The sequence below is a fragment of the Pseudomonas poae genome (genome assembly GCF_001439785.1).
Lineage (GTDB): Bacteria > Pseudomonadota > Gammaproteobacteria > Pseudomonadales > Pseudomonadaceae > Aquipseudomonas > Aquipseudomonas poae.
In genome coordinates this window covers 1-230,686 of the sequence record NZ_JYLI01000008.1, presented here as the reverse complement: position 1 = coordinate 230,686, position 230,686 = coordinate 1, and the positions used below count along the sequence as shown (strand labels likewise).

Sequence of the window (230,686 nt, the reverse complement as noted above, 5' to 3'; positions counted from 1 at the left end):
CCCTCTTTAAGCTGTAGATCAATTACGAGAAGAATACCCACCGATCGTAGGTCTGGGCTAATTGCGCCACCCCGCTTTCGGCACCCAAGGTTGTGGTTTATGACTTCAGCCCAAGCTCAACGGGCGTGAATGCTCGCAGCTTCCAGTATCATCGGCGAGCTCTAGTATCTGGAAAATTCAGCTAGTCTTGCCACACAACTTACTTGATGACGATTCCCATGCCAGATAGCTCTGAAGCCAACATTGCCGCAGCTGATGCTCTCACTTTGCTCCTGCACAACCAGCACGCCATTGGTGCGGCCATTGAAGAGGTGACAAAGTGGCTCTCTGAGAATGGCGAAGGGAATGTCGCCTCAAATGCAATCGCGGCTATGGAAACGCTGGACACGAATGCTCAAGCCATCACAGACTCAATCATGCGACTGAGGCAGTTATAGGTGCTATCTAACTCCTTGCTGCCACTACGAATTGTGCGGGCCACGTTCATTCCCTACGCACAATTGCTTTGGGGGGGCCGTTTCATGAAGCATCACATGGTTGCCAATAAATTCATTCGCAGTGAGGGGACGAGATGATCAATCGACCGCGACTCCAGTTCGCGATTTGCGCAGGGATTTCATCGTCACTTTTTCTATCCGGCTGCGCCTCAACTATAGATTCGACATTTTCGGAGCCGAGGGTGCCAACGCCCATTGCGGAAAAGCTCCTTACGATTTGGGCGAGTTCGAAGAATCCCAACTCAGAAAAAAATAAGTTTTTCGCAGTGGATGGTCACTTTTATACGGTCGCTTACGTTGGGAATCTAGCGGATGCGGAACGGGTAAATAGGCTTACTTGCTTTGCTCAATCACCCGACGCAATGATGCTGCAATATAACGCGGTGCCTGTTGCCTTCTGGGGAGTGGTAAATTGGCAGTACCGCACTCTGATTATGGACACTCTTCACTCTCTTCATGGGGGCGATCACGCAGCAGTCAAAGCGCGCCGTACAGAGCTAGAGCGATTAGTTCGAGATTCCTACCTGCAGAACAAACCCGACTGGCAAACCGGTTTCCTGATTCACTCGTTAGGTGATAGCTACGCACATGTTAAAGGTGATTTCGACACTTCAACTGCGTACGGCCCTATCGCAGGTCATGGGTTCGCCTTCAAGCACGATCCTGATGACATTTATCGGGACAAAAATTACGAAAAATACAATGCCTATACCTTGGCGTTGTATAGAGCACTGAGTACATCCGAAAAGGGCCTCGAAGAACAAACCGGTTACCAGACTCTCAAACTCTTCACCGCTGGTTTGACCAGCGTTATGGAATCCAACAAAGACCACCCAGAAAATTTGACCGCTCAGCTCAAAATTTTAACCCCGAATTCCGTCCGTATAGACGACTGTGAAGAAATGCAGTCAGAAATACATGCTGATGAGGTCAAAGTTTTTCTAAAAAATTTGGCTATTGACCTTCAAAAATCAAACTCGGATCCAAGTGTCGTAACGGCGCAAAAGTAGACGGTTGGAAAACAGCTGAATTTCAGAAAAGCTGAAATTTGTAGCTCCGCAGGGACATCATTCTCATAACCGCCTTACTACACAACTCTCAGCTCAATACGACAGGTGTACGGTTCGACCGAGAGCATTACTGAGCACTCAGTGCCGTCGAGCACGCTCACCGCGCGCTCCAGCAGCGTTGAGCTGCGCAGAATCACTGAAACGCCTAGAGGCACTGCGTTAAGTGACTGACTGGGAGTCTCCCCAAGGCAAAGTCAGACCGTAGATATCAAACATGTTTTGAGGAATGGGGTGCATTTTCAGATCGCGTTCGTAACGGCTCAAAATCCTCCTTAGGATTGCCGCACCTATTACCAGCGTTACTAGACGCAGTCGTATCTATTTCAAAAGCCAGTCGCACTTAATTCCATAATGCAAGTCCAGAAGGCGGGTCTTTCGGAACACTTCAGTCGCATTAATTAACAAAACCTACAACTGGCCCCATCGGCCGTTTCGCCAGCCGCATCACTCCGCATCCGGCCCGGCACTGGTGGGCGGCGGGTCAAAACCGCAACCGGGGGAAATCACCCTGGCACACCATGGCGTGCTGTTTCTGGATGAATTGCCCGAGTTTGATCGCAAGGTGCTTGAGGTACTGCGCGAACCCCTGGAGTCAGGCCATATCGTGATTTCCCGCGCCCGCGACCGCGTGAGTTTCCCGGCGCGCTTTCAATTGGTGGCAGCAATGAACCCGTGTCCCTGCGGGTATATGGGCGAGCCCAGTGGTCGTTGTCGCTGTACGCCGGAACAGATTCAGCGCTATCGCAACAAACTCTCCGGGCCTCTGCTGGACCGGATCGATCTGCACCTGACCGTGGCACGAGAGACCACAGCGCTCAATCCCATTCAAAACGATGGTGAAACAACGACCAGCGCCTCGGCGCGCGTTGCCCAGGCGCGCGAGCGCCAACAGCAACGCCAGGGATGTGCCAATGCCTTTCTTGACCTGCCGGGTTTGCGCGAGCATTGCACACTGGCAAAGGTCGACGAGAGCTGGCTGGAGACCGCATGCGAGCGCTTGACACTGTCGCTGCGTGCGGCGCATCGGCTGCTAAAGGTGGCGCGCACGTTGGCAGACCTGGAACAACAAGACGCGATCGCGCGTCACCACCTGCAAGAGGCGCTGCAATACCGCCCGGCGGCACTTAATTGAGCTTTGGCGCAGGTCTGAATGTGAGAGGGGACCTGCTCCCGATTGCCGTGTATCAGCCCCCCGATTTATTGGCTGATCCAATGCCATCGGGAGCAAGCCCCCTCCCGCAGTTGATGAATTGCGTCTGTGAAACCTTAGCGGAACCGGTCCACCTCATGACGCAAGCCCGCCGCCAGGGTTTCAAGTTCCTTGGCGGTGATCGCAAGATTCGACACCACTTCACGCTGTTCGCTGTTGGCCAGCGCAATGCTCTGCAGGTTGCTGCTGAGCAAGGTCGCGGTGCTGCTCTGCTCCTGGGTGGCCGTGGTGATGGCGGCAAACTGCTGACCGGCCGAGCGGCTTTGCTCGTCGATACGTGCCAGGGCCGAGGCCACGTCGGCGTTGCGCGACAGGCCATCCTGCATCAGGGCTTTGCCCTGCTCCATCGTGCTGATGGCATTGCCGGTTTCCTGCTGGATACTCTGTATCATCACGGAAATTTCATCGGTAGCCTGGCGGGTGCGCGAGGCCAGGTTACGCACCTCGTCGGCGACCACGGCGAAGCCACGGCCTTGCTCACCGGCGCGGGCGGCTTCGATGGCGGCGTTGAGCGCCAGCAGGTTGGTCTGCTCGGCGATGGCGGTAATCACACCGACAATGCCGCCGATTTCCTGGGAGCGCTGGCCGAGGGTATTGATCACCGTGGCGGTGCTGTTCAGGGCGGTGGCGATATGTTCCAGAGACGACGACGCCTCTTGCATCGAGGTACGGCCGATGCGGGTTTGCTGGGCGTTTTCCTGAGCCAGGCGCTCGGTGTTGCCCATGTTGTCGGCGATGTTCAGGGAGGTGGCGCTGAACTCTTCCACGGCGCCGGCCATGCTGGTGATCTCACCGGACTGCTGCTCCATGCCTTCGTAAGCACCGCCCGACAACCCGGACAACGCCTGGGCTCGGCTGTTGACCTCTTCGGCCGCCTTGCGGATCTGCGACACCATGGTCGACAGTGCTTCCCCCATCTGGTTGAAGCTGCGGGCCAGTTGGCCGATCTCGTCATGACTGGAGACGTTGAGGCGTGCACTCAAATCGCCCGCGCCCAAGGCTTCGGCCTGGCGCACCAGGTCGCTCAGCGGCGCCAGCTTGCTGCGCAACAGCCACACGATTGCGCCCACCGCCAGCAGCATCGCCAGCACGCTGCCGATCGCCAACCGCATGCCGACTTCCCAGGTCACGGCACGAATTTCGGCTTTGGGCATGCTGGCTACCACGGCCCAGGGGCCGCCTTCGAAGGGCACCGACACGCTGTAGAAATCTTCGTTCTTGTCGCTCCAGAAGCGGCCTGCGCCAGGCTTTTTCGCCAGGTCCAGCATCACTGGCACCGCTTGATCCAGCGCCTGCACGCCAGCGGGCGGCACCAGCCAGTGTTTCTGTTCATCCAGCAGCGCCAGGGACCCGGTCTGGCCGATGCGGAAGCGCTTGAGGTTTTCGAACTGCGCGGCCTGCGCGTCGGTGTAGTCAAAGCCGATGAACAGCACAGCGATGACCTTGCCGCTGCTGTCGCGCACCGGGCTGTACTGGGTCATGTAGGAGCGGTCGAACAACACGGCGCGGCCGATATAGACCTGGCCATTGAGCACGCGCTGGTAGGCAGGGCCCTGGCGGTCCAGCACGGTGCCGATGGCGCGGCTGCCGTCCTGCTTGGTCAGGGAGGTGCTGACGCGAATGAAGTCGTCGCCGCTGCGCACGAATACCGTGGCGACGCCACCGGACATCTGCTTGAACTCGTCCACTTCCGTGAAATTGTTGTTGAGCACATCGCTGCCCAGCAACAGGCTCGGGGTCTGCACCCCGGCCACCGCGATCATCTGATCGGCGCGCACGCTCAACCCTGAGCTGAAGCGTTTTTCAAACAAGCCGGTAAGACGCTGCGTGCTCTCGCGCAGGGTGCTGTGGAAGGTATTGAGTTGGTCGGCGAGCAGTCGCGCCTCGCTGGCCAGGTGCTCCTCACGGGTGGCAAGGTTGGCGGAATCCAGGGAACGCAAAGCGAAAACGGTACTGCCGCCAATGGCGACAGCCAGAATCACGGCCAATGCGAGGCCTAACTGTGAGGCAATCCGGGCGCGAGGTTGAGACATGACAGCTCCTGACCGAGGCCAGGATCATCCTGATCTCATAGCGATGCTCGGCAAATTATCTAGTGGGAAACGTCGGGGTGAAGGTCCGACACAGCTACTTCGGCAGGGTTTGCCAATACTTGAGAGAATCAAGGGGGTATTACGCAAACGATTGCATTCATCTCTTTTTACAATTGCGCGCAAAGCACCGAGAATCACTCCCCTGCCACCCTTCCGACTTTCGAGTGTGATGATCATGCAGCCTGCGGCACGTACCGAACTCTGGGCCATCCTGCGGCTGTCAGGACCGTTGATCGCCTCACAGTTGGCGCACATGCTGATGGTGCTGACCGACACCTTGATGATGGCCCGCCTGAGCCCGGAGGCCCTGGCCGGTGGCGGCCTGGGCGCGGCGACTTATTCGTTCGTGGCGATTTTCTGCATCGGCGTAATTGCGGCGGTGGGCACGCTGGTCGCCATTCGTCATGGCGCAGGAGATATCGAAGGCGCCACCCGCCTGACTCAGGCCGGGCTGTGGCTCGCCTGGTTGATGGCGTTGGCGGCGGCCTTGCTGCTGTGGAACCTCAAGCCGGTGCTGCTGATGTTCGGCCAGACCGAAACCAATGTGAATTCGGCCGGGCAGTTCCTGACCCTGTTGCCGTTCGCCCTGCCCGGCTACCTGAGCTTCATGGCCTTGCGCGGCTTCACCAGCGCCATCGGCAAGGCAACGCCCGTGATGGTGATCAGCCTGGGCGGCACGGTGGTCAACTACCTGCTCAACCATGCGCTGATCGAAGGCATGTTCGGCCTGCCCAAGCTCGGCCTGATGGGCATCGGCCTGGTGACGGCCATCGTCGCCAATGGCATGGCACTGGCCTTGATGGCGTACATCCGCAGCAATCGCGTCTATGCCGCTTACCCACTGAGCACCGGCCTGCTCCACCTTAATACTCAGTACCTGCGCGAGCTTTGGCGCCTGGGCCTGCCGATTGGCGGCACCTATGCGGTGGAGGTCGGGCTGTTCGCCTTCGCGGCGCTGTGCATGGGCACCATGGGCAGCACGCAATTGGCGGCGCATCAAATTGCCCTGCAGATCGTCTCGGTGGCGTTCATGGTGCCGGCGGGCATGTCTTACGCGGTGACCATGCGCATCGGCCAGCACTACGGCGCCGGGCAATTGCTGAAGGTGCGTACCGCCGGGCGCGTTGGAATGGGCTTTGGCGGCGCGGTGATGCTGGGGTTTGCCGGGGTATTGTGGCTGTATTCCGACCCGCTGATCGGGCTGTTTCTTGACCACAACGACCCGGCGTTTCATGACGTGATCGTGCTCGCCGTCAGCCTGCTGGCCGTCGCGGCCTGGTTCGAATTGTTCGACGGTGTGCAAACCATCGCCATGGGCTGCATCCGTGGGCTCAAGGACGCCAAGACCACCTTTCTGGTGGGGCTCGGTTGCTACTGGCTGATCGGCGCGCCGGCGGCGTGGTTGATGGCCTTCACGCTGGGTTGGGGGCCGACGGGTGTGTGGTGGGGGTTGGCGCTGGGGTTGGCATGCGCGGCGGTCAGCCTGACCTGGGCGTTTGAAGCGAAGATCAAGCGCATGATTCGGCAGGAGGCATTGCTGGGCTGATTAGATGTGCACGTCAGCCCAACTGCGCCTGCCGGCCCTTGCCGTAAGTCAGGTACTCCACCAGTTCAGGCAACGGCAACGGCTTGCTGATCAGGTAACCCTGAGCCTGGTCGCAGCCAAACAAGCGCAGCAATGCCAGTTGCTCCGGCGTTTCCACGCCTTCGGCGACCACTTCCAGGTTGAGGTTGTGGGCGAGGTTGATCATGGCGTGGACCAGCTTGCGATTCTCTTCGCGCTCCTCCATGCCGCCGACAAAGCTCTTGTCGACCTTCAGCAAGGCAATCGGCAGGCTGTTGAGGTGCACGAACGACGAAAAGCCGGTGCCAAAGTCGTCCAGGGAAAACCGCACGCCGAGGCGGCCCAGGGCGTCCATGGTCTGCTTGACCAGGTCGCTGCGGCGCATCACGGCGGTTTCGGTCAGCTCGAATTCCAGCCATTGCGCTTCCACGCCGCGCTCAGTGATCAGCCGACTGAGGGTGGACAACAACTGGCTGTCCTGGAACTGACGGAACGACAGGTTGACCGCCATGTGCAGCGGCGGCAGACCGCGTTCGCGCAGGTCCTGCATATCGCGCAGGGCGCGGGAGATCACCCAGTAACCCAGTGGCACGATCAGGCCGCTCTGTTCGGCCAGGGGCACGAACTCGCTGGGCGCCAGCAGCCCGCGCTCGCCGTGGCGCCAGCGCACCAGGGCTTCGAGGCCGACGATACGGCCGTCGCCCAGGTCCAGGCGCGGCTGGTAATGCAGTTCCAGCTCATCACGGCGCAGCGCGCGGCGCAGTTCGCTTTCAAGATCGGCAAGGCTGCGCGCATTGCGGTTGATGCGCTCGTTGAAGATATGAAAGGTGCAGCCCTGGGTGCTTTTGGCTTGCTGCATGGCGATGTGCGCGTGCCACATCAGCGGGTCGGCGCCAGCGCGAGCGCGGGCATGAGCCACGCCCAGGCTGCAGCCGATCAGCAGGCTTTCACCGTCCACCCAGTAAGGCTCGGCCATGACCTGGGTGATGCGCTCGGCCATCCATTCGGCGCGCTGGGGTGCGCGGCGGGTGTCGATCAACAGGGCGAATTCGTCGCTACCCAGGCGCGCCAACTGGTCACCGGCTTCGAGCTGGCTCTTGAGCCGCGCGACCACTTGCAGGATCAGCCGGTCGCCGGCCTGGTGGCCGAGGGCATCGTTGGCGTGGCGGAAGTTGTCGAGGTCCAGGTGACCGAGTGCCAGGCCGCGCCCTTCATTGTCGGCCAGACGCGCCGCCAGCAGGGTCTGGAAGCCTTGGCGGTTGGCGATCCCCGTGAGCGGGTCCTGCTCGGCCAGACGCTGCAGCGTGTGTTCGAGCACGCCACGTTCACGCACATGACGCAGGCAGCGGCGCAACGTGCCAGCGTCCAGTGCGTCACGCACCAGCCAGTCACTGACCCCCAGCGGTGCAACCAGCGGCTCCTCTTCCAGCAGCAATATGCAAGGCAGGCTGCAGCGGCCAGGGCCGGGCTGCAAGCCGGGGGTGGTCAACAACACGGCGCTGTGGTCGTCATTGAACAGACGGCTCACCGAGTCCCAGTTGGGCGCGCTGATCAACACAGCTGCGTCGCCCATTGGCGCCAGGCACTCGCGCAACAAGGCTGCCCACTCAGGCGCATCGGACAGCAGCAGCAAACGCAAGGGTTCGACAGGCGTAGCCAAGCTAGCTCCCTAGACTCTGCAAAATTTCGTTGGCGGCGGCATTATGACGTGCGGCCTGATAATCACCAATGATAGGAGTTATCAAATACGCGAGTTGTCAGAAAAAGTCCTGAAAACGCGTCACATCCTGCGGCAAAGTAACAAAACCGGCAAATTTAGATCGAGTGGTACGTCACACCGTCGATCCAGGGCAGCAGAATCTTGCCAGCCTGTTAAAATGCCCGCCCTTTTGAACAACGACCTCCCGAATCTGTATGTCCCGACTCAATCCCCGGCAGCAAGAAGCCGTGAACTACGTCGGCGGCCCTCTATTGGTGCTCGCCGGCGCAGGCTCCGGCAAGACCAGCGTGATCACCCGCAAGATCGCGCACCTGATCCAGAACTGCGGCATCCGTGCCCAGTACATCGTCGCCATGACCTTTACCAACAAGGCGGCGCGGGAAATGAAAGAGCGCGTCGGCACCCTGCTCAAGGGTGGCGAAGGCCGTGGCCTCACCGTGTGTACATTCCACAACCTGGGGCTGAACATCATCCGCAAGGAGCATGTGCGGCTGGGCTACAAACCGGGCTTTTCGATCTTCGACGAGACCGACGTCAAGTCCTTGATGACCGACATCATGCAGAAGGAATACGCGGGCGACGACGGTGTCGACGAGATCAAGAACATGATCGGGTCGTGGAAAAACGACCTGATCCTGCCTGCCGAGGCGCTGGAAGCGGCGCGCAATCCCAAGGAGCAGACCGCCGCCATCGTCTACACCCACTACCAGCGCACGCTCAAGGCGTTCAACGCGGTGGACTTCGACGACCTGATCCTGCTGCCGGTAAAGCTGTTCCAGGAACACAAGGACATTCTGGAAAAGTGGCAGAACAAGGTGCGCTATCTGCTGGTGGACGAGTACCAAGACACCAACGCCAGCCAGTACCTGCTGGTGAAACTGCTGATCGGCACGCGCAACCAGTTCACCGTGGTTGGCGACGATGACCAGTCGATCTACGCCTGGCGCGGCGCCCGCCCGGAAAACCTGATGCTGCTCAAGGACGACTACCCGTCGTTGAAAGTGGTCATGCTGGAGCAGAACTACCGCTCCACCAGCCGCATTCTGCGGTGCGCCAACGTGCTGATCTCCAACAACCCCCACGAATTCGAAAAACAGCTGTGGAGCGAGATGGGCCATGGCGACGAGATCCGCGTGATCCGTTGCCGCAACGAAGACGCCGAAGCCGAGCGCGTGGCGGTCGAGCTGCTCACGCTGCACCTGCGGACCGACCGGCCCTACAGCGATTTCGCCATCCTTTATCGCGGCAACTACCAGGCCAAACTGATCGAGCTGAAGCTGCAGCACCATCAGATTCCCTATCGGCTATCGGGCGGTAACAGCTTCTTCGGGCGCCAGGAAGTCAAGGACCTGATGGCTTACTTCCGGCTGATCGTGAACCCCGATGACGACAATGCCTTCCTGCGGGTGATCAACGTCCCACGCCGTGAAATCGGTTCGACTACGCTGGAAAAGCTCGGCAACTACGCCACCGAACGCAAGATCTCGATGTACGCCGCCACCGATGAAATCGGCCTGGGCGAACACCTGGACACGCGTTTCACCGATCGCCTGTCACGCTTCAAGCGTTTCATGGACAAGGTGCGCGAGCAGTGCGCAGGCGAAGACCCGATCAGCGCCCTGCGCAGCATGGTCATGGACATCGACTACGAGAACTGGCTGCGCACCAACAGCTCCAGCGACAAGGCCGCCGATTACCGCATGGGCAACGTCTGGTTCCTGATCGAGGCGCTGAAGAACACCCTGGAAAAAGATGAAGACGGCGAAATGACCGTCGAAGACGCCATCGGCAAGCTGGTGCTGCGCGACATGCTCGAGCGCCAGCAGGAAGAAGAAGATGGTGCCGAGGGTGTGCAGATGATGACCTTGCATGCCTCCAAGGGCCTGGAATTTCCTTATGTGTTCATCATGGGCATGGAAGAGGAAATTCTCCCACACCGTTCCAGCATCGAAGCCGACACCATTGAGGAAGAACGCCGGTTGGCCTACGTGGGCATTACCCGCGCACGTCAGACCCTGGCCTTCACGTTTGCCGCCAAGCGCAAGCAATACGGCGAAATCATCGATTGCGCCCCCAGCCGGTTCCTGGACGAACTGCCGCCGGACGATCTGGCCTGGGAAGGCAACGACGACACCCCGACCGAGGTCAAGGCCGTTCGCGGCAACACGGCCCTGGCCGACATACGCGCGATGTTAAAGCGCTAGAATCGACTACTTTTTAATCTACTTTCGGCGCAGACCGCGCCATTAGAGGAAGCTTTCCGTGGAAGCACTGCACAAGAAAATTCGCGAAGAAGGCATCGTGCTTTCCGATCAGGTTCTCAAGGTTGACGCCTTTTTGAACCACCAGATCGATCCGGCGCTGATGAAATTGATCGGCGACGAGTTCGCCGCACTGTTCAAGGATTCGGGCATCACCAAGATCGTCACCATCGAAGCCTCAGGCATCGCGCCGGCCATCATGACCGGCCTGAACCTCGGCGTACCGGTGATTTTCGCCCGCAAGCAGCAGTCACTGACCCTGACCGAAAACCTGCTGTCGGCGACCGTGTATTCCTTCACCAAAAAGACCGAAAGCACCGTGGCCATTTCGCCGCGCCACCTGACCAGCAGCGACCGCGTGCTGGTGATCGATGACTTTTTGGCCAACGGCAAGGCCTCCCAGGCACTGATCTCGATCATCAAGCAGGCCGGCGCGACCGTTGCCGGGCTGGGCATCGTGATCGAGAAGTCGTTTCAGGGCGGCCGTGCGGAACTGGATGCGCAGGGTTATCGGGTTGAATCGCTGGCACGGGTGAAATCCCTGGCCGGTGGTGTCGTTACCTTCATCTGAGCCAACACGCTGTCACACAGCAAACTGGAGCTGGAGCCTATAGGCCGGTCTGTTTTGGCGAGCAGGCTTGTCCTGCGTTGGGCTGCGCAGCAGCCCCAAAACCAGACGCTGAGCCATATTAAGGTACACCGCGCTTTGCTGGATTGGGGGTGCTTCGCACCCCAACGCGGGGCAAGCCCGCTCGCCACAACAAGCCCGCTCGCCACAAGGAAGTGGATTGCCTGAGATAACTCATTTGCGTGGGTCTTTCAGTGTGCGGTGGCTTGGAGGCCCGCGAGCAGCAGGCGCTGATACAAGTCCTCTTTCAGGCCTTCCGGCTTGTCCAGGCGCATCCGCTCCAGATGCCTGGGAAACGCTTCCGGGTCCGGTGCATCCAGCGCCGCACGGCCCAGTTCAAGAATTTCCGTCAGCTTGAATTTGCTCTTGAGCCAATTCAACGCGCGCAACAGATCCCTCTCTTCGTCAGTAAAGTCCGTGCCCAGCGGGTATTCCGGGAACAACCGACCATGCCGCGCCTGAATCGCTTTCAAGCGCTCCGGCGTGTTGTCACGAAAACGCGGATCCAGCTGGAAATCCCTGGGCAACTTACCGGCCTTTTGCGCCTGCTCAATCAGGTCACCCTGGAACCGTGAGTCGGTAACATTGAGCAGCGCCTCGATGACCTGGGCATCGGTCTGACCCCGCAGGTCGGCAATACCGTATTCGGTGATGACGATATCGCGCAGGTGCCGAGGAATGGTGCAGTGGCCATATTCCCAGACGATATTGGAGCTGACCTCCCCCGCCGATTCGCGCCAGCTGCGCAGGATAAGGATCGAGCGTGCACCTTCCAGGGCATGCCCCTGGGCCACAAAGTTGTATTGCCCGCCGACACCGCTGAGTACGCGGCCGTCTTCGAGCTGGTCAGCCACGCCGGCGCCGAGCAAAGTCACCATGATCGCGCTGTTGATAAACCGCGCATCCAGGCGCTGCAAGCGTTTGAGTTCTTCCTGGCCATACAGCTCGTTGATGTAGCTGATACGCGTCATGTTGAATTCAAGGCGCTTGGCAGGCGTCATTTCCTGCAGGCGCTGGTAAAAGCTGCGAGGGCCCAGGAAGAAACCGCCATGAACCGACACGCCATCGGGTTGCGCCGCATCGTCAAGCAGGCCGGCGTTGGCCTGTTCCTGGGTCGCGACGTCCGGGTAAACCTTGCGCCGTATGATCCCCGCATCCGCCAGCACCAGCAGGCCGTTGACGAACATTTCGCTGCAGCCGTAAAGGCCACGGACGAATGGATCGACGCCGCCTTCACGGCTGATCAAGCGCGCCCACTGGTATACATTCAGGTCGGTAAGCAGCAGGCGATAGGCCTCGTTATCAGCCTGGCGCGCGAGCAAGGCGGCGGTCAGCGCGTCGCCCATCGAGCCGATGCCGATCTGCAAGGTGCCGCCATCGCGCACCAGGGTGCTGGCATGCACACCGATAAAGTGGTCCTGGAAACCCACCGGCATATTCGGTGTGGAGAACAGCGTGGTGTTGTCTTTCTCGTCGAGCAGGTAATCGAAAGCGTCCATGCCCAGCTCGGCATCGCCGGGCATGTAGGGCAAATCGCTGTGCACCTGGCCGACGACGAGAATGGTTTCCCCGGCTTCGCGGCGCTTGGCGATCATGGGCAACAGGTCGAGGGAGATGTCCGGGTTGCAGCTCAGGCTCAAACGGTCGGGATGTTCAGGGCTGCTGGCGACCAGTTGCGCCACCAGGTTCAGTCCGGCGGCGTTGATATCGCGCGCGGCGTGGCTGTAGTTGCTGCTGACGTAATCCTGTTGCGCGGCCGCGCTGTGCAGCAGGCTGCCGGGCTGCATGAAAAACTGCTGTACGCGGATGTTCTTCGGCAGGCTGTCTTTGTTCAGGTCCGCGAGGAAGTCCAGCTCGGGGTAATCGCCAAAGACGCGCTCGATGAAGGGTTCGAGGAAGCGCTTCTGCAAGCCGTCGCCCATCGTCGGGCGGCCCAGGCTGAGTGCGGTGTAGATAGTCAAGGCGCGGTCCGGCAGCGTGACGATGCGCCGGTACAGCGCATTGACGAACTGATTGGGTTTGCCCAGCCCCAAGGGGATGCCCAAATGGATATGCGCCGGCAACCGCGCCAGTACGTCGTCAACTGCTTGCTCGATTGAACACAACTGCACCATCCGACCCTCCTGACATTCCATGATGTGGGGTTGGACCGAGCTTGCCGGGTCTTTGCTGCAATGAACAGCGTCGAAACACAAATGGCGTTCACAAAAAAAGCCGCGGATCAGCGGCTTTTTGGTGAAGATCGGGTTATTTCAAACCAGACATTTTCTCGATGGCGCCCTTGAGTTCGTCATCCGAGCAATCCCCGCAAGTGCCCTTGGGCGGCATCGCATTGACGCCGGTGATGGCTTTTGCAAGCAAGCCGTCGAGGCCGCCCTGCTCCTGGGCGCGTTTACCCCAGTCGGCCGCATCGCCGATTTTCGGCGCGTTCAGCAGACCGACGCTGTGACACGCGGTGCAATGATTGGCGATCACATCATCCGGCGCCCTCGCGCTGGCGCCGCTCTCGGTTACGGCGCCAGTGCAGGCCTGACCCTGAACGCACACCTTGCCGACCGGTTCCAGACGCCTGGCGAGGTCGTCGGCGGTTGCCGCCTGGGCGCTGAAAGCCCCCAGGGCCAATAAGGTGGCTGATGCAGCCAACATTTTGCTGATACGTTTGATGCGTTCACCCTCATGGTGGCGATTCACGCCCAGGGCCACAGGATCGCAGGCAGCGCGCATCTTTGTTTAAAAATTCGCGGGTGTGGCTGCGCTGATCAATCGCGCAGGCACATCGAACGGGTTGCGAAAACGATGAGGTCTGCTGCTCTCGAAGTAATAGCTATCGCCCGCTTCGAGCAAAAACGTTTCAAGACCGACTACCAGCTCCAGACGCCCTTCCACCAGGATCCCGGTTTCTTCGCCTTCGTGGGTGAGCATTTCTTCGCCCGTGTCGGCACCCGGCGGGTAGACCTCATTAAGAAACGCGATCGCCCGGCTGGGATGCGCGCGGCCGACCAGTTTCATAGTCACGGCGCCGTCGGAAATGTCGATCAACTCGTGGGCTTTGTAGACGATCTGCGTGGGCACTTCCTGGAGAATTTCCTCGGAAAAGAACTCGACCATGGACATGGGGATGCCGCCCAGTACCTTGCGCAAGGAGCTGATCGAGGGACTGACGCTGTTTTTTTCGATCATCGAAATGGTGCTGTTGGTGACACCCGCGCGCTTGGCAAGCTCACGCTGGGAAAGACCTTTGAGTTTACGGATCGATTGCAGTCGTTCGCCGACGTCCAATGCTGGTGCCTCCCGGGATTCAGGCTTTGTTGTAGTTGAGCGTTATCATGGCGACAGCGTTCAGTATTTACAACACTTGGGCCTGAATCCCGGACGGTCGCCTCGCTCGCCTGCGATCAAGCGCCGCAATAGAGCCTTGGCACGCGACGCAGGTTGCAGAAAATCTGATAGGGGATGGTCTCGGCGGCAGCGGCTACGTCACTGGCAAGAATGTGTTTGCCCCACAGCTCCACGGTGGAGCCCAGGCCGGCCTGCGGTATGTCCGTGAGGTCGACGCACAGCATGTCCATGGACACACGCCCCAACAACTGACTGCGCTGACCCGCCACCAGCACCGGCGTGCCGGTAGGCGCATGGCGCGGGTAACCGTCGGCATACCCCATGGCAACCACGCCGACGCGCATCGGCCTGGGTGTGATGAACCTGGCGCCGTAACCCACCGGCTCGCCGGTCGGTAGCTCACGCACGCAAATCACCTTCGACTCCAGGGTCATGACGGGTTGCAGACGCGCTGCGATGGCTTGGTCCTCGCCAAACGGGGTAGCGCCGTACAGCATGATGCCGGGACGCACCCAGTCGCTGGACACCTGTGGCCAGCCCATCACCGAGGGCGAATTGCGCAGGCTGACCTCAGCCGACAAGCCCTGGCGCGCCGCGTCGAACACCGCCACCTGTTCATCACTGCGCACGCAGTCGAGTTCATCGGCACGGGCGAAATGACTCATCAATACAATGCTCGCCACCTTGCCGCTGGCCAGCAGGCGTTGATAGGCCGCCTGATAATCCTCGGGATGCAGACCCACGCGGTGCATGCCCGAGTCGAGCTTGAGCCAGACGGTCAGCGGCTTGCTCAAGGGGGCTTGTTCGATGGCCTCCAGTTGCCACAGCGAATGCACCACGCACCAGAAATCATGCTCGATGATCAGCGGCAATTCGTCGGCTTCGAAAAAACCTTCCAGCAACAACACCGGCGCACGAATGCCGGCCGCCCGCAGCTCCAGGGCCTCCTCGATGCACGCCACGGCAAACCCGTCAGCCTCGGCTTCCAGCGCCAGGGCCACGCGCACGGCGCCGTGGCCGTAGGCGTCGGCCTTGACCACCGCGAGGGCCTTGGCCCCCGCGACTTCACGGGCCAGTTGGTAGTTGTGGCGCAAGGCCTGGAGATCGATGAGGGCACGGGCAGGACGCATGGGGGCGGGCTTCTAGGCGGCAAGGTGAAAAAAACGGCACCGACTTGCGTCGGCGCCGGATCGGTATTTATGGCAACGCAGCCACGACGGACAGCTCTACCAGAATATGCGGTTCGCACAGCTTGGCCTCGACCGTGGCGCGAGCCGGGGCGACACCTTTGGGTAGCCACTGGTCCCACACGGCGTTCATGCCGGTAAAATCGGCGTCGATGTCTTTGAGGTAAATCGTCACCGACAGCAAACGGGTCTTGTCGGTGCCGGCGAGGTCCAGCAAGCGTTCGATGTTGACCAGGGTTTCGCGGGTCTGCTGTTCGATCCCGGCGCTCATGTCGTCACCAACCTGCCCCGCCAGATACACGGTGCCATTGTGGACGACGATCTGACTCATGCGCTCATTGGTGAGCTGGCGCTGGATGGACATGTTTTGCGGACTCCTGGTGACTACCGTAACGGGAAATATCGAGGCCTTCGGCGCTGATCTGCGGGGTTTTACGCGCGATCAGGTCGGCCAGCAAGCGACCGGAGCCACAGGCCATGGTCCAGCCGAGGGTGCCATGGCCAGTATTGAGGAACAGGTTCCTGAACGGGGTGGCACCCACAATCGGCGTGCCGTCCGGCGTGGTCGGGCGCAGGCCGGTCCAGAAATTCGCCTGGGCCAGATCGCCGCCCTGAGGATAAAGGTCGTTGACGATCATCTCCAGGGTTTCACGTCGACGCGGGTTCAGCGACAGGTCAAAGCCGGCTATTTCAGCCATGCCACCGACGCGGATGCGGTTGTCGAAACGGGTGATGGCGACCTTGTAGGTCTCGTCGAGAATGGTCGACGTTGGCGCCATTGCCGGGTTGGTGATCGGTACGGTCAATGAGTAACCCTTGAGCGGGTAAACCGGCGCCTTGATCCCCAGCGGTTTGAGCAGCTTGGGCGAGTAGCTTCCCAGGGCCAATACGTAGCGGTCCGCGGTTTCCAGCTTGCCGTCGACCCATACGCCATTGACGCGGTCGCCAGCCCAGTCGAGGCGCTGAATATCCTGTTCGAAGCGAAACTCCACCCCCAACTGCCTGCACATGTCGGCCAAGCGCGTGGTGAACAGTTGGCAATCGCCGGTCTGATCGTTCGGCAGGCGCAGTGCGCCGGCAAGAATGTCGGTGACATTGGCCAGGGCCGGCTCAACGCGGGCAATGCCGGCGCGGTCGAGCAACTCGAACGGCACGCCTGACTCCTGCAGCACGGCGATGTCCTTGGCGGCGCCGTCGAGCTGCGCCTGGGTGCGGAACAACTGCGTCGTCCCCAAACTGCGGCCTTCGTAGGCAATGCCGGTTTCTGCACGCAATTCGTCGAGGCAATCGCGGCTGTACTCGGACAGGCGCACCATGCGTTCCTTGTTCACCGCATAGCGGCTGGCCGTACAGTTGCGCAGCATCTGCGCCATCCACAGGTATTGATCGATATCGGCAGTGGCCTTGATCGCCAGCGGCGCGTGACGTTGCAACAACCACTTGATCGCCTTGAGCGGCACACCCGGCGCGGCCCAGGGCGAGGCATAGCCAGGCGACACCTGGCCGGCGTTGGCGAAGCTGGTTTCCATGGCGGCGGCAGGCTGACGGTCGACCACGACCACCTCATAGCCGGCCCGTGCCAAATAGTAGGCACTGGTCACACCAATGACGCCGCTACCCAAAACCAGAACGCGCATTTTTTATCCTCATCGCGGGCTCAGCCGCTGACGTGTGTTATTGGAGCAATGATGGGGGCAGTGTAAAAAAGAATGTCCAGTGCATTTCACTATATAAGTGCCTATATTTGGCGACAATTCTCGGCAAAAACCCTTTTCACAGAGGCGTATCCCCTATGCGTACCAACACCCAGACCAAGCGGGAGCTGGACAAGATCGACCGCAATATCCTGCGCATCCTGCAAACCGATGGACGTATTTCGTTCACCGAGCTGGGGGAAAAGGTCGGGCTGTCGACCACGCCCTGTACCGAGCGGGTGCGGCGCCTGGAGCGCGAGGGGATCATCATGGGCTATAACGCGCGGCTCAATCCGCAGCATTTGAAGGGAAGTTTGCTGGTATTTGTCGAGATCAGCCTTGATTACAAGTCTGGCGACACGTTTGAGGAATTCCGCCGCGCCGTGCTGAAGCTGCCCCATGTGCTGGAGTGCCATCTGGTGTCAGGTGACTTCGACTACCTGGTGAAGGCGCGGATTTCCGAGATGGCGTCATACCGTAAATTGCTCGGCGACATCCTGCTCAAGCTGCCCCATGTACGCGAATCCAAGAGCTATATCGTGATGGAAGAGGTGAAGGAGAGCCTGAACCTGCCGATTCCGGACTAGTGGTCACATTGACTCCGTACATTCAACTGGCTAGACCAGCACCTGCCGAGTGCTGCCCATGTAGTCGTGAATCTGCTTCTCCACCCGCGGATGGATCAACTCCACCGGTCGCCGCCCGTTGGGGCAAGGCAGGGTTGGGGTGGTGCCAAACAGCCTGCAAATCAGCGGCCGCTCGTCATATACGGTGCAGCCATTGGGGCCCAGGTGCACACAATTCAGCTCATCCATCGCCGCGTCCTGCTCGGCGGCAGTCTTGCGCGGCAGGCGTGACATTTCCTCGGGCGAGGTGGTCACCGGCCCACAGCAGTCATGGCAGCCGGGGACACACTCGAACGAAGGAATCTGCTTGCGCAGGGCGCTGATTTTCTGGCTGTTGCAACTCATCAAGACCCATACCAAACGGCGGACAGGCGTGGATTCTGCCGCAAAACGCCGCCCACAGACAGCTCCGCCCGACCGTTGTATCCTGCGTCAAATTTTTCACACAGGGAGGCTCCCATGACCACCAGCGCCCGGCACACCACGTCCTACTACGCCGCCAGCAGCGTGCCGCAGCCCGATTACCCGGCGCTGGCAGGCGAGATGAGCGCAGACGTGTGTGTGATCGGCGGGGGGTATTCGGGGCTCAACACGGCGCTGGAGCTGGCCGAACGCGGTTTCAAGGTGGTGTTACTGGAGGCGCGCAAAATCGGCTGGGGCGCCAGCGGGCGCAATGGCGGCCAGCTGATTCGCGGCGTTGGTCACGGCCTGGACCAGTTCGCCAATGTGATCGGCAGCGACGGCGTGCGCCAGATGAAACGCATGGGCCTGGAAGCGGTGGAAATCGTGCGTGAACGCGTCGAGCGCTTCCAGATCCCCTGCGATCTGACTTGGGGCTATTGCGACCTGGCCAACAAGGCCCGCGACCTGCAAGGCCTGGCCGAAGACGCCGAAGAACTGCGCAGCCTCGGCTATCGCCACGAAGTGCGCCTGTTGCAAGCCAGCGAAATGGGCAGTGTGATCGGCTCCGAGCGGTATGTGGGCGGCATGATCGACATGGGTTCCGGGCACCTGCACCCGTTGAACCTGGCGCTGGGCGAAGCTGCCGCCGCGCAGCAACTGGGGGTGCAGTTGTTCGAACAGTCCGAGGTGACGCGCATCGACTACGGCCCCGAGGTCACGGTGCACACCGCTCAGGGTCAGGTACGTGCCAAGACCCTGGTACTGGCCTGCAATGCTTATCTGAACGGGCTCAACCCACACTTGAGCGGCAAGGTGCTGCCCGCCGGCAGCTATATCATCGCCACCGAACCTCTGGATGAGGCGCAGGCCGCCAGACTGTTGCCGCAGAACATGGCCGTGTGCGACCAGCGGGTGACGGTGGATTACTTCCGCCTGTCGGCCGACCGCCGCCTGCTGTTCGGCGGTGCCTGCCATTATTCCGGGCGCGATCCCCAGGATATCGGCGCCTACATGCGGCCCAAGATGCTGAGCGTATTTCCGCAACTGGCCAACGTGAAGATCGACTACCAATGGGGCGGCATGATCGGCATCGGCGCCAACCGCCTGCCGCAGATCGGCCGGCTGGCGGACCAACCCAACGTGTATTACGCCCAGGCCTACGCGGGCCACGGACTGAACGCCACGCACCTGGCCGGCAGGCTGCTGGCCGAAGCCATCAGCGGCCAGCAGCAGGGACGCTTCGACTTGTTCGCCCAGGTGCCGCACATGACCTTCCCCGGCGGCAAGCACTTGCGCTCACCGCTGCTGGCCCTGGGCATGCTCTGGCATCGTCTCAAAGAACTGATGTGATCATCCGCGCCAGAAGGGCTTGAGGCCTTCCTCGTGCGCCTGTTCCTCAGTCAGGCCGATGTCGCGCAACTGCTCGCAAGTCAGCGCCAGCAGCGCTTTGCGGGTATGGCGACGCAGCCAGAACAAATCCCAGCGTTCCCGGGCCGGCGCCAACCGCACGCGCCGCTGCCCGGCTTCCAGTTCCTGACCCCGTAACGCCAGCCGCACATCGCAGATCCCGTTCATGTTGCCGCCCCTTGTTGGCTCGTTGCCTTGAGTGACAAGCATGGGGGCTTTGGCACAACCAATACAGATCCAACCAAGCGTTATTAAATCCATACAGATACTGCCCATTCATGGCTGAATCCTGTATTTTCCGCCTATCTGTATTGGTCCCCGGGAGTGGCCGCCATGACCCTTTACGTCAATCTTGCCGAAGTGCTTGGCTCCCGGATCGAACAGGGCTTCTACCGCCCTGGTGACCGCCTGCCCTCGGTGCGGGCCTTGAGCGTGGAGCACGGCGTCAGTCTGAGCACCGTGCAACAGGCCTATCGCGTGCTGGAAGACAGCGGCCTGGCAACGCCCAAACCCAAGTCGGGCTACTTCGTACCCGTCGGCCGTGAACTGCCGGCGCTGCCCGAAGTGGGCCGTCCGGCGCAGCGACCGGTTGAGATCTCGCAGTGGGATCAGGTGCTGGAACTGATCCGCACCGTGCCACGCAAGGATGTCATACAGCTGGGCCGCGGCATGCCGGATGTATTGTCGCCCACCCTCAAGCCGCTGTTGCGCAGCCTCGCCCGCGTGAGTCGACGCCAGGACCTGCCGGGCCTGTATTACGACACTATCCTCGGCTGTATGGAACTGCGTGAGCAGATTGCACGGCTGTCATTGGATTCCGGTTGCCAACTGACCGCCGAAGACATTGTGATCACCACCGGCTGCCACGAAGCGCTGTCGGCCAGCATTCACGCGATTTGCGAACCCGGCGATATCGTGGCGGTGGACTCGCCCAGCTTTCACGGCGCCATGCAGACCCTCAAGGGGCTGGGCATGAAAGCCCTGGAAATCCCCACCGATCCGCTCACCGGCATCAGCCTGGAAGCGCTTGAGCTGGCCCTGGAACAGTGGCCGATCAAAGTCATTCAACTGACCCCCAACTGCAACAACCCGCTGGGCTACATCATGCCCGAGGCACGCAAGCGCGCATTGCTGACGCTGGCCCAGCGTTTTGACGTCGCGATCATCGAAGACGACGTGTATGGCGAACTGGCCTACAGCTACCCGCGCCCGCGCACCCTCAAATCCTTCGACGAAGACGGCCGTGTATTGCTGTGCAGTTCGTTCTCGAAAACCCTGGCGCCGGGCCTGCGCATTGGCTGGGTGGCGCCCGGCCGTTACCTGGAGCGGGTGCTGCACATGAAATACATCAGCACGGGTTCTACCGCCACGCAACCGCAGATTGCGATTGCCGAATTTCTCAAGGGCGGGTATTTCGAACCGCACTTGCGGCGCATGCGCACGCAATATCAGCGTCAGCGCGACCTGATGCTCGATTGGGTGAGCCGCTATTTTCCCGCTGGCACCCGCGCCAGCCGACCGCAGGGCAGCTTCATGCTGTGGGTAGAACTGCCGGAGGGCTTCGACACCTTGAAGCTCAACCGCGTTTTGATGGAACAAGGCGTGCAGGTGGCAGTGGGCAGCATCTTTTCTGCGTCGGGCAAGTACCGCAATTGCCTGCGCATGAACTACGCTGCCAGGCCGACGCCGCAGATTGAAGAAGCGGTGCGCAAGGTCGGCGCTGCCGCGAGCGATATGCTGGCCGACGCGTCACACTGACCTTTTGCGTAAACTCGCCGTCAGATATCGACCACCGCCCTGATCTGGAACCCACGCCCTTGACGATTCGACGGCTTTTACCGTTTTGCCTGTTGGGCGCCCTGGCGCTGGGCGGTTGCGCCACCAAGACCGCACCGCGCATCCCCAGCGACGCGCTGCCCGCCGCGCAATCGTCATTCGGCCGCTCGATCCAGGCCCAGGCGGCGCCACACCAGGGTCAGTCTGGCTTTCGGCTGCTGCCCAACAGCAGCGAAGCCTTCATGGCCCGCGCCGAATTGATCCGCAATGCCCAGAGCAGCCTCGACCTGCAGTACTACATCGTTCACGACGGCATCAGCACGCGCATGCTGGTGGATGAACTGCTCAAGGCCGCCGACCGTGGCGTGCGCATCCGCATCCTGCTGGATGACACCACCAGCGACGGCCTCGACCAGATCATCGCCACCCTCGCCGCCCACCCCAAAATCGATATTCGCCTGTTCAACCCGCTGCACCTGGGGCGCAGCACTGGCGTAACCCGGGCCATGGGCCGCCTGTTCAATTTGTCACTGCAACACCGGCGCATGCACAACAAGCTTTGGCTGGCGGACAACAGCGTGGCCATCGTGGGCGGTCGCAACCTGGGGGACGAGTATTTTGACGCCGAGCCGAACCTGAATTTCACCGATATCGACATGCTCAGCGTCGGACCGGTGGCCGAGCAACTGGGCCACAGTTTCGATCAGTACTGGAACAGCGCCCTGAGCAAGCCCATCGATGAGTTTGTTTCCAACGTGCCCACCAAAGGCGACCTGGCGGTTGCGCGCAAGCGGCTGGAGGCCTCGCTGGCCGAGTCGCGCCAGCAGAATCATGCGCTGTACAACCGCTTGCGCACCTATCAGACCCAACCACGCATGGACATCTGGCGGCGCGAACTGATCTGGGCCTGGAACCAGGCGCTGTGGGACGCGCCGAGCAAGGTCCTGGCCAAGGCCGACCCCGACCCGCGCCTGCTGCTGACCACCCAACTGGCACCGGAGTTGGACGGCGTCAAGCAAGAGCTGATGATGATTTCGGCGTACTTCGTGCCCGGCCAGCCCGGGCTCGTGTACCTGACCGGACGCGCCGACGCCGGTGTGTCGGTGAGCCTGTTGACCAACTCTCTGGAAGCCACCGACGTACCCGCCGTGCACGGCGGCTATGCGCCCTATCGCAAGGCGCTGCTGGAGCATGGCGTGAAACTCTATGAACTGCGCCGCCAACCCGGCGACCCCAGTGCCGGCAGCGGGCCGCACCTGTTCCGGCGCGGCAGCTTCCGGGGCTCGGACTCCAGCCTGCACAGCAAGGCAATGATCTTCGACCGGGAGAAGTCGTTTATCGGTTCATTCAACTTCGACCCGCGCTCAGTGTTGTGGAACACCGAAGTGGGCGTGCTGGTCGACAGCCCGGAACTGGCCGAACACGTGCGCAACCTGGCGCTGCAAGGCATGGCACCGCCGTTGAGTTATGAGGCAAAACTGCAGGATGGCAATGTGGTGTGGGTGACCGAGGATAACGGCCAGTTGCACACCCTGACCCGCGAGCCGGGCAACTGGTGGCGGCGCTTCAATGCGTGGTTCGCCACGTCGGTCGGCCTCGAACGCATGCTCTGAAAACCATGGCACATCAGCTGTGGAAGGGAGCAAGCCCCCTCCCACAGAGTTCATACATGTCACACAGTTTTGGACAGCGGTGTGACTTAGAGCTTGATCCAGGTCGACTTCAGTTCGGTGTATTTGTCGAACGCATGCAGCGACTTGTCGCGGCCATTACCCGACTGCTTGAAACCACCAAACGGCGCGGTCATGTCGCCGCCGTCGTACTGGTTGACCCACACACTGCCTGCACGCAGCGCCTTGGCGGTCAGGTGCGCCTTGGAGATATCGGCGGTCCACACCGCAGCGGCCAGGCCGTAGACAGTGTCGTTGGCGATGCTGACCGCCTCTTGCGCGCTGTCGAAGGTGATCACCGACAACACCGGGCCGAAGATCTCTTCCTGGGCGATCTTCATGGCATTGGTCACGCCGTCGAAGATCGTCGGCTCGACATAGGTGCCACCGGTTTCCTCGAGGATGCGCTTGCCGCCGGCGACCAGCTTGGCGCCGTCCGCATGGCCGGCTTCGATGTAAGACAGCACGGTGTTCATCTGCTGGGTGTCCACCAGCGCGCCGACAGTGGTGGCCGGGTCCAGCGGGTTGCCTGGCTTCCAGCCTTTGAGGGCTTCGATCACCAGAGGCAGGAAGCTGTCCTTGATCGAGCGCTCGACCAGCAGGCGCGAACCGGCGGTGCAGACTTCGCCCTGGTTGAAGGCGATGGCGCTGGCGGCGGATTTGGCGGCGGCCTGCAGGTCCGGCGCATCGGCGAACACGATGTTCGGGCTCTTGCCGCCGGCTTCCAGCCACACGCGCTTCATGTTCGATTCGCCGGAGCGGATCAACAGTTGCTTGGCGATCTTGGTTGAACCGGTGAACACCAGGGTGTCGACGTCCATGTGCAGCGCCAGCGCATTACCCACGGTGTGGCCGTAGCCCGGCAGCACGTTGAACACGCCTTTGGGAATACCGGCTTCAACGGCCAGGGCGGCGATGCGGATGGCGGTCAACGGGGACTTTTCGGACGGCTTGAGGATTACCGAGTTGCCGGTGGACAGCGCAGGGCCCAGCTTCCAGCAGGCCATCATCAGTGGGAAGTTCCACGGCACGATGGCACCCACCACGCCGACCGGCTCGCGGGTGACCAGACCCAGCTGATCGTGAGGGGTAGCGGCGACTTCGTCGTAGATTTTGTCGATCGCCTCGCCGCTCCAGCTCAGTGCATTGGCGGCACCGGGCACATCAATGTTGAGGGAGTCGCTGATCGGCTTGCCCATGTCCAGGGTCTCAAGCAGCGCCAGCTCTTCGGCATTGGCCTTGAGCAGCGCGGCGAAACGGATCATCGTGGCTTTGCGCTTGGCCGGCGCCAGTCGCGACCAGACACCGGAATTGAAGGTGGCGCGGGCGTTTTCCACGGCGCGCTGGGCGTCGGCGACGTCACAGCTGGCGATGGTAGCCAGCAGGCGGCCGTCAACCGGGCTGATGCACTCGAAGGTGTCACCGGAAGCGGCGGCGGTGTATTCGCCATTGATATAGGCGCGACCTTCGATCTTCAGGTCCTTGGCGCGTTGTTCCCAGTCGGCACGGGTCAGGGTGGTCATGCAAGTGTCCTCCTCTTATGAGTACAAGGGCCGGGGGCTATCCCCCCGGCCGCCTTAAAGAATGCGTGCCCGGCCAGCCTGCTGTTCGGCTCAAGGCAGCTGCCACCCTAAACCAGCGGCTGGTGATGTTTCAATATATTTGACATAACGCCGGAAAACGCCCTTGCGATGTTCATTTTAATAAACATAGACTTTGGGCTCTCCTACCGCAGGCCAGACGGGACACGCACATGAGCATCCAGGATATCGTCGACTTCAGCCAAGCCAGCACCGCCCCCGAACGCTATCGCCCTGCCGCCGAAAAAATCCTCAAGGGCGATCCCGAACAGACTCTCTACAACCACTACAACAGTCCATGCGGCCAGATGAGTGCCGGGGTGTGGGAAGGGGACGTCGGGCAGTGGAAGGTCAATTACACCGAACACGAGTACTGCGAGATTGTGCAGGGTGTGTCGGTGTTGCGGGATGGCGAGGGCAACGCCAAGACCCTGCGTGCTGGCGACCGCTTCGTGATACCAGCCGGCTTCAGCGGCACCTGGGAAGTGCTGGAGGCTTGCCGCAAGATCTATGTGGTGTTCGAACAGAAAACCTGATCAGGCAAATCCCAGGCAAAAAAAAGCCCGAATCGTGAGAGACGGGCTTTTTTTCACAAGGAGGAAAATCAATTACTTGATTTTGCCTTCTTTGTAGATCACGTGCTTGCGAACGCGCGGGTCGAACATTTTCTTTTCGAGCTTGTCCGGAGTAGTACGCTTGTTCTTGTCGGTAGTGTAGAAGTGACCAGTACCGGCGCTAGAGATCATTCGAATCAATTCACGCATGATAGAGCTCCTTAGATCTTGCCGGCGGCGCGGATTTCGGCCAGCACGACAGTGATGCCACGCTTGTCGATGATACGCATGCCTTTGGCAGATACACGCAGGCGAACAAAACGTTTCTCTTCTTCAACCCAGAAGCGGTGATGCTGCAGGTTCGGCAGGAAACGACGACGGGTTTTGTTATTTGCGTGGGAAATGTTATTCCCAGTCACCGGACCCTTACCGGTAACTTGACAGACTCTCGACATGCCTCAGCCCTCTAAAACCACATGCCCAACCCGGCATGGGTTGGCCGCTTAATCTCTCAGTCATTTGGCGCCAGGCGCCGCGTTTCTTTAAGGGTCTTACCGGCTACACCTACAGTGAAGGAACCGGGCCCCTAGAAAAGAGCGCTGCTTTATACCAGAAAGACCCTGACGCAACAACAGCCCGTATGTTTTTACCGGCGTAAATCTGCGCAGTTGCCGCCTGAACCGTTGCCAGGAGGGGCCGCTGCCATAGCCGACCGCTCGTCGCACAGAATGATTTTCAGCGCCCGTGCGCGCCGCAAAGCGCAGCGCGTTACCGTCTGAGGCGCCATCAAAACAGCATTTACGGCAAAAGCACAGGCAAAAATGGGCTAGTCATTTATTCATCAGACCACTACGGTAGGACTTTTCCAGACTGCACTCGCAGATGGGCCTTCGATCTGCAAAGGAAACCGACCATGCGCCTCGCTGCCCTACCGCTCTTGCTAGCCCCTTTCTTCATCGCCCCGCTGGCGTCTGCGGCCACCAATCTGAGCGTGTGCACCGAGGCCAGCCCCGAAGGGTTCGATGTGGTGCAATACAACTCGCTGACTACCACCAATGCCTCGGCCGATGTGCTGATGAACCGTCTGGTGGACTACGACGCGAACAGCGGCAAGCTGGTGCCGAGCCTGGCGGACAGCTGGGATGTTTCGCCGGACGGCTTGACCTACACCTTCAAGCTGCACCCCGACGTGAAATTCCATCGCACCGCGTATTTCACTCCGAGCCGCACCCTCACAGCTGAAGACGTGCGCTTCAGCTTCGAACGCATGCTCGACCCGGCCAACTCCTGGCACAAGATCGCCCAGAGCGGCTTCCCCCACGCGCAATCGCTGCAATTACCCACGCTGGTCAAGAAGATCGATGCCCTCGACCCGCTGACGGTGCGCTTTACTCTGGATCACGCCGACTCGACCTTCCTCGCGACGCTGAGCATGGGCTTTGCCTCGATCTACCCGGCCGAATACGCCGACAAACTGCTCAAGGCCGGCACTCCGGAGAAGCTCAACAGCCAGCCCGTCGGCACCGGCCCGTTCATTTTTACGCGGTTCCAGAAGGACGCCGTGGTGCGCTACAAGGCCAACCCGGAGTATTTCGCCGGTAAACCGGCGGTGGACAACCTGATCTTTGCCATTACCCCGGACGCCAATGTGCGTCTGCAGAAACTGCACCGTGATGAATGCCAGATCGCCCTGTCGCCCAAGCCTCTGGACGTGAGCGAAGCCGAGAAAGACCCGGCGCTCAAGGTGGAAAAAACCGCAGCGTTCATGACCGCTTTCGTTGCCATCAACAGCCAGCATCCGCCGCTGGACAAACCGGAAGTGCGCCAGGCCATCAACCTGGCCTTTGACAAGGACAGTTACCTTAAAGCGGTGTTTGAAGGCACCGCCGAGGCAGCCAACGGTCCGTTCCCACCCAACACCTGGAGCTACGCCAAGGACTTGCCGGGCTATCCACAGGACCTCGCCAAGGCCAAAGCCCTGCTGGCGCGCGCCGGACTCAAGGACGGCTTCAAAACCACCCTCTGGACGCGTCCCACTGGCAGCCTGCTGAACCCCAACCCGAGTCTGGGCGCACAACTGTTGCAGGCAGACCTGGCCAAGGTCGGCATTAAGGCCGAGATCCGCGTGATCGAGTGGGGCGAGCTGATCCGCCGCGCCAAGGCAGGTGAGCATGACCTGCTGTTCATGGGCTGGGCGGGTGACAACGGCGACCCGGATAACTTCCTGACCCCGCAGTTTTCCTGCGCGGCAGTCAAATCCGGCACCAACTTCGCCCGCTATTGCGACCCTGCGCTGGACAAACTCATCAGCGCCGGCAAGACCACCAGCGAACAAGGGGTGCGCAGCAAGCTGTACCAGCAGGCCCAGGCGCAGATCCAGCAACAGGCGCTGTGGTTGCCGTTGGCACATCCAACGGCGTTTGCCCTGACGCGCAAGAATGTCGAGGGGTACCAGGTGAGTCCGTTTGGCCGGCAGGATTTCTCCAGGGTCAATGTCAAACCCTGATCGTTGCGGCAGGTGACGTTACATCCAGCCGTACTCCGCCATCGATAATGGATCACCGTCACCCACGATGATGTGATCCAGCACCCGCACATCCACCATTTCCAGGGCGCTTTGCAAGGTCCTGGTCAATTTTCGATCAGCCGCACTGGGTTCGGCACTGCCCGAAGGATGGTTGTGACACAGGATTAACGCCGCCGCGTTGTAGGCCAGCGCACGCTTGACCACCTGCCTGGGATAAACCTGCGCCTTGTCGATGGTGCCTTGGGACAATGCCTCGAAACCCAGCACGCGATGCCTGGAATCAAGAAACAGGCAGCCAAAAATCTCGTGAGGTTCATGGCGCAGCAGCGCCTTGAGGTAATCGCGCACGGCTTCGGGGCTTTCCAGCACCGAATAATGGCGCAAACCCTCGGCCATATGGCGCCGGGCGATTTCCATTACCACCTGCAGCTGGGCGTATTTTGCCGGGCCCAGGCCCAGTTGCTGATTGAACAGTGTCTGGCTGGCCTCCAGCAGCGGACGCAGGCCGCCAAAGCGCGTCAACAGATGGCGCGCCAGGTCCACCGCGCTCAGACCGCACACCCCGGTACGCAGAAAGATTGCCAGCAATTCGGCGTCTGACAGACTCGCCGCCCCCCATTCCAGAAGCCTCTCCCGCGGCCGCTCAGCGGCTGGCCAATCGCGAATACTCATGTCACGCCCCTCTCCATATGCACCCTGCGCGCCGCTGTTGCCAGGCGGACGCTGTGTTATCGTAGGCCCTCTTTTTTGCCTGCGATTTCACCTGGGGAGCAGGCATCGCAGGCGTCACTGAACTGGCTTCACTGAACTGGAAAGGCAAACCAATGCAGCGTCTGTATCGGAAACGCATCGTTCTCGGCGTCGGCGGCGGCATTGCCGCCTACAAGAGCGCAGAGCTGGTTCGCAGGCTCCTGGACCAGGGCGCCGAAGTGCGCGTGGTCATGACCCGCGGCGGCAGCGAGTTCATCACGCCGCTGACCATGCAGGCCCTGTCGGGCCACCCGGTTCACCTGGACCTGCTGGACCCGGCCGCCGAAGCTGCCATGGGCCATATCGAACTGGCCAAATGGGCAGACCTGGTGCTCATCGCTCCGGCCACCGCCGACCTGATCGCGCGCCTGGCCCAAGGCATCGCCGATGACCTGCTGACCACCCTGGTACTGGCCACCGACGCCACCGTCGCCATTGCCCCGGCGATGAATCAGGCCATGTGGCGCGACCCGGCCACCCAGGCCAACACCCAGCTCCTGCAAAGCCGTGGCCTCAAGGTGTTCGGCCCGGCATCCGGCAGCCAAGCCTGCGGCGACGTCGGCATGGGCCGCATGCTCGAAGCCAACGATCTGGCGCTGTGCGCCGCCGAGTGCTTCCAGCACCTGGCGCTGACCGGCAGGCACGTGCTGATTACCGCAGGCCCGACCCAGGAAAACATCGACCCGGTGCGCTACATCACCAACCATAGCTCAGGAAAAATGGGCTTTGCCCTGGCGGAAGCGGCGGTCGAGGCAGGCGCGCGCGTCACCCTGATCACCGGCCCGGTGCATCTGCCGACCCCCGATCGCGTCACGCGAATCGACGTAGTCAGCGCCCGGGACATGCTGGCAGCCTGTGAAGCCGCGATTCCGTGCGACCTGTTTATCGCCTCGGCAGCGGTTGCGGATTACCGCCCGGAAGTCATCGCCCCGCAAAAGCTCAAGAAAGACCCTACAAACGGTGACGGCCTGCTCCTGCAAATGGTGCGCAACCCGGACATCCTGGCCACCATCGCCACCCGCCCGGACCGCCCGTTCAGCGTCGGCTTCGCGGCCGAGACCGAACACCTGCTCGACTACGCAGCACGCAAACTGAAAGATAAAAACCTCGACCTGATCGTTGCCAATGATGTCGCCAACCCCAGCATCGGCTTCAACAGCGAGGAAAACGCCTGCAGCGTGATTGACCGCGAGCTGCACGCCACCCTTTTCGCCCAGACCAGCAAGGGCAAGATTGCCCGCCAACTGATCTCTTTTATCGCCCTACGGCTGAACCAGGTTTAATCTCCATGCACGCTTTGCAAGCCAAGATCCTCGACCCCCGCATCGGCACCGACTTCCCGCTGCCCGCCTACGCCACCCCCGGTTCCGCCGGTCTGGACCTGCGCGCCATGCTCAAGCAGGACACCGTTCTCGAACCAGGCCAGACGATCCTGATTCCCACCGGCCTGTCGATCTACGTCGGCGACCCGGGCCTGGCCGCGCTGATCCTGCCGCGCTCGGGCCTTGGCCACAAACATGGCATCGTGCTGGGCAACCTGGTGGGCCTGATCGACTCCGACTACCAGGGCGAGCTGATGGTGTCGTGCTGGAACCGTGGTCAGACAGCGTTCAACATTGCCGTAGGCGAACGCATCGCCCAACTGGTGCTGGTGCCCGTGGTGCAGGCGCAATTCGAACTGGTCCAGGAATTTGATGAAACACAACGCGGCGCAGGTGGTTTTGGGCATTCTGGCAGCCACTGACTAAGCTGAATCTGGCCGGATGCGTTTATCCGGCCAGACGCCACCGCATGGCTTTTCAGGATGAAGAATGCGCGGATTTAATCAGCGAGATTTTCTCAGAAAAATCAAGGCATTACGCTTTAGTAGGGCAGACGCTGACGCGCCGATGGCCTTTTTGCACTACGAACTCCCCGCCGAAAACGCCGTCATACCCTTCAGTTTGAGCCTGCCGGTCAGTCAGTTAAAGGCCAGCCTTGCCCCTTTCTTATGGAGATTCCCCCCGCGATGAGTACCGCACCCCGCGTCGCCCCGACCTTCCCCGACAGTATTTTCCGCGCCTACGACATTCGTGGCGTTGTGCCCAAGACCCTGACCGCTGAAACCGCCTATTGGATTGGCCGCGCCATCGGCTCCCAGAGCCTGGCCCAGGGCGAGCCGAACGTGTCGGTGGGCCGCGATGGCCGCTTGTCCGGCCCGGAACTGGTGGAGCAACTGATCCAGGGCCTGGCCGACAGCGGCTGCCATGTCAGTGACGTCGGCCTGGTGCCAACGCCGGCGCTGTACTACGCGGCTAACGTACTGGCTGGCAAGTCCGGCGTGATGCTGACCGGCAGCCACAACCCTTCAGACTACAACGGCTTCAAGATCGTCATTGCCGGCGACACCCTGGCCAACGAACAGATCCAGGCCCTGCACACGCGCCTGAAGACCAATGACCTGACCAGCGGCCAGGGCAGCATCACCCGGGTCGACATCCTGCAGCGCTACTCCGATGAAATCACCCGTGACGTTAAACTCGCGCGCCGCCTGAAAGTGGTGGTGGACTGCGGCAATGGCGCGGCCGGCGTGATCGCTCCGCAGCTGCTCGAAGCCCTGAACTGCGAAGTGATCCCGCTGTTCTGCGACGTCGATGGCCACTTCCCCAACCATCATCCGGACCCGGGCAAACCTGAAAACCTGGTGGACCTGATCGCCAAGGTCAAGGAAGTCGGTGCCGATGTGGGCCTGGCCTTTGACGGTGACGGCGACCGTGTCGGCGTGGTGACTGAAACCGGCGAGATCGTGTTCCCGGACCGCCTGCTGATGCTGTTCGCCCGCGACGTGGTAGCGCGCAACCCTGGCGCGGAGATCATCTTCGACGTCAAATGCACCCGTCGCCTGACGCCGCTGATCAAGGAATACGGCGGTCGTCCGCTAATGTGGAAGACCGGCCATTCGTTGATCAAAAAGAAAATGAAAGAAACCGGCGCCCTGCTCGCTGGCGAAATGAGTGGCCATGTGTTCTTCAAGGAGCGCTGGTTCGGGTTCGACGACGGCATCTACAGCGCTGCGCGCCTGCTTGAGATCCTCAGCAAGGAAAAATCCACCTGCGAAGAGCTGTTCCAGACCTTCCCGAATGATATTTCCACGCCAGAGATCAATATCCATGTGACCGAGGAGAGCAAATTCAGCATCATTGACACATTGCACGATGCACAATGGGGCGAAGGCGCCAGCCTGACCACCATTGATGGTGTTCGCGTCGATTACGCCAAAGGCTGGGGCCTGGTTCGCGCGTCCAATACCACGCCGGTGCTGGTCCTGCGTTTCGAGGCGGATACCGAGGCTGAGTTGCAGCGCATCAAGGACGTGTTCCACGCCCAGTTGAAACGTGTTGCCCCCGATCTCCAATTACCGTTCTGATTTTTTGCCCGGAGCCCTGCATGACCCTCGAACGCGAAGCTGCTGCCAATACCGCCAAGGTCCTTTCCGAAGCGTTGCCCTACATTCGACGCTACGTCGGCAAGACGCTGGTGATCAAATACGGCGGCAATGCCATGGAAAGCGAGGAGCTGAAAACCGGCTTTGCCCGCGACATCGTGATGATGAAAGCCGTGGGCATCAACCCGGTGGTGGTGCACGGCGGCGGCCCGCAGATCGGCGACCTGCTCAAGCGCTTGTCGATCGAGAGTCACTTCATTGATGGCATGCGCGTCACTGACGCGCAGACCATGGACGTGGTGGAGATGGTCCTGGGCGGCCAGGTCAACAAGGACATTGTCAACCTGATCAACCGCCACGGCGGCAGCGCCATCGGCCTGACCGGTAAAGACGCGGAGCTGATCCGGGCGAAAAAAATGACAGTGACCCGTCAGACACCGGAGATGACCCAACCGGAAATCATCGACATCGGCCAAGTGGGCGAAGTGATCGGCATCAACACCGACCTGCTCAACCTGCTGGTCAAGGGCGACTTTATTCCGGTGATCGCGCCAATCGGCGTGGGCGCCAACGGTGAGTCCTACAACATCAACGCCGACCTGGTGGCGGGCAAGGTGGCTGAAGCGCTGAAGGCTGAAAAGCTGATGCTGCTGACCAACATCGCCGGCTTGATGGACAAGGAAGGCAAGGTGCTGACCGGCCTGACCACGCAGCAGGTGGATGAGCTGATCGCCGACGGCACCATCTACGGTGGCATGCTGCCGAAGATTCGTTGTGCGCTGGAAGCGGTGCAAGGCGGGGTCGGCAGTTCGTTGATCCTGGATGGCCGCGTGCCGAATGCGATCCTGCTGGAGATCTTCACCGATACCGGCGTGGGCACGCTGATCAGTAATCGCAAGCGTCCCTGAACACCGCCGTAATCAAAATGTGGGAGGGGGTTTGCTCCCTCCCACATTGTCTTTCTGACACAGCGCTATCGGTGTCAGACGCCGAACTGTTCGCGGTACGCACGCACCGCCGGCAAATGCTGCTTGAGCTGCGGATCATCTTCCAGGAACTGCAACACCTGGTTCAACGACACGATGCTCACCACCGGAATACCGAAATCGCGCTCCACCTCCTGGATGGCCGACAACTCGCCGTTGCCGCGTTCCTGGCGGTTCAGCGCAATCAGCACACCGGCGGCCCTGGCGCCGTCCTGCGAGGCGATGATCTGCATCACTTCGCGGATCGCGGTGCCGGCGGTGATCACGTCGTCGATGATTAGCACGTCGCCGGTCAGCGGTGCACCCACCAGGCTGCCACCTTCGCCATGGGCCTTGGCCTCCTTGCGATTGAAACACCAAGGCAGATCCTGCCCGTGATGTTCGGCAAGGGCCACGGCGGTCGCGGCGGCCAGGGGGATGCCCTTGTAGGCAGGGCCGAACAGCACGTCAAAGGAAATCCCGCTTTCAACGATGGCCGCCGCGTAGAAACGACCCAACTGAGCCAGCGCCGAACCGGAGTTGAACAAGCCTGCATTGAAGAAATACGGGCTGGTGCGCCCGGACTTCAGGGTGAATTCACCGAAGCGCAAAACGCCGCGATCGATGGCAAAACGAATGAAATCGCGTTGATACGCCTGCATGAAAAAAGCCTCAGATACCACGGATTTAGCTAATTAGGTAGACGGCGTGTATCATACACGCACGCGATTTTTGGGGCCATTTATGCGGATCATCAGTGTGAACGTCAATGGTATTCAGGCTGCAGTCGAGCGTGGTTTGCTCAGTTGGCTGCAAGCACAGAATGCCGACGTCATCTGCCTGCAGGACACCCGCGCCTCCGCCTTTGAACTGGACGACCCAGCCTTCCAACTGGATGGCTACTTCCTTTATGCCTGCGATGCCGAAGTGCCCACCCAAGGTGGCGTGGCTTTGTATTCGCGGTTGCAACCCAAGGCGGTCATCAGCGGCCTGGGCTTTGAGACAGCCGACCGCTACGGGCGCTACCTGCAAGCCGATTTCGACAAGGTCAGCATCGCGACCTTGCTGCTCCCTTCGGGGCAGAACGGCGATGAAGACTTGAACCAGAAGTTCAAGCTAATGGACGATTTCGCCCGTTACCTGGATAAACAGCGGCGCAAACGTCGCGAGTACATTTACTGTGGCTCGCTGTATGTGGCGCAACAGAAGCTGGATATCAAGAACTGGCGCGACAGCCAGCAATCCCCGGGTTTCCTGGCGCCGGAACGGGCCTGGATGGACGAGATTGTCGGCAACATGGGCTATGTGGATGCCCTGCGCGAAGTCAGCCGTGAAGGCGACCAGTACAGCTGGTGGCCAGACAACGAGCAGGCCGAGATGCTCAACCTGGGCTGGCGCTTCGACTACCAGTTGCTGACCCCAGGACTGCGCCGGTTTGTTCGCAGCGCACGCCTGCCGCGCCAGCCGCGCTTCTCGCAGCACGCGCCGCTGATCGTGGACTACGACTGGACCCTGACCATCTGAGGTCTTTTCCAGGCACAAAAAAACCGACATCGCTGTCGGTTTTTTTGTGGGTGCTCATTATTTGACCAGTCGCCAGGTCAAGGGGTAGCGATAGGCGATCCCCTTGTTGGCCTTGATCGAACCGATGATCGTCAGCACCACACTGGCGATGGCCAGGGCCGTCATCAGGAAAAAACCGATGACCGCAAACGCCAGCACAATGCAGACGATCCAGGCGATGGCCACGGTGATCTGGAAGTTCAAGGCTTCCTTGCCCTGGTCATCAATGAACGGGTCCACTTCCTTCTTCATCTGCCACAGGATCAGCGGCCCCACGACGCTGCCGAAGGGGAACACGAACCCCAGAAACGCCGCGAGATGGCACAACATTGCTCCCTGGCGCACTTCGTACGAAGGCGTGGGCACCGGTAGTTGCTGGTCATTCATGGCGCTTCTCCTTGAGGCGGATTTCAGTCAGCCAGGGCGGCGTTCTGCAGTGCGAAAATCTCGGTCATGCCTTTCTGGGCCAGGGCCAACATGGCATTCAGCTCGGCCGGCTGGAATGGCGCGCCTTCGGCGGTGCCCTGCACTTCGATGAAGCCACCGGTGCTGGTCATCACCACGTTGAGGTCGGTCTCGGCGGCCGAGTCTTCCAGGTAATCCAGATCCAGCACAGGCTCGCCCTGGTACATGCCCACCGACACGGCGGCGATCATCTGCTTGAGCGGGTCGCCGCCCTTGAGGCCGCCGCGCTTCTTGATGACTTTGAGTGCGTCAACCAAGGCCACCATGGCGCCGGTGATGGACGCCGTGCGCGTGCCGCCGTCGGCCTGGATCACGTCGCAGTCGACGTACAGGGTCACGTCGCCCAGCTTGGACATGTCCAGGGCCGCGCGCAGGGAGCGGCCGATCAGGCGCTGGATTTCCAGGGTACGACCGCCCTGCTTGCCACGGCTGGCTTCGCGCTGGTTACGCTCGCCGGTAGCACGCGGGAGCATGCCGTACTCGGCGGTCAGCCAACCCTGGCCCTGGCCCTTGAGGAACCGCGGCACGCCGTTTTCGACGCTGACGGTGCAGATCACCTTGGTATCGCCAAACTCGACCAGTACGGATCCCTCGGCGTGTTTGGTGTAGTTGCGGGTGATGCGGATCGAGCGGAGCTGATCGGCAGCGCGACCACTTGGACGTTTCATAGGGGATTCCTGTACTGAGGACGAAAAACTGCCGAGCATTATAGAGCGGCGAACCGATTCGGGGCACTTCTTAAAATCCGGTTACGAATGCTCGGGTTTGGGCGCGCTCCTCCCGTTGCGCTACAATCCCGCGCCTTCAGACTGCGGGAGCGAGCTTGCTCGCCCCTACAGAAAGCTTTAACCATCAGCCCGTGTTTGCGGGCTGCAACGCGAGGTACCTCCATGGTGCACAGCATGACCGCCTTCGCCCGCGTCGAACAAGCCGGCGCCCAAGGCACCCTGAGCTGGGAGCTGCGCTCGGTCAACAGCCGCTACCTGGAGCCGCACCTGCGTCTACCGGAATCGTTCCGCGACCTCGAAGGCGCCGTGCGTGAAGCCCTGCGCCAGGGCATCTCCCGGGGCAAGCTGGAATGCACCCTGCGCTTTACCGAAGAAACCACCGGCAAGCCGCTGCAAGTGGATCGCGAGCGCGCCGCGCAATTGGTCGCCGCCGCCGAAACCATCGCAGGTCTGATCAAGCAGCCGGCCGCCCTGAACCCGTTGGAAGTGCTGGCCTGGCCCGGCGTGCTGGTGGCCGACGCCAGCGATCCGCAGGCCCTCAATGCCCAGGCCCTCGCCCTGTTCACCCAGGGTTTGAAGGAGCTCAAGGCAGGCCGCGAGCGCGAAGGTGCCGAGCTGGCGCGCTTGATCAGCGAGCGTCTGACCGCCATTGAGGCCGACGTGGTCATCCTGCGCGAGCTGGTGCCGCAGATGCTCGCCACCCAGCGCCAGAAGGTGCTCGACCGCTTCACCGACATGAAGGCCGACCTCGACCCCGTGCGCCTGGAGCAGGAAATGGTGCTGCTGGCGCAGAAAAGCGACGTCGCCGAAGAGCTCGACCGTCTGAGCACCCACATGCTCGAAGTGCGCCGCGTGCTCAAGTCCGGCGGCGCCGCCGGTCGGCGCCTGGACTTCCTGATGCAGGAACTCAACCGCGAAGCCAATACACTCGGCTCCAAGGCGTTTGACCCGCGCAGCACCACGGCTGCGGTCAACCTCAAAGTGTTGATCGAGCAGATGCGCGAACAAGTACAGAATATTGAGTAAGGCAACCTTCATGACCCACAGCACCGGCACCCTTTACATCATTTCCGCCCCTTCGGGCGCGGGCAAGAGCAGCCTGGTCAAGGCCTTGACCGACGCTGACGAGCAGATCCGCATTTCGGTCTCCCACACCACTCGCGCCATGCGCCCGGGCGAAGTGAACGGCGTGCACTATCACTTCGTCGAGCGTACCGAGTTCGTCAAGATGATCGAGCACGGCGACTTTCTGGAGCGCGCCGAAGTATTCGGCAACCTCTACGGCACCTCACAAAGTCACCTGCAGCAGACCCTGGACGAAGGCCATGACCTGATCCTGGAAATCGACTGGCAGGGCGCCGAGCAGGTACGCCAGCTGATGCCCAAGGCGCGTTCGATCTTCATTCTGCCGCCCTCGCTCCAGGCCTTGCACCAGCGTCTGACCAACCGCGGTCAGGACAGCGACGAGATCATCGAAGGCCGCATGCGCGAAGCCGTCAGCGAAATGAGCCACTACGTCGACTACGACTATCTGATCATCAATGACGACTTTGCCCACGCGCTGGACGACTTGAAGGCGATTTTCCGCGCCAATCAGCTCCAGCAAAAGCGCCAGCAGCAGCGTTTCGGCAAGTTACTGGCCGAACTGCTCGGCTGATTGACCCTTCCCAAAACCGCCGCAAGGGCCTTACATTGGCACTTGCAGCGGTTTTGCAAGGGCGTCGCTAAAATCAGCGCTTCCCTAAACGCTGGTGTTTTTTTAAACTGCTCAGTCCGCTCGCCCAGCCGGGCAGCGCGCATCTTGCATTCGCTCCGAGGAATACCATGGCCCGCGTAACCGTTGAAGACTGCCTAGAACACGTGGATAACCGTTTTGAGCTGGTCATGCTCTCTACCAAGCGTGCCCGTCAATTGGCCACTGGCGGCAAAGAGCCTTTGGTCCAGTGGGAAAACGACAAGCCTACCGTTGTGGCCCTGCGTGAAATCGCCGAAGGCCTGATGAGCTACGAGTTCATCGCCAACGCTGAAATCGTTGAAGACGAACCGCTGTTTGCAGCGTTCGAGGACGAGTCCAACGAGGCCGTCTAAGCCTATGCCTGGTCGACGTAGCACGGCGCGGGGTCACAGCCTTCGGCAGGAGTTCACACTTTGCCGAGCATAGATGCCCTCGCCGATCGCTTATCGGCCTACCTCGGTCCCGACCAGGTCAACCTGGTCCGCCGAGCGTATTTCTACGCCGAACAAGCCCACGACGGTCAACGCCGCCGCAGCGGCGAGGCGTATGTCACCCATCCTCTTGCGGTGGCCAATATTCTTGCCGACATGCACATGGACCATCAGAGCCTGATGGCCGCGATGCTGCATGACGTGATCGAGGACACCGGCATTGCCAAGGAAGCGCTCAATGCGCAATTTGGCGAAACCGTGGCCGAACTGGTCGACGGGGTCAGCAAACTGACCCAGATGAACTTCGAGACCAAGGCCGAAGCCCAGGCGGAAAACTTCCAGAAAATGGCCATGGCCATGGCCCGCGACATTCGGGTCATCCTGGTCAAGCTGGCCGACCGGCTGCACAACATGCGCACGCTGGAAGTGCTGTCCGGTGAAAAACGCCGGCGCATCGCCAAGGAAACCCTGGAAATCTACGCGCCCATCGCCAACCGGCTGGGCATGCATGCCATTCGTATCGAATTCGAAGACCTCGGCTTCAAGGCCATGCACCCGATGCGTTCGGCACGCATCTACCAGGCGGTCAAACGCGCCCGAGGCAACCGCAAGGAAATCGTCAACAAGATCGAAGAGTCGTTGAGCCATTGCCTGGCCATCGACGAAATCGAGGGCGAGGTCAGCGGGCGACAAAAGCACATCTACGGTATCTACAAGAAGATGCGCGGCAAGCGCCGGGCCTTCAACGAGATCATGGACGTGTACGCGTTCCGCATCATCGTTGACAAGGTCGACACCTGCTATCGTGTGCTTGGCGCTGTACATAATTTGTACAAACCCCTGCCGGGGCGCTTCAAGGACTACATCGCCATTCCCAAGGCCAACGGCTATCAATCGCTGCATACCACCCTGTTCGGTATGCACGGCGTGCCGATCGAGATCCAGATCCGCACCCGCGAAATGGAAGAAATGGCCAATAACGGCATCGCCGCGCACTGGTTGTACAAATCCAGCGGCGACGAGCAGCCCAAAGGCACCCATGCCCGCGCTCGTCAATGGGTCAAGGGCGTGCTGGAAATGCAGCAACGGGCCGGCAACTCTCTGGAATTCATCGAAAGCGTGAAGATCGACCTGTTCCCGGACGAGGTCTACGTGTTCACGCCCAAAGGCCGCATCATGGAGCTGCCCAAAGGCTCCACGGCGGTCGACTTTGCCTACGCCGTACACACCGACGTCGGCAACAGCTGCATTGCCTGTCGGATCAATCGCCGTCTCGCCCCGTTGTCCGAGCCGCTGCAAAGCGGCTCCACGGTGGAGATCGTCAGCGCACCGGGCGCCCGCCCGAACCCGGCCTGGCTCAACTTCGTGGTCACCGGCAAGGCACGCACGCACATCCGCCATGCGCTGAAACTGCAGCGCCGTTCCGAGTCGATCAGCCTGGGCGAACGCCTGCTGAACAAGGTGCTCAACGGCTTCGACAGCGCCCTGGACAAGATCGCGCACGAACGCGTGCAAGCAATGCTCCACGAGTATCGCCAGGAAACCATCGAAGACCTGCTGGAAGACATCGGTCTGGGCAATCGCATGGCCTATGTGGTGGCGCGGCGCCTGCTCGGCGAAGGCGAACAACTGCCCAGCCCCGAAGGCCCGCTGGCGATTCGTGGCACCGAGGGCCTGGTGCTCAGCTATGCCAAGTGCTGCACGCCGATCCCGGGCGACCCGATTGTCGGGCACCTGTCGGCAGGCAAGGGCATGGTGGTGCACCTGGACAACTGCCGCAACATCACCGAAATCCGCCACAACCCGGAAAAGTGCATCCAGCTCTCGTGGGCCAAGGATGTTACCGGCGAATTCAACGTCGAGCTGCGCGTGGAGCTGGAACACCAGCGTGGCCTGATCGCGCTGCTGGCCAGCAGCGTCAATGCGGCCGACGGCAATATCGAGAAAATCAGCATGGACGAGCGCGATGGCCGCATCAGCGTAGTCCAGTTGGTGGTCAGCGTGCACGACCGCGTGCACCTGGCCCGCGTAATCAAAAAGCTGCGCGCTTTGATCGGGGTTATCCGCATCACCCGTATGCGTGCCTAAGCCACCTCTAACAAGGAGTCACACATGACCAAGACCGTCATCACCAGCGACAAAGCCCCCGCCGCCATCGGCACCTACTCCCAGGCAATCAAGGCGGGCAATACCGTCTATATGTCCGGCCAGATTCCGCTGGACCCGAAGACCATGGAACTGGTCGAAGGCTTCGAAGCACAGACCGTACAAGTGTTCGAAAACCTCAAGTCGGTGGCCGAAGCAGCAGGCGGCTCGTTCAAGGACATCGTCAAACTGAACATCTTCCTCACCGACCTGAGCCACTTCGCCAAGGTCAACGAGATCATGGGCAAATATTTCGAACAGCCGTACCCAGCCCGCGCGGCCATCGGCGTCGCCGCCCTGCCAAAGGGCGCACAGGTCGAAATGGACGCGATCCTGGTCATCGAATAAACACCCGGCGCAGCCCGCACAGGCTGCGCCGATCTCGTTTCAGAAGGATTTCATGATGCGCAAAGCGCTTGTAGCCTCTTCGTTGCTCGCCTTGTTGCTCGGCGGCTGCGCCAGCAATCCAGCCGACCGGGATGTAAGCGGCACCTGGATCAATCAGGTCGCCATCGACGCAGCAGCCAAGGGCGGTCCTTTGCGTGAAGCGTTGCAGCGCTTTGGCCCAAACCTCGAATGGGAGGTCAACACCAAGGCCGCGCAGGCGCGTTATTACAACGGCTTTGAAGTAGCTGAAGGCAAATTGGCCGGCGAGAAGTCCGGCGCCTGGAGCGTGGACTTCTACGGCAGCTCCGCCACCGAGCTCAAGCGCAAAGGCCGGCAACTGCTGCAAGTGGCCAACGACAACGAGCCCGAGCAGCTCTTTGCCCGCGCCAAGGACCCTGCGCCAGAAGGCGCGCCATTGGGCGCCAACTTCGAACGCGCCCTGTATGGGGCCTATATGGGCGGCGACTGGAAAATCACCGACGGTTTCGGCGACGGCGCCACGGTGCAGTTCCAGGCGGACGGCAAAGTTGTCGGCTTGCCCGGCGTGGACCGCTACTCGCTGTGCCTGGCAGGCGACTGCGCCTCCATGAGCGGCGGCTACGACAGCATCTGGCTGCAACTGAACGGTCAGGGCAACCCGTGGATTTTTGCGCGCAAGGGCAAGCAGTTGGAGATTTTTCAGGCGGTGAATACGGCGCAAGCGGACGAGGTGCCGTCGTTTACCCCTGGCCCTCGCCAATGGTTGCTCGAAAAGTAACCACCATTAAAGCTGGGATCAAAATGTGGGAGGGGGCAAGCGCTAATGCCGTTCAGTTAAGGAAAATGTGTGGGCTTATTGTGGCGAGCGGGCTTGCCCCGCGTTGGGGTGCGAAGCGCCCCCAATCCAGCAACACGCGGTGTACCTGATACGGCTCAGCGCCTGGTTGTGGGGCTGCTGCGCAGCCCAACACAGGACAAGCCTGCTCGCCACAGGGAGTCTGCGCTTAACTGAACGGCATTAGGGCAAGCCCCCTTCCCACATTTTTTTACGGTATTTTCAGCCTTTGAGGATCGCCGCATAACCTTCACGGAACGTTGGGTAAGTCGGCTTCCACCCCAGCGCCTTGATCCGCGCATTGCGGCATCGCTTACTGCCCGCGCGCCGCACGCTGGCATCCTCAGACCATTCGGTCACACCCAGGTAATCACGCAACCAGCCCACCACGTCGGCCAACGGCGCAGGCTCGTCGTCCACGCCGATATAGACCTTGTCCAGCGAACCGCCCTGCTCCACATGACGCAACAAAAACGCCAACAAGCCGGCCGCGTCATCCGCGTGGATGCGGTTGCCATATAAAGGTGGATCGGTCGCCACGCGATAACCTTTGCGCACCTGAGTCAGCAGCCACTCACGACCCGGGCCATAAATGCCGGTCAAGCGCACGACGCTTGCCGGGATGCCACTGTTGAGCGCCACTTGCTCGGCTTCCAGCATCACTTGACCGGAATAGCCCTGCGCCTGGGTGTCGGACGTTTCGTCGACCCACTCGCCATTCTGCTGCCCATAAACGCTGCTGCTGGAGACAAACAACAGATGCCCGGGCTGCTGACCATAGTCATCCAGCCACTCCAGTACATGCTGCAACCCTTGCACGTAAGCCGCGCGATAGCCGGCCTCGTCGTGATCAGTCGCAGCGGCGCAGTACACCAGATAGTCCACCCCGCCGATCGGCCAGGTGTCGGGGCACTCTTTTTTGAACAGGTCGCCGGCGATGCCAATGACGCCCTCGGGCAGACGCGAAATGTCGCGCCGCAGGCCGTGAACCTCCCATTCCAAGGCCAGCAACTGGCTAGCCAGCCGACTACCCACATCGCCGCAACCGGCAATTACAACAGAAGGCGTAGACATCACAAAACTCCATTCTCAAAGGCGCAGGTTAGCTGCGCTCGGGGTTCAGCGGCCAGTAAAAATAGAAATAAAGTAACACTGGCACTTTAGTTAACAAGAATTACTTGCAATAATGACCGCCCATTTGTCCTCGGCCCGCGACGGGTCTGGAAGGACGATCACTCCATTTTTTCTTCTCAGGTCCGGCCAGCATGACACGTATTACAACCCCCGCTTCGCCAACCAAGCCGCACAGCCCGTCCCGCGCCTGGCGCGCGATTGCTGCGTTGCTGTTCAGCGTAATGCTGGCACCGACCGCCGCATTCGCTGATGCCAGCGCTCCCGCAACGCCCGCCGCTGCCGAGCAAAATGTCACGACCCCGGCTGCACCCGCCGCCACGCCAGCAGCGACCGACCCTGCTGCGCCGGCCCCCGCCGACGACACCGGCGTCGTACTTGAAGAAAACAACACCCTGGGCATGGCCCACGACCTGTCCCCATGGGGCATGTACCAGAACGCCGACGTGGTGGTGAAAGCCGTGATGATCGGCCTGGCCATCGCCTCGATCATTACCTGGACTATCTGGATCGCCAAAGGCTTCGAGCTGCTGGGCGCCAAGCGTCGTTTGCGCGCTGAAATCGTCCACCTGAAAAAAGCCACCACCCTCAAGGAAGCCAGCGAAACGGCGACCAAAAAAGGCACCCTGGCCAACACTCTGGTGCACGACGCGCTCGAAGAAATGCGTCTGTCAACCAACGCCCGCGAAAAGGAAGGCATCAAGGAACGCGTAGCCTTCCGCCTGGAGCGACTGGTTGCCGCCTGCGGCCGCAACATGAGCAGCGGCACCGGCGTGCTGGCGACCATCGGCTCCACCGCGCCCTTCGTCGGCCTGTTCGGCACTGTATGGGGCATCATGAACAGCTTCATCGGTATCGCCAAAACCCAGACCACCAACCTCGCCGTCGTTGCCCCTGGCATCGCCGAAGCCCTTCTGGCCACGGCCCTGGGCCTGGTGGCGGCCATCCCTGCGGTGGTGATCTACAACGTCTTCGCCCGCTCGATCGCCGGCTACAAGGCCCAGGTGTCGGACGCGTCGGCAGAAGTGCTGCTGCTGGTCAGCCGCGACCTCGATCACCTGCCTCCCGAGCGCAGCTCGCAACCGCACATGGTGAAAGTGGGGTAATCGGCCATGGGCCTGCATTTGAATCAAGGCGACGACGAGCTCGTCGAGAACCACGAAATCAACGTCACGCCGTTTATCGACGTGATGCTGGTGCTGCTGATCATCTTCATGGTCGCGGCGCCTTTGGCCACCGTCGACATCAAGGTTGACCTGCCCGCGTCCAGCGCCAAGCCGGCACCGCGTCCGGAGAAGCCGATTTTCCTCAGCGTCAAGGCCGACCAGCGTCTGTTCCTGGGCGAAGAAGAGGTCAAACCCGAGTCCCTGGGACCTGTGCTCGACGCCAAGACCCAGGGCAAGAAAGACACGACGATCTTCTTCCAGGCCGACAAAGGCGTGGACTACGGCGACCTGATGAGCGTGATGGATGCCCTGCGGGCGGCCGGCTACCTCAAGGTAGGCCTGGTCGGACTTGAGACGGCAGCCAAGAAATGATCACGACGCGCCACAAACTGACGCGTTATGGCACCAGCCTCGCCGTCGTGCTGGGCGTGCACGCCATCGCGATTGCCATCGCGCTCCACTGGTCGGCACCGCGTACGGTGGTGCTGCCGCCGGCGGCCATGGTCATCGACCTGGCACCCGCGCCTGCTCCGCCGCCGCCACCGGCTCCGCCAAAGGTGGTAACCCCACCACCGGCACCGGTGGAAGAACCGCCGTTGCCGAAACTGGCCGAAGCGCCCAAGCCGACTATCCAGGTGCCCAAGCCGGTCAAGCCCAAGCCCAAACCGCAGCCGCCCAAACCGGTTGAGAAAAAACCCGAGCCGCCCAAGGAGAAACCCTCCGAGCAGCCGCCCAGCGATACGCCGAAAAACAATGCCCCGGTTGAAAAATCGGCGCAGCCGGCACCCGGCCCATCACCGCAGCAGTTGGCGGCCAAGGCGTCCTGGGAAGGCACGTTGCTGGCGCATTTGCAGAAGTACAAGAAGTACCCGCCAGGCGCCCAGGCCCGTGGCAAGGAAGGCCTGAACCGCTTGCGCTTCGTGGTGGATGGCGAAGGCAACGTGCTGTCCTATGAGCTGGTGGGCCGCTCCGGCAACGCCGACCTGGACCGCGCGACCCTGGACATGATCCGTCGTGCCCAGCCGTTGCCCAAGCCGCCAGCCGACATGTTGAAAGGCGGCAGCGTCGAGATCGTCGCGCCGTTTGTCTACAACATCGAAAAGCGTCGCCGTTAAGCAACGCGGTTGTGGGAGGGGGCTTGCTCCCTCCCACCGTGTTTTTCAGCACATCTTTGACAGCCCCCGCTCAATCCCCAGCAAACTTCTGATAACGTGCGTCTATCGATTGCAGCCGGTATGCTTGGCCCGCAACTTCATGGACGCCCGCTATGACTCTTACAGAATTACGCTACATCGTGACCCTCGCCCAGGAGCAACACTTCGGCCATGCGGCCGAGCGTTGCCACGTCAGCCAGCCGACGCTGTCGGTGGGCGTGAAAAAGCTTGAAGACGAACTCGGTGTGCTGATTTTCGAGCGCAGCAAAAGCGCCGTGCGCCTCACGCCGGTAGGCGAAGGCATCGTCGCCCAGGCCCAGAAGGTGCTGGAACAGGCGCAAAGCATTCGCGAATTGGCCCAGGCCGGCAAAAACCAGCTGACCGCACCGCTCAAGGTCGGCGCCATCTACACCGTCGGCCCCTACCTGTTTCCCCATCTGATTCCACAACTGCACCGCGTCGCGCCGCAGATGCCGCTGTACATCGAAGAGAACTTCACCCACGTGCTGCGCGACAAACTGCGCAACGGTGAGCTGGACGCGATCATCATCGCCCTGCCGTTCAACGAAGCCGATGTACTGACCCTGCCGCTCTACGACGAGCCATTCTACGTGTTGATGCCGGCCTCCCACCCCTGGACGCAGAAGCCCACCATCGACGCCGGCCTGCTCAACGACAAGAGCCTGCTGCTGCTCGGCGAAGGCCACTGCTTCCGCGATCAGGTGCTCGAAGCCTGCCCAACCCTGACCAAGGGCAACGACGGCGCCAAGAACACCACGGTCGAATCCAGCTCCCTGGAAACCATTCGCCATATGGTCGCGTCCGGCCTGGGTATTTCGATCCTGCCGCTGTCGGCGGTGGACAGCCATCACTACGCCCCCGGCGTGATCGAAGTGCGTCCACTCACGCCGCCGGTGCCGTTCCGCACCGTGGCGATCGCCTGGCGCGCCAGCTTCCCACGGCCAAAAGCCATTGAGATCCTCGCCGACTCGATCCGCCTGTGCTCGGTGGCCAAGCCGCCCGCTGCGAGCTAAGCAGACGTATGACTGAGCTGTCGCAGGTGTCGGTGACGGCACTCAAGGGTGTCGGTGAGGCCATGGCCGAGAAATTGGCCAAGGTCGGCCTGGAAAACCTCCAGGACGTGCTGTTCCACTTGCCCCTGCGTTATCAGGACCGCACCCGCGTGGTGCCCATCGGCCAACTGCGCCCGGGGCAGGATGCGGTGGTCGAAGGCACCGTCAGCGGCGCCGACGTGGTGATGGGCAAGCGCCGCAGCCTGGTGGTGCGCCTGCAGGACGGCACTGGCGGCCTGAGCCTGCGCTTCTATCATTTCAGCAACGCACAAAAGGAAGGACTCAAGCGCGGGACCCGCGTGCGCTGCTACGGCGAAGCGCGCCCTGGCGCCTCCGGGCTGGAAATCTATCACCCGGAATACCGCGCCATCACCGGCGACGAACCACCGCCGGTGGACACCACCCTCACGCCCATCTACCCGCTCACCGAAGGCCTCACCCAACAGCGCCTGCGCCAGTTGTGCATGCAGACGCTGACGATGCTCGGCCCCCAGAGCCTGCCCGACTGGCTGCCCCTGGAGCTGGCCCGCGACTATCAACTGGCGCCCTTGGCCGATGCGATTCGCTACCTGCATCACCCACCGGCCGATGCCGATGTCGACGAACTCGCCCTCGGCCATCACTGGGCCCAGCATCGCCTGGCCTTTGAAGAACTGCTGACTCACCAACTGTCCCAGCAACGCCTGCGCGAAAGCATGCGCTCCCTGCGCGCGCCGGCGATGCCCAAGGCCACGCGCCTGCCTGCGCAGTACCTGGCCAACCTGGGCTTTGCGCCGACCGGTGCGCAACAGCGCGTGGGCAACGAAATCGCCTACGACCTCAGCCAGCACGAACCCATGCTGCGTCTGATCCAGGGTGACGTGGGCGCAGGCAAAACTGTGGTCGCCGCCCTCGCCGCCCTGCAGGCGCTGGAAGCCGGTTACCAGGTGGCGCTGATGGCGCCTACCGAGATCCTCGCCGAACAGCACTTCATCACCTTCAAGCGCTGGCTCGAGCCCCTGGGCCTGGAAGTCGCCTGGCTGGCCGGCAAGCTCAAGGGCAAGGTGCGCGCAGCTGCGCTTGAGCAGATTGCCAACGGCGCGCCGATGGTGGTGGGCACCCACGCGCTGTTCCAGGACGAAGTGCAGTTCAAGAACCTGGCGCTGGTCATCATCGACGAACAGCACCGCTTCGGCGTGCAGCAACGCCTGGCATTGCGCCAGAAAGGCGTGGGCGGACGCCTGAACCCGCACCAGTTGATCATGACCGCCACGCCGATCCCGCGCACCCTGGCCATGAGCGCCTACGCCGACCTCGACACCTCAATCCTCGACGAACTGCCGCCCGGCCGTACGCCGGTCAACACCGTGCTGGTCACCGACACGCGGCGCGTAGAGGTGATCGAACGCGTGCGCGGCGCCTGCGCCGAAGGGCGCCAGGCCTATTGGGTGTGCACGCTGATTGAAGAGTCCGAAGAACTGACCTGCCAGGCCGCCGAGACCACCTTCGAGGACCTCACCAGCGCCCTCGGTGAGCTCAAGGTCGGGTTGATCCACGGCCGCATGAAACCGGCGGAAAAAGCCGCGGTAATGGCCGAGTTCAAGGCCGGCAACCTGCAACTGCTGGTCGCCACCACCGTGATCGAGGTAGGTGTGGACGTGCCCAACGCCAGCCTGATGATCATCGAAAACCCCGAGCGCCTGGGACTGGCGCAACTGCACCAGCTGCGCGGCCGCGTGGGCCGGGGCAGCGCCGCCAGCCATTGCGTGCTGCTGTACCACCCGCCGCTGTCGCAGATCGGTCGTCAGCGTCTGGGCATCATGCGCGAAACCAACGACGGTTTTGTGATTGCCGAAAAAGACCTCGAACTGCGCGGCCCCGGCGAAATGCTCGGCACCCGCCAGACCGGCCTGCTGCAGTTCAAGGTCGCCGACTTGATGCGCGACGCCGACCTGCTGCCCGCCGTGCGCGATGCGGCGCAAGCGCTGCTGGAGCGCTGGCCCGAGCACGTCAGCCCGCTGCTGGACCGCTGGCTGCGCCACGGGCAGCAATACGGCCAAGTGTGACGGCTGGCGCACTTATCCAACCCTCACGCGTAACAAGCTGGTTATACTTCGGTGACTGTACGAATTTGGATCAGGCCATGTCAGAAGTCGCCCTCGCCACCGCCCCACTGACCGCCCCGTCGGTTGTTCAGGCGCTGCTCGCAAAACTTGCCATTCCCTACACGGAAGTCGCCGAACACGCTGGCCTGAACCCCGCGCGAAAGGTCCAGGCAGTCTTGTTGGAAGACGCGGTGGGCGCCCTCATGGTGCTGTTCCCCCAGAACCAGTTGCTCGACCTCAACCGCCTCGCCGAACTCACCGGCCGGCGCCTGACGGCCGTGGAGCCGGACCGCGTCAAGCGCATGCTCAGCAAGCACGAGCTGAATCTGCTGCCAGGCCTGCCGCCACTGACCAGTTCCCCCTGCCTGTATGAAGGCAGCCTGCTGAACGAGCCCAGCTTGCTGGTGCATTCGGGCGAAGCCGGTTTGCTGTTGGACATTCCCACCGACGCCTTCAAGGCCCTGCTCACCAAGGCCAGCGCCGCGCAGTTCGGTGAGCCCTTGCGCAATATCCGTCCCAACCTGGACCGCCCCAACGACGACCGCGAGGAAATCACCCAGGCAATGCAGGCGTTTACTGCCCGCCGGATCCAGCAACGCCTGGAAGCGACCATCGAAATCCCGCCGCTGGCCGACACCGCGCAGAAGATCATCAAACTGCGCGTCGACCCCAATGCCACCATCGATGACATCACCGGCGTAGTCGAAACCGACCCGGCCCTGGCCGCCCAGGTCGTCAGCTGGGCCGCATCGCCCTACTACGCCTCGCCGGGCAAGATTCGCTCGGTGGAAGACGCCATCGTGCGCGTGCTGGGCTTCGACCTGGTGATCAACCTCGCGCTGGGCCTGGCCCTCGGCAAGACCTTGAGCCTGCCCAAGGACAACCCGCACCAGGCCACACCGTACTGGCACCAGTCGATCTACACCGCCGCCGTCATCGAAGGCCTGACCCGCGCCATGCCGCGCGCCCAGCGTCCGGAAGCGGGCCTCACGTACCTGGCCGGCCTGCTGCACAACTTCGGTTATCTGCTGCTGGCCCACGTGTTCCCGCCGCACTTCTCACTGATCTGCCGACACCTGGAAGTCAACCCGCACCTGTGCCACAGCTATGTGGAGCAACACTTGCTGGGCATCAGCCGCGAACAGATCGGCGCCTGGCTGATGCGCTTCTGGGACATGCCGGACGAACTGTCCACCGCGCTGCGCTTCCAGCACGATCCAACCTATGACGGGCAGTACGCCGAATACCCGAACCTGGTGTGCCTGGCCGTGCGCCTGCTGCGCAGCCGGGGCGTGGGCTCCGGGCCGGATGAGGCGATTCCGGATGCGCTGCTGGCGCGGCTGGGGCTGAGCCGCGAAAAAGCGGAAGAGGTGGTGGGCAAGGTGCTGGATGCCGAGGTGCTGTTGCGCGAGCTGGCTTCTCAGTTCAGCCAGGGATAACGCTGACGACTGTCAGAAAGCTATCGCAGGCAAGCCAGCTCCCACAGGGGATCGTATTCCAAGGCTGGAGCCCGGTTGACTGTGGGAGCTGGCTTGCCTGCGATGAATTCAACTCGGTCTGCCTGAAACCCTACTTCTTTTTCTTCGGCCTCAAATACTTGGTCAACCCCTGGAACCAGATCACCAGCGCCGGGTTGCCCTTGATCTGGATCGATTTGTCCTGAATCCCCGTCATGAATGCCAGTTGCTTGTTCTTCGCCTGCATCGTGGCAAAGCCGTAGGCGGCATCCTTGAACGCGATCGCAAACGCCGGCGCCGGGTGCACACCCGAGCGGCTGGTAATGCGCTGGTTCTTGACGATGAAGTGACGGGCAACCTTGCCGTCGAGGGTCTGCAACTGGAACGCCAGGTCTTTATCGCCCAGCTGTTGCTGAAAGGCAGGATTGGTGCGGCTGGCTTTGCCCATCATCAGGCCCAGCACCCACAGCAGGAGACGAAATTTCATGCACACGGCCTCGGTGTAATTATTGAGTGGCCGCAGCAGTTTAACGAATTGCCAAAAGAACGCCACCGATCTGGCGCATTAGCGGAAGATCGGCTGGCGTTTGACGCTTATAGCAGCATGTTACTTAAACAGCAGGGCAAGGCACCGGCGCCCAGTCGGCCAGGTTCGGATCACGGCAGGTGCCTTCGATCTGAGTTTTACCGGCGTTGGCCACTTGCTTGCTTTCAGCCTGCTTGGCCTGAACGGTCTGGATGCTCTTCTCGGTCGTTACCGCTTCCTTCGGCACCACCGGCAGCGGAGGACGCTTGGTCACGGCTTTGCCGCCGGTTTTTTTCTTGCCCGAGGCCACCGCAGGGGTCGTTGTATCGGCGGTCGCTACTGTCACCACGTCGTTACGCTGCACACCCACTTGCTGCAGGTCTTTTTCGTAAGCCTGGGTGTAGTTGTTCAGGTCTTCGCTGGCCTTGCCGTTGACTGCAACGATCAGGTCATTGGATTCCTTCAAGCCCGATACGATTTCCGCCAGGCGCTTGCGGCCTTCGGTGTCGTTGACGGTCTTGGCCTTGCGGTCGGCCACCAGCTTGGTGAATGCACTCTGGTAGCACTGCTGCGAAGCCTTGGCGTAGGCGGTGCTGCGGTCGATGTCGGCGGCGCTTTTGTTGAAGTCGGTCGAGTACGACGCGATGCGCTGGTTGTCATCGCTGATCTGCTTCTGGCGTTCGGTGTAGTAACCCGCGGCGCCCCCGGCCAGAGCGCCGCCCGCTGCGCCGATGGCGGCGTTACGGCCACGCTTTTCCTTGTCGCCGGTCAGGGCGCCCAACAGTGCACCGCCGGCGGCGCCGATGGCTGCACCCGTGACCACAGACCGGGTCATGTTCGAGTCGGTGGCACGCAAGTGCTGCACCGGCTCGTAGCAGTTGGGGTAGTACTCGACCTTGGTGGTGGACGCGACTTTGCCAGCCGGCGAGGTGGCGCAACCGGTGAGGACCGTGCTGAAACCGGCCGCGATCAGCAGCAGGTGACGCTTGGAGACCGCCTTACGGGAAAAAAGCATAGGTTGTGTTCTCTTTTAAGTTTGACATGCCCAGCACGGCCCAACGCCGCCTGAGTCCCTTCCAAGCTCGCTGCAACCAACGGTCAAGACCGCTGACCGCTCGCTGCGAGCAATTCCTTCAAGATCGCCGCCGGGTCGGCCCGCTGTTGCTTGCGGTAGTTGCCGACATGGCGAACGAACAGTGTTGCGCGCGTCACCAGGCTCTTGCCGAGCACTGGCTTGCGATCCAACTCTTCCTTGATCCGTTGAAACTGCGCCTGGATCACCGCATCGGTGTAACGCGTACCGGTCGCCAGGTTATCGATGTAGATCGCCACCGCGCCGTCGAGCGCGCTGCGGCCATTGCTGATGGCCATGGCCAACAGCTCGGCGCTGGCGGTGTCCTTGTTGTCCAGTGCCTGCTGACGGCTCTTCTGCAGGTTGGCCAGGCGAATGTTGTAGTTGCTGATGGTCTCGGCCACCAGCGCCGCCGACTGAATCAGGTTGCCCGCCGCTTCCTCGCGTTGCTGGGCGATCAACGAGACATTGCGCTTGAGCTCTTCGTTGACCAGCCCCAATTCGGCTTGCAGCTTGGGATCGACACTGGTGGCGATGATGCTGTCCAGGCGCTTGGTCGGGTCCTGGGCGTCGTCGATGGCGTCGGTCAGCGAGGCCAGGCGACCTTCTTTTTGCCACTGCGCAAACAGCTCCTTGTAGCGTGAACGCGGCGCCGACAGCGCGCCAATCGCTACGCGAAACCCCGTGGTCTCGTTGCTTTGCTCGGTGCCATCGGCGGCGAACAGCGGGTATTCGCGGCGCATCCCGGTAAACAGCGTGCCCTCGCCCTCCAGGTAATTGCCGCCCTTGACCACAAAGCCACCGTAAGTGCCCTGGCGACGGCCGGCGTGCACCAGCTGGAAGGATTCCTGGACCATTTCCGCCGCGTTGCCAATCACATCGAACATACCGATGGGGTTGGGCAACTTGGTGCCGATGGGCATCAACCGCGCAGCCTGGCCGGTGCCGCCGGCAACCTGGTTGAACACCGCCCAGTCGGCCAGCGGGCCATCACTTTCGCTGCCTTCCAGGCGACGCGGGAACAGCCGCCCTTCCAGGTCCTGGCGACTCACCGCCTGACCACCGCGCGCGGCGAACTCCCACTCCACTTCGGTCGGCAGGCGCACAAAACCCAGGCCGCCGTCTTCAGCCGAGCTGCCGCGACCGCTTACCGGCAGCAGGTCTCGGTAGTATTTCATCAGCCAGGCGCTGTACACCGCCGAGAAGCGCTCGGCCTCAAAGCGTGACAGCCTGACCTTGGGCAAACGCCCGGCCATGCCGCTGGGCGCATCGCACGCGGGCGCCGGCTCGCCGCTGGCCAGGGACTGCGCCTGGGCCATGACCTGGGCGTATTGGCGCGCGGTCACTTCGTATTTGCCGATGAAATAGAGCATCGGCTTGAGCGGGGTCTTGGCGTCGGTCTTGGGCATCAACGGCGCGATAACCTTGTTCCAGTCCTGCGGCAAATCCTTGAGGGTGAACTGGCCGTTGATGAAGTCGCGGCGGTAGCCGGAAATAAACGATTGCTGGTAACCCGCCTCGCCTTCGGCAAAGGGATAGCCCAGGCTGATCTCGCGGTCGTCGAGGGTGCCCTGGGCCAGCACGTAGGCGTAGCGGAACACCATGTTGCCGTCGCAGGGCAGCGGCAGGCTAACGTCGTCCGGCAACGGTTTTGGATTGTCGAGCTTGTCGCTTGCCTCATCGGCCCAGGCCAGCGAGGCCAGGCTCAGCGCCACGCAGGCGCCCAGTAACTTATACATCTCTGATTCCTTCAGAAGCCTGGATACGTGCCACTCGCCAACCACCACAAACCGCCGCCACGGCGCTCACGCCCAGTACGGCCAGCAGTGCCACGCCGTAATGCCGCGCCAGCAGGTGGCTGGCATGTTCGCCCGGCACCTGCACGAACAACCGATTCAAGCCTGTCTCGGCCAGGCCATACAGCCCGGCACTGAGCACGGCGGCAATGCCTGCGCTGTACAGCGCCTGCACTGTCACAAACAACAACAGCGCGCCGGTGGAAAAGCCCAACAGGCGCAACACCGATAGTTCGCGCTGCTTGCGCGCCACCGCCGCCAGCGCACCGGCAAGCATCGCTGCAAACGCACCCGCCAGGGCCAACCCGGCGATGATCCAGAATACGATCGACAGGTTGCGGCTTAACGACTGCACCTGGGCGATGGTATTTGCCTGGGTCGATACCAACAGGTTCTGCCCGGCGAAATACACCCGCAGCGGCTCCACATCGGCGAGGCTGCGCGCGTACAGGCGAAAGGCCGGATACACCCGCTGCTCACTCACGCCCACCGCCTCGCCATCCCAACCCAGCGCCGGCACCGCACGACCATCGCGATAATCTTCCGCCGCTTCCAGCAAGCCCAAATCGGCGAACAAGGCGTCACGGGCGAAGGCTTCCAGCGGCAGCACCGCCAGCACTTGCACCCGTGTGCGCTGTTCTTCCACACGCCCCGCTATCTGACGGGCGAAGCGGGTTTCCAACAGGTCCCCCGGCCGCGCCGCGAGCTTCTCGGCGGCGGTATGGCTCAACACGATCTGGCCCAGGCCTTTCGGCAGGGGTAAACCATCCAACAATGGATCACCCGCTGCCGTCGGCAGCATTTCCAGCACCTGTGCGCCCACCTGCGCCGTCGCCGCAATCTGCCGCGTACGTGGAATGGCAAACGACACATCGGGGCGCTGGCCGAGCTGCTCGATCAATGCGCTGCTGAATCGACCACCGCCCAGCGTAATAATTTCACGGGTGGCGGGGTCGGTCTCCAGGCGTTCGGTCAAACTGCTGACCAGTCCAAATTTCAGGCCGAACAACACCAGCAACGGGGCGATCACCGCCACCAGCGCCAGCACCGAACAGGCCGACAGCCAGGCGTCCTTGCGGTAGTCCTGCCAGGCGAGCGAGGTCACCAGAGCGATACGCATCAGCAGGCCTCCCCGAGCGTTGCGGTAACGCCGCCATCGGCATCGCGCCGGCAACTGATGCGACACACCGGCAAGCCGCTGGCGCGGGCCAGGGGTTCGTCGTGGGTGGCGATCACGCAGGCGGCGCGCTGTTCACGGGCCCGGTCCAGCAGCGCCTGCATCACCCGCTCGGCGTTCAGCGGGTCCAGCGAAGCGGTGGGCTCGTCCGCCAGCACCAATTGCGGCGCATGGGCCAGCGCGCGCGCGCAGCTCACCCGTTGGCGCTGGCCCACCGACAGCGCAGCGGGCGGCTTGCCCAACTGGTCGACGATGCCCAGTTGCTCGGCCAAACGCGCCACGCTGCCATCGTCCTTGAGCCCCAGCAGTTGCCGGGGCAAAGCGATATTGCCGCGCACATCGAGAAACCCCAGCAGGCCGCCGGTCTGCAGCACATAGCCCAGGTGCCGGCTGCGCAGCGCGGCCAGGGCCGTTTGCCGATCGGCGCGCCACAGCCCGCCGATGTCCTGTTGATGAAACTCAAACTGGCCCGCCTGATCCGGCGCCAGCACCAGCGCCAGCAGATCCAGCAAGGTGCTTTTGCCACAGCCGCTGGGGCCGACGATCGCCACCTGCTCACCCGCACGCAACGCCAGCGCCGGAATCACCAGGCTGTAGCGCTGGCTGCCGACGCCCCGGCTCTTGTGCACCGCGCAAAGGTTGAGCATCACGGCAGCGTCGACAAAGGCACGCGGTACAACGCATCGCCCGGCTCGGCATCGCCGAATCGAACCCAGTTGGCCACATCATTGTGGAAGGTTTCGTAGAGGCGGATTTTCGAATCCAGCTCGTCGATAAAGTCTTCCTGCTCGGCCACGCTCAACGACAACCACAAGTCCTGGGTCATGTTCAGCGACTTGCTGCGGTACGGCAGGCCCTCCAGGTATTCGCCAAGAATGCCTCCGTCGGCCAGGTTGCCGCCCTTGCGCAGGGCTTGCGGGTCGCGGCTCATGTAGGCCGAGGCGCTGGCGATTTCCTGGAAGAAGTCTTTAGGCGAGGTCTGGGTTTTGCGCGCCGCATCGACGACCAGTTTCAGCGACTGTTGCAGGTCGTTGAGCTGCAACTTGGTCAGCATCACGCACACCTGAAACGCCGGCAGCGCCGGGTTGGTGAGGTCACGGTCGGCGGTCCATGCACTCACCAGTTGCGGTGCCTGGCTCGCGGTCTTGCGGCCCAGGAAATCCATGTGCATCGCATAACCGACGGCCGCCGACTTGTCCGCCAGGCTCGGTGCGGCGCCCAGCAATGGCACCGGCTGCGGCGTGTTGCTGCGCACCTGGTGCACCAGGTTGGCGAACACCGTGCCGATCTCATCCACGCGCTCGCCGAGCTTGTGCACGTCGCCACCCGGCACCGGCGTATACAGGTCGCCGATCTTCGGGTTGGCGTCAGCCGTGAGGATGCGGTACTGGCTCTCGGCGCCGGCATGGGTTTTCTTGCCGGCATCGGTGCGCAGGTGCAAGGCGTAGATCTTGATCTGCTTGCCCAGCGCGGCCTGGCGCACTTCGGCTTCGTTCATCTGCGTGGCGGCGAACGGATCGTTCTTGCGCAGTGCGCCCGCATCGGTCACCAGCAGGATGATACGCCCGCCATAGCCGGACCAATCCATGCCTTCCACCGCCTGCATCACCCCGGCAAACGCGTCTTCGTTGAACGAATGGCTCGATACCGTGGACGCCTTGACCTGGCGTGCCATGTCGAGAAACCGCTGCGGGTCACGCCCCTGGTCGAGGCTGATCAGGGTCTTGGCCACGTATTCCAGGCCGGGGGTTTTCTTGATGCTGTTGCGAAAGCCCACCAGGCCGAAGCTGACGCTGTCCAGCTCGCCGCGCTCGGCGATGCGGGTTTGCAGCTCGTGCACCACGTCGCGGATCTGGTCGATGTAGGGCTGCATCGACACGGTCGTATCCACCACCATCACCACAGCCGTGCGGAAGGCATCGGCGTTGACCGCAGGCGCGGCGGGCCTCGCCACGGCGCTGCTGCCGGGGTCGATGGACGCCACGTTGAGCAACTGCACCGGCTGGCCGTTTTCGTCGAAGCTCTCTTTGGAATCGAAGATCGGCAACAGGTAGAACTGGTTCTGCGGCACGGCGCTGGCGGCAGGCTCAAGAGCCAGCACCTGTTGATTGTCATCGCTGTTTTTCTGCGCGTTGGCCAGGGCATTTTTCGCGGCGGACGGGTCCGCCAGCAGCTTTTCCACCTCGCCGGACTGGCGCAGGAACATCACCGGTGCACGGCCCGAACGTTCGGTGAACTTGAGCACCAGGCTCTGTTTCCAGTCGCTGACCTGGGAAGCCGGCAACCAACCGTCGCTGCGCCCATCGGTGGCGGCGCCAACGCGCACCCAGGGCTGAACGCCGACCGCCTTGCGTTGGTACACGTAGAGCACGGAGAACGCCGGCAGCGCCTTGCCGGATGCACCGCCTGCTTCGCTTGCCAGTTTTGCTCCGGGCTTGCTGAGTACGCGCTGGAACAGGGTCTTTTTGCCAGCCATCAACAGCGGGCGCTGGCCGCCATCCACCTCGGCCACCGCCGCAGGTGGCGTGACGGCCTTGGGCACTGCGGCCGCCGGCGGCCTGGCCGGCTCATCACTGCCGCTCAACCACCAGAAACTCGCGCCGCCAATGGCCAGCGCCACGGCAACCGCCACGGCGGCCAGGGCCAATACCGGCCCACGGCGCTGTTCGGACACCGCGCGATGCTGGGTCGGCGTCACCACCGGCTGGCGCACCACTTGCGGCTGCAGCCTGGCGGTCGGGATCTCGATGGACTCGGGTGTGATGCCCGCCAGGTCGAAACTCATCGGCATCGGCAGCGGCCGCACCAGGGTGGCCTCCGGGGAGTCCATCGGCAGTTGATCGAGCGCAACCAGCAACGCCGCCGCATCCGCGAACCGCTCGGCCGGGTCCTTGGCCAGCAGCTTGCGCAGTACACCTTGGTAACGCCCGTGGTGCACCGGTAATTCCGGCAACGGTTCGGTGAGGTGCGCCAGCGCCGTGGAGAGTGCGTCGGTACCGTTGTAGGGTAGCTTGCCGACGAGGATTTCGTAGAGCACCACGCCCAGCGCGTAAAGGTCGGCGCGGCCATCGATCTCCTGGCCCCGCGCCTGTTCCGGGCTCATGTAGCTCGGCGTGCCCACGGCAAACCCGGCCTGGGTGAACTGGGTGCGGTCGTCGAGGGACTTGGCGATGCCGAAGTCCGACAACACCGCCGTGCCGTCGGCGCGAAACAGGATGTTCGCCGGTTTGACATCACGGTGCACCAGGCCCTGGGCATGGGCATACCCCAACGCCGAGGCGATCTGACGGATCAGCGTCACCCCCTGCTGCGGCGTCATGCCGGCGGCGATGCGCTCCTTGAGCGTGCCGTTGGGCAGGTATTCCATGGCCATGTAATACAGCTCACCGACATTGCCGATGTCATGGATGGTCACGGTGTGCGGGTGCGACAGCCGCGCCAGGGTCTTGCCCTCGCGCAGAAAGCGCTCGCAGAAACTCGGATCAGCCGCCAGCGCCGCCGCCATCACTTTCAGGGCGACCTTGCGCTCCAGCGAGCGCTGGGTTGCCAGGTACACGCTGGCCATGGCGCCTTCGCCAATCTCGCCGTCGATGTCGTAACCGGGGATCAGGATGTTCATGCCGATACCTTCACGACAATGGCGGTGATGTTGTCCGGCGCGCCCCGGTTGAGCCCCAGGTGCACCAGGCTGCGCACGATTTCATCGGGTGCGTTGTGACCGAGCACGTCGCGGATTTCATGGTCTTCGACGGTCTTGGTCAGGCCGTCGCTGCACAACAGGTAGCTGTCGCCGGGAGCGATCAAAAGCTCGACCGCCGCCAGGTTCAACTGGGCCTCCACGCCCACGGCGCGGGTGACGATATTGGCGCGCGGATGTGTGCGGGCATCGGCTTCGCTGAGCAGGCCGCTGTCCTGCAGATCCTGCACGTAGCTGTGGTCACGGGAGATACTGTCGAGCACGCCGTCGCGCAGGCGATACAGGCGACTGTCGCCAGCCCACAGGCACACGCCGCGCAGGCCACGGGCGGCGAGCACCACCACGGTGCTGCCCATCAGGCTGACGCCACGGTTGGCGGTTTCTTCACGCACTGCCGTGTTGATGCGGACCAGGTCGTTGCGCAGCGCAGCCGTATATTCGTCGAGGGAACGGCCCATCGCCACACTGCGCAGGCTGTCGACGATCAGGCTGCTGACATAGTCGCCGGCCGCATGCCCGCCCATGCCGTCGGCCACCACCCACAGGCGGTTTTCCGGCAGGTCCAGGCACGCGTCTTCATTGACCTGGCGCACCATGCCCACATGGCTTTTGCTCGCGGATTTGTACGTCGCCCCCATCTACACCACACCTTCTTGTCCGAGCAAAAATTGCGCAAAATCGCCGGTGGCAGGCAGGCCCTGGCACCGTAATAACCCGGGAGCGATCCGCTGCGAACCACGGCCCCACCAGAGGCTGGCACCCTCGCAGGCCTGTTCGGCCAGCGCGGCCAGTCGCCCATGAGGCAAGGTGGCGGCCATCCGTTGCAGGCCGGCGAAACGGCTGTCGACCGCACGCGGTTCGGTCGCCGGTACGCCAAGCCGGTCGAGCCCTGCGTTGAAACCTTCGAACGTGGCACCCGCATCCAGGGTGCTCAGCAACAGCTCTTCGGCCTGTTCGAACCAGGCATCCGGCCCGCCCACCAGCGAGGCCGGGTTGGTGTCGTGATCGAGCAAGGCCACCACCGCTAGCGGGAAATAGCGCCCCACCCGATCAATGCTGGGCATCACCACACCCGCCGCTGCATCCGGCCCGCATACGCCCGGCGCCAGCACAAAGCGCCACAACGGGCTGACCAGATACACATTGAGCCAGTCGCCGCCCAGGCTGTTCTGGCTGGCGAGCAGGCCCGCCGCCAGCCAGCTGTCCCACGGGCCGACAAAACTCTGGGGCAAGGTACGGCTGACAAAATCGCCACGGCTGGCCAACTTGCCGTAGAAACCCAGGGTCGTCATAGCCGCTCCGGCAGGCTGAAGCCACTGAGTACGCGGCTTTTGAACGGGTTGAACGCACTGTTGGCGCGCAGTTCGTAGGCGATGCTCGCACCGTCAACCCGCAGGCGCAGGTTGAAACGGTCCGGCGAGTTGCCTGCGGTAAGGTCTGATTGCTCCAGCAGGCGGAACCAGGCCCACGGGCCGTCCAGGGTCACACCGGAACGGCCACTGGCCGACGGCGGCATGATGGAAATACGCACCACGCCAATGCTGCCGGGGTTGGGCCATTGCATGGCGACCGGACGACTCGGGCCGTGGTCGTAGCTCAATTGCTGGCCGTCGAGGTCGAGCAGAAATTGGGTGATGGTCGGGTCCATCGACACCGGCTTGAGCTCAAAGCGCACGATGGGCTGGGTGCCCCCGGCGCGGAAAAACGCATCACGAATCGCCGCCGCACGCTGGAAGGTTTGCAGCACGCCCGGCGCAATGCCGAGCTTCTGCGCCGCGCCCGGCTGCCAGCGCCAGGTCTGGCTCGATGTATCCACGTAAGGCTGCAGGTACTTGCGAAAGTAGTTGTCCATCACCCCGCCCACGCCGAAGAACTGGCCGAAGTCATCCAGGGTCGCGTCACGCGCGCTGCCCGGCGACATCGGGTAGCGCCCGGCCAATGACTGGCGGTACACATTGACCACCTCGCTGACCCAGGCCGCGTTCAGCTGGTTACGCACCCCGCCCATCATGCTGTTGGTGGTAGCGTTGACCACCGACTTGACCATGCCCTGCACCAGCGGCGGCTGACGCTCGGCATTCAGGCTGACCCGCGTGGCCGCAGCGGCCGCCTGGTTCTTCGCCTCGCCCAGCAGCGCATCGCCACTGGCGCCAACCATCGCACTGACCTGCACATACAGCGCGTTCATGTCCGCGAGCAGGCCGTCGATGGCAGCCGGTTCACCTTCGTTCTTGCTGACGATGCTGTTGAGCTGGGCAAAATGCGCGGTCACTGGATCATCCGCCGCCGCCGGGGCATTGGCGGCCGGCTGTTCCTGGCCGAGCAGACTGCCCAGGCGCTCCTTGAGCTTGTCGACGCCGCCTTCTACCGGTACGCCCTTGGCCACCAGCTGACGCTCTTCGGCTTGCAGGTCGGTTTCCCTGGCCACCGCCACCAGCAGTTTTTTCAGTGGCGACGTCGGCCCGGAGATCACCCGCAGCACATCCGCCGCCTGGGCCACGCTGGTGATCGGTACGAAGTCGATATCCGCAAGCAACGCATCCCACTGGCGCTGGTAATCCTGGAAGTACAGACGGCGCACGTCGGCGGCCAGGCTCACCACGTTCTGTTGATCGGCCGGTTCATTGCCCAGCACCCATTGCTCTTCAGCCAGGGTGCCGGTCTGGTTCAGGCTGCTCAGCAGGAACGCCTGACGGTAGCCCTTGGCGGTGAAAAAGCCGCTCAATGGCTCGCCCAGTGGCTTGCCGCTCTTGCGGCTGAACACCAGCGCAGCATCTCGTCCGGCTGCCTCGCTAAGGCGAAAGTCGGGTATGCCGTCGGGCAGTTTCTGGCGCTTGACCCGGTCATACACGCGCTGGGCCACCGGCAGTTGCTGCAACTGGCGGCGCAGGTCGTCGATCAAACGCGGGTCCAGTCGCGCATTCGGCGGATGGCGGTCGAACAGCGCCTGTAAATGCCCGATCAGCGCCTGGCGCTGATCGGCCGGCAGGTCTCGCGGCAGGTTGCGGTCCCAGTCCAGCGCGATCCAGGCCTTGATGAAATCTGCGTCGTAATGCTCGCTGTCGGCCAGCATCAGGTAGGCCTTGAGGCCTTCGTAGAGGAAATCCGAATTGCCGCCGCCGTGCAGTTGCTCTTCGATGCGCGTCACCAGACGGGGCGCAAACACGGCGATCAGCAGCTTGCGGTAGACGCTGGCGGATTCGGCTTCGAGCATGTCGCCCTGATACAGCCCCAGCCCCTCGGACCAACCGGGCGAGTCGCCCGCCAGGTTCTTCACCGCACTGAGCAGCGGCAACACGGCGAGCACGTCGCGCTGTGCCGGGCTGAGGTTCTGCACGGTCTGGCCCAGGGGCGTGACCTTCTGGTCAACTTGGGCGATGTAGGCCTGATTGGCGCAATAGCTCACCCACCACAGGCCGCTGACGACCACCACCAGCGCCACGGTGGCCGCCAGCACACCGCGTGCAATCCATTTGCGCCGCCGCTCGACCTTCGGGTTCACGCCGACCAGTCCGCGCTCGGCAAACGCCACGGCGGTGAACAGTTTTTCGATGAAGTAACTGCGCCCGGTGCCGCTCTGGCGTGCCAGGTGCTGGCGGTCCAGGTTCATGCTCTGGGCCATCGCACCGATCAGGCGATCGATCGGGCTGCCTTCCTGGGTGCCGCTGGTGAAGTACACACCGCGCAGCAACACGCGCTCTTCGAACGCATTGGGCTTGAACACGCCTTCGAGGAAGCTTTGCAGGCAATCCTTCAGCGCGCCGAACTGCTGCGGGAAGCCGTAGATGAGATCGCGCCGTGCCGGGTCGCGTTCCTGTTGCAGGCGCTCCACCAGGCGTTCGTTGAGACGCTGTTCCAGACCGGCAAATTCATTCTGCAGATGGGCCAGCGGGCTGTCGCTGTTCTTTCCATCGTCCAGGGCAAAGGTCATACCCCACACCTGGGCGCGGTCTTCCTTGCTCAGGTTGTCGAAGAACTCCATGAAGCCCGGCACCAGGTCGAGCTTGGTCAGCATCAGGTAGATCGGAAAGCGCACGCCCAATTGGCTGTACAACTCCTGGATACGCAGGCGGATCGCGGCGGCGTGGGCGGCGCGCTCGGCGTCGGTGCCCAGCAGCAAATCCGACAGACTGATGGCGATGAACGCACCGTCGATGGGGCGACGCGAGCGCTGCTTTTTCAGCAGGTCGAGAAAGCCCAGCCAGGCGGCCTTGTCCACCGTCGAGTTGCTGTCCTGGGTGGTGTAGCGGCCGGCGGTGTCGAGCAATACTGCCTGATCGGTAAACCACCAGTCGCAATTGCGCGTACCGCCAACCCCGCGCACCGCGCCAGCGCCAAGTTGGGCGGCCAGCGGAAAGTGCAGGCCGGAATTGACCAGCGCGGTGGTCTTGCCCGAACCCGGCGGGCCGATGATCACGTACCACGGCAGCTCGTAGAGGTTGCGCCGCTCATCACCGCCAAGTTTGGCTTTTTTCAGCAACGCCAACGCTTCGTCCATGCGCTGGCGCAGGGTCGACAATTCCTCGGCAGTGGCCAGGCTGTTGGGATCGGCCGGGGTGTCGGCCGCGAGGCTGCGCAGCACTTCGGCGGCCTGCCGGCGGGCCTGGACGATGCGCCACACGCGGTAGGCGACCCATACCGCGAACACCAGGATGATCAGCGCCCAACGGCGTCCTTCCGGCACCAGTACGTCGAGCAACGGCCCGACAAACCAGATGATCAGGCTCAGGGCGATCAGGCCCAGCAGCGGGATCACCCAGCGAATCATGAAACTGAAAAACGCCTTCACTCGACGCCCTCCGCCAATACAGTGATTTCAACCCGGCGATTGCGGGCACGGCCTTCTGCGGTCGCGTTGGTCGCCAGCGGTTCGGTGTCGCTGCGGCCTTCGGCGCTGAAGCGCTCGGCCTGGCCGGTCTTGGCGGCGAGAATCTCCAGCACCGACCTGGCCCGCGCTTCGGACAACGCCCAGTTGGACGGGAAGCGCAGCGTGGCAATCGGGCGGTTGTCGCTGTGACCGGTAACCCGCACCTGGCCCTTGACCTTGCGGATGGCGTCGGCAATGCGCAGCATCAACGGCTGGTAGTTGTCGACGATGCTCGCGCTGGCCGAGGCGAACAGCTCGTCACCCTTGATCGTCACCACGGAACGGTCGACCTTGTCTTCCACCGCGACGCGGCCGGCCTTGATGTCTTCGGCCAAAAAGCCCGCCAGGCGGGGTCGTTCGATGACTTTGGGCTGCGCCACCGGCCGGTCGATGGCCTGCACCGGGATCTCGCCCAGGGCGTGGATGTTCTTGAACACCGGCTCCGCGTCCGCGGCCAGCTTCAGGCGCAAACCGAACAGCAAGGCCAGCAATAGCGCGAGACCGATGGCCACGGCGATCCACGGCGGCATGAACTGCGCCAGGCGATCGCGCGCCACGGTCACGCCGCGCCAATGCGGCGACAGCTCGCGCTCATGCTCGCCACGGGCACTGCGAATCGCTGCGGCGGTGCGCTCACGCAGGGCTTCGAGCTGGCTGCGACCGTCGTTCATCACGCGGTAGCGACCCTCGAAACCCAGGCACAGACACAAGTACAAAAGCTCCAGTAGGTACAGGCGTTCCCGTGGGCTTTGCAGGCAGTGGTCGAGCAGTTGGAAAACCTTTTCGCCACCCCAGGCTTCGTTGTGCACAGTGATCAGCAGGCTCTGTTTGCCCCAGTCGCTGGTGCTGCCCCACGGCGTGCTGAGCACGGCCTCGTCGAGGGCGGTGCAGAGCGCGTAACGCGCCAGCAGCACTTCGTTGCGCGGGATGCCAGCGGCTTCTGCGCGCTCTTCGAACTGACGCAGGTAGGCCAGCAACTGCGCGCGCAGGCTGGCCGGCGCCGGGTGGGCGATGGTGTTGCGCAGGCGCGTCAGCAGGGCCAACAGCGGGCCGGCAGCGCTTTCCAGCGGGTTGAGGCCTTGGCTTTTGCCGGTGAGAATCGGCGCCGCCGGCATCGCTAACGGGGCAGGCTCGGCACGCGCAGGTTCCGGCGCGCGGCCACCCGGTCGCGGCATGAACTGGGTGCGGTCATCGTCATTGGGATGCATCGCGGTTTATCCTCGAATCGCCCAGAAGGCCAGGTTCAAGCCCGGGAACTGCCCGGCGATATGGAAGGCGAACCCACCGGAGTTACCCAGTTGCTGCCAGTGTTCGCTGCCACGGTCCAACTCGTAGTAGGTGGAGCCTGCGTGGTACGGCAATTGGCGCGGCGCGACCGGCAGGGGCAACAGGCCGATGCCCGGCAATTGCAGGTTGACCAGATCGCGGATGTGCTCCACCGAACCGACCTTGCTCTGCTGGCCGAAGCGCGCGCGCAGGGTTTCGCCGGGCACATCGGCGCGCACCACGAGGATGAAACTGGCGCTCTCGAGCAGGGTCTTGTCCGCCAGCATGGCGACGTGCACACCGTATGCTTTCTCCACAATCGGGATCGGCGTGGCCTTGCTGTCGATCAGCATCGACAGCGCTTCACGCAGCGCCGCCATCACCGGAGCGAAGCTCAGGGCCAGGTCGTCGTGCTGGTAGTGTGGGTATTCCTGGGGGCGTCGACCCGACGTGGCAAAGGTGGAGAACTCACCGGCCAGGCTCACCAGTTCGCTGAAGAAACGCTCCGGGTGCAGCGGGCTCAGTTGGGTGATGTGCTGGATCAGCGGCTGCGCACGGTTGACCAGTTGCAGCAGCATGAAATCGGCAATCTCCGAGGCACCGCCAGCGCCCGAAGCCACCACGCGACCGGCCAGGGCTTCGCCGCGCTGGTGCAGCAGGCCGAGCAATTCACTGCGAAACGCGCTCAGCGGTTTGCTGGCGGCCACGTCCAGCACCGGCGGGATGTAAGTGTCGTCGAGTACCAAGGCGCGGTCGGCGCGTTTTTCCTTGATGCGCACCAGGCCCACGGCGGCGTAGTCGCTGATGCCATCCTCGGCGGTGAGCAGGCGCAACGCACGCGCGCCTACGGCCACGGGGGCGCGGTTTTCGAACGGTGCGTTATCGTCGCGCACTTCGCGCACCTGGCTCACGTAACGCGCCGCTTCCAGCGCTTCGCCTGCCTCCACCGTGTCCCGCGCACCCGCACGCTTGAGCGGCAAGGCCAGGTACACCAGGCCGTCGCGCAGGTTGTCGTCAATGTTCAGCGGGCTCGGCGCCAGGTCGTCCTGGGGAATATTGAATGGCGTGCCATCGGGCAACAGGCCCCGCGCCGAGACAATCGCCAGCTTGCCCTGGGCCAGCAGGCCCTGGTCGATCAGTAGCTCGGAAAAGCCCCAGGCGCCGGCAGACAGCGGGCGACTGCGGGCATCAATCAGGTTCTCGAGGTAACGGTCATGCTGCTGGAAGTGCTGCGTTCCGATGAACATGCCTTCCGACCAGACCACGCGATTGTTCCAGGACATGGGAGCTCCGATGATTTCTTATTGGGCAGGGCTGGAGGGGGGAGCCACGACATCGGCGCGCACGGCGCGCACATCGAGGCTGATCTGGTGTTCGGTGTTCTGACGCGGCGGCACGTTGACCACCGCGCGCCATTGCGCGCGGTCCAGCTCGCGATAGCCCACCAGCAGGCCGACCTGACGCGTGGCAGGGTCGAGGTCGCGCCGGATGCTCAGTTGCTGGCCGGGCTGGACCATCACTTCGTCCTGGTCCAGCAGGTCGAGACCGAGGGTGGACTGCGCGCGGTCGGCCAGGGCGAAGTAGTCGGAGCGGGCGAAGGTGGCGGCGTTTTTCAGTTCGAAAATGCGCACCCGCACCGGCGCGGCCTGGCCGTTGGCACCGGGGTTGAGCCCGGCAATGGCGTGAAAATGCAATGTGATGGCAGCGCTGTTCGCGTCGGCTTCAGCCGCGCTTTCGGGCTTGGCCGCATGCTGTGCACACGCCGTCAGCAGCAGCGCGGTGGCGGCTGCGAGTAAAAACCTGAAAATCATCCTGTGTCCTCAATGACGTACTTGGCTATCCGTTGAATCCTGGGTCGCGTCGGGTCAGCGACGCTGTCGTGCACTGTGCTCTTCGTAGGCTCGGCTGAACTCGCGGCCGAACAGGTCCTGGAAATCTTCCTGGGCCTCGCGGGAAATGTTGCTGTAAAGCTCGGTGAACTGTTGCCAGTACTGGGCCTGACGCGAGCCGTGGAAAAGACTCGACAGCCCGCCAGGCTTGCCCATGCGTTCTTCCAGCTGCGCTGGTTCAAAGCGCGCCAGCAGGTGCTTGATGGCCGCTTCCACGCCGGCCATCACCGCCAGCTGGTGCGCGCGCAGGTCATCGAAACTCTCGCGCACGGCCACATCCGGCGCCATGAACGCTTGGTTGCCATGACGCAGCAACAGCAGTAACGCTTCGTCGGCATTCGGGGCAAATTTCAACGGATTGTTTTCGGCGGGCTGGATCATGGTCTGTTGCATGCGGAACTCGCCTTTGAGGCTGGCGCGGGCACGCAACACATCGATCAGGCCTTCGACCATCAGCCGGTAGCTGCGGCCGATGCTTTCCATCTGAGCGCAGGCATAGGCGTTGTCCAGGCGCAGCTGATCGAGGCCGGCGCCGCGCAGGAAGGCTTGCAAAAGGTCCGGTTGGGGCTGGGCGCTGACCACGGGGAGCGCGGGCTCGACCACAGGTGGCGCAGCGATGACGGGTGCGGGCGGCGGTGGCGCATCGCCGAGCAGGTCCCAGTCTTCGGGAATCACCGCAGCTGACGCTCCTGGCGTTTCGACAATCGGCGCGGCGACGGGCGCGGGTGGGCGGAAATCGTGCTGTTCGGACGGCACATGATCTGCCACGGTCGGCGGCGGCACGGCGGCGGGGCCAAGAAAGTCGAACAGGTCCGGCAGGGTGTCCATCGACGAGGCACCCTGGAACTGCGGTGCAATCGCCGGCGTGGCCTGGGGCGTGTTCGCAACGGCGCCCATCAACGCTTCGAAGCTGTTCGGCGAGTCACCGGCAAAGGCTTGGCTATCAATGGTTTGCACAGTGAAATCGATGCGCGCCTGGATTTCGTAATCACCGATGCGGATCAACTCGCCGTCCTGTAACGGCTCGCTGTTACCCCGGCGCATGCGAATACCGGCGTTAACCAATTCCACGCCATTGGTGCTGTTATCCGTTAAATAATAACGGCCATCCTTGTATTGAATAACGCAATGTTGTGAAGAGACCAGACGCTCTGGATCGGGCAATACCCAGTCGTTTTCCGAACTGCGGCCGATCGCCATCGAGCCCTGATCAATGGACTTTTCGGGGCACTGCCCAGGGGTGATCTTGTGATAACTAGTAATAGTCAAACACAGCGACATCTTGCCTCCTTGCTGATACTTCGCGCGCAGTCGATTTCCGGGACAGCGTTTCCCGAGATTCCCCCCTTCGGGTCGTGCAACCGACCTTTGGAACCTGCTTTTGTCAGCATGATCGCTGATCTTAACCGGGCTCTGTGACAAAAATCCTGCGCGGGTCCTTCACTCGACCCGCCAGTCGCGCAGGTTGTTAAGCACCGCACATCTGTCACAGAGAGCGAATAGCTTACCTTGACAAGGCGTAACTACTACACCAAAAATGCACAACTTCTTGCATAGACGTGATGTCACATTAGTGGCATGCGATTTATATGACAAAGAAACCATGCAAAGTTCCTCGCGCAACTAATGCATGAATTGCTCGCCCTCCCGCGGGCTGATAGGGAGATCAATTTCAGTGGATGTGCCGTTGCTGCTCACCGCCGTTTCCGCGAACTCGCCATGTGGCGAAGACATGGAATATGACGCGCAATTTCTCCAACTGGAACGTGATGCCAAGGGCCAGCCCGAGCGCAGCATGGGCGACTCCATTCTGCCCGCCGAACCGCCGGATTGGCGCAGCATCCAGCAGCAAAGCCTCGACTTGCTGCAGCGCAGCAAAGACCTGCGCATCACCCACTTTCTGCTGCAAAGCACCCTCGCCCTCCAGGGTGTCGCGGGGCTGGCCGACGTTCTCACGCTGATCGACGCGCTGCTGCGCCAATACTGGGCCGAGCTGCACCCGCGCCTGGATGCCGACGACGACAACGACCCAACCGTGCGCATCAACGCCCTTTCCGGCCTGGCCAGCGACACCACCATCCGCCTGCTGCGCGAAAGCATTCTCACGCGCTCGCGCACCTTCGGCCCGGTGAGCCTGCGCGCCGCGCTCAATGCCAGCGGGCTGTTGAGCTTTCCTGATGAAGCACTCGGCGCGCAGCAACTCAACGCCGCGTTCCTCGACAGCGATCCCGACCAGTTGCAAGCCACCCGCGACGCCCTCAGCGCGGCGCGTGCAGCCTGCGAAGCCATCGAACAACAGGTCAACGACCAGGTCGGTTCCGCCCAGGGCGTGGACCTCAGCGCCTTGAAGCAGCCGCTCAAACAGGCGTTGCACCTGCTCAATCAAGCGGTGCCCGGCACCGACAGCAGCCGCGAACCCGAGGCCGTCAGTGACGACAATGCCCCCTCGGTCGACTTCGCCGCAGCCCCCGCCGCACCGCGTCCGGCTGCCGATATCGCCAGCCGCGATGACGTGCTGCGCAGCCTCGACAAGATCCTTGCGTATTACACCCGGCACGAACCTTCAAGCCCGTTGCCGGTGCTGTTGAACCGCGCGAAGAATCTGGTGCACGCCGATTTCGCGGCCATCGTGCGCAATCTGATTCCCGACGGCATGTCCCAATTTGAAAACCTGCGCGGCCCGGACGGCGAGTAAGCCGCCGGACTGTGCAGTAACAACACCGTCGCTCAAGCGACCAGGAGCAGCAACGTGGCGAAGCAAAGTTCTCAGAAGTTCATCGCGCGCAACCGCGCGCCTCGGGTGCAGATCGAGTACGACGTCGAGCTTTACGGCGCCGAGAAAAAGGTCCAGCTGCCCTTCGTGATGGGCGTGATGGCCGACCTCGCCGGCAAGCCTGCCGAGCCTCTGGCGGCGGTCGCCGACCGCAAGTTCCTCGAAGTGGACGTCGACAACTTCGACTCGCGTCTCAAGGCCATGCAGCCGCGCGTGGCGTTCCATGTCCCCAACGAATTGACCGGCGAAGGCAACCTGAGCCTGGACATCACCTTCGAAAGCATGGACGACTTCAGCCCCGCCGCCGTGGCGCGCAAGGTCGACTCGCTGAACCAACTGCTCGAAGCCCGCACCCAACTGGCCAACCTGCTGACCTACATGGACGGCAAGACCGGCGCTGAAGAAATCATCATGAAGGCGATCAAGGACCCGGCACTGCTCCAGGCACTTGCCAGCGCGCCGAAGCCTGCAGGGGATCAGTAATCATGACCGACACTACCGTTCGCGAAGGCGCGCTGAACCTGGGCGCCACCGAAGAAACCAGCGAGTTCGCATCCCTGCTGATGCAGGAATTCAAGCCCAAGACCGAGCGTGCCCGCGAAGCCGTGGAAACCGCCGTGCGCACCCTGGCCGAACAGGCCCTGGCGCAAACCGATCTGGTGTCCAATGACGCGATCAAGTCGATCGAATCGATCATCGCCGCCATCGACGCCAAGCTCACCGCCCAGGTCAACCAGATCATCCACCACCAGGACTTCCAGCAACTGGAAAGCGCCTGGCGTGGCCTGCACTACCTGGTCAACAACACCGAGAGCGATGAGCAGCTGAAAATTCGCGTGCTCAACATCTCCAAACCCGAACTGCACAAGACCCTGAAGAAATTCAAGGGCACCGCGTGGGACCAGAGCCCGATCTTCAAGAAGATGTATGAAGAAGAATACGGTCAGTTCGGCGGCGAACCTTACGGCTGTCTGGTGGGCGACTACTACTTCGATCAGTCGCCACCGGACGTGGAACTGCTGGGCGAGCTGTCGAAAGTCTGCGCTGCCATGCACTCGCCGTTCATCGCTGCGGCCTCGCCGACCGTGATGGGCATGGGCTCGTGGCAGGAGCTGTCGAACCCGCGCGACCTGACCAAGATTTTCACCACCCCGGAATACGCCGGCTGGCGCTCGCTGCGTGAATCGGAAGACTCGCGCTACATCGGCCTGACCATGCCGCGCTTCCTCGCGCGCCTGCCGTACGGCGCCAAGACCGACCCGGTGGAGGCGTTCGCCTTCGAAGAAAACACCGACGGCGCGGACAGCTCCAAGTACACCTGGGCCAACGCCGCGTACGCGATGGCGGTGAACATCAACCGTTCGTTCAAACACTACGGCTGGTGCTCGCGCATCCGTGGTATCGAGTCCGGCGGCGAAGTGGAAAACCTGCCGGCGCACACGTTCCCGACCGATGACGGCGGCGTGGACATGAAGTGCCCGACCGAAATCGCCATCAGCGACCGCCGTGAAGCGGAGCTGGCGAAAAACGGTTTCATGCCGCTGCTGCACAAGAAAAACACCGACTTCGCCGCGTTCATCGGCGCCCAGTCATTGCAGAAGCCAGCCGAATACGACGACCCGGACGCCACCGCCAACGCCAACCTGGCTGCGCGCCTGCCGTACCTGTTCGCCACCTGCCGTTTCGCGCACTACTTGAAGTGCATCGTTCGCGACAAGATCGGTTCCTTCAAAGAGAAGGACGAGATGCAGCGCTGGTTGCAGGACTGGATCCTCAACTACGTCGACGGCGACCCGGCGCACTCCACCGAAACCACCAAGGCCCAGCACCCGTTGGCGGCCGCCGAAGTGATCGTGGAAGAAGTGGAAGGCAACCCGGGGTACTACAACTCCAAGTTCTACCTGCGCCCGCACTACCAGCTTGAAGGGCTGACGGTGTCGTTGCGTCTGGTCTCGAAGCTGCCTTCGGCGAAAAGCGCGTAAGTAACGGTTGAACCGGCTCTTCTGTGGGAGCAGGGCTTGCCCGCGATGCAGACAACTTGGTTTGTCAGTCAGACCGCGGTGATGCAATCGCAGGCGAGCCAGCTCCCACAGAGAAGCACTGCCCCTTTGGGGCATAACAAATTCAGTGGCCCGTGCCACACAGGGAGAAATCATGGCTGTTGATATTTTCATCAAGATCGGCGACATCAAGGGCGAGTCCATGGACAAGGCCCACAAGGACGAAATCGACGTGCTGAACTGGAGCTGGGGCATGGCCCAGTCCGGCAACATGCACGTGGGCGGTGGTGGCGGCGCCGGCAAGGTAAATATCCAGGACCTGTCGCTGACCAAGTATGTCGACAAGGCCTCGCCCAACCTGATGATGCACTGCGCCAGCGGCAAGCACATCGACAAGGTCAAGCTCACCGTGCGCAAGGCCGGTGGTGAAAGCCAGGTCGAGTACATGGTGATCAACCTGGAAGAAGTGCTGGTCACGTCCCTGAGCACCGGCGGCTCGGGCAGCGATGATCGCCTGACCGAGAACGTCACGCTTAACTTCGCCCAGGTGCTGGTCGACTACCAGCCACAGAAAGCCGACGGCACCAAAGACGGCGGCCCGATCAAGTTCGGCTGGAACATCCGGTCCAACACCAAGCGTTGATACAACACACCCCCGTCGTTACGCGCCGGGGGTTTTGGTGCTTGCTCGCATTCGACCTTTTCCTCTTCGGTATCTGAGTCATGGCCAAACCGTCGTTTATCAATTTGTGGAACAGCTACCCCACCGTCAAAAACCCTTGCGACCAACCGTGGGGCAATCAGTGCGCTATCCGTATGAGCGTCGCGCTCAATGGCGAGCTGAATATCAAGGTCAATAAATCGACCTATACCGACCCAAAATGCAAACACGACCATGCTCGCGGTGCTGAATCCCTGGCCAATTGGCTCTGGCGTAATCACTTGGGCCGTCCGACCATTCTCAGTGGCAGTGCGGCCGACCGGCTGACGCTGAATCAAAAAACCGGAATTGTTTTCTTCAAGGATTGCTTTGCACGTGCCGGCGAACCCGAGAGCGAGCGTACCGGTGACCATATCGACCTGTGGAACCGAGGCCGAACCAAAGGCTTTTTCGATGGCGACTTTCTCTCCAAACAGGTCTGGTTCTGGGAGTTGCAATGATCGCTAAAACGTTAAAATCAATGCTGTTCGCCAACCTGTTGATCAGCTTGAGCGCGTGCGCCGAGCCCGCTCCGAACCCGCTCGACGCACCTGCTCGCACGCAGGGGGTATTCGCCGGTCAGGCCATCCAGCTCGTGGACGCCAAGGGTCAATGTGCGGTGCTCAAGCCCGACCAGACTCATCTGGCACTGGGAATGGAATGGCCCTGCTACTTCAACCTGAATCCAAAAGGTGAATTACGGGTAGAGACGTTCAGGGGTGTGCCGATTTTTCTGGTCGAGCGTAGCGTGCCAGAGCCTGCACCGAGCCAAGACTGCTTGACCCAATCCCAGGCCGTACGCTTGATCAACGGTCGCCTGGAAGCTTCAACGGTCAATCCAAGCGCCATGTGCGGCTATGGTCAGGAAGACCAGAAAATGTTCACGGCCCTCTTCCGGTGGTAACCGAAATCGCCCCGCGCGACCGTCTGCAACCGTCCCTGCTGGACCGGCTGACCGACGACGACCCGACCAACCCCAAGGAGAGCGCTGACAAACGCGTGCTGTCCCTGACCCAATTGAAAGCCTCGGTGCTGCGCGACCTGGCGTGGCTGCTCAACACCACCTCGCTGCTCGATGCCGATGCCACCCTGCACACGCCGGCCGGCACGTCCGTGATCAATTACGGCCTGCCAGCGCTGGCGGGCAACAGCGTTTCCAGCGTGGATATCAAAGCGCTCGAAGCCTTGATCTACCAGGCCATCGCCACTTTTGAACCGCGCATTTTGCGCCACACCCTGCGCGTCAAGGCCCGCGTCGGCCAGGGCGAGATGAATCACAACGCCCTGAGTTTCGAGATCGAAGGCGACCTGTGGGCGCAGCCGGTGCCGTTGCGCCTGCTGCTGCAAACCGATCTGGACCTGGAGTCCGGCCATGTGCGCGTGGTCAACGCCGATCAGCGGAGACGCCCATGAACCCGCGCCTGCTGGAGCTGTACAACCAGGAACTGCACCACGTGCGCGAAAGCGCCGCCGAGTTCGCCAGGGAATACCCGAAGATCGCCAGTCGGCTGACATTGTCCGGCATGGACTGCGCCGACCCGTACGTCGAACGCCTGCTCGAAGGCTTTGCCTACCTCACGGCCCGCGTGCAGCTCAAGCTCGATGCCGAGTACCCGACCTTCACCCACAACCTGTTGGAAATTGCCTACCCGCACTACCTGGCGCCGACCCCGTCGATGACCGTGGTGCAATTGCAGACCGACCCGGATGAGGGCTCCCTGGCCAGTGGTTTCCCATTGCCGCGCGACACCGTACTGCGCGCGGCCCTGGGCCGTGAAACCCAGACCTGCTGCGAGTACCGCACCGCGCACCCGGTGACGCTGTGGCCGTTGCAGGTCAGCAACGCCGAATATTTCGGCAACCCCGCCGCCGTGCTCGGACGCCTGGCCGCCAGCGAACCGAAAGCCAAGGCCGGCCTGCGCCTGACCCTGCGCACCGGTGCCGAGCTGCCGTTCAACAGCCTCGACCTGGACAACCTGCCGCTGTACCTCAGCGGTGCCGACGAGCAACCCTTTCGCCTCTACGAACAATTGCTCGGCAATGCCTGCGCCGTGTTTGCGCGCAAGCCGGGTGGCGACTGGGTCGAGCGTCTGCCCAAAGACGCGCTGCGCTCGCGCGGCTTTGACGATGCCGACGCGGCAATGCCGGTGGTGGCTCGTGCGTTCCAGGGTTATCGCCTGCTGCAGGAATACTTCGCCCTGCCCCACCGCTTTCTGTTCGTCGAATTCGCCGAGCTGAGCCGCGCAGTCAAACGCTGCGACGGCCAGGAGCTGGAACTGATCGTGCTGTTCAACCGCCACGAGCCGAGCCTGGAAGGCAGCGTCGGCGCGGCACAGTTCCTGCCGTTCTGCACGCCGGCGATCAACCTGTTCCCCAAGCGCGTGGACCGCATTCACTTGTCCGACCGGGTCAACGAACACCATGTGATCGCCGACCGCACGCGGCCGATGGACTTCGAGATTCACTCTTTGAGCGGTATCACCGGCCACGGCACCGGGCCGGAGCAGCCGTTCCTGCCGTTTTACGCGGTGCGCGATCCATCACGCTACGGCCGTGACCAGGCTTACTACACCGTGCGCCGCGAGCCCCGCGTGTTGTCCAGCGACCAGCGCCGCAACGGCCCGCGCTCCACCTATGTGGGCAGCGAAACTTTCGTCAGCCTGGTGGACAGCCGCCAGGCGCCCTATGGCCATGACTTGCGCCAATTGGGCGTGACGGCGCTGTGCACCAACCGCGACCTGCCGCTGTTCATGAGCGTGGGCAACGGCAAGACCGATTTCACCCTGGCCGACAGCGCGCCGGTGTTGGCTGTGCGTTGTGTGGCAGGGCCGAGCCGTCCGCGCGCCAGCCACGCCCACGATGCGAAGGCGTGGCGCTTGATCAGCCAGCTGTCGCTCAACTATTTGTCACTGAGCGAGCAAGGCCAGGGTGCCGGCGCCCTGCGTGAACTGCTGCGCCTGTATGGCGACAGCAACGATGCCGCCCTGCCCTTGCAGATCGAGGGCCTGCGCGAGGTCAGCAGCAAAGCGGTGACCCGGCGCCTGCCGATGCCCGGCCCGATTGTGTTCGGGCGCGGCCTGGAGATCACCCTCGGATTTGATGAAAACGCGTTTCGCGGCACCGGTGTGTTTCTGCTCGGTGCGGTGCTCGAACGCTTCCTGGCACGCTACGTGTCGATCAACAGTTTTACCGAAACGGTGATCCGTACCACCGAACGCGGCGAGATCATGCGATGGAAAGCCACGCCCGGACGGCGTCCGACCCTGTGAGTACCCTGGACGCGATGCACCAGGAGCCCTGGGAATATGATTTTTTCCAGGCGCTGCGGCGTATCGAATGCGAATCGCCGGACCTGCCGCGCCTGGGCCACTCCCTGCGCCTGGCGGACGACCCGCTGCGCATGGGGCAACAGGCCGACTGCACGTTCGCTCCGGCTACGCTGGCGTCGGTCGACCCCGGTGGCGACGGCAAACCGGCGCGGCTCGAACAGTTTTTCTTCGGCCTCGGCGGCCCCAACGGCCCGCTGCCGCTGCATATCACCGAGTACGTGCGCGAACGCCAGCGCAACAACGCCGACAGCACCAGCAAGCAGTTTTTGGATGTGTTCCATCACCGTCTGCTGAGTCTGTTTTACCGGGCATGGGCCGAGGCGCGGCCGACGGTCAGCCACGACCGCCCGGACGATGACTACTGGTCCGCGCGCCTGGCGGCGTTAAGCGGCCGGGGCATGCCGAGTCTGTTGAACCAGGGGCTGATCCCCGACACGGCGAAGCTGCATTACAGCGGTCATCTGTCGGCGCAAACCCGCTACCCGGACGGTTTGAAGGCGATTCTCGGCGAGTACTTCGGCCTGCCGGTGGAGATCGAGGAATACGTCGGCCAATGGCTGGAACTGCCCGAGCGCAGCCGCGTGGGCGTGAGCGCCAACCAGCTGGGCGTGGACTTCTGCCTGGGCAGCCATGTGTGGGACCGCCAGCATAAATTCCGCATCCGCCTGGGCCCGCTCACGCTGGAGGATTACATGGGCATGCTGCCAGGCGGTCAGCCGTTCAACGAGCTGGTGGCGTGGGTGGCCGAGTACCTGGGCCATGAACTGGACTGGGACCTGAACCTGATTCTGCAACAACCCGAAGTCCCAACACTGCAGCTTAACGGCCAGTTCCGCCTGGGCTTCAACACCTGGCTCGGCCAACCCGAGCGGGACGCCAACGACCTAATCCTGGCCCGGCATTACGCCGATTACGCCACCACCTCAAGGAATCCAGAGCATGGGTGAAATCAGTCGCGCCGCACTGTTCGGCAAACTCAACAGCGTGGCCTACAAGGCCATCGAAGCCGCCACCGTGTTCTGCAAGCTGCGGGGCAACCCGTATGTGGAACTGGCTCACTGGTTCCACCAGTTGCTGCAACTGCAGGACTCGGACCTGCACCGCATCATCCGCCAGTTCAACGTGGAACCGGCGCGTCTGGCCCGTGACCTCACCGAAGCCCTGGACCGCCTGCCGCGCGGCTCGACGTCGATCACCGACCTGTCCTCCCACGTGGAAGAAGCCGTGGAGCGCGGCTGGGTGTACGGCAGCCTGATGTTTGGCGAAAGCCAGGTGCGCACCGGGTATCTGGTGCTGGGCATCTTGAAGACGCCGAGCCTGCGTCACGCCCTGCTGGGCTTGTCCGCCGAGTTCGACAAGATCAAGCCCGAAGCCCTGAGCGAGCGCTTTGACGAATACGTTGGCGACTCGCCGGAAAACGCCTTGAGCGCCAGCGACGGTTTCAATGCCGGCGTGCCCGGCGAAGCCAGCGGCGCCATGGCGCCCAGCGCGATGGGCAAGCAGGAAGCCCTCAAACGCTTCACCGTGGACCTCACCGAACAGGCGCGCAGCGGCAAGCTTGACCCGATCGTGGGACGTGACGAAGAGATCCGCCAACTGGTGGACATCCTGATGCGCCGACGCCAGAACAACCCGATCCTCACCGGTGAAGCCGGCGTGGGCAAGACCGCCGTGGTCGAAGGGTTCGCCCTGCGTATCGTCGCCGGTGACGTACCGCCGGCGCTCAAGGATGTGGAGCTGCGCAGCCTCGACGTGGGCCTGCTGCAAGCCGGCGCCAGCATGAAAGGCGAGTTCGAACAGCGCCTGCGCCAGGTCATCGAAGACGTGCAAGCCTCACCCAAGCCGATCATTCTGTTCATCGACGAAGCCCACACCCTGGTGGGTGCCGGTGGCGCCGCCGGCACGGGCGATGCAGCCAATCTGCTCAAGCCTGCGCTGGCCCGTGGCACCCTGCGTACCGTGGCCGCCACCACCTGGGCCGAGTACAAAAAGCACATCGAGAAAGACCCGGCCCTGACCCGCCGCTTCCAGGTGGTCCAGGTGGCCGAGCCGTCAGAAGACAAGGCGCTGCTGATGATGCGCGGCGTGGCGTCGACCATGGAGAAGCACCATCAGGTGCAGGTGCTCGACGAAGCCCTGGAAGCTTCGGTGAAGTTGTCGCACCGCTACATCCCCGCTCGCCAGCTACCTGACAAATCCGTGAGCCTGCTGGACACTGCCTGCGCCCGCGTCGCCATCAGCCTGCACGCCGTGCCCGCCGAAGTGGACGACAGCCGCCGCCGCATCGAAGCACTGGAAACCGAGCTGCAGATCATCGCCCGCGAACATGCCATCGGCATCGACATTGGCGCGCGCCAAACCAACGCCGAGGCGCTGTTGAGCGCTGAGCGCGAGCGCCTGACCACCCTGGAAAGCCGCTGGGCCGAAGAGAAGACCCTGGTGGATGAGTTGCTCGCCACCCGCGCAACCCTGCGCGAAAAAGCCGGCGTGGTGGACAGCGGCAGCGATGAGTTGCGCACGCAACTGGTCGACCTGCAACAACGCCTCAGCGCCCTGCAGGGCGAAACCCCACTGATCCTGCCGACCGTGGATTACCAGGCCGTGGCCTCGGTGGTCGCCGACTGGACCGGCATCCCGGTGGGCCGTATGGCACGCAACGAGTTGGAGACGGTGCTCAACCTCGATCAGCACCTGAAGAAACGCATCATCGGCCAGGACCACGCCTTGCAGATGATCGCCAAGCGCATCCAGACGTCCCGCGCCGGCCTCGACAACCCGAGCAAGCCGATTGGCGTGTTCATGCTCGCCGGCACTTCCGGCGTGGGCAAGACCGAAACCGCCCTTGCCCTGGCTGAAGCCATGTACGGCGGTGAGCAGAACGTGATCACCATCAACATGAGCGAGTTCCAGGAAGCCCACACGGTATCGACGCTCAAGGGCGCGCCACCGGGCTACATCGGCTACGGCGAAGGCGGCGTGCTGACCGAAGCGGTGCGGCGCAAGCCCTACAGCGTGGTGCTGCTGGACGAAGTGGAAAAAGCTCACCCGGATGTGCATGAAATCTTCTTCCAGGTGTTCGATAAAGGCGTGATGGAAGACGGCGAAGGCCGGGTGATCGACTTCAAGAACACCCTGATCCTGCTGACCACCAACGCCGGTACCGAGCTGATTTCCCAGGTGTGCAAGGACCCGGCGAACATCCCCGAGCCCGAGGAAATCGCCAAGGCCCTGCGCCAGCCGCTGCTGGAGATTTTCCCGCCGGCGCTGCTGGGCCGCCTGGTGACGATTCCGTACTACCCGCTGAGTGACACGATGCTCAAGGCGATCACCCGCCTGCAATTGGGCCGCATCAAGAAGCGTGTGGAGAGCACCCACAAAGTCGCCTTCGACTACGACGATGCGGTGGTCGACCTGATCGTGTCGCGCTGCACCGAAACCGAAAGCGGCGGGCGCATGATCGACACCATCCTCACCAACAGCCTGTTGCCGGACATGAGCCGTGAATTCCTCACGCGCATGCTTGAAGGCAAGGCGCTGGCGGGGGTGCGGATCAGCAGCCGGGATAACGAATTGCACTATCAGTTCAACGATTGACCTGAAGAAACACGATCAAACTGTGGGAGCTGGCTTGCCTGCGATAGCGGTCTGACATCCAACATCAATGTCGACAGATCCACCGTAATCGCAGGCAAGCCAGCTCCCACATGGATACGGTTTCTTCAGGGATGACGATACAGACAGGACAACCGATGCTATTCAACCAAGCCTCACGCCTGGCCAAAATCACCAGCCCCCTCGGGCCGGATGTGCTGCTGCTCAATGAAATGGGCGGCGGTGAAGAGCTGGGCAGGCTGTTCAACTATGAGCTGCAACTGACGTCACTGGACGCCAACATCGATCTCAACCAATTGCTGGGCAAGCCGATGAGCGTGGGCGTGCAACTGGCGGACGGCGGCGAGCGGCACTTCAACGGCATCGTCGCGCGCTGCAGCCAGAACATCGACCAAGGCCAGTTCGCCAGTTACCAGGTAACACTGCGCCCGTGGTTGTGGCTGCTGAGCCGCACCTCGGATTGCCGGATTTTCCAGAACCTGAGCATCCCGCAGATCATCAAGCAGGTGTTTCGCGACCTGGGCTTTTCCGACTTCGAAGACGCCCTGAGCCGGCCGTACCGCGAGTGGGAATACTGCGTGCAGTACCGCGAGACCAGCTTTGATTTCGTCAGCCGCTTGATGGAGCAGGAAGGGATCTACTACTTCTTCCGCCATGAGCAGGACCGCCATGTACTGGTGCTGGCCGATGCCTACGGTGCCCACACCACGGTGCCGGGCTACGCGTCGATTCCGTACTACCCCAAAGACGAGCAGCAGCGCGAACGCGACCACATGCACAACTGGCACCTGGCCCAGGAGGTGCAGCCCGGCTCGCTGGAGCTTAACGACTACGACTTCCAGCGCCCCAGCGCCAGCATCGACGTGCGCTCGGCCATGCCGCGCCCGCACGCCGCCGGCGACTACCCGCTGTACGACTACCCCGGCACTTACGTGCAAAGCGCCGATGGCGAACACTACGCGCGCACCCGCATCGAGGCACTGCAAACCCTGCACGAGCAGATCGAGTTCGCCGGCAATGCCCGTGGCCTGGGTTCGGGTCATCTGTTCAGCCTTACCGGCTTCAGCCGCCAGGACCAGAACCGCGAATACCTGATTGTCGGCTGCCGCTACTACATCACCCAGGAAAGCCTGGAAAGCGGCGGTGGCACGGCCTCGGCGCAATTTGAAAGCAGCCTGACCTGCATCGACGCCCAGCAGAGCTTCCGCCCGCTGGCCAACACCCATCGACCCATCGTCAAAGGCCCTCAGACCGCACTGGTGGTCGGCCCCAAGGGCGAGGAAATCTGGACCGACCAATACGGCCGCGTGAAGGTGCACTTTTACTGGGACCGTCACGACCAGTCCAACGAGAACAGCTCGTGCTGGATTCGTGTCTCACAGTCCTGGGCCGGCAAGAACTGGGGCTCGATGCAGATTCCACGCATCGGCCAGGAAGTGATCGTGAGCTTTCTGGAAGGTGACCCGGACCGGCCGATCATCACCGGGCGCGTTTACAACGCCGAGCAGACGGTGCCTTACGACCTGCCAGAGAACGCCACCCAGAGCGGCCTGAAAAGCCGTTCGAGCAAGGGCGGCACGCCGGCCAACTTCAATGAAATCCGCATGGAGGACAAGAAGGGGCTGGAGCAGTTGTATATCCACGCCGAGCGCAATCAGGACATTGTGGTGGAAGTGGATGAGAGCCACTCGGTGGGGCATGACCGCAACAAGAGCATCGGCCACAACGAGACGGTAACCATCGGCAACAACCGACTGCGCATCGTCAAACAGGAAGACATTCTTTCGGTCGGGCAAAAGAAGACCGACAGTATCAGCCAGAGCTACGTGATTGAAGTGGGTGAAAACCTGCGCCTGGTCTGCGGCGAAAGCATCCTGGAATTGAACGCCAGCGGGCAGATCAACCTCACCGGCGTGCAAATCAGCTTCTATGCCAGCGGCGATGCCGAGTTCAACACCGGCGGCGTGCTGCACCTGAACAACGGCGGTGGCGCTGGCGCCACGCCTGACGGCCAGGGCGTGAAAGCCAGCATCGACGCCAATATCAAAGCCGCCTTCCCCGCGCCCAAAAGCTCCTGACGAGACTGTTTGCCATGACGTACCGCATCAACGAATTTCAGTTTCAACTGCCGGCCGCCGAGTTGCAGGACGCGACGATCAACATCCTCAAGTTCCCCGAACTGGGCACCTCCCTGATCGTCAGCCGCAGTTTGCTGGCCGATGGCGAAACCCTGCACAGCAACTTCAACGACCAGCTCCAGCGCCTGGAAAAGCAGGTGCAGGATTTGCGTTATCAGCCGGGCGTCGACGTGCGCCTGGGTGCGGCGCAGGAAGTCGAAGGCATCGAACTGCGCAGCCAGTTCAACAAGGGCAATGACAAGGTGTTCCAGTATCAACTGGCACTAGTGATTCCGGGCACCCGCAAGATGCTTGCCTTGAGTTATGTGAAGGCGGACACGCTTGGGGATGCCGAGGCGGCGCATTGGGCGTTGATCAAAAACTCGTTGTCGTTTGACGCTATTTCTTGATGAGCGGCTCGCATGTCTGACGCATTATGGGCGGCCCGAATGGGCGACGCACTCTCCCACACCTCGATGATGGCAGACATCCTTGGCGGGGTGCTGGAGGTCGCGGCCAACGTAGCGATTACTGCGCTGGCGACTGCCGCTGTCGCAGCTGCCGTGGGGGTGACCATTGCTACCGCCGGCATCGGCGGCTGCATCCTCGGCGCGGTGGTGGGCATAGTTGTCGGCATGGCCATGAGCAAGACGGGGGCCGACAAGGGCCTCAGTAAGATGTGCGAGAGCTTCGCCAATGCACTGTTCCCGCCCGTGGTGGAAGCCACGATTGCGGTGGGCTCGACAGACACGTTCGTCAACGGCATCCCCGCTGCACGCGCTGCAGGCTCAATCCCCTCGCATGTTGCTCCCGCAGGCACGGAGCTTGAACCAGACTCGGCAGAGCCCGAGCCCATACCACAAGCAGAACCTGGCTTTCTGGACATGGCAGAGAGTTTCTTCTCCCAGCTATGGCGGCCGACCGTTGCCACGCCCACACCAGGCGTTATTCCTGCGCTCACCGATATGGTCCTTTGCGCTCGTCATCCGCCAATGCCACCCCAGCTCCTCGCCGAAGGTTCGGATAAGGTCACCGTCAACGGCCAGCCCGCCGTACGCAGTGGTGACCGCAGCATGTGCGAGGCGACGGTGGTGTCGTCGGGTCTTATCTCGCCAAATGTCACGATTGGCGGCGGCACGGTGGTGGTGCAGGAGATTCGCAGCGGGAAAACTCCTGGCGTAGGTTTGGCGATTGAAGCGTTGATGATGCTCAAAGGTGCCAAGGGCAAAACACTGAGTAATTTGCCGTGCATGTTGCTGGGCGGCGTCAGCTCTTACGCTGTGAGTCAAGCCATTGGCGCAATGACCAATGCTGCGCTCGGCTCACCCAACCCCGTGCACGCTGCCACAGGCGCAAAAGTGCTGGGTGACAGCAATGAAATGGATTTTGCATTACCAGGGTTGTTGCCTATCGTCTGGCAGCGCTTCTACAACAGCCGCGATGAACGTCGTGATGGTCTGTTGGGGGCAGGATGGAGTGTGTCCTATGAAGTGGATGTTGAAATCCAGCCACATCCAGACGGTGGCGATCAACTGATCTACACCGATGAGCAGGGACGACGCATCAACTTGGGCTCACTGAGCCTGGGTGCGGCGATGTTCAGTGCTGGAGAAGGCTTGAGCATACGTCGCCATCTCAATGGTCAATTGCTGATCGAAAGCATGGAGGGTTTGTACCGTCTGTTTGAGCCGGCACCGGCGTCGTCCTCCTTGCTTCGACTGAGTCAACTGGGGGATCGCAATAACAACAGTGTCTATCTGGATTACGGTGATGATGGGCAACTTTGGAGGCTGCGCAACTCCTTTGATCGCGTAAATATCGAACTCGCCTGTAGCCTGGGCAGGCTGATACAAGTTCAACGGATTTACCCTGACCAAAGTCGTGAAGTGTTGGTCACTTATGACTATGACGCAAACGGCGACCTGATTGAAGTCAGAGACAGTGCGGGCGAGGTGCGCCGTCGCTTTTCTTACGACACCGGCCGGCGAATGGTGGAGCACCAGCTACCGGCTGGCCTTAGATGCTTCTATCAATGGGCTTTCGTTGACAATCTTGAGTGGCGGGTCATCAAGCACTGGACCGAGGAAGGTGACGAGTATCAGTTTGATTACGACTTGGCTGCAGGCATCACGCGGATTACCGATAACCTGCAACGCGTCAGCGTTCGCAAATGGGATGCGCTGCACCAAATCACCGAATACACCGATAACCTTGATCAGACCTGGCTTTTCGAGTGGAACGATGAGCGTCAATTACTCGGTGCAACTGACCCGCTAGGTGGTCAATACCGATACGTTTATGACGAGTCGGGCAACCTGATTAGCAGCCTGGACCCCTTGGGCCGCGCCGACTCCACCATTTGGCTGGAGCATTGGTCACTTCCACTGATCGAGACGGATGCGGCAGGGAACAGCTGGCAATATCGCTACGATAGCCGCGGTAATTGCATACGCGAAACCGATCCTCTTGGGCATATCACCCGATACCAGTACGACATGAATGGGCAAGTCATCGAGATCATCGATGCCACTGGAAAAAGTAAAAAGCTGCGCTGGACCCCACTTGGCCAACTGGCTGAACATATAGATTGCTCCGGTTACCCAACGCGCCTGAGCTACAACCACCGTGGCTATCTGCAAGCCATCACAAACGCACTTGGAGAGCACACGCAGTTTAGTTATGACCATCAAGGTCGATTAATCAGCACTCGATTACCCGATGGTCGTACGGAACATTTTGGGCGTGATTCGAGCGGACAATTGACCGCCTATACGGACCTGGCAGGGCATACCACTCACTATCAGCACAACCGACGAGGGCAGATCCGCCTACGCACAGACGCCCTTGGACGGCAAGTGCGATTCAGTTATGACAACTATGGTCGTTTGTACGTACTGACGAATGAGAATGGCGAAAGCTATCGGTTTACCTGGGATGCCGGAAACCGGCTGATAGAGCAGCAAGATCTCGATGGCAGCGCCAAGCGCTACCACTACGACAAGCTCGACAACGTCACCTTGGCGTCCTGTATTCCTGCCCCCTTCGGGACCGGTTTGGATATCGTCCCGACGGCGCCCATAGCGCCAATTGATCACGTCCTTGAACGCGACAGAGCAGGCCGCCTGACGGCAAAGATCACCGAAGACGGCAAAACAGAATACGCCCACGATCCGCTGGACCAACTGACGGCCATCACGTTTACCGACAATCAGGGGCGGCAACAAAAGCTCACCTTCACATATGACCCGCTGGGGCAACTCATCAGGGAGCAGAGTGATACAGGAAGGCTGCGGCACCACTACGACGAACTCGGCAACCTGGTCCAGACTCAACTACCCGATGGCCGTTGGCTGAACCGCCTTTACTACGGAAGCGGTCACCTCCATCAAATCAACTTGGACGGGAAGGTGATCAGTGATTTCGAGCGAGACCGTTTGCATCGAGAAATACTGCGCACACAGGGCCAGGTCTTCACTCGCAGCGAATATGACCGCAGCGGTCGTATCCGCTCACGGGTGAGGCGATTGGCCGACCAGCCCAAGCTTTCCTTGGGCACCACAAGTCGCCAATTTGAATATGATCCGGGTAATAACCTGATTGGGCGCCTGGATGAGAACCCCACTCGCCCGTCTCGACAACTCCTTCACTACGACGCCACGGGCAGAATTATTGCGAGCCAGGACAGCGGACAGGGACAACATGAAACATTCGCCTATGACGCGGCAGCAAACCTGCTTTCCAATACACACATAGGCGCTGGCTTGGTGGTGCACAACAAGGTATTGACGTATCAGGACAAGCGCTACCGCTACGACGCATTCGGTCGGATGATAGAAAAGCGAAGCGGAAGCCGAACGCTCCAGCGTTTCAAATACGATGCAGAACACCGCTTGATAGAGGTGCACAATCAAAACGGCAGCACTGAAACAGTGGTGTCGATGCTCTACGACCCTCTGGGCCGTCGCATCGAAAAAAGGGTATATGACCCCAGAGGGTATCTAATAGGTCAAACGCGGTTCGACTGGGATGGTCTGCATCTGATACAAGAGCGCAGTCATCAGCAGACCACCCTGTACCTGTATGCCGACGAGGGTTACGAGCCACTGGCTCGCGTGGATGGATCCAAAGAGCAGCAAAAAGTCCGTTACTACCACAACGACTTGAATGGGTTGCCGGAACAATTGACGGAGCCTGACGGGCACCCTGTCTGGCAAGCCAGATACCAAGTCTGGGGCAACACCGCGCTTGAGAATCGCGAAGCTTACTTTATCGAAGAACAGAACCTCAGGTTTCAGGGGCAATATCTGGACCGGGAAATCGGGCTTCACTACAACACGTTCAGATTTTACGATCCAGACGTGGGACGGTTTACTACTCCAGATCCCATTGGACTCATGGGCGGACTGAACCTCTACCAGTACTCACCGAACCCTGTTTCCTATATCGATCCCCTAGGCCTGACGGGGTGTCAGCTGGCGGCTGCAATGAAAAAGAAGACGGGGCTTCCCAGACCTCCGAATTCCGCAGCGCATCACATCGTGGGTGAAACCTCAAAAGGCTCAGCGGCTGCCAGGAAAATTCTTAAAAAGCACAAAATAGATATCAACAGCGCTGAGAACGGTGTGTTCTTACCGAACAAAAACAACACCAATGGCATGCCTGGCATATTGCACAATGGCAGGCACCCCAACGACTATCTCGATACCGTCAATAGCCGCATCATCGCCGCCAGTAAAGCAGGAGGCAAAAAAGAGGTGCTTGCCGAATTAAAGAGCATGAAGGACAAATTGTCTTCGGCCAGCAGAGACTCCGACTGGAAAACTATATTGGGTGGACCATGAGCAGTATCTATTTATTGAAATCCAACGTCCGAGACCACAGTTCATTTATCCAGACCATGAACGATGATGAAGACAGCATCATGGCCCTTGCCATGGATCAGAACTGGCAGGCTTTCACAAAACCACCTTCACCTGTTTCACTCGAACTTAGAAAAAGTGACTCCGGGAAAAAAAATTATCAGTTCGATCTCAGTAGTGCCCTGAGGCCCTTTTTCGTTTTCAGTGAGTCTGCATTGGATGCGCTGAGCGACATACTCAAACCTCGCGGGCAAGTTCTGCCAGTGAAAACAGATAGCCAGAAAAAGCAATTTTCCGGTTACTACCCTACAAATGCCATGACCGGTTGCTTCGATAAAGAGAGATCGGTGTACCGCGTGGCAAAAAAGGGTTTATTGATTGAGCGCGTGGTGTTGATTTCGGCGCATATCAAGGATGACTACATGTTTTCGATCGAAGAAGATTTCACTCGAGTATTCGTGACGTCTGCGTTTAAACGTCGGGTTGAAGAGGCGGGACTGACTGGCTTTGATTTTTCCAGCGAAATAGAAACGTCGTAAGGCCGCCAAATTGACACTGGTTTGGCCGCGCAACGCTGGAAACACGAGAATAGCGCTGAGACCTCACAAAAAAATGGGCACCCAACCCAGTCGGCGTGCCCATTTTTTTCCGTACCACCCCGCCTCCCTTCGAGGCAGTACTGCCCGTTACGGGTTAACACTGTCCTTCAACGACTTGCCCGGCTTGAACGCCACGGTATTGCTCGCCTTGATCTTAACCGGCTCGCCGGTCTGCGGGTTTTTGCCGGTGCGGGCGCCGCGGTGGCGTTGCAGGAAGGTGCCGAAGCCAACGAGGGTGACGCTGTCCTTGCGGTGCAGGGCGCCGGTGATTTCTTCGAGGACGGCGTTGAGCACGCGGTTGGCCTGTTCTTTGGTGAGATCCGCTTTTTCAGCGATGGCGGCTGCGAGTTCTGGTTTACGCATAGATGAAGCCTCTTTGACGGTTTTTTGTTGTTATGTCCGTGCCGCTCTCTGGCGGAACGGCGCCCAAAGCGCCGCAGGCTCTACTCTGCGGCAGACGGAAGTGAGGATGGCATGCCCACAGACGCCGCGCCAGCCTCACGGCGACCTTTCTCTGGGCAAAAACGTGCTTATTCCGACAGAACGACAGGCATTTACGCCAGCAAAGGCGGGAGTTCCTTGTTGAGCGCCAGTTTTTCCATCACAGCGCTGCCAGTCAGCGCGTAGCCCAGCAGGCGGCCGCTGGTGTCGCGGCACAAGGCCTTGATGTTGGCGCCCTCGCCTTCGACGCTCCACACGCCTTCGGTGCCCCGTGGCGGTGGCGAGACCACCAGCGGGCAGACCGGGGTTTTTACCGTAACCGGCATCGGCCCGTAGCTGACCGCCGTGGCATTGCCGACCAGCGTCTGGGCCAGGGCGCGGGCGCAGGTCATGAGGGGCATCACGTACAGCAGGTTCAGACCCTCGACCTCGGCGCAGTCACCCAGGGCGTAGATATTGGCGTGTGAAGTCTTGAGGTGGCGGTCCACCATGATTCCACGGTTGATCTGCAGACCGGCGGCGGCGGCGAGGTCGACGCGCGGGCGCAGGCCGATGGCCGAGACCACCAGGTCGCACGGGATCACCTTGCCGTCCGACAAGTGGGCCTCAAGGCCCTCCGCCGTGCGTTGCAGGCGGTTGAGCACCGGGCCCAGATGGAAACGCGCGCCCAGGCCTTCCAGACCGGCCTGTACCGCAGCGGCCGCCGCCGGGTGCAGCAGGGTCGGCATGACGTGTTCGCACGGCGCCACCAGGTCGATCTCATAGCCACCGAGTATCAGGTCGTTGGCGAACTCGCAACCGATCAGGCCGGCGCCGAGCACCAGTACGCGGCGTTTGCCCGCAGCTGCGGCGCGAAAGCGGGCGTAGTCTTCAAGGTCGTTGATCGGGAAAATCAGCTCAGCCGCATCGCCTTCGACCGGCACGCGTACGGTTTCGGCGCCCCAGGCCAGAATCAGGTCGCGGTAGGCCACCGCTTCCTCGCCGATCCACAGGCGCTTGTGGCCCGGGTCTATACCGCTGATGCGAGTGTGGGTGCGCACTTCGGCCTTGAGTTGCTCGGCCATGGCGCCCGGTTCAGCCATGCTCAGGCCATCGGCCTCCTTGTTTTTGCCAAAGCCGGTGGAGAGCATGGGCTTGGAGTAGGAGCGCCCGTCATCGGCGGTGATCAGCAGCAAAGGCGTGTCGCTGTCGAGCTTGCGAAACTCCCGGGCCACGTTGTAACCGGCCAGTCCTGTGCCGATGATCACGACAGGTGCGTTCATTCCTTTCTCCTTGTAATACGGTTCTGAAACTTCGAATCAGCCGATTTCGATCATCTCGAAATCCATCTTGCCCACGCCGCAGTCCGGGCACAGCCAGTCTTCCGGGACGTCTTGCCACAGGGTGCCCGGCGCGATTCCGTCATCCGGCCAGCCGTCCTTTTCGTCGTAGATCAGGCCGCAGACTACACATTGCCACTTCTTCATCACTTGCTTCCTCAGGGTCCAGGCATTTTGGCCGGCGGTCGATATCCCGCATTGCCACGCGGCTCAGGGCGTTTTGTACTGACAGGTGCCGCCGGATGCAAGCATGTTCGGCGCAAACGGCCGGTTCAGCCCGGCAAAAGGTCGGGACGCCATGGTAAGCTCGGCGCCTCTTTTGCTGCCCATACTGACTCGCCGTGCCGCACTCAACCGCGCTTCCCGATGCTTGCCAATGGCTGACCCAGAGCCTTCTGCGCCCCACACCCGCGCCCCTGATCCTTGATTGGCTGTTCGACGAAGGCTCGCTCACGCGGCGGCTGACGGGGTTGTCCAACGACGCTTTCAGCGTGACGCCGCTGGTCGAAGGCTGGCAAGCGCTGCGCAACGACGAATGCGCTGCGCTGGGCCTGCCACCGGCCACACTGGGCTGGGTGCGTGAGGTGTACCTGCGCGGGCACGGCCAGCCGTGGGTATTCGCCCGCAGCGTGGCGTCGCGCAGTGCGTTGCAGGGTGACGGCTTGCACATGGACGCGCTGGGCAGCCGCTCGCTGGGTGAGTTGTTGTTCTGTGACCAAGCGTTTACCCGTCAGGCCATCGAGGTCTGCCATTACCCACGTCAGTGGCTGCCCACGGCGGACCGGGCCGAAGGGCTTTGGGCACGCCGCTCGCGCTTTGATCGCGGGGCATTGAGCGTGCTAGTGGCGGAAACCTTCCTGCCGGGCTTCTGGCAGGCGCTGCATGACCATCCGGAGAGTTGCTGATGTATCAACGTGTGCTCAAGTCCCTCAATCGCCTGAACCCCAGGGCCTGGGATTTCATTCAGTTGACGCGCATGGACAAGCCCATCGGCATCTACCTGCTGCTGTGGCCGACGCTGTGGGCGCTGTGGATCGCCGGCAAGGGCTCGCCGTCGCTGCTCAATATCGTGATTTTCGTGCTCGGCGTGGTGCTCACCCGGGCGGGCGGCTGCGTGATTAACGACTGGGCCGATCGCAAGGTCGACGGCCATGTGAAGCGCACCGAGCAACGCCCGCTGGTCAGCGGCAAAATCAGCTCGAAAGAGGCGCTGGTGTTTTTTGCGCTGCTGATGGGCATCAGTTTCCTGCTGGTGCTGCTGACCAATGCCAGCACTATCCTGCTGTCCCTCGGCGGCTTGGCGCTGGCGGCAAGCTACCCGTTCATGAAGCGCTACACCTATTACCCGCAGGTGGTGCTGGGCGCGGCATTTTCCTGGGGCATGCCGATGGCGTTTACCGCCGAAACCGGCCACCTGCCGGCCACCGCCTGGCTGTTGTATATCGCCAACCTGCTGTGGACGGTGGGGTATGACACCTATTACGCGATGACCGATCGCGACGACGATGTGAGGATCGGGGTGAAATCCACGGCGATTCTGTTTGGCGATGCCGATCGGGTGATCATTCTCACTCTGCAAGGCCTGTCGCTGGCGTGCCTGCTGCTGGCCGGCGCGCGGTTCGAACTGGGCGGCTGGTTCCAATTGGGGCTGCTGGCGGCGGCGGGCTGTTTTGCATGGGAGTTCTGGTACACGCGGGACAGGGACCGCATGAAATGCTTCAAGGCGTTTTTGCACAACCACTGGGCGGGATTGGCGATTTTTGTGGGGATTGTGGTGGATTACGCGGTTCGGTAATTCACGATCGAGGCCATCGCGGGCAAGCCCGCTCCCACAGGATGTGTTGCAAATGTGGGAGCGGGCTTGCCCGCGATGGCTTCAGCAGCGCCACAGGATCATGGCTTGATGATGTGCCAGACGCCACCCTTGCCATCACCGGTCTTTTCCCCGGCCTTGGTGTCGCCCTTGAACGTGTACACCGGCTTGCCCTTGTAGGCCCATTGGCTGGTCTGATCGTCACGGGTGACGACCGTCCAGTCGCCGGCCTTGGTATCGGTGGACTCTGCCTTCAGCGGCGGCCAGTTGATTGCGCATTGGTCCTTGCACGCTGACTTGCCATCGGCATCCTTATCGAAGGTGTAGAGGGTCAGGCCTTTGTGGTCCACCAGCAGACCGTCTTTGGTCATTGCAGGCTCTGCTGCGGATGCCAGGCCAGGCAGCGCCAGCGCAGCCGATACCAGCAGGGCTTTCCAGGAAACAGTGCTGTACGTCATCGGAACCTTCTTCATCGTGGTTGTCAGGATTCGGACCCATAGGGTAGTCCAGAGTGCCGTGAATTGCCCAAGCGGCGAAATTACTGTCACACGACTGCAATAATTCCGTTATCTAATGCGGCGCAAGACAGTTAAATGACAAGAGGATTTTCGAGCATGGTTGGCAGGAGCATTCTGATCGTCGACGACGAAGCGCCCATCCGCGAGATGATCGCCGTTGCGTTGGAAATGGCCGGCTACGACTGCCTGGAGGCGGAGAACTCCCAGCAGGCCCATGCCATTATCGTCGACCGTAAGCCGGATCTGATCCTGCTGGACTGGATGCTGCCCGGCACTTCCGGCATCGAACTGGCCCGCCGCCTCAAGCGTGACGAGCTGACCGGGGACATCCCGATCATCATGCTCACCGCCAAGGGCGAAGAGGACAACAAGATCCAGGGTCTGGAAGTGGGCGCGGATGATTACATCACCAAGCCGTTTTCCCCACGCGAACTGGTCGCGCGCCTGAAGGCCGTACTGCGCCGCGCGGGGCCGACCGATGGCGAGGCACCGATTGAAGTCGGCGGCCTTATTCTGGACCCGATCAGCCACCGTGTGACCATCGATGGCACACCGGCGGAGATGGGCCCCACCGAATACCGCCTGCTGCAGTTTTTCATGACACACCAGGAGCGCGCCTACACCCGCGGCCAGTTGCTGGACCAGGTGTGGGGCGGCAATGTGTATGTGGAGGAGCGCACCGTGGACGTGCATATCCGTCGCCTGCGCAAAGCCTTGGGCGATGCCTACGAGAATCTGGTACAAACCGTGCGCGGTACCGGCTATCGGTTTTCCACCAAAGGATGAAAACCTGGCTGCAAGTGATCAGCTACAAGCGGCAAGAAAAAAGTCGCCTTGCTCTGATTTGAAGCTTGCAGCTTGAAGCTGCTCCCAAGGACGCTCAATGAATCAAAACTGGCATGGCACCCTGATCCGCCACATGCTTTTGCTGATCACCGGCTGCCTGTTGGTGGGCCTGGTCAGTGGATATTACGGCTGGAGCCTGGCCGTCGGTATTGCCTTGTACCTGGGCTGGACCCTCAAGCAATTGCTGCGTCTGCACGAATGGCTGCGCCAGCACAAACCCGACGAAGCGCCACCCGACGGTTACGGCCTGTGGGGCGAGGTGTTCGACAGCATTTACCACCTGCAACGCCGCGACCAGCGGGTGCGCGGACGCCTGCAGGCGGTGATCGACCGGGTGCAGGAGTCCACCGCCGCGCTCAAGGATGCGGTGATCATGCTCGACAGCGACGGCAACCTTGAATGGTGGAACCGCGCCGCCGAGACCCTGCTGGGCCTCAAGACGCCCCAGGACAGCGGCCAGCCGGTCACCAACCTGGTGCGCCACCCGCGCTTCAAGGAATACTTCGAGCAGGACAACTACGAAGAAGCCCTGGAAATCCCCTCGCCCACCAACGACCGGGTGCGCATCCAGCTGTACCTGACGCGCTACGGCAACAATGAGCACCTGATGCTGGTGCGCGATGTCACCCGCATCCACCAGATGGAACAGATGCGCAAAGACTTCGTCGCCAACGTTTCCCACGAGTTGCGCACGCCGTTGACGGTGATCTGCGGCTACCTGGAGACGTTGCTGGACAACGTCGACGAGATCAACCCGCGCTGGACCCGCGCGCTGCAACAGATGCAGCAGCAGGGTTCGCGCATGCAGACCCTGCTCAACGACTTGCTGCTGCTGGCCAAGCTGGAAGCCACCGACTACCCCTCGGACAATCATCCGGTGGCGGTGAAAAGCCTGTTGCACACCATCAAGAACGACGCCCAGGCCCTCTCCGGCGAACGCGGGCAGCAGATCAGCCTGGAAGCCGATCCATCGTTTCTGCTCAAGGGTAGCGAAGGCGAATTGCGCAGTGCGTTTTCCAACCTGGTGTTCAACGCGGTCAAGTACACCCAGGACAAAGGCAACATCCGCATCCGCTGGTGGGCCGACGACCACGGCGCGCACCTGAGCGTGCAGGACTCCGGCATCGGCATCGATGCCAAGCACCTGCCGCGCCTGACCGAGCGCTTCTACCGCGTCGACTCCAGCCGCAATTCCAGCACCGGCGGCACGGGCCTGGGCCTGGCCATCGTCAAGCATGTGCTGCTGCGCCATCGCGCACGCCTGGAAATCAGCAGCGTGCTGGGGCATGGCAGCACGTTCACCTGCCATTTTCCGCCGACGCAGGTGGCCCGCTCGCCCAGAGTCGACGAAGACCTGTAACCGGGAACACTGTAGGAGCAAGCCCCCTTCCACATTGGCATTGGGTTGTCTGGAAAGTGGTATTCCAGAGCCCGCCCGCCGGCGGGTACTAGGCAAGCGCCCCGCCAGCCGCTACATTGGCCGCCTTGCGCCTGCCTTTCGGGGCCTGCCTGCCATCCCTTATTGAACACACGGAACCCGCAAAACCCCATCATGGACCCTTCCCCTGGTATCACCTTCGCCACACTGTTCGCCGATTTCGGCATGATTCTTTTTGCACTGGTCCTGGTACTGCTCAACGGTTTCTTCGTTGCGGCCGAATTTGCCATGGTCAAGCTGCGCTCCACCCGGGTGGAGGCCATCGCCCACACCAACGGCTGGCGCGGACAGATCCTGCGCACCGTACACAGCCAGCTCGACGCCTACCTGTCGGCCTGTCAGTTGGGTATCACCCTCGCCTCCCTCGGCCTGGGCTGGGTCGGTGAGCCTGCGTTCGCGCATATTCTGGAACCCCTGCTGAGCGCTGCGGGCGTCGAATCGCCGGAAGTGATCAAGGGCGTGTCGTTCTTTGCCGCCTTCTTTGTGATTTCCTACCTGCACATCGTGGTCGGCGAGCTGGCGCCCAAATCCTGGGCGATTCGCAAGCCAGAGTTGCTGTCGCTGTGGACGGCCGTGCCGCTCTACCTGTTCTACTGGGCGATGTACCCGGCGATCTACCTGCTCAACGCCAGCGCCAACGCGATCCTGCGTATTGCCGGCCAGGGCGAGCCTGGCCCGCACCATGAGCACCATTACAGCCGTGAAGAACTCAAGCTGATCCTGCACTCCAGCCGTGGCCAGGACCCAAGCGACCAGGGCATGCGCGTACTGGCCTCGGCCGTGGAGATGGGCGAACTGGAAGTGGTCGACTGGGCCAACTCCCGGGAAGACCTGGTGACCCTGGACTTCAACGCCCCGCTCAAGGAAATCCTCGCGCTGTTTCGCCGCCACAAATTCAGTCGCTACCCGGTGTATGACGCCGAGCGCAACGAATTCGTCGGCCTGCTGCACATCAAGGACCTGCTGCTGGAGCTGGCGGCGCTGGACCACATCCCGGAGTCGTTCAACCTGGCCGAGCTGACCCGCCCGCTGGAGCGCGTGTCACGGCACATGCCGTTGTCGCAGCTGCTGGAGCAGTTCCGCAAGGGCGGCGCGCACTTTGCCCTGGTGGAAGAGGCCGACGGCAATATCATCGGCTACCTCACCATGGAAGACGTGCTGGAAGTATTGGTAGGCGATATCCAGGACGAACACCGCAAGGCCGAGCGCGGCATCCTGGCCTACCAGCCGGGCAAACTGCTGGTGCGCGGCGACACCCCGCTGTTCAAGGTCGAACGCCTGCTGGGCGTGGACCTTGACCACATCGAAGCCGAAACCCTGGCCGGCCTGATCTACGACACCCTCAAGCGCGTGCCGGAAGAGGAGGAAGTGCTGGAGGTTGAAGGCCTGCGGATCATCATCAAGAAGATGAAAGGCCCGAAAATCGTGCTGGCCAAGGTTGTGATGCTGGATTGACCCTCAATTGCCCTGCGCAAAGTTGGGCAATACCCCCACGGGCTGGCCGAATTCATACGGGATCGACACCAGCCCCGCCTCGGTACTCTGGCGTAGCGGCTTTTGGCATCGGTGTGGCTGAAGCTGCCCGCTCTACGCTGGAAGGCCGTTGAAACAAATATCAACGTTCATCTGGGCAGCAGCCGACAAATTAACCAAGGCATCCAGCGAGAGCTTGTCGATCTTGCCGGTGAGAACGTCGTTAAGACGGGGCTGGCTGATGCCGAGTCGTTGTGCCGCCGCTTTTTGAGAAAGCTCCCAGCTGCGGATGGTTTGGCACAGTTCCAGGAGCAGCTTGGAACGCAGGCGCATATTGGCGGCCTTCTGGGGTGTATCTTCCAACGCGTCCCAGACACTGCCGAAACGTTCACCGTAAACTTTTTGATTGGTCATGGATTTACCCTAACTCCCGCAATCTGGCGCGAGCCAGTTCGGCATAGCAAAAACCCGATAACGCTGAGGCGTTATCGAGAGGCTATATCGAAACAGATATAAATCAAGCAAGGCATCGGGAATCAGATAGTCGGTCGATTCCCGATAATCAGCCGATCACGCACCCGGCACAAAGTGCTTCTGCGCCGTGCCGCGTGCGATCAGGCGGGAGATGTAGTCGAGCTTCTGCGCGTCCTGGTCGATGAAGCGGAAGGTCAGTTGCAGCCAGTCGCTGTCGGGCTTGGGCTCGAAGGCAACGATGGCGTGCAGGTAACCGTTGAGGCGTGCGACTTCGGCATTCTCGCCTTGCTCAAGGTCGAGCACGGCGCTTTCCAGCACCTGGGGCAGCACCTCGCCGCGACGCACCACCAGCAGCGCCTCCTTGATGCTCAGCGCCTTGATAACGCATTGCTGGGTGCCGCTGGACAGCCGCAACTGGCCCTGGCCACGACCGCTGGCAGGTGAAGCGGCCGGGGCGGACGGCGATGGGGTGTTGAGCAGGCCTTTGCTCGGCGCCGCCACGGGGGCCGGCTTGATGGCTTCGGGCTTGCCGCCGGTGAGAGCACTCAGGGAATCGTTGCCGAAAGCCGAGCTCATCTTGGTCGGTGCGCTGGCAATCAGCGCGTCAAGGCGACCCACCTTGTGCAGCGCCTGGCGTACCTTGCTCAGCAACTGCTCGTTGGTGAACGGCTTGCTGACGTAGCCGGAAACACCGGCCTGAATCGCCTGCACCACGTTTTCCTTGTCGCCACGGCTGGTCACCATCACGAAAGGCATGGCCTTCAGGTGTTCCTGTTCGCGGCACCAGGTCAGCAACTCCAGGCCGGACATCTCCGGCATTTCCCAGTCGCACAACACCAGGTCGTAGGTTTCGCGCATCAGGATGGATTGCGCCTTTTTGCCGTTTACCGCGTCTTCAAGCTTGATCCCCGGGAAGTAATTGCGCAGGCACTTCTTCACCAGGTCGCGAATAAACGAGGCGTCATCCACCACCAATACACTGACTTTACTCATCGACCCTTCATCCTATAAAAACCTTGGCTGGCAGCACGCCTGACTGGTGGCATTTTGCCAAAACTCTGCAATCACGTTCGGACTTTATTTCGCCTTTGGCGCAATAACATTCTGCTGGGCCCAAACGAAAACGCCCGGCCAATGGCCGGGCGTTAATTTCACGGGCAACCTTACTTATCGTCAGGTTCGCCCGGAACATTAGGCATTTGATCGGCAGTGCCCTCAACTTCAGCCTTCATGCGCTTTAGGCCCATGTGCCGCACGTCGGTACCGCGCACCAGGTAAATCACCAGTTCCGAGATATTGCGCGCGTGGTCACCGATGCGCTCCAGCGAACGCAGCACCCAGATTATGTTCAGGACCCGCGAGATAGAGCGCGGGTCTTCCATCATGTAGGTGGCCAGCTCGCGCAGGGCCGTTTTGTATTCACGGTCGATGATCTTGTCGTACTGCGCCACCGACAACGCCAGATCGGCGTCGAAGCGGGCAAACGCATCCAGCGCATCGCGCACCATGTTGCGCACCTGATCGCCGATATGGCGCACTTCCACATAGCCGCGTGGCGCTTCACCTTCTTCGCACAACTGGATGGCCCGGCGCGCGATCTTGGTGGCTTCGTCGCCGATGCGCTCCAGGTCGATCACCGACTTGGAAATGCTGATGATCAAACGCAGGTCCGAGGCCGCCGGTTGGCGACGGGCAAGAATGCGCAGGCATTCCTCGTCGATATTGCGTTCCATCTGGTTGATCTGGTCGTCGACCTCGCGCACTTGCTGGGCCAGGCCCGAGTCGGCCTCGATCAACGCGGTGACCGCATCGTTGACTTGCTTCTCCACCAGCCCACCCATCGCCAGGAGGTGGCTGCGCACTTCCTCGAGCTCGGCGTTGAACTGCGCGGAGATGTGATGGGTGAGGCCTTCTTTGCTAATCATGTTGGCGTCCTTGGAGCGTCCGGTAAGGTGCGGAGAACCGCAGCGTCAGTGCAATCGGAACCACAGCTTCCTAGCCATAGCGACCGGTGATGTAGTCCTCGGTCTGCTTCTTCGCCGGATTGGTGAACAGGGTGTCGGTGTCGCCGAATTCCACCAGCTTGCCCATGTACATGAACGCGGTGTAGTCGGAAACCCGTGCCGCCTGCTGCATGTTGTGGGTCACGATGACGATGGTGAATTTGGATTTGAGTTCGTAGATCAGCTCTTCGACTTTCAGCGTGGAGATCGGGTCGAGGGCCGAGCAGGGTTCGTCGAGCAGCAGCACTTCCGGCTCCACGGCGATGGTACGTGCGATCACCAGACGCTGCTGCTGACCGCCGGACAAGCCCAGCGCCGACTCGTGCAGGCGGTCCTTGACCTCGTCCCACAGTGCCGCGCCCTTGAGCGCCCACTCCACTGCTTCGTCGAGAACGCGCTTCTTGTTGATGCCCTGGATACGCAGGCCGTACACCACGTTTTCGTAAATGGTCTTGGGAAACGGGTTGGGCTTCTGGAACACCATGCCGACGCGACGACGCAGCTCGGCCACGTCCTCGCCCTTGCGGTAGATGTTGGTGCCGTAGAGGTTGATCGCGCCCTCCACGCGGCAACCGTCCACCAGGTCGTTCATGCGGTTGAAGGTGCGCAGCAGCGTGGACTTGCCGCAGCCGGACGGGCCGATGAAGGCGGTCACGCGCTGCTTGGGGATGTTCATGCTGACGTCGAACAGCGCCTGCTTTTCACCGTAGTACAGGCTCAGGCCAGGCACTTCGATGGCCACGGTTTCCTGGGCCAGGCTCAGGCTCTGCTTGTCGCGACCCAGGGCAGACATGTTGATGCCGTGGGATTGGGTTTCGTGTTGCATGGGATGCTCCCTGTGCTACCAATTCATTCGTTGAACCGCCGGGGCGGCTTACTCAAATTCTGTGCCTGACGCCGAGCCCTGTGGGAGCTGGCTTGCCTGCGATGCGGGCGGCGCGGTATTGCAGTAAAACCGCGTTGATGCCATCGCAGGCAAGCCAGCTCCCACAGTGGATCGCATCAGCTGTCCAGCGCTTTGTATTTTTCGCGCAGGTGGTTACGTATCCACACCGCCGACAGGTTGAGCGTGGCGATCACCAGCACCAGCAGCAACGCGGTGGCATACACCAGCGGGCGTGCCGCCTCGACGTTGGGGCTCTGGAAGCCAACGTCGTAGATATGAAAGCCCAGGTGCATGATCTTCTGGTCCAGGTGCAGGTACGGGTAGTTGCCGTCCACCGGCAGCGACGGCGCCAGTTTCACCACACCCACCAGCATCAGCGGCGCCACTTCGCCGGCGGCGCGGGCCACGGCGAGGATCATGCCGGTCATCATGGCCGGGCTGGCCATCGGCAGCACGATCTTCCAAAGCGTTTCCGCCTTGGTCGCGCCCAGCGCCAGGGAGCCTTCACGCACGGTACGCGGAATGCGCGCCAAGCCCTCTTCGGTGGCCACGATCACCACCGGCACCGCCAGCAGCGCCAGGGTCAGGGAGGCCCACAGCAGGCCCGGCGTACCGAAGGTCGGTGCCGGCAGCGCTTCGGCGAAGAACAGGCGGTCCACCGAACCACCCAGCACATACACGAAGAAGCCCAGGCCAAACACGCCATAGACGATGGCCGGTACGCCCGCCAGGTTGTTCACGGCGATGCGGATAACCCGTGTCAGGGTGTTCTGCTTGGCGTATTCACGCAGGTAAACCGCCGCCAGCACGCCGAACGGCGTCACGATCATCGCCATGATCAAAGTCATCATCACGGTGCCGAAAATCGCCGGGAAAATCCCGCCCTCGGTGTTGGCTTCCCGTGGGTCGTCGCTCAGGAATTCCCAGACCTTGCTGAAGTAGAAGCCGATCTTGGTCAGCGTGCCCATGGCATTCGGCTGGTAGGCGTGCACCACCTTGCCGATGCCGATTTCAATCTCCTTGCCGTTGCCGTCGCGCGCCGTCAGCGCATCACGGTTGAACTGGGCGTGCAGGTCGGCCAGACGCGCTTCGATATCCTGATAACGCGCGTTCAGTTCGGCGCGGTCGGCATCCATGTCGGCCTGGGCGGCGGCGTCGAGCTTGCCTTCCAGCTCCAGCTTGCGACCGTGCAGGCGGATGCGTTCGAGACCGGCGTTGATCGCGCCGATGTCGGACTTCTCCAGGGTCTTGAGCTGGGCGGCCAGCGCGTTCACACGGTCGACGCGGGCTTGCAGCTCCGGCCACGCAGCCTCGCCCTCGGCGATCACCTTGCCGTCCTGCTTGACGTTGACCAGGGTGCCGTAGAAATTGCCCCACTCACGACGCTCGATGGTCATGAGGTTTTTCGGGGTGGTCTGGTCCTTCAACCATTCGCCGACGATCCAGGTGAAGTCATTGCCGTTAAGGTCGCGGTTGCCGACCTTGATCAGTTCGCGGGTCATGAATTCCGGACCCGCATCGGGCACCGGCAGGCCCGCGCTTTTCAGGCGTTCGCGCGGTACTTCTTCCTTCTGCACCACTTCGCCGATGACGATATGGTTTTCCTGGCCCGGCACGTTGTAGCTGGCCTGGATCAGGTCGGCCGGCCAGAAGTGGCCCAGGCCGCGCACCGCAATCACAGCCAGCAAACCCAGGGTCATGATGACCGCGATGGACACCGCGCCACCGCTGATCCAGACGCCGGGGGCGCCGCTCTTGAACCATCCGTTCAGGGAGTTCTGTTTCACAGACTTCTACCTTTCTTAAAGCGACGAGTATTTCTTGCGCAGACGCTGACGGATCAGCTCGGCGAGGGTGTTCATGATGAAGGTGAACAGCAGCAGCACCAGCGCCGAGAGGAACAGCACGCGATAGTGACTGCCACCCACTTCCGACTCGGGCATTTCTACCGCGACGTTGGCCGCCAGTGTGCGCAGGCCTTCGAACAGGTTCATCTCCATCACCGGGGTGTTGCCGGTGGCCATCAGCACGATCATGGTCTCGCCCACGGCGCGGCCCATGCCGATCATCAGCGCCGAGAAGATGCCCGGGCTGGCAGTCAGGATCACCACGCGGGTCATGGTCTGCCACGGCGTGGCGCCCAGTGCCAGGGAGCCCAGCGTCAGGCCGCGCGGTACGCTGAACACGGCGTCTTCGGCGATGGAGTAGATGTTCGGGATCACCGCAAAGCCCATCGCCAGGCCCACCACCAGCGCGTTGCGCTGGTCGTAGGTAATGCCCAGGTCGTGCGAGATCCACATGCGCATGTCGCCGCCAAAGAACCAGGTTTCCAGGTAGGGGCTCATGTACAGCGACAGCCAGCCCACAAACAGGATCACCGGGATCAGGATCGCGCTTTCCCAGCCATCGGGAACCCGCAGGCGGATCGACTCAGGCAGGCGGCTGAACACGAAACCGGCCACCAGAATGCCAATCGGCAGCAGCATCAGCAGGCTGAAAATCCCCGGCAAATGCCCCTCCACATACGGCGCCAGGAACAGGCCGGCGAAGAAGCCGAGGATCACCGTCGGCATGGCTTCCATCAGTTCGATCACCGGCTTGACCTTGCGGCGCAGGCTCGGCGCCATGAAGTAGGCGGTGTAGATTGCCGCAGCCACCGCCAGCGGGGCGGCCAGCAGCATGGCGTAGAACGCCGCCTTCAAGGTGCCGAAGGTCAACGGCGCGAGGCTCATCTTGGGTTCGAAATCGGTGTTGGCGGCGGTCGATTGCCAGACGTACTTGGGTTCGTCGTAGTTTTCGTACCAGACCTTGCTCCACAGCGCGCTCCACGAAACTTCGGGATGCGGGTTGTCGAGCAGCAGTGGCTGCAGCTTGCCGCCGGCTTCGACGATCACGCGGTTGGCCCGAGGCGACAGGCCGTAGACGCCCTGGCCCTCGACCACCGGGTCGACCAGCAGGGTGCGGTGCGCGGTGCTGTGGAACACGCCGAACTGGCCGGACGCATCCAGCGCGGTGAAGCCCTTGCGACGCTCTTCGGCGCTGATTTCCACAATGGGCGAGGTGCCCATCTGGAACGTGCGGATCTGCTTCAAGCGCTGCTCGCCATCCGGGTCGCGGGCCATGAACCACTGGGCCAGGCCGCCCTTGGAGTTACCGACGATCAGTGAGATACCGCCCACCAGCTGGGTGCTGGCGGTGATTTCAGCGTTGCCGTCTTCGAGCAATTTATAGCGACCGTTGAGGTTCTTGTCGCGCAGGCTGAACACATCGGCCTGCGCGCGACCGTTGACCACATACAGCCATTGCTGGCGCGGGTCGATGAAGATCGCCTTCACCGGCTCGGTCATCTGCGGCAGCTCGATGCGCTTCTGCTCGCTGGTGACTTCGCCAGTCATCATGTTTTCTTCGCGACTCAGGGACAGCACGTTCAGGAACGAGCCGGCGGAACCGGCCAGCACCAGCGTGGAGTCGGTGGCGTTGAGGGCCACGTGCTCCAGCGGGCGACCGGCGTCATCCAGCACGATCGGCGTTTCGCCATAGGGGTATTCGATGGCCGGCGTGATGGTTTTCTTGCCGTCCGGGTACGACACCTTATAGGTGTGGCGAAACACCAGGGACTGGCCGTTGGACAGGCCGAGCACTACCAGCGGGCTGCCGGGCTGGTCTTCACCGATGGATGCCACGCTGGCACCGGCCGGCAACGGCAGGTCGACGCGCTTGAGTTCCGCGCCGGTGGTGATGTCAAAGAACAGCGCCTGGCCCTTGTCGGAAACCCGCATGGCCACCTGGTTCTGCTCTTCAAGCGAGATCATCAGTGGCTTGCCCGCGTCCTGGATCCAGGCCGGGGTGAGTGCGTCTTCCCTGGTCAGCGAGGCGCCCTGGAACAGCGGTGCCACCACGTAGGCAAGAAAGAAGAAAATCAAGGTAATGGCGCCAAGGACAGCGAGGCCACCGACCAGCACGTACCAGCGGGTCAGGCGGTCCTTGAGCGCGCGAATGCGGCGCTTGCGTTGCAGCTCAGGCGTATTGAAATCAATGCGCTTGGGGGGGGAAGTCGTTGTCATGGTGGAATTGGCCAGATCATTCATGCGCACACCCTAGCGGTCCTGTATGACAGAAAGATGACAATGCGGTGACGCAGAAAATCCGCCGCGCAGCGGGGCTGGCAGCGGATAAAAGGATTTTGGGTGCAGTGCGCTCCCACAGGGAAGCATCCATCTACACCCGGTATTACGGGCTTAGTTGCCTTCTTTCAGACCCAGGTCAGCCAGCGCCTTGGCGGCAACCTTGGCTGGCAGTGGGATGTAGCCGTCTTTCACGACAACTTCCTGGCCCTGCTTGGAAAGCACAAGCTTCACGAACTCGGCTTCCAGCGGGGCCAGAGGCTTGTTCGGGGCTTTGTTGACGTAAACGTAGAGGAAGCGCGACAGCGGGTACTTGCCGTTCAGGGCGTTTTCTTCGGTGTCTTCGATGAAGTCCGTGCTGCCTTTTTTGGCCAGGGCCACGGTTTTCACGCTGGCGGTCTTGTAGCCGATGCCCGAGTAACCGATGCCGTTGAGCGAGGAGCTGATCGACTGCACAACCGAAGCCGAGCCCGGCTGTTCGTTCACGTTAGGCTTGTAGTCGCCTTTGCACAGGGCTTCTTCCTTGAAGTAGCCGTAGGTGCCGGAAACCGAGTTACGACCGAACAGTTGCACCGGCTTGTTGGCCAGGTCGCCGGTCACACCCAGGTCGCCCCAGGTTTTCACGTCGGCTTTGGCACCGCACAGGCGAGTCGAGGAGAAAACTGAATCGACCTGCTCCATGGTCAGGTGCTGGATCGGGTTGTCCTTGTGCACGAACACCGCCAATGCATCCACGGCCACCGGGATAGCGGTGGGCTTGTAGCCGTACTTCTGCTCGAAGGCCGCCAGTTCGGTGTCCTTCATCTTGCGGCTCATCGGGCCCAGGTTGGAGGTGCCTTCAGTCAGCGCAGGAGGCGCGGTGGCGGAGCCGGCAGCTTGAATCTGGATGTTGACGTTCGGGTATTCCTTCTTGTAACCCTCAGCCCACAGGGTCATCAGGTTAGCCAGGGTATCGGAACCAACGCTGGACAGGTTGCCCGACACACCAGTGGTCTTAACATAAGCCGCAATTGCCGGGTCAACACCAGCGGCCACCGCGTTGGCGGTCGCAACGCCAGCGGCGACAAAAGTCATTGCCGCCATCAAACGCTTCAGTTTCATGCCTTGCTCCTAGCAGATAGGGATAGTTGGATCGGGGCCAAGTATCGAGAGGCCGTGTGAACACTCTATGTCGAGAATATGACAGTTAGATGAAAGGCCACTATCGCAAGCAAGGGGGACTTGGGCGTCCCCGGAGAGGCTTCCCACGCAGAACGTGGGAGCCATCAATCAGCGTCCACGCTTCCAGAGATACCCGCCTACCAGCATCCCCATCACGCACAGCACGGCAACATAGTAGGAAGGGCCCATCGGGCTTTCCTTCATCAGCAGCGACACCGCCAGCGGCGTCAGCCCGCCGAAGATGGCGTAGGCCACATTGTAGGAAAACGACAAGCCGCTGAAACGCACCACGGGCGGGAAGGCTTTGACCATGACGTAAGGCACCACGCCGATGACACCGACAAACAGGCCGGTCAGGGTGTACAGCGGGAAGAGCCAGTTCGGGTGCTCGATGAGGCTGTGGTACAGCGTCCAGGACGTCGCCAGCAGCAGCAGGCAACCGCTGACCAGCACGCGCCCGGCGCCGAAGCGGTCGGCCAGTGCGCCGGCGGCGATGCACCCCAGGCTCAGGGTAACAATGGCCAGGCTGTTGGCTTGCAGCGCCGTCGTGGGGCTGAAGTGGTAGACGGTTTGCAGCACGGTCGGGGTCATCAGGATAACCACCACGACGCCGGCCGACAGCAACCAGGTCAGCAGCATCGACAGCACGATGGCGCCCCGGTGGTCGCGCAATACCGCACGCAACGGCAGCTCGGCGGCCAGGGCCTTGCGTTGCTGCATCTCGGCGAAGATCGGCGTTTCATGTAGCCAGCGACGCAGGTACACCGACAGCAGGCCGAACACCCCGCCCAGCAGGAACGGGATGCGCCAGGCGTAATCCGAGACCTGCTCGGGGCTGTAAATAGTGTTGATCGCCGTGGCCACCAGCGAACCCAACAGGATACCGGCGGTGAGACCGCTGGTCAGGGTGCCGCAGGCGTAGCCGATGTGGCGCGGCGGGACGTGTTCGGAGACGAACACCCAGGCGCCGGGCACTTCACCGCCAATCGCCGCGCCCTGAATGACGCGCATCAGCAGCAGTAACAGCGGCGCCCACAGGCCGATCTGCGCATAGGTCGGCAGCAGGCCCATGATCAGGGTGGGTACGGCCATCATGAAGATGCTCAGGGTGAACATCTTCTTGCGGCCCAGCAGGTCACCGAAGTGCGCCATGATAATGCCGCCCAGTGGGCGTGCCAGGTAACCAGCGGCGAAGATGCCGAACGTCTGCATCATGCGCAGCCATTCCGGCATGTCGACGGGGAAAAACAGTTTTCCGACCACCGTGGCGAAAAACACAAAGATGATGAAGTCGTAGAACTCCAGCGCCCCGCCCAAGGCAGACAGCGACAGGGTTTTGTAGTCGTTGCGGGTCAGCGGGCGCGAAGGTGGCGCACTGCTTGCGGGCACGGAGGACATGGCAAGGCTTCTCTTATAGTAATCAGCGTAATAGGACGGCGCGCCGTGACGGGCGGCGGCTTGGCAAGATAGCAAATCGCTTGTAAAAGCACAGCGCCAGGAGAACAGTTGCCCGCAAAAGCCCCCGTACAGCGCCTGATTAGCGACCAAATGAGCCCCGGGAGGTCGTAGTGACGCCAACCTGTGGATATACTCGGCCCTTGCAAGTGCAAGAACCCCAGTCTTGACGGGCTGCTGTGCCAAAACGCCGTTGGGTGCCATCCAGCCGATTTGGCAGAGTTTCCCTTGAGTACGCCTTACGAGAAACGCATCGAGCGGTGTATGTTGGTGCTGAAACGTTTTTCCGCAAGACGGCTATCCATTTGAAATACCCATGAAGCGTCACGGGTCAGAGGCACCCTCGGCATGATCGAACTCGAACAAGAAGATCCAATCCCGCAAGGCGATCTCGCCCTGCAAATCACCGCGCTCCCCCGTGAAACCAACGGCTTTGGCGATATCTTCGGCGGCTGGCTGGTCGCGCAGATGGACCTGGCAGGCACGGCAATGGCCAGCAAGGTCGCCGGTGGTCGCGTGGCCACCGTGGCGATTGATCGCATGGCCTTTCTGGTGCCGGTGGCCGTGGGCGCGCAGCTGTCGTTCTATACCCAGGCCCTGGAAATCGGCCGCAGTTCGATCCAGATGATGGTCGAAGTGTGGAGCGACGACCCGCTGTCCAGCGAATGGCGCAAGGTGACCGAGGCGGTGTTCGTGTTTGTCGCCATTGATGGCAGTGGGCGCACTCGCTCGGTGCCGTCACGCGCGCGTTAAACCTCGCACGGTTTTGACGGTCCATTGCCCCATTGCCTGCCATTGAGAGAGCTGTCACATGCCGACGCCCCACGTTGAAACCGTAAAGATCGACGAACTGGACTGCTGGCGTATTCGCCACAACGGCGCCGAACTGATGGTGGCCCAACAGGGCGCGCATGTCTTCAGCTATCAGCGCCAGGGCGAGCAGCCGCTGATCTGGCCGAACCCCGAGGCGGTGTTCAAGCAGGGCAAAGGCATTCGTACCGGCGTCCCGGTGTGCTGGCCCTGGTTTGGTGTATTCGACCGTAACCCGCAGAGCGTGAAGGCGATGCGCCAAAGCGAACAGCCGGCCGGTGCCCATGGTTTTGTCCGAACTGCGATCTGGGAATTGGCTGCGACCGAACTCGAGGGTGAAGCACTGCGTGTGGACCTGGCCCTGCCAGCGCCTGCCGGCGGCTTTCCTGGCTGGCCCCATCAGGTCGACCTGAAGCTGAGCCTGCTGCTGGACGACCAACTGCACATCCGCCTGACCAGCCACAACCGTGACGACCACACCGTGACACTCAGTCAGGCGCTGCACACCTATTTCGCGGTCAGCGATGTGCGCAACGTGCAGGTTGAGGGTCTGGATGGCCTGACGTATATCGATACCGCCGATGGCTGGACCGAGAAACAGCAGTCCGGCCTACTACCGTTCGCCGCCGAGACCGACCGTATCTATCTCGACACTCCGACGCAGCTCAACATCGTCGACAAAGACTGGCAGCGCCGCATCCAGCTCACCAGCCAGGGCTCCCACTCCACCGTCATCTGGAACCCCTGGACCGAACGCGCCAAGGCGTTTGACGACATGGCCGACGATGGCTGGACGGGCATGTTGTGCATCGAGACGACGAATGTGCTGGATGATGTGGTGGCATTGGCCCCGGGCGAAAGCCACACCCTGGCCGTGAGCATCACAGCCCTGCCCCTGTAAACCCGATTCAAATGTGGGAGCTGGCTTGCCTGCGATAGCATCACCTCGGCATTACTGACACACCGAGGCGTCTGCATCGCAGGCAAGCCAGCTCCCACACCGGCAGGTTCGTTTCTTACAGGTCGGATTCCTTGACTACGCGGACCTTGCCCGCATCCAGCGCATACGCCGCATCCGCCAAATCGTTATTCACCTTCTCCACCTTCAACGTTCCCGTGACCCACAGCGGCGTGTAGATATCATCCAGCTTCAGCCCCTTGGGATAGCGCACCAGCACCAACTGGTTGGGCGGCGGTGGCGGAACATGAATGCATGCGCCGGGGTAAGGCACTAGAAAGAACAGCGTGCTGCGGCCCTTGGCATCGGTTTCCAGCGGCACCGGGTAGCCGCCAATGCGGATGTTCTTGCCGTTCATGGCGGGCACAGTCTTGGTGGAATACATCACCGCCGGCAACCCCTTGCTTTGCTTGAGGCCACCCTTGTCGGTGAAGGTGCCTTGGGCTTCGGGGGAGTTGTGGTCGATCTCGGGCATGGCTTCGAGGGCTTTTTGGTCCGACAGGGGCATCAGGTCGAGCCAGTCGGTTTCCGGCAGTTCACCGGCGTGCGCCAGGCCTGAGCCCAGCAGGAGGAGTGTCAACAGTAGACGGCGCATGGAGAGGCTCGGCAAATTCAAGTGCCGAGTATTCTAGCCCTCTGCGCCTGCGCAGCGCAGAGGACTTTGTCGGCTGATTACTTCCTTTTGATCAGGCCGTAGATCACCAGCAGCACGATGGCACCGACCAGCGCGCCTAGGAAGCCTGCGCCTTGACCGGCCTGGTAGATACCCAGCGCCTGACCACCGTAGGTCGCGGCCAGGGAGCCGGCGATACCTAGCAGGATGGTCATGATCCAGCCCATGCTGTCGTCGCCGGGCTTGAGAAAGCGAGCCAGCAGGCCGACGATCAAGCCGATAAAAATGGTTCCGATGATACCCATGGCATTTCCCTCTGATTGGTGTGAGTCATGCCAAAGCCCGGTCAGGCTTTGCCATCCTGCAATCAGAGGGACGGCGGTGACCAATGGTTCCCGCCATTGCCAGGCTTATTGTTCGGAGATCAGCGCTTCGACCTTGAGGATCTGCGCCTGCAGCGTCGCGCGGTCCTTGCAGCGCAGGTTGGCGTGACCGACCTTGCGCCCGGCCTTGAAGGCCTTGCCGTAGTGATGCAGGTGGCAATCATCGATGGCGATCACCCGCTCCACGGGCGGCACCGAGCCGATGAAATTGAGCATGGCGCTCTCGCCGATTTTGGCTGTGGAGCCCAACGGCAAGCCCGCTACCGCCCGCAGGTGGTTTTCGAACTGGCTGCACTCGGCGCCTTCGGTGGTCCAGTGCCCGGAGTTGTGCACCCGTGGCGCTATTTCGTTGGCCTTGAGGCCACCTTCCACTTCAAAGAACTCGAAGGCCATCACCCCGACGTAATCCAGTTGCTTGAGCACGCGGCTGGAATAGTCTTCGGCCAGGGCTTGCAGAGGATGGTCGGTGCTGGCCACGGACAGCTTGAGAATGCCGCTGTCGTGGGTGTTGTGCACCAGCGGGTAGAAGCGGGTTTCACCGTCGCGGGCGCGCACGGCGATCAACGACACTTCGCCGGTGAACGGCACGAAGCCTTCCAGCAGGCAGGCGACGCTGCCCAGTTCGGCGAAGGTGTCCACCACGTCGGCCTCGCTGCGCAGCACTTTCTGGCCCTTGCCGTCGTACCCCAGGGTGCGGGTCTTGAGCACCGCCGGCAGGCCGATGCGGGCGACGGCGGCGTCCAGGTCCGCCTGGGACTGGATGTCGGCGAAGTCCGGGGTCGGAATACCCAGGTCCTTGAACATGCTTTTTTCGAACCAGCGGTCGCGCGCAATGCGCAGCGCTTCGGCGCTCGGGTACACCGGCACGAATTGCGACAGGAACGCCACGGTTTCAGCCGGGACGCTTTCGAACTCGAAGGTCACCAGATCGACTTCGTCGGCCAGTTGGCGCAGGTGATCCGGGTCACTGTAGTCAGCACGCAGATGCTCACCCAGGGCGGCCGCGCAGGCGTCCGGCGCAGGGTCCAGGAAAGCGAAGTTCATCCCCAGCGGGGTGCCCGCCAGAGCCAGCATACGACCCAGTTGGCCGCCACCGATTACACCGATTTTCATCAATAACAACCTCAGGCGATGCGTGGGTCTGGATTGTCCAGCACGCTGTCTGTCTGCTCGGCACGGAATTTTTTCAGCACCGCGTGAAACTGCGGGTGCTTGGCGCCCAGGATGCTGGCCGCCAGCAAAGCGGCGTTGATCGCGCCGGCCTTGCCGATCGCCAGGGTCGCCACCGGGATGCCGGCGGGCATCTGTACGATGGACAACAGCGAGTCCACGCCCGAGAGCATCGACGACTGCACCGGCACCCCAAGCACAGGCAGGTGGGTCTTGGCCGCACACATGCCCGGCAAATGCGCCGCACCGCCGGCACCGGCGATGATCACCTCGATGCCACGGGATTCTGCCTCATCGGCATACTGGAACAGCAGGTCCGGAGTGCGGTGGGCAGAGACCACCTTCACTTCGTACGCAATGCCGAGTTTTTCCAGCATATCGGCGGTGTGGCTAAGGGTGGACCAATCGGACTTGGAGCCCATGATCACGCCAACCAATGCACTCATCGTCGTGCCTCTTCTCTCTGGGCGCCCGCAGGCGCGTCAAAAAACAACAAGCCACGCAGGAAATCCGGCGTGGCTTGGTGTACGAAATAAGGCCGGTTGGACCGGCCGAAGGCCGCGCAGTATACCGTAATAATCGGGATAAACAGCCCCTTGGATGACCATCTGTCCAACGGCGCAAAGCGGCGGTTTTATTGACTCGGGAGTCAGCGACGAGGTCCCGGTAATGGGCGCTTGGTCGCGAAGAAGTGCTCAATTCCCCCGCTGGGCATTTGCATGTCCAGCACGCGCGACTCAGCCATGGTCACCCCGGCGTCCCTGGCCATTCGGCATAGGCAAACTCGATACGCCCGGTTTCAACTGGCTCGTGCAGAGCCCTGAACTTAACGATCCAATGGTCGTAGCCCTGGGGAAGAGGTCCAAAGGCGTGGGAGGCATTCTTGCCATCGTCAGAAAGAGCCAGAATCGCCTTTGGGCGCGCGCCGCCGGGCGAGCCGCCCGCGAGTCGCAGCGCAGTCAGTACAGTCAGTGCCTGCACGTGCTTTAACGTCTTGGTCATCACCTCATACCCCGCTTGCGCTTGGCGTTTTTCAGTTCATCGTATGAGCCTGGGTGCTCCGGCTTGAAGAGCCTGGTCACGCCACTCAACTCATCAAGTGCGGTGGCAATGAGGATCAGCGCCTCAAGGGTTACCACGCCAGTCAGTTCGAATCGCTTGATCGTCGACTCTGAAACCCCCGAATTCTCAGCAAGCGTTTTTCGCGAGAGGTTTTTGGAGAGGCGGCGTTTTTTTGCATTGCTGCCTACCTCCCTGGCGATTTCCGCAGGTGAAGAGAATAGATAGATGAATGACATAAGCCGATCTCCATCTTTAAAAAGACTATATATGACCCGCTAAGCCGTAATATCAATTAAAAGGCTCATATATGAGCTTTAATATCAGACACTACTCTGCGCGGCTCCACCCTCCAACTTGCGCCACAACAACCGCACATTCGCCTTGCGCACCAACGCGCACCGGTACAACCGAATCTCCAGCGGCACATGCCACTGCGGCCCGCCACACACCACCAGTTCACCCCGCGCCAGTTCAGCGCGCACACTCAACTGCGGCACCCAGGCGATGCCCAGGCCTTCGAGGGCCATGCTCTTGAGGCTGTCGGCCATGGCGGTCTCGTACACGGTGGTGAAACGCAACGCGCGCTGGCGCAGGAGCAAATGCACCGACCGCCCGAGAAACGCGCCGGCGCTGTAGGCCAGCAAAGGCACGCTGCCTTCGCCTTCCAGATCGAACAGTGGTTTACCGTCGGCATCGGCGGCGCACACCGGGAGCATTTCGGTATTGCCCAGGTGCAGCGAGGGGAAGATTTCGGCGTCCATCTGCATCGCGGCGTCCGGGTCGTAGAACGCCAGCATCAGGTCGCAGCCACCTTCGCGCAGGGCGTGCACAGCGTCGCCAACGTTGGTGGCGACCAGCCGTGTGGCGATGTTCAAACCTTCGTTGCGCAGTTGGGCGATCCAGCGCGGGAAGAAACCCAGCGCCAGGGAGTGGGCGGCGGCCACTTGCATGACTTCGCCCTGCCCGCCTTCCAAGTGATGCAAATGGCGTAGCACTTCGCCCAACTGTTCGACCACCGTACGCGCGGTGACCAGAAACAGCTGCCCCGCCGCTGTCAGCTCCACCGGCGTGCGCGAACGGTTGACCAGCGTCAGGCCCAGCGCGGCCTCCAGGCTGCGGATACGCCGACTGAACGCAGGCTGGGTGACGAAACGCCGCTCCGCCGCCTGGGAAAAGCTGCGCGTCGCCGCCAGGGCGCTGAAGTCTTCCAGCCATTTGCTCTCAAGGTTCATCACTGCCTCCAAGGCCACGCACCATTTTGGCACACACGCCCGTCATGATAGCTGGGTCACGCCGACATTATGCCGTTTGTGCATAGCCCAGTGTTTAACAGCATTGGCCCAAAAACGTCCACACGCCTAGCATTCGCAGCGTTCCGGCCTGTTCCGGGTCCTTATCGAGATGATTTCCGTCATGTCCTCCGCTGCATCATTCCGCACAGAAAAAGACCTGCTTGGCGTACTCGACGTACCGGCTCAAGCGTATTACGGCATCCAGACCCTGCGAGCGGTGAACAACTTCCGCCTCTCGGGCGTTCCGATTTCGCATTACCCGAAATTGGTGGTCGGTCTGGCAATGGTCAAGCAGGCGGCGGCGGATGCCAACCGCGAACTGGGCCAGCTCAGCGACGCCAAGCACGCCGCCATCAGCGAAGCCTGTGCCCGCTTGATCCGCGGCGATTTCCACGAAGAATTCGTGGTGGACATGATTCAAGGCGGCGCCGGCACTTCAACCAATATGAATGCCAACGAAGTCATCGCCAATATCGCGCTGGAGGCCATGGGTCACCAGAAGGGCGAATATCAGTACCTGCATCCCAACAACGACGTGAACATGGCGCAGTCGACCAACGATGCCTACCCCACCGCGATCCGTCTGGGTCTGCTGCTGGGTCACGACGCACTGCTGGCCAGCCTCGACAGCCTGATTCAGGCGTTCGCCGCCAAGGGCGTGGAGTTCGGCCATGTGCTGAAAATGGGCCGCACCCAATTGCAAGACGCCGTGCCGATGACCCTCGGCCAGGAATTCCGCGCCTTCGCCACCACCCTGAGCGAAGACCTGGCCCGCCTGAAGACCCTGGCGCCGGAGCTGCTCACCGAAGTGAACCTGGGCGGCACCGCCATCGGCACCGGCATCAACGCCGACCCGCGCTACCAGGCCCTGGCTGTAGAACGCCTGGCCCTGATCAGCGGCCAACCACTGGTGCCGGCCGCAGACCTGATCGAAGCCACTTCCGACATGGGCGCCTTCGTGTTGTTCTCCGGCATGCTCAAGCGTACCGCGGTGAAGCTGTCGAAAATCTGCAACGACCTGCGCCTGCTGTCCAGCGGCCCACGCACCGGCATCAACGAGATCAACCTGCCGGCCCGCCAGCCAGGCAGCTCGATCATGCCCGGCAAGGTCAACCCGGTGATTCCGGAAGCGGTCAACCAAGTGGCATTCCAGGTCATCGGCAATGACCTGGCGCTGACCATGGCGGCCGAAGGCGGCCAACTGCAGTTGAACGTGATGGAGCCGCTGATCGCCTTCAAGATCTTCGACTCGATCCGCCTGCTGCAACGCGCCATGGACATGCTGCGCGAACACTGCATCGTCGGCATCACCGCCAACGAAGCACGCTGCCGCGAACTGGTGGAACACTCCATCGGCCTGGTGACCGCGCTGAACCCTTACATCGGCTATGAAAACGCCACCCGCATTGCGCGAATCGCCCTGGAAAGCGGTCGCGGCGTGCTGGAACTGGTGCGCGAAGAAGGCTTGCTCGATGACGCCATGCTCGACGACATCCTGCGCCCCGAAAACATGATCGCTCCACGTCTGGTCCCGTTGAAGGCCTGATGTTCGTTGCACCGCTCACCAGGTTGAGGGACTAGACACCTCTCACCTTTTGAGGGCCTGAAGGCTCGTTCTTCAGGCCCTTTTTTTTGCCTTGAGGTTGCGAAATGACGCCTATAAAAAATCCAACATCGCCCTGCAAACCCGACTTGCCCGATTCAGTGTTGCTGAAGCCTTTAATCGGCCCATGCAGACGGATCACGCGCGCCTAGGTATAGTGCCGCCCCTCATAGCGTCTGCGGCCATCGGTAACGGGGCCCGGAACAACGCGAAGCGCATGAATAACAACACCCGCAAAAGGATTGGGGTCGAAGCGTCGTGCACTGCCTGGTGCCGAGCGATGCGTCGAGCCCTCCTGCGTTTGCCATTAAAAAATCAGCGAGGAACACTCCATGCTCGAAGTCATCAACGACTTCCTCTCAGGGAAAGTACTGATCGTGCTCATTGTCGGGCTCGGTGGTTATTTCACGATTCGCTCGCGATTCGTTCAGCTGCGCCACTTTTTCCACATGTTTTCGGTGTTCAAAGACAGCCTGAAGAGCAGCTCCGGCCAGCTCAGTTCGTTTCAGGCGCTGATGCTCAGCCTGGCAGGCCGCGTCGGTGCCGGTAACATCGCGGGCGTCGGCATTGCCGTGACCCTGGGTGGCCCGGGTGCCGTGTTCTGGATGTGGGTCACCGCGCTGGTGGGCATGTCGTCGAGCTTTATCGAGTGCTCCCTGGGCCAGCTGTACAAGCGTACCGACGCTGAAGGCGCCTACCGTGGCGGCCCGGCCTATTACATCCAGCACGGCCTGCACAAACGCTGGCTGGGCATGGTCATGGCGTTCCTGCTGCTGGTGACCTTCGGCTTTGCCTTCAACGGCCTGCAAGCCCACGCCGTGACCCACTCGCTGAACAACGCCTTTGGTCTGGACACCACCTACACCGGCCTGGCGCTGGCGGTATTGCTGGGCCTGGTGTTCATCGGCGGGATCAAGCGCATCGCGTCGATTGCCGACCTGCTGGTGCCCGTCAAAACTCTCATCTACATCGCCGTAACCCTTTACGTGATCGTGCTGCAATTCGACCACGTACCGGCCATGCTCGCGACCATCGTCAAGAGCGCCTTCGGTCTCGACCAGGCCTTCGGTGGCCTGGTGGGCAGCGCGATCATCATGGGCGTCAAGCGCGGCGTGTTCGCCAACGAAGCAGGCCTGGGCAGTGCGCCCAACGTGGCCGCCGTCGCGTCGGTAGAGCACCCGATTGCCCAGGGCGTGGTCCAGGCGTTCAGCGTGTTCCTCGACACCTTCGTGATCTGCACCTGCACCGCGCTGCTGATCCTGCTCTCAGGCTTCTACACCCCGGGCTTTGAAGGCGACGGCATTGCCCTGACCCAGAACTCCCTGGCCGCAGTGGTCGGTGACTGGGGCCGCATGTTCATCTCGGTGGCCCTGGCGTTGTTCGTGTTCACCTCGATCATGTACAACTACTACTTGGGCGAGAGCAACCTGCGCTTTCTGGTCGGCAACAACCGCAAGGTGTTGATGGGCTACCGCGCGCTGGTGCTGGTGCTGATCTTCTGGGGTTCGATCGAGAACCTGAGCACCGTATTCGCCTTCGCCGACATCACCATGACCCTGCTCGCGTTCGTCAACCTGTTCGCCCTGGCGTTCCTGTTCAAGATCGCCATGCGCATCCTGAACGACTACGACAGCCAGCGCGCTGCAGGCATCAAGACGCCGGTGTTCGATTCCAGCCAGTTCCCGGATCTGGACTTGGACCGCAGCGCCTGGCCGGCCAATCCGGCAAAGCCGCAGCAAGCGCCAGCCGCTGAACTGAGCGCGCACGCACCGCGCTGAGCCTAGAGAGATGACACGCCGCCCGGCCTTGGGCATGCTCTGGGCCCGGCGGCGTTTTTCGTTCAGGAGATTCTTCGATGCAATCAGCCAACAACGTGATGGTGCTCTACACCGGCGGTACCATCGGCATGCAGGCCAGCGCCAACGGCCTGGCACCTGCTTCGGGTTTTGAAGCGCGCATGCGTGAGCAACTCGCCGATGCGCACGTGCCTACATGGCGCTTTCAGGAAATGGCGCCGCTGATCGACAGCGCCAACATGACCCCCGCTTACTGGCAGCGCCTGCGCACGGCGGTGATCGATGCGCTGGACGCCGGTTGCGACGCCGTGCTGATCCTGCACGGCACCGACACACTGGCCTACAGCGCCGCCGCCATGAGCTTCCAACTACTCGGCCTGCCGGTGCCGCTGGTGTTCACCGGATCGATGCTGCCGGCCGGCGTGCCCGACAGCGATGCCTGGGAGAATGTCAGCGGCGCCTTGGCCGCTCTGGGCGCAGGCTTGGCGCCGGGGGTGCACCTGCACTTTCACGGCGCGCTGCTGGCGCCCACCGCCTGCGCGAAAATTCGCAGTTTCGGGCGCAATCCCTTTGCGGCCCTCAAGCGTCAGGGCGGCGTGGCGCGTGTCGCCTCGCTCCCCACGGCGCTGGATTATCGCCAGCCGAAAACCCTGGCCAGCGTCGGCGTGCTGCCGCTGGTGCCCGGTATTGGCGCGGCGCAGTTGGATGGCCTGATCGACAGCGGCATTCACGGGCTGATCCTCGAATGCTTCGGCAGCGGCACCGGCCCCAGCGACAACCCCGAGTTTCTCGCCAGCCTGCAGCGGGCGCAGGACAAGGGCATTGCCGTGGTCGCGATCACCCAATGCCATGAAGGCGGCGTGGAGCTGGACATCTACGAAGCCGGCAGCCGCCTGCGCGGTGTGGGCGTGCTCTCCGGTGGCGGCATGACCCGCGAAGCGGCGTTCGGCAAGCTCAACGCGCTACTCGGTGCCGGGCTGGATCACGCCCAAGTGCGGCGCCTGGTGGAAGCCAACCTGTGCGGTGAACTGGGCTGAGGCCCGCCCTTACATAATCACCGCCCTCCTGACTGAGCGGTTCCTAGTATGGCAACACCCCAGGCATGCCCTCGGGTCGTTTCCACTCTCAGGCTCGTCAGGAGTTTTCCATGGCTTCAACGCTTACCCCACGTCCCGCCTTATTGACCGACAACAACGAGCTGCTGACCCAACTGATCACTGGCCCGTCCCTGCGTGAAGTGGCTTCAGCCACCTTGAAAACGGCGCTGCACGAACTGTACCCGACACTGAATCTCAACCCGAATCTGGCCATCGTCAGAACCCCGAGATGGTCTGTGCAAGACGGCGAACTCATCCCCGAAAAAGCCTTTGGAGAAACCCTCACCGGCGCCCTCACACGCAGTGCATTCGCTCAGGCGCCGGTGACTTACCTCGATAACGAGCACTACTTGGTGAGCCTTTCGGGCAGCGACCGCGAAGCGCACCTGCCCGTGAAGATCGATGCCATCGGGCGGCTGATCAACGAGCTGGCACCCTTGCTGCGCGTGGCGTTCCAGGAGCAACAGGTGGATTTCTGGAACCAGAGTGCAGGCACCAATGGCACGCGCTGGCGCGTGCTGGCCAAGACCCTGCGTGATATCTGGAATGTGCAGGAGATGGATGACTGGGATACCGACGACTGCGCCGTGGCCCGCCTGGTGTATCACTATCCCGATTACGCTGAGCGCCTGCCCCACGACAAATACGCCACTCGCACCTACCTTGTGGACATCGACCGTCAGGACGGCTCAAGCGTCCAGCATATCAGCCTGCTGTCCACTGCCGTGCTGGTCGCGCGCCACGGGCAGAAAACCATCCTGCTCACCTACTCGATCAACGCCGGGTACAAAAAGTTTGCCAGCCTGGAGGCGTTCGGCAAAACACTGGCTTCTTATCAGGGCACCGCCGACGCGCAACTGCACTGGCGGCTGCTGGAACCAGATGGCAATTTCTTCGAGTACCAGGCCTGCAGTTTGATCGGCCTGCAACTCGAGGCCATTGGTGACATCGACTTTTTCTCCACGCATACACCGACCCTGCTGCCCACCCATGACTTGAATACGCCCGCGACCGGAGCGGTGATCAAGCCATCGAGGATCGATGAAATACGCAGCGCTTTACCCGACTGGTTGTTAAAGGCATCGCAGACCGATCAGACCGCCTACGCGCGCTACATGATGGACCTGGGCACCCTGTCCGTTCAGAACGAAGGCAAGACCTTCACGGATGAGCTGCCGTCGATCACCGATTTTGCGCGCCAGGCGCTACTGACAGAGTTGCTCAAGGACCATCCCGAGGCCGCGCATCTGAACCTGGACAACATAGAGATCACCGTCACCAGCCAGGTGGTCTGGGGCACCATCGCTATACCCGGCGCCACTCAAACCGAAACCTTCAAGCTGATCGAACTGGCCCTGCAGAATCTTGCCGAGTTGCCACTGGGCAACAAAACCCTGAGCTACCGCAATGGCAAAGCAGCGCCGGCCTGGATGACGGTCGCCTACCTGGAGCAACTGATTGTCCAGGCCGATATCGGCCGCCACTACCCTGAACAGGTCAACACGCGGCTACTCAAGGACCCGGCGCAAACTCAACGTCGTCAACGCCTGTACACCGAGCAACTGCGCCTGCAACTGCCGCTGCTGGCGCTGCAGTACAAGATTCGCCAGGAATTCGACCTGGATGAACTGGGTTATCGGTATGTGTGCGCCGTGATGCTCGAAGACGCAACGCAGCGCAAGGTAAACGGCTACGCGGTGGTCATCCGGCCCATGGCATTGCGCCCCACACGGCGGTTGGGCGGCGCTGCGGATCGGGTTGAAAACATGTTCATCATCGGGCCGCAGGATCCGAAAAACGGCCCTTGTCTGCTGTATCGACCGTTGGCCGGCGAACCCTTGATGCAATTTCCCTCACCGACCAATCTGCTTTACGCGATCAAACAGGACACTGAGCTACGCCAGTCAGTGCTCGCCTGGCTGGCTGACGACGTGCGTAACGACTACACGCAATTCGTCTTTCCGGGCAGCGTGCCTTCCCCCTGGGTGCTGCCTGAACTGCTCAGCGCGCCCGTCAGTTCATGGGTAATGAGCGGGCCTGTCGAACTCGACACCCAATTGCTGGACAGCGATGTGTTCACAGCGCTTTACACGGCTAACGCCCGTGCGCTGGTGACCCTGGCGGATCGGCAATCGGTTTCGAATGCGCAGGCACGCTGGGAAAGCTTCAAGCACGCTGGCTGGGTGCTGCTCAACGCCGCGCTGCCGTTCATGGGGCGAACGGCAGGCGCTGCAGCGTGGGTCTGGCAGCTTCTGGACGACGTGCAGCAAGGCATCGATGCCGAAGAAAGCGGCGACACGTCCAAGGGCGTCGGCGCAGCCGTGGATTTTTTCCTGACGCTGGGCATGGCGCTGGCGCTGCACGTCAGCGAGCAGCACAGGCCAACGGTTGCGCTTGAAAAGGCGCCGGCACCCAAGGCGCCGCTGCCGGCCAAACTGTCGATCATCCAGAAACCGACCCTCGATATTGCCCACTTGACCGCCACCCATGACATGAGCGTGCACTTCAGTGGCGCGCTGACGCGCAGCCGCCTCAACCTCGCCGCGACGCTGGACAGTTTCAGCCTGAGCAAACCCGAAGGGCTGGGCGAACAGACCACCACGCCTGGCGCCCATCTGCATCTTTATCCGAAAGGCTCGAAGTGGTACGCACCGGTCGCGCATCGCTGGTTTGAGGTGACACTGGACGAAAATGACGCGGTACTGATCATCGACCCCAAAAATCCGGATCGCTTGGGCCCGCCGTTGGTCAACAACCGCCTCGGCCAATGGTTTATCGATACCCGGCTGCGCCTGCGCGGCGGCGGGCTGCGCAGCCGGCGGCAGAAGGGCCAGCGCCTGAGGCCGCCGAAAATCCGTGAACTGCGCGAACAGCTGGATGCCTTCGATACCCAGCTGGAACAGCGGCGCAAGCAACTGGTGGACCTGCAGGAGGCGATTGAGAAGGCAGACCCGGCTGATCGTGCGCAGGCCCGCAGCACTTACCTGACGAATGTGACAACCCGCCTTGAAGAATTGGACCTGCCGATCTCCCAGCTCAAATCGCTGAATATCCTCGATACCGTGCCCACATATCAGCAGGCCATGCTCGGCTACCTGGGCGACCAGATCATCCTGGCGCGCAGCGCCACCGCTGAACAAATGACCCACCTTGAAGAAGACTTGCTGAGCGTCTCTGACTACCTTGACCTTGAAGACGTGCCGGTGCCCCGCACGGCCATTGAAGATTGTCGCCGCGTCGATGCCTCCACCCAAGCGGTGATAGATCGCCTCAATTACCTGGAGGCACACTTTAAGGACGCGCGCGCGTTGGGTGCCGAAGGCGTGCTGTTCGCCGATCAACAGGCCTCGCTTCTGCCCAAGTTGGCCGTGGATGATCTCAAGGCCTTTCGCATCACCCTGGCGCGCTTTTTGTGCTTGAACGAGGGCGCTGCGGCCGATGCCCGTTTGACCCTGAGCCAGATGGTCGACAGGGCCGATCTCGCGGTACAGAGCCTGTGTGAAGCCTCGCAGCCGAATAACCCGGCCACGCTGGATGAGCAGATCCAGTTGTTCGACAGCCTGGTGGAGCAGTTTGCCGGGCTGGACCAAAGCATGGCCGACTTGCCGGCCGACTTCCCGCAGGCTGTGCACCGACCGGCTCTTGAAACCCTGCAACAGCTCACCGAGCAATTTTCCCAACGGGCGACCAAGCGGCTGACCAGCCTGTTGCGCGAACGCAAAGCGCTGGAGTCGATGACAGCCGGTCCGTCCAGGCCTGTCCCGAAACCTCGGACAAGGGTGATCAAGACCCGCTTCAAGGGGGTGGTGGTGGGTGAGGAACGCCCGTCAAACAGCGGTGAGCCGACACCCCTGGTGGAGGTCAAGCAGCCACTGACCGGAAAAGTGATAGCGCTGTTTCATGAGAAAGACGGCGTGTGGGTCGAACGCCGACGCGTGTCGCCACAGCCCGCGCGCGGAACGGCGCGAGATGTGGCCGTCAGCATCACCGGCGCCCAGGCGCTGCTCGATGATGTCGAGCGTTTCATCGAGCGCACCAAAGGACTGGCCGGCGAAGCACGCCGCCTGCCGGTGGAAATCGAAGAGCGCTTCCACCGCAAGGCCGACGAGTTGGAGCAGGCCAGCCGCGATATCGACTCGGCTCTGACCGCCAGTAACCAGACCGAAAGCAGTTCGTCGTCGGCGGCGCTGACCAATCGCAACCTCGACAGTGCCGTCAAACGCCTCTATGCAGAGGGTCGCCGGGTCAAGCTCGACATGCTCAAGCAACGCCCCCCTACAGCCGCTCATGTCGAACTGCTGTACCGCGAAAAGGAGATCACCATCAAACCGTTCCCGGGCGCGCGCAGTAAGCTGGCCGGGCGTCACAAAGGCTATTTGAAGGAATATGAAATCCTCGACACGCAAAGCGCCAATGCGCTGTGGTATGCGCATTTTCACTACAAGGACTTGGTCAGCCCAGAGGAGACTTACACCGCAGCGCACCTTAAAACCAAGGCGCAGCGGCGTCTGGGCGGCAAGTATCAACCAACCGGCCGCGGCGACGAACGCGACAATATTGCGGTATACCGCAGTGAAATAAGCCCGCAACTGGCTCGATCGCTGTTTTTTAACCCACCTCCTGCAGGGGTTTAGCCACCCCAGGCCTGGCGCAGGCGCTCCAGGGCCTGCGCGATCTGCGCCACAGGCACAGCCGCAAAGCCGAGCACCAGCCCGGCGCGCTGGTCGGGCGGCGTGCTGGAATCGGGTAGCCAGTATCGGCTCAGGCCGGTGATCTCAACCCCCACCGCCTCCGCCTGCATCAGCAATTGCCGTTCACGGGCGAGGCTGTCTACCCGCACGCTCAGGTGCAGGCCGGCAACGACCGTGGGCAGGCCGCTCACGCCGGGCAATGGGCCCGGCCAGCCGCTCTGCAGCGCAGCGAGACGGCTCAGTGCGGCGCGACGCATGCGCCGGATGTGTCGCTGAAAATGCCCCGCCGCCATGAATTCGGCCATCACCGCCTGGGTGCTGACCTCGGAGTGGCGCATGTCGATGGCACGGCGCCGTGAGAACGGCTCTACCAGACCCGGCGGCAACACCAGGTAGCCCAGACGCAATGCGGGAAAGGCCACCTTGCCGAAGGTGCCGACATAGAGCACGCGCCCGCTGCGGTCCAACGCCGCCAATGGCGCCAGCGGTGCGCCGCTGTAGCGGTATTCGCCGTCATAGTCGTCCTCGATCACCCAACCGTCGGTCCGCTCGGCCCAGGCCAATAACTCCAAACGTCGCGCCAGGCTCATCACCACCCCCAGCGGGTATTGATGGGACGGGGTGACGTAGGCCAGGCGGCAATGCTCAAGGGCATTGAGGGCAGCACAGTCGATGCCTTCGCTGTCCACCGTCACGCCGTGCAATCGGCCACCGGCCACGGCGAACGCGTGAGCGGCGGCCTGGTACCCCGGATTCTCGATGGCCACGTGGTCGCCTGGCTCCACCAGCAGCTGTGCACAAAGGCTGATGGCCTGCTGCGCACCGCTGGTGATCACTATTTGCTCAGCCGTGCATTGCAGACCGCGGGAGCTGCGCAAGTAGGCGGCGATCAGGCCACGCAGGCGCATGTCACCGGCCGGGTCGCCATAGCAGAGGTGCTGCAGGGCGGGTCGGCGCCAGAACGCCGCATTCAGCTTGGCCCACACCTCAAAAGGGAACAGATCGAAGGCCGGCACACCGACCCGAAACGCTCGCGGCGGGCCGCTGGGAGGCCGTGCAAGATGATGGATTTGCAAGCGGTCCAGCGCACCGCTGTGGATAACTTTGACACTGGAATCCGGGCAATTTGTGGATAAACCTGTGGGTAAGCATGTTGATAAGGCTGTGGACAGTTTTGTGGATAGTTTTTTGGCGGGCATTGCCGCCTGGGGTAACTGCGCTACATAGGTGCCATCGCCCACCCGCGTCTCGATAAAGCCCTCGGCATACAGCTGGTCATACGCCCTGACCACGCTATTACGGGAAATACCGAGCGCGGCAGCCAGGTCACGGCTGGCTGGCAATCGCGTCCCGCTGACCAGACGCGCATCAAGCACCCGCTGGCGCAGGGCAAGGTACAGCTGACGGGTCAGGCCAAAGCGGCGATCCAGCTCGATACCTGCGGGGTTGAACGACAAGGGCGGTTCGATAACCGACATGAAATTGGACCCCTGAAATTTGCCAAAGATGGCTCTTACAACGAGCCATTAGCCTGCCTAGGATGGAGGCATTCGCCAAGGAAAATTTCCATGTACACACCCCGCGCCTTTGCCGTCGATGATCTGCCCGAACTCCAGCAATGGATCCGCCACACCCGCTTGGCCCAGTTGGTGACGTTCGGTGAGCAAGGCCTGCTGGCCAGCCACCTGCCGCTGCTGCTCAACTCGGACGAGAGCCCCAATGGCACGCTTTACGGGCATCTGGCCAAGGCCAATCCACAGTGGCGCGAACTGCAGAACGGCGCCGAGGCGCTGGTGATCTTTGCCGGTGCCGACGCCTATATCAGTCCGTCGTTCTACCCGGCCAAGACCGAGCACGGCAAAGTGGTGCCGACCTGGAATTACCAGGCGGTGCACGCTTACGGCACCGCCGAGGTGTTCAACGACGCGGCGCGCCTGCTCGGCGTGGTCACGGCCCTGACTGATCGCCACGAGGCTCGATGCGAGCAGCCATGGCAAGTCAGCGATGCGCCGGCCGACTATATTGACGGCATGCTCAAGGCCATCGTCGGCTTCGCGCTGCCCATCGAACGCCTGATCGGCAAACGCAAACTCAGCCAGAACCGCAGCCCGGCCGACATCGCCGGGGTACGCGAAGGCCTGGCGGTCAGCGCCGATGTGCGTGATCAGGCCGTGGCCCGCCTTATTTCCCAAGGAGTTTGAGAATGAGCCCGATCGACATCCGCCTGGTCACCGCCGCCGACCACGCGGCCTGGCTGCCGCTGCGGCAGGCGTATTTGGCGTTCTACAAGACCGAGTTGCCGCAGGCCGTCAGCCACAGCACCTGGCAACGCCTGACCGACCCCGGCGAGCCCACTCATTCAGCGTTGGCCTGGCAGGATGGCCAGGCGGTGGGCATGGTCAACTTCATCTACCATCGGTCCAACTGGAGCATCGAAAATTCCTGCTACCTGCAGGACCTGCTGGTGGCCCCGTCCCAGCGCGGCACTGGCATAGGCCGCAAGCTGATCGAATTCGTGTATGCCACCGCAAGGGCCGATGGCTGTGCCAAAGTGCACTGGTTGACCCATGAAACCAACGCCACGGCGATCCAACTGTACGAGCGCATCGCCGAACGCCCAGGCCTCATCCAATTTCGCCAAGCCCTTTAAGGAGCGTCACATGTCCACTCCTCTCCCCGACTGGAAGGGCGTCCCGGCGCCTGCCGTGCAACAGCTCGACGGGCGTTTCATCCACCTGGAAAAACTCGACCCGGCGCAGCATGGCGACGACCTGTTCGATGCCCTGCAAGGGCCCGACGCCGATCCGAGACTGTGGGATTATTTGCCCTACGGCCCATTCCCCGAGCGCGGCGCCTTCGATGCCTGGCTGAGCAATCATGCCGCGCACAGCGACCCGTATTTTTTCAGCGTGATCGACCGCACGAGCGGCCGCGCCCAAGGCCTTATCAGCCTGATGTCCATCGTGCCCGAACACGGGCGCATCGAAATCGGCCACGTCACCTTCGGCGCGCCGATGCAACGCTCGCCCAAAAGCACCGAGGCGGTGTACCTGCTCGCCAGGCACGCGTTCGACCTGGGCTATCGCCGGCTGGAATGGAAATGCAACAACGCCAACGACCGCTCGCGCTACGCGGCCGAGCGGTTGGGATTCAGTTTTGAGGGTGTGTTTCGCCAGCACTCGGTGATCAAGGGGCACAACCGGGACACGGCATGGTTTTCGATCATCGACGCGCAGTGGCCGAAGGTGGGCGCGGGGTTTGAAGCCTGGTTGTCAGAAGCCAATCAGGCAGGCGCCGGCCAACTGAAAACCCTGGCCGAGTGCCGGGCCTGAACACAACACGGGAGGGGCCTTGCTCCCTCTTGTTATTTAACCTGCAGTTTCAGGCAGCCACACGCCTGTGGCGAGCGGGCTTGCCCCGCGTTGGGATGCGAAGCGCACCCAATTCAGCAAAACGCGGTGTACCTGATACGGCTCAGCGCCTGGTTTTGGGGCTGCTGCGCAGCCCAACGCAGGACAAGCCTGCTCGCCACAGTGTATCTGCGCTTGACTGAACGGCATTGGGGCAAGCTCGCTCGCCACGCAGCCTCCTGGAGTTTCAGCCTGTAGTGAATCAGCGATTCAGTTGCTCGGCCAACACCGCAATATGCTCCGGCCCGATCCCGCAGCAACCGCCCAGGTGGCTCGCGCCACGCGCCTGCCAGTCGACGGCCCAGTGCAGGTAGCCCGGAGGGTCGAGGTCGTCGCGCAACGGGTCCAGACCGTCGTTGGCCGTGGCTTCCTTGGGTTGCGGCGGGAAAGCGTTGGCGTAGGCGCCGATCCGGATCGGTGCCCCCAGGCGCTCGAAGGTGTGCCGGGCGGCATCAATCGCGGCACCGATCACTTCCGGTTGGCTGCAGTTGAACAGCAGCACCTGCACGCCCAATTGCGCCGCCGCCTCGGCAGCCTCTGTCACCGGCTCGCCGGAGCGCAGACGCGGGACGTCGTCGGTGTCTTCATCCTTCAAGGTAAACGACAGCCAGAACGGCTTGCCGTCCTGCGGCAAACCGGCATGAATCGCCCGCGCCTCGGTGATTGAGCTCTGAGTCTCCGCCAGCCACAGGTCGACATGGGGCGCGAGGCCTTGCACCAACGGGCTCAGCAGTTCGTTCACGCGCTCGGCCTGGAACAGGTCCGGGCGGTACGAGCCGAACAACGGCGGCAACGAGCCGGCCACGCGCACCGCCTTGCCCGAGGCGTCCACCGCACGCCGCGCCAACTCACCAGCCAATGCAGCCAGCGCTTGGCCTTCCTCGGCGAACCGCGCTTCCCCGATATGAAACGGCACCACTGCGTAGCTGTTGCTGGTAATCACGTTGGCGCCGCTGGCGATATACGCCGCATGCACCGCCTCTACCGCCTGCGGCGCCTCGCTCAAGGCCAATGCAGACCACTCCGGCTGGCGAAACGGTGCGCCACGGCGTTGCAGTTCGCGGCCCATGCCGCCGTCGAGAATTACTGTGCTTGCTGCGCCCATATGCTTTTTACTCATATGCTTATGAAAATAACTCACTATGAGAGTCGTTCTTATAACTATTTAATGCGTACCATCCGCTTAATAACAACCTCTTTTTTATTCAGGTGTTCAATTTTGAAAATCCAACCGCTGCTGGCCCTGGGCCTGACATTGCTGGCTGCTTCCACTCAAGCTTTTGGCGGTGCCACGCTGGACCGTATCGAGCAAAAGAAGGAACTGGTCGGCGTGCTGATGGAAAGCTACCCGCCGTTCTCATTTCTCAATGATCAGAATCAGCTCGACGGTTTCGATGTGGACGTGGCCAAGGCCGTGGCGCAGAAGCTGGGCGTGAAACTGCGCCTGGAAACCCCCTCATGGGACGTGATCGCCGCCGGCCGCTGGAGCGGTCGCTATGACATTTGCATCTGCTCCATGACGCCGAGCAAGGCACGCGCCGAGGTGTTCGACTTCCCGGTGCAGTATTACGCCTCGCCTGCCGTGATCGTGGTCAATGCCAAGGACGACCGCATCCACGAAGCCAAAGACCTGAGCGGCAAGAAAGTCGGCCTCACCAGCGCCTCCAGCTACGAAAGCTACCTGAACAAGAACCTGGTGATCGAAGGCGCCGAAGACACGCAGCTGCAATACCCGTTCGAAGACGTACAGATTGCCCCGTATGACACCGACAACGTGGCCTTCCAGGACCTGGGCCTGGGGGCTGGCGTGCGCCTGGATGCAATTCTCACCAACCTGGTCACTGCACAGCCGCGCCTGAGCCAGGACAAGCGTTTCAAGCTGGCCGGCGCGCCGTTGTATTCGGAGCCCAACTCGGTGGCCATCGAAAAAGGCGACCCGCAGTGGGACAGCAAGGTGCGTGAGGTCTTCGCCCAGCTCAAACAGGACGGCACCTTGAGCAAGCTGTCGCAAAAATGGATCGGCGCCGACATCAGCCAATGAGTTTTCGCACACGGCTTTACCTGACCTGGGCAGCGTTGTTTGTTCTGTTTGCCAGTTTTTTCCTGAGCTTTGACCTGAAGTTCTCGATCATCCTCGACAAGCTGCCCAATCTGGTCGGCCTGCACCTGGCGCCCAACGGTTTTTTGCAGGGCGCGGCGCTCACGCTGTTCCTGTGCCTGTGCTCGATGCTGGCGTCGTCGGTGCTGGGTTTTGTCACGGCCCTGGGACGTCTGTCGAAAAGCGCGGTGGCGTTTGGCATCGCCAGTTTCTACGCGTCGTTTTTTCGCGGCACGCCGCTGCTGATCCAGATTTTGCTGATCTACCTGGGCCTGCCGCAGTTGGGCCTGGTACCGGGGGCTATCGTTGCCGGAATCATTGCGCTGTCGCTGAACTATGGCGCCTACCTGAGCGAGATTTTCCGCGCTGGCATCCTCGGCGTGCCCCACGGGCAACGCGAGGCCGCCCTGGCACTGGGCATGCGCGACAGGGCGATCTTCTGGCACGTCACCTTGCCCCAGGCCATGCGCACCATCATCCCGCCAGCGACCAACCAGTTCATCTCAATGCTCAAGGACTCGTCGCTGATCTCGGTGATGGGGGTGTGGGAAGTGATGTTCCTCGCGCAGTCCTACGGCCGCTCCAGCTACCGCTACATCGAGATGCTCACCACGGCGGCGATCATCTACTGGGTGATGTCCCTGGCACTGGAGTTGATCCAGGCGCGCCTGGAGCGGCACTTCGGCAAGGGTTATGTGCGGCGCGGTTGAAACGCTAATGTCGCCCAGCGCATCGCAGACACCCCGCCAATTGATGTCGCCCGCCACTTCCAGGGGTTTGGGCCACTTGGTCGTTCGGGTGACGCCCTCGGCATCCATCACCAGAGTAGATAGCAGCCATATTTACGCATTAAAATGCACTTTTTTTGCAAAAGCTCGTAAAAAACGCAATCTAATGCAAACGAGCATCTAAGGCTTGAGTGTTTTTAATCGCCGCCGAGTAGAGACAACTCCCGCAAAACAGCAGTCGCGGGCCTGACATTTATCACCCGTCCATCTCGCTAAATTCCCGGCCTCATTTATCAGAGGTTGGGATTACATGCTTCTAACACCCCACAGATTTGCCCTGGTCATGGCCCTTGCTATCAGCACGGCTAGCCTTTCAACCGCCTATGCGCGAGGTGGTGCCGACTACTTGAAGGAGGACGATACAGAGGATGCCGAGTGGTATGAAGTGCCTAAAGTCGACACGTCGCCGGTGGACGGTTATCTGATCCAGAAGGCCACGTCGTACAACGGTTTGCAGGTCGCTGCCGTGCTGGATTCCGCGATGGCCGATTTGATGGACGCCGAACTGACATCGGAAGATGAAAAGGCACTGGACGACATTGCCCACGCCCTCACTCAGGCACCCGGAGGAATGGGTGCCGCTCTTGAACAACTGGCGGGCAGCCAGAACGCTAACCTCGCCGCCGCGACTCAAAACACCACGCATCAGCTCGGCAGCCAGTTGCTTTCGACCCTGCACGCGCTGCCCGACACCGAGGAGGGCCACTTCTGGGCCAAAGGCGTGCGCAACCAGGGCCACCTCGCCAGACAAGGGGGCAGCGCCGGCCTGAAGACCGACACCCAAGGCGTGATGCTGGGTGGCGACTGGGCACTGGACCACGCCTGGCGCGTCGGTGTAATGGCCGCAAAGACCAGCAGCCGCCTCGACGCCCAACGCTTTGACGCAGACCTCGACAGCTGGCACCTGGGTGGCTACGCGGTGCGCCAGGACGGGCCCATGGCCCTGCGCCTGGGGGGCATCTATAGCCGCCATGCCGGCACCAACAAGCGCCGCATTGAACTGCTCGACTACCAGGAGCAGTTCAAGAGCCGCTACGACGCCCAGAGCCATACCCTCTTCTCTGAACTGGGCTACCAATTGGGCAGCGCGGGTTTCAGCGCCGAGCCGTTCATCGGCCTTGGTTACCAGCGTTATCACCGCGACAGCTTCAAGGAGCGCGGCGGTCTGGCCGCGCTGAACGTCGGCTCGCAAACTCAGCAAAACCTGAACAGTACCGCTGGCCTGCGTCTGGCGACGGCGTATCGGTTCGATAATCAGGTCAGCCTCAAACCCCACCTGAGCGCTCGCTGGAAACACCTCTACGGCGCGGTCGACAGCCAGGTACGCCAGTCCTATCGCCACACACCGGGGCTGATTGATGATTTCACCATCATCGGCACCTCACTCGACCGCGACAGCCTGGAGCTGCAAGCTGGTCTGGACCTTGCGCTGTCCGCGCAACACACCGTCGGCCTGAGCTACAGCGGCCAGGCCGGCACCCAGAGCCGCAATCAGGGCCTGATGGGGCAGTGGACGATGAGTTTTTAAGCGCGGCCACCAAATCGCAGACGAAAAAAAGGGGAGCACCTGCTCCCCCGAGGATTAAACGGTAGTGTCGAAGGCTGTGTGTCAGCCTTCGATTTCAATCAGAATTTCGCCAGGATTGACGCGGTCGCCCTTGGCCACATGAACGGCGATTACCTTGCCGGCAATCGATGCCTGCACTTCGGTTTCCATCTTCATGGCTTCGGTAATCAGCACCGCCTGGCCGGCCTTGACCACGTCGCCTTCCTTGACCAGCACATCGACGATATTGCCCGGCATTGCCGTGCTGACGTGCCCTGGCTCGGTGGCGTGCTTGCGCTTGCTGCCGCCGCTGCTGACAAAGTCGTTGAGTGGTTCGAACACCACTTCTTCGGGCATGCCGTCGATAGACAGGTAAAAGTGCCGCTTGCCCTCGGCCTTCACGCCCACACCGGTGATGTCCACGCGGTAGCTTTCGCCGTGCACATCGATCACGAACTCGGTTGGCACACCTTCCCCGCCTGCGCGGACCACGCCGCCGGCTTCAGGGATCGGCAGCAACACTTCCGGCGCCAGGGTGCCGGCGTCGCGTTCTTCGAGGAACTTGCGTCCGATATCCGGGAACATGGCGTAGGTCAGCACGTCCTCTTCGGACTTGGCCAACGCGCCGATTTCGCCACGCAGCTTGGTCATCTCCGGTTTGAGCAAATCGGCAGGGCGCACGTCGATCACGTCTTCGCTGCCGATGGCCTGACGACGCAGCTTCTCGTTCACGGTGCCCGGCGCCTTGCCGTAGCCGCCTTGCAGGTAGAGCTTCACTTCGTTGGTGATGGTCTTGTAGCGCTCGCCGGCCAGCACGTTGAAGAACGCCTGGGTGCCGACGATCTGTGAGGTCGGCGTGACCAGCGGCGGGAAGCCTAGGTCTTCACGCACGCGCGGGATTTCGGCCAGCACTTCGCTCATGCGGTTGAGGGCGCCCTGCTCTTTCAACTGGTTGGCCAGGTTGGAAATCATCCCGCCCGGCACCTGGTTGACTTGTACGCGGGTGTCGACGGCGGTGAATTCGCTTTCGAACTGGTGGTACTTCTTGCGCACCGCGTAGAAGTACAGGCCGATCTCTTGCAGCAGTTCCAGGCTCAGGCCGGTGTCGAATTCGCTACCTTTAAGGGCGGCGACCATCGATTCGGTACCGGGGTGGCTGGTGCCCCAGGCGAAGCTGGAGATCGCGGTGTCGATGTGGTCGGCACCGTTTTCGATGGCCTTGAGTTGGCACATCGCGGCCAGGCCGGCGGTGTCGTGGGAGTGGATAAAGATCGGCAGGGTCTGCTCGGCTTTCAGCGCCTTGACCAGTTCGCCGGTGGCGTACGGGGTCAGCAGGCCGGCCATGTCCTTGATCGCGATGGAGTCGCAGCCCATGGATTCCAGCTGCCTGGCCTGGGCCACGAACGCTTCGACGGTGTGCACCGGGCTGGTGGTGTAGGCGATGGTGCCCTGGGCATGTTTGCCGGCAGCTTTTACCGCCTCGATGGCGACGCGCAGGTTACGTACGTCGTTCATGGCATCGAAGATGCGGAACACGTCGATGCCATTCACGGCCGCCTTGGCGACGAAGGCTTTGACCACGTCGTCGCTGTAGTGGCGATAGCCCAGCAGGTTTTGGCCACGCAGCAGCATTTGCAGGCGGGTGTTAGGCAACGCGGCGCGCAGTTGGCGCAGGCGCTCCCACGGGTCTTCTTTCAAAAAGCGTACGCAGGCGTCGAAGGTCGCGCCGCCCCAGACTTCCAGGGACCAGTAGCCGACTTTGTCGAGCTTGTCGCAGATCGGCAGCATGTCGTCGGTGCGCATGCGGGTCGCCAGCAACGATTGGTGGGCGTCGCGCAGGATGGTGTCGGTGACAAAGATTTTCTTGGACATTGTTGTATTCCTCACAGGCCTGCGTGGGCGGCGATGGCGGCGGCGATGGCCAGGGCCAGCTCTTCGGGTTTGCGCTTGATCGAGTAGTTGGTCAGCTCAGGGTGGCTTTCCACAAAGCTGGTATTGAACTGGCCGCTGCGGAATTCCGGGTTGCGCAGGATTTCCTGGTAGTAGGCGGCGGTGGTCTTCACGCCTTGCAAGCGCATGTCGTCCAGGGCGCGCAGGCCGCGGTCCATGGCTTCTTCCCAGGTGAGCGCCCACACCACCAATTTGAGGCACATGGAGTCGTAGAACGGCGGGATGGTGTAGCCGGTGTAGATCGCCGTATCGGTGCGTACGCCGGGGCCGCCGGGCGCGTAGTAACGGGTGATCTTGCCGAAGCTGGGCAGGAAGTTGTTCTTCGGGTCTTCGGCGTTGATACGAAACTGCAATGCGAAGCCACGGTGCTGGATGTCTTCCTGCTTCACCGACAGCGCCAGGCCGGAGGCGATGCGGATTTGCTCGCGCACGATGTCGATGCCGGTGATTTCTTCGGTGATGGTGTGTTCCACCTGCACCCGGGTGTTCATCTCCATGAAATACACTTCGCCTTCGGCGAGCAAAAATTCCACGGTGCCGGCGTTCTCGTAGCCCACGGCCTTGGCGGCGCGCACCGACAGGTCGCCGATGTAGGCGCGCTGTTCAGGGGTCAGCTGTGGGCTGGGCGCGATTTCGATCAGCTTCTGGTTGCGGCGCTGGATCGAGCAATCGCGCTCGAACAGGTGCACCACGTTGCCAAAGCTGTCACCGAGGATCTGCGCCTCGATGTGCTTGGGATTGACGATGCATTTTTCCAGGAACACTTCCGCCGATCCGAAAGCCTTGGTGGCCTCGGAGATCACGCGAGGGAAGGCTTGCTCTAGTTCTTCACGGCTGTTGCAACGACGAATACCGCGACCGCCACCACCGGAAGTGGCCTTGAGCATCACCGGGTAACCAATGCGGTCGCCTTCGGTGAGGGCCTCGGCGATGTCAGCGACATTGCCTTCTGTGCCGGGGGTCACCGGCACGCCGGCCTTGATCATGCTGCGGCGCGCTTCGGTCTTGTCGCCCATGCGGCGGATCACTTCAGCAGACGGGCCGATGAACTTGATCCCACGTTCGGCGCAGATATCTGCGAGTTCGGCGTTTTCCGACAGGAAGCCGTAGCCGGGGTGCAGCGCATCACAGCCGGTTTCCACGGCCAGGTTCACCAGCTTGCGCGGGTTCAGGTAACCGGCCAAAGGCTCGGCACCAATGCTGTGGGCTTCGTCGGCACGTTTGACGTGCAACGCATGGCGGTCGGCATCGGAATAGACCGCGACCGAGCGAATGCCCATCTCGGCGCAGGCACGCACGATTCGTACGGCAATCTCACCACGGTTGGCGATCAGGATCTTTTTTATCACTTGGAAATTCCCTTGAGCCGATTGCTGCGTCTTCGACCCGATTAGGCGGGGTCGGCGCGTGACCAAATGTTTCATGACAGTCGCGAGACACACACTAAGCGGCTGGAGGGATTAACAAAAATCAATAATTATTGGGTTGTGTATAAGTAAAGACTTATAGTCGATGCCTGTGGGCTGGCCAGGGTTATTTGATAATGCGTAAGTCATTGATGCGGCTGACATTGCGTCAGCTGCAAATCTTCCACGAGGTGTGTGATCTACGGTCCTACAGCCGGGCGGCCGAGGAAATGTCCCTCACGCAACCGGCCGTCAGCCTGCAAATTCGCCAGCTTGAAGAGCTGCTTGGTCAGCCGCTGTTCGAGTATGTCGGCAAAAAGCTTTACATGACCGAGGCCGCCGAGGCCCTACAACGGGCCAGCCGCGATATTTTCGGGCGCCTGGAAAACCTCGATATGCAGCTGTCGGACATGCAGGGGTCGCTGCAGGGCCAGTTGAAACTGGCGGTGGAGTCCAGCGCCAAGTACTTCGTGCCGCACTTGTTCGCCGCTTTCAAACGCCAGCATCCGGACGTGCAACTGCACCTCACGGTGGTGAACCGCGCGCAGGTGATTCGCAGGCTCTCGGATAACCGTGACGACCTGGTGATCATGTCCATGGTGCCCCAGGACATGGGCCTGGAGTTTTTGCCCTTCCTCAACAATCCGATTGTGGCGGTGGCGCCACCGGATCATCCGTTAAGCCTCAAAGGACGGCTGCGCCTGCAGGACCTGGAGCCTTACACGCTGCTGCTGCGCGAGCCTGGCTCCGGCACGCGGATGGCGTGTGAAGAGTATTTCAAGGAAAAACGCGTGCACTTCACCCAGACGGTGGAAGTGGCTTCGGCCGAGGCGCAACGCGAATGTGTGTGCGCCGGGCTCGGCGTGGCGCTGCTGACGCGCCATGCGGTCAACATGGAACTGGCCACCGGCGGGCTCAGGGAGCTGCCGGTGGAGGAACTGCCGCTGTACCGCAGTTGGTGCCTGGTGCAGGCCAAGGCCAAGCGCCTGTCACCGGTGGCCCATGCCTTCCTGGGCTTTATCCGCAGCGAGCGATTGCAGATCAGCGCGCTGGCTGAACGTTTCGCTGGGCAGCCACGGGTGCCTGCCAATGCAGTTCCGGGTAGTCACTGATGCTCTGCAGCAGTTGACGCTGATCGCAACGATCTTCGATCGCGCGACGGAACGCCATGCGGCGCTGGTCTTCCTGCTGACGACGGGTTTTGACGGAGCTGCTGCTTTCTTCGTAGTGCCGGGCCATTTCGAGTCTCCCAATGCGAGTACGGGGAGTACAGGATGGGCGCAGGGGATGACGGTTTGGCGGCGCGGGGATGACAGGAAGATGAATCTTCCAGCCTCAATGCAAATCAACTGTGGGAGCTGGCTTGCCTGCGATGCAGACAACTCGGTCTACCCGTCAAACCGAGGTGATGCTATCGCAGGCAAGCCAGCTCCCACATGTTGAACCAGTATGGCCTTGGGATCAGTCGTCCAGGGCTTTGACCGACTTGGGCGACAACCGCAGGCTGCGCAAGCTGCGCTTCACGCTCTTGAGGTGGTTGACCAGGCTCGGTCCACGCGCCATGGCTACGCCCATGGCGAGCACGTCGATCACCACCAGGTGGGCGATGCGCGAGGTCAGCGGCGTGTAGATTTCGGTGTCTTCGTGTACATCGATCGCCAGGTTGACCGTGGACAGTTCTGCCAATGGTGTCTGGCTCGGGCACAGGGTAATCAGCGAGGCGCCGCTTTCGCGCACCAGGTTGGCGGTGATCAGCAGGTCTTTGGAGCGGCCGGACTGGGAAATGCAGATGGCCACGTCGGTAGGCTTCAAGGTCACCGCCGACATGGCCTGCATGTGCGGGTCGCTGTAGGCCGCTGCGGTGAGCAGCAAGCGGAAGAACTTGTGCTGGGCGTCGGCCGCCACCGCACCCGAGGCGCCAAAGCCGTAAAACTCCACGCGCTGGGCCTGGGACATTGCGGTCACGGCTTTTTGCAGCTCCACCGGATCGAGCTTCTCGCGCACTTCCATCAGGGTGTGCAGGGTGGTGTCAAAAATTTTCAGGCTGTAGTCGGCGACCGAATCGTCTTCGTGGATCGCGAACTGGCCAAAACTCGCGCCGGCGGCCAGGCTCTGGGCCAATTTGAGTTTCAGGTCCTGGAACCCCGAGCAACCGATGGCGCGGCAGAAGCGCACGATGGTCGGCTCGCTGATGCCCACGCTGTGGGCCAGGTCGGCCATGGAACTGTGCATTACAGCCGCAGGGTCAAGCAGCACGTGATCGGCAACCTTGAGTTCCGATTTGCGTAACAGGTGGCGCGACTGGGCGATATGTTGCAACAGGTTCACAGGGCAGGACTCTTGTTATTGGCAGATGCCAGGGATGTAGCAAGCTTGTAGTTATACTACAAGAATTGCCGTTTTGCCCGCGTGATCCTTCACTAAATCGCCTTCTTCCCCCTTGAATTCAAGGCCACACACCATGTAGCAACAGCGGCGGCCCCGGCGTCGTTAAGAAAAATCCGCATTCTCGCGTAACAATTGCGCCAGCTGTTCGGCCGGGATCGGCCGGCTGATCAAGTAGCCCTGTACCTCGTCGCACTGTTGCGCGCGCAGGAAATCCAACTGCTGCTGATCTTCCACGCCCTCGGCCACCACCTTGAGCGCCAGGCCATGGGCCATGGCGATGACTGCGCGGGTGATGGCCGCGTCTTCGCGCCCCTGCCCCAGCCCACGGATGAAGGTCTGGTCGATCTTCACGTAGTCCACGGGGATGCGCTTGAGGTAGCTCAGGGACGAATAGCCGGTGCCAAAGTCGTCTATCGCCAGCTTTACCCCCAAGTCGCGCAGTTGCTGGAAGGTGGCGATGATGTGCTCGACGCTGTCGAGCAACTGGCTTTCCGTCAGCTCCAGCTCCAGATATTGCGGGTCCAGGCCGGTTTCTTCGAGCACCTGACGCACCAGGCTGACCAGCTTGCCCTGGCGCAACTGATGCACCGACAAGTTCACCGACACCCGGATGGGCGCCAGCCCCTGGCGCTGCCACTCACAGGCCTGCCAGCAGGCCTGGCGCAACACGAATTCGCCCAGCGGAACGATCAGCCCGGTCTCTTCGGCCAGGCCGATAAAATCTCCCGGCGGCACCATGCCCCATTGCGGATGTTCCCAGCGCACCAGCGCTTCGGCCGCATTGAGGGTGCCGCTGGCCAGGCACAGCTTGGGCTGATAGAACACCGTGAGCTGGCGCTCCTCGATGGCCTTGCGCAGGTGGTTTTCCAGCTGCAGACGCTCCAGGGTGCTGGCTTGCAGGCTGTCGGTGTAGAACTGGAAGTTGTTACCGCCCAAATGCTTGGCGTGTTGCATGGCCATGTTCGATTGGCTGACCAGTGCGGAAATTTCCCGCGCATTATCCGGCAACAGGCTGACCCCCATTGAGGCGCTGACTACCAATTCGTGCCCTTCCACCGTCACCGGCACGCGCAGCTTGGCCAACAACCGCGTGGCCACCCGGGCCAGGCTGGAGAGGTTGCCGTAGGCGTCAAACAGCACGGCGAATTCGTCACCGGACAGGCGTGCAATGGTGTCGGCCTCGGGCAAGGCGTTGATCAAGCGGCGAGCCATTTTTTGCAACAACTGGTCAGCCACTTCATGGCCCAGGCTGTCGTTGAGCAACTTGAAACGGTCCAGGTTGATATGCAGCAGCGCGAGGCTGCGGCCGCCCTGACGCACCCGCTGGTGCGCCTCGCGCAAGCGCTCGCGAAACAGCGAGCGGTTGGCCAGCCCGGTCAATTCGTCGTAGTGAGTGAGGTAGCGCATGCGCTCCTCCGACTCGCGTCTGGCGGACAGATCGGCGAAGAAGCCCACGATATGGCTGACGTTTCCGCGAATATCGCGCACCACGTTCAGGTGCAGCCATTGCGGATACAACTCGCCGTTCTTGCGCGTTTCCACCAGTTCCCCTTGCCAGGTGCCATGGCTGAGCAGCGCCTGATGGATCAGCGGGAAGTGACGTCGAGCGTCGCGGCTGCAGGGCAGCTCCACAACGTTGCGGCCCAGCATGTCATCTATATCGAAGCCGGTGACCCGGCTGAAGGCCTGGTTGACGGCGATCAACGCGTAATTCGGGTCAAGGATCACGATGCCTTCGCTGGCGGCCTCGAACACCGTCGAGGCCAGCCGCTGCTGCTCCTCCAGAACCTTGTCGGCGCTGATATCACGGCGCGTGCCGAGCATGCGCGTCACGCGCCCGCTGGCGGAATGCTCCACTGCGCGGCCACGATCTTCGATCCATACCCAGTGACCATCGCCATGGCGCACGCGGTATTGCACGTGATAATCCTCGCTGCGGCCCTTGAGGTGATCCACCAGCGCGCGCTTGAGCAGCGGCAGATCCTCGGGGTGCAGGCGCGGCTTGAGATGACTGAGCATGGCCGTGACGTACTCGGGCTCAAGGCCGAACAACTCCTTGAGCTGAGAGTGGTGGACTTCGTCGGTCTGCAGGTTCCAGTCCCACAGGCCCAGTTCGCTGGCTTGCAGGGCCATGGCCAGGCGCTCTTCGCTTTTATTGAGGGCCAGGCTGGCGGCATCCAGTTCCTGGCTGCGTTGCACCACGCGGTCCTGCAGGCCCACTTGTGCCTCGCGCAGGTCCTGTTCAACCTTGCGCCGCTGCTCGACTTCACGCGTCAGGTCCTGATTCAACTGCTCGCTGCGCTGACGGGCCTGTTGCAAGTGCTCGATCAAGGCCTGGTTCTGAAAGCGCCGCACCAGCCCGCGCTGGATCAGGCGGTTGACCTGCCAGGCGACCAGGCTCAGTGATGCCAGCAGAATCAGCCCGAGCACCGCCCAGCCACGCTGCTGCGTCGCGCCGTCCCAGAGCAGATAGGCGATGGCCGGCACCAGGCATGGCAAAGCGAACGAGAGGAACGCCGACAGGCTCACGGCGTAGGCCACGCTGGCCGACAAGGTGGCCGCCCCGAGCAGGCCGAACACCCAGGCCTGCTGCATGAAGCTGTCGGTGGGCACCAAGGCGATGGCGGCGGTGGCCAGGGTCAGGCCGCTGACCGCCGAGCCGAGCATGAACATGCGCCGCCACACCGGTTGCGCCTGCCGACTGGGCATCGCCGAATCAAACGCCGCCACCTGAATCACGCGCATCGCCACCAGCGCGAGCAACCAGACCATCCACAGGCTGTCGAGCAGGTATTGTCGGGGGTTCCACAGCAGCCAGGCACAGACCAGCCCGTTCACCAACATCAATAAAGTCGGCAGCAGCGAGCCCTGATAAAGCAGACGGGTGCGCTCGACCGCCATCTCGGTGGCGTAGTGCTTGCGGATAACCTGCGCGGGCGCGGCCGTGAGGCCAGACAGGTCAGTGCTGAGGGTCATAGGCGATGTTCTTATAAGGGTGAGCCCGAACGTTCGCGGAGCATACACAAGCCAGTGCCCAGGCCAAACCGCCCAGCGTGATAAAAATCACCGGCCATTGGCGCGCAAAGCTTGGGCCCAGCGGCCTTCAGCGAGACGCAGCGCGGGCTGTGGCCGTGACTTACCGGTCATCCCGCCCGAAAGATTATTTACCGGGCAGCGGCACGCCGCGGGTTTTCCGTCGACCGGGCGGCATTGGGATTTGCCCGACTCCCCCCGGCACCCTAGAATGCGTCGATGCGCGATGATCTCTCCCTTCTGCTGAACTCCCTCAACGATGCCCAACGCCAGGCCGTAGCGGCCCCCGTTGGCCGTCAGTTGGTCCTGGCCGGTGCTGGCTCCGGTAAAACCCGCGTGCTGGTGCACCGTATCGCCTGGTTGATCCAGGTCGAAAACGCGTCGCCGCACTCCATCCTCTCGGTGACTTTCACCAACAAGGCGGCTGCCGAGATGCGCCACCGCATCGAGCAGTTGATGGGCATCAGCCCGGCCGGCATGTGGGTGGGCACCTTCCACGGCCTGGCGCACCGCCTGTTGCGCGCGCACTGGCAGGAAGCGGGCTTGAGCCAGTCCTTCCAGATCCTCGACAGCGACGACCAGCAACGCCTGGTCAAGCGGGTGATGCGCGAGCTGGGCCTGGACGAACAGCGCTGGCCCGCGCGCCAGGCGCAGTGGTTTATCAACGGCCAGAAAGACGAAGGCCTGCGCCCGCAGCATATCCAGGCCAGCGGCGATCTGTTCCTGGCCACCATGCGCAGCGTTTATGAAGCCTACGAGGCCGCCTGCCTGCGTGCCGGCGTGATCGACTTCTCCGAATTGCTGTTGCGCGCCCTCGACCTGTGGCGCGACAACCCGGGCCTGCTGGCGCATTACCAGAAACGCTTTCGCCACATTCTGGTGGACGAGTTCCAGGACACCAACGCCGTGCAGTACGCCTGGTTGCGCCTGCTGGCCAAGGGCGGCGACAGCCTGATGGTGGTGGGCGACGACGACCAGTCGATCTACGGCTGGCGCGGCGCAAAGATCGAGAACATCTATCAGTATTCCGATGACTTCCCGGACGCGGCCACCATCCGCCTGGAGCAGAACTACCGCTCCACCGCCGGTATCCTCAAGGCCGCCAACGCCTTGATCGCCAACAACACCGGGCGCCTGGGCAAAGAGCTGTGGACCGACGGCGGCGAAGGCGAAGCGATCAACCTGTACGCCGCGTTCAACGAGCACGATGAAGCGCGCTATGTGGTGGAAACCATCGAGAGCGCGCTGAAAACCGGCCTGGCGCGCAGCGACATCGCCATTCTGTACCGCTCCAACGCCCAGTCGCGGGTGCTGGAAGAAGCCTTGCTGCGCGAGCGCATCCCGTATCGCATCTATGGCGGTCAGCGCTTCTTCGAACGCGCGGAAATCAAGAACGCCATGGCCTACCTGCGCTTGCTGGAAGGCCGTGGCAACGATGCCGCGCTGGAGCGGGTGATCAACGTGCCAGCGCGAGGCATCGGCGAGAAGACCGTCGAGGCGATCCGCGAACACGCGCGCCATGCGGATGTGTCGATGTGGGAAGCCATGCGCCTGCTCATCGCCAACAAAGGCCTGACCGGCCGCGCTGCCGGGGCGCTGGGCGGGTTTGTCGAGCTGATCGACAACCTTGCCGCCAAGTGCATGGAAATGCCCCTGCACCTGATGACCCAGACCGTGATCGAGCAGTCCGGCCTGATCGCTTACCACGAAGCGGAAAAAGGCGAAAAAGGCCAGGCCCGGGTGGAAAACCTTGAGGAACTGGTCAGCGCCGCGAGGGCGTTCGAAAACGCCGAGACCGAAGAAGACCTTACACCGCTCGCCGCGTTCCTCGGCCATGCATCGCTGGAAGCCGGCGATACCCAAGCCGACGAACATGAAGACAGCGTCCAGCTGATGACCTTGCACAGCGCCAAGGGCCTGGAATTCCCCTACGTGTTCCTGGTGGGCATGGAGGAAGGTCTGTTCCCGCACAAGATGAGTCTGGAAGAACCCGGCCGTCTTGAAGAAGAGCGGCGCCTGGCCTATGTGGGCATCACCCGGGCGATGCAGAACCTGGTGATGACCTACGCCGAGACACGACGCCTGTACGGCAGCGAGACCTACAACAAGGTGTCGCGCTTCGTACGGGAAGTGCCGAAGGGTCTGATCCAGGAAGTGCGCCTGTCCAACAGCGTCAGCCGCCCGTTCGGCGGTGGTCAGCAGCAGAACAGCAGCACCCTGTTTGCAGGGTCCGAGATTCCCGAAACCCAGTTCAGCCTGGGTCAGCAGGTGCGGCACTCGATATTCGGCGAAGGGGTGATCCTCAACTTCGAGGGTGCCGGAGCCCAGGCCCGTGTGCAGGTGAACTTCGCCGAAGGCAGCAAGTGGCTGATGATGGGTTACGCGAAGCTCGAAGCGGTCTGACACATTTGTCTACATGAAGGCTATTGGCCCGCCCTTGTTTTTAACGAGCGCGGGCCAATATCTGTAATTAGTCCTACAGACCCTTCGAGATAGGTCCTACGCAAAAGCCCGAAACACTCTGCCGCTAGCCACTGCCACAACACCTGTGCAACATGGCGCGCGTGCAATCCACAAATGGGAATTCCCTTTATGAAACGTTTTCTTAGCATCGCCATGGCGTTGTGCATCGGTTTGACGATGAGCATCGACGCCAACGCCAAACGCTTCGGTGGCGGCAAAAGTTCGGGCGCGGCACCGACCCACCAGACCAGCCAAATGGCGCCATCCGCCGGTGCTGGCGGCGCTGCAGCCACCGCGGGCGCAGCCGGTGCCGCAGGCGCGGCGAAGGCCGGTGGTGCTTCGCGCTGGCTCGGCCCTCTGGCCGGTATCGCAGCCGGTGGCCTGCTCGCCTCCATGTTCATGGGCGGCGGCTTCCAGGGCATGCAGATCTTCGACATCCTGATCCTGGCGGTCATCGCTTTTGTGATCTTCCGCTTCATCGCCGCCCGTCGCCGCAAGCAGCAGGAGCATATGGCCCCGGCCGGCGCGCCGATGCAGCGTGAAGTGTTCGAGCAGAAGCCAGCGGCAATGGGTTCGATCTTCGGTGGTTCGGCGGCCCAGGCTCCCGCTCGTCCGGTTATCAATGCACCGGCCTGGTTCAACGAGGAGCGTTTCGTCGAAGCGGCCCGCAGCCACTTCCAGTCCCTGCAGCAGCACTGGGACGCCAACGAAATGGACAAGATCGCCGAGTTCGTGACCCCGCAACTGCTTGAGTTCCTCAAGCGCGAACGTGCCGAGATTGGCGACGCGTTCCAGTCGACCTACATCGACGACCTGCGCGTCCAGCTGGACGGTGTGGATGATCGCGCCGACAAGACCATCGCCACCCTGACCTTCAGCGGTGTGTCGAAGACCTCCCGCTTCGACCAGGGCGAGGCGTTCAGCGAAAGCTGGAACATGGAACGTCCGCAGGGCGAGAACCAGCCATGGCTGGTCGCCGGTATCCGCCAGAACAGCTGATACCCGCGCGTTTGAGCATGCGGTAATAAAAACCCCGGACTTGTCCGGGGTTTTCTATTTCACGGTTGCACTTATAGCGAGCTACTGTATAAAACGCCCCTATTAACCGCGCCATCTAGCAAGAGGATCCCGGCCGTGGAAGAAATCATCGAACAACTGCGTGAAGCCAACGAGCCCGTACCGGTTCCTCTGGAACTGCCTGACGAAGACCAACTGGTGGAAATCGAGGAACAACTGTTCATCGACATCCCGTTCGTCTTCCGCGAATTCCTGCTCACCGTCAGCGACGTGGTCTACGGCAGCCTGGAGCCGGTGACTGTCACCGATCCCCAATCGCACACCTACCTGCCGGACGTGGCAGCCAATGCCTGGGATGCCGGCGTGGACCGCAGCCTGATTCCGATCTGCCAGGACGGTGACGACTACTACTGCGTCGAGGAGGACGGCACCGTGGTGCTGTGGTCGGCGGAAGAAGAACTGGTCCAGGAAGAAACCTGGGAATCGGTGTGGCACTGGGCGCGGGACGTCTGGCTGGAAAGCTGATGCCACGACCCGTTAGTGGTGAGTGGGTTTGCGGTGGGCAGTCGAGCTTGCTGTGGCGAGCAGGCTTGTCCTAATGCCAGTCAGTTAAGCGCAGATCAAATGTGGGAGCGGGCTTGCCCGCGAAGACGTCTGCCCAGCAAACAGTGACGTTGACTGACCCACCGCCTTCGCGGGCAAGCCCGCTCCCACATTTGATCTTCGTCGCTTTGAGCATTGCGTCCGCTTAACTGAACGGCATCAGGGCTTGCCCCGCGTTGGGCCGCGAAGCGGCCCCCCCACCACTAGGTTCAGTGCTCCGACGTATCCTTATGGTTATCCAGCGTTTCCAGCAACGCCACCTGCATCCGCGTATGCACGCGGATGAACCAGCGCCAGAGCACCGCCGCCACCGCCGCTGTCACCACGGCAATCAACACCAGCAACTTGTTGGTCGGCAATATGCTGGCCGACAAGGCTGCCAGCAGCACAAAAATCACCAGCAACGACAGAATCGGAATCAGCTCTGCGATCACCCGCCGCACACGCTGGGTATGCCGACCGGCCATCTCCGGCTTCACGCTCATCTCCGCCAGCAACATCGACAGCGCCTTGAGTTTGCGGTACGCCGCGATCAGAAACGGCAGCGACAACAGCAACGCCCCACCCCAGATCAAAGCCTTCTGCCAGCTTGGATCGCTGATCCAACCTTCCAGATACCCCCCGATGCGCCCCGCAAAAAAGCTGCCGGTGAAGAAAATCGCGATCACCAGCGCCAGATTTACCCCCACTTGCAGGATGATCTTGCGGATCATCGACGCCAGCATCGCGCCCTCGCCTTGCGGCTGGATACTGCGCAACCACTCCCCGTACAGGCCGAATACCCGACTCATGCGCGTTGGCATAATGGCGGCAATCTTCAGTGACAGTGGGTCGGCACTGCGAATCAGGTAAGGCGTGAGCAAGGTGGTAATTACCGATACGGCCACCGCCACCGGGTAAAGAAAGTCGCTGGTCACCTGCAATGTCATCCCCAGCGCGGCGATGATGAAGGAAAACTCACCAATCTGAGACAGCCCCATGCCCACGCGCAGTGAGGTGCGGCCGTCATTGCCGGCGATAAAAGCCCCCAGGCCGCAGGACAGCATTTTGCCCAGCACTACCGCCACAGTGATCACCGCGATCGGCCAGGCGTATTGCAACAGGATCTGCGGGTCGATCATCAAGCCGATCGCCACGAAGAAGATAGCGCTGAACATGTCGCGAACCGGTTCGATCAGGCGTTCGATCTTAATCAACTGGCGGGACTCGGCCATGATCGCGCCGATCAGAAACGCCCCCAGCACCATGCTGTATTCGAGCTTGACCACCAGCAGGCAGAAGCCGAAACACAGGCCCAATACGGTGATCAGCAGCATTTCATTACTTTCGAACCGGGCCACATAGGCCAGCAGACGCGGCACCAGCAAAATGCCGATCACCAACGCCACGATCATGAACAACGAGAGCTTGCCGACCGTGGAAAACACCTCGCCGGAGCTGACTGTGCCACTGACGGCGAGGCTCGACAGCAAGGCGATGATGCCGATGCCCAGGATGTCCTCAACGATCAGCACGCCGAAAATCAGCTGGGCAAAGCGCTGGTTTTTCATTTTCAGGTCATTGAGCGCCTTGACGATGATGGTGGTCGAGGAAATGGCCAGGATTGCACCGAGGAACAGCGAGTCCATGGTGTTCCAGTCGAACCACTGGCCGATTTCGTAGCCAATCCAGATCATCAGGATGATTTCGAGGAACGCTGCGATAAACGCCGTGGCGCCCACCTTGAACAACTTGCGCAGGCTGAACTCCAGGCCCAGGCAGAACATCAGGAAGATCACCCCCAGCTCGGCGAGGGTCTTGATGGTGTCTTCGTCATGGATCAGGCCGAACGGAGGGGTGTGGGGGCCGATGATGAAGCCGGCGACGATGTAGCCCAGCACCACCGGCTGCTTGAGGCGGTGAAACAGGATGGTGACCACCCCAGCCACCAGCATGATCACGGCCAGGTCCTGAATAAAGCTGATGGCGTGCATGGCGAGGGGCTCCTTGAGGGTACTGGCGCTTTTCCCACTTCCGCCCACGCCGCTGAACAGTCGCCAAGAGCGGAAGGAAAAGTCTACCTTGATCGTAAGAAATGCCCTGAGATGGGCGTTTGAAGGTTAACACCGCGACTTCCAGCGAAAAGCCGGTGCAATATATGGAAACAATCGCTGCGGGCGTGACGGCAAGCCGCCCGCCGGCGTCCCGTTACCGATAGCGCTGCAAATGATTCCAGCACCCGCAGAGGTGCCTACCCAACCAACGCCTACAACCGTGAGTGTGCTATGGAACCCGGAAACGCCCAGCTGTCGATGACGGTATTGATGACCCCAGACATGGCCAACTTCTCAGGCAATGTCCACGGCGGCACGTTGCTCAAGTACCTCGACGAAGTGGCCTACGCCTGTGCCAGCCGTTATGCGGGCCGCTATGTAGTCACCCTGTCGGTCGACCAGGTGATTTTTCGCGAACCGATTCATGTCGGCGAACTGGTGACCTTCCTCGCGTCGGTCAACTACACCGGCAATACCTCGATGGAAGTGGGCATCAAGGTGGTGACCGAGAACATCCGCGAACGCTCGGTGCGCCACACCAACAGTTGTTTCTTCACCATGGTGGCGGTGGACGACCAGCGCAAACCCGCCGCCGTACCGCCACTGCAGCCGCAGAACAGCGAAGACAAGCGCCGCTTCATGCAGGCCCAGCAACGCCGGCAGATTCGCCAGGAGCTGGAAAAACGTTATCAGGAGATCAAGGCCGACGCGCCCTGATCCCACGCTGTAAACCCAACCACATTGGTGTTGTGTGCTTACAGGCTGATCGGCGTGGCTTCAAACCGCACGCGCGGGTGGGCGATTCGATCCTGCGCCCGCACCAGCTCCAACTCGTAGCTGGCGCAAGCCTGGGTTTCCAGCAGCACTTCATGCACCGCCGCAGCGGTGAATTCGAACGCCGCCAGCAGGCTGTCGCCCAGCAGCACCCGCGCCAGGAACAGCCCCGAGGTCAGGTCGCCCACGCCCACCGGTTGGCGCGGGAATGCCAGCAGCGGCCGACGCAGGTGCCAGCTGCCGTCGGCAGTTACCAGCAGCATCTCGAAGCCGTCCGGCAACTTGCCCGGATAATCCAGGTGCTTGACCAACACAGCCTTTGGCCCGCGCGCCAGCAAGGCCTTGGCCATCGCCAGGCAATCGAACAATGACTGCGGCTTGCGCCCGGCAAAGCTGTCCAGCTCAAGCTGGTTGGGGCAGAGGAAATCGGCCATGGCGGCGGCTTCATCCAATAAAAAATCACTGACCTCCTGGGGCACGACGCAGCCTTTTTCCGCGTGGCCCATCACCGGGTCGCACAGGTACAGGGCTTTGGGGTTGATCGCCTTGATGCGCGCCACGCCAGTGAGGATCGCGCGGCCCTGAGCGGCGCTGCCCAGGTAGCCAGAGAGAATGGCGTCGCAGTTGCCCAGTTCGCCAATTGCCGCGATACCTTCCACCAGCGCCGGAATCTGCTGCGGCGCCAGCACTTCGCCGGCCCACTGACCATACTGGGTGTGGTTGGAGAACTGCACCGTGTTGAGCGGCCACACATTCACCCCGACCCGCTGCATGGGGAATACGGCGGCGCTGTTTCCGGCGTGACCAAAGACCACGTGAGACTGGATCGCAAGCAGATGGGGTGTACGTTTCATGCAGGAAATGTCCATAAAGCCGTTGAAATTCCGGCCGCGCAGTATGCGACTAAACGCAGCCTGTACGACAGACCGGCGACACAGTTAAGCTGCTCTCACTTTGTTGGAGTTCATCGCATGCTGACCCTGGGAAACATCTTCGTGTTGATGCTGCTGGCGACCGGCGCCGCCTGGGTCTGGCACAACCACGGCTTGCGCGAACGAGCGCTGGCGCGGGTCAAGCAGCATTGCGCCCGGCTCGACATCGAGCTGCTCGATGGTGCGGTGGCGCTCAAGCGCATCGGTTTTGTGAAGGACGCCAACGGCCGACGACGTCTGGCGCGGATCTACGCTTTCGAATTTACCGTGACCGGCGAAACCCGCCACGCCGGCGTCATCACGCAGTTCGGCGCCCACAGCGCGCAGATCGAGCTGGCGCCCTACCCGTTCGAGGCCAAAGAGCCATTGCCCAGTGCCGAGGTGATCGAGCTGAGCCAATGGCGCCAGGATCACCCGGCCAAGAACCGTCAATAACGGCAGGCGGCAAGTGCAGTCTGCAACGCGGCGACTGCCTGTGGTTCACTGAAGATCAATTCGATACGCGAGTCCCGGCGCCATTCGCTGGGCTGCCAGGCAAGCACGTCGTTATCCACAGCATTGGCCGAAACCCAACCCTGCGTGCTGTGGATAACCAGCTTGGCGCGCCGCCAGTCCAGACCTGATAGCCAATGCTGCAGTCGCTCAGCGTGAAAGCGCTGGCTCGGGTGCCAGCGCCAGCCGATGCTCCAGCCGCCCTCCTGCCCCTGGCTCAAGCAAATCGGCAGCGCGGGATCGCTCCAGATCGCCGGTATTTGCGCCAATCCTTTGGGCACTTCAAAGTTATCCACAGCCGCTTTGGCCTGCGCGTACAAACCGGGCATTTGCTCGATCGGCAGCTGCGCCTGGCGCGTCCAATACAGCGCGCAACCGGGTAATTGCCGCTCGATGGCCTGACGCTGCCCGGTTTCCAGGCCCTCATCCTTGTTCAGCACCAATAAACCGGCGCTGGCCAATGCCTCTTGCTGCGCGGGCGGCAGGGGTTTGCCCGCCGCCAGAGCCTGGGCGTCCAGCACCAGCACACAGGGTTGAACCGCCAACACGTCCTGCCACGGCGTTTCGCGCAGTTGTTTGAGCAATTGCGCCGGGTGGCCCAGGCCTGAGGGCTCGATAAACAACCGGTCCGGCCTGGCTTTGCGCAACAGGCGGCCAAGGCCTACCTGAAACGGCGCGCCATTGACGCAACACAGGCAGCCGCCCGCCACTTCGCCCAAGGCAATGCCGTCGTCGTCCTGGGTGAGCAACGCGGCATCCAGGCCGATCTGCCCGAACTCGTTGATCAGCACCGCCCAACGCTCATCGGCCGGACGCTGGGCGAGCAGGTGCTTGATCAGGCTGGTCTTGCCGGCGCCCAGGGGGCCGGCGATCACGTGGGTAGGGATGTTCTGCAGCATCGTGGGCATCGTTCAGACCGTGTGGAGCGCTTGATCCTACGCGGTTATGCCAGCCAATCCAGCGTCAGGATCAACCGGCGCTCGTCCGCCTTGAGGGCGGGCGAGCGATGAATCAGGCCGTGCGCTTCATTGCCATGCCATTTGGTGCCTTTGAGGAGGGCCACTTCGCCACACTGGACCTGTTCGATGCGTTCGCCGGGCTCGGCCTCCGGCTGGCCGAGTGTGCGCCGGTCCATCACACCCTCGCGCAACCATTGGCTGCCGACACCGGCGTAGGTGGTGATCAGGCGCACCGGCACATGATCCACGTGAAAGCGCGGGCACATGGCCTTGTCCAGCAGCCGCAGGCGCACGCCGATACGCTTGGCGCCGAGCAGGCAGGCGAACGCGCTGACCAGCCATGACACATCGGCGATAAAGCCTTCATAGCCTTCCAGATCGCAGCAGCTGGACGCCAAACCCTGCAAGTTCGGCATCGCATTTTCATCGCTGAGTTCGATGACCATGGCATCGGCCAGCGGCTCATCGAGCGCCACCAGCAATGCGCCGAACTCGGCAATATGCAGCGGCAGTTGGCGCTGCCACAGCGCCAGGTTCACGCCGTCTTCGAGGATGTCGGATAACGCCAGCGGCGTTTCTCCGCGCGTCTGGCGCACCACGGGACGCAGTTGGAGGGTCGGCGCGAGCATCAGGCGGCCTCTTCATACCAAGGGCCAAACGGATCGGCCAACAAGCGCCACGCTTCGACGCCCAGGGCCATTTCTTCGTCGGTGAGCAAACAGGCATCCAGCTCGGTACGCATCTGTGCGAAATCGATGTTCTGCCCGATAAACACCAGTTCCTGACGGCAATCGCCGGTGCTCAGCTGCCAGTTGTCCATGATCGCCGCAACGCTTTCTTCGTCCTGGGGCCATTGGCTTTTCGGCACGAAGCGCCACCAGCGTCCGGCAAACCCGTGACGCATCAAGCCGCCGGCCTGGGACCAACTGCCCGCATCCTGATGCTTGCTGGCCAACCAGAAAAAGCCCTTGGAGCGCAGCAGTTTGCCGTTGACCCAGGGACGGTCGATAAAGTCGAAAAAGCGTTGCGGATGAAACGGGCGACGCGCGCGGTAGGCGGTGGACGCGATGCCGTACTCCTGGGTTTCCGGCACATGCTCGCCGCGCAACTCCTGCAGCCAGCCTGGGGCCTGGGCCGCGCGCTCGAAATCGAAGCGGCCGGTGTTGAGGATCTTGTTCAGCGGCACGTCGCCCATGACCATCGGGATGATCTCGGCCTGGGCGTTCAGGCGTTCGAGGATGGCCATCAGCTCTTCGCGTTCGTGGCTGCTGATCAGGTCGATCTTGCTGATCAGGATGACGTCGGCGAATTCGATCTGTTCGATCAACAGGTCGGTGATGGAGCGCTCGTCCTCTTCACCGAGGGTTTCGCCGCGTGAGGCCAGGCTTTCCGCCGCCTGGTAATCGAGCAGGAAGTTCATGCCGTCGACCACGGTGACCATGGTGTCCAGCCGCGCGATATCGGCCAGGCTCTGGTCGTTTTCATCGCGAAAGGTGAAGGTTTCGGCTACCGGCAGCGGTTCAGAAATGCCGGTGGACTCGATCAGCAGGTAATCGAACCGGCCCTCTTTGGCCAGCTTGGTGACTTCTTCGAGCAGGTCCTCACGCAGGGTGCAGCAGATGCAGCCGTTGCTCATCTCCACCAGCTTTTCTTCGGAACGGTTGAGGGTGACGTCGCGCTGCACCTCGCTGCCGTCGATGTTGATTTCGCTCATGTCGTTGACGATCACCGCCACCCGCAGATTTTCGCGGTTGCGCAGGACATGGTTGAGCAGCGTGCTTTTACCGGCGCCGAGAAAGCCGGACAACACGGTCACGGGGAGACGATTGGGCATCAGGTTTTCCTCATCAGGGTTGGCCGGTCAAACAGCCCGTTTATGGCGTTCGCGCAGCTCTTCACGTTCTTTGGCTTCGATACACAGGGTGGCGGTGGGACGCAGCAGCAAGCGTTGCAGGCCTATGGGTTCGCCGGTTTCCCGACACCAGCCGTATTCGCCGCGTGCCAGCAAATCGAGGGCGTCGTCGATCTTGTCCAGCAGCTTCTTTTCCCGCTCAAGCAGACGCAGTTGCCATTGGCGCTGTTCTTCGGCACTGCCCACATCGGCAGGGTCGCTATTGGTTTCCTGCTCGCGCAGCACCATGAATTCGGCTTCGATGCGCGCTTGCAATGCCTCGCGTTGGGCTATCAACAACGAACGGAAAAAGCCTTGCTGGGCTTCATTCATGTAGTCGTCAGGCGATTGGGCCAGGAGTTCTTGTTCAGTCATGAGCAGCGGTTCACGGGTGGGGCTGGTTTTTAATGTTATAGTATAACAACACAAATAAGCCAATCCCCTTGTCTGCGGCGACGAAGGGCGCAATGCTTGCGCACCGGCCTCCAATCCCGAGAAACCTCATGAAATACCTGGTGTGCGCCCTGTTATTGGCAACGGCGGGACCGGCCTGCGCACAGGTCCCAACCCTGCTGGCCAACTGCACGCGCAGCGCCACCCTGCTGGCCTGCGTCGATCCGCTGGGCAATGCCTACAGCGTGGCCACGGTGGGCAGCACCACGTATTTGCGGGGGTTCGAAGTGATCGGCAAACGTTATTGGGCGCAGACCAACAGCCGTTACGGGCAACTTACGTTCTTTACCGGGCTGGCCTCGGATGGCGAGGCGTGGGTGGGCTACACGCGGCGTGTGGGCTGGACGACGATCAACCGGTTCTCCAGTTCAGGGGGAGCCAGCGCCAAATTCACCTGCAGCCGCATAACCGGCTGCTAGACCTGGCCGTTCTTCTGTTCCTGGGCCCACGCCATGTAGCTGTTCATGGGCGGGTTCTTCTGGAAGTATTTTTTCAGGCCCTCGAACAACCCATCCGCCACTGCCTGTTGATGACGCGCCGTGACCAGCCGCGCGCTGTCCCGTGCATTGGAGATGAAGCCGGTTTCCACCAGAATCGACGGCACATCCGGTGACTTGAGCACCGCAAAACCGGCCTGTTCCACGCGCTTCTGATGCAGGCTGGTAATGCCCTCCAGGCTACCCAGGATGGAGTGACCCAGTTGCAGGCTGGACGCGATGGTGGCGTTCATCGACATGTCGAGAATCACCCCGGCCAGCATCGGATCCTTGTCCTTGAGGTTCAGCAGGCTGCTGGCGCCCAGCAGGTCGGCACCGTTTTCCCGCTGCGCCATGAAGCGCGCGGTGGCAGACGTGGCGCCGCCTTCGGACAAGGCATACACCGAGGCGCCCGACGCGGTGATACGCGGCGCCGCATCCGCATGCACCGAGATAAACATGTCGGCATTGTGCTTGTGTGCGATCTCCACGCGCTTGCGCAGGGGCACGAAGAAGTCGTCGTTGCGCACCAGCTTCACGTCAAAACCCTTCTCGCGTTTCAAGCGTTTGGCCAGCAGTTGGGCAATCGACAGCACAACGTCTTTTTCGCGTTGGCCCTTGGAGCCCACGGCGCCGGGGTCCTTGCCGCCATGGCCAGGGTCGACCACCACGATGATGTCGCGCCGGGGATGGGCTTTATCGATGGGTGCCACCAGCGGCGCGGGTTCGGCGGCGATCTGCCGCGGTGCCTGGGTGATGCTGCTGAGGTCCAGCACCAGGCGATGACCCTGGCCGTCCTGGGGCGGCAACAGAAAGCTGTTGAGCTGCATCGGTGAGGCCAGGTCCAACACGATCCGCGTGTCGTTGGTGCCGAAATGCCCCGAGCGAATCGAGGTAATCCCACTGTTCTTGAGCATCAATTGCGAAAAGTCACCACTGAGGCCTGCACCGCTCAAGTCGATGATCACGCGTTCCGGGGCGCTCAGGGAAAAGGTCTTGTATTGCACCGGCCCGCTGAGGTCGAACACCAGCCGCAGTTTGTCTTCCGAGCGCCACAAGCGGGCATTGCGAATCTGCGTAGCGTGGGCCGAGAACGGCAAGGTAAACAACGGGCTAACCAGGAGCAGGTTGAGGAGCTGACGTCTGTGCATGACCTATACCGCAAATAAAGGAGCGTCCCTGCTCGACATGACTGAGCAAAACCTGGAGCAGAAAATTAATCGTCGACTTTGTCGTTATACTATAACATGTCTAAATATTTCCAACGACGGACCTGCTCATGAACGCGCTGACTCTGCCGGATATTGCCGCGCAGGCTTCACGCCAGGCCATGCCACTGGACTGGGTAGGCATGTGCGGCATTGCCCTGCCCATCCTGCTCGACGGCCAACGTCTGCCTGCGACCGCCGACGCCGGCGTGAGCCTGGATGACGGCGCCGCCCGTGGCATTCACATGTCACGCCTGTACCTGGCCCTGGAGCTGCTCGACCAGCAACCCCTCACGCCTGCACTTCTGCGCAATGTACTGCAGCGCTTTCTCGACAGTCATGAAGATTTATCTAAGAACGCCTACCTGCGCATCCATACCGATTTGCTGCTTAAACGCCCTGCCCTGGTCAGCCCTCTGGCAGGCTGGAAAAGCTATCCGGTGAGCATCGAAGCACGTCTGGAAAATCAGATGTTCCACGTGGAACTAAAAATTGACGTGAGTTACTCCTCAACCTGCCCTTGCTCCGCTGCCCTCGCCAGGCAGTTGATTCAAGGGCAGTTTCTTGATGACTTCGGTGACAAGCCGCTGCAGCACGAAGCCGTAATGACCTGGCTCGGCAGCGCCAATGGCATCGTTGCCACGCCCCACAGCCAACGCAGCAGTGCACAACTTCATGTCGAACTGCAAGGCGAGCACCTGCCATTGGTGGACCTGATCAACGGCGCCGAATCCGCCCTTGGCACCGCCGTACAAACCGCCGTAAAGCGTGCAGACGAACAAGCCTTCGCCCTGGCCAACGGGCAGAACCTGATGTTCTGCGAAGACGCCGCCCGCCGCCTGAACCTCGCCTTGAAACGCTCGGACGCCGTCAAAGCCTTCCACCTCAAAGTGATCCACGCCGAAAGCCTGCACGCGCACGATGCCGTGGCCGAAAGCCGCTGGACGAGAAACCCTGCATGATCACCTGCACGGCCCTACGCTGGGGCGCCCCCGGCCAACCGCTCACACCCGCCATCGATTTCACCCTGGAAAAAGGCAGCCTCACCGGCGTCATAGGCCCCAATGGCTGCGGCAAGAGCAGCCTGCTCAAAGTCATCGCCGGCTTGCAGAAACCGCTGGCCGGGAAAGTCGTCGTGGAAGTGACACGTCGTGGCGGCCTGGCGTTTTTGCCCCAGCAGCAACAACTCGACCGCCAGTTCCCGATCAACCTGCAGGAACTGGTCGCCGCCGGTTTCTGGGGCGCGCGGCTTTCTGCTGCACAGCGCAGCGAACGCCTGCAAGCGGTGCTCGAAGACTGGTGCCTCAGCGGCCTGGAGCTGCGCCCGTTGATGGCGTTGTCCGGCGGTCAATTGCAACGCGCCCTGCTCGCCCGCATGAGCCTGGCCGACTCGCCCGTGCTGCTGCTCGACGAACCCCACGCCGCGCTCGACGAAGAAGGCCAGGCGCTGTGCTGGAATCACATTCATGCCTGGCATGCCGAAGGCCGTACGGTGGTGGTGGTTTGCCATGACCTGGCCTCGGTGCGTCATCACACTCAGCAGGTGCTGCAGATCAAAAGCAGCGGCTGCGTGTTCGGCTCGAGCAAAGAGCTGATCCGCGCGCAACCTCAGATGCAGGTGGCTTGATGCATTTTGCCGCTCACCTGTGGATGCCGTTTCTCGACTTTGTGTTCATGCGTCGCGCGCTCATCGGCGGCCTGGTACTGGCCTGCAGCACGGCGCCGCTGGGAGTGTTCCTGATCCTGCGGCGCATGAGCCTGATCGGTGATGCCGTCGCCCACGGCATCCTGCCCGGCGCGGCGCTGGGCTTCTGGTTCGCCGGCCTGAGCCTGCCCGCACTGACCATCGGCGGCCTCGGCGCCGGCCTGAGCATGGCCGGGCTGTCGGCGTGGATCACCCGCCGCACCGGCCTGCGCGAAGACGCCAGCCTGGCCGCTATCTACCCCATCTCCCTCGCCGCCGGCGTGCTGATCCTCGGCATCGCCGGCAAACGCCTGGACCTGCTGCACCTGCTGTTCGGCTCGGCCCTGGCGGTGGACGAAACCACCCTTACCGGCATGCTCTGGGTCTCCAGCTTCAGCCTGCTCGCGATGGCACTGATCTACAAACCGCTGCTGCTGGACACACTGGATCCTCTGTTCCTGCAAACCGTCAGCCGCCTCGGACCACTGGCCCACGGCTTATTCCTGACCCTGGTGGTGTTGAACCTGGTGATCGGTTTCCAGGCCATCGGCGCGTTGATGGTGGTGGGCCTGATGATGCTGCCGGCCATCGCCTCACGCTTCTGGAGCCGGCGCCTGCCGGTGTTGATCGCAATATCGGCGGTGCTGGGATGCCTGTCGGTATGGCTTGGCTTGTTGCTGTCGTTCTACTACTCACTGCCCAGCGGCCCGGCCATCGTGCTGGTGGCGGGCGGCGGGTATCTGTTGTCCGTGGTCTTTGGTCCGGTGCACGGCCTGCTGCGCCGCCCGCCCTTGCTTACATCCCAATGAGGTGTTTCCCGATGCGCGCTCTACTCGTGCTGTTCAGCCTGCTGCTGCCGCTGTCGATGGCCCATGCCGCCGACAAACTCCAGGTGGTCACCAGCTTCAGTATTCTCGATGACATCACCCACCAGATCGGTGGCGACCACATCCAGATCAGCAACATGGTCGGCCCCGACGCCGACGCTCACACCTACGAACCCACGCCGGACGACGCCAAGGCGCTGCTCAAGGCCAAATTGATCATCAAGAACGGCCTGGGCTTCGAGCCGTGGCTGGACCGCCTGATCACCAGCACCGAAACCAAGGCCACGGTGGTCACCGCCAGCAAAGGTGTGATCTCCCACACCATGGACGAGGACGGCGAAACCATTCCCGACCCGCACGCCTGGCACAACCTGGCCAACGCCGAAATCTACGTGAACAACATCACCAAGGCGCTGATCGCCGCCGACCCGGCCAACCAGGCCGACTACCAGCGCAACAGCCAGGCCTACCTGAAGGAAATCTACCGCCTGTTGGCTGAAGCCAAGACCAAGTTCGGCGCACTGCCAGCGGGTAACCGTCGCATCGTCACCTCCCATGACGCCTTTGGCTACCTGGGCCAGGCCTATGGCATTCAGTTCCTTGCGCCCCAGGGCTTGTCCACCGAGCGTGAACCCTCCGCCGCCGAAGTGGCTGCGCTGATCACGCAGATCCGCAAAGACAAGGTCAAGGCCGTGTTCATGGAAAACATCAAGGACTCGCGCCTGCTCAAGCAGATCGCCGACGAAAGCGGCGCGCAGATCGGCGGCACGCTGTACTCCGACGCCCTGGCCGCCAAAGGTCCGGCCAGCACTTTCACCGGGTTGTTCGAATACAACCTCAATACGCTTTGCGCAGCGTTGAGCACACCATGATCCGTAAAAATCCCTCAGGCGACCTGCCGGTCATTGCCGAATCGGCCTACGTCGACAAGACCGCAATCATCTGCGGCAAAGTCATCATCGGCGAGAACGTGTTCGTCGGCCCCTACGCCGTGATCCGCGCCGACGAAGTCGACGCCAGCGGCGCCATGGACCCGATTACCATTGGCGCCAACTCCAACATCCAGGACGGCGTGGTCATCCACTCCAAATCCGGTGCGGCGGTGACCATCGGCGAGTTCACGTCCATCGCGCACCGCTCCATCGTCCACGGCCCCTGCACGGTCGGCGACCGCGTGTTCATCGGCTTCAACAGCGTGCTGTTCAATTGCGTCGTCGGCGACGGCTGCGTGGTGCGCCACAACTCGGTGGTCGACGGTCGCGATTTGCCCGATGCGTTCTACGTGCCCTCCACCACCCGTATTGGGCCGAACACCGACCTGTCGCAATTCCCGCCGGTGAGTGTCAGCGCTTCGGAGTTTTCCGAAGACGTGGCCCGCACCAATGTCGACCTGGTGCGAGGTTATAAAGCCCTGCAAAACGAGTTCTGAACCATGACCCGCCTGTTGATCCGCAACGCCCGCCTGGTGAACGAAGGCCAGGCATTCGACGCCGATGTGTTGGTCGCCAATGGCCGCATCGAAAAAATCGCCGGCAGCATCACGGACTATAACGCGCCCCTGGCGATTGACGCCCGGGGCCAGTGGCTGCTGCCGGGCATGATTGATGATCAGGTGCACTTTCGTGAACCTGGTGCGCCGGAAAAAGGCAGTTTCTACAGCGAATCACGGGCGGCGGTGGCCGGTGGCATCACCAGTTTCATGGACATGCCCAATACCCGCCCGGCCACGCTGACCCTCGAAGCCCTGGCCGACAAGAAGCGCCGCGCCGGCCTGCATTCGGTGGCCAACTATGGCTTTCATTTTGGCGTCAGCAACGACAACCTCGACACCGTGGCGGCTCTGGACCCGCGCGAAGTGGCCGGGGTCAAGGTGTTCATGGGCGCGTCCACCGGCAATATGCTGGTGGACGACCCACGCATACTCGAGCGCCTGTTCGCCGAAGTACCGACCATTCTACTGGCCCACTGCGAACACACCCCCAGCATCCTGATCAACGAACAGCGTCTGCACGCGCGGTTCGGTGACCAGATTCCCGCCGTCGCCCACCCGCTGATTCGCGACGCAGAGGCTTGTTATCGCTCATCGTCACTGGCAGTGGAACTGGCCCAGCGCCACGGCACGCGCCTGCACGTCCTGCACATCACCAGCGCCCGCGAACTGGCACTGTTTGAAGACAAACCCCTGGCCGATAAACGCATCACCGCCGAAGTGTGCGTGCATCATCTGCTGTTCGATGACCGTGACTATGCACGGCTGGGCCATCAGATCAAATGCAACCCAGCGATCAAGACCCGTGCCGACCGCGACGCGCTGCGCCAGGCCTTGCTGAGTGATCGGCTGGATGTGATCGGCACCGACCACGCGCCCCACACCTGGGCGCAAAAACAGATGAGCTATCGCGAATCGCCGTCGGGCTTGCCGCTGGTGCAGCATGCGCTGCCCGCGTTGATGGAGTTGGTAGCCGACGGCCTGCTGCCCATTACCACACTGGTGGCGAAGACCAGCCATCGGGTGGCCGACCTGTTCGCTATCCCGGATCGCGGCTACCTGCGTGAGGGGTACTGGGCCGACCTGGTGCTGATCAAACCCGAACCAGAAGGCAAGCCGGTGAGTGACGAGCCGATCCTGGCACGCTGCGGCTGGACGCCGTTCGTCGAACGCCGCTTTCGCCACAGCGTCAGCACCACCCTGGTCTCCGGTCACCTGGCGTGGCACAACGGCCAGGTAGTCGAGAGCTGCCAGGGTTTACCGCTGCATTTCCTGAGATAGGCGCAGGCAGGTCATGCGCGAGGTTTGACGGTGCCGCAGTCATTGCCCAGCCACTGGGCGTGGCTGTCCAGGCTGCCTTTTTGCTGGATGCCGGTGGCATTGAAAGTGCCGTTGACCGTGGTAGTGAAGGCCTTCTGGCTCTGGAAGGTCGCCACGCCAGTGCCTTGGGCTTTCGGGCAGCTGAAACGGAATTTCCACTGGTTGCCGGTCTTCTCGGTGATTTGCTGCTTGCAACCCGATTGCGGGTCGGTCAGCGGGATGGAGTCGGTTGCCACCTGGGCGGGGGTGAGGCACACCTGCACGCCTTTACCGGCCATGGTAATGCCCTGCTTTTCGAGCATGGCGCGCTGTTCGGGGGTCATCTGCTGCTTGAGCTGACCCAGAATCAGCGACAGGTCCGGCAGGTCCTGGTTATCGACCTTCATATTGCTGGTGGTCAATTCCCACAAGCCCGGCGCCAGCATCTGCGCCTGTGCCGCCACCGGCAGCGCCAAACCAACAACCATGGACAAACACAGCAGACGAGCCTTCATCGGGTAACTCCTGGGTAATTGTGGGCGTTAGACGCCGCGGACGTGCCAGTGTTGCACGGCAAATAAAATAGCGACATTCGTGGCTGAACATGGTCTTTTACGCACTGCACTGGATCGTCTGGAGTATCGCCGTTCATGGATTTTTTTGGCCCGCACCTGCTCGCCTACTTCATCGCCACGCTGCATTTTTTCGGGACACTCGCCGCGATCCACGCGGTGCTGACAGTGCGCACCGCCCAAGGCTCTATCGCGTGGGCGCTGTCGCTGATGTTCATGCCATACCTCACGCTGATCCCCTACCTGATCTTCGGCCGCAGCACGTTCGATGCGTACATCCAGGCACGTCGCCAGGCCAACCAGGAAATGCACACCGCCATCAACGCGCTGAACTGGCGCCCGTGGGTCGAGGAAGCCTTGGCCGCGCGCAATTCCGCCGCTTACACCTCCCTGCGTGCCATGCCCAAGCTGGGACGCATGCCGTGCCTGGCCAACAACCAAGTGCGCCTGCTGATCAATGGCGAAGACACCTTCAGCGCGATTTTCGACGCCATTCGCGGCGCACAATCGGCCGTGCTGTTCCAGTTCTTCATCATTCATGACGACGCGCTGGGCCGCCAGCTGCACGCCCTGCTCAAGGCGAAGGCCGCCGAAGGGGTCGATATCCACGTACTCTACGACCGCATCGGCAGCCACGCCCTGCCCCATCGCTACGTGCAATCGCTGCGTGACGCCGGGGTCAAGGTCAAGGCATTCGCCACGCGCAGCGGCTGGCTCAATCGCTTCCAGGTCAACTTCCGCAATCACCGCAAAATCGTGGTCGTGGATGGAATTACCGGGTTTGTCGGCGGCCATAACGTGGGCGATGAATACCTCGGCAAAAAGCCGCCGCTGGCGCCCTGGCGCGATACCCACGTGCAAGTCACCGGCCCGGTGGTGGCGTGCCTGCAGGAGTCATTCGCCGAAGACTGGTTCTGGGCCGCGCGGGAGTTGCCGCCGCTGATCCTGCCGGACACCTACCCCGAAGACGGCGTGCTTTGCCAACTGCTCGCCAGCGGTCCGGCCGACCCGTATGAAACCTGCTCGCTGTTCTTCGTTGAAGCCATCCACGCAGCCACCGAGCGGGTGTGGATCACCACCCCGTATTTCATCCCCGACGAAGCCGTGTTCGCCGCCCTGCGCCTGGCGGTGCTGCGCGGCGTCGATGTGCGCGTCCTGCTGCCGTCGCGCCCGGACCATCGTATCGTGTATGCCGCGTCCAGCCTGTACGCCATCGAAGCGGTGCGCGCCGGCGTGCGCGTGTTCCGCTACACGCCCGGCTTTCTGCACCAGAAAGTGGTGCTGGTGGACGGCGAGATCAGCGCTATCGGCAGCGCGAACATGGACAACCGTTCGTTCCGTCTGAATTTCGAGGTGATGTTGCTGACGGTTGACGAGGCCTTCGCCAGGCAAGTGGAACAGATGCTGCTGGAAGATTTCGCCCTGGCCCACGAGATGAGCCTGGCAGAAAGCCGCGAGACCCGGCGCCTGCAGCAACTGGGCATGCGGATCGCGCGGCTTATTTCACCGATTCTCTAACCGCCAACACAACGTCCTGTGGGAGAGGCCTGAAATGTCAGGTAACCACACCCTGTGGCGAGCGGGCTTGCCACGATAAGCACGCTAGTCACAGAGGCGGTTTAGAATCAGGCCGTATCCCTCGATAAGGAAGGCAGACCATGCAAGGCAACGCTGTCACGATCCCTGTGGAACTGGGCGCGCCCACTTACAAAATCGATTTGCTCTACGCCGTGCTCTACGAGGCCAAACCGTTCACGGACGCCGTGCTGCTTCTATACGATAACGGCGTGTACAAAATACTCTCCCCTGGCGAGAACCATTACGGTGTCTACGTCACCAAGGGCCACGTGGACGGCGGCACCTGGGAGATGACGTTCATCTCGCTGCCCCATGCAGACTGGTACGACAACGTCGCGCTGCACACGCTCACCTTCGACAAACCGGCGATGACGTTCGGGCAGCAAGCCTATCTGCCTTCAGACCCGAACATTCCCAAGCAGCACGGCACCTTCCAGATGCACCCGAATGACATCGTCGACCCACGCGACATCGCGTGGGACGACCTGCCTCACCCGCGGTAAATATCATCGCGCGTCCACGGCAGTTCATGGCTGCCGTCCGCATGGGGCTTGAGCGCAAGAATCTGATGCAGATTGATCCAGCCCCGTGCAAACGCGTACGCGCATCCGGCCAGGTACAGCCGCCAGATGCGCAGCGCCTGCTCCGGCACGACCCGCGCTGCCGTTTCCAGGTTGTCTTCCAGCCGTTCGCTCCAGTGGTCCAGGGTGCGCGCGTAGTGCAGGCGCAGGCTTTCGACGTCGACCACTTCCAGCCCCGCGTCACTGATCTCGGCGGTCATCATTGCCAGGTGCGGCAGCTCGCCGTTGGGGAACACATAACGCCCGATAAACTCACCGGCGCCCCGCCCCACCGGGCGGCCGTCGGTGTGCTTGGCAGTGATGCCATGGTTCATCACCAGGCCACCTTCACGCACCGCGCCAAACAGCGTCTTGCAGTATTGCGTGAGGTTGGCATGGCCGACGTGCTCGAACATGCCCACGCTCACCACCTTGTCGAAACGCCCATCCTGGGGCAGGTCACGGTAATCGAGCAGTTGCAGGTCGACCTGGCCTTCCAGCCCCTCGGCTTTCACCCGCTCGCGCGCCAGGGCCAACTGCGCCTTGCTCAGGGTGATACCGAACACGTTCACCCCGAATTCGCGCGCCGCATACCGCGCCAGGCCACCCCAGCCGCAGCCCACGTCCAGCAGGTATTCGCCAGGCTGCAGGCGTAACTTGCGGCACAGGTGGCGAAATTTGTCCTGCTGGGCCTGGTCGATGGACTCGCTGCCAGTTTCGAAATAGCCGCAGGAATACGCCATGTCCTGGTCCAGCCATAGCTGGTAGAACTCATTGGAGAGATCGTAATGGTAGGAAATGGCCGCCGCGTCGGTAGCCTTGTCGTGGGTCAAGCGCACCGGACGAGTGCCCTCGTCATCGTCGATCAAGGCGTGACTCAGTTCGTCACACACCCGAATGACTTCGGTGATCGAGCCCTCCAGCTCGACTTTGCCCTCGACGAAGGCTTCGCCCAGCGAGTCGAGGGTGGGATGGGTCAGCTGTGTGACGACGGTGGGGTCCTTCACCACGATGGTCACACTGGGCTCGGGGCCCAGGTTGAATTCATGGCCATCCCAGAGTCGCAGACGCAGCGGTAGCTGAAGATTCTGTAAGGCCGGTGGAAGTTGCGCGAGCATGAGTAGTCCCCCTTGTTCAGAAGTCCGAATTGAGGGTAGACCATCCGCAGACAACTTAGGAGGCTATCTATTGGATAGCGGGCTACTGCGGTGCTCGGCGTTCGAGCATTCCGTCCTGTACCCACTGTTTCAACCATGTAACCGCTTGCAGTGGCGCGCCCTCTGCATAAGTGACTGCCAACTCAGTGCACAGTTCTGAAAAATTCCAGCCGGCCCCGACCATACCCGCCAGCGCGCAGGCCTCGGAGGGCTCAAGGCTGCGGTAACGGCACACCTGATCGTGACGCCACACCAGGCAAATATGCGCCCGGCTCAACGCCTGACTCTCGGCAAGACCAGAAGCGTCCCTGGCGGCGCGCCAGATCGCCACCGAATTGAAGCGACACAGTATCTGCTGCACCGTAGGCGCCAGGGTCACCTGCAAATCCGGCCAGTCTTGCGGCCGCAGTTGCGCCATGTCATCAAGCGTGAGCGGCTCACCGGCAGGCGCATCGAACGCCAGGGTAAAGGCCCATTCCAGACGCGCCAGTTCCGCCAGCGGCGCACTCTGCTCGGCCACCAAATGCTCAAGGATAAACGCCGGAAACCGCTCCCCGAGCCAGCGCAGGCTGTAGTGATCGGAGGGATAGCGACGCACGTAGGCCTGCGTCAGCGCCGCAAACTCATCGTCGCCCAGCCAATACCGGAGGGCGCTGAAGTCGTGGCGCAGCACATCCTGCAATCGTGACAGGTAGGCGTTGTGATAAATCGCCAGGCCCGTGTGCACATCCAGCGTTGGCCCGCCCAGCAACGTGGCGGCAAAGTGGCTGTCCACCAGCGGCGTTGGCGCTGTCAGGTGCGCTTCAAAGGCCAATTGCCAGTCGATCAGGCGCATAGCGGCCTCCTGGCCAGCGCGTTGGCACCCAGTTCACGGGCTTTGCTCAGCTCGGCGAGTAACTCGGGCAACGGTGGAAAATGATCATCGCGCTCCAGCAGGGTCGAGACCGGCCCCAGGTGCTCCAGGGTCTGTTGATACAGCGCCCACACCGGATCGCACACCGGATGATCGTGGGTATCGACCACGTAGTCGCCGTAGTCCATATGCCCCGCCAGGTGCAGTTGGCGGATGCTGTCGGGGGCCAGGTTACGAATAAAAGTCCAGGCGTCAAAGCCATGGTTGCGCGAACTCACATACACGTTGTTCACATCGAGCAGTAACTGGCAGCCGGTGAGCTCGGTCAGGGCGTTGAGGAATTGCCACTCGGTCAACGTGTCGGCCCTGGCGCGCACGTAACTGGAGACGTTTTCCAGCACCAGCGGGCGTTGCAGTATGTCCTGCACCTGGCGGACGCGACCGGCCACGTGGTCCAGGCTTTCTTCGGTGTAGGGCAGCGGCAGGAGGTCGTGCAACTGGTGCGCACTGCCGCGACTCCAGCACAGGTGATCGGAAATCCAGGCCGGCCGGATCCGTTCGGCGAGTCGCTGGAGGTGCTTGAGGTAATCCCCATCCAATGCATGGGGCCCGCCGATGGACAGCGACACACCGTGCATCACCAGGGGATAGCGCTCGGCAATCGCATCCAGGTAGTAGAGGGCCTTGCCACCCTGCACCAGATAATTCTCGGAGATCACTTCGAACCAATCCACGGGCGGCGATTGTTCCAGGATCTGCTGGTAGTACTCATTGCGCAGGCCCAGGCCGTAACCGAGGCTCACAGGGGAACTGGACATGGAACGCTCCTGGGCAAAGCGGCCGCAGCGATGGGGCACCGCTACGGCTGCACTTCAATTACTTGCCGACCTTACCTTTAGCCGCGTCGCATTCAGCCTGGGTGAGGAGCTTGAAACCGTGCCCTTTGCATACACCCTGGCCCTTGCAGGCGTTCTCGGCGGTCTTGCAGTCGTTCAGGCCCTTGCAGGAGGTCACGCCGTAGCATTGCACAGTGGCGTCGTCGGCTTGTACCTGGGTGGTGACGCCGGCAAACAGGCTGGCGGCGGCCAGCGCGAGGGCGGCACCGGCCGCGGTGGATTTAATGCTCATAGTTGTATTCCTCATGATCAGTGGTGAAGGTCGGAACCGATTGCTCAGTCTCGACACACCACTTGAGTGAGGCGTCCTGTCGGCGTTACAGCGACAAACAGAAAAAGCCCGACATTATTCGTCGAGCTTGGACAGCGGTTCCTGAAAACGCAGCAAGCGCCCGGCATTGCCCAGCACCAGCAAGGTGCTGAGGTTATGCAGCACTGCCGCAATCATGGCGCCCGCAGCGCCCAGCCAGCCAAACGCGGCAAACACCACAATGGCGAGGGTCCACCCCAGACCGATGATCACGTTGACCTGCAGCGTACGCCGGCACTGGCGACTGAGCCGCACGCAGGTGCCGAGGCGACGCAGGTCGCTGCCGATCAGCACCACATCCGCCGAGGCCAGGGCGATATCCGCGCCACCCGCGCCCATCGCCACGCCGACCACACCCGCCTTGAGCGCCAGCGAGTCGTTGATGCCGTCGCCCACCACCATCGGCCTGAAGCCGCTGCCGATTTCGCCCAGCACACGGTTGAGCTTGTCTTCCGGCAAGGCCTGGGCTTGCACATCGCTGATGCCCACCTGCGCCGCGAGGCTGTCGGCCACGCTCTGGCGGTCGCCGGTGAGCAGCAATTGCCGGCCCAGGCCCAGCTCGCGCAGTTCCTGCAGGGCCTGGTGCGCTTCCGGCTTGACGCTGTCGGCCAGCAGCAGCCAGGCCAGGAATCGTCCGTTCAGCGCCAGCCCGGCAATCGGGCCGTCGTGACGTGGAACTGCCGTGGTCATGATGCCCAACTGCTCGAACAATTCCGGGCGCCCCAGCGCCGCTTCGCCCTCCCCGGTCTGCGCTACCACGCCGAGGCCCTGACGCTCGCGAATATCGCTCAGCGCCGGCAGCTGCGTGCCCAGCCCCGCCAACGCACGGCTGACCGGGTGACTGCTGGCCGAACCGAGACTGGCCGCCAGGTTGAGTACCGCCGCGCGGTCCGTGGAGGCGCCTTCGATGGACTGCAACCGCAGGGTGCCGAAGGTCAGCGTGCCGGTCTTGTCGACCACCAATGAGGTGAGATCGGCCAATTCTTCCAGAAACGCTGAGCTGCGAATCAGAATGCCATGGCGCGCCGCCACCGCAATGCCGGCAATCGCCGTGGCCGGCGCCGACAGCACCAGGGCGCACGGGCACGCCGCTACCAGCACGGCGAGCATCGCCTGGGCGTCGTTGGTCACAAACCAGGTCACTGCCGCCAGCAACAACACCAGCACCATATAACTGCCGGCATAACGCTCCAGCAACCGGGTGATCGGCGGCTTGGCGCGCTCGGCGTTCTGCATCAGGGCGATGACTTTGCCCAGGGTCGACTCATCGCCGGTGCGCGTGACCTCCAGGCGCAGCAGGCCGTCGAGGTTGATCGCGCCGCCGAACACCTGCACCCCGACCGACGCCTCCAGAGGCACCGACTCGCCGGTGATCGGCGCCGTGTCCAGGCTCGCCTGGCCCGACAACACCACGCCATCGGCGGGCACGCGGTCGCCGGCGCGCACTTCGACGATATCGCCGGTATTGAGCGCGCCGTTATCCACTTCCACGATGCTGCCATCGGCCTGCACCCGGCGCGCCTGGCTGCGGGTGAGCTTGCCCAGGGCATGAATCGCCTCTTGGGAGCCGATCACGCTGCGCTCTTCCAGCACATGTCCGAAAATCATGATGATCGGCAGCAGCGCGGCAGTCAGCAGATCGCCCGTGGCCCAAGCGCCGAGCATGGCCAGGGCAATCAATTGGTCGGTGATGCCGTGTAGGCTGGGGAAGCGCAGGCTGTACCAGGCCGAACGCATCACCGGCACGGCCACCAGCAGCGAGGCCACGCCCAGCAGCAATTGGCTGACACCGTTCTGGTCGGGGGCCAGCCAGCGCCAGACCAGGCCCAATACCAGCAAGCCCAGGGACAGCATCGCCAGGGTCAATTGTCGGGCGGCGCTGCGCTGCTCGGCGGATGTTAGCATGGAATCGCTCATCGTTCGGCGCCCTGAATGATCAAACGGGAGTCGTCCTTGGGGTCGACCGTGGTCACAGAGCCGGCTTGGCCGAGGATCTTCGGCAAGCGTTCGCGGTACAGGCGCAGCAGCAGTCCAGGGTCTTTGACCTGGGCGAGGCTTGCGACAGTGGCCGTTTGCGCCTGGGCGCTGGCCAGTCGTTCGCTGGCCTGGGCATGGGCCACCTGCACCACGCGGTCGGCCTGCTGGTTGGCGGCCTGGGTCAGTTTCTCCGCTTCGGTGCGCGCATTGGCCACGGCCTTGTCGGCTTGCTGACTGGCGGTGAGCACGGCATTGAAGGCGTTGACCGCCGGGCCCGGCAGACTGGACTGCACATCGACACGGGTCACTTCGATGCCCAGGCCCAGGCCGCTGGCGGCCAACTCGGCCAGGCGCTTGTTGATGCCTTGCACCAGGTCGCCGCGCAGCCGTTCGCGGCGTTCGGCGGCGCCGTTATCGCTGCCGATCAGTTCCGGGCGCGCCACCAGGATGGTGTCCAAGTCTCGCGCGGCGGTCAGGGCCACGGCGCTGCGCGTCACCAGCCGATCCAGCGCGGGCAGCACATGATCGCCCTGCAACACGAATGCATAGGGTTCGCTGACCTTGTAGAACACTCGTACATCCAGCTGCACCACGCCGGCATCGCCGGTCAGCAGATAGCCGGAACCGGCCAGGGCGTCACTCAGTGGCGTGGCGAAGCTGGCCACGCGGTCGGCCTGCAGCGCCGCATCCGAGCGCAGCAGGTTGTCCACCCGGCGCTCGATCACGCGGTCGGCCGCCGGCAACAACACCACTTGCTCGAAAGGTTGCGGCCACGCCAGCAGCAGACCAGCGTTCTGAATGCGGTCCAGGGCGCCGAAGTGCAGCACCACGGCGCGGTTCTGCGGGTCGATCTGGCGCACATTGGAAAATGCCCAGGCCAATGCCGCCAACACGGTCACCGCGTACAGCGCGAGGAAGGTCAGGCGCCCGGCCTGGATCCACGGACCGTCCGGGCCGTCACGCTCGATCATGGCTGGACGTCCCGGGGCCCATCGACCAGCGCGCGAAAAGGCGCCGCGTCGGTGCGCAGGATGATTTTGGTGCCCGGCGTCACCACCGTGCCCAGGGTATCCAGCGAGCGCAACAGGTTGTACAGCTGGGGATTGCCGGCGTAGGCGCGGCCGTAGATCTGCGCAGCTTCGACCCGCGATTGCGCTTCGATGTCAGCGGCTTTCACCGTGGCATCGGCCTGCATGATGCGCGCGTCGCGCTCGGCCGCCGAGCGAATCTGCGCAGCCTCGCGCTTGCCCACCGCAGTGCGCTCGGTGGCGATGGTTTCGCGCTCGGCACGCATGCGGTCGACGGTGGCGGTGAGGGTCACCGAGGGCAACGTCAGCCGCTCGATGCCGACTTGCGCCACGCGCACGCCATAGGTGGTGAGCAATTGTTGATCGATCTGCTGGCGCAACTGCGCCTCGAATTCGGCGATGCGCACCTGACCGGCGTCGGTATTGATCAGACTGGACAGGTCAAAACTGGCCGCTGTGGTTTCCAGCGCCGAACCGACGAAGGTGCGAATCTGCCGCGCCGCTTCATCGGGCTGGTTCTGCACCGCGCGCATGAAACGCTGCACGTTGTCGGCATCGCCCTGCACCTGCCAGGCCACGTAGGCCTGCACGATGATGCGCAGGCCATCGCGGGTGCCCACATCCTGCAGGCCGCTGGAGGTAGTGCGCAAGCGCAGGTCCACCGGAATCGCCGCCTCGAACGGCGCCGGCCAGCGCCAGCCCAGGCCGGGTTCGAGCAGCACCCGCGACGGATTGCCGAAACGGGTAATCACCGTGGCTTCACCGGAGCGCACCTGCACCAGGCTCGCCGCTGCCACGGCAAACAGCACCAGCAGCGCGGCCCAGGCCATGCGCCGCCACGGGAACGGGCCCGCCGCCTGCTCATCGCCATGATGATGATGGTGGTGATGGCCGTGATGATGATCGTGAGAATGAGCGCCCAACAGACAGACTCCTTATTGAACGGCTTTACGCGGCGCCACTGGATCGGCCGGCAAGGTAAAAGAACGCAGATCAATCGTCGGTGCGCTGTCGGCGCCCAGGCGGTGATCCAGAATCAGCAGGTTGGCGTGGGCCAGGCCCAGGCTGAATTGGCCCAGGTACTGCTCCAGCACGAACGCCCGGCCAGCGCTGGCGTAGGCTTTTTGTTCGGCGTCAAAGCGCAGGTGTGCGGCCTGGGCGCCGGCATTCACTTCGCGGGCGCTGGCCACGGCCTGATCATGGGCGATGCTGGCTTGCAGCAAGGCCTGATTGGTTTGCTCGCTGGCGGCGCCGCGCTCGCGGGCAATCAGGGCCTGGGCACCGATCTGCGCGGCCTGCACGCCGTGATAGGCATTGGCTGCACCGGCCGGCGGGTGGATGGCTTCCACCACCGTGGCCAGAATCTCCACGCCGCTGTCGAGCTTGTGCAGGTCGGCCTGCACGCTGCGGCCGATCTCGTCGGCCAGGCGCGTGCGTTGTTCGCCAAGCAATTCGTCGAGGGTGCGCGAGGCGAAGTCGTGCACCAGGATGCGGCTGGCGGTGCTGCGGATCAGGGTCGGTACGTCGGCGCTGTTGTAGGTGGCGGCCAGCGCGGCCTGATCGCCAAGGCCGATGCGGTAGACGAAACGCACGTCCATGTTGACGATCTGGAAACCCTGTTTGTCGCCGCTGCTGCTGGCGATGACCTGGGATTTGTCATTCACATGGCTGGCGTCCCACAGGCGGTTGGCTATCGTGGGCGGTGGGCCTTCAGCCGCAGCGGGCTCGAGTGTTGCGCTCTGGCTGACGCTGGTGGCCAGCTCATGCACCACGCCGTTTTCCACATTGATGACACGGCCCAACGGCCAGGGCAGCCCGGTATGCAGACCCGGGCCGAACACCTGCACCGGCTTGCCGAAGCGCTCATAAATCCCACGGCCTTGCAGGGGCACTTCATGCACGCCGGTCAGCGCCCAGCCTACGGCCAACACCACCAGCAGCACCGGCAGAAACGCCCGGCGTATGTAGGTAAAGGCCCAGATCTGCCGCAGGTCGATGCCATAGCGGTTGTGCAGTTCGTGCTGCAAGGCGAGCAAGGGCTGGGGCGGCCAGCGCAGCAGGTCGGCGATGAAACTCTGCGCCATCAGGCGGGGTTCGAGGCGCGGCTGGCGCGGGCTGAACAGCGACAGCACGCCTCTTATCAAAAACTCCAGTGCCACCAGCGCGGCCAACACGCCCATCAGCACAGCCAGGCGCAACGGCCACACCGACTCGGCGTTGGCGAACAGCAGGCAGATCGAGCTCACCAGCAAACAACCGATGGCCACACGGCACAACTGTGCCAGGGATGAGGCTTCAGGCCATTGCGCGGCGCTTTCCTGGGCCAGGCGACGTTCGAACACCAGCAAGCCAAACGCCAAGGCCAGCCCCAGCGCAGCGCCGATGCTGGCTGACTGGCCGATAGCTGCCGCAGGCAGGGTCAGGTTCCAGAACTCGACGATGCTGATCAGCGCCAACAACGCCCAACCGCACAGCCACAGGACCGGTGTGCCGATCTGGGCGATAAAGCGCTCCATCAGGCGCGCGTACCGGCCCGTCTCTTCAACCGGCACGTCAACCGGCGGTGCTTCCAGCGCCTGGGCGCGCCAGTCGGCCACCCACCACGCCGACTGCAAGCCGGCTACCAGCAGCAGCAAGGCCGAGGCGCAATTGATCAACACCACCGGCCAGATCGACAGGGGCGCAAACAATGCGACAAACAACGCCAACACCCAACCACTGACACCCAGGGCGGTGAGGCTGATACCGGCCTGCCTCAATCGACGGGCATGGAACAACCCTTGTTGAAAACGCGGCAGGCTTTCAGCCCGCGCGCCGTCAACGTCCAGATCCACTTGCATCCACTCAACGCCCGATAGCACACAGTTCGTTACGATATAACACAGGGCGTGAAATTTTTGTTCGCTAAACACCGACAATCACTATGGGAGGGGGCTTGAGATTGCACTAAACCCCTATAAACAGGCGACATCACTGGTAGGGGCTACAAATAATCGGCACACTCCAGCACAGCTTTTCAAGGGCTCACGGACAAGGAAGCGTCATCTCCCATGATTTCGATCTATCAGCTCAAGCCACGCTTTCAGAACCTGCTGCGCCCATTAGTGCAGCGCCTCTACGACAATGGCACCACCGCCAACCAGATCACCGTGCTGGCCGGAGTGGTTTCTCTGCTGGTAGGCCTGCTGATCGCCGGGTTCGCCCAACACCTGTGGCTGTTTGCGCTGATCCCGCTGTGGATGATCGTGCGCATGGCCCTCAACGCCATCGACGGCATGCTCGCCCGCGAATTCGGCCAGCAATCGCGCCTGGGTGCCTACCTCAATGAACTGTGTGACGTGATCGCCGACAGCGCGCTGATCCTGCCGTTTGCACTGATCCCCGAGGTGAGCCTGGCGCCGGTGTTGCTGGTGACCCTGCTCGCGGTGTTCAGCGAATACGCAGGGGTGCTGGGGCCGATGATCGGCGCCTCGCGGCGCTATGACGGGCCGATGGGCAAAAGCGATCGCGCCTTCGTCCTCGGCGTGCTGGCCACCGGCGTGGCACTGGGCTGGCTCGGCGCTGCCGGGGTGAGCGCGGTGATGTGGCTGGTCGCCGCCCTGCTCGCCTATACCCTGGTCAACCGGGTACGCCAGGGCCTCAAGGAACACTCCGCCACTTCACCGATTGCATAAGGGTTTTTGCGATGCGCGAACAGCAGGCACAGACATTCCGTACCCATGATGGCGTCGAGCTTTTCTATCGGCACTGGCCGGCCACCGCTGCAACGGATGGCGAGCCGCGCAAGGCGATCCTGCTGTTCCATCGCGGCCATGAACATTCCGGGCGTATCGCCCATTTGGTGGATGAACTGGACCTGCCCGGTTTCGACTTCTTCGCCTGGGACGCCCGTGGCCACGGCCAGTCGCCTGGCCCGCGCGGTGACAGCCCGAGCTTCGCCACCAGCGTCCGCGACGTGCAGACCTTTTGCGAGCATATCGAAGCCACGTTTGGCATCGAGGCGCAGAACCTTGCGGTGATTGCCCAAAGCGTCGGCGCGGTGATTGCGGCCACCTGGGTGCATGATTACGCCCCCGACATCCGCGCCCTGGTGCTGGCCTCCCCGGCGTTCAAGGTCAAGCTGTACGTGCCCTTCGCCCGCCCGGGCCTGGCCTTGATGCGCCGGTTTCGCGGCAACTTTTTCGTCAACAGTTACGTCAAGGCCCGGTTTCTCAGCCATGACCCCGAGCGCGTGGCGTCCTACGACAGCGACCCGCTGATCACCAAGGCCATTTCGGTGAACGTGCTGCTGGGACTGTACGAAGCGGCCGACCGCGTGGTCGCCGATGCCCAGGCAATCCAGGTGCCGACCCAACTGCTGGTCTCCGGCTCCGACTTCGTGGTGCACCGCAAGCCCCAGCAGCAGTTCTTCGACCGCCTGGGCAGCCTGAAAAAAGAGCTGCATATACTCCCCGGCTTCTTTCACGACACACTCGGCGAGCGTGATCGCGCGGTTGCAGTGAACAGCGCCAGGCGGTTTATCCTGCACAACTTCAGCCACCCGCTGGGCCGCGCCTCACTGCTGGGCGCCGACAAGCTGGGCGCCACCTGCGCCGAATCCGAATCCCTGGCCGCGCCGCTGCCGCGCAATTCCCTGCGCGACCTCTATTGGCGCATGACCCGCGCCAGCATGGGCCTGGGCCAACGCCTGTCAGCCGGAGTGAAGCTGGGCTTCGACACCGGTTTCGACTCCGGCAGCACGCTGGACTATGTCTACCGCAACATGCCCACGGGCAAGGGCGGACTGGGACGGATGATCGACACCAACTACCTCAACTCCATCGGCTGGCGCGGCATTCGCCAGCGCAAAGTAAACGTCGAGGAATTACTGCGCCTGGCCATGGCCAGCTTGCGCAATGAGCAGCGCGAAGTGCGCATCGTCGACATCGCCGCCGGCCATGGCCGGTACATTCTCGAAGCCTTGCAGGGCGTGTCGCCGCTGCCGGAATCGATCCTGCTGCGCGACTACAGCGACATCAACGTGCGCGACGGTGGCACGCTGATCCGCGAGAAAGGCCTGGGGGATATCGCGCAGTTCGTCAAAGGCGATGCGTTCGACCGGGCCGACCTGGCAGCGCTTGCGCCCAAACCCACGCTGGCGGTGGTGTCCGGGCTGTATGAATTGTTCGCCGACAACGGCATGGTAAGTGGTTCGCTGGCCGGCCTGGCCGAGGCGGTGGAACCCGGTGGTTACCTGGTGTACACCGGCCAACCGTGGCACCCGCAACTGGAACTGATCGCTCGCGCGCTCACCAGCCATCGCCAGGGCCAGGCCTGGGTGATGCGCCGTCGCAGCCAGGCGGAGATGGATCAACTGGTGGCAGCGGCCGGCTTCCGCAAAATCACCCAGCGTGTGGATGAATGGGGCATTTTCACCGTGTCCCTGGCGCAGAAGCGCTGAACATGCGCGAACCCGGTTTATTCAGGCCCGCGCTGTTATGGCTGCTGCTGTTGGCACCGTTGTTCTTCAGCACTTACGGCTTCGCCACCTGGGTCACCGCCCAGCGCAGCGACGTGGGCACGCTGGTGTTCGGCTGGGAAAGCCATATACCGTTCTGGGCCTGGACCATCGTGCCCTATTGGTCCATCGACCTGCTTTACGGGTTCTCGCTGCTGCTGCCCAACACTCGCCATGAACTCAAGCAACACGCGCTGCGCCTGCTGACTGCGCAGGTGATCGCCGTGAGCTGCTTTCTGATCTGGCCACTGCGGTTTACCTTCGAAAGGCCCGCGCTGGATGGCGTGTTCGGCTGGCTGTTCGCGGTACTGGCCGGGTTCGACAAACCGTTCAACCAGGCGCCCTCCCTGCACATCGCGCTGCTGGTAATTCTGTGGCTCATGTTCCAGCGTCACACCCAGGGCCTATGGCGTTGGCTGGTACATGGCTGGTTCGGGTTGATCGGTCTGTCGGTGCTGACCACTTATCAACATCACTTTATCGACTTACCCACAGGCGTCCTCGCAGGATGGCTGTGTGTATGGCTGTGGCCTGTGGAACATCCGAGTCCCCTGCTGAATGGGCGACTGGCGCGCGATCCCGCGCGTTGGTGGTTGGGTGTGCGTTATGCCGTGGGGGCGCTGGTGCTGTTCAGCCTGGCGCTCGTGTTGGGCGGCTGGTGGCTGTGGCTGGCGTGGCCGGCGTTGTCGCTGGCATTGGTCGCGTTGAATTACGGCGTGCTTGGGGCGCAGGGTTTTCAGAAGCGCGCGGATGGCCGGTTAACTCCCGCCGCACGCTGGCTGTATGCGCCGTATCTGGCCGGTGCGTGGACCAATTCACGGCTGTGGACGCGCAGGCATCCACAGGCTGATCTGATTGTGGATAACGTTTGGCTGGGGCGAATTCCCACGTCCGCTGAGCAAGCTTCGTTCAGTGCAGTTGTTGATCTGTGTGCGGAGTTGCCGATTAATCCACAGGGGCGCGCTTATCAATGCCTCCCCGTATTGGACCTGATCGCCCCCACACCCGCCGAGTGCCGGCGCGCCGCCGAAGCCATCGAACGCTTGCGCGCCAGCGGCCCCTTGCTGGTGTGTTGTGCGCTGGGCTATTCGCGCAGCGCTACCGCCGTCGCCGCCTGGCTGCTGCACAGCGGGCGCGCCGCCACGGTAGATCAGGCGCTGGCTATTATTCGTAAAGCACGGGCCGATGTGGTCCTGCACCCCGCTCACCGACACGCTTTGGAGGGTTTGCCCCTTGCCCGCTGATATAGAACTGCAGGTCGTCGCCAGTCTGCTGCGACGTGGTCGCTCACTTGATCAGTTATCCACAGGCCTGACGCTGCTCGGCGTTCTGTTTGGTCTGGCACAGGTGCTGATGGCGAGCATCTCGCCGATCTGCCTGCTGCTCAGCCTGTGGATGGTTATCTTCGGATTGCTGCAAAAATACTGGGCACTGCGTGTGGCCTTCGACGCCGACTTGTTCGCCCTGCTGGCGCGGGATACCGGGCGCACGGCCGACCTCGACCAGGCCTTGCAAGCCCTTGGCCTGCAATCGGCGAAGCGCGCCGGACGGCCCTGGATCGAGCGCCGCCGAGGCGCGCTCAAACTGCTGCGCAAACAAGCCTGGCTGTTGGGCGCGCAAGCGCTGCTGACCCTGGGCGTCATCCTCGCCAGCCCCTGGCTACCTTTCGCCGGATAAGGAATTGCCATGTTCGAACCCGTGGTCGCCACGCTGATTACATCGATGGCCCGCACCGTCACTGGCGCCCGCAGCCTGTGGCTGGGTTGCGCGCCCGTGCCGGTGCAGCGCATCTACTTCGCCAACCACAGCAGCCACGGCGACTTTGTGCTGCTGTGGGCCTCGCTGCCGCAAAACCTGCGCAAATTCACGCGCCCGGTGGCTGGCAGCGATTACTGGAGCAAAAGTGCGCTGCGCCGCTACATCATCAACCGCGTGTTCAACGGTGTGCTGATCGACCGCGAGCGCAAGGACCCTGTGGATAATCCTTTGGCGCCGATGCTCGCGGCGCTGCAAGGTGGCGACTCGCTGATTATCTTTCCGGAAGGTACGCGCAATCTTGAGGACGGCCTGCTGCCCTTCAAGAGCGGCCTGTATCACCTGGCGAAAAGTTACCCACAGGCCGAATTGATTCCGGTGTGGATCGCCAACCTCAATCGGGTCATGCCCAAGGGCCGCGTACTGCCGCTGCCCCTGCTGTGCACTACCAGCTTCGGCGCCCCGCTGCAGCTGGAAGACGGCGAAGACAAGGCGCTGTTTCTTGCGCGTACCCGCGACGCCCTGCTCGCCCTTGCCCCGGAGCATGTCTGACATGGATAGCCAAACCCTGATGTTATTCGGTGGGATCGGCGCGATCCTGGTGCTGGCCTCGCTGATCGGCCTGATCCTCAAGCTGCGCACCCGTGGCACCCCGAATGCGGTCGTGGAAAACCTCAACGCACGCATCAATGCGTGGTGGGTGATGGTGGTCGTGATCGGCATCGCCTTCTGGCTCGGCACCGCCGCCGTGATCCTGCTGTTCTATGCGGTGTCGTTCTACGCCCTGCGCGAATTTCTCACCCTCACCCCAACACGGCGCAGCGACTACCCGGCGCTGGTGTCCGCGTTCTACCTGGCACTGCCGCTGCAATACGTACTGATCTATTCCGACTGGTACGGGCTGTTCTCGATCTTCATTCCGGTGTACGTCTTCCTGCTGCTGCCGATACTCGCCTCCCTGGGCGGTGACAGCACGCACTTTCTGGAGCGCGCATCGAAAGTGCAATGGGGGCTGATGATCGCAGTGTTCTGCGTATCCTTCGTGCCCGCTCTGCTGACGCTGGATATCCCCGGCTACGAAGGTCGCAACCTGCTCTTGATCGCCTACCTGGTGATCGTGGTGCAGCTGTCGGATGTGCTTCAGTACGTCTGTGGGAAATTGTTCGGCAAACACAAGATCGCGCCGAACCTCTCACCCTCGAAAACCGTGGAAGGTTTTGTTGGCGGGATCCTGCTGTCTTCGCTGATCGGCGCGGCACTGTGGTGGACCACACCGTTCAACCCGTGGCAGTCGTTCCTGATTGCGCTGCTGATCAACCTGCTGGGGTTCGCCGGCGGAATTGTGATGTCGGCGATCAAGCGCGACCGGGGCGTGAAGGACTGGGGGCACATGATCGAAGGGCATGGCGGGATGCTGGATCGGCTGGACTCGGTATGCTTTGCCGCACCTATTTTCTTTCATTTGGTGCGGTATTGGTGGACCTGACCTCACCGTCTCCAACTCAAACAAAGATCAAAATGTGGGAGCGGGCTTGCTCGCTCCCACATTGGGGGTGTGGTGTTTTTTCAGGGTTTAAGCAAAGTCTGAAACCTGCGTTCCTGCCTCCCTCATCCCTTTTTTATCCCGAATCCAGACATCAGCTTCGAAGACGCACAGGTCTAAGGTGATCCTACGGAATAAAGTCTGTCGGATCGAGCCCAGCAATTCTAGGGGCTAGTCAGTGGGCTAATCAGAAATAAAGTCTGTCGCAGCGCCATTTTTTTAGGCTTTGGAGCCAGACCTACTAAATAAAGTCTGTCGGGAGCATGCAAGCTATTAAAAATGCTTTTTCAATAAACACCAGCAAATGTGCCGAGCGCAAGCGCAATGGCGGTACGACGGCCGAGAATGCCTCACGCCGTTTGGTGCCTGGTGGAGAGTCTAACCAATAAGCCATCTGACTACTCTTTTTGGCCGATGTGAGCCTGTCATGACGGGCGGCAGTCGGCCAGACGCGGTCAGTTGTCAGCACCGAGAACTGCCTCAGCTAGCTGGTCATCGAAGTACTCCGTGTTATCGCGGGGCTCTGAATCCAATCGCCGCCTGGCCTCGGCCAACATTTGAGGAACTGCGATTCGCTGGTTCAGAAAAGTAGCGACCATGAGATCTGACAGCTCTTTAAAAGGCGTGTCCCAGGCATCTCGACAGTGCTGAAGTAACGTTGTGGGAGCCTCTCCTTTCCAAGGGCCAATGATGCTGGCTACTGTCGTCGGTTGGACCATTGGCATCAATTCGTGCTGGTTGGAAAAAGGGATTCTACCGACAGATCGCACGCAGTGCGAAGGGCCGCTTTGGGTCGATTCCTGCCCTCAGGAAATGGCAGCATTGGGTCCAGACTGAGTGAAAACGGTTTCGGTGGGACGTGTCGCCGGTTTGTCAAAAAATGCGGCGCCCTGTAGGCGCTCCCACTTTTGTGCAAGGATTCGTTATAACTAAATTTATTCCTAGCAATCGCCATTATCATCACGGCCCTCGCTCAGGGTGCCGCGGTTGCGTACGCTCATCGATTAATCAGAGTTCTGAACATCGACTCTGACGACTCAGTGAACCAAACCAAAGCGCCAATGGCGCCTTTTTTATTGCCTGTAAATTGGAGATTTTGAAAATGACTATGCTTCGTAGAACTCGAATAGTGAGCCGTCACCAAGCCTGGTGGAAGCAGGCTTGGGATCATTGTCTCAATCAGTCGAGAGTGGAAGCGATCTGAGAGAAGTTATTGCCTGGCAATATTTTCGCTGCCGGTCCAGTTCAACAAACGATGGGTGAAGCCATAGCTCGCAGCCTGGTAATAGCTAATTGCGCGTACGATCAGGGGGTCGTCAAGTTGAGCCGTAACCTCATGACTTGCGCCTAGCGCGTCATCGTGGCGTCGCAACAAAGATCGGGGGCTGAGAATAGCCAAATCTTTACCATCGAACAGACCAAGGTGCTGATAATTGCCTACCAACACGCGGGGTGGCAAGATGGACGGTTGAAGCAAGTCACGACCGAAAAAAGTCGATTCGTAATTAATGTTTAACAACCCAAGTATGGTCGGAGCTAAGTCAATCTGACTGGCAAGTTGACCATCTTCACGCGCAGGAATGAGCTTAGGTGCGTAGATGAACAATGGGATTTGATAGTTACGTATCGGAAGATCTTCCTTACCTGCGCTACCAGCGGTGTGGTCAGCGACAAAGACAAAGATAGTGTCGTCGAACCAGGCCTTCTTTCGGGCTGCTTCAAGGAACTTTCCGATTGCATAGTCGGTGTATTTCACAGCACCGTCGCGGCCGTCACCGGATGCAATATCAATCCTGCCCTCGGGATAAGTGTATGGACGGTGATTGGAGGTTGTCATCAGCTGCAGCAGGAACGGTTTTTTTTGAGCGAAATTCTCGTCTGCCAACTTCATAGTCAGTTGATAGAGATCTTCGTCAGCCATACCCCAGGCGTTTTTAAAATGGATCTCTGCTTCATCCACGCTGCTTTGATCGACTACCTTATAACCATTCCCGCCGAAGAATGCATTCATATTATCAAAGTAGCCACGGCCGCCATACACAAACGCACTGTCGTAACCGACATGATTGAGCTGCTGGCCCAGGCTGGCAAAACCACTTTCACGGCCCACTCGTTTGACGATCGAGCGGCCCGGCGTTGGTGGAATAGACAACGTAATGGCCTCCAGTCCACGGTCTGTCCTGGTGCCAGTGGCATAGAAATTGTTGAAGTACAGACTTTCTTTGCGCAATTGATCGAGATTCGGCGTCAAGTTGCCAGGGTTACCATTGCTACCCATATACTTGGCGCTGAAGCTTTCGATAGTCACCAAAATAATATTATGTCGCTTGGTCTTTTCGTTATGCGTCACGACTCGACGGACATCAAGCGAATCCTTACCGACGAATCTTACGTCGCTTTCCGCCAACTCTTGATGGATCTTCTTGCCGACTAAGTTATTCGGCAAGGTGCCGTAAAACTGTTCGTAATCCAACTCGTTATTACGAAACGCGGCAAAGAACTGGTAGGGACCATTGCTGGCCAACTCATGCTGATAGGTGTTGCCGCCTTTGCCACGGGGAGTGTCTTGATCAACGACAAAAAAAACGGCGGCACTCAAGGCAAAAACCACAGCGATATTCAATAAACGCTCGCGCCAGGTCGGCAACCGCGTACTGATCACCCGTTTCAAAGGTCTGTGCAAAAAAATGCAAATAACAATGGCGATCACGCCCAACCCGCTGATCAATTTACCGATGGGGTAAGACTCTAGGATGTTATTCAATACCTCATCGGAGTACACCAAATAATCCACGGCAATAAAATTGAAGCGTACGCCGAATTCGTCCCAGAACAGCCACTCTGCTGCAGCAGTAAACAACATCACGAACACGCTGAGAGTTAACAGGCCTTGCAAAAACCAGCGGTGCCCACGGGTACGCCACAATGAGGGGGGGCACAGCAGTCCATAAATGCTCATCGGCAAAGTTGCGAACACCAGAAAGCTCAGGTCATACAAGGCGCCTATACCGAAAATCGAAGCATATGCAGTACCCGACTCCGAAAGGTGAGTGGTAAGTAATACCAAGCGGGTGAGGAAAAAAACCACTAACCACAGGCCTGTGACCATTAGAACTAAACGCAACGGAGCTGAAGCGGGAAAACGCATTGAAAACTCCTTGTTATTATCCTTCAGATTGGAAATTTTTGTGCTAATGGATCTGCGCATTACGAGGCTTAAGCCTTGGACATGCCTTCCTTCGAATGCACTGAGCGACGACATTTTGAAGGGTTGGACCGAATTTATCCGATGAAGCAGCAAAATTTCGTCAAAGCGAAATTTGCTGTTCACAATAGCTGGAAATCGCCCCAATGCACGCGGTGGTCATGAGAAAGGAAGGTTCCAGCATTTGCATAGAGATTTCAGGTGTTGCACAGATTGAACACGTTGGTGCGGTCTCGTGAGCATAGTCGGGTAGCTCCCGATACGGCGCAAGCTTTTGTTGTCCAGTGCAATTTTACTGTTACTGGTTGGAAATTTGAGGAGTCCTTGACCTCCGGCTTTTAACGTCCTGAAGCGAAATAAGCTGCTCACTGTGATTCTGTAAACGGCAGCTTGATCCTCGATCGGCACTTGCTAGGTATCCTCGAAGATTCACGTCAGCCCCCTGGTGGCCGCAATTAATATCAGGTGAGCGGGAAATCCTGACGAAAGAATAGTGTTTTTCCTACAGACCCTCTCGAAGGTACGTGTTAGTAATACATAGTCAGAAAAAGGATTTTGATAATGGGATTACGATGGATTGCTATTACCGCTCTGTTAGCACCAAGCTGGATTTTATTTTTATTGATTCTAATGGTCAGGGCTTTTCGATATTCAGAGTTTTACAATTCTGCCACTTTCATCTATTGTCAACTTGTTTAGTGTTGTCTGTGTCTCCGGTGAATTTTAAAATTTAATACGGTCTGCGGAAGCTTGTCTAAATATCTGGTGGCTCGATTTTAACTTCCGAGTATTAAGTGATTTTTAGTGTTTTCGTAGTGGTGAGTTATTAGTGTGAGGTGTCTGTGATTGTTAAACGGGAATATACGAAAGGCACTGACGATATAAGAATAAATTCCGGTGATGGTTCGGAGCTGAAATATTGGTCGGCTAAATTTGGGGTTAGCAAGGCTGATATTAAAGCTGCTGTCAACGAAGTGGGTAGTTCGCTAACGGCAGTAATGGTTTATTTTAAGTCCCGTGAGCCTTAGCTGGCCTACGGGCTTTTATGAGTCTTGAGTTATTTTAAATTCTAAAAGCCTCTGTTGCGTTTTCTTTAGGTTTACGGGTGTAGTAAGTGGCTATTGCCACTAAGGCGAGCAATATGGACAGTAAAACTATTGATGAGCCAACTGTACCGAAATCAAGACCACCTTTAGCCGAGGGTTTTGTGAGTACATCTCCCAGAGTCGCACCAAAGGGGCGCGTTAGCACGAATGCCAGCCAAAATAACAGTACCGAAGAAATTCGCGTTGTATAGTGTAGAAGTACGACAACTGCGATTGATCCACCGATTAGCAATGCTCCGCCCGCGAACCCTAGGCCTGAGTCATCCGCTAGAAAGTCTCCAAGTGCCGTGCCTAGTGTGTTTGAAAACAATATCGCGAACCAGTAAAAAAGCTCTCCTTTAGTACTAGTAATGCGGTGCACAGATAGTGATTTCTCGCTGCGGTTCCACATGAAAAATGTTGTGACCAATATTGAAATCAATAGTGCTGATCCGGCAGCGTAACCTAGCCCTAAACTTCGATCCATGAAGTCGGACATTGTTGTGCCTGCGGTGCTCGTGGTCAAAATCACCGACCAGTATAGAGCGGGCTTATAACGGTCGGAAACCACCTGGCCGAAAAGTGATATTGCAAAAAAGCTAATCAATATTATAGAGCTAACTGCATAACCCACATTGAGAGTCATTGACAGCAAATCACCTGCCGTCTCCCCCAGTGTCGTTGCGCAGATTTTCATTATCCAAAAAGCAAGTGTTATCTGAGGCAATTTATTCATATTTGAGCCTTGTCGTAACGGGTAGAAGAAGTTCCCCCGCCGAGGGAGGTTGCCTTATTTTTGATCGGCTCCTGTAAAAAATATGTGATAAATACATCAAAGTAATGCGGGGTTTAGTGAGAGGATATCGCGGGCCTGAGATACGCCTAGCTAAAGACTATTCCTCGGCACTTCGCGAAAAAACAGCGCGGTGATCGAAAGGGCCGCGCTGGAGCGTGCTGGAGGTCTAAACGGCCAGAGCTTCCAACTACTAGTGTGCTGTTCGCGAAATAGCTTTTCATTATTTTCGGCTACACTTCAGATGCCATCCCAGCCTTGGAGAGCTTATCGTGAGCGCTCTGGACATCACGCTTAGCCCTGAAGAAACGATCGAACTCAAACGGCGCGTTCGCTCTGCCACCATCCCTCAGCGAGAAGGTCGGCGAGCCCGCATAATCTTGCTGGCTGCCGAAGGAGAAACCCGAGACAACATTGCACGGTTGACGGGCTTTTCCTGCCCAACGATCACGCTCTGGTGCAAGCGTTTCCAGGCTCGTCGACTGGATGGCCTGGTCGACGAACCTGGGCGTGGGCGCAAGTCATCTTTGCCCGAGGAAACGGTTCGCCGGGTCTTGGAACAGGTCACCCGCCCCCGCATCGGAGAGCCGCGCTGGAGCTGTCGGAGCATGGCAAGGGCAGCGGGTATTTCCTCGACCACCGTCCATAAGCTGTGGGCTGCCAATGATTTAAAGCCTCACCTGACGCGCACATTCAAATTGTCCAACGATCCGCAGTTTGAGGAGAAATTCTGGGATGTGATCGGGCTCCGCCGGACAAGGCTTTGGTGTTGTGCTGCGATGAGAAAAGTCAGGTTCAGGCATTGGAGCGAACACAGCCGGGTTTACCTTTGGGCATCGGCCATATCCAGACTAGATCCCATGATTACACCCGCCATGGCACGGTTACGTTATTCGCCGCACTGGATTACCTCCAAGGGAAATTGATCAGCAGCATCGAGCGTCAGCACCGGCATCAATGCCTTAAGAATGGCAGGTTGATGAAGTAGCGTTCGAATTACCCAATAGCGCCCTAGATCATGGGTATATGCGCCAGTGCGCCCCAGCTTTTCGATGACCTCTTTGGCCTTTCCGTGATCAAGCGGTTCCACTCCCCCTTTGGTGTCAACGAAGAAGACCGACTTTCGATTCTCTACGCTCACCTGCACATCCTTGATCGGGATTGGGCGCTCGGTTTTGCTCTTCCAGTACTGGAAGCTACTTAAGAACGGCTCCGAACCAGATAGGGGGTTCGCGTGGCGCCCATGGTGCGGTAGGCATACCGACAGGAAAGAATCTTCGGCCGCGCCGGTTTGGCGATTCCGCGCTCCACGCTGGCTCAATGGGTGGGGCAAACTGGCGTGCAGCTCCAGCCTTTGGTTGATGCCCTGCGAGAGGTCGTCCTGGCTCAGCGGGTTGTGCATGCTGATGAGACGCCGGTGCAGATGCTTGCACCCGGGCAGAAGAAAACTCACCGTGCGTATGTCTGGGCTTACTGCACTACGCCGTTCTCGGCACTTAAAGCAGTGGTCTACGACTTCAGCCCAAGCCGCGCCGGTGAGCATGCCCGCAACTTTCTCGGTTCCTAGAACGGCAAGCTGGTGTGCGACGACTTCGCGGGCTACAAAGCCGGGTTCGAAAAAGGCATGACCGAAATCGGCTGCATGGCTCACGCTCGCCGCAAGTTTTTCGATCTGCATGTGGCGAATAAAAGCCAATTAGCCGAACAGGCACTGCACTCGATTGGCGGCTTGTATGAGGTTGAGCGTCAGACGCGCGACATGAGTGATGAAGTTCGATGGCGCATACGGCAAGAAAAAGCGGCGCCGTTGGCGAATGTACTGCACGACTGGATGTTGACCCAGCGCGATCTTGTGCCCAACGGATCAGCAACGGCCAAAGCCTTGGATTACAGCCTGAAACGCTGGGTAGCGCTGACGCGCTACCTGGAAGATGGGGCTGTGCCCATAGACAACAATGCGGTCGAGAATCAGATCCGACCGTGGGCACTTGGCCGTTCCAATTGGCTGTTTGCCGGGTCGCTTCGCAGCGGTAAACGAGCAGCAGCGATCATGAGTTTGATCCAGTCGGCACGCATGAATGGGCATGACCCGTATGCCTATCTCAAAGATGTACTGACGCGACTGCCGACGCAGCGTGCCAGTGAGATCGAGCAGTTGCTTCCACATCAGTGGATGCCTGCCTGATCTGTGCAAGGTGTATTCCCCGCTCGCTTACCATCGTATGGGATCGCCTACATGATGGTGAAAACTGAAATCACCAGGACCTGAAACCGATTGGGAAATTACGAATTTTGGAAGAGATCGCCCATTATTTAGGCGATCATTTCCTGCTGCATAAATCGAGATGCAACTGATTATCCTAGGTCCCATGGGCAATTTCCTACAGACAGCTAATTAGGGAGCTCGTTATTCTCCACTAAACAGATGCGCATAAATGGAATCGAAGTCATGGGCGAGCAATGGATTGCTGTTACTAGTGTGTTGGCAATGGCATGGATCGTATTCATCGCGCTGATTATCGAGAGGTACCTCTTTTGATTCAAAAGCGTGCCGTCAAACCCTGGCAATTCTGAAATGTGCTAGTGGGCGGAAGTCGGAGAATCACACCAAAGCGCCCTTAACGTCATAAACGCACGCCCCCCTCCTCCAATAACGGCGCTTATGTTCAAAAGGCCCCAACACTTGAACCAAGTGTGGGTGCCTTTTTAAGGTTACGGTAACCAAGCCCCCCTACACTGGCATGCCGGTGCAGGGGAGGCTTTGCTGAGGAGCGTTTCGTCCGTGGCGTGAGAAGGTTTCATTGTCGGGCGGCTATAGGGCTGATAAGGCCACTCTAGGGCGGATGTTGGCAAAAAAGTCAAAAAAAGGTGGCGATTGTCTTTGTTCGGCGCAGGTGCTTACGGCGCTTGCAGCCAAACCGTCACGCACAGGCCACGCTGCGCTTGGATATCGTTGAACGACAACTGCACCCGTGCGCCGCTGCGCTCTGCAATCGCCTTGACGATCGACAGGCCCAGCCCGGAGCCGGCCTCGTAGGTGCCCAGGCTGCGGTAGAAGGGATCGAACACCCGCGCCTGTTCCTCTGTGGCAATGCCGGGGCCGGAGTCCTTGATGTGCAGCAGTACCGCGCCTGCGGCCTGGGTCACCGAGAGGTCTATGCGCCCGCCCTCCGGGGTATAGCGAATGGCATTGTCCACCAGGTTTTTCACAAGGGTGAACAGGTCCATCGCATTGAAGGTCACGTGCACATCATGGTCGCCGTCCATGCCGATATCGAGCTGCTTGCGTTCGGCCAGCGGCAGCAGGTCTTCAAGGACCTGGCGATACACGGCATGCACCGACAGGCGGGTCTGCAACCGCTCCGAGGTTGACTGTGCCGCCGCCAGGCTCAGCAGTTGGTCAATCAGCTGGCGCCCACGCGCGATGCCCCGGGACAGCGGCACAAAACGCTCGCGGCTCATGGGCGACATATCGGTTGCTGACAGCCGGTCTGCCTGCAGAGCCAAGGCTGTCATGGGTGAGCGCAACTCGTGGGCGGCATCGGCGACAAACCGCCGCTGACTGTCCATGGACTGCGCGACGCGCGCCAACAGGCGATTGATCGCCACCACAAACGGGCGTACTTCGGTGGGCAGGTGCTGTTCCTCGATGGGGTGCAATTCTTGCTCGGCGCGTTGGTCGATCTCGGCCGCCAGCACCCCAATCGGGCGAAACAGCTTGCGCACCAGGTCGCCGACGACCAGCAAGAGCACCGGGAACAGAATCAGGAACGGCAACAAACTGCGCCAAGCGGCTTCACGGGCGTCCTTGTCGCGGGCGTCGGACTCCTGGGCCACGGCGATGCGCTCGCCACCGGCGGTGGTGTGCACCAGCACGCGAAAGGCTTCACCGGCCACCTCAACCGTGGACAAGCCATCCGCCAGGCTGACGGAAAAGGGCAGGGGCAGGGCTTCATCGGTGGTGCCCATGGCGTGCGAGCTGTCGCTCAGGCGCTGGATGATCACCCGGGTTTCTTCGTCGTCGCCGGCCAGCGCCGGGCCTTGTGGGTATTGCAGGGTCATCTGCTGGCGGTCGAACAGCATCGCCACCTGGCGCAAGGTGGCGTCCTGTTGTTCGTGAGTTTCTTCAAACGCCGAGACAAACGCAAACACACTGGCCGCCAACGCCACCAGCAGGATCGCCAGGCACAAGGTCACCGACAGCCGCAGTTGCACCGACTCACTCAAACGCTTTTTGAAACCATCCATCCCATGCCCCTGACATTCTTGATCACGTGGGTGCCCAACTTGCGCCGCAAGGCGTGAATCAGGAACTCGATGGCATTGCTCTCCACTTCATTGCCCCAGCCATACAGGCGGTCTTCCAACTCACTGCGCGAAAGGATCGCCCCGGGGCGGATCAGCAACGCTTGCAGCAGGGCAAATTCGCGGCTGGACAACGCCACCTCGCGCTGTTCGTCGGTGTTCGCGTGTTTGCTCAGCAGGTCCAAGGTCACCACGCCATTGCCCAGCACCGACTGGGCGGCGCCCCCCTTTCGGCGTAGCACGGCGCGAATGCGTGCCAGCAGTTCAGCGATGTCGAAGGGTTTGAGCAGGTAATCGTCGGCGCCACCGTCCAGGCCGCGCAGGCGGTCGTCGAGGTTGTCGCGGGCGGTGATGATCAGCAGGGGCACGGGATTGTTGCGCGCGCGGATGCAGTCCAGCACGTCGAGGCCGTCCTTGCCGGGCAGGCCCAGGTCCAGCAGCACCAAGTCGTAGGAGTGGGTATCGAGGGCGGCCAGGCCCGTGAGGCCGTTTTTAACCCAGTCGGCGGCATAGCTCGCATCGCTGAGCGCGCGCTGAATGGCGTCGCCAATCATGGAGTCGTCTTCGACCAGTAGAATCCGCATCTTGCTCTCCAGCGCCAACGCAAACGCGGCGAGGAAGTCGCCGCGTGTATAGTGAAGCATGTTGTCAGCCTTTCATCGAATCGAAGGCCTTGAGCAGGTCGTCCATCGCGGCCTGGCAGTCGGCCTGGTTCGGGCTGGTGTCACGCAATGCCGAGAGCGCGCGGTCGATGGCTTTATCCAGCACGTGCCAGTCGCTTGCCGCACGCGGTTTGATCCCGGCTTCGGCGCTGTCCCAGCTGCTTTCCAGGTCCTTGATGCGGGCTTTGGCGCCGGCCAGGTCGTGCTTGGAGACCAGGGCCGACACGTCCGCGGCAATGTTGCGGAACTCCGACAGGTCCCCTAGTTTCGAGGCTTGGCGCTGGCTGCTGCTTGAGCCGGTACTGGCTGCGTCCTTGGGTTTATCGGCAGGTTTCGAGCAGCCAGTGGCGATGCTCAGCAGGCCGATGGCGGAAATAATCGCGACGTGGCGGATCATGTTTCTAAGGTTAAGCATGGTGATGTCCTTGGGTTCAATGAGTAAGGGGTTTGCGGTTGCCGACGCTGAATTGAGCCACGGCCACCAGCAGAACGATGACGAACAGGAACAGCGCGCTGGTCCAGCTGGCGCCCATGCCCAGGCCGCCATAAGTCTTGGCCTGGGTGAGCAGATCGCCCAGCGAAGCACCGAAGGGGCGGGTGAGGATGTAGGCGACCCAGAAGGTCAGCACGCTGTTGACGCCCAGGCGCCAGGCCAGCAGGGCAACGCCGATCAGGCCGGCGAAAATCACCGCGCCGAGGGTGAAACCCAGGCCCAGTGCCTCGGTGGCCAGGTCGCCGGCGGCAGTGCCCAGGGCGAAGGTGCAGAGCACCGTGGTCCAGTAGAACCATTCGCGCCGTGGAGTGACGATGTCGCGGATCGACAAGCTGCGCTCGGTGCGGTACCAGAGCATAAAATTGAGCGCGAGCAGCACCGAGAAAATCGCCGTGCTGGCATACAGGCTGACGTCGAGTTTATCGGTGAGGATATCGGTGATCTGTGTGCCGACGATGCTCACCAGCACCACGGTCAACCAGTAGATCCACGGTGTGTAGGCCTTGGTGCGCAGCTGCCCGAACAGCGCGAGCCCCAGCAGCGCGGCCATGCCGAGGCTGGTGGGGCCAGCGCCGAAGCCAGCATCCACGGCGAGGTAATCCGCGCCGGTTTCGCCCACGGTGGTGGACAGTATCTTGATCACCCAGAATGACAGCGTCACCTCGGGTACTTTGTTCAGCCAACGGGCTGCTGTGGCATTCATCGGGATTACCTCTCCTTGACCGCGCGGTGGTTGGCGCAAGGGAGAAGGTACGGCACGAGACTTAGCTGAGACTGAGGGCCGGTTTTTTATCCAAACAGCACGTGGGCGGTGCCTGTAGTCGACAGGTGCACCGCGCTGCCGGCCGGTGGCGCCAGCAGGCCGGCGCTGCGCACCAAGATCGTATGGCTCGGGTCAGCGTGCAACGCCACGGTCAGCGTACAGGTGTTGCCGCCGAACTCGCGCTCGGTCACCACGCCAGGGCAACCGGTGGCACTGAGGTGCACCTGCTCGGGGCGCAGCATAATCCGCGCCGAGTCGTGGCTCAGCGGGCTGTTGGTCTGGATCCGCCCCAGGTCGCAGTCGGCCCAGCCGGCCTGGATACGCGCGGGCAGCACCACTGCATCCCCGAGAAACAGCGCCGTCTGCTCATCGGCCGGGTACTGGTACATCTCCATCGGGTGGCCCGACTGCACCAGGCGGCCCTTGCGCATCACCGCCAATTGGTCGGCAAATGACAGTGCTTCCGCCTGATCATGGGTCACCAGAATGGTGGTGATGCCGGCATCGCTCAGCAGCCGCGCGACCATCTTGCGCATGGCCGAGCGCAAGCCGGTGTCCAGCGCCGAAAACGGCTCGTCCAGCAGCATCAGGCGTGGCTGTTGCGCCAGGGCGCGGGCCAGCGCCACCCGTTGCTGTTGGCCGCCGGACAGCTCATGGGGCCAGCGCCGCGCCATATTGGCGTCGAGGGCCACGCTGTCCATCAGCTCGGCGATACGGCTGTGGTACGCCTCGCCCTTAGTCGCCAGGCCAAAGCCGATGTTGTCGGCCACCGTCATGTGCGGGAACAGTGCGCCATCCTGCGGCACATAGCCGATCTGGCGCTGATGTGCCGGTACGGCGTGGGTGGCGTCCACCAAGACCTGGCCGTTGAGTGTGAGGCTGCCGCTGTCGGGAAATTCAAACCCGGCGATCATGCGCAACAAGGTGGTCTTGCCGGAGCCGGAGGGCCCGACGATCACCGTGCGCCCGCCGGTGGGCACCGACAGGCTGACGTCGGCCAAGGCGCGCTGGCTGCCGAAGGATTTGCAGAGGGCGTGGAGTTCAAGGGCGTTCATCGGCCTGCCGTGCGTTTGGATTGGTGGTAGAGGAGGCCGGTCAACGGCAGAGACAACAGGATCATGATCAGCGCGTAAGGCGCGGCGGCGGCGTAGTCGATCTCGCTGGTCATCGCCCAGAAGCCGGTGGCCAGGGTACGTGTGCCATTGGGCGCGAGTAGCAAGGTGGCAGTCAGCTCGTTGGCGATGGCCAGGAACACCAGCGCCGCCCCGGCAGCCGCGGCGGGCGCGGCCAGGCGCAGGGTGATCAGCCACAGGGCGGGGCCCGGCGAGCGGCCGAGGCTGCGGGCCATGTTTTCCAGCTCCACCGGCGCCTGGGCGATGCCTGCGCGCAGGCTCACCAGGGCCCGTGGCAGGAACATCAACAGGTAGGCGAGCAGCACAGTAATAGTGGTTTGGTAGATCGGCCGGGCGAAGTGGATGGTCACCGTGACCAAGGCTAGCGCCACCACGATGCCCGGCAACGAACTGGTGATGTAGTTGCAGCCCTCCAGAATGCGCTGCAAGCGCCCCGGCGCACGGATCGACAGCCACGCAATCGGCACCGCCGCGCAGGTGGTCAGCACCGCGCCGGCCACTCCCAGCAATACGGTTTGCTCCAGCGCCGGTAGCAGTTCGTTGAAGCGCCAGACCTCGCGGCCACCGGCGATCAACCATTGGCTCAGGGTCACCAGCGGAACGCCCAGGGCCAGCGCGCAGGTAAGGCTTTGCAGGCCCAGGGCGAGCAGGGTGGTGCGCGGGCTCAGGCGCACGATGCGCTGCTCGCGGGCGCTGCCGGAGCCGACCCGCGCATAGCGGGCATGGCCGCGTGCGGCGGACTCGGCGGTAAGCATCGCAAGGCAACACAGGGCCAGCACCGCCGCGAGCATATTGGCCGCCGGGCCGTTGAAGGTGGATTTGAACTGATCGAAGATCGCGGTGGTGAAGGTGTCAAAGCGGATCATCGCATACAGGCCGTACTCGGCCAGCAGATGCAGGCCCACCAGCAGCGCACCGCCGCAGATCGCCAGGCGTAACTGCGGCAACACCACGCGCCAGAACACCGCCCACGGCTTGAGGCCCAGGGACTCGGCTACATCTTCAATCGCAGGGTCGAGCCGGCGCAGGGTCGCCGCCACCGGCAGGTACAAAAACGGGAAATAGGCAATCACCGACACCAGCACGCCGGCCGGCAAGCCGTGTATCGAAGGCACCAGGCTCACCCACGCGTAACTATGCACAAATGCCGGCACCGCCAGCGGCGCGACTGCCAACAGCGACCACAGCCGCCGCCCCGGCAGGTCGGTACGCTCGGTCAGCCACGCCAGCGCAGTGCCCAGCAGGATGCACAGGGGCAGGGTGATCACCACCAGCAGCAAGGTGTTGACCAACAGTTCACCCACACGCGGGCGCCACACCAGCGCTTCGATCTGCGCCCAGCCGATTTGCCAGGACACGCCGATCACAAACGCAATCGGCAGCAGTGCCAGCAGCGACACCAGCACCGACAAACTCGTGACCCACCTGCCCCCACGGCCTTTGAACAGGCCGTGAACGCGGCGTTGCGCGGGCGCGGTCAGCGCCTGGGCCGCAGCCTCAGGCAACAATCAGAGCAGCCCGGCCTGGGTCATCAACTCCACCGCTTTTTTGCTGTTGAGCTTGGAGGCGTCGACTTTCGGAGCGTCCAGCTGTGCCAGCGGGGTCAACTTGGGGTTGGATTGCGCGCCCTGGCCCACGGCGTATTCGAACGAATTGCCGTCCTTGAGGATGGCCTGGCCGTCTTTGCCGGTGATCCATTTCAAGAACGCCTGGGCTTCTTCTTTATGTTTGCTGGAAGCCAGTACCCCGGCGCCGGAGATGCTCACAAACGCGCCAGGGTCCTGGTGCTTGAAGTAGTGGAGTTGGGTGTTCTTGCTGTTTTCTCCGGTCTTGGACTGGTCGACGAAGCTGTAGTAGTGGTAGATCACGCCGCTGTCGACCTGGCCAGCGTTGACGGCCTTTAACACGGCGCTGTTGCCACGGTAGATGGTCGCATTGGCTTTCATCGCCTTGAGCCAGTCGAGGGTGGCGGCTTCGCCCTTGAGCTCCAGCACTGCGGCAACGATGGCCTGGAAGTCAGCACCGGCCGGCGAGGCAGCCCAGCGGCCGTTCCAGTTGGCCGAGGCCAGGTCCATCAGGGATTTGGGTAAGTCGGCTTCTTTGAGCTTGCCGGGGTTGTACACAAACACCGTGGAGCGCGCGGCAATGCCCAGCCACTTGCCATGGGCCGGGCGGTACGCGGCACCAACTTGTTGCAGGGTGGCCGGCGCGACCGGCGCGAACAGCCCGGCATTGTCTACCAGCACCATGGCCGGGGAGTTTTCGGTGAGGAACACATCGGCCGGGGAGGCCGCGCCTTCCTGCACGATCTGGTTGCCCATCTCGGTGTCGTCGCCGTTACGGATGGTGACCGGAATCCCGGTTTCCTGGGTGAAGCCTTCAACCCAGGCCTTGGTCAGGCTCTCGTGCTGGGCGTTGTACACCACGATGCCGGCCATTTCGACGGCATATACCTGCCCGGCGCCGACCAATGCAGTGGCTATAAAGGCTTTAGTGAGGAAAGACGGTAGACGGGAAGCCATACGTTGAATGCTCCGTTTTTTTATGGATACACAGGAAGCCTGTGGGTTGTCGATTGATACTCGACCAATAGGAATCATTTGCATGTTGAAGCGCGGCGAATTTAGAGCCGTGAATGAGAAAAAAACGTCAAATAAACTGTTAACAAATGTGATTTGGCTTATCAGGCGACGCGGTTAGAACTATGGGAGGGCGCTGTCCACTGGCCGCTCTTGGCGATAGCTGTCAGTAGGGGCCATGCTCGCGTAGGATGGAGGCTCACCTCCATCAGCTCAGAGAGGGCATTTCACGTATGAATGAATCCGTGCGAACAATCGTGAAATGCCAAGATCCAGGAGATGACAGCGGAGACGTCATCATTGATCTCTCACCGGATGTGCTTGCCGCAATGAACGTAGATTTGGATGATTTGTTGAGCATCGAGCTGATCGACGGATCGATAGTGCTAAAGCCAGTTCGAGACACTGACACGCAATCTTGACGCCGATATCTACCCATTGCGCCGTTCGAGGCGTCTACGAAAGCAAGGGCGATTCAATGTGATCACCCTCAATTCTGCAATCGAACAGCAGTCATCTTAGCCCTTTGCTGCTCCCTGACCACAGCCTGCTGATCTATTCGCGTCTGGATTTGGGTGTAGAGCTGAGCCCGCTCGTTGTCGCGGTCGGCCACCGTAACCACCAGTGAATACTGTTCCTTTTCTGCAGCCGAGGGATTCCAGTCACGATCCTGCCTGACTACGACCACAAACCACTTCTCGCCGGGTTTCCCTTGTTTGAACGTCCAGCGAGAAGACTGAACCGTGCCATGGTTTCTCATTTGGGCGGGAATGTCGCGATTTGTGTCCCTGGCCTCTTTGAGTACCTCCGTCTTCTTTTTCATCTCCTGGCTAAAGTGTTTCTGTACCTCCTCCAGCGAGGTTCCAGTGACCAAGCGGTAATAAATTTGGGTAGCCAGATATTCAATCCGGGTAGTCCGGACTACCGGCGAGTAAGCCAGTGTTATTGAAAGCTCTCGGGTCCCTCGAGCGGAGCGCAAATAGTCCTCCGGCAACGGCAGTTCGAAGAACTGGCATCCGTCGTTCTCGATGGTTTCCTCTGACATCAACACCACGACGTTATCGGAAGACCTGAAAAGATCAGCCTCACTCACCACACCATAGCCGGCCACATCCCTTTCTACGTCACGGTTCCAGGTGGCTTTTGCCTTCTTGTAGCTCTTTCGAAACTCCTCCGAAAACGTCGAGGTGACCGCATCCGGCAGATAAGCCTGATTCACCAGCATTGCGCGAAGCATGTTCGCAGACGCCGTCGGGTAAGCGTTCAGCAGGCGCCCGGCTAGGTGAGTGATGTACGGCGCCGCCAAGCTGGTCCCGCTTATTTCCTTAAAAACCGTATTCCCCGTCCACTGGTGGTTGAGCGTTAACACGCCCAAACCTCGCATGTGCGGCGCCCATTGTGCGTTTGCTTGCCTCATAGGGCTGGCGAGATTGCCGCCGGCCGCAACGAGTTCGGGCTTGATCGCCCCTTTTACCGACGGGCCGTGCCGAGTGAAGGGAGATGGTTGGTTTTCCGATGCAGGTGAAAGATGGTAAATCTCCGGATACTTCTGGCTATCAATCGTAGAGTTGTGTCGGGAGATGCTCCCCACCGTCAACACCATCATTGCAGGTGCGGGGTCAATGATGGCGCTCTGGGCAGCGATTAGGTACTCCGGGTACTCGTCGCGCCAACTGTTGGTTGGGACTGGTGGGCTTTCGGAGCCACAGAAATTGCCCGTAGAGACTACGAACAAGATGTTGTACCGCCGGGATAGGACATCCAGGATATAGGCTAGCCCTCTGACATGCGCACCATCGTAGGGAGCATTATTGTTGCCCAGCGAGAGGTTGAAGATCCGGCATCCGAGTTCGACGAAATGCTCTACTGCCTTCGTCAGCGATACCTCGAGTGTAAGTTCGTCGTAGACCGCATTACCTGTATGCGGACATTTCTTCATGACTTTTCCATTGAAGAGCCAGAACTCCGGCTTCCAGAAATTCGAGTTGTTACAACCCTCCACGTCGCCGTACAGGGCAACGCCGGCCACAGCGGTGCCGTGACCTGCTTCATCTGCATCCCCCTCCTCATCGACAAACGAGGCGCTCTCAGCCATTGCAGGCTTCAGGAGGGGATGATTTCCGTTAATGCCGCTGTCTAGAATGCAAACGCGGGCTGCGTCATTAGGGGGTGGCGGGATGTTGAGAGGCAACTCATTGATGTCTCGGTTCAGCTGTTGAATGCTAATGCCAGTGGCTGGGATGAGATCCACCAGACGAACATCGCGCTGGTTGAGCAGCAACTGAGCTTGCTCGGGGGTGACCTCGACCCGGTACATGAGCAAGCTGTCCAGATTGATTCTGTCGAGCTTCTTGATGTGCTCGGCGGCTAGCCAGGTCTCGAAAGAGGTTGTGAGCTGAACACGACTTGGGTGATGCGCGACCTGAATAGGCCACAATTCGACATCGAGCTTGAAGGTGAGGGTGTCTGGCAAGCCTATATTCTTAAGAGCCCAACTCTTCCGATCTTCTGCGGACCAGGCATCTACACCTGCAATAGCCTCGAGAATCTGGCGATGGGTCAAGTTGGCATCCATGACACCCAGCTTTTGAAGATGGGCGGTAAATTTTGCCAAACCCTCTTCGCTCGCGAACACTACGCAGAGTTGCTTGCCTTCTTGGCTGATAAACTCCAACCCATGCGTATTCAGGTTGGCGAAGGTCAATGCGCCCTCGTATTCCAGCTTTAAAACATAAGGGGATTTGTCTGAAGAGCCAATTTGCTTCTTGGCCAGCCCCTCCGCCGTGGCGAAGTAACCGTTGAGCTTTTGACCGTGACCAAGCCGATCTTCGCGGGTGACGAAGTGAGGGGGGCTTTTGGTCCGACGCGAGTTATCCAGAACTTCACGTGTAATACTCAGATGCTTGTAGGTTGCCACAGCTTCTTCCTTGAAAATTTATGTTTTAGGACTTTCTGAGGTCCTCCCGCACAAGAGCGCTTTTAAGCTCCTTGATGGTCAGAAACTCTTGCTCTCGCAGGATCATCCGTTTGGCGGCGCGGCGAATAACCCGCTCGATATCCGCGCCGCTCTTACCTTTAAACTCCTTCAATACTTCTTTGTCGTCAATCTCGAATTGACGACGGATCCCTCGCAGTTTCAGCAACAAGATCTCCTTCAACTGCTTTTCATCCGGAAGCGGAAACTCGATCGACTCATCGAATCGCCGCCAAATGGCAGAGTCTAAGATCTTCTCATGGTTGGTAGCCGCCAGGATCAAACTAAGACCTTCGTATGAGTCCATCATCTGAAGGACCGCGTTCACAACACGTCTTAGTTCGCCATGGTCGCCACTATCACCACGTTCTTTACCGATGGCATCGAACTCATCGAAGAGAACAACAAACGGATGTTGGGCAATAAAATCGAAGACCTTACGAAGGTTGGCTGCCGTTTCGCCCAAGAACGAGGACATCAATGCATCCAAGCGGACGATAGCTAAAGGTCGATCAAGCTCGAAGGCCACGACCTCTGCAGCAAGCGTCTTTCCGCAGCCGGGTGGGCCGAAGAAAATCACCTTGCCAGCGGGCTTCATGCCGTAGCTGCGCAGCACATCAGCACGCCGGTTCTCCTCAAGGATCTCCTCCAATGCAGCGGAACTGCTGGGGGGAAGTATCACTTCATCAAGAGACCGCTTTGGAGTTCTTATATCGAGCAGTGGTAAACCACGCTCCTTGTCTACGGGAACGTCGTAGTGAGCTCGTGGCGTATTACTGGATGCCTTGAGATTCAAATCGCTGCCGTAGAGGATCTGCTCCAGATCGTTAGCCAGAAGATGATGCTGCTTCTGCCGCTCCTCCTCGATAACCGCTTTAGAGGCAAGACGAAACGCATCGGCATCGCCAGCGGTACCTGCTCGGAACAGCTGACGGAGAATTTTTCCATTTGCCATAATTACCACCTTCTAAGTTATTGATTAATAAACTTATATAGACTTCGACAACCCTGTCACGACTACATAATTCCCAATAACTTGTCTCGCATTTTGATTTTCATAATCAGGCACTCCATTCCCAATTCAACATCTGTACACACACGTGCTAACACTTTGGAGCCGGGCAACTGGCATGGCGGCGTATCCTAGTTCATGTTGGAGTGGTCTTAAATGGCCCCTCCCGAAATTCCGCCGAGCTGCAACCTGTCACCCCACCTCTCGACCGATTGCAAGAGCCATCCAAGATGGCAGGAGCGACCGCACCGAGTTCAACGCCTGCCAGTCGATGGGAGTCAGCTGTTTACGCAGCCTTTCCATCACCTCACCTATACGCCGCTCTCCCAACCAAGCCAAGGCTCGAATTGCAGCACCGGCAGTCGTGGAGCCAAGCGCTAGCATCCAGCGAGGGGCGTGTCTTATCTCCGCCGTTGCATCTCCCACTTTAAGCGCCCGAGTACGCCCATTGCTGAGAAAAACGTTCCCATCTAGGGCTTGCGCCGACAGACCCAGCATCTTTGCAGAGCGCGCCCCATCAAGGACGATCTCTTCCTGATTCTTCGAAGCCAGGGCGCTAACAACCTTATCCATCGAAGGCGTTGCTTGCTTACCCAGGCCTGTAATGGCGGCTAGGTAAAGCCCACGAGCCGCGCGAATGAGCTGCCCAGCCTTCGCCAATCTTGAAAGCGCCTGATCTACAGCAGCCCGGCTCCCCAAGTGTAGAAACTCTTTGGGACTCAGTAAGCCACCCTCAGGCAGACGCCTGCTGTGGTCTAGGATCGATTCAGGAAGGGTCTTCATAGGCTTAGGCTGCTCTTACCACTTTAATGTCAGAAGTATGAGTCTATATCTGACATCGGTCAAATAATGATCATGCTTAGCCGCGAGTAGTCTTCAGGCCATTGGGACCCACTTGCGTCTGTGTATTGGCGCTTACCCTGTTTGACCCAAAAGCTGACGTGACTTTTGTAAAGATTGCGGTCTCAGGCCGTGCGCCAATTTGCACGCGAGGCAGCCCATTGCCGGCAAGTAGGGCAATTTGGCAATAGGCCTCAACAACATGCCGGGAGATGCAAGCCTGCCTCTTTAGTGAATCTGCTGCTCGGCTGAGCAAGGTGATTATCCAAATCAACCCGTAACAGATAGCACTTGCCGTCGTTTTGTCGCTATTATGCCTACGAATAGTCATAATGCCCTCAAATTGACAGCGAGTATCTTGCATGGCCAGATTAAGCGTTCGCGACTTTCCTGATAACTTGCACCAACTGCTGCTACAGGCAGCTGCCAGGCATGAACGTTCACTAGAAGGGGAAACCCGGTTTGGACTGGCGCGTTATCTTGAATCCCTCGAAGCGCCTCAGCCTGAGACAGCGTCGCTGTGTGAATCTTGGCAGCGCTCTACCGGCCAGCGTTTGCAAAAGCTATTTATGCGCTTGCGCGAAGACGACGTTTTTTCCTGGGGCGAGCGCAGCGACTTGCCTCACCTAGCCTTGGCTTTAGGGGAAACGTCGCCGGCAACTCTGATGAACTGCATCGACGGTCGTGAAGCGCTGCCCTTTGATCTGGCCAAGCGTATTGCTGACCGCTACAGTTGCAGTCTGGAGTGGCTAATCAACGGCTCAAGCTCCATGTTTCCATATCCAGAAGTTGGCGGGGACTATCACGAGTTTTTCGAGCCAGCAGTCAGCGGCAGTGGTGTCAGTATCAAGCTGGTCCGGCTCTGCACCGTTGAGGATTCCGACGGCAATCCAGGCCCACATGACGGTACCTTGCTGATGTTCAGATGCAAGGACGACAAACCAAACATTGCCTCTGGGTATAGCGGTCGCTTTTATTTAAATGATCGTATGGGTGGTGGCGGCCATGGCAGCCTGGCAAATTTTGCCAATTTTCTAAACGAGAATAGAAGCTTGCAATTCAGCGAATACAATTGCACGGCGCCGATTGATAATTCGATGATGTGGGACCACCACCCCAACTACTATCTTGGTTTCAAGCATTGCAGTAAGGCTTCCTGGCTCTACCCTCTGCTTGCTGGTAGGTCACCTTCCAGCATTGATTGGTCGCAGCATCACGGCTACATGAGCCCAAAGCCGGAGATTAGCTACTTTCATGATCTGTAGTCACTAAATCTGCGTATTGATCCCACTGAATGGCTCGGGCGATTTTGGCGGATGCGTGACATCCAGCGCAGTGCGGCAATAACCAACGTCCTGCCACGCACCATGCTTGAATCCCACCTCTGGATGCGTGCCGATGTGAGAGAGGCCAAGTGCTTTGTGCAGTCCCACGCTGCCTTTTTTCGACAACACGATCCGGCATGAGCTGTGTGAAAACCTTGCGTCCTCATATCGCCAGCACCACGTCATACCACGCCCGCCCGACTTCGCTACGATGCGCTTCTGCGTGTGCGAGCCAGCGACCTGGTCGTCTCGCACAGCAACCAAGTACGGGTAATTCGGCAGCGTCGCCTCCATCCGCTTGACCATCTCTTCGACTGAAGGCGGCTCAAGCTCAAACGAAATCACAGTATTCCCATCCAGCGGTGCATGGACTGCCGGATGGCTACTGCATCCAAACCTTGCGCAATCCTTACGATGATGTTGCTCATCGCCCATAGCCGTGGCCGAAGAAGTGCAGGAGCACCTAAAGCGGCAAAAAGTGCAGATCGGCATGTCAGCTCAACAGAGCTAAACTGAAGATTGCCGAGAATGAGTAACCAACTACTCCTGCGCAATGACTTTGAGGGCCTCACTATGACCATGCCGAATGAACGCACACGGGCAGTCATCCAGACGGGGAAATTTCTGCTTGAGCTATCCCAAGATTCATCTTTGCCCGAACGGATACGCCGTGACGCCAAATTTCTCCTGCGTCACTATCCAAATCCGTTTCAGATGCTGCTGGCGGGTCTGATCGAAGAAGCGTCAGATCCTGACGTGTCCCCAATGGGTCCGGTTTTCAGCTCTTCCACCGAAATCAGCTATCACTCCCCGATCACTTACGATACAGACGCGAAAGTCCCCAGATGAACGATTGGGATAGAGCTATCGGAGCCTTGGCTGCTGCTCGAAAAGTCGTGTTTTTCACCGGCGCCGGCGTCTCTGCTGCAAGTGGAATTCCAACATTTCGGGACAAGCTCACAGGCTTTTGGGAGAAACACGACCCTGAAAAGTTGGAAACAGCACGGGCTTTTCGAGAGAACCCTCAACTGGTCTGGGGATGGTACCTGTGGCGGCGTTCCCAAGCTGGCCAAGCCCAACCAAACGCCGCTCATCTTTCGATTAGCCGACTGGCGAGCACCGGCATACAGGTTTCGGTTATCACTCAGAATATCGATGACCTGCACGAGCGCGCGGGATCTCAGAACGTCATGCATTTGCACGGCAGCTTGATCAATCCGATCTGCTTTGCCTGCAAGCGTCCAGCGGAACTCACGACTGATCAATTTCAGGTTTCTGCAGAAGGACAATGGGTAGAGCCGCCACGGTGTAAGCGGTGCAATGGGAAACTACGACCTGGAGTTGTGTGGTTTGGAGAGGATCTGCCTGCCGGGGCTTGGAAAGCAGCATTGGCTGACGTCAAAAATTGCGACGTTCTGATCTCTGTAGGGACTTCAGGAATCGTCAGGCCTGCGGCGGATATTCCTGAAATCGCGTCGACATCTGGAGCGACGGTCATCAACGTCAACATTGCAGACGTTTGCCTAGGGGCTCCAAACGAGCTGATGCTCATGGGCTCGGCCGAGCAAGTGTTGCCTGCGCTGATGCAAGCCACACCCTTTTCATAGGACTGACAATGTCTTGGGAGCGCAACGCGACCGCTTTCGTAGCGCTTACTTTGCAGGCCCTCTGGGCTTAGGTGACCCTTTGGACTCTGATAGCAGTCGGCTGTACGCATCCTCTAAGCCTTCCCGAGTTTGCGCGGGCAATGCTGGCTTCTTCTCTCGCTTGGGCTTCGACGGGAGATTGGACGATGAACCCGGTGGATGGAGCTGCTCGAAAGTCTTACGCTCTTCGGCTGTAAGGGATGAAACAAAAACCTTCTCGCTCACTCGTGAAGCGCGATCGTCCTTGGCAAAGCTCAAGACGTTTGATGGCATCGGCACCGGGAACGGGCAACTAAGGTCAGGCCTCCCCCCGGTTTTGCTCTTATGAACGCTGAGGCGAATTAGCTCCTCGACGTCGTCCCTGCTGCTGGAGTAAGCGGCTGAAAGGTATGCCTTGTTGACGTCGTCCAAAGTAATCGTATGGCGACGGGCCGCACGAGTTTCAAGATACGCCACCTTGATCAGTTGAACCGCCAGACGCTTTATACCAAACGTCCAGCGATACAGCTCATGTACCAGAGCACTTGGATCTGCAGATACGCGCCCTCCGCTCACCCGTATGCATTCTAGAACATACTCCTTCCAGGCCTTCGAGTCAGGATGGTCCGGTAGCATGACACGGGGTTCAGAGAGAAGCCGTTGCTTGTCCTCACTGTTCCTTGTCAGCAATTTGTGACCGAGACTGTAGTTGGCCACATAGATCATCGGAACCCCAAGCCCGGACATGGTGAGGAGAATATCCGTAACGCGGGCTACCCCTTGTCCAGTGCTCTGATGCTGCATCTCTTCGAGCACCATTAGTGATACACCATCACGATTAACTCTACGCCTGCACTCCGTCAGTAGCTTTGATGTATTCGCTCTTACTCCTGTCGCGTCGCCACCGAGAAAGTCTTCCAACAACTGCCTGCCGCCAGCCTTACCCCTGGCGCTGGCGTACCAGTACGAGATTAATATATGAGGTTCGTGGTAATGAGCGGATGCATAAGGTGCAGGCCCAGGCATCACCTTCATCAGCGCACTAATAGTTTGGCTCTTCCCAACCCCTGCAAGGCCGGTGAGGCAGATAGGAAACGCCTCGTTCTCAGGGGGGTGATACAGCCGCCGCTGATATTGCTGGTCCGTGGAGAAACTCTCAGCCGAAAAGCTGCGCGCACGATCAACGCTGTCTTTGATGAAGTCCAAAGAAAACTGGTTGGGAAGGAATATCGTCTTCAGTACCTCTGACAAACGCTCAGCGGCCAATGCAGGGCTCAACTCCTCAAGCCCGGCTACCGGATCAGGTTGCACTGTAATCAAACTCCGGATATCAGCCAGCCTGTCCAGCCCGTCAAAGCGCGCAGAAAAGATGTTAGTCATTGCCTTTCCCCATCAACCGCTTCTGGTCGGCGGCATCACGCTCAGCCGCTCCTCCCTTCGCAGGACGCCCAGTCTTGCGGGTACCACTGTCCCAGGCTTTGCCTGTGGCGTGAAGAAATTGGGCATTGCGATCCTGAAGGATTACGGGCTTCTCCTCACGACGCTCCGCATTACCGCGCAGCCGATTATCATTGAGCACTTGAAGATCCGACAGCGAAATGTCGACGCTGCTGGGATGTACGCTCGCCGGCTTTACAAAGTCCAATTCGTACAAAACGCCTTCTAATTCGATCCAGATATGCCTGACACACATGGTCATCACATAAGCTTTGACCGGTATCTTGCCATTGAGCGCAATGCGGTCAAAAACCTCGGTGTCAATTAGCTTCGATGAATTGTACTTACGACCATAAAAATATACCCCACTCCTTTTGATGTGCGCCGGATGAAGTGTCAGGAATTCTCTCACGGCGTAGTCAAAACTTAACTCCGTGCCGGAATCGTAACCAAGATCACTATAGAAGTTGTAAATGTTATGTGGGGTGGGGCTGAAGCCCACTTCCAACATCTCAGGGGTCATTCTCCCTTCAGCATCTGAAACATGGTTATCGTAAATAGCTTGCAGAATATGCCGCTTGCATATCTCTACAAAGTTGAGAGAGCTATGAAAGTGTGTTGGCTGATCATTGTCAGATTTGGTCCTAGGATGCGACGATTCAACCGTTGCTTTCGACTGACCCGAGTGAGTAGGAGTCAGTTCAAGTCTGGATAACCAACTCATCATTTCGCCACGGGCCCTTGCTTCTGAACGAATCGGTACGCCCATGGTTGAGCCTGGCCCACGGTCAAAGACGATGTTTTGCGGCAGACCGTAAGTCGGCCAGTCTTCTTTTCTGATCGTCAGGCCAAACAACGACGCAAATTTGACCTTGCAAATGGCCATCGAGAACAGGGCCATGCGGTAGGCTTCCATGGTTTCTTTGTTTTCGGAGAAACCCAAGGCGACTACAGCACCAGACTGGCCACACACCCCTCGAACTATACAGGCCGAATCCATAGCGGATCCTTCGAGCAAGCCAGATATCTTGCCTTTGGGGTTATAGCCGTCAAATTCAACGAGTTGGTTTACATTGACCAGGTCATGGGCAAAGCTTCCGACAAAGCCAGACTTAGCTCGAGCCCCACTAATACCTCTGCGTGCTTTCCTATACGCCTTGGTACTTATCGCCTGACCAAGATAGTAATCGTACTGTCCTTTTGTGGGGAAGGGCTTACCTTCGGGATGATAGAACTGCTTATTTCCTGTCGATGTTGTAACAGGAACACAACCGAATTCACCCAACAACACGGCACCAAAGATTTCAGCGTCAGATTTAGTTTTATCATTGTATTTGATGAACCCGTTCAGGATAGAAGCCTGCATTTCGGGCGTAGCAGGAGATCGGGATTTGCGTCCTGACTTTGGCGGCCTTCCCAACATTTGCCCGTCTGGGGTCTGTTCCCTTTTGCCTCTGCCGCAGCGGTCGAACTTGGGCATAAGCGCCCACTTCGAGCGGCCGAACACCAGATAGCTAAAAAACCAAAACCTCAACCGGGCTGCATTCTGAGAAGGAGATTGATTGGCAGCATGAGCGTTGATGATCGATTCAGGATTGTCGCTAGAGAGGATCTCCTCGGCATCGGCTACCAAATCCGCTATGGCAAGATAACGCTTGTTAACCATTTCATCGTAGCTTTTCGTTGCCCTTACCCGATATTTTTCCAATTGTTCCACTGAAATGCCTTGGATGGCCATTAACCAAGGAGGTGTGGCGTCACTACCGCATTCCACAAGATCACCATTGGTCAGCGCCATATCAAATTCAGGCCGGGAAAGCGTTAGCAAACTCGCAGTGGTGCCCTCTTCATCAAAAAATACAAGGCGTGCCCTGTTTGCCCTGCCGTCACTTGCAAGGAAATAGTATTCGACATCCTTCGTCAGCCCTTTGAATCCTTCAGGTGCTCTCAGCTTAGAGCCAGTGATCATTCGGACAGTCCGGCAAAAAGTGAGCTATAGACCTGCAGAACATCCGGCGCAGACGTCACCAATGGATGGTCGATAAGGATCGGGTCAAACAAACTGACCGGTAGCTTGCGCTCCCATATGTCTTTGTAGATCTTCGTCAGAAACAGATCACGTCGCCCCCACCGCTGTCCGTACATCAAGGCAACGCACGCTACTCGTCTCCCTTGAGTGACACAGTCTTCGATGTCGTGTGAGAAATCCTCGAGAAGATTTGATTCGAGGCTGATCTCGCGATCATGGTAGCCATACAGAAGATCTAAGTTGGCCACTAGGACTGGATCCAGCAGATCTCTGGAAACCCTCACAGTTCTGATACCTGCACTGTGGTAGTAAACCTCTTCCAAGGCATGCCGCAAGCGAGCTTTCTCGCGGTGTTCTTTCTGTTTTGCCAAGCTCTTCAAACTTCCCCGAGCGACCTCATCAAAATCCTTCGCACTCAACTTTACTGTCCAGTTCACAGCGTAGGGGTCCGAGCCTTTCGGCTGGATATAGAGAAGCAGATCGCCCAAATAGGGGTGGGGAACCCTCTCGCGCTCACCATCATCGTAGGTCACGACAGCCGTAGCGTGTTTGAGACCGATTTCCTCTGCAACCAATGATGTTCCCTTCACTGGCAGAAGTTTCAGCCCAGCAGCTAAGGGGTTTCCTTGAAGTGGATGAACTTGTGGAATGGGGCTGAGCAATTTCTGCTCATGCAACTCGAAGACGTCGGGATTATAAAGGGCCAGTTGTGCGAAGATTCTTTCAGGGGTAGAAAGAAGATGCAGTGCTCGTCCAAGCTTCCTGCTATTAAGGCGGCATATACGAGAGCCCTTGGGTGCTTCACCAGGGACTGCGTAAATTCCGGATAAGTAATTATCTCCCCATTTGAAATGGCCTTGCCGGCCCATTATGCGGAGTAACGATTTTTTTAGATCCACTTTTTATCTACCATCCATTCAATCCTTAGCAGGTGACACATAACAGTCCACCTACATCGGTTGAATAAGCCATCCAATAGCGCGGGCATGACAATAGCTACACCACGCGCAGTATACTTTTCTGGAGACGAGCGGAGCCGTGCAGGGCTTGACGCCCTACGCGAGGGGATAGACAATGGATTCGTCAGGAGTCGAAAGCTGACTTATCCTCAAAGGCCCAAGGTCACACTTGGGCCTTTGTCTATCTGGCTCCTGGGTTTTCTATCCAGATTCCATGTTGTTTTTCCTCAAGCTTCAGTAATAGGCACTCAAACTACCTCATTTGAGATAGCTGCACTTTGATAGTAACCTCAACGCTAATTAGGCAGAGCTTGCATCGGTCGTTTGTTGCATCTTCAGTTTCAGTACTGCCTTTAGTAAACGTCCCTTAATGATGCATGTTACCGCCGAAAAATGTCGGTTGACAACTGGAATAAAACAGCCAAGTTGCGCCTCCGCCGGCGCTTTTTTACTGACTTCCCAGTGTTTTCGGTGCTTGGAGCGCCAAAAATAGGCATGTATAGATGACCCGGTAATTAAAAAAATATGCTAACTCCCCCCAGTTATGGGACCTACGATTCGTGAATAATCGTCCGCCTGTTTAGGCGAAACTGATCCGTAGCACGAGTAGCCGGCCGCTAAACTCGTTTCCTCTGATTCCGTTCGGAGGCCACATGAGCGTCACGTCAGATCAAGAATGGGTGACAGGGCAATTCCCTCGGCTGGACTGGCTACCCGACGAAACACTATTTAGCCTATGCAGTCGGCAGCATTTGGTAATGGGCAACCTTGACCCTGCGACTACATCGACCGCCGTGCTGGGTCTATCTGAGAAATTTATAAAGCATGATATTCCTTGCGGCATAGCAGCTTTAGAACAGAATGAATTTCATTATTGGGGAAACGCTGAGTCGATTCTTCTGCATCACACAATATTCTCAGTATTTGTACCGTTCCAAAATAAAACCAAAATTGAAGATGCAATAAAAACTATAAAAGGCGATCGAATTGATTCGCTTAAATATCGACTTGGCTTGGTATCAAGTGGTTTTGGCGCTGAACACCCGTTGAAAGCATGTCCGTATTGTATGCGCGAGGATATGTACGCCCATGGTGTAGCGTACTGGCATCTCACACACCAATATCCAGGTATGTTGATCTGTCCACGCCACCAAGCTTGGCTCATGGTATCCACCAAAAGTAGGCGATGGTCAGGTAGGTTTGAATGGTCACTACCTACGCAGGACTGCTTGGTCCAACAGGCCTCATCACAGAAGGTGTGGTCACGCCCGGCTTTTCTGAACTTGGCAAACAATGTCATCGATCTTGCGGCCATAGGCAGAGTAATGTCTCTAGAGCCCCGCGCCGTGGTTGCGACCTATCGAACAGCTATGCTCCAAAAGGGTCGATCTGCATCGCTGCTAGATCGCATAGAGCCGCTTCGTCGCTTTCATCTGTTTGATTCATTGCCGGAAGATGAGAAAAGCACTGATTCATTTATGAACCAGCTTATCCGTACTCCCCGCAGAAGCATTCATCCTATTAAGCATCTGGTGTTGATTGATTGGCTATTTGATGACCTGCACGCGTTCATAGAGGCCTACAAAACTGAAGTGGCCCGATTAGCCCAGCAAGTCGTAAGCGCTCCATCGCGAAGACCTGATGAGCAAGTCTCACTTTCAAACGCTGCGGTTCAAACTAAAAACACACCCAGGCCCAAACGTCTAAAAGGCCGGCTCAAAGAAGATCTGCTGTTGAAACTGGGCAAGGGCATTTCAAAGCAGGAGCTTTGTAAAGAGTTTAAGATCACTGTTTCTACGATCAACAAGCTGTTGCGTGCGCATCCAGTTATCAATGCCCAAGCTATTGAAGCTAGGCAAGCCCGGGAGATAGCGGAGCACAGAGCGGAGTGGCAACACCTGCACGGCTTGCATCCTGAACTGGGAGTCCAAGCTCTGAGGAACATAATCCCGTCTCTCTATGCCTGGCTTTATAGAAACGACAAAGCATGGTTGATGGTCGAAGAGCAGAACTTCGCCAAACCTGCTCAAGTTAGAAAGCACTCCGTTGACTGGGAGGCCCGGGATTCTCGGCTCCTCAGCACGTTACGAAGGGCGTGCAAATCGATCGCTGAACTGCAGCGGGGCCCGGTCACCAGGGCCGATCTTTATGCCAGGGTTCCCATGCTCTCGTCTTGCTTGGAAAATCGGGACCGATACGCTATGTCCAGAGCCTACTTGTCAACGGTGCTGCACCTCCAAGTCGACGGTTCTCCACGACAACGGGGCAATGCGGTATAGCCAGGGAGTTTCAGTAGCCCCTTCACGCCGGGTGAATACACGAACGAGGTGTAAGGACAGGAGTAAGATTTCGATCCTAGGGTTGGCCTTTCGCGCCCGTCAGCATTCTGGAGCTCCGTATACCGCGGCCACGAGCTTATATGCAGGCGACTAACACCCCAGGAAGCCGTACACACGCCGATAGGTGGCACGTTGCCCCAGTACTTGCACTCAACCGACGCAGCCCTTGCAGCCTGTTGGTTGAGCCTGACGATTATCCCGAGGTTCGGGACGTCTTGCTCAGGATTGAATTCGACATCTATATGTAATTAGTTCTGCCTTCCTTGTGCCGCAGTGAGAGTGAACAGTACCGTCGATCAAGCCAAAGATTGCGGATGCCAATCTTGCCGTATGAAGGGATGACCGATGCCTATATGAAACACTGCGTGGCAGCATCAGAATCCTCGTATAGTACCTTAGCTCTAAGAGCTATCTCAGCCTGTAGATACACGGCGGCGCATTCTTAACACATTCGGGTCGAGGTTGAAGACCTTTCCTCTTTGGTCGCTCAAAGTTGCAGCAGGGATAATACACCGGCCGCCAATCCCAAAGCCCCAAAATTTTCTTAGCTGGGTAAGGACAGCACCAAACCCCAACACCATGTTCATAGTCCTCTTCAACAAAGTGCGTTGATTCTTGATGCCCTGATATATAAGTCGACCACAGTGACTCGGTCGGGCGAATCTTATCCCCGTATGCTTTCACCTCACTAATAAAGTCAGCAAATTTTTCAAAGGCTCCGACTATAGCTTGGATAATAAAATCAGTGGATTCCCTGTGTGGGAGCCTGTTTACAGACCTTGCCTCCCTGACAATCTCCAGCCGCCATTTAACTTTATCTCCCAACTGCATGTTGGATCCGGAGTTCCAGATTGCTCGCTTTAAGTTATCGTCTTGATCGATTCTTTCATCCAAAACCGTGAGAACCGCCTCCTCCGAAAGGTGATGGGAGAATGACAGAATATCCCTGAAAACCTGAGCCTTCTTCAGCTCATAAAGATCCGTGTTCAACGTCACGGGGCAGTCTGTAAGATGTAGGCCCTCGCAGCTGGTCCACATCACTTCAAGATCATGACCTCCATGACAAAACTGCTTGTCACAAGAGGGGCAGCGCTTGATTAGCTCTACATTGTGCTCAGCGCAGACTTTCAGCTCACAACAGTGAGCGCGCCGCCAGAACGAGAACCCTAGGCGTTCCATATCTTCTTTTACACAAACTGGACAAAATCCTGATGGATTTCTATTTGAATCGTAGAGTCCTGAATCACCTATGTATTGGTCACCCGAGTAGGAGATATCTTGAATATTCTTAAAAACCCCCTTTAGCGGATAGTTAGTATGCCTATGAAGCATTTTGTTCAAGCCGTAGCAGCCAATCCACCCCAGCATTTCAGCGATTATTGCGATATCCGCCCTTAAGGGACGGTGTTTGGGAAATTGACGAAAAACTTTCTCGGAAGAATGTGCTCCTTTGATAAAAAGAGTTCTTTCCACAAAGGAACGCACAGTTTCCTCAGGCTGGATTGCTAAGATCATTATGGTCGTTAAAAGCCTAGAGTTGCGCCCAGAGCAGGGTGCGGAGGGAAGCAGCGCTGGCTACCAAACCAGAGGGTCCGGATGCACCAGCGACAGACTTTATTTAGTTCCGACAGACTTTATTTCGTAGCTTCAAAGGCCTCCAAGCACGTGGCTTATTACTCCACCGTCACCGACTTGGCCAAGTTACGCGGCTGGTCAACGTCGGTGCCTTTAAGCACTGCAACGTAGTACGACAGCAATTGCAGCGGGATGGTGTAGAGGATCGGCGACAGGGTGTCGTGGATGTGCGGCATGTTGATGACGTGGGTGCCTTCGCCGTTGGTCATGCCGGCTTTTTCGTCGGCGAACACGATCAGTTGGCCGCCACGGGCACGGACTTCCTGCAGGTTGGACTTGAGCTTTTCCAGCAGTTCGTTGTTCGGCGCGACGGTAACCACCGGCATGTCGTCGTCCACCAAGGCCAGCGGGCCGTGCTTCAGCTCACCGGCCGGGTAGGCTTCGGCATGGATGTACGAGATTTCCTTGAGTTTCAGCGAGCCTTCCATCGCCACCGGGTACTGTGCACCACGGCCGAGGAACAGGGTGTGGTTCTTGTCGGCGAACAGTTCGGCGACTTTTTCCACGGTACTGTCCATCGCGAGGGCTTCGCCCAGACGGGTCGGCAAGCGGCGCAGCTCCTCCACCAGCATGGCTTCGACGCCTTCGCCGAGGGTGCCGCGCACTTGGCCCAGGGACAGGGTCAGCAGCAGCAAGCCGACCAGTTGGGTGGTGAACGCCTTGGTGGAGGCCACGCCGATTTCGCGACCGGCCTGGGTCAGCAGGGTAAGGTCGGATTCACGCACCAGGGAGCTGATGCTGACGTTGCAGATGGCCAGGCTGGCGAGGAAGCCCAGCTCTTTGGCGTTGCGCAGAGCGGCCAGGGTGTCGGCTGTTTCGCCGGACTGGGAGATGGTCACGAACAGGGTATCGGGCTGCACCACCACTTTGCGGTAGCGGAACTCGCTGGCGACTTCGACCTGGCAAGGGATGCCGGCCAGTTCTTCCAGCCAGTAACGCGCGACCATGCCAGCGTGGTAGCTGGTACCGCAGGCGACGATCTGCACGTTGCGCACTTTGGCGAACAACTCGGCGGCTTGCGGGCCGAAGGCGTTGACCAGCACCTGGTTCTGGCTCAGGCGACCTTCGAGGGTGCGTTGCACCACGGAAGGCTGCTCGTGGATTTCCTTGAGCATGAAGTGGCGGAACTCGCCCTTGTCGGCAGCTTCGGCGCCGTCGCGGTATTGCACGGCTTCACGCTCGACCGAGTTGCCGTCCACGTCCCAGATCGCCACGCTTTCACGGCGGATGTCGGCAATATCACCTTCTTCCAGGTACATGAAACGATCGGTGACCTGGCGCAGGGCCAGTTGGTCGGAGGCGAGGAAATTCTCGCCCAGGCCCAGGCCGATCACTAGCGGGCTGCCACTGCGAGCGGCAACCAGGCGGTCGGGTTGTTTTGCGCTGATCACGGCCAGGCCATAGGCGCCATGCAGTTCCTTGACCGTGGCCTTGAGGGCAGTGGTCAGGTCGCTGTGGTCCTTCAGTTTGTGGTTGAGCAGGTGGGCGATGACTTCAGTGTCGGTGTCCGAGGTGAACACGTAGCCCAGGCCCTTGAGCTGGTCGCGCAGTGCTTCGTGGTTCTCGATGATGCCGTTGTGCACCACAGCCAGATCGCCGGAGAAGTGCGGGTGCGCGTTGCGCTCGCACGGCGCGCCGTGAGTGGCCCAACGGGTATGGGCGATGCCCAGGCGGCCGACCAGCGGCTCACCGGCCAGGGCCTGGTCCAACTCGCTGACTTTGCCCGGACGGCGCATGCGCTCCAGCTGGCCGGCATTGGTGAAGACCGCCACGCCAGCGCTGTCATAGCCGCGGTATTCCAGACGCTTGAGGCCTTCAATGAGGATAGCGGTAACGTTACGTTCGGCGACGGCGCCTACAATGCCACACATGGTATTTCTCCTAGATGATTGCCGCGCATATCAGCGTGATGCCGCGGGCTTGTATCTGGTCGCGGGCCTCAAGCGGCAGGCGATCATCGGTGATGAGGGTATGGACGCTGCTCCAGGGCAGTTCCAGGTTGGGAATCTTGCGGCCGATCTTGTCGGATTCGACCATTACCACGACTTCACGGGCGACTTCGGCCATGACGCGGCTCAGGCCCAGCAGTTCGTTGAAGGTGGTGGTACCGCGCTGCAAATCGATGCCATCGGCGCCGATGAACAGTTGATCAAAATCGTAGGAACGCAAAACCTGCTCGGCGACCTGGCCCTGGAACGAGTCCGAATGCGGGTCCCAGGTGCCGCCGGTCATCAACAGCACCGGCTCGTGTTCCAGTTCGCTCAAGGCGCGGGCGACGTGCAGGGAGTTGGTCATCACCACCAGGCCAGGCTGGTGACCCAGCTCGGGGATCATCGCGGCGGTGGTGCTGCCGCTGTCGATGATGATGCGGGCGTGTTCGCGCAAACGCAGCACGGCGGCCCGCGCGATGGCGCGTTTGTGTGCCGAGATGGGTTGGGCGGCATCGCCCACCAGTTCCTGAGGCATGGTGATTGCCCCTCCGTAACGGCGCAGCAACAGGCCGTTACTTTCGAGGGCCGCCAGATCCTTGCGGATGGTGACTTCCGACGTTTCGAAACGTTTGGCCAACTCGTCCACGCTGACTTCGCCCTGTTCATTGAGCAAGGTCAGGATGTTGTGGCGGCGTTGAGGGGTATTTCGTTTCGACATGGTAATGATAAGTTTCGTTTCGAAAGATAGCGAAGGCAATCAAAACCTATTGGTGAGCGTTCGTCAAGCAGTGGCCGCAATGTTTTTTAGGGCCACCACCAATCAAATGTGGGAGCAGGCAAGCCAGCTCCCACAGGAGATCGCATTCGCTGAAGAGTTGTGGATAACTCAGGTCTTGGGGAGTTTGACCGGGCGTTTCCAGCCGTCGATGTTGCGTTGGCGAGCGCGGGCTACGGCCAGCTGGGACTTGTCCACATTCTGGTTGATGGTTGAACCCGCCGCAGTGTTGGAGCCGTCGTCAATGGTGACGGGCGCGACCAGCGAGTTATTGGAGCCGATGAACACGTCCTCACCAATCGTCGTCTGGTATTTGTTGGCACCGTCGTAATTGCAGGTGATCGTGCCGGCACCGATATTGGTCCGTGCGCCGATAACGGCGTCGCCCAGGTAAGTCAGGTGACCGACCTTGGCACCTTCGCCGAGGCGAGCGTTTTTCAACTCGACGAAGTTACCCACGTGGGCCTGAGCGCCCAGCACGCTGCCAGGGCGTAGACGCGCGAACGGCCCTGCATCGCTGCCCTCGCCCATCACCGCGCCTTCGATATGGCTGTTGGCCTTGACCACCACGCCTTTGCGCAGGGTGCTGTCCTTGATTACGCAATTGGGCCCAATCACCACGTCGTCTTCGATGACCACGCGGCCTTCGAGGATCACGTTGATGTCGATCAGCACGTCGCGGCCCACGGTGACTTCACCGCGTACATCGAAACGGGCCGGGTCGCGCAAGGTGACGCCTTGAGCCATGAGCCGGCGTCCTTCGCGCAACTGATAGTGACGCTCCAGCTCTGCCAATTGCTTGCGATCGTTGGCGCCCTGCACTTCCATCGGGTCGTGGGGCTGCTCGGTGGCAACTACCAGGCTATCGCTCACGGCCATCTCGATGACGTCGGTGAGGTAGTACTCGCCCTGGGCATTGTTGTTGGACAGACGGCTCATCCAGTCCGCCAAACGGCTGGCCGGCACGGCCATGATCCCGGTGTTGCCTTCGGTGATGGCGCGTTGGGCTTCGCTGGCGTCCTTGTGTTCAACGATGGCGGCGACTTTGCCGTCGGCGTTGCGCACGATGCGTCCGTAGCCGGTGGGGTCGTCCAGCTCAACGGTGAGCAGGCCCATCTGACCAGGCACTACGTGCTTGAGCAAACGTTGCAGAGTGTCGACTTCGATCAGCGGCACGTCGCCATAGAGGATCAGCACGGTGTCAGCGGTGATGAACGGCACTGCCTGGGCAGTGGCGTGGCCGGTGCCGAGTTGTTTGTCTTGCAACACGAAATTGAGGTCATCCGCCGCCAGACGCTCGCGCACAGCATCGGCACCGTGACCGATCACTACGTGGATGCGTTGCGGATCCAGCTGCCGAGCGCTGTGGATAACATGGCCAAGCATGGAGTTGCCAGCGACCGGATGCAGCACCTTTGGCAGGGCCGAACGCATGCGTGTGCCCTGGCCTGCGGCGAGAATGACGATTTCAAGAGACATGAATGGCTACCAATCCTGGGCGGTCCGGGTTCAGACCAAAGAAGTGTTTTGCAAAAAAAGAAAAAGGGTAGCCGAGGCTACCCTTTTTAATCAATCACGCATAAGCATTACGGCGTGGCCGCTTACTTCCTGCGGATCTGCTGGAGCGTCCGCAGCTGGGCTGCGGCTTCGGCCAGACGGACTGCAGCAGCGCTGTAGTCGAAGTCTGCGCCTTTTTCGTTCAGCGCCTTCTCGGCAGCCTTGACGGCTTCCTGAGCGGAGGCTTCATCCAGGTCGCCAGCACGTTGCACAGTGTCGGCAAGTACTTTGACCATGTTCGGCTGAACCTCGAGGAAACCACCAGAGATGTAAAACACCTCACGTTCCCCGCCTTGCTTGGTCAGCGTGATCGGACCTGGCTTCAAGCTGGTGATCAACGGCGCGTGGCCCATGGCAATACCCAGGTCACCGAGTTCGCCGTGTGCAATCACCATTTCTACCAGACCGGAGAAGATTTCCCCTTCCGCGCTGACGATATCGCAATGGACTGTCATAGCCATCTGATTGCCTCAACCTGATGAGCGCCCGTCGCCGGGCGCCAGGATTACAGTTTCTTGGCTTTCTCGATCGCTTCTTCGATGCCGCCGACCATGTAGAACGCTTGTTCTGGCAGGTGGTCGTAGTCACCGTTGAGGATGCCTTTGAAGCCAGCAATGGTGTCTTTCAGGGAAACGTATTTACCCGAGGCACCGGTGAAGACTTCAGCCACGAAGAACGGCTGCGACAAGAAACGCTGGATCTTACGAGCACGGTTTACCAACTGCTTGTCGGTTTCCGACAGCTCGTCCATACCCAGGATCGCAATGATGTCCTTCAGTTCCTTGTAACGCTGCAGCACGTACTGAACGCCGCGAGCGGTGTCGTAGTGCTCCTGGCCGATCACGTTCGGGTCCAGCTGGCGCGAAGTCGAGTCGAGTGGATCGACCGCCGGGTAGATACCCAGGGAAGCGATGTCACGGGACAGAACGACGGTGGCGTCCAAGTGGGCGAAGGTGGTGGCAGGCGACGGGTCGGTCAAGTCATCCGCAGGTACGTATACCGCCTGGATCGAGGTGATCGAACCTTCCTTGGTCGAAGTGATACGTTCCTGCAGAACGCCCATCTCTTCAGCCAGGGTCGGCTGGTAACCTACTGCCGAAGGCATACGGCCCAGCAGTGCGGATACTTCGGTACCGGCCAGGGTGTAACGATAGATGTTGTCGACGAACAGCAGAACGTCGTTACCTTCGTCACGGAACTTCTCAGCCATGGTCAGGCCAGTCAGTGCCACGCGCAGACGGTTACCCGGCGGCTCGTTCATCTGACCGTAAACCAGTGCCACTTTGTCCAGAACGTTGGAGTCCTTCATCTCGTGGTAGAAGTCGTTACCCTCACGAGTACGCTCACCCACACCGGCGAACACGGAATAACCGCTGTGCTCGATGGCGATGTTACGGATCAGTTCCATCATGTTTACGGTCTTGCCTACACCGGCACCACCGAACAGACCGACTTTACCGCCCTTGGCGAACGGGCAAACCAGGTCGATAACCTTGATGCCGGTTTCCAGCAGGTCGTTGCCGCCCGCTTGTTCGGCGAACGAAGGTGCTGGACGGTGAATGCCCCAGCGCTCTTCGGTGTCGATCGGGCCAGCTTCGTCGATTGGATTACCCAATACGTCCATAATCCGGCCCAGGGTCGCTTTACCGACCGGTACGGAGATGGCTGCGCCGGAGTCGATAACGTCCAGACCGCGCTTCAAGCCTTCGGTGGAACCCATCGCAATGGTACGAACCACGCCGTCGCCCAGCTGCTGCTGAACTTCCAGGGTGGTTTCCGCGCCTTGTACTTTCAGCGCGTTGTAGATGCTCGGTACGCTGTCGCGTGGGAATTCCACGTCGATAACGGCGCCGATGATTTGAACGATACGTCCGCTACTCATAGCTGGATCCTCTGAATATTTGAACCGTTAAACCGCGGCAGCGCCGCCGACGATTTCCGAGATCTCTTGGGTGATCGCAGCCTGACGCGCCTTGTTGTAGATCAGCTGCAAATCGCTGATCAGATCACCGGCGTTATCGGTAGCGTTTTTCATCGCGATCATCCGCGCCGCTTGTTCAGCTGCGTTGTTCTCGACCACCGCCTGGTACACCTGCGACTCCACGTAGCGCACCATCAAGCCGTCAAGCAGCTCTTTGGCGTCTGGTTCGTAGAGGTAGTCCCAGTGGTGCTTGAGTTCCTGATCCGGAGTCGCCACCAATGGAATCAATTGCTCCACGGTCGGCTGCTGGGTCATGGTGTTGATGAACTTGTTGGATACCACGGAGAGGCGGTCAATCCGGCCTTCCAGGTATGCATCGAGCATCACCTTCACACTGCCGATCAAATCGTTGATCGACGGTTCTTCACCCAGGTGGCTGATAGCTGCAACGACGTTACCGCCGAAGTTGCGGAAAAAGGCCGCACCCTTGCTACCCACCACACACAGATCAATCTCGACGCCGTTTTCGCGGTTTACCGCCATGTCCTTGACCAGGGCCTTGAACAGGTTGGTATTCAGACCACCGCACAAACCACGGTCACTGCTCACTACCACATAACCCACACGCTTAACGGCGCGGTCGATCATGAACGGGTGGCGGTATTCCGGGTTGGCGTTGGCCAGATGCCCAATTACCTGACGGATACGCTCCGCATAAGGACGGCTGGCAGCCATGCGCATTTGTGCCTTGCGCATTTTGCTCACCGCCACTTTTTCCATGGCGCTGGTAATCTTTTGCGTGCTTTTGATGCTCGCAATCTTACTGCGAATCTCTTTTGCGCCTGCCATGTAACACCTATCAGGTTAGCAAGCGGGAGCCTCGCGGCTCCCGCTGCGGCTTACCAGGTTTGGGTGGCCTTGAACTTCTCGATACCGGCTTTCATGCCAGCGTCGATATCGTCATTGAAGTCACCCTTCACGTTGATCTTCGCCATCAATTCGGCGTGATCGCGGTTGAAGTAAGCAATCAGCGCTTGTTCAAAGCTGCCGACCTTGGCGATTTCAACGTCGGTCAGGAACCCACGCTCAGCGGCATACAGCGACAACGCCATGTCAGCGATCGACATAGGGGCGTATTGCTTCTGCTTCATCAGCTCGGTAACGCGCTGACCATGCTCAAGTTGCTTGCGGGTCGCTTCGTCCAGGTCAGAAGCGAACTGGGCGAATGCCGCCAGTTCACGGTACTGAGCCAGAGCGGTACGGATACCACCGGAGAGCTTCTTGATGATCTTGGTCTGAGCGGCACCACCCACACGGGATACCGAAACACCGGCGTTCACTGCAGGACGGATCCCGGAGTTGAACATGGCCGATTCCAGGAAGATCTGACCGTCGGTGATGGAAATCACGTTGGTCGGAACGAACGCGGAAACGTCGCCAGCCTGGGTTTCGATGATCGGCAGTGCGGTCAGGGAACCGGTTTTGCCGGTCACTGCGCCGTTGGTGAACTTCTCTACGTATTCTTCGGAAACGCGCGATGCGCGCTCCAGCAGACGGGAGTGGAGATAGAACACGTCGCCTGGGTAAGCTTCACGGCCTGGTGGACGGCGCAGCAGCAGGGAAATCTGGCGGTAAGCCACTGCTTGCTTGGACAGATCGTCATAAACGATCAGCGCGTCTTCACCGCGGTCGCGGAAGAATTCACCCATGGTGCAACCGGAGTACGGTGCCAGGAATTGCAGCGCAGGAGATTCCGAAGCACTGGCAGCCACGATGATCGTGTTGGCCAGGGCGCCGTTTTCTTCCAGCTTGCGAACCACGTTGGCGATGGTCGATTGCTTCTGACCAATGGCGACGTAGACGCAGAAAATGCCGCTGTTCTTCTGGTTGATGATCGCGTCGATCGCCAGAGCGGTTTTACCGATCTGACGGTCACCGATGATCAGCTCACGCTGGCCACGGCCGACCGGGATCATGGCATCGACAGCCTTGTAGCCAGTCTGTACAGGCTGGTCTACCGACTTACGCCAGATCACGCCTGGAGCAACTTTCTCGACCGCGTCGGTCAAGGTGTTGCCCAGTGGACCTTTGCCATCAACAGGATTACCCAGTGCGTCGACTACGCGGCCCAGCAGTTCCTTACCAACCGGAACTTCCAGGATGCGGCCTGTGCACTTGGCGCTCATGCCTTCGGCCAGACTGGTGTAAGCGCCCAATACAACGGCACCTACGGAGTCTTGCTCCAGGTTGAGGGCCATACCGTAGACGCCGCCCGGAAACTCGATCATCTCGCCGTACATGACGTCGGCCAGACCGTGAATCCGCACGATGCCGTCAGATACGCTGACGACAGTGCCTTCGTTACGGGCTTGGGAGGTCACATCGAGCTTGTCGATGCGGCCCTTGATAATTTCACTTATTTCGGAAGGATTGAGTTGCTGCATTGCTCTGCTGCCCCTTCAAACTCAAGATTTCAATGCTTCGGCAAGGCTCGCGAGTTTGCCGCGAACCGAGCCATCGATAACCAGGTCGCCGGCGCGAATGACAATGCCCCCAATGAGGGACCTGTCTTCCGCAACTTGCAGGCGCACTTCCCGGTCGAGTCGTGCACTGAGAACCTTGGCGAGTTTGTCTTGCTGTTCTTGGTTCAATGCGAAAGCACTGGTGACTTCAACGTCTACCGATTTCTCTTGTTCGGCCTTGTACAGGTCGAACAGAGCGGCGATCTCCGGCAAAAGCGGGAGACGGTCGTTTTCGGCAACGACGTTGATGAAGTTCTGCACTTTCACATCAAACTTGTCGCCGCACACTTCAATAAAAGTGGCGGCCTTGTCTGCGCTCGTCAGGCGCGGGGCCTTGAGCACGCGCTGCATGGTGTCATCTTGCGACACTGCTGCAGCCAGGCCGAGCATGGCTGACCAAGAGGCCAGTTGCTGGTGGGCCTGGGCGTGCTCGAAGGCTGCCTTAGCGTAAGGTCGAGCCAACGTGGTCAGTTCTGCCATGATCGCCCTCGCTTAAATTTCAGCAGCCAGTTTGTTAACCAGCTCCGCGTGCGCGTTTTGATCGATTGTGGCACCGAGGATCTTCTCCGCACCGCCGACCGCCAGAGCACCCAGTTGGGCACGCAGCGCGTCTTTGACGCCGTTCAGTTCCTGTTCGATCTCGGCATGAGCCGAAGCCTTCACACGGTCAGCTTCGACGCGGGCTTTTTCAACAGCCTCTTCGACGATCTGGTTACCGCGCTTCTTGGCTTGCTCAATGATTTCAGCTGCCTGTGCTTTAGCTTCGCGCAGTTGATGACCCACTTTCTCTTGGGCCAGCTCCAGGTCGCGAGCTGCACGGCTGGCAGCGTCCAAACCATCCGCGATCTTCTTCTGACGTTCGTGCAAAGCCGCGATGACCGGAGGCCACACGAACTTCATGCAAAACACTACAAAAATGAAGAACGCAACGGATTGGCCAATCAGGGTTGCATTAATGTTCACGCCAACACCTCGCTCATTCGTTGTCCATCACTCCAATCACTCGAAAAGTCGAGTGATCAGCCAGCGAGTTGACCAACGAAGGGGTTCGCGAAGGTGAAGAACAGAGCGATACCAACGCCGATCATGGTCACGGCGTCGAGCAGGCCGGCAACGATGAACATCTTAACTTGCAGCATTGGAACCATTTCTGGCTGACGCGCTGCGCCTTCCAGGAATTTGCCGCCCAGCAGGCCGAAACCAATGGCAGTACCCAGGGCGCCCAGGCCGATCAACAGTGCAACAGCGATAGCGGTTAGACCAACTACAGTTTCCATCTTTCCTCCCGACTTTTACGTCGTATGGTTTAGGTTTTTTAGATTTTAAAGCGGTAAAACAAATCGTTTCATAGCCCGTGGGGGCCACCTTCCCGTTTTACCGGGAAGGACATCAGACTGGCCGAGGCTGGTCTTAATGGTTCTCTTCGTGCGCCATCGACAGGTAGACGATGGTCAGCATCATGAAGATAAAGGCCTGCAGGGTAATGATCAGGATGTGGAACACAGCCCACGCCCACTGCAGAACGACGCCCAGGCCGCTAAGCCAGAGCAGACCACTGCCGAACATCACAGCGATCAGAATGAACACCAACTCGCCGGCATACATGTTGCCGAACAGTCGCAGCGCCAGGGAAATCGGCTTGGCGATCAGGGTGACGAATTCCAGCAGGAAGTTCACCGGGATCAGCAGGGCTTGAACGAAGATATTCTTGCTGCCGAACGGGTGCAGGGTCAGCTCGCCGATGAAGCCGCCGATGCCCTTGACCTTGATGCTATAGAAAATGATCAACGCGAACACCGACAGGGCCATGCCCAGGGTAGCGTTCGGGTCTGTGGTGGAAACGGCACGGAATGGAATGTGCGCATCACCGGAGATCAGGATGGCCAACTGAGGAATCCAGTCGACCGGAATCAGGTCGATGGCGTTCATCAGGAAGACCCAGACGAAGATGGTCAGCGCCAGCGGTGCAATCACCGGGCTACGGCCATGGAAGCTGTCTTTCACGCTGCCATCGACGAACTGGACCAATACTTCAACGAAGTTCTGCAAGGCACCTGGCTGACCGGAAGTCGCCTTTTTTGCCGCCATGCGGAAAATCAGGACAAAGATCAGACCCAGTGCGACAGACCAGCCGAGCGTATCGACGTGGAAAGCCCAGAAACCCATCTCTTTGGCTTCTGCTGCGGTGTGGGCGAAGCCCCAGCCGCCGTTGGGAAGCTGACCGAAGGTCAGGTTCTGCAAGTGGTGCTGGATATAGCCCGAAGCGGTTGTTTCTGCCATGGTTGCCTCAAACGCCCTAAGGTTTCGAAAGTCTTGTTTTCATTAGCAGGGGAGCGAACCAGCTGACCAGTTGGGTCAACACGAAGACGCCGAATACAGCCAGCGGCGCCAATGGCTTCACACCTGCAAAGGTCAGTGCGAACAGCACTGCCGTCAAAATCAGTTTGCCCGCCTCGCCGGCATAAAATGACCGGACGATAGCCTGGGCTGCTCGGGCGCCGGAAAACCGAAAGGCCCTGTGAGCAAAATACATATTGGGCAGCAAGGCTATCAGGCCTCCGCAAAGTCCTGAATACCCGGCTACGACTCCATGCCCATACCAAAGCGCCAATGCGGCGATCAGCAGGATGACAAATTGAGCCAATAAAACCGGAAAAACGGCCAAGCGATGGAACGGCAACGTGTTTGGCGTGCGGGTTTCCATCACTCTTGCTCCTCAATGGTCGGCTGCCGCAAATCAATAACTTGGCATAATTTGTGCCGACAAAATGCGCGCAGAGTATAGGGGCGGTTCTGCCCCTATTCAACTGCCGGGTAGTGATTTCCGATCACACGCTACATGAGTAAATGTTTCAGCGAATGTGGGCAAGGACACCTTGAAGCTCATCGAGCGAGTTATATCCGATAACCAATTGCCCTTTGCCCTTCTTGCCGTGTCGAATTTGTACCGCAGAGCCCAGGCGCTCGGCCAGGCGCTGCTCGAGCCGGGCGATATCCGGGTCGGCCTTGGGTGTTTCGACCGCTGCCGGCTTGCCGCTGAGCCACTGGCGAACCAGGGCTTCGGTCTGGCGCACAGTAAGGCCTCGTGCGACAACGTGTCGCGCCCCTTCAACCTGTTGATTTTCCGGTAAACCGAGCAAGGCACGGGCGTGGCCCATTTCCAGGTCGCCGTGGGACAACATGGTTTTGATCACCTCCGGCAGCGCAATCAGGCGCAACAGGTTGGACACGGTCACCCGGGATTTACCCACGGCCTCGGCCACTTGCTGCTGGGTCAGCTGGAATTCCTGCTGTAAACGCTGCAAGGCGATCGCCTCTTCGATCGGATTGAGGTCTTCACGCTGGATGTTCTCGATCAATGCCATGGCGATAGCGGTTTCATCCGGCACATCGCGCACCATCGCCGGGATGGTGTCCTTGCCGGCCTGCTGGCTGGCACGCCAGCGACGTTCGCCGGCGATGATTTCAAAGCGGCCACCACCAATCGGGCGCACCACAATCGGCTGCATCACGCCCTGGGCTTTGATCGAGTTCGCCAGTTCTTCCAGCGCCTGTGGGTCCATGTCGCGCCGTGGCTGATATTTGCCACGCTGGATCAGGTCCAGGGGCAGGTGCTGCAGCTCACGCTCGTCGGCCTGCACCGCTTGTTCTTCAAGCGATGTGACGGTCGGACCACTCAGGAGTGCATCCAGTCCACGTCCGAGACCTCGTTTCTTGACGGCCATGGGGATTCCTTAAGTTGGCTGGGCAGCAGCGGTGCGTGAGTTGCGGCGTTGACGGCGGACCATCTCGCCGGCCAACGCCAGATAAGCGATGGCACCGCGCGATGATTTGTCGTACGCCAGCGCCGGCATGCCGTAGCTCGGGGCTTCGGCCAAACGGATGTTACGTGGGATCACGGTGTCGTACAGCTGCTCGCCAAAGTGTTCCTTGAGCTGGGCAGACACATCGTTCATCAGGCTCAGGCGCGGGTCGAACATGGTGCGAAGCAACCCTTCGATCTGAAGGTTCGGATTGAGCAGCTCAGCGATGCGCTTGATGTTATCCACAAGGTCGCTCAACCCTTCCAGCGCGTAGTACTCGCACTGCATGGGGATGATTACCCCGTCAGCTGCCACCAGCGCGTTGAGCGTTAGCATCGACAGCGACGGTGGGCAGTCGATCAGAATGTAATCGTAATTCTCACGAATCGGCGCCAGGGCGCTGCGCAGACGGCTTTCCTTCATCTGCATTTCCAGCAGCACCACCTCCGCCGCTGTTAAATCGCGGTTGGCCGGCAGCAGTTGATAACCGCCATGCTCGGAATAGTGCATGGCCTGGGTCAGGTCGCACTCGCCGATCAGCAAGTCGTAGACCGAGTTTTCCAGGCCGTGTTTATCCACACCGCTACCCATGGTGGCGTTGCCCTGTGGATCGAGATCGATCAACAGCACGCGGCGCTTGGTCGCGACCAGCGATGCTGCGAGGTTGATGCAGGTGGTGGTCTTGCCCACGCCACCCTTCTGGTTCGCTATCGCGAATACCTTAGCCATTCTTGCTTGTGTTCCCAATCATGCCGTGCGGCGCAGTATCAGCAGATGGCGTTGGCCTTGGCAACCGGGTACGGCCAAGGCGTGTTCGCTATCGAGGTGGAAGTCCGCCGGCAATGCTAACAGCTCATCGCTTGGATGGACGCCCTTCATTGCCAGCCAGCGCGTATCGACGTCGCCCAGATGGCGGGTCCAGTTGCTGAAGTTCTCCATGCTGCTGAACGCCCGGGAAACAATTCCGTTGAATGGCTGTTCAGGCGTGAAGGCTTCGACGCGGCTGTGGATAACCTGGAGGTTGTCCAACTTGAGTTCGAGTTTGACCTGAGTGAGGAAGCGGGTCTTCTTGCCGTTGCTGTCCAGGCAGGTGACCTGCGACTCGGGAAACAGGATGGCCAGCGGAATGCCGGGCATGCCGCCGCCACTGCCTACGTCGAGCCAGCGTCCGTTTTCGATGAATGGCATCACGCTCAGACTGTCGAGCAAATGACGCGACACCATCTCGTCGGGATCACGTACCGCTGTGAGGTTGTACGCCTTGTTCCATTTGATCAACAGGGCCAGGTAGCCCAGCAGCAAGTCGTGCTGGGCCTGGGTCAGGTCAACGCCCAACTGGCGTGCACCTGTGGATAACTCTTCGGCGTGTTGCGAGGTGACCAACGAACTCAAGCGCTTTGCTCCAACTGACGGCCCGCGCCGCGTTTTTTCAAATGAATCATCAACAGCGAAATGGCTGCCGGAGTGACACCAGGAATGCGTGACGCCTGCCCCAGGGTTTCCGGCCGAGTTATCCCCAACTTGCCCTGAATTTCCTTGGACAGCCCGGAAATCCCGGTGTAGTCGATATCCACAGGCAGTTTGGTGTTCTCACTGGCGCGCAGGCGAGCGATTTCGTCCTGCTGGCGATCGATGTAGCCGGCGTACTTGGTCTTGATCTCGACCTGCTCGGCGACCTGCGGGTCTTCTGCGCCCTGGCCGGTCACTTCGACCAAGCCTGCGTAGTCGATTTCCGGACGCGACAGCAGGTTGAGCAAGTTGTACTCATGGGTCAGCGGCGTGCCGAATTTTTCGGCAATCGCATCGCCCTGCTCGGTGCCCGGGCGAACCCAGGTGCTTTTCAAACGTTGTTCTTCGAGCGCAATGCTTTCGCGTTTTTTGCAGAACGCGGCCCAACGCGCATCATCGACCAAGCCCAGCTCGCGGCCTTTTTCAGTCAGGCGCAGGTCTGCATTGTCTTCACGCAGGATCAGACGGTATTCAGCCCGGGAGGTGAACATCCGGTACGGTTCCTGAGTGCCCAAGGTAATCAGGTCGTCAACCAGCACACCGATATACGCCTCATCGCGACGCGGGCACCAGCTGTCTTTGCCCTGCGCACGCAGTGCCGCGTTGGTCCCGGCCAGCAAACCCTGGGCGCCGGCTTCTTCGTAACCGGTGGTGCCGTTGATTTGCCCAGCGAAAAACAGACCGCCAATGACTTTGGTTTCCAAGCTGTATTTCAGGTCACGCGGGTCGAAGTAGTCGTACTCGATGGCGTAGCCCGGGCGCACGATGTGTGCGTTTTCCATGCCGCGAATCGACTGCACGATCTGGATTTGCACGTCGAACGGCAGGGAGGTGGAAATCCCGTTCGGGTACAGCTCGTGGGTGGTCAAGCCTTCGGGCTCGATGAAGACCTGGTGGCTTTCCTTGTCGGCAAAGCGGTGGATCTTGTCTTCGATCGACGGGCAATACCGCGGGCCGATGCCTTCGATCACGCCGGAGTACATCGGCGAGCGATCCAGGTTGGCCGCGATTATTTCGTGGGTGCGCGCATTGGTGTGAGTGATCCAGCAGCTCACCTGTTTCGGGTGCTGCGCCTTGGAACCCATGAACGACATCACCGGGATCGGGGTATCACCGGCCTGCTCTGTCATCACCGAAAAATCCACGGAACGCCCGTCGATACGCGGCGGGGTCCCGGTTTTCAGGCGACCGACGCGCAGCGGCAATTCACGCAGACGTTTAGCCAGGGCAATCGAGGGCGGATCACCCGCGCGCCCACCGGAATAGTTCTGCATGCCGATGTGGATAAGTCCGCCAAGGAACGTGCCGGTGGTCAGTACCACCGATTCTGCGAAGAAACGCAGACCCATTTGGGTAACAACGCCTTTCACCACGTCCTGTTCGACGATCAGATCATCGGCCGCCTGTTGAAATATCCACAGGTTCGGCTGGTTTTCTAGGGTTTCACGTACTGCCGCCTTGTACAGGATGCGGTCAGCCTGCGCCCGGGTGGCACGCACCGCCGGGCCCTTGCGGCTGTTGAGCACGCGAAATTGAATACCACCCTTGTCGGTAGCCATGGCCATGACGCCGCCAAGGGCATCGATTTCCTTGACCAGATGGCTTTTGCCGATGCCGCCAATGGCGGGGTTGCAACTCATGGCACCGAGGGTTTCCACGTTGTGCGTGAGCAGCAGGGTTTTAACGCCCATGCGTGCTGACGCCAGTGCTGCCTCGGTACCGGCATGACCGCCGCCGATGACGATCACTTCAAAACGGGAAGGGAAATCCACCACGCACCTCGTGCCTGCTTATGTAGGTAATCAGGAATTGTTGGTTAAAAGAGTTTTCGAGCTTGGCGGCAAGTATAGGGACTTAGCCTTCCCTAAAGAACCCTTTGCACAAAATTTAACCAGCTGTGGATGAATCACGGACAATAGAAATTAAAAGAGAGAAATTTATTAAATCTTTGTTTTTATGTTTATTTCTACTGAGCCTGTTTTCTGTGGATAGATCGCTACAGACCTCTATTTACAATGTGTACAGCGATTCAAAAGTCTGTGGTCATGTGCCAATGAGGCCCTTGGATAACTGCGCTAAGCCTGTGGATTAAACAGTTGGTTATCCACAGAGGAGTTTGTCATCAGCTTTTGAGCCCTGTTATCAACTGGGCACAGGGCCGGTTATTCACAGGGCTTAATCCACAGAAATGCACCTCGAAGCGCAAATAGCGCCCACGAAAATGCCGTGCTCATCGATAAAAAATTCAGATTTTGATAGGGCGTGCTCTGAAACGAGCGAAGCAGACAGGCGCGAATGGCCTGTCTGGAATCGGTGGACGGTTTATTTACCGATGCAAAAGCTGGAGAAGATCCGTCCGAGTAAGTCATCTGAGCTGAAGGCGCCGGTGATCTCACCCAACAGCTGCTGCGCTTGACGCAAGTCCTCCGCCAACAGCTCACCGGCGCCTGCCAGAGTCAGCTGTGCCCGGCCGTGCTCCAACGCCGCGCTGGCATGGCGCAGCGCCTCCAGATGCCTGCGGCGCGCGCTGAAGCTGCTTTCCGAGGTCTGTTCGTAGCCCATGCAGGCTTTGAGGTGATCACGCAGCAGTTCCAGGCCAGCACCCGATGACTTTGCACTCAAGCTTATGGTGACGCGGCCATCCGCGCTGGTCTCCATTGCAATGGCTTCGCCCGTGAGATCCGCCTTGTTCCGGATCAAGGTGACCTTGGCCGGGTCCGGCCGTTGCTCGAGGAATTCGGGCCACAAGGCAAAAGGATCCACAGCCTCCGGTGCGGTGGCATCCACGACCAGCAACACGCGGTCCGCTTCGCCGATCGCCTTGAGCGCCCGTTCCACACCGATCTTTTCCACCTGGTCGTCGGTGTCGCGCAGCCCGGCAGTATCCACCACATGCAATGGCATCCCATCGATGTGGATATGTTCGCGCAGGATATCCCGCGTAGTACCGGCAATCTCGGTGACGATGGCAGCTTCACGCCCTGCGAGTGCATTGAGCAGGCTCGACTTACCGGCATTGGGACGCCCGGCAATAACCACCGTCATGCCGTCGCGCAGCAAGGCGCCCTGCCCGGCTTCGCGCAATACTGTGGATAACTCGTCACGCACTTTATCCAGCATCGCCAGAACGTGGCCGTCGGCAAGGAAGTCGATTTCTTCTTCAGGAAAATCAATCGCTGCCTCAACGTAGATACGCAGGCTGATCAGTTGCTCGGTCAAGTTATGCACACGCAGGGAGAAAGCGCCCTGCAGCGAGCGCAAGGCGTTCCGCGCAGCTTGTGCGGAACTGGCCTCTATCAGGTCGGCAATCGCTTCAGCCTGGGCCAGGTCAAGCTTGTCATTGAGAAATGCACGTTCGCTGAACTCGCCCGGGCGAGCCAGACGGCAACCCAGCTGCAGGCAACGTTGCAGCAGCATATCCAGTACCACCGGACCGCCGTGTCCTTGCAGCTCCAGGACATCTTCACCAGTGAATGAGTTGGGCCCCGGGAAGTAGAGCGCCAGGCCTTCATCGAGGACGCTTTTGTCAGCGTCAAGAAACGGACCGTAATGGGCATAGCGCGGTTTCAGCTCGCGGCCACTGATTAGCTGCGCCGCCCTGCCGGCAAGCGGCCCGGAAATTCGAACGATACCGACACCGCCTCGACCTTGAGCGGTCGCAACGGCAGCGATGGTTTCACGAGGAGCGCTCATCAGCAGGTTCCAGGATAAAAATGACGGAAAGCAAAACGCCCCACTAGGGGGCGTCTTGAGTGGTTACCCACAGAGTAAATTACGCTTCGGCTTTTTTGGTAGCCGCTTCGATTTTACGTGTGATGTACCACTGTTGAGAGATCGACAACACGTTGTTGACCACCCAGTACAGCACCAGACCAGCCGGGAACCACAGGAAGAAGAAGGTGAAGATGATTGGCATCATTTTCATGACCTTGGCCTGCATCGGGTCCGGCGGTGTCGGGTTCAAGCGCTGCTGGATGAACATGGTCGCGCCCATGATGATCGGCAGGATAAAGAACGGGTCTTTGATCGACAGGTCGGTTATCCACAGTATGAACGGCGCCTGACGCATTTCGACGCTTTCCAGGAGCACCCAATACAGCGACAGGAATACTGGCATCTGCACAAGAATCGGCAAGCATCCACCCAGCGGGTTGATCTTCTCTTTCTTGTACAGCTCCATCATGGCCTGCGACATTTTCTGCCGGTCATCACCATGTTGCTCTTTCAGAGCAGCCAGCTTCGGCGCCACGGCACGCATGCGCGCCATCGACTTGTAGCTGGCGGCCGACAGAGGGAAGAAGATCCCTTTGATCAGCATGGTCAGGAAGATGATCGAGAAGCCCCAGTTACCCACAATGCTGTGGATATGTTGCAGCAGCCAGAAAATCGGCTGAGCAATGAACCACAGGATGCCGTAGTCCACCGTCAGTTCCAGCCCTGGGGACAACTCTTTGAGCACAGCCTGGCTTTTCGGACCGGCGTACAGGGTAGCGCTGGTTTCAGCCTTGGCACCTGGCGCCACGGTCAACGCCGGGCCGGTAAAGCCGATGATGTAATTGCCCTGACTGTCCTTGCGCGTCTGAACCAGGTTGGCTTCAGCCTTGTTCGGGATCCAGGCGGTCACAAAGTAGTGTTGCAGCCAGGCTACCCAGCCACCCTGGACGTTTTCTTTCAGCGCGCCCTTGTCGATATCTTTCATCGACACTTTTTTGTACGGCTCACCACTTGTCCACAGGGCTGCGCCCAGGTATGTCGCGGTGCCGGTGGCGGTGCTGGAAGAAGGATCGGAGCTGCCATCACGCTTGAGCTGGGCAAACAGGTTGCCGGTCCACGGTTTGGCACTTTCGTTGTCGATCAGGTAAGTGACCTTCAAGTCATACAGACCGCGGGTAAAGCTGAAGCGCTTGATGTAGTTGACGCCGTCGAGGCTGAATTTCAGATCGACATTCAACTGATTCTGGCCCTCGGCCAGTTGATAACTCTTCTGTTCGGTCGAATAAACCGGACGACCGGTAGCACGTGCATCCGGACCGTTGGTACCGGTCAGGCCGCTTTGTGCCAGATAGGTACGTTCACCACCGTTATCGAACAGTTGGAACGGCACTTCCGGATGGTCTTGGCGACGTGGATACAGCGGCAGTTTCAACTGCGCGATATCACCACCTTGTGGGTCGATAGCCAGGTCGAGCACATCCGTTTTCACGTGGATGAGGTCTTTGTTGGTGACCACTGGCGTTTCTAGAGGTGCGGCGGTCTCGCCATTCGCGCTGGGAACATCGGCACTCGCGGACGCATTGTTACCCAGCGGGGTGTCCGGAATAGCCGGCGCAGCCTGATTGGTAGCAACATTCTGAGTCGGCAGGGCAGCCTGGCCATAGTCCTGGTTCCACTTAAGGACCATGACGTAGGACACGATTGCCAGGGCGACGATCAGGATCGTGCGTTTAATATCCATGATTACTCGGCCATCGAAGAAGAACGGGAGGTAGGGATAGGTGGAACCGGGTCATAACCACCGGCATTCCACGGATGACAGCGACCTAAACGACGAAAGGTCAGCCAGCCACCGCGCAGAAGACCATGATTTTCTATGGCCTCTAACGCGTAGCAGGAACAACTGGGGTAGAAACGACAGTGGCTGGCCATCAGAGGACTAATGGCATAGCGGTAAAACTGGATCGGAACGATGGCCAGTTTACGCATCAAGGCTGTCTACCCCTACAGTTTCGACGACTGCTGGTGCTGGTTTGTGGGTACGCGCCAGACGCTTCCATAGCTTGCCGAAATGCTGAATCAATTCGGGGTTTTCTACATCCCCCAAGCCTTTGCGCGCGACGATAACAATATCCCAACCAACCAGAGTGTCCTGGTGGAGGCGAAACGATTCGCGCATCAGACGCTTGAGGCGATTGCGCTCAACGGAGAGCTTTACGCTCTTCTTGCCGATCACCAACCCGAGACGGGGATGATCAAGATCGTTGTTACGCGCAAGGAGCAGGAGATTTTTCCCCGGAACCTTGCCGGTGGGGGAGTCAAAGACTGCCTTGAAGTGCCGGGGGGTAAGCAGACGCTTTTCCCGACTGAAGTCCTGACTCACCACCAGTACCGGATTATCAAACTGCCAGACGCGCACGACCTTTGGCGCGACGACGCGACAGGACAGCACGGCCGTTCTTGGTAGCCATGCGAGCACGGAAGCCGTGAGTGCGGGCGCGTTTGATGGTGCTTGGTTGGAAAGTACGTTTCATGGCGTTGTTACCTGGTTCGTCCACAACGGGCCGGAATGGCCCCCGTTTTAAGAGACCGGCGATTCTAGAGAAAGCAAGGCTCTAGGTCAATTTCCAACCAGCTTTTCCTTTAATTAGATCTCGTCAGCCCGTTTGGGCTTTTCTGTGTGAGCGCCGTCGACGGGCAGTGGCATAGATATAAAAATAAAGAAGGAAGTTATTTAAAGCTTTTCTGTAAAGCTTATAAAAGCTAGACAGGCACTTGTCTGTGGATAAGTGCCCTAAAGCCATATTTCACCTGATGTACAGAGGATGACAACTACAGGGGAAAACGGTGTCCTTCCTGTGCTGCACTGTCGGATAAGCTGTGCGTGGAAAGCGCTTTTATCCACAGGCCAGTTACCCACAGACTTTCGCCCCCACTTGTACAACGGGCTCAGGGGCGCTTATCCACAGAGCTTATGCACAGACCATCTGTCGTCTTTTTTACCGATAAGGCGTTGATTTTGGGTTGTCTGTGAGCAACCTACATGTGGATAAGTGGGCGGCTGGCCGCTACAATGGCGGCTGTTTTTGCCTCACCGGCTTTCAACTTAGGGGATATCCGTGTCAGTGGAACTTTGGCAGCAGTGCGTAGAGCTTTTGCGCGAAGAGCTGCCTGCCCAGCAATTCAACACCTGGATCCGTCCACTACAGGTCGAAGCCGAAGGCGACGAGTTGCGTGTCTATGCGCCTAATCGTTTTGTTCTCGACTGGGTCAACGAAAAGTACCTGGGCCGCGTACTCGAGCTGCTCGACGAACACGGCAACGGTATCGCGCCCGTGCTCTCTTTATTAATAGGCAGCAAACGCAGCTCCGTAGCGCGTGCTGCACCGAATGCTCCGCTTGCGGCGAGCGCCTCGCAGGCTCAGGCTGCGGCCGCTCCTGTTAATAACTCCCAGGCACCGGTTGCTCAGACGTCGTCAAAACCCGCGTCGCAGAAAAATGCGCCTGTAAATGAAGAGCCGTCTCGTGACAGCTTCGACCCAATGGCCGGCGCCGCGTCCCAGCAAGCCCCGGTACGCGCCGAACAGCGCACCGTGCAGGTCGAAGGTGCGCTCAAGCACACCAGTTACCTCAACCGTACCTTTACCTTCGAGAACTTCGTCGAAGGCAAGTCCAACCAACTGGCCCGCGCGGCCGCCTGGCAGGTCGCGGATAATCCCAAGCACGGCTACAACCCGCTCTTCCTGTATGGCGGCGTTGGCTTGGGTAAGACCCACTTGATGCATGCAGTGGGCAATCACCTGTTAAAGAAGAACCCGAATGCCAAGGTTGTGTACCTGCACTCGGAGCGCTTCGTGGCCGATATGGTCAAGGCCCTGCAGCTCAACGCAATCAACGAGTTCAAGCGTTTCTATCGCTCCGTTGACGCGTTGCTGATCGATGACATTCAATTTTTCGCGCGCAAGGAACGTTCACAGGAAGAGTTTTTCCACACCTTTAACGCCCTGCTCGAAGGCGGCCAGCAGGTTATCCTGACCAGCGACCGTTATCCGAAAGAGATCGAAGGTCTGGAAGAACGCTTGAAGTCGCGTTTCGGCTGGGGCCTGACCGTTGCGGTTGAGCCGCCGGAATTGGAAACCCGCGTGGCGATCCTGATGAAAAAGGCCGACCAGGCCAAAGTCGATCTGCCCCACGACGCGGCGTTCTTCATTGCCCAACGTATTCGCTCCAACGTGCGTGAGCTCGAAGGCGCGCTTAAGCGAGTCATTGCGCACTCGCACTTCATGGGCCGCGACATCACCATTGAGTTGATCCGCGAATCCCTGAAAGACTTGCTAGCACTGCAGGACAAACTGGTGAGTGTGGATAACATCCAGCGCACCGTGGCCGAATACTACAAGATCAAGATTTCCGACCTGCTGTCCAAGCGACGTTCGCGTTCTGTGGCGCGCCCGCGTCAGGTGGCCATGGCCCTCTCCAAGGAGTTGACCAACCACAGCCTCCCGGAAATTGGTGATGTGTTTGGCGGTCGCGACCACACGACCGTCCTGCACGCCTGCCGAAAGATCAATGAACTTAAGGAATCCGACGCGGATATTCGCGAGGACTACAAGAACCTGCTGCGCACGCTCACAACGTGATGTCACCAGCGCAGCTTATTAAGGCAAGGGACTAGACCATGCATTTCACCATTCAACGCGAAGCCCTGTTGAAACCCCTGCAACTGGTCGCAGGCGTCGTCGAGCGCCGACAGACCTTGCCGGTGCTCTCCAATGTATTGCTGGTGGTCGAAGGCCAGCAACTGTCCCTGACGGGTACTGACCTGGAAGTCGAGCTGGTGGGACGCGTGCAGCTTGAAGAGCCTGCCGAACCTGGCGAGATCACCGTGCCCGCACGCAAGCTGATGGACATCTGCAAAAGCCTGCCGAACGATGCACTGATCGACATCAAGGTTGATGAGCAGAAGCTGGTGGTGAAAGCGGGTCGCAGCCGCTTCACCCTGTCGACGTTGCCAGCCAATGACTTCCCCACCGTGGAAGAAGGCCCGGGTTCGCTGACGTGCAGTCTGGAGCAGAGCAAACTGCGCCGCTTGATTGAACGCACCAGCTTCGCTATGGCTCAGCAGGATGTGCGTTACTACCTCAACGGCATGCTCCTGGAAGTCTCGGAAGGCATCATCCGCGCCGTGGCCACCGACGGCCACCGTCTGGCAATGTGCTCGATGCGTGCCGATATCGGTCAGCCCGATCGCCACCAGGTGATCGTGCCGCGTAAAGGTATCCTGGAGCTGGCGCGCCTGCTGACTGAGCCGGACGGCAACGTCAGCATCGTCCTCGGTCAGCACCACATCCGCGCCACCACCGGCGAGTTCACCTTTACCTCCAAGCTGGTCGACGGCAAGTTCCCCGACTATGAGCGTGTACTGCCTAAGGGCGGTGACAAGCTGGTGCTCGGTGACCGTCAGGCCTTGCGTGAAGCATTCAGCCGCACAGCGATTCTGTCGAACGAGAAGTACCGCGGTATCCGTCTGCAATTGGCCAACGGTCAATTGAAGATCCAGGCCAACAACCCTGAGCAGGAAGAAGCGGAAGAAGAAGTGGGCGTAGATTACAACGGCGGTTCGCTCGAGATCGGTTTCAACGTGAGCTACCTGCTGGACGTGCTGGGTGTGATGACCACCGAACAGGTTCGCCTGATTCTTTCTGACTCCAACAGCAGCGCCCTGGTGCAAGAATCCGATAACGACGACTCGGCTTACGTTGTTATGCCGATGCGTCTGTAATCATGCTCAGCGCAAGCTAGATGTCCCTCAGTCGCGTCTCGGTCACCGCGGTGCGCAATCTGCACCCGGTGACCTTCTCCCCCTCCCCCCGCATCAATATCCTCCATGGCGCCAACGGCAGTGGCAAAACCAGCGTGCTGGAAGCCATTCACTTGCTGGGGCTTGCTCGATCCTTTCGCAGTGCTCGCCTGCTGCCGGTGATCCAATACGAGCAATTGGCGTGCACCGTATTTGGCCAGGTTGAATTGGCGGAAGGTGGACATAGCGCCTTGGGGATCTCCCGTGATCGCGGCGGCGACTTTCAGATTCGTATCGATGGACAGAATGCACGCAGTGCCGCGCAACTTGCGGAAATTCTGCCATTGCAATTGATCAACCCCGACAGCTTCCGCTTATTGGAAGGTGCACCAAAAATACGGCGACAATTCCTCGACTGGGGAGTGTTCCACGTGGAACCACGGTTTATGGCTACGTGGCAGCGCCTGCAGAAGGTCCTGCGGCAGCGGAACTCATGGCTGCGGCATGGTACACTTGACGCCGCTTCGCAAGCGGCCTGGGACCGGGAACTGTGCCTCGCCAGCGACGAAATCGATGAATACCGCCGCGCCTATATCAAAGCCTTGAAACCAGTCTTTGAGCAAACCTTGAGTGAGTTGCTGGACCTCGAAGGGCTGACGCTGAGCTACTACCGTGGTTGGGACAAAGAGCGCGAGCTGAGTGCAGTGCTCGCAACCTCCCTGCAACGTGATCAGCAAATTGGCCATACCCAGGCCGGCCCGCAACGCGCTGATTTGCGCCTTAGATTAGGCGCACATAATGCCGCAGATATCCTGTCGCGGGGTCAGCAGAAGTTGGTGGTGTGCGCACTGCGTATCGCTCAGGGGCACTTGGTCAGCCAAGCCCGACGCGGGCAGTGTATTTATCTGGTGGATGACTTGCCGTCCGAACTCGACGAGCAACACCGCCGCGCGCTATGCCGCTTGTTGGAAGACTTACGCTGCCAGGTGTTTATCACCTGTGTAGACCACGAATTATTGAGGGAAGGCTGGCAGACGGAAACGCCAGTCGCTTTGTTCCACGTGGAACAAGGCCGTATCACCCAGACCCACGACCATCGGGAGTGAAGGCATGAGCGAAGAAAGAACGTACGACTCGACCAGCATTAAAGTGCTGAAAGGTTTGGATGCCGTACGCAAACGTCCCGGTATGTACATTGGCGACACCGATGATGGCAGCGGTTTGCACCACATGGTGTTCGAGGTGGTCGACAACTCCATCGACGAAGCTCTGGCCGGTCACTGCGACGACATCAGCATCATCATCCACCCGGACGAATCCATCACCGTGCGTGACAACGGTCGCGGCATTCCGGTCGATGTTCACAAAGAAGAAGGCGTATCGGCAGCTGAAGTCATCATGACTGTGCTGCACGCCGGCGGTAAGTTCGACGACAACTCCTACAAGGTTTCAGGCGGTTTGCACGGTGTGGGTGTATCGGTCGTTAACGCCCTGTCCGAAGAACTGATCCTGACTGTTCGCCGTGCCGGCAAGATCTGGGAGCAGACCTACGTCCATGGTGTTCCTCAAGAACCGATGAAAATCGTTGGCGACAGTGAAACCACGGGCACGCAGATCCACTTCAAGCCGTCTGATGAAACCTTCAAAAATATCCATTTCAGCTGGGACATCCTTGCCAAGCGGATTCGTGAACTGTCTTTCCTGAACTCCGGTGTAGGTATCGTCCTCAAGGACGAGCGCAGCGGCAAGGAAGAGCTGTTCAAGTACGAAGGCGGCTTGCGTGCATTCGTTGAATACCTGAACACCAACAAGACTGCGGTCAACCAGGTGTTTCACTTCAACATTCAACGTGAAGACGGCATCGGCGTTGAAATCGCCCTGCAGTGGAACGACAGCTTCAACGAGAACCTGTTGTGCTTTACCAATAACATTCCACAGCGCGATGGCGGTACTCACCTCGTGGGTTTCCGTTCCGCACTCACGCGTAACCTCAACAACTATATCGAAGCTGAAGGTTTGGCCAAGAAGCACAAAGTTGCCACCACCGGTGACGACGCGCGCGAAGGCCTGACCGCAATTATCTCGGTAAAAGTGCCGGACCCGAAGTTCAGCTCCCAAACCAAAGACAAGCTGGTGTCTTCCGAAGTGAAGACCGCCGTGGAACAGGAGATGGGCAAGTACTTCTCCGACTTCCTGCTGGAAAATCCGAACGAAGCCAAGCTGGTTGTCGGCAAAATGATCGACGCTGCGCGTGCTCGTGAAGCGGCGCGTAAAGCCCGTGAGATGACCCGTCGCAAAGGCGCGCTGGATATCGCCGGTCTTCCCGGCAAACTGGCGGACTGCCAGGAGAAGGACCCTGCCCTCTCCGAGCTGTATCTGGTGGAAGGTGACTCTGCTGGCGGTTCCGCCAAGCAGGGTCGTAACCGTCGTACCCAGGCCATCCTTCCGTTGAAGGGCAAGATCCTCAACGTTGAGAAGGCGCGCTTCGACAAGATGATTTCCTCGCAGGAAGTCGGCACCCTGATCACGGCGTTGGGTTGTGGTATCGGTCGCGACGAATACAACATCGACAAGCTGCGCTATCACAACATCATCATCATGACCGATGCCGACGTCGACGGTTCGCACATCCGTACCCTGTTGCTGACCTTCTTCTTCCGTCAGTTGCCTGAGCTGATCGAGCGCGGCTACATCTACATCGCTCAGCCGCCGCTGTACAAGGTCAAGAAGGGCAAGCAAGAGCAATACATCAAAGACGACGACGCCATGGAAGAGTACATGACGCAGTCGGCCCTGGAAGACGCGAGCTTGCACCTGAACGACGAAGCACCGGGCATCTCGGGCGAGTCGTTGGAGCGCCTGGTTAACGACTTCCGCATGGTGATGAAGACGCTCAAGCGCTTGTCGCGCCTGTACCCTCAGGAGCTTACCGAGCACTTCATCTACCTGCCATCGATCAGCCTTGAACAGCTGGGTGACCACGCGCACATGCAGGCGTGGTTGGCACAGTACGAAGTTCGTCTGCGCTCCGTCGAAAAGTCTGGCCTCGTGTACAAAGCCAGCTTGCGTGAAGACCGTGAACGTAACGTCTGGCTGCCGGAGGTGGAACTGATCTCCCACGGCCTGTCGAACTACGTCACCTTCAACCGCGACTTCTTCGGCAGTAATGACTACAAAACCGTAGTCACCCTGGGCGCGCAACTGAGCACCCTGCTGGACGATGGTGCGTACATTCAACGCGGCGAACGCAAGAAAGCGGTCAAGGAGTTCAAGGAAGCCCTGGACTGGTTGATGACTGAAAGCACCAAGCGTCACACCATCCAGCGCTATAAAGGTCTGGGCGAGATGAACCCTGACCAATTGTGGGAAACCACCATGGACCCGGCTCAGCGTCGCATGTTGCGCGTGACCATCGAAGACGCCATTGGCGCGGATCAGATCTTCAACACCCTGATGGGTGATGCGGTCGAGCCTCGTCGTGACTTCATCGAGAGCAATGCACTGGCGGTTTCTAACCTGGACTTCTGATCAGGCTGTCGACGGGCAAGTTAATTGTCATGTTCGGGCAGGTTATTGTCATGACAAAAAGCTTCACTACCCCGGCTTAGCGCCGGGGTTTTTCTTTCTGGCTGGGAGCTTTAGGGATGGCTGGGCGGTATTTGTTGAGTGCATCTTGTAGCGAAGCTACAAGGATTGTTCGGAGAATCTCGTGTTTATGAGGGCAAAAAACTGGGACATTCAAGGGGTATCTGATACGAGGTAATTCATGGCAATCGAAACAGCATCGCCCATCAACCCCTAAAATCACCGCTGATGGGCGGCCTATGGAGACACGCTTGCGGATTCATAAAAAAAACCGAATGCTGACACCCCACCCACCCACCCACCCACCCACTGTAGGTGGGCAATGTAGTGGTCTAATGAAACCGGACACCCATTTAGGCGAGAATGCTCGCCAGATCGAGGTGTCAGATGACCAAACAACGCCGCTCCTTTACTCCTGAATTCAAACGCGAGGCTGCCGACCTCGTGCT

General features: G+C 60.4%; 199 protein-coding genes and 4 pseudogenes. 92 read left to right on the top strand and 111 right to left on the bottom strand.

Annotated features, from left to right (window positions below; translation table 11 throughout):
• Positions 1-218: 218 nt before the first annotated feature.
• The 3 genes and pseudogenes from TU75_RS12155 to TU75_RS12145 all read left to right on the top strand — a co-directional run.
• The gene (locus TU75_RS12155; protein WP_060549075.1) at positions 219-437 is read left to right on the top strand and encodes a hypothetical protein; all 219 of its coding nucleotides are present in this window, start codon (positions 219-221) and stop codon (positions 435-437) included.
• 242 nt (positions 438-679) lie between these two features.
• Positions 680-1,507: a hypothetical protein gene (locus TU75_RS12150; protein ID WP_060549060.1), complete on the top strand. Its 828-nt coding sequence runs from the start codon at positions 680-682 to the stop codon at positions 1,505-1,507.
• Positions 1,508-1,961: 454 nt separating this feature from the next.
• A pseudogene (locus TU75_RS12145) lies at positions 1,962-2,699 on the top strand (ATP-binding protein); the annotation flags it as partial.
• Positions 2,700-2,833: 134 nt separating this feature from the next.
• On the opposite strand, the gene TU75_RS12140 reads toward TU75_RS12145, so the two are convergent.
• A complete protein-coding gene (locus tag TU75_RS12140; protein WP_060549059.1) occupies positions 2,834-4,810 on the bottom strand; it encodes a methyl-accepting chemotaxis protein in 1,977 nt (658 codons plus the stop codon).
• A gap of 229 nt (positions 4,811-5,039) precedes the next feature.
• Between TU75_RS12140 and TU75_RS12135 the strand changes: the two genes are divergently transcribed.
• Positions 5,040-6,416, top strand: coding sequence for a NorM family multidrug efflux MATE transporter (locus TU75_RS12135; RefSeq protein ID WP_060549058.1), 1,377 nt, complete (start codon positions 5,040-5,042; stop codon positions 6,414-6,416).
• Between the two features lie 13 nt (positions 6,417-6,429).
• Here TU75_RS12135 and TU75_RS12130 read toward each other — a convergent pair whose 3' ends face one another.
• Positions 6,430-8,094: a putative bifunctional diguanylate cyclase/phosphodiesterase gene (locus tag TU75_RS12130; RefSeq protein ID WP_003231590.1), complete on the bottom strand. Its 1,665-nt coding sequence runs from the start codon at positions 8,092-8,094 to the stop codon at positions 6,430-6,432.
• A gap of 254 nt (positions 8,095-8,348) precedes the next feature.
• Between TU75_RS12130 and rep the strand changes: the two genes are divergently transcribed.
• Together rep and TU75_RS12120 are read left to right on the top strand one after the other, a co-directional pair.
• The gene (rep, locus tag TU75_RS12125; RefSeq protein ID WP_003231592.1) at positions 8,349-10,358 is read left to right on the top strand and encodes a DNA helicase Rep; all 2,010 of its coding nucleotides are present in this window, start codon (positions 8,349-8,351) and stop codon (positions 10,356-10,358) included.
• A gap of 58 nt (positions 10,359-10,416) precedes the next feature.
• Positions 10,417-10,986, top strand: coding sequence for a xanthine phosphoribosyltransferase (locus TU75_RS12120; RefSeq protein ID WP_003176890.1), 570 nt, complete (start codon positions 10,417-10,419; stop codon positions 10,984-10,986).
• A gap of 248 nt (positions 10,987-11,234) precedes the next feature.
• On the opposite strand, the gene TU75_RS12115 is transcribed toward TU75_RS12120, so the two are convergent.
• From TU75_RS12115 to dadA, 6 genes are all read right to left on the bottom strand, one after another.
• Complete coding sequence (locus TU75_RS12115) at positions 11,235-13,157, bottom strand: acetyl-CoA hydrolase/transferase C-terminal domain-containing protein (RefSeq protein ID WP_041931539.1); 1,923 nt, start codon at positions 13,155-13,157, stop codon at positions 11,235-11,237.
• Positions 13,158-13,290: 133 nt separating this feature from the next.
• Entirely contained in the window at positions 13,291-13,689 is a 399-nt protein-coding gene (locus TU75_RS12110; RefSeq protein ID WP_041931666.1) for a c-type cytochrome, read from the bottom strand.
• A gap of 84 nt (positions 13,690-13,773) precedes the next feature.
• Complete coding sequence (locus TU75_RS12105; RefSeq protein WP_003231599.1) at positions 13,774-14,322, bottom strand: cupin domain-containing protein; 549 nt, start codon at positions 14,320-14,322, stop codon at positions 13,774-13,776.
• A gap of 116 nt (positions 14,323-14,438) precedes the next feature.
• A complete protein-coding gene (gene alr / locus TU75_RS12100) occupies positions 14,439-15,512 on the bottom strand; it encodes an alanine racemase (protein ID WP_060549057.1) in 1,074 nt (357 codons plus the stop codon).
• A gap of 67 nt (positions 15,513-15,579) precedes the next feature.
• Positions 15,580-15,933: a RidA family protein gene (locus TU75_RS12095; protein ID WP_060549056.1), complete on the bottom strand. Its 354-nt coding sequence runs from the start codon at positions 15,931-15,933 to the stop codon at positions 15,580-15,582.
• Positions 15,905-17,206 carry a D-amino acid dehydrogenase gene (gene dadA, locus TU75_RS12090; RefSeq protein WP_060549055.1) on the bottom strand — a complete coding sequence of 434 codons (1,302 nt, stop codon included), beginning with the start codon at positions 17,204-17,206 and terminating at the stop codon, positions 15,905-15,907. The genes TU75_RS12095 and dadA overlap by 29 nt, the downstream gene beginning before the upstream one ends.
• A gap of 155 nt (positions 17,207-17,361) precedes the next feature.
• Between dadA and TU75_RS12085 the strand changes: the two genes are divergently transcribed.
• Positions 17,362-17,850, top strand: coding sequence for an Lrp/AsnC ligand binding domain-containing protein (locus TU75_RS12085; RefSeq protein WP_003176896.1), 489 nt, complete (start codon positions 17,362-17,364; stop codon positions 17,848-17,850).
• Positions 17,851-17,880: 30 nt separating this feature from the next.
• On the opposite strand, the gene TU75_RS12080 is transcribed toward TU75_RS12085, so the two are convergent.
• The gene (locus tag TU75_RS12080; RefSeq protein ID WP_003231607.1) at positions 17,881-18,234 is read right to left on the bottom strand and encodes a YkgJ family cysteine cluster protein; all 354 of its coding nucleotides are present in this window, start codon (positions 18,232-18,234) and stop codon (positions 17,881-17,883) included.
• Between the two features lie 114 nt (positions 18,235-18,348).
• Between TU75_RS12080 and TU75_RS12075 the strand changes: the two genes are divergently transcribed.
• A complete protein-coding gene (locus tag TU75_RS12075) occupies positions 18,349-19,641 on the top strand; it encodes an NAD(P)/FAD-dependent oxidoreductase (RefSeq protein ID WP_060549054.1) in 1,293 nt (430 codons plus the stop codon).
• Here the strand turns inward: TU75_RS12075 and TU75_RS12070 are convergent, their stop codons facing one another.
• Complete coding sequence (locus TU75_RS12070) at positions 19,642-19,866, bottom strand: DUF1127 domain-containing protein (protein ID WP_060549053.1); 225 nt, start codon at positions 19,864-19,866, stop codon at positions 19,642-19,644.
• 165 nt (positions 19,867-20,031) lie between these two features.
• On the opposite strand from TU75_RS12070, the gene TU75_RS12065 reads away from it, so the two are divergent.
• On the top strand, positions 20,032-21,456 hold the full coding sequence (locus tag TU75_RS12065) for an aminotransferase-like domain-containing protein (RefSeq protein ID WP_060549052.1): 1,425 nt from the start codon (positions 20,032-20,034) through the stop codon (positions 21,454-21,456).
• Between the two features lie 59 nt (positions 21,457-21,515).
• Positions 21,516-23,087 carry a phospholipase D family protein gene (locus TU75_RS12060; protein WP_060549051.1) on the top strand — a complete coding sequence of 524 codons (1,572 nt, stop codon included), beginning with the start codon at positions 21,516-21,518 and terminating at the stop codon, positions 23,085-23,087.
• 86 nt (positions 23,088-23,173) lie between these two features.
• Here the strand turns inward: TU75_RS12060 and TU75_RS12055 are convergent, their stop codons facing one another.
• On the bottom strand, positions 23,174-24,667 hold the full coding sequence (locus TU75_RS12055) for an aldehyde dehydrogenase (protein WP_003231617.1): 1,494 nt from the start codon (positions 24,665-24,667) through the stop codon (positions 23,174-23,176).
• Between the two features lie 230 nt (positions 24,668-24,897).
• Between TU75_RS12055 and TU75_RS12050 the strand changes: the two genes are divergently transcribed.
• Positions 24,898-25,260, top strand: coding sequence for a cupin domain-containing protein (locus TU75_RS12050; protein ID WP_003231619.1), 363 nt, complete (start codon positions 24,898-24,900; stop codon positions 25,258-25,260).
• Positions 25,261-25,332: 72 nt separating this feature from the next.
• On the opposite strand, the gene rpmG is transcribed toward TU75_RS12050, so the two are convergent.
• Together rpmG and rpmB are read right to left on the bottom strand one after the other, a co-directional pair.
• Entirely contained in the window at positions 25,333-25,488 is a 156-nt protein-coding gene (gene rpmG / locus TU75_RS12045; protein WP_003176906.1) for a 50S ribosomal protein L33, read from the bottom strand.
• Between the two features lie 11 nt (positions 25,489-25,499).
• Positions 25,500-25,733 carry a 50S ribosomal protein L28 gene (rpmB, locus tag TU75_RS12040; RefSeq protein WP_003176907.1) on the bottom strand — a complete coding sequence of 78 codons (234 nt, stop codon included), beginning with the start codon at positions 25,731-25,733 and terminating at the stop codon, positions 25,500-25,502.
• A gap of 458 nt (positions 25,734-26,191) precedes the next feature.
• Between rpmB and TU75_RS12035 the strand changes: the two genes are divergently transcribed.
• On the top strand, positions 26,192-27,784 hold the full coding sequence (locus TU75_RS12035) for an ABC transporter substrate-binding protein (RefSeq protein ID WP_060549050.1): 1,593 nt from the start codon (positions 26,192-26,194) through the stop codon (positions 27,782-27,784).
• 18 nt (positions 27,785-27,802) lie between these two features.
• Here the strand turns inward: TU75_RS12035 and radC are convergent, their stop codons facing one another.
• Positions 27,803-28,477, bottom strand: a complete 675-nt coding sequence (gene radC, locus TU75_RS12030; RefSeq protein WP_060549049.1) for a RadC family protein — start codon at positions 28,475-28,477, stop codon at positions 27,803-27,805.
• Positions 28,478-28,629: 152 nt separating this feature from the next.
• On the opposite strand from radC, the gene coaBC reads away from it, so the two are divergent.
• The 4 genes and pseudogenes from coaBC (at position 28,630) to argB (ending at position 32,887) form a co-directional block, all read left to right on the top strand.
• A complete protein-coding gene (coaBC, locus tag TU75_RS12025; RefSeq protein WP_003231625.1) occupies positions 28,630-29,838 on the top strand; it encodes a bifunctional phosphopantothenoylcysteine decarboxylase/phosphopantothenate--cysteine ligase CoaBC in 1,209 nt (402 codons plus the stop codon).
• Between the two features lie 5 nt (positions 29,839-29,843).
• Positions 29,844-30,299: a dUTP diphosphatase gene (gene dut, locus TU75_RS12020; RefSeq protein ID WP_003231628.1), complete on the top strand. Its 456-nt coding sequence runs from the start codon at positions 29,844-29,846 to the stop codon at positions 30,297-30,299.
• Positions 30,300-30,545: 246 nt separating this feature from the next.
• Positions 30,546-31,961: pseudogene (locus TU75_RS12010) on the top strand (phosphomannomutase/phosphoglucomutase); the annotation flags it as partial.
• A gap of 20 nt (positions 31,962-31,981) precedes the next feature.
• Positions 31,982-32,887: an acetylglutamate kinase gene (gene argB, locus TU75_RS12005; protein ID WP_003231632.1), complete on the top strand. Its 906-nt coding sequence runs from the start codon at positions 31,982-31,984 to the stop codon at positions 32,885-32,887.
• 74 nt (positions 32,888-32,961) lie between these two features.
• On the opposite strand, the gene pyrE is transcribed toward argB, so the two are convergent.
• Positions 32,962-33,606 carry an orotate phosphoribosyltransferase gene (gene pyrE / locus TU75_RS12000; RefSeq protein ID WP_015373297.1) on the bottom strand — a complete coding sequence of 215 codons (645 nt, stop codon included), beginning with the start codon at positions 33,604-33,606 and terminating at the stop codon, positions 32,962-32,964.
• Between the two features lie 82 nt (positions 33,607-33,688).
• On the opposite strand from pyrE, the gene TU75_RS11995 reads away from it, so the two are divergent.
• Complete coding sequence (locus tag TU75_RS11995; RefSeq protein ID WP_003195493.1) at positions 33,689-34,468, top strand: catabolite repression control protein Crc; 780 nt, start codon at positions 33,689-33,691, stop codon at positions 34,466-34,468.
• Positions 34,469-34,525: 57 nt separating this feature from the next.
• On the opposite strand, the gene TU75_RS11990 is transcribed toward TU75_RS11995, so the two are convergent.
• Together TU75_RS11990 and rph are read right to left on the bottom strand one after the other, a co-directional pair.
• Positions 34,526-34,894: a DUF4870 domain-containing protein gene (locus TU75_RS11990; RefSeq protein WP_003231635.1), complete on the bottom strand. Its 369-nt coding sequence runs from the start codon at positions 34,892-34,894 to the stop codon at positions 34,526-34,528.
• Between the two features lie 23 nt (positions 34,895-34,917).
• Entirely contained in the window at positions 34,918-35,640 is a 723-nt protein-coding gene (rph, locus tag TU75_RS11985; RefSeq protein WP_003176917.1) for a ribonuclease PH, read from the bottom strand.
• A gap of 222 nt (positions 35,641-35,862) precedes the next feature.
• Between rph and TU75_RS11980 the strand changes: the two genes are divergently transcribed.
• The 6 genes from TU75_RS11980 (at position 35,863) to TU75_RS11955 (ending at position 41,155) form a co-directional block, all read left to right on the top strand.
• The gene (locus tag TU75_RS11980; RefSeq protein ID WP_003231638.1) at positions 35,863-36,726 is read left to right on the top strand and encodes a YicC/YloC family endoribonuclease; all 864 of its coding nucleotides are present in this window, start codon (positions 35,863-35,865) and stop codon (positions 36,724-36,726) included.
• Between the two features lie 10 nt (positions 36,727-36,736).
• The gene (gene gmk, locus TU75_RS11975; protein WP_003231640.1) at positions 36,737-37,357 is read left to right on the top strand and encodes a guanylate kinase; all 621 of its coding nucleotides are present in this window, start codon (positions 36,737-36,739) and stop codon (positions 37,355-37,357) included.
• Positions 37,358-37,524: 167 nt separating this feature from the next.
• Complete coding sequence (gene rpoZ / locus TU75_RS11970; RefSeq protein ID WP_003176920.1) at positions 37,525-37,788, top strand: DNA-directed RNA polymerase subunit omega; 264 nt, start codon at positions 37,525-37,527, stop codon at positions 37,786-37,788.
• Positions 37,789-37,848: 60 nt separating this feature from the next.
• Positions 37,849-39,954 carry a bifunctional GTP diphosphokinase/guanosine-3',5'-bis pyrophosphate 3'-pyrophosphohydrolase gene (spoT, locus tag TU75_RS11965; RefSeq protein ID WP_003231642.1) on the top strand — a complete coding sequence of 702 codons (2,106 nt, stop codon included), beginning with the start codon at positions 37,849-37,851 and terminating at the stop codon, positions 39,952-39,954.
• A gap of 24 nt (positions 39,955-39,978) precedes the next feature.
• Positions 39,979-40,359: a RidA family protein gene (locus tag TU75_RS11960; RefSeq protein WP_003176922.1), complete on the top strand. Its 381-nt coding sequence runs from the start codon at positions 39,979-39,981 to the stop codon at positions 40,357-40,359.
• Between the two features lie 55 nt (positions 40,360-40,414).
• Positions 40,415-41,155 (top strand): hypothetical protein, encoded by a 741-nt coding sequence (locus tag TU75_RS11955; protein ID WP_003231644.1) that lies wholly within the window; start codon positions 40,415-40,417, stop codon positions 41,153-41,155.
• Between the two features lie 279 nt (positions 41,156-41,434).
• On the opposite strand, the gene TU75_RS11950 is transcribed toward TU75_RS11955, so the two are convergent.
• Positions 41,435-42,286, bottom strand: coding sequence for an SDR family oxidoreductase (locus TU75_RS11950; protein WP_060549046.1), 852 nt, complete (start codon positions 42,284-42,286; stop codon positions 41,435-41,437).
• A 191-nt stretch (positions 42,287-42,477) separates the two neighbouring features.
• On the opposite strand from TU75_RS11950, the gene exbB reads away from it, so the two are divergent.
• The 6 genes from exbB (at position 42,478) to TU75_RS11920 (ending at position 49,259) form a co-directional block, all read left to right on the top strand.
• The gene (gene exbB, locus TU75_RS11945) at positions 42,478-43,449 is read left to right on the top strand and encodes a tonB-system energizer ExbB (protein ID WP_060549045.1); all 972 of its coding nucleotides are present in this window, start codon (positions 42,478-42,480) and stop codon (positions 43,447-43,449) included.
• A 6-nt stretch (positions 43,450-43,455) separates the two neighbouring features.
• Positions 43,456-43,881 (top strand): TonB system transport protein ExbD, encoded by a 426-nt coding sequence (exbD, locus tag TU75_RS11940; protein WP_003231649.1) that lies wholly within the window; start codon positions 43,456-43,458, stop codon positions 43,879-43,881.
• Positions 43,878-44,624 carry an energy transducer TonB family protein gene (locus TU75_RS11935; RefSeq protein WP_003231651.1) on the top strand — a complete coding sequence of 249 codons (747 nt, stop codon included), beginning with the start codon at positions 43,878-43,880 and terminating at the stop codon, positions 44,622-44,624. Before exbD ends, TU75_RS11935 begins: the two co-directional genes overlap by 4 nt.
• A gap of 152 nt (positions 44,625-44,776) precedes the next feature.
• The gene (locus tag TU75_RS11930) at positions 44,777-45,697 is read left to right on the top strand and encodes a hydrogen peroxide-inducible genes activator (RefSeq protein WP_060549044.1); all 921 of its coding nucleotides are present in this window, start codon (positions 44,777-44,779) and stop codon (positions 45,695-45,697) included.
• An 8-nt stretch (positions 45,698-45,705) separates the two neighbouring features.
• Complete coding sequence (recG, locus tag TU75_RS11925) at positions 45,706-47,781, top strand: ATP-dependent DNA helicase RecG (RefSeq protein ID WP_060549043.1); 2,076 nt, start codon at positions 45,706-45,708, stop codon at positions 47,779-47,781.
• Between the two features lie 77 nt (positions 47,782-47,858).
• On the top strand, positions 47,859-49,259 hold the full coding sequence (locus TU75_RS11920; RefSeq protein WP_003231657.1) for an aminoacyl-tRNA deacylase and HDOD domain-containing protein: 1,401 nt from the start codon (positions 47,859-47,861) through the stop codon (positions 49,257-49,259).
• 130 nt (positions 49,260-49,389) lie between these two features.
• On the opposite strand, the gene TU75_RS11915 is transcribed toward TU75_RS11920, so the two are convergent.
• From TU75_RS11915 to tagH, 13 genes are all read right to left on the bottom strand, one after another.
• Entirely contained in the window at positions 49,390-49,764 is a 375-nt protein-coding gene (locus TU75_RS11915; protein ID WP_003231659.1) for a hypothetical protein, read from the bottom strand.
• Positions 49,765-49,888: 124 nt separating this feature from the next.
• Positions 49,889-50,818 carry a type VI secretion system-associated lipoprotein TagQ gene (gene tagQ / locus TU75_RS11910; RefSeq protein ID WP_060549042.1) on the bottom strand — a complete coding sequence of 310 codons (930 nt, stop codon included), beginning with the start codon at positions 50,816-50,818 and terminating at the stop codon, positions 49,889-49,891.
• An 83-nt stretch (positions 50,819-50,901) separates the two neighbouring features.
• A complete protein-coding gene (locus TU75_RS11905) occupies positions 50,902-52,614 on the bottom strand; it encodes a formylglycine-generating enzyme family protein (RefSeq protein WP_060549041.1) in 1,713 nt (570 codons plus the stop codon).
• Positions 52,607-53,791 (bottom strand): ABC transporter permease family protein, encoded by a 1,185-nt coding sequence (locus TU75_RS11900; protein ID WP_060549040.1) that lies wholly within the window; start codon positions 53,789-53,791, stop codon positions 52,607-52,609. Before TU75_RS11900 ends, TU75_RS11905 begins: the two co-directional genes overlap by 8 nt.
• Positions 53,791-54,495 carry an ABC transporter ATP-binding protein gene (locus TU75_RS11895; RefSeq protein ID WP_003231667.1) on the bottom strand — a complete coding sequence of 235 codons (705 nt, stop codon included), beginning with the start codon at positions 54,493-54,495 and terminating at the stop codon, positions 53,791-53,793. Before TU75_RS11895 ends, TU75_RS11900 begins: the two co-directional genes overlap by 1 nt.
• Positions 54,495-57,467: a serine/threonine-protein kinase gene (locus TU75_RS11890; protein WP_060549039.1), complete on the bottom strand. Its 2,973-nt coding sequence runs from the start codon at positions 57,465-57,467 to the stop codon at positions 54,495-54,497. Before TU75_RS11890 ends, TU75_RS11895 begins: the two co-directional genes overlap by 1 nt.
• Positions 57,464-58,183: a PP2C family protein-serine/threonine phosphatase gene (locus TU75_RS11885; RefSeq protein WP_003231672.1), complete on the bottom strand. Its 720-nt coding sequence runs from the start codon at positions 58,181-58,183 to the stop codon at positions 57,464-57,466. The genes TU75_RS11890 and TU75_RS11885 overlap by 4 nt, the downstream gene beginning before the upstream one ends.
• Positions 58,184-58,837 (bottom strand): type VI secretion system-associated protein TagF, encoded by a 654-nt coding sequence (gene tagF / locus TU75_RS11880; RefSeq protein WP_060549038.1) that lies wholly within the window; start codon positions 58,835-58,837, stop codon positions 58,184-58,186.
• Positions 58,834-62,334, bottom strand: a complete 3,501-nt coding sequence (gene tssM / locus TU75_RS11875) for a type VI secretion system membrane subunit TssM (protein ID WP_060549037.1) — start codon at positions 62,332-62,334, stop codon at positions 58,834-58,836. The genes tagF and tssM overlap by 4 nt, the downstream gene beginning before the upstream one ends.
• Positions 62,331-63,620 carry a DotU family type VI secretion system protein gene (locus tag TU75_RS11870; protein WP_060549036.1) on the bottom strand — a complete coding sequence of 430 codons (1,290 nt, stop codon included), beginning with the start codon at positions 63,618-63,620 and terminating at the stop codon, positions 62,331-62,333. The genes tssM and TU75_RS11870 overlap by 4 nt, the downstream gene beginning before the upstream one ends.
• 6 nt (positions 63,621-63,626) lie before the next feature.
• Positions 63,627-64,961: a type VI secretion system baseplate subunit TssK gene (gene tssK, locus TU75_RS11865; RefSeq protein ID WP_060549035.1), complete on the bottom strand. Its 1,335-nt coding sequence runs from the start codon at positions 64,959-64,961 to the stop codon at positions 63,627-63,629.
• An 18-nt stretch (positions 64,962-64,979) separates the two neighbouring features.
• Positions 64,980-65,489, bottom strand: a complete 510-nt coding sequence (tssJ, locus tag TU75_RS11860; protein ID WP_015373306.1) for a type VI secretion system lipoprotein TssJ — start codon at positions 65,487-65,489, stop codon at positions 64,980-64,982.
• 54 nt (positions 65,490-65,543) lie between these two features.
• Positions 65,544-66,848 (bottom strand): type VI secretion system-associated FHA domain protein TagH, encoded by a 1,305-nt coding sequence (gene tagH, locus TU75_RS11855; protein WP_060549034.1) that lies wholly within the window; start codon positions 66,846-66,848, stop codon positions 65,544-65,546.
• Between the two features lie 394 nt (positions 66,849-67,242).
• On the opposite strand from tagH, the gene tssA reads away from it, so the two are divergent.
• From tssA to TU75_RS11785, 14 genes are all read left to right on the top strand, one after another.
• The gene (gene tssA / locus TU75_RS11850; RefSeq protein WP_060549033.1) at positions 67,243-68,262 is read left to right on the top strand and encodes a type VI secretion system protein TssA; all 1,020 of its coding nucleotides are present in this window, start codon (positions 67,243-67,245) and stop codon (positions 68,260-68,262) included.
• A 54-nt stretch (positions 68,263-68,316) separates the two neighbouring features.
• Complete coding sequence (gene tssB, locus TU75_RS11845; RefSeq protein ID WP_003231688.1) at positions 68,317-68,823, top strand: type VI secretion system contractile sheath small subunit; 507 nt, start codon at positions 68,317-68,319, stop codon at positions 68,821-68,823.
• Between the two features lie 2 nt (positions 68,824-68,825).
• Positions 68,826-70,322 (top strand): type VI secretion system contractile sheath large subunit, encoded by a 1,497-nt coding sequence (gene tssC, locus TU75_RS11840; RefSeq protein ID WP_003231690.1) that lies wholly within the window; start codon positions 68,826-68,828, stop codon positions 70,320-70,322.
• A gap of 172 nt (positions 70,323-70,494) precedes the next feature.
• Positions 70,495-70,983 (top strand): Hcp family type VI secretion system effector, encoded by a 489-nt coding sequence (locus tag TU75_RS11835; RefSeq protein WP_003231692.1) that lies wholly within the window; start codon positions 70,495-70,497, stop codon positions 70,981-70,983.
• An 80-nt stretch (positions 70,984-71,063) separates the two neighbouring features.
• The gene (locus TU75_RS11830; protein ID WP_060549032.1) at positions 71,064-71,501 is read left to right on the top strand and encodes a type VI secretion system amidase effector protein Tae4; all 438 of its coding nucleotides are present in this window, start codon (positions 71,064-71,066) and stop codon (positions 71,499-71,501) included.
• Positions 71,498-71,944 (top strand): hypothetical protein, encoded by a 447-nt coding sequence (locus tag TU75_RS11825; RefSeq protein WP_060549031.1) that lies wholly within the window; start codon positions 71,498-71,500, stop codon positions 71,942-71,944. Before TU75_RS11830 ends, TU75_RS11825 begins: the two co-directional genes overlap by 4 nt.
• Complete coding sequence (gene tssE / locus TU75_RS11820; RefSeq protein WP_015373310.1) at positions 71,938-72,453, top strand: type VI secretion system baseplate subunit TssE; 516 nt, start codon at positions 71,938-71,940, stop codon at positions 72,451-72,453. The genes TU75_RS11825 and tssE overlap by 7 nt, the downstream gene beginning before the upstream one ends.
• Complete coding sequence (gene tssF, locus TU75_RS11815) at positions 72,450-74,309, top strand: type VI secretion system baseplate subunit TssF (RefSeq protein ID WP_060549030.1); 1,860 nt, start codon at positions 72,450-72,452, stop codon at positions 74,307-74,309. Before tssE ends, tssF begins: the two co-directional genes overlap by 4 nt.
• Positions 74,273-75,316 carry a type VI secretion system baseplate subunit TssG gene (tssG, locus tag TU75_RS11810; protein ID WP_060549029.1) on the top strand — a complete coding sequence of 348 codons (1,044 nt, stop codon included), beginning with the start codon at positions 74,273-74,275 and terminating at the stop codon, positions 75,314-75,316. Before tssF ends, tssG begins: the two co-directional genes overlap by 37 nt.
• The gene (gene tssH, locus TU75_RS11805; protein ID WP_060549028.1) at positions 75,309-77,963 is read left to right on the top strand and encodes a type VI secretion system ATPase TssH; all 2,655 of its coding nucleotides are present in this window, start codon (positions 75,309-75,311) and stop codon (positions 77,961-77,963) included. Before tssG ends, tssH begins: the two co-directional genes overlap by 8 nt.
• 155 nt (positions 77,964-78,118) lie before the next feature.
• Positions 78,119-80,059 carry a type VI secretion system Vgr family protein gene (locus TU75_RS11800; RefSeq protein ID WP_060549027.1) on the top strand — a complete coding sequence of 647 codons (1,941 nt, stop codon included), beginning with the start codon at positions 78,119-78,121 and terminating at the stop codon, positions 80,057-80,059.
• A 14-nt stretch (positions 80,060-80,073) separates the two neighbouring features.
• Positions 80,074-80,508 (top strand): DcrB-related protein, encoded by a 435-nt coding sequence (locus TU75_RS11795; RefSeq protein ID WP_003231706.1) that lies wholly within the window; start codon positions 80,074-80,076, stop codon positions 80,506-80,508.
• Between the two features lie 12 nt (positions 80,509-80,520).
• Positions 80,521-84,939, top strand: coding sequence for an RHS repeat-associated core domain-containing protein (locus tag TU75_RS11790; RefSeq protein WP_060549026.1), 4,419 nt, complete (start codon positions 80,521-80,523; stop codon positions 84,937-84,939).
• A complete protein-coding gene (locus tag TU75_RS11785; protein WP_060549025.1) occupies positions 84,936-85,496 on the top strand; it encodes a hypothetical protein in 561 nt (186 codons plus the stop codon). Before TU75_RS11790 ends, TU75_RS11785 begins: the two co-directional genes overlap by 4 nt.
• A 147-nt stretch (positions 85,497-85,643) precedes the next feature.
• On the opposite strand, the gene TU75_RS11780 is transcribed toward TU75_RS11785, so the two are convergent.
• The 3 genes from TU75_RS11780 to TU75_RS11770 form a co-directional block, all read right to left on the bottom strand.
• Positions 85,644-85,919, bottom strand: coding sequence for an HU family DNA-binding protein (locus TU75_RS11780; RefSeq protein WP_003213368.1), 276 nt, complete (start codon positions 85,917-85,919; stop codon positions 85,644-85,646).
• A gap of 191 nt (positions 85,920-86,110) precedes the next feature.
• Positions 86,111-87,259, bottom strand: coding sequence for an NAD(P)/FAD-dependent oxidoreductase (locus tag TU75_RS11775; protein WP_015373327.1), 1,149 nt, complete (start codon positions 87,257-87,259; stop codon positions 86,111-86,113).
• Between the two features lie 36 nt (positions 87,260-87,295).
• Positions 87,296-87,463 (bottom strand): rubredoxin, encoded by a 168-nt coding sequence (locus TU75_RS11770; protein ID WP_003213373.1) that lies wholly within the window; start codon positions 87,461-87,463, stop codon positions 87,296-87,298.
• Between the two features lie 194 nt (positions 87,464-87,657).
• Here TU75_RS11770 and TU75_RS11765 point away from each other — a divergent pair, with 194 nt between their 5' ends.
• Both TU75_RS11765 and ubiA read left to right on the top strand, forming a co-directional pair.
• Positions 87,658-88,221: a chorismate--pyruvate lyase family protein gene (locus tag TU75_RS11765; RefSeq protein ID WP_060549024.1), complete on the top strand. Its 564-nt coding sequence runs from the start codon at positions 87,658-87,660 to the stop codon at positions 88,219-88,221.
• Positions 88,221-89,111 carry a 4-hydroxybenzoate octaprenyltransferase gene (gene ubiA, locus TU75_RS11760; protein WP_060549023.1) on the top strand — a complete coding sequence of 297 codons (891 nt, stop codon included), beginning with the start codon at positions 88,221-88,223 and terminating at the stop codon, positions 89,109-89,111. The genes TU75_RS11765 and ubiA overlap by 1 nt, the downstream gene beginning before the upstream one ends.
• Positions 89,112-89,209: 98 nt before the next feature.
• On the opposite strand, the gene TU75_RS11755 is transcribed toward ubiA, so the two are convergent.
• Complete coding sequence (locus tag TU75_RS11755) at positions 89,210-89,587, bottom strand: COG4315 family predicted lipoprotein (RefSeq protein ID WP_003231713.1); 378 nt, start codon at positions 89,585-89,587, stop codon at positions 89,210-89,212.
• A gap of 156 nt (positions 89,588-89,743) precedes the next feature.
• Here TU75_RS11755 and phoB point away from each other — a divergent pair, with 156 nt between their 5' ends.
• From phoB to TU75_RS11740, 3 genes are all read left to right on the top strand, one after another.
• Positions 89,744-90,433 carry a phosphate regulon transcriptional regulator PhoB gene (gene phoB / locus TU75_RS11750; protein WP_003231714.1) on the top strand — a complete coding sequence of 230 codons (690 nt, stop codon included), beginning with the start codon at positions 89,744-89,746 and terminating at the stop codon, positions 90,431-90,433.
• Between the two features lie 97 nt (positions 90,434-90,530).
• A complete protein-coding gene (gene phoR / locus TU75_RS11745; RefSeq protein WP_060549022.1) occupies positions 90,531-91,853 on the top strand; it encodes a phosphate regulon sensor histidine kinase PhoR in 1,323 nt (440 codons plus the stop codon).
• Positions 91,854-92,045: 192 nt separating this feature from the next.
• Entirely contained in the window at positions 92,046-93,386 is a 1,341-nt protein-coding gene (locus tag TU75_RS11740) for a hemolysin family protein (RefSeq protein ID WP_003231716.1), read from the top strand.
• A gap of 132 nt (positions 93,387-93,518) precedes the next feature.
• Here the strand turns inward: TU75_RS11740 and TU75_RS11735 are convergent, their stop codons facing one another.
• The 8 genes from TU75_RS11735 to TU75_RS11700 form a co-directional block, all read right to left on the bottom strand.
• Entirely contained in the window at positions 93,519-93,818 is a 300-nt protein-coding gene (locus TU75_RS11735; RefSeq protein WP_060549021.1) for a helix-turn-helix domain-containing protein, read from the bottom strand.
• A gap of 156 nt (positions 93,819-93,974) precedes the next feature.
• Positions 93,975-94,871: a response regulator gene (locus TU75_RS11730; protein ID WP_003231717.1), complete on the bottom strand. Its 897-nt coding sequence runs from the start codon at positions 94,869-94,871 to the stop codon at positions 93,975-93,977.
• Between the two features lie 170 nt (positions 94,872-95,041).
• Positions 95,042-95,803: a phosphate signaling complex protein PhoU gene (phoU, locus tag TU75_RS11725; RefSeq protein WP_003231718.1), complete on the bottom strand. Its 762-nt coding sequence runs from the start codon at positions 95,801-95,803 to the stop codon at positions 95,042-95,044.
• A gap of 70 nt (positions 95,804-95,873) precedes the next feature.
• Positions 95,874-96,707 carry a phosphate ABC transporter ATP-binding protein PstB gene (pstB, locus tag TU75_RS11720; RefSeq protein ID WP_003231719.1) on the bottom strand — a complete coding sequence of 278 codons (834 nt, stop codon included), beginning with the start codon at positions 96,705-96,707 and terminating at the stop codon, positions 95,874-95,876.
• A 176-nt stretch (positions 96,708-96,883) separates the two neighbouring features.
• A complete protein-coding gene (pstA, locus tag TU75_RS11715) occupies positions 96,884-98,554 on the bottom strand; it encodes a phosphate ABC transporter permease PstA (RefSeq protein WP_003231720.1) in 1,671 nt (556 codons plus the stop codon).
• Between the two features lie 15 nt (positions 98,555-98,569).
• A complete protein-coding gene (locus TU75_RS11710) occupies positions 98,570-100,603 on the bottom strand; it encodes an ABC transporter permease subunit (RefSeq protein WP_169896190.1) in 2,034 nt (677 codons plus the stop codon).
• A 402-nt stretch (positions 100,604-101,005) separates the two neighbouring features.
• A complete protein-coding gene (locus TU75_RS11705) occupies positions 101,006-101,992 on the bottom strand; it encodes a phosphate ABC transporter substrate-binding protein PstS family protein (RefSeq protein WP_060549020.1) in 987 nt (328 codons plus the stop codon).
• Positions 101,993-102,160: 168 nt separating this feature from the next.
• Positions 102,161-103,450 (bottom strand): MFS transporter, encoded by a 1,290-nt coding sequence (locus TU75_RS11700; RefSeq protein ID WP_003231723.1) that lies wholly within the window; start codon positions 103,448-103,450, stop codon positions 102,161-102,163.
• 405 nt (positions 103,451-103,855) lie between these two features.
• On the opposite strand from TU75_RS11700, the gene TU75_RS11695 reads away from it, so the two are divergent.
• Both TU75_RS11695 and TU75_RS11690 read left to right on the top strand, forming a co-directional pair.
• The gene (locus tag TU75_RS11695) at positions 103,856-104,260 is read left to right on the top strand and encodes an acyl-CoA thioesterase (RefSeq protein WP_003176975.1); all 405 of its coding nucleotides are present in this window, start codon (positions 103,856-103,858) and stop codon (positions 104,258-104,260) included.
• Between the two features lie 58 nt (positions 104,261-104,318).
• Positions 104,319-105,218, top strand: a complete 900-nt coding sequence (locus TU75_RS11690; RefSeq protein WP_003231724.1) for a D-hexose-6-phosphate mutarotase — start codon at positions 104,319-104,321, stop codon at positions 105,216-105,218.
• A 115-nt stretch (positions 105,219-105,333) separates the two neighbouring features.
• On the opposite strand, the gene TU75_RS11685 is transcribed toward TU75_RS11690, so the two are convergent.
• From TU75_RS11685 to TU75_RS11655, 7 genes are all read right to left on the bottom strand, one after another.
• Positions 105,334-105,870, bottom strand: a complete 537-nt coding sequence (locus TU75_RS11685; protein ID WP_003231725.1) for a DUF3299 domain-containing protein — start codon at positions 105,868-105,870, stop codon at positions 105,334-105,336.
• Between the two features lie 77 nt (positions 105,871-105,947).
• Positions 105,948-106,193, bottom strand: a complete 246-nt coding sequence (locus TU75_RS11680) for a GlsB/YeaQ/YmgE family stress response membrane protein (RefSeq protein WP_003231726.1) — start codon at positions 106,191-106,193, stop codon at positions 105,948-105,950.
• Positions 106,194-106,298: 105 nt separating this feature from the next.
• Positions 106,299-107,384 (bottom strand): 5-(carboxyamino)imidazole ribonucleotide synthase, encoded by a 1,086-nt coding sequence (locus tag TU75_RS11675; protein WP_060549019.1) that lies wholly within the window; start codon positions 107,382-107,384, stop codon positions 106,299-106,301.
• An 11-nt stretch (positions 107,385-107,395) separates the two neighbouring features.
• Positions 107,396-107,887, bottom strand: a complete 492-nt coding sequence (gene purE, locus TU75_RS11670) for a 5-(carboxyamino)imidazole ribonucleotide mutase (protein WP_003231730.1) — start codon at positions 107,885-107,887, stop codon at positions 107,396-107,398.
• 301 nt (positions 107,888-108,188) lie between these two features.
• Positions 108,189-108,443, bottom strand: a complete 255-nt coding sequence (locus tag TU75_RS11665; protein ID WP_231981883.1) for a HipA domain-containing protein — start codon at positions 108,441-108,443, stop codon at positions 108,189-108,191.
• Positions 108,443-108,739: a helix-turn-helix domain-containing protein gene (locus TU75_RS11660; protein WP_003231733.1), complete on the bottom strand. Its 297-nt coding sequence runs from the start codon at positions 108,737-108,739 to the stop codon at positions 108,443-108,445. Before TU75_RS11660 ends, TU75_RS11665 begins: the two co-directional genes overlap by 1 nt.
• 84 nt (positions 108,740-108,823) lie before the next feature.
• Positions 108,824-109,735 carry a LysR substrate-binding domain-containing protein gene (locus tag TU75_RS11655; RefSeq protein ID WP_003231734.1) on the bottom strand — a complete coding sequence of 304 codons (912 nt, stop codon included), beginning with the start codon at positions 109,733-109,735 and terminating at the stop codon, positions 108,824-108,826.
• Between the two features lie 181 nt (positions 109,736-109,916).
• Here TU75_RS11655 and aspA point away from each other — a divergent pair, with 181 nt between their 5' ends.
• The 4 genes from aspA to TU75_RS11635 all read left to right on the top strand — a co-directional run bounded on the left by aspA (position 109,917) and on the right by TU75_RS11635 (position 118,925).
• On the top strand, positions 109,917-111,341 hold the full coding sequence (gene aspA / locus TU75_RS11650; RefSeq protein ID WP_003231735.1) for an aspartate ammonia-lyase: 1,425 nt from the start codon (positions 109,917-109,919) through the stop codon (positions 111,339-111,341).
• Between the two features lie 389 nt (positions 111,342-111,730).
• Positions 111,731-113,176, top strand: a complete 1,446-nt coding sequence (locus TU75_RS11645; protein WP_060549018.1) for an alanine/glycine:cation symporter family protein — start codon at positions 111,731-111,733, stop codon at positions 113,174-113,176.
• A gap of 77 nt (positions 113,177-113,253) precedes the next feature.
• Entirely contained in the window at positions 113,254-114,231 is a 978-nt protein-coding gene (locus tag TU75_RS11640; RefSeq protein ID WP_060549017.1) for an asparaginase, read from the top strand.
• A 110-nt stretch (positions 114,232-114,341) separates the two neighbouring features.
• Positions 114,342-118,925 (top strand): dermonecrotic toxin domain-containing protein, encoded by a 4,584-nt coding sequence (locus TU75_RS11635; protein WP_060549016.1) that lies wholly within the window; start codon positions 114,342-114,344, stop codon positions 118,923-118,925.
• On the opposite strand, the gene pdxR is transcribed toward TU75_RS11635, so the two are convergent.
• A complete protein-coding gene (pdxR, locus tag TU75_RS11630) occupies positions 118,922-120,460 on the bottom strand; it encodes a MocR-like pyridoxine biosynthesis transcription factor PdxR (RefSeq protein WP_060549015.1) in 1,539 nt (512 codons plus the stop codon). The genes TU75_RS11635 and pdxR overlap by 4 nt on opposite strands.
• A gap of 90 nt (positions 120,461-120,550) precedes the next feature.
• Between pdxR and TU75_RS11625 the strand changes: the two genes are divergently transcribed.
• From TU75_RS11625 to TU75_RS11615, 3 genes are read left to right on the top strand one after another with little or no spacing between them, the layout of a single operon-like run.
• Positions 120,551-121,183: an FMN-binding negative transcriptional regulator gene (locus TU75_RS11625; protein WP_060549014.1), complete on the top strand. Its 633-nt coding sequence runs from the start codon at positions 120,551-120,553 to the stop codon at positions 121,181-121,183.
• A gap of 2 nt (positions 121,184-121,185) precedes the next feature.
• The gene (locus tag TU75_RS11620) at positions 121,186-121,632 is read left to right on the top strand and encodes a GNAT family N-acetyltransferase (protein WP_060549013.1); all 447 of its coding nucleotides are present in this window, start codon (positions 121,186-121,188) and stop codon (positions 121,630-121,632) included.
• A 10-nt stretch (positions 121,633-121,642) separates the two neighbouring features.
• Positions 121,643-122,314 carry a GNAT family N-acetyltransferase gene (locus tag TU75_RS11615; protein ID WP_060549012.1) on the top strand — a complete coding sequence of 224 codons (672 nt, stop codon included), beginning with the start codon at positions 121,643-121,645 and terminating at the stop codon, positions 122,312-122,314.
• Between the two features lie 280 nt (positions 122,315-122,594).
• On the opposite strand, the gene TU75_RS11610 is transcribed toward TU75_RS11615, so the two are convergent.
• Complete coding sequence (locus TU75_RS11610) at positions 122,595-123,497, bottom strand: homocysteine S-methyltransferase family protein (protein ID WP_060549011.1); 903 nt, start codon at positions 123,495-123,497, stop codon at positions 122,595-122,597.
• 114 nt (positions 123,498-123,611) lie between these two features.
• Between TU75_RS11610 and TU75_RS11605 the strand changes: the two genes are divergently transcribed.
• From TU75_RS11605 to TU75_RS11595, 3 genes are all read left to right on the top strand, one after another.
• Positions 123,612-124,433 carry an ABC transporter substrate-binding protein gene (locus tag TU75_RS11605; protein WP_003231752.1) on the top strand — a complete coding sequence of 274 codons (822 nt, stop codon included), beginning with the start codon at positions 123,612-123,614 and terminating at the stop codon, positions 124,431-124,433.
• Positions 124,430-125,200, top strand: coding sequence for an amino acid ABC transporter permease (locus tag TU75_RS11600; protein WP_060549010.1), 771 nt, complete (start codon positions 124,430-124,432; stop codon positions 125,198-125,200). The genes TU75_RS11605 and TU75_RS11600 overlap by 4 nt, the downstream gene beginning before the upstream one ends.
• A 361-nt stretch (positions 125,201-125,561) precedes the next feature.
• A complete protein-coding gene (locus TU75_RS11595; RefSeq protein ID WP_082630371.1) occupies positions 125,562-126,806 on the top strand; it encodes an autotransporter outer membrane beta-barrel domain-containing protein in 1,245 nt (414 codons plus the stop codon).
• Positions 126,807-126,887: 81 nt separating this feature from the next.
• Here TU75_RS11595 and oadA read toward each other — a convergent pair whose 3' ends face one another.
• Complete coding sequence (oadA, locus tag TU75_RS11590; RefSeq protein WP_060549008.1) at positions 126,888-128,696, bottom strand: sodium-extruding oxaloacetate decarboxylase subunit alpha; 1,809 nt, start codon at positions 128,694-128,696, stop codon at positions 126,888-126,890.
• A gap of 11 nt (positions 128,697-128,707) precedes the next feature.
• Positions 128,708-130,123: an acetyl-CoA carboxylase biotin carboxylase subunit gene (locus TU75_RS11585; protein WP_060549007.1), complete on the bottom strand. Its 1,416-nt coding sequence runs from the start codon at positions 130,121-130,123 to the stop codon at positions 128,708-128,710.
• A gap of 194 nt (positions 130,124-130,317) precedes the next feature.
• Between TU75_RS11585 and TU75_RS11580 the strand changes: the two genes are divergently transcribed.
• Complete coding sequence (locus tag TU75_RS11580; RefSeq protein ID WP_060549006.1) at positions 130,318-131,292, top strand: LysR family transcriptional regulator; 975 nt, start codon at positions 130,318-130,320, stop codon at positions 131,290-131,292.
• Here the strand turns inward: TU75_RS11580 and TU75_RS28025 are convergent.
• The 3 genes from TU75_RS28025 to TU75_RS11565 form a co-directional block, all read right to left on the bottom strand.
• Positions 131,222-131,419 carry a PA3496 family putative envelope integrity protein gene (locus TU75_RS28025; protein WP_080627509.1) on the bottom strand — a complete coding sequence of 66 codons (198 nt, stop codon included), beginning with the start codon at positions 131,417-131,419 and terminating at the stop codon, positions 131,222-131,224. The two genes, TU75_RS11580 and TU75_RS28025, sit on opposite strands and share 71 nt — an antisense overlap.
• A 222-nt stretch (positions 131,420-131,641) precedes the next feature.
• A complete protein-coding gene (gene hexR / locus TU75_RS11570) occupies positions 131,642-132,508 on the bottom strand; it encodes a transcriptional regulator HexR (protein ID WP_003177007.1) in 867 nt (288 codons plus the stop codon).
• Positions 132,509-132,670: 162 nt separating this feature from the next.
• On the bottom strand, positions 132,671-135,544 hold the full coding sequence (locus TU75_RS11565; protein ID WP_060549005.1) for a GGDEF and EAL domain-containing protein: 2,874 nt from the start codon (positions 135,542-135,544) through the stop codon (positions 132,671-132,673).
• A 276-nt stretch (positions 135,545-135,820) separates the two neighbouring features.
• On the opposite strand from TU75_RS11565, the gene uvrD reads away from it, so the two are divergent.
• The 3 genes from uvrD (at position 135,821) to TU75_RS11550 (ending at position 139,606) form a co-directional block, all read left to right on the top strand.
• Positions 135,821-138,004, top strand: coding sequence for a DNA helicase II (gene uvrD / locus TU75_RS11560; RefSeq protein WP_003231766.1), 2,184 nt, complete (start codon positions 135,821-135,823; stop codon positions 138,002-138,004).
• Positions 138,005-138,193: 189 nt separating this feature from the next.
• The gene (locus tag TU75_RS11555) at positions 138,194-139,063 is read left to right on the top strand and encodes a Tim44 domain-containing protein (protein ID WP_060549004.1); all 870 of its coding nucleotides are present in this window, start codon (positions 138,194-138,196) and stop codon (positions 139,061-139,063) included.
• Positions 139,064-139,198: 135 nt separating this feature from the next.
• The gene (locus TU75_RS11550) at positions 139,199-139,606 is read left to right on the top strand and encodes an SMI1/KNR4 family protein (RefSeq protein WP_003195742.1); all 408 of its coding nucleotides are present in this window, start codon (positions 139,199-139,201) and stop codon (positions 139,604-139,606) included.
• 287 nt (positions 139,607-139,893) lie between these two features.
• Here the strand turns inward: TU75_RS11550 and TU75_RS11545 are convergent, their stop codons facing one another.
• Entirely contained in the window at positions 139,894-141,657 is a 1,764-nt protein-coding gene (locus TU75_RS11545) for a cation:proton antiporter (RefSeq protein ID WP_015373346.1), read from the bottom strand.
• A 291-nt stretch (positions 141,658-141,948) separates the two neighbouring features.
• Between TU75_RS11545 and TU75_RS11540 the strand changes: the two genes are divergently transcribed.
• A complete protein-coding gene (locus TU75_RS11540) occupies positions 141,949-142,434 on the top strand; it encodes an acyl-CoA thioesterase (RefSeq protein WP_003231772.1) in 486 nt (161 codons plus the stop codon).
• A 38-nt stretch (positions 142,435-142,472) separates the two neighbouring features.
• Here the strand turns inward: TU75_RS11540 and pdxY are convergent, their stop codons facing one another.
• Entirely contained in the window at positions 142,473-143,345 is an 873-nt protein-coding gene (gene pdxY / locus TU75_RS11535) for a pyridoxal kinase PdxY (RefSeq protein ID WP_003231774.1), read from the bottom strand.
• 117 nt (positions 143,346-143,462) lie between these two features.
• Between pdxY and TU75_RS11530 the strand changes: the two genes are divergently transcribed.
• Positions 143,463-143,858, top strand: a complete 396-nt coding sequence (locus TU75_RS11530; RefSeq protein WP_003231776.1) for a DUF3301 domain-containing protein — start codon at positions 143,463-143,465, stop codon at positions 143,856-143,858.
• Here TU75_RS11530 and TU75_RS11525 read toward each other — a convergent pair.
• Genes TU75_RS11525 through dksA form a run of 4 tightly spaced genes read right to left on the bottom strand, consistent with a single transcriptional unit; the run spans position 143,852 to position 147,140 of the window.
• Positions 143,852-144,814, bottom strand: a complete 963-nt coding sequence (locus tag TU75_RS11525) for a CobW family GTP-binding protein (protein ID WP_060549003.1) — start codon at positions 144,812-144,814, stop codon at positions 143,852-143,854. The genes TU75_RS11530 and TU75_RS11525 overlap by 7 nt on opposite strands.
• Before the next feature lie 44 nt (positions 144,815-144,858).
• Positions 144,859-145,503, bottom strand: coding sequence for a DUF1826 domain-containing protein (locus TU75_RS11520; protein WP_060549002.1), 645 nt, complete (start codon positions 145,501-145,503; stop codon positions 144,859-144,861).
• A complete protein-coding gene (gene zigA / locus TU75_RS11515) occupies positions 145,503-146,708 on the bottom strand; it encodes a zinc metallochaperone GTPase ZigA (protein WP_060549001.1) in 1,206 nt (401 codons plus the stop codon). Before zigA ends, TU75_RS11520 begins: the two co-directional genes overlap by 1 nt.
• 27 nt (positions 146,709-146,735) lie before the next feature.
• Positions 146,736-147,140 carry an RNA polymerase-binding protein DksA gene (dksA, locus tag TU75_RS11510; RefSeq protein ID WP_060549000.1) on the bottom strand — a complete coding sequence of 135 codons (405 nt, stop codon included), beginning with the start codon at positions 147,138-147,140 and terminating at the stop codon, positions 146,736-146,738.
• Between the two features lie 128 nt (positions 147,141-147,268).
• Between dksA and TU75_RS11505 the strand changes: the two genes are divergently transcribed.
• Entirely contained in the window at positions 147,269-147,637 is a 369-nt protein-coding gene (locus TU75_RS11505; protein WP_003231785.1) for a hypothetical protein, read from the top strand.
• Here the strand turns inward: TU75_RS11505 and TU75_RS11500 are convergent.
• Positions 147,634-148,845, bottom strand: coding sequence for an N-acetylmuramoyl-L-alanine amidase (locus tag TU75_RS11500; RefSeq protein ID WP_060548999.1), 1,212 nt, complete (start codon positions 148,843-148,845; stop codon positions 147,634-147,636). The genes TU75_RS11505 and TU75_RS11500 overlap by 4 nt on opposite strands.
• A gap of 128 nt (positions 148,846-148,973) precedes the next feature.
• On the opposite strand from TU75_RS11500, the gene folE2 reads away from it, so the two are divergent.
• The 6 genes from folE2 to TU75_RS11470 are packed head-to-tail and all read left to right on the top strand — an operon-like array spanning position 148,974 to position 154,183.
• Positions 148,974-149,864 (top strand): GTP cyclohydrolase FolE2, encoded by an 891-nt coding sequence (gene folE2 / locus TU75_RS11495; protein ID WP_003231789.1) that lies wholly within the window; start codon positions 148,974-148,976, stop codon positions 149,862-149,864.
• Positions 149,861-150,529, top strand: a complete 669-nt coding sequence (locus tag TU75_RS11490) for a metal ABC transporter ATP-binding protein (RefSeq protein ID WP_060548998.1) — start codon at positions 149,861-149,863, stop codon at positions 150,527-150,529. The genes folE2 and TU75_RS11490 overlap by 4 nt, the downstream gene beginning before the upstream one ends.
• Complete coding sequence (locus tag TU75_RS11485) at positions 150,529-151,395, top strand: metal ABC transporter permease (RefSeq protein ID WP_003231793.1); 867 nt, start codon at positions 150,529-150,531, stop codon at positions 151,393-151,395. Before TU75_RS11490 ends, TU75_RS11485 begins: the two co-directional genes overlap by 1 nt.
• 11 nt (positions 151,396-151,406) lie before the next feature.
• A complete protein-coding gene (locus TU75_RS11480; RefSeq protein WP_060548997.1) occupies positions 151,407-152,285 on the top strand; it encodes a metal ABC transporter substrate-binding protein in 879 nt (292 codons plus the stop codon).
• Positions 152,282-152,842 (top strand): gamma carbonic anhydrase family protein, encoded by a 561-nt coding sequence (locus TU75_RS11475; protein ID WP_003231797.1) that lies wholly within the window; start codon positions 152,282-152,284, stop codon positions 152,840-152,842. Before TU75_RS11480 ends, TU75_RS11475 begins: the two co-directional genes overlap by 4 nt.
• A 3-nt stretch (positions 152,843-152,845) precedes the next feature.
• Complete coding sequence (locus TU75_RS11470; protein WP_060548996.1) at positions 152,846-154,183, top strand: dihydroorotase; 1,338 nt, start codon at positions 152,846-152,848, stop codon at positions 154,181-154,183.
• Between the two features lie 11 nt (positions 154,184-154,194).
• Here TU75_RS11470 and TU75_RS11465 read toward each other — a convergent pair whose 3' ends face one another.
• Positions 154,195-154,716, bottom strand: a complete 522-nt coding sequence (locus TU75_RS11465) for a DUF3617 domain-containing protein (RefSeq protein WP_015373352.1) — start codon at positions 154,714-154,716, stop codon at positions 154,195-154,197.
• Positions 154,717-154,851: 135 nt separating this feature from the next.
• On the opposite strand from TU75_RS11465, the gene cls reads away from it, so the two are divergent.
• Together cls and TU75_RS11455 are read left to right on the top strand one after the other, a co-directional pair.
• Positions 154,852-156,291, top strand: a complete 1,440-nt coding sequence (gene cls / locus TU75_RS11460; RefSeq protein WP_060548995.1) for a cardiolipin synthase — start codon at positions 154,852-154,854, stop codon at positions 156,289-156,291.
• A 140-nt stretch (positions 156,292-156,431) separates the two neighbouring features.
• Complete coding sequence (locus TU75_RS11455) at positions 156,432-156,854, top strand: hypothetical protein (protein WP_003231804.1); 423 nt, start codon at positions 156,432-156,434, stop codon at positions 156,852-156,854.
• On the opposite strand, the gene cfaB is transcribed toward TU75_RS11455, so the two are convergent.
• The 8 genes from cfaB to hflK (TU75_RS11415) all read right to left on the bottom strand — a co-directional run bounded on the left by cfaB (position 156,842) and on the right by hflK (TU75_RS11415) (position 165,972).
• A complete protein-coding gene (gene cfaB, locus TU75_RS11450) occupies positions 156,842-158,029 on the bottom strand; it encodes a C17 cyclopropane fatty acid synthase CfaB (RefSeq protein WP_060548994.1) in 1,188 nt (395 codons plus the stop codon). The two genes, TU75_RS11455 and cfaB, sit on opposite strands and share 13 nt — an antisense overlap.
• Positions 158,030-158,111: 82 nt before the next feature.
• A complete protein-coding gene (locus tag TU75_RS11445; RefSeq protein WP_003231808.1) occupies positions 158,112-158,903 on the bottom strand; it encodes an HvfC/BufC N-terminal domain-containing protein in 792 nt (263 codons plus the stop codon).
• A complete protein-coding gene (gene bufB / locus TU75_RS11440) occupies positions 158,894-159,739 on the bottom strand; it encodes an MNIO family bufferin maturase (protein ID WP_003231810.1) in 846 nt (281 codons plus the stop codon). Before bufB ends, TU75_RS11445 begins: the two co-directional genes overlap by 10 nt.
• A gap of 58 nt (positions 159,740-159,797) precedes the next feature.
• Positions 159,798-160,049: a BufA2 family periplasmic bufferin-type metallophore gene (bufA2, locus tag TU75_RS11435; protein WP_003231812.1), complete on the bottom strand. Its 252-nt coding sequence runs from the start codon at positions 160,047-160,049 to the stop codon at positions 159,798-159,800.
• Positions 160,050-160,163: 114 nt separating this feature from the next.
• Positions 160,164-162,044, bottom strand: coding sequence for a cation-translocating P-type ATPase (locus tag TU75_RS11430; RefSeq protein WP_060548993.1), 1,881 nt, complete (start codon positions 162,042-162,044; stop codon positions 160,164-160,166).
• Entirely contained in the window at positions 162,041-163,075 is a 1,035-nt protein-coding gene (hflK, locus tag TU75_RS11425) for a protease modulator HflK (protein WP_060548992.1), read from the bottom strand. Before hflK (TU75_RS11425) ends, TU75_RS11430 begins: the two co-directional genes overlap by 4 nt.
• Positions 163,072-164,055, bottom strand: coding sequence for a protease modulator HflC (hflC, locus tag TU75_RS11420; protein WP_003231817.1), 984 nt, complete (start codon positions 164,053-164,055; stop codon positions 163,072-163,074). Before hflC ends, hflK (TU75_RS11425) begins: the two co-directional genes overlap by 4 nt.
• A 12-nt stretch (positions 164,056-164,067) precedes the next feature.
• Positions 164,068-165,972 carry a protease modulator HflK gene (gene hflK, locus TU75_RS11415; protein ID WP_060548991.1) on the bottom strand — a complete coding sequence of 635 codons (1,905 nt, stop codon included), beginning with the start codon at positions 165,970-165,972 and terminating at the stop codon, positions 164,068-164,070.
• Positions 165,973-166,182: 210 nt separating this feature from the next.
• On the opposite strand from hflK (TU75_RS11415), the gene TU75_RS11410 reads away from it, so the two are divergent.
• Genes TU75_RS11410 through TU75_RS11385 form a run of 6 tightly spaced genes read left to right on the top strand, consistent with a single transcriptional unit; the run spans position 166,183 to position 171,870 of the window.
• Positions 166,183-166,806 (top strand): CDP-alcohol phosphatidyltransferase family protein, encoded by a 624-nt coding sequence (locus tag TU75_RS11410; protein ID WP_060548990.1) that lies wholly within the window; start codon positions 166,183-166,185, stop codon positions 166,804-166,806.
• A gap of 11 nt (positions 166,807-166,817) precedes the next feature.
• A complete protein-coding gene (locus TU75_RS11405) occupies positions 166,818-168,572 on the top strand; it encodes a bifunctional alpha/beta hydrolase/class I SAM-dependent methyltransferase (RefSeq protein WP_060548989.1) in 1,755 nt (584 codons plus the stop codon).
• 2 nt (positions 168,573-168,574) lie between these two features.
• Positions 168,575-169,873 (top strand): phosphatase PAP2/dual specificity phosphatase family protein, encoded by a 1,299-nt coding sequence (locus TU75_RS11400; protein ID WP_060548988.1) that lies wholly within the window; start codon positions 168,575-168,577, stop codon positions 169,871-169,873.
• Positions 169,863-170,306: a hypothetical protein gene (locus tag TU75_RS11395; RefSeq protein ID WP_003231825.1), complete on the top strand. Its 444-nt coding sequence runs from the start codon at positions 169,863-169,865 to the stop codon at positions 170,304-170,306. The genes TU75_RS11400 and TU75_RS11395 overlap by 11 nt, the downstream gene beginning before the upstream one ends.
• Positions 170,307-170,315: 9 nt before the next feature.
• Positions 170,316-170,936: a lysophospholipid acyltransferase family protein gene (locus tag TU75_RS11390; protein ID WP_003231826.1), complete on the top strand. Its 621-nt coding sequence runs from the start codon at positions 170,316-170,318 to the stop codon at positions 170,934-170,936.
• A gap of 1 nt (position 170,937) precedes the next feature.
• The gene (locus tag TU75_RS11385; protein ID WP_060548987.1) at positions 170,938-171,870 is read left to right on the top strand and encodes a phosphatidate cytidylyltransferase; all 933 of its coding nucleotides are present in this window, start codon (positions 170,938-170,940) and stop codon (positions 171,868-171,870) included.
• A gap of 1,267 nt (positions 171,871-173,137) precedes the next feature.
• Here the strand turns inward: TU75_RS11385 and TU75_RS11375 are convergent.
• Complete coding sequence (locus TU75_RS11375; RefSeq protein WP_060548985.1) at positions 173,138-175,075, bottom strand: LTA synthase family protein; 1,938 nt, start codon at positions 175,073-175,075, stop codon at positions 173,138-173,140.
• Between the two features lie 893 nt (positions 175,076-175,968).
• Between TU75_RS11375 and TU75_RS26480 the strand changes: the two genes are divergently transcribed.
• Entirely contained in the window at positions 175,969-176,160 is a 192-nt protein-coding gene (locus TU75_RS26480) for a DUF3606 domain-containing protein (protein WP_082630369.1), read from the top strand.
• Positions 176,161-176,194: 34 nt separating this feature from the next.
• Here the strand turns inward: TU75_RS26480 and TU75_RS26475 are convergent, their stop codons facing one another.
• Positions 176,195-176,953, bottom strand: a complete 759-nt coding sequence (locus tag TU75_RS26475) for a COG4705 family protein (RefSeq protein WP_082630367.1) — start codon at positions 176,951-176,953, stop codon at positions 176,195-176,197.
• Between the two features lie 329 nt (positions 176,954-177,282).
• On the opposite strand from TU75_RS26475, the pseudogene TU75_RS26470 reads away from it, so the two are divergent.
• Positions 177,283-177,968, top strand: a pseudogene (locus tag TU75_RS26470) (IS630 family transposase); the annotation flags it as partial.
• A 300-nt stretch (positions 177,969-178,268) separates the two neighbouring features.
• Positions 178,269-179,195: pseudogene (tnpC, locus tag TU75_RS11365) on the top strand (IS66 family transposase); the annotation flags it as partial.
• Positions 179,196-179,908: 713 nt separating this feature from the next.
• Here the strand turns inward: tnpC and TU75_RS11360 are convergent.
• From TU75_RS11360 to TU75_RS28015, 10 genes are all read right to left on the bottom strand, one after another.
• Positions 179,909-181,258: an ATP-binding protein gene (locus TU75_RS11360; RefSeq protein ID WP_060548983.1), complete on the bottom strand. Its 1,350-nt coding sequence runs from the start codon at positions 181,256-181,258 to the stop codon at positions 179,909-179,911.
• Positions 181,234-181,899 carry a response regulator gene (locus TU75_RS11355; protein WP_060549074.1) on the bottom strand — a complete coding sequence of 222 codons (666 nt, stop codon included), beginning with the start codon at positions 181,897-181,899 and terminating at the stop codon, positions 181,234-181,236. The genes TU75_RS11360 and TU75_RS11355 overlap by 25 nt, the downstream gene beginning before the upstream one ends.
• A gap of 64 nt (positions 181,900-181,963) precedes the next feature.
• A complete protein-coding gene (locus tag TU75_RS11350) occupies positions 181,964-182,392 on the bottom strand; it encodes a hypothetical protein (RefSeq protein ID WP_060548982.1) in 429 nt (142 codons plus the stop codon).
• Positions 182,393-182,408: 16 nt separating this feature from the next.
• Positions 182,409-183,173: a COG4705 family protein gene (locus TU75_RS11345; protein WP_060548981.1), complete on the bottom strand. Its 765-nt coding sequence runs from the start codon at positions 183,171-183,173 to the stop codon at positions 182,409-182,411.
• 86 nt (positions 183,174-183,259) lie between these two features.
• The gene (locus TU75_RS11340) at positions 183,260-184,288 is read right to left on the bottom strand and encodes an ABC transporter ATP-binding protein (RefSeq protein ID WP_060548980.1); all 1,029 of its coding nucleotides are present in this window, start codon (positions 184,286-184,288) and stop codon (positions 183,260-183,262) included.
• Positions 184,285-185,847: an ABC transporter permease gene (locus TU75_RS11335; RefSeq protein WP_082630378.1), complete on the bottom strand. Its 1,563-nt coding sequence runs from the start codon at positions 185,845-185,847 to the stop codon at positions 184,285-184,287. Before TU75_RS11335 ends, TU75_RS11340 begins: the two co-directional genes overlap by 4 nt.
• A 27-nt stretch (positions 185,848-185,874) precedes the next feature.
• Entirely contained in the window at positions 185,875-186,888 is a 1,014-nt protein-coding gene (locus TU75_RS11330; RefSeq protein WP_060548978.1) for an iron ABC transporter substrate-binding protein, read from the bottom strand.
• 547 nt (positions 186,889-187,435) lie between these two features.
• Positions 187,436-189,862 carry a S8 family peptidase gene (locus TU75_RS11320; protein ID WP_060548977.1) on the bottom strand — a complete coding sequence of 809 codons (2,427 nt, stop codon included), beginning with the start codon at positions 189,860-189,862 and terminating at the stop codon, positions 187,436-187,438.
• 25 nt (positions 189,863-189,887) lie between these two features.
• Complete coding sequence (locus tag TU75_RS11315) at positions 189,888-190,874, bottom strand: AAA family ATPase (RefSeq protein WP_046070202.1); 987 nt, start codon at positions 190,872-190,874, stop codon at positions 189,888-189,890.
• Positions 190,875-191,123: 249 nt separating this feature from the next.
• On the bottom strand, positions 191,124-191,714 hold the full coding sequence (locus TU75_RS28015) for a DUF6088 family protein (protein WP_060548976.1): 591 nt from the start codon (positions 191,712-191,714) through the stop codon (positions 191,124-191,126).
• Between the two features lie 419 nt (positions 191,715-192,133).
• On the opposite strand from TU75_RS28015, the gene TU75_RS11305 reads away from it, so the two are divergent.
• Positions 192,134-193,036 (top strand): FitA-like ribbon-helix-helix domain-containing protein, encoded by a 903-nt coding sequence (locus TU75_RS11305; RefSeq protein WP_060548975.1) that lies wholly within the window; start codon positions 192,134-192,136, stop codon positions 193,034-193,036.
• 3 nt (positions 193,037-193,039) lie between these two features.
• Here the strand turns inward: TU75_RS11305 and TU75_RS11300 are convergent, their stop codons facing one another.
• Positions 193,040-193,441, bottom strand: a complete 402-nt coding sequence (locus TU75_RS11300) for a GNAT family N-acetyltransferase (RefSeq protein ID WP_231981881.1) — start codon at positions 193,439-193,441, stop codon at positions 193,040-193,042.
• Between the two features lie 183 nt (positions 193,442-193,624).
• Between TU75_RS11300 and TU75_RS11295 the strand changes: the two genes are divergently transcribed.
• Together TU75_RS11295 and TU75_RS11290 are read left to right on the top strand one after the other, a co-directional pair.
• Positions 193,625-193,945, top strand: a complete 321-nt coding sequence (locus TU75_RS11295) for a BPSL0761 family protein (RefSeq protein WP_231981880.1) — start codon at positions 193,625-193,627, stop codon at positions 193,943-193,945.
• Positions 193,942-194,703, top strand: coding sequence for an SIR2 family NAD-dependent protein deacylase (locus TU75_RS11290; RefSeq protein WP_060548974.1), 762 nt, complete (start codon positions 193,942-193,944; stop codon positions 194,701-194,703). The genes TU75_RS11295 and TU75_RS11290 overlap by 4 nt, the downstream gene beginning before the upstream one ends.
• Before the next feature lie 45 nt (positions 194,704-194,748).
• Here the strand turns inward: TU75_RS11290 and TU75_RS11285 are convergent, their stop codons facing one another.
• From TU75_RS11285 to TU75_RS11275, 3 genes are read right to left on the bottom strand one after another with little or no spacing between them, the layout of a single operon-like run.
• Positions 194,749-196,101 (bottom strand): P-loop NTPase family protein, encoded by a 1,353-nt coding sequence (locus TU75_RS11285; protein WP_060548973.1) that lies wholly within the window; start codon positions 196,099-196,101, stop codon positions 194,749-194,751.
• Complete coding sequence (locus TU75_RS11280; RefSeq protein ID WP_060548972.1) at positions 196,094-198,127, bottom strand: hypothetical protein; 2,034 nt, start codon at positions 198,125-198,127, stop codon at positions 196,094-196,096. The genes TU75_RS11285 and TU75_RS11280 overlap by 8 nt, the downstream gene beginning before the upstream one ends.
• Positions 198,124-199,086 carry a PDDEXK family nuclease gene (locus tag TU75_RS11275; RefSeq protein WP_231981879.1) on the bottom strand — a complete coding sequence of 321 codons (963 nt, stop codon included), beginning with the start codon at positions 199,084-199,086 and terminating at the stop codon, positions 198,124-198,126. Before TU75_RS11275 ends, TU75_RS11280 begins: the two co-directional genes overlap by 4 nt.
• 713 nt (positions 199,087-199,799) lie before the next feature.
• Here TU75_RS11275 and TU75_RS26465 point away from each other — a divergent pair.
• Positions 199,800-201,425 (top strand): TnsD family Tn7-like transposition protein, encoded by a 1,626-nt coding sequence (locus tag TU75_RS26465; protein ID WP_082630365.1) that lies wholly within the window; start codon positions 199,800-199,802, stop codon positions 201,423-201,425.
• Between the two features lie 468 nt (positions 201,426-201,893).
• On the opposite strand, the gene TU75_RS11260 is transcribed toward TU75_RS26465, so the two are convergent.
• The 22 genes from TU75_RS11260 to rpmH all read right to left on the bottom strand — a co-directional run bounded on the left by TU75_RS11260 (position 201,894) and on the right by rpmH (position 223,386).
• Positions 201,894-203,000: a TniQ family protein gene (locus tag TU75_RS11260; RefSeq protein WP_060548970.1), complete on the bottom strand. Its 1,107-nt coding sequence runs from the start codon at positions 202,998-203,000 to the stop codon at positions 201,894-201,896.
• A 158-nt stretch (positions 203,001-203,158) separates the two neighbouring features.
• Positions 203,159-204,991, bottom strand: coding sequence for a glutamine--fructose-6-phosphate transaminase (isomerizing) (gene glmS, locus TU75_RS11255; protein ID WP_003233556.1), 1,833 nt, complete (start codon positions 204,989-204,991; stop codon positions 203,159-203,161).
• Positions 204,992-205,001: 10 nt separating this feature from the next.
• On the bottom strand, positions 205,002-205,769 hold the full coding sequence (locus tag TU75_RS11250) for a DeoR/GlpR family DNA-binding transcription regulator (RefSeq protein WP_060548969.1): 768 nt from the start codon (positions 205,767-205,769) through the stop codon (positions 205,002-205,004).
• 168 nt (positions 205,770-205,937) lie between these two features.
• Positions 205,938-207,305, bottom strand: a complete 1,368-nt coding sequence (gene glmU, locus TU75_RS11245) for a bifunctional UDP-N-acetylglucosamine diphosphorylase/glucosamine-1-phosphate N-acetyltransferase GlmU (RefSeq protein ID WP_003233560.1) — start codon at positions 207,303-207,305, stop codon at positions 205,938-205,940.
• Between the two features lie 122 nt (positions 207,306-207,427).
• On the bottom strand, positions 207,428-207,844 hold the full coding sequence (locus TU75_RS11240; RefSeq protein ID WP_003233562.1) for a F0F1 ATP synthase subunit epsilon: 417 nt from the start codon (positions 207,842-207,844) through the stop codon (positions 207,428-207,430).
• Between the two features lie 44 nt (positions 207,845-207,888).
• Positions 207,889-209,265 carry a F0F1 ATP synthase subunit beta gene (atpD, locus tag TU75_RS11235; RefSeq protein ID WP_003233564.1) on the bottom strand — a complete coding sequence of 459 codons (1,377 nt, stop codon included), beginning with the start codon at positions 209,263-209,265 and terminating at the stop codon, positions 207,889-207,891.
• Positions 209,266-209,292: 27 nt separating this feature from the next.
• Complete coding sequence (gene atpG, locus TU75_RS11230; protein ID WP_003233565.1) at positions 209,293-210,153, bottom strand: F0F1 ATP synthase subunit gamma; 861 nt, start codon at positions 210,151-210,153, stop codon at positions 209,293-209,295.
• A 50-nt stretch (positions 210,154-210,203) separates the two neighbouring features.
• Positions 210,204-211,748: a F0F1 ATP synthase subunit alpha gene (atpA, locus tag TU75_RS11225; RefSeq protein WP_003233567.1), complete on the bottom strand. Its 1,545-nt coding sequence runs from the start codon at positions 211,746-211,748 to the stop codon at positions 210,204-210,206.
• A 21-nt stretch (positions 211,749-211,769) separates the two neighbouring features.
• Positions 211,770-212,306: a F0F1 ATP synthase subunit delta gene (locus TU75_RS11220; protein WP_003233569.1), complete on the bottom strand. Its 537-nt coding sequence runs from the start codon at positions 212,304-212,306 to the stop codon at positions 211,770-211,772.
• A gap of 12 nt (positions 212,307-212,318) precedes the next feature.
• Positions 212,319-212,789, bottom strand: a complete 471-nt coding sequence (locus tag TU75_RS11215; RefSeq protein ID WP_003177066.1) for a F0F1 ATP synthase subunit B — start codon at positions 212,787-212,789, stop codon at positions 212,319-212,321.
• Positions 212,790-212,845: 56 nt separating this feature from the next.
• Positions 212,846-213,103: a F0F1 ATP synthase subunit C gene (gene atpE, locus TU75_RS11210; RefSeq protein WP_002555987.1), complete on the bottom strand. Its 258-nt coding sequence runs from the start codon at positions 213,101-213,103 to the stop codon at positions 212,846-212,848.
• 133 nt (positions 213,104-213,236) lie between these two features.
• Positions 213,237-214,106 (bottom strand): F0F1 ATP synthase subunit A, encoded by an 870-nt coding sequence (atpB, locus tag TU75_RS11205; RefSeq protein ID WP_015373362.1) that lies wholly within the window; start codon positions 214,104-214,106, stop codon positions 213,237-213,239.
• Between the two features lie 16 nt (positions 214,107-214,122).
• Positions 214,123-214,530 carry a F0F1 ATP synthase subunit I gene (locus TU75_RS11200; protein ID WP_003177069.1) on the bottom strand — a complete coding sequence of 136 codons (408 nt, stop codon included), beginning with the start codon at positions 214,528-214,530 and terminating at the stop codon, positions 214,123-214,125.
• 148 nt (positions 214,531-214,678) lie between these two features.
• Positions 214,679-215,551, bottom strand: a complete 873-nt coding sequence (locus tag TU75_RS11195) for a ParB/RepB/Spo0J family partition protein (RefSeq protein WP_003233574.1) — start codon at positions 215,549-215,551, stop codon at positions 214,679-214,681.
• Between the two features lie 9 nt (positions 215,552-215,560).
• Positions 215,561-216,358: a ParA family protein gene (locus TU75_RS11190; protein WP_015373363.1), complete on the bottom strand. Its 798-nt coding sequence runs from the start codon at positions 216,356-216,358 to the stop codon at positions 215,561-215,563.
• Between the two features lie 18 nt (positions 216,359-216,376).
• Positions 216,377-217,021, bottom strand: a complete 645-nt coding sequence (gene rsmG, locus TU75_RS11185) for a 16S rRNA (guanine(527)-N(7))-methyltransferase RsmG (RefSeq protein ID WP_015373364.1) — start codon at positions 217,019-217,021, stop codon at positions 216,377-216,379.
• The gene (mnmG, locus tag TU75_RS11180; RefSeq protein ID WP_003233580.1) at positions 217,018-218,910 is read right to left on the bottom strand and encodes a tRNA uridine-5-carboxymethylaminomethyl(34) synthesis enzyme MnmG; all 1,893 of its coding nucleotides are present in this window, start codon (positions 218,908-218,910) and stop codon (positions 217,018-217,020) included. Before mnmG ends, rsmG begins: the two co-directional genes overlap by 4 nt.
• Positions 218,911-219,460: 550 nt before the next feature.
• Positions 219,461-220,831, bottom strand: coding sequence for a tRNA uridine-5-carboxymethylaminomethyl(34) synthesis GTPase MnmE (gene mnmE / locus TU75_RS11175; protein ID WP_060548968.1), 1,371 nt, complete (start codon positions 220,829-220,831; stop codon positions 219,461-219,463).
• A gap of 79 nt (positions 220,832-220,910) precedes the next feature.
• On the bottom strand, positions 220,911-222,593 hold the full coding sequence (gene yidC / locus TU75_RS11170; RefSeq protein WP_060548967.1) for a membrane protein insertase YidC: 1,683 nt from the start codon (positions 222,591-222,593) through the stop codon (positions 220,911-220,913).
• Positions 222,594-222,595: 2 nt separating this feature from the next.
• Positions 222,596-222,841, bottom strand: a complete 246-nt coding sequence (gene yidD / locus TU75_RS26455; protein WP_003233592.1) for a membrane protein insertion efficiency factor YidD — start codon at positions 222,839-222,841, stop codon at positions 222,596-222,598.
• Positions 222,834-223,235 (bottom strand): ribonuclease P protein component, encoded by a 402-nt coding sequence (gene rnpA, locus TU75_RS26450; RefSeq protein ID WP_197675632.1) that lies wholly within the window; start codon positions 223,233-223,235, stop codon positions 222,834-222,836. The genes yidD and rnpA overlap by 8 nt, the downstream gene beginning before the upstream one ends.
• Before the next feature lie 16 nt (positions 223,236-223,251).
• Positions 223,252-223,386 carry a 50S ribosomal protein L34 gene (rpmH, locus tag TU75_RS26445; protein ID WP_003213577.1) on the bottom strand — a complete coding sequence of 45 codons (135 nt, stop codon included), beginning with the start codon at positions 223,384-223,386 and terminating at the stop codon, positions 223,252-223,254.
• Positions 223,387-223,971: 585 nt separating this feature from the next.
• On the opposite strand from rpmH, the gene dnaA reads away from it, so the two are divergent.
• The 4 genes from dnaA to gyrB are packed head-to-tail and all read left to right on the top strand — an operon-like array spanning position 223,972 to position 230,180.
• Positions 223,972-225,492 carry a chromosomal replication initiator protein DnaA gene (dnaA, locus tag TU75_RS11160; protein WP_003233596.1) on the top strand — a complete coding sequence of 507 codons (1,521 nt, stop codon included), beginning with the start codon at positions 223,972-223,974 and terminating at the stop codon, positions 225,490-225,492.
• Between the two features lie 38 nt (positions 225,493-225,530).
• Complete coding sequence (gene dnaN, locus TU75_RS11155) at positions 225,531-226,634, top strand: DNA polymerase III subunit beta (protein WP_003233598.1); 1,104 nt, start codon at positions 225,531-225,533, stop codon at positions 226,632-226,634.
• A 20-nt stretch (positions 226,635-226,654) separates the two neighbouring features.
• Positions 226,655-227,758, top strand: a complete 1,104-nt coding sequence (gene recF / locus TU75_RS11150; protein WP_060548966.1) for a DNA replication/repair protein RecF — start codon at positions 226,655-226,657, stop codon at positions 227,756-227,758.
• A 4-nt stretch (positions 227,759-227,762) separates the two neighbouring features.
• Positions 227,763-230,180, top strand: a complete 2,418-nt coding sequence (gene gyrB / locus TU75_RS11145) for a DNA topoisomerase (ATP-hydrolyzing) subunit B (protein WP_060548965.1) — start codon at positions 227,763-227,765, stop codon at positions 230,178-230,180.
• The last annotated feature ends 506 nt before the right edge of the window (positions 230,181-230,686 follow it).

Bases quoted from the DNA above. Each gene is read 5' to 3' on its own strand.
- TU75_RS12155 (WP_060549075.1), top strand. From the start codon at position 219: ATGCCAGATAGCTCTGAAGCCAACATTGCCGCAGCTGATGCTCTCACT.
- TU75_RS12140 (WP_060549059.1), bottom strand. From the start codon at position 4,810: ATGTCTCAACCTCGCGCCCGGATTGCCTCACAGTTAGGCCTCGCATTG.
- TU75_RS12135 (WP_060549058.1), top strand. From the start codon at position 5,040: ATGATCATGCAGCCTGCGGCACGTACCGAACTCTGGGCCATCCTGCGG.
- rep (WP_003231592.1), top strand. From the start codon at position 8,349: ATGTCCCGACTCAATCCCCGGCAGCAAGAAGCCGTGAACTACGTCGGC.
- TU75_RS12115 (WP_041931539.1), bottom strand. From the start codon at position 13,157: ATGGTGCAGTTGTGTTCAATCGAGCAAGCAGTTGACGACGTACTGGCG.
- TU75_RS12110 (WP_041931666.1), bottom strand. From the start codon at position 13,689: ATGTTGGCTGCATCAGCCACCTTATTGGCCCTGGGGGCTTTCAGCGCC.
- alr (WP_060549057.1), bottom strand. From the start codon at position 15,512: ATGCGTCCTGCCCGTGCCCTCATCGATCTCCAGGCCTTGCGCCACAAC.
- TU75_RS12095 (WP_060549056.1), bottom strand. From the start codon at position 15,933: ATGTCCATCCAGCGCCAGCTCACCAATGAGCGCATGAGTCAGATCGTC.
- dadA (WP_060549055.1), bottom strand. From the start codon at position 17,206: ATGCGCGTTCTGGTTTTGGGTAGCGGCGTCATTGGTGTGACCAGTGCC.
- TU75_RS12085 (WP_003176896.1), top strand. From the start codon at position 17,362: ATGCGTACCAACACCCAGACCAAGCGGGAGCTGGACAAGATCGACCGC.
- TU75_RS12080 (WP_003231607.1), bottom strand. From the start codon at position 18,234: ATGAGTTGCAACAGCCAGAAAATCAGCGCCCTGCGCAAGCAGATTCCT.
- TU75_RS12075 (WP_060549054.1), top strand. From the start codon at position 18,349: ATGACCACCAGCGCCCGGCACACCACGTCCTACTACGCCGCCAGCAGC.
- TU75_RS12070 (WP_060549053.1), bottom strand. From the start codon at position 19,866: ATGAACGGGATCTGCGATGTGCGGCTGGCGTTACGGGGTCAGGAACTG.
- TU75_RS12065 (WP_060549052.1), top strand. From the start codon at position 20,032: ATGACCCTTTACGTCAATCTTGCCGAAGTGCTTGGCTCCCGGATCGAA.
- TU75_RS12055 (WP_003231617.1), bottom strand. From the start codon at position 24,667: ATGACCACCCTGACCCGTGCCGACTGGGAACAACGCGCCAAGGACCTG.
- TU75_RS12050 (WP_003231619.1), top strand. From the start codon at position 24,898: ATGAGCATCCAGGATATCGTCGACTTCAGCCAAGCCAGCACCGCCCCC.
- rpmG (WP_003176906.1), bottom strand. From the start codon at position 25,488: ATGCGTGAATTGATTCGAATGATCTCTAGCGCCGGTACTGGTCACTTC.
- rpmB (WP_003176907.1), bottom strand. From the start codon at position 25,733: ATGTCGAGAGTCTGTCAAGTTACCGGTAAGGGTCCGGTGACTGGGAAT.
- TU75_RS12035 (WP_060549050.1), top strand. From the start codon at position 26,192: ATGCGCCTCGCTGCCCTACCGCTCTTGCTAGCCCCTTTCTTCATCGCC.
- radC (WP_060549049.1), bottom strand. From the start codon at position 28,477: ATGAGTATTCGCGATTGGCCAGCCGCTGAGCGGCCGCGGGAGAGGCTT.
- coaBC (WP_003231625.1), top strand. From the start codon at position 28,630: ATGCAGCGTCTGTATCGGAAACGCATCGTTCTCGGCGTCGGCGGCGGC.
- dut (WP_003231628.1), top strand. From the start codon at position 29,844: ATGCACGCTTTGCAAGCCAAGATCCTCGACCCCCGCATCGGCACCGAC.
- argB (WP_003231632.1), top strand. From the start codon at position 31,982: ATGACCCTCGAACGCGAAGCTGCTGCCAATACCGCCAAGGTCCTTTCC.
- pyrE (WP_015373297.1), bottom strand. From the start codon at position 33,606: ATGCAGGCGTATCAACGCGATTTCATTCGTTTTGCCATCGATCGCGGC.
- TU75_RS11995 (WP_003195493.1), top strand. From the start codon at position 33,689: ATGCGGATCATCAGTGTGAACGTCAATGGTATTCAGGCTGCAGTCGAG.
- TU75_RS11990 (WP_003231635.1), bottom strand. From the start codon at position 34,894: ATGAATGACCAGCAACTACCGGTGCCCACGCCTTCGTACGAAGTGCGC.
- rph (WP_003176917.1), bottom strand. From the start codon at position 35,640: ATGAAACGTCCAAGTGGTCGCGCTGCCGATCAGCTCCGCTCGATCCGC.
- TU75_RS11980 (WP_003231638.1), top strand. From the start codon at position 35,863: ATGGTGCACAGCATGACCGCCTTCGCCCGCGTCGAACAAGCCGGCGCC.
- gmk (WP_003231640.1), top strand. From the start codon at position 36,737: ATGACCCACAGCACCGGCACCCTTTACATCATTTCCGCCCCTTCGGGC.
- rpoZ (WP_003176920.1), top strand. From the start codon at position 37,525: ATGGCCCGCGTAACCGTTGAAGACTGCCTAGAACACGTGGATAACCGT.
- TU75_RS11960 (WP_003176922.1), top strand. From the start codon at position 39,979: ATGACCAAGACCGTCATCACCAGCGACAAAGCCCCCGCCGCCATCGGC.
- TU75_RS11955 (WP_003231644.1), top strand. From the start codon at position 40,415: ATGCGCAAAGCGCTTGTAGCCTCTTCGTTGCTCGCCTTGTTGCTCGGC.
- TU75_RS11950 (WP_060549046.1), bottom strand. From the start codon at position 42,286: ATGTCTACGCCTTCTGTTGTAATTGCCGGTTGCGGCGATGTGGGTAGT.
- exbB (WP_060549045.1), top strand. From the start codon at position 42,478: ATGACACGTATTACAACCCCCGCTTCGCCAACCAAGCCGCACAGCCCG.
- exbD (WP_003231649.1), top strand. From the start codon at position 43,456: ATGGGCCTGCATTTGAATCAAGGCGACGACGAGCTCGTCGAGAACCAC.
- TU75_RS11935 (WP_003231651.1), top strand. From the start codon at position 43,878: ATGATCACGACGCGCCACAAACTGACGCGTTATGGCACCAGCCTCGCC.
- TU75_RS11930 (WP_060549044.1), top strand. From the start codon at position 44,777: ATGACTCTTACAGAATTACGCTACATCGTGACCCTCGCCCAGGAGCAA.
- recG (WP_060549043.1), top strand. From the start codon at position 45,706: ATGACTGAGCTGTCGCAGGTGTCGGTGACGGCACTCAAGGGTGTCGGT.
- TU75_RS11920 (WP_003231657.1), top strand. From the start codon at position 47,859: ATGTCAGAAGTCGCCCTCGCCACCGCCCCACTGACCGCCCCGTCGGTT.
- TU75_RS11915 (WP_003231659.1), bottom strand. From the start codon at position 49,764: ATGAAATTTCGTCTCCTGCTGTGGGTGCTGGGCCTGATGATGGGCAAA.
- tagQ (WP_060549042.1), bottom strand. From the start codon at position 50,818: ATGCTTTTTTCCCGTAAGGCGGTCTCCAAGCGTCACCTGCTGCTGATC.
- TU75_RS11905 (WP_060549041.1), bottom strand. From the start codon at position 52,614: ATGTATAAGTTACTGGGCGCCTGCGTGGCGCTGAGCCTGGCCTCGCTG.
- TU75_RS11900 (WP_060549040.1), bottom strand. From the start codon at position 53,791: ATGCGTATCGCTCTGGTGACCTCGCTCGCCTGGCAGGACTACCGCAAG.
- TU75_RS11895 (WP_003231667.1), bottom strand. From the start codon at position 54,495: ATGCTCAACCTTTGCGCGGTGCACAAGAGCCGGGGCGTCGGCAGCCAG.
- TU75_RS11890 (WP_060549039.1), bottom strand. From the start codon at position 57,467: ATGAACATCCTGATCCCCGGTTACGACATCGACGGCGAGATTGGCGAA.
- TU75_RS11885 (WP_003231672.1), bottom strand. From the start codon at position 58,183: ATGGGGGCGACGTACAAATCCGCGAGCAAAAGCCATGTGGGCATGGTG.
- tagF (WP_060549038.1), bottom strand. From the start codon at position 58,837: ATGACGACCCTGGGTTTCTACGGCAAGTTGGCCAGCCGTGGCGATTTT.
- TU75_RS11870 (WP_060549036.1), bottom strand. From the start codon at position 63,620: ATGCATCCCAATGACGATGACCGCACCCAGTTCATGCCGCGACCGGGT.
- tssK (WP_060549035.1), bottom strand. From the start codon at position 64,961: ATGTCCTGGAACAATCGCGTGGTCTGGTCGGAAGGCATGTTCATCGGA.
- tssJ (WP_015373306.1), bottom strand. From the start codon at position 65,489: ATGATTTTCAGGTTTTTACTCGCAGCCGCCACCGCGCTGCTGCTGACG.
- tagH (WP_060549034.1), bottom strand. From the start codon at position 66,848: ATGTCGCTGTGTTTGACTATTACTAGTTATCACAAGATCACCCCTGGG.
- tssC (WP_003231690.1), top strand. From the start codon at position 68,826: ATGACCGACACTACCGTTCGCGAAGGCGCGCTGAACCTGGGCGCCACC.
- TU75_RS11835 (WP_003231692.1), top strand. From the start codon at position 70,495: ATGGCTGTTGATATTTTCATCAAGATCGGCGACATCAAGGGCGAGTCC.
- TU75_RS11830 (WP_060549032.1), top strand. From the start codon at position 71,064: ATGGCCAAACCGTCGTTTATCAATTTGTGGAACAGCTACCCCACCGTC.
- TU75_RS11825 (WP_060549031.1), top strand. From the start codon at position 71,498: ATGATCGCTAAAACGTTAAAATCAATGCTGTTCGCCAACCTGTTGATC.
- tssF (WP_060549030.1), top strand. From the start codon at position 72,450: ATGAACCCGCGCCTGCTGGAGCTGTACAACCAGGAACTGCACCACGTG.
- tssG (WP_060549029.1), top strand. From the start codon at position 74,273: ATGGAAAGCCACGCCCGGACGGCGTCCGACCCTGTGAGTACCCTGGAC.
- tssH (WP_060549028.1), top strand. From the start codon at position 75,309: ATGGGTGAAATCAGTCGCGCCGCACTGTTCGGCAAACTCAACAGCGTG.
- TU75_RS11800 (WP_060549027.1), top strand. From the start codon at position 78,119: ATGCTATTCAACCAAGCCTCACGCCTGGCCAAAATCACCAGCCCCCTC.
- TU75_RS11795 (WP_003231706.1), top strand. From the start codon at position 80,074: ATGACGTACCGCATCAACGAATTTCAGTTTCAACTGCCGGCCGCCGAG.
- TU75_RS11790 (WP_060549026.1), top strand. From the start codon at position 80,521: ATGTCTGACGCATTATGGGCGGCCCGAATGGGCGACGCACTCTCCCAC.
- TU75_RS11785 (WP_060549025.1), top strand. From the start codon at position 84,936: ATGAGCAGTATCTATTTATTGAAATCCAACGTCCGAGACCACAGTTCA.
- TU75_RS11780 (WP_003213368.1), bottom strand. From the start codon at position 85,919: ATGCGTAAACCAGAACTCGCAGCCGCCATCGCTGAAAAAGCGGATCTC.
- TU75_RS11775 (WP_015373327.1), bottom strand. From the start codon at position 87,259: ATGAACGCACCTGTCGTGATCATCGGCACAGGACTGGCCGGTTACAAC.
- TU75_RS11770 (WP_003213373.1), bottom strand. From the start codon at position 87,463: ATGAAGAAGTGGCAATGTGTAGTCTGCGGCCTGATCTACGACGAAAAG.
- ubiA (WP_060549023.1), top strand. From the start codon at position 88,221: ATGTATCAACGTGTGCTCAAGTCCCTCAATCGCCTGAACCCCAGGGCC.
- TU75_RS11755 (WP_003231713.1), bottom strand. From the start codon at position 89,587: ATGACGTACAGCACTGTTTCCTGGAAAGCCCTGCTGGTATCGGCTGCG.
- phoB (WP_003231714.1), top strand. From the start codon at position 89,744: ATGGTTGGCAGGAGCATTCTGATCGTCGACGACGAAGCGCCCATCCGC.
- phoR (WP_060549022.1), top strand. From the start codon at position 90,531: ATGAATCAAAACTGGCATGGCACCCTGATCCGCCACATGCTTTTGCTG.
- TU75_RS11740 (WP_003231716.1), top strand. From the start codon at position 92,046: ATGGACCCTTCCCCTGGTATCACCTTCGCCACACTGTTCGCCGATTTC.
- TU75_RS11735 (WP_060549021.1), bottom strand. From the start codon at position 93,818: ATGACCAATCAAAAAGTTTACGGTGAACGTTTCGGCAGTGTCTGGGAC.
- TU75_RS11730 (WP_003231717.1), bottom strand. From the start codon at position 94,871: ATGAGTAAAGTCAGTGTATTGGTGGTGGATGACGCCTCGTTTATTCGC.
- phoU (WP_003231718.1), bottom strand. From the start codon at position 95,803: ATGATTAGCAAAGAAGGCCTCACCCATCACATCTCCGCGCAGTTCAAC.
- pstB (WP_003231719.1), bottom strand. From the start codon at position 96,707: ATGCAACACGAAACCCAATCCCACGGCATCAACATGTCTGCCCTGGGT.
- TU75_RS11705 (WP_060549020.1), bottom strand. From the start codon at position 101,992: ATGAAACTGAAGCGTTTGATGGCGGCAATGACTTTTGTCGCCGCTGGC.
- TU75_RS11700 (WP_003231723.1), bottom strand. From the start codon at position 103,450: ATGTCCTCCGTGCCCGCAAGCAGTGCGCCACCTTCGCGCCCGCTGACC.
- TU75_RS11695 (WP_003176975.1), top strand. From the start codon at position 103,856: ATGATCGAACTCGAACAAGAAGATCCAATCCCGCAAGGCGATCTCGCC.
- TU75_RS11690 (WP_003231724.1), top strand. From the start codon at position 104,319: ATGCCGACGCCCCACGTTGAAACCGTAAAGATCGACGAACTGGACTGC.
- TU75_RS11685 (WP_003231725.1), bottom strand. From the start codon at position 105,870: ATGCGCCGTCTACTGTTGACACTCCTCCTGCTGGGCTCAGGCCTGGCG.
- TU75_RS11680 (WP_003231726.1), bottom strand. From the start codon at position 106,193: ATGGGTATCATCGGAACCATTTTTATCGGCTTGATCGTCGGCCTGCTG.
- TU75_RS11675 (WP_060549019.1), bottom strand. From the start codon at position 107,384: ATGAAAATCGGTGTAATCGGTGGCGGCCAACTGGGTCGTATGCTGGCT.
- purE (WP_003231730.1), bottom strand. From the start codon at position 107,887: ATGAGTGCATTGGTTGGCGTGATCATGGGCTCCAAGTCCGATTGGTCC.
- TU75_RS11665 (WP_231981883.1), bottom strand. From the start codon at position 108,443: ATGACCAAGACGTTAAAGCACGTGCAGGCACTGACTGTACTGACTGCG.
- TU75_RS11660 (WP_003231733.1), bottom strand. From the start codon at position 108,739: ATGTCATTCATCTATCTATTCTCTTCACCTGCGGAAATCGCCAGGGAG.
- TU75_RS11655 (WP_003231734.1), bottom strand. From the start codon at position 109,735: ATGAACCTTGAGAGCAAATGGCTGGAAGACTTCAGCGCCCTGGCGGCG.
- aspA (WP_003231735.1), top strand. From the start codon at position 109,917: ATGTCCTCCGCTGCATCATTCCGCACAGAAAAAGACCTGCTTGGCGTA.
- TU75_RS11645 (WP_060549018.1), top strand. From the start codon at position 111,731: ATGCTCGAAGTCATCAACGACTTCCTCTCAGGGAAAGTACTGATCGTG.
- TU75_RS11640 (WP_060549017.1), top strand. From the start codon at position 113,254: ATGCAATCAGCCAACAACGTGATGGTGCTCTACACCGGCGGTACCATC.
- TU75_RS11635 (WP_060549016.1), top strand. From the start codon at position 114,342: ATGGCTTCAACGCTTACCCCACGTCCCGCCTTATTGACCGACAACAAC.
- pdxR (WP_060549015.1), bottom strand. From the start codon at position 120,460: ATGTCGGTTATCGAACCGCCCTTGTCGTTCAACCCCGCAGGTATCGAG.
- TU75_RS11625 (WP_060549014.1), top strand. From the start codon at position 120,551: ATGTACACACCCCGCGCCTTTGCCGTCGATGATCTGCCCGAACTCCAG.
- TU75_RS11620 (WP_060549013.1), top strand. From the start codon at position 121,186: ATGAGCCCGATCGACATCCGCCTGGTCACCGCCGCCGACCACGCGGCC.
- TU75_RS11615 (WP_060549012.1), top strand. From the start codon at position 121,643: ATGTCCACTCCTCTCCCCGACTGGAAGGGCGTCCCGGCGCCTGCCGTG.
- TU75_RS11610 (WP_060549011.1), bottom strand. From the start codon at position 123,497: ATGGGCGCAGCAAGCACAGTAATTCTCGACGGCGGCATGGGCCGCGAA.
- TU75_RS11600 (WP_060549010.1), top strand. From the start codon at position 124,430: ATGAGTTTTCGCACACGGCTTTACCTGACCTGGGCAGCGTTGTTTGTT.
- TU75_RS11595 (WP_082630371.1), top strand. From the start codon at position 125,562: ATGGCCCTTGCTATCAGCACGGCTAGCCTTTCAACCGCCTATGCGCGA.
- oadA (WP_060549008.1), bottom strand. From the start codon at position 128,696: ATGTCCAAGAAAATCTTTGTCACCGACACCATCCTGCGCGACGCCCAC.
- TU75_RS11580 (WP_060549006.1), top strand. From the start codon at position 130,318: ATGCGTAAGTCATTGATGCGGCTGACATTGCGTCAGCTGCAAATCTTC.
- TU75_RS28025 (WP_080627509.1), bottom strand. From the start codon at position 131,419: ATGGCCCGGCACTACGAAGAAAGCAGCAGCTCCGTCAAAACCCGTCGT.
- TU75_RS11565 (WP_060549005.1), bottom strand. From the start codon at position 135,544: ATGACCCTCAGCACTGACCTGTCTGGCCTCACGGCCGCGCCCGCGCAG.
- uvrD (WP_003231766.1), top strand. From the start codon at position 135,821: ATGCGCGATGATCTCTCCCTTCTGCTGAACTCCCTCAACGATGCCCAA.
- TU75_RS11555 (WP_060549004.1), top strand. From the start codon at position 138,194: ATGAAACGTTTTCTTAGCATCGCCATGGCGTTGTGCATCGGTTTGACG.
- TU75_RS11545 (WP_015373346.1), bottom strand. From the start codon at position 141,657: ATGCACGCCATCAGCTTTATTCAGGACCTGGCCGTGATCATGCTGGTG.
- TU75_RS11540 (WP_003231772.1), top strand. From the start codon at position 141,949: ATGGAACCCGGAAACGCCCAGCTGTCGATGACGGTATTGATGACCCCA.
- pdxY (WP_003231774.1), bottom strand. From the start codon at position 143,345: ATGAAACGTACACCCCATCTGCTTGCGATCCAGTCTCACGTGGTCTTT.
- TU75_RS11530 (WP_003231776.1), top strand. From the start codon at position 143,463: ATGCTGACCCTGGGAAACATCTTCGTGTTGATGCTGCTGGCGACCGGC.
- TU75_RS11525 (WP_060549003.1), bottom strand. From the start codon at position 144,814: ATGCTGCAGAACATCCCTACCCACGTGATCGCCGGCCCCCTGGGCGCC.
- TU75_RS11520 (WP_060549002.1), bottom strand. From the start codon at position 145,503: ATGCTCGCGCCGACCCTCCAACTGCGTCCCGTGGTGCGCCAGACGCGC.
- zigA (WP_060549001.1), bottom strand. From the start codon at position 146,708: ATGCCCAATCGTCTCCCCGTGACCGTGTTGTCCGGCTTTCTCGGCGCC.
- dksA (WP_060549000.1), bottom strand. From the start codon at position 147,140: ATGACTGAACAAGAACTCCTGGCCCAATCGCCTGACGACTACATGAAT.
- TU75_RS11505 (WP_003231785.1), top strand. From the start codon at position 147,269: ATGAAATACCTGGTGTGCGCCCTGTTATTGGCAACGGCGGGACCGGCC.
- TU75_RS11500 (WP_060548999.1), bottom strand. From the start codon at position 148,845: ATGCACAGACGTCAGCTCCTCAACCTGCTCCTGGTTAGCCCGTTGTTT.
- folE2 (WP_003231789.1), top strand. From the start codon at position 148,974: ATGAACGCGCTGACTCTGCCGGATATTGCCGCGCAGGCTTCACGCCAG.
- TU75_RS11490 (WP_060548998.1), top strand. From the start codon at position 149,861: ATGATCACCTGCACGGCCCTACGCTGGGGCGCCCCCGGCCAACCGCTC.
- TU75_RS11485 (WP_003231793.1), top strand. From the start codon at position 150,529: ATGCATTTTGCCGCTCACCTGTGGATGCCGTTTCTCGACTTTGTGTTC.
- TU75_RS11480 (WP_060548997.1), top strand. From the start codon at position 151,407: ATGCGCGCTCTACTCGTGCTGTTCAGCCTGCTGCTGCCGCTGTCGATG.
- TU75_RS11475 (WP_003231797.1), top strand. From the start codon at position 152,282: ATGATCCGTAAAAATCCCTCAGGCGACCTGCCGGTCATTGCCGAATCG.
- TU75_RS11470 (WP_060548996.1), top strand. From the start codon at position 152,846: ATGACCCGCCTGTTGATCCGCAACGCCCGCCTGGTGAACGAAGGCCAG.
- TU75_RS11465 (WP_015373352.1), bottom strand. From the start codon at position 154,716: ATGAAGGCTCGTCTGCTGTGTTTGTCCATGGTTGTTGGTTTGGCGCTG.
- cls (WP_060548995.1), top strand. From the start codon at position 154,852: ATGGATTTTTTTGGCCCGCACCTGCTCGCCTACTTCATCGCCACGCTG.
- TU75_RS11455 (WP_003231804.1), top strand. From the start codon at position 156,432: ATGCAAGGCAACGCTGTCACGATCCCTGTGGAACTGGGCGCGCCCACT.
- cfaB (WP_060548994.1), bottom strand. From the start codon at position 158,029: ATGCTCGCGCAACTTCCACCGGCCTTACAGAATCTTCAGCTACCGCTG.
- TU75_RS11445 (WP_003231808.1), bottom strand. From the start codon at position 158,903: ATGCGCCTGATCGACTGGCAATTGGCCTTTGAAGCGCACCTGACAGCG.
- bufB (WP_003231810.1), bottom strand. From the start codon at position 159,739: ATGTCCAGTTCCCCTGTGAGCCTCGGTTACGGCCTGGGCCTGCGCAAT.
- bufA2 (WP_003231812.1), bottom strand. From the start codon at position 160,049: ATGAGCATTAAATCCACCGCGGCCGGTGCCGCCCTCGCGCTGGCCGCC.
- TU75_RS11430 (WP_060548993.1), bottom strand. From the start codon at position 162,044: ATGAGCGATTCCATGCTAACATCCGCCGAGCAGCGCAGCGCCGCCCGA.
- hflK (WP_060548992.1), bottom strand. From the start codon at position 163,075: ATGATCGAGCGTGACGGCCCGGACGGTCCGTGGATCCAGGCCGGGCGC.
- hflK (WP_060548991.1), bottom strand. From the start codon at position 165,972: ATGCAAGTGGATCTGGACGTTGACGGCGCGCGGGCTGAAAGCCTGCCG.
- TU75_RS11410 (WP_060548990.1), top strand. From the start codon at position 166,183: ATGATTTCGATCTATCAGCTCAAGCCACGCTTTCAGAACCTGCTGCGC.
- TU75_RS11405 (WP_060548989.1), top strand. From the start codon at position 166,818: ATGCGCGAACAGCAGGCACAGACATTCCGTACCCATGATGGCGTCGAG.
- TU75_RS11400 (WP_060548988.1), top strand. From the start codon at position 168,575: ATGCGCGAACCCGGTTTATTCAGGCCCGCGCTGTTATGGCTGCTGCTG.
- TU75_RS11390 (WP_003231826.1), top strand. From the start codon at position 170,316: ATGTTCGAACCCGTGGTCGCCACGCTGATTACATCGATGGCCCGCACC.
- TU75_RS11385 (WP_060548987.1), top strand. From the start codon at position 170,938: ATGGATAGCCAAACCCTGATGTTATTCGGTGGGATCGGCGCGATCCTG.
- TU75_RS11375 (WP_060548985.1), bottom strand. From the start codon at position 175,075: ATGCGTTTTCCCGCTTCAGCTCCGTTGCGTTTAGTTCTAATGGTCACA.
- TU75_RS26475 (WP_082630367.1), bottom strand. From the start codon at position 176,953: ATGAATAAATTGCCTCAGATAACACTTGCTTTTTGGATAATGAAAATC.
- TU75_RS11360 (WP_060548983.1), bottom strand. From the start codon at position 181,258: ATGGATGGTTTCAAAAAGCGTTTGAGTGAGTCGGTGCAACTGCGGCTG.
- TU75_RS11355 (WP_060549074.1), bottom strand. From the start codon at position 181,899: ATGCGGATTCTACTGGTCGAAGACGACTCCATGATTGGCGACGCCATT.
- TU75_RS11350 (WP_060548982.1), bottom strand. From the start codon at position 182,392: ATGCTTAACCTTAGAAACATGATCCGCCACGTCGCGATTATTTCCGCC.
- TU75_RS11345 (WP_060548981.1), bottom strand. From the start codon at position 183,173: ATGAATGCCACAGCAGCCCGTTGGCTGAACAAAGTACCCGAGGTGACG.
- TU75_RS11340 (WP_060548980.1), bottom strand. From the start codon at position 184,288: ATGAACGCCCTTGAACTCCACGCCCTCTGCAAATCCTTCGGCAGCCAG.
- TU75_RS11330 (WP_060548978.1), bottom strand. From the start codon at position 186,888: ATGGCTTCCCGTCTACCGTCTTTCCTCACTAAAGCCTTTATAGCCACT.
- TU75_RS11315 (WP_046070202.1), bottom strand. From the start codon at position 190,874: ATGGCAAATGGAAAAATTCTCCGTCAGCTGTTCCGAGCAGGTACCGCT.
- TU75_RS28015 (WP_060548976.1), bottom strand. From the start codon at position 191,714: ATGAAGACCCTTCCTGAATCGATCCTAGACCACAGCAGGCGTCTGCCT.
- TU75_RS11305 (WP_060548975.1), top strand. From the start codon at position 192,134: ATGGCCAGATTAAGCGTTCGCGACTTTCCTGATAACTTGCACCAACTG.
- TU75_RS11295 (WP_231981880.1), top strand. From the start codon at position 193,625: ATGAGTAACCAACTACTCCTGCGCAATGACTTTGAGGGCCTCACTATG.
- TU75_RS11290 (WP_060548974.1), top strand. From the start codon at position 193,942: ATGAACGATTGGGATAGAGCTATCGGAGCCTTGGCTGCTGCTCGAAAA.
- TU75_RS11285 (WP_060548973.1), bottom strand. From the start codon at position 196,101: ATGACTAACATCTTTTCTGCGCGCTTTGACGGGCTGGACAGGCTGGCT.
- TU75_RS11280 (WP_060548972.1), bottom strand. From the start codon at position 198,127: ATGATCACTGGCTCTAAGCTGAGAGCACCTGAAGGATTCAAAGGGCTG.
- TU75_RS26465 (WP_082630365.1), top strand. From the start codon at position 199,800: ATGAGCGTCACGTCAGATCAAGAATGGGTGACAGGGCAATTCCCTCGG.
- TU75_RS11260 (WP_060548970.1), bottom strand. From the start codon at position 203,000: ATGATCTTAGCAATCCAGCCTGAGGAAACTGTGCGTTCCTTTGTGGAA.
- glmS (WP_003233556.1), bottom strand. From the start codon at position 204,991: ATGTGTGGCATTGTAGGCGCCGTCGCCGAACGTAACGTTACCGCTATC.
- TU75_RS11250 (WP_060548969.1), bottom strand. From the start codon at position 205,769: ATGTCGAAACGAAATACCCCTCAACGCCGCCACAACATCCTGACCTTG.
- glmU (WP_003233560.1), bottom strand. From the start codon at position 207,305: ATGTCTCTTGAAATCGTCATTCTCGCCGCAGGCCAGGGCACACGCATG.
- TU75_RS11240 (WP_003233562.1), bottom strand. From the start codon at position 207,844: ATGGCTATGACAGTCCATTGCGATATCGTCAGCGCGGAAGGGGAAATC.
- atpD (WP_003233564.1), bottom strand. From the start codon at position 209,265: ATGAGTAGCGGACGTATCGTTCAAATCATCGGCGCCGTTATCGACGTG.
- atpG (WP_003233565.1), bottom strand. From the start codon at position 210,153: ATGGCAGGCGCAAAAGAGATTCGCAGTAAGATTGCGAGCATCAAAAGC.
- atpA (WP_003233567.1), bottom strand. From the start codon at position 211,748: ATGCAGCAACTCAATCCTTCCGAAATAAGTGAAATTATCAAGGGCCGC.
- TU75_RS11220 (WP_003233569.1), bottom strand. From the start codon at position 212,306: ATGGCAGAACTGACCACGTTGGCTCGACCTTACGCTAAGGCAGCCTTC.
- atpE (WP_002555987.1), bottom strand. From the start codon at position 213,103: ATGGAAACTGTAGTTGGTCTAACCGCTATCGCTGTTGCACTGTTGATC.
- atpB (WP_015373362.1), bottom strand. From the start codon at position 214,106: ATGGCAGAAACAACCGCTTCGGGCTATATCCAGCACCACTTGCAGAAC.
- TU75_RS11200 (WP_003177069.1), bottom strand. From the start codon at position 214,530: ATGGAAACCCGCACGCCAAACACGTTGCCGTTCCATCGCTTGGCCGTT.
- TU75_RS11195 (WP_003233574.1), bottom strand. From the start codon at position 215,551: ATGGCCGTCAAGAAACGAGGTCTCGGACGTGGACTGGATGCACTCCTG.
- TU75_RS11190 (WP_015373363.1), bottom strand. From the start codon at position 216,358: ATGGCTAAGGTATTCGCGATAGCGAACCAGAAGGGTGGCGTGGGCAAG.
- mnmE (WP_060548968.1), bottom strand. From the start codon at position 220,831: ATGAGCGCTCCTCGTGAAACCATCGCTGCCGTTGCGACCGCTCAAGGT.
- yidC (WP_060548967.1), bottom strand. From the start codon at position 222,593: ATGGATATTAAACGCACGATCCTGATCGTCGCCCTGGCAATCGTGTCC.
- yidD (WP_003233592.1), bottom strand. From the start codon at position 222,841: ATGCGTAAACTGGCCATCGTTCCGATCCAGTTTTACCGCTATGCCATT.
- rpmH (WP_003213577.1), bottom strand. From the start codon at position 223,386: ATGAAACGTACTTTCCAACCAAGCACCATCAAACGCGCCCGCACTCAC.
- dnaN (WP_003233598.1), top strand. From the start codon at position 225,531: ATGCATTTCACCATTCAACGCGAAGCCCTGTTGAAACCCCTGCAACTG.
- recF (WP_060548966.1), top strand. From the start codon at position 226,655: ATGTCCCTCAGTCGCGTCTCGGTCACCGCGGTGCGCAATCTGCACCCG.
- gyrB (WP_060548965.1), top strand. From the start codon at position 227,763: ATGAGCGAAGAAAGAACGTACGACTCGACCAGCATTAAAGTGCTGAAA.